This is a genomic window from Streptomyces sp. NPDC087906 (genome assembly GCF_055584925.1).
In genome coordinates, this window is record NZ_JBVJLC010000003.1 from 571368 (window position 1) to 802053 (window position 230686).

The window sequence follows — 230686 nt, forward strand, 5'->3', positions numbered from 1 at the left end:
TCCACCGGCAGGTCACTTTCCCGCCGCAGGGCACTTTGCAGCAATTCACTGGCGCGTCACATGTTCACCACACGTCGCTGTCAACACCGCGTCCCCTTGTCCGACTTCGGGTCTACGCGCGCTGACTCCCCCCGTAGGTCCGGAAGTCGGCCTTGCCATCGAAGCAACCGGACCCAAGGATTCAGTCCGTGCGATTGACAGGTTCACGGTCAAAACCGAATGGCCGCGAACGATCGCGCCACTGCGGTCCGCCCACCCGTCGGACCGCGCGTTTCCCCCACTGATGGAGGATGTTGTGACCTTCAAGCGCCTTACCCCCCTCGACAGTCTCTCCAGACGAGTACGGCTCATCGCAGTCGCATCCGGCCTGGTGACCGCTGTCGCGCTTGCGGCCCCGACCGCCATGGCCCAGACCGCTCCCTCGGCGAGTGCCTCGACGCTCGCCGCGACGAGCAGCGCCGTCAGCGCCTCCGCCGCGCCCGGCACGGCCTGGTACACGGACGCGAAGACCGGCAAGGTCGTCGTCACCGTCGACAGCACCGTCTCCGACGCCGCGATCGCGAAGATCAAGAGCGCCGTCCCCAGCACCTCGCAGCTCACCGTCAAGCACACCCCCGGCAAGTTCAGCAAGCTGCTCGCCGGCGGCGCGGCCATCTACACCGGCGGCGGCCGCTGCTCGCTCGGCTTCAACGTCCGCAGCGGCAGCACGTACTACGCGCTGACGGCGGGCCACTGCACCAACATCGGCTCCACCTGGTACAGCAACTCGTCGCAGACCACGGTGCTCGGCTCCACCGCGGGCTCCAGCTTCCCCGGCAACGACTACGGCATCATCCGGCTCAGCCAGGCCGCGCCGAACGACGGCCGTGTCACCCTCTACAACGGCTCCTACCAGGACATCACGTCGGCGGGCAACGCCTCCGTGGGTCAGCGCGTGACCCGCAGCGGCTCGACCTCGGGCGTGCACACCGGCACGGTCCAGGCCACGAACGCCAGCGTCCGCTACGCCGAGGGCACCGTCTCCGGCCTCATCCAGACCAACGTCTGCGCCGAGCCCGGCGACAGCGGCGGTCCGCTCTTCGCCGGCAGCGTGGCGCTGGGCACCACCTCCGGCGGCAGCGGCAACTGCTCCTCCGGCGGCACCACGTTCTTCCAGCCGGTGACCGAGGCCCTCAGCGTGTACGGGGTCAGCGTCTACTAGTCGCCGCTGAGCAGTCAGGCAGCATCCGCTCCACCCATCACCAGTGATACCGGCGGGCCGTGTCCTCGGACGCGGCCCGCCGCGTCGCCCTCCCCGCGTCGCCCGGCCGGCGCCGTCAGCCCACCGCGGGCGCCGGGAGCGTCACCTCGAACCGGCAGCCGCCCGCCACGTTGCGGACGGCGGCGCGGCCCTCGTGGGCCTCCACGATGCCCCGTACGATCGCGAGCCCGAGACCCGCGCCGCCCGGCGGCGTACGGGCCTCGGTGCCCCGCCAGCCGGTGTCGAAGACCCGGGACAGGTCCTCGGCGGGGATACCGCCGCAGCCGTCGGTCACGGAGAGCACCACGGAACCGGCGCGCCGCTCGGCCGCGACGGCGACCGTGCCGTCGGCCGGGGTCCGGTGGATGGCGTTGACCAGCAGATTGGCGAGGACCCGCGTCATCTCCTTGCCGTCCACCTCGATGGGGACGGCCTCGACATCGGCGCCGACCAGCCGCACCCCGTGCTCCCTGGCCACCGGATCGGCGCCCGCCAGCGCCTCCCCCACCAGGTCGTAGGCCGACATCCGGGTCGGGGTGAGGGCGAGCGAACCCGCGTGGATACGGGAGAGTTCGAAGAGGTCGCCGACCATCGAGTCGAGCCGGGCCACCTCGGCGCCGATCTGCCGGAAGTACCGGGCCTGGTCCCGCACCACGCCGTCCTCCAGCGCCTCCGACATGGCGCGCAGCCCGGCCAGCGGGGTGCGCAGGTCGTGCGAGATCCAGGCGACCAGCTCGCGCCGCGAGGTCTCCAGCGCGCGCTCCCGCTCCCGCGAGACGGCGAGCTTCGCGCTGGTCGCCGCCAATTCCCTGCTCAGCTCGGTGAGTTCGGCGGTGGCCGGACCGCCGGGCGCGGCGAAGCTGCCGCCGTCGCCGAACGACCGTGCGGCGAGGGCCAGATCGCGACTGCGGGCGACGACCCAGCGGCCCAGCAGCAGCGCGGTGGCGAGCGAGACAGCGGCGGCCATCGCCGCGACCGTGGTGACGACGGACAGGTCGTGCCGGGACAGGAACATCGCCTGGGCGACGCCCAGCGTGCCGGCGAGCATCGCGGTGACGGCGACGGCGGCGACCACGGTCAGCCCGACGGTGACCGAGCGGTCGCGCAGCAGCCGCAGCGCGAGCGCGCCGACGAGACCTGCGGCGGCCGCTCCCGCGAAGGCGATCAGCACGATGGCGAGCATGGGGGGCACGGTCAGCTCCTCTCGGTGGGCTGCTCGGCGGGCTGGTCCGCGGGCCGATCCGCGGGCTGCTCGAAGGTCCCCGCGGACGGCGGCTGCTCGGGGGGCGCGTCGAACCGGTAGCCGACCCCCCAGACCGTCCGGATCAGCCGGGGCCTGGCCGGATCGTCCTCGACCTTGCCGCGCAGCCGCCGGACATGGACGGTGACCGTCGACAGATCGCCGAACTCCCAGCCCCACACGTCGTGCATGAGCTGCTCCCTGGCGATGGCGAGCCCCGGGTGCGCCATCAGGTGCGCGAGCAGTTCGAACTCGCGCAGGGTCAGCGCCAGCGGCCTGCCGTCCTTGCCGGCGCTGCGCGCCGCGGGGTCGAGGGTCAGCCCGCCGGAGCGCAGCACGGGCCCTGCGGCGCCGTCCTGCCGGGCGTGGCCGCGGCGCAGCACCGACTCGACGCGCAGGACGAGTTCGCGGGGGCTGAAGGGCTTGGTGACGTAGTCGTCGGCCCCTATCTCCAGACCGAGGATGCGGTCGTCCTCGTCGCCGCGCGCGGTGAGCATGATGACGGGCACGGCGGCCCTCGCCCGCAGCCGCCGGCACACTTCGAGGCCGTCCATGCCGGGCAGCATCAGATCGAGGACGACCAGGGCGGGCGGGTTGCCCGCGGCGAGCCGCAGCGCCTCCGGCCCGTCGGCGGCCCGGTCGACGGCGAAGCCGGCCCGTTCCAGATAGCCGGTGACGACCTCGGAGACGGTCGGGTCGTCGTCGACGACCAGGATGGTGTGCATAGGCGCAAGTCTCCTCGGGCGGCGGCCGGTGCACCGCCGTTCAGCTCTTACGAAACCATGACGGCGGGCGCGGCCACGAAGGGCGGCCCCGCGTCGGCCACCACGAAGCACCGGCCGCGGCGTCCGATTCGTACAAGACCCTGCCGCGCCCCGCTGCCTACGGTGGGCGCATGACTCCACGACTTGATGTGATCGGCCTGGTCGTCTCCGACATGGCGGCCTCACTCGCCTTCTACCGCAGGCTCGGCGTCGAGGTACCGGCCGAGGCGGACACCGCGCCCCATGTGGAGGCGGCGCTGCCCGGCGGAATGCGGCTGCTGTGGGACACGGCGGAGGCCGTACGCTCCTACGACCCCGGCTGGACGGCGCCCCGCGAGGGTGAGCGACTCTCGCTGGCCTTCTCCTGCGACAGCCCCGCCGACGTGGACTCGGTCTACGCGGATCTGACGGGCGCCGGCTACCGGGGCCGTCTGAAGCCGTGGGACGCGGTCTGGGGGCAGCGTTACGCGACGGTGCTCGACCCGGACGGCTGCTCGGTCTCGCTGTACGCCAGCGCCGCGTAGGCGCCGAGCGTCAGCCCGGCCAGCTCGCGCGTCTCGCGTGCGAGATGCGCCTGGTCGGTGCAGCCCGCGTCCAGCGCGGCCTGCGCGTACGGCGTACCGGCCCGTACGAGCGCCAGGGCGCGCTGGAGGCGCAGGATGCGGGCGAGGGTCTTGGGCCCGTAGCCGAAGGCGTCCAGCGAGCGGCGGTGCAACTGGCGGGCGCCGAGGCCGACGGCTTCGGCGGTCGCCGCGACCGTACGGCCCGCGTCAAGGCCCTTGACCACGGCCCGCAGCAGCGGGTCGGGCGGTCCGCTCCCGGCGGCCCTGCGCGCCGCGACGGCCTCCAGGACGGCTGCGGGGTCGGCGGCGGCGGCGAGCCGCTCCACGCTCTCGCGTGTCCCCGCTGACGGCCACAGATCGGCGAGGTCCACCCGCCGGTCGCGCAGTTCGTGCGCCGGTACGCCGAGGACGGCGGGGGCCGTGCCCGGCGCGAAGCGCACGCCGGTGAAGCGGGAGCCGCCGAGCCCTTCGCCGGAGTGCGCGCGGGTGTCGGGCCCGGCGACGAGCAGCCGCCCGTCGGCCCACAGCAGGTCCATGCAGCCGTCGGGGAGCACCGGATAGGGCGCGGCGGCGGTGCCGTCCGGCACGGTCTTCGTCCAGACGACGGCGCCCTCCAGCAGCCGCGACGCCCACTCCCGGTACATACCGCTCAGGCTAACGCCGCGGCTCAGTGCTTGTGGTTCTTGTGGCGCGGGGCGTGCAGCCGGGACCGTACGCGCGACTTCACGTCGTCCGGCGGCAGGAAGCGCGACCAGCGCTCGGGGAACTCCGACGGCATGTCGGGGTCGGCCGCGCCGCCCTCCTCGTCGGCCGGGGGCCCGGCGGCGGCGGCCCTGGCCATCAACTCGGCCGCGTGGGCCGCCCGCAGACGCTCGTTGGACGCGCGGGCCGCCGCCGTGGCGAGGGACGGCCAGACCCGGTCGATGGCCGCGTTGACGGCGGCGCCGACCAGGACGGCGAAGGCGGAGATGCCGATCCACAGCAGTACGGCGATGGGCGCGGCCAGCGAGCCGTAGATCGTCGGGCCCTCCACCGTGCTGGTGAGGTAGATCCGCAGCAGGAAGCTGCCGAGCACCCATATGGCGAGCGCGACCAGCGCACCCGGGACGTCCTCCAGCCAGGCGGAACGGGCCGGCACCGACACGTGGTAGAGCGTGGTGAGGAAGGCGATGGACAGCAGGCTGACCACGGGCCAGTAGAGGATGCTGACGACTTCCGTGCCGCCGGGCACGAACTCCACCACCCGGTCGGGCCCCACGACGGCGAGCGGCAGCACGACCGAGCCGATGACCAGGGCGGCCAGGTAGAGCAGGAAGGCGAGCAGCCGGGTCGCGACGATGCCGCGCCTGCCGTCGAGCCCGTACATCACGGTGATCGTGTCGACGAAGACGTTGACCGCGCGCGACCCCGACCACAGGGCGATGGCGAAGCCGATGGAGATCACGTCGGGCCGGCCGCCGTGGTTGATGTCCGACAGCAAGGGCTTGGCGATCTGGTTCACACCGCGGTCAGAGAGGACCGTGCCGACCGCCGAGAGGATGCTCTTCTCCAGCGAGGCGACGGTCGTGGTGTTGGTCCAGTCGTCCACGTACCCGAGCAGGCCGATCATGCCGAGGAGCAGCGGCGGCAGCGAGAGCAGCGTGAAGAACGCCGCCTCCGCCGCGAGCCCCAGGATCCGGTACTCCATGCAGGAGTTGACCGTGTCCTTCAGCAGCAGCCACGCCATCTTCCGCTTCGAGACGTTGCGGTAGAGCACTCGGGCCCGGTGGAGCCGCCCCGATGGCCGCTCGGGTGTTTCATTTGCTGCCTGCACATCCTTACCGTAGCCGTATGGCAGCCACCACTCACACAGTGACCAACCAGGTCCCGCCCCTGGTGGGGTACGACGTATTCGCCGCCGACCGGGCGCTGGCCGAGGCCGTCCGGCGCCATCTCGCGCCGGACCTCCTCGACACGGCCCAGGAGGAGCTGACGACGCTCGGTCTCGCCGCGGGGTCCGCGCAGGCGCAGGGGTGGGGGACGCAGGCCAACGAGAACCCGCCGAAGCTGCGCACCCACGACAGGTACGGCAACAGAATCGACGAGGTCGACTTCCATCCGGCCTGGCACCGGCTGCTCGGGCACGCGGTGACGGCCGGTCTGACGGACGCCTGGGGCAGGCCCGGCGGCCATCTGCGGCGCGCGGCCGGGTTCCACGTGTGGTCGCAGGCCGAGGCGGGCCACGGCTGCCCGGTGTCGATGACGCACGCGGCCGTGCCGGCGCTGCGCGCCGATCCCGCGCTCGCCGCCGAGTGGGAGCCGAAGCTGCTCTCGCACAGCTACGAACCCGACCTGCTGCCGGCCGGGCAGAAGCCGGGGGTGCTCTTCGGCATGGGCATGACGGAGAAGCAGGGCGGCAGCGACGTACGGGCCAACACGACGGCGGCCAGGCCGCTGGACGCGGCGGGCGAGTATCTGCTCACCGGGCACAAGTGGTTCTGCTCGGCGCCGATGTCGGACGGGTTCCTGGTGCTGGCGCAGGCGCCGGAGGGGCTGACGTGCTTCCTGCTGCCGCGGGTGCTGCCGGACGGGGAGCGCAACACGTTCCGGATCCAGCGGCTCAAGGACAAGCTGGGCAACCGCTCCAACGCGTCGGGCGAGGTCGAGTTCGACGACACGTGGGCGCGCCGGGTCGGCGAGGCGGGGCGCGGGGTGCGCACCATCATCGAGATGGTGGCGGCGACCCGGCTCGACTGCGTGCTCGGGGGCGCCGCGCTGATGCGGCAGGCCGTGGCGCAGGCGGTGCACCACGCGACGTACCGCAGCGCGTTCGGGGGCGAGTTGGTCGACAAGCCGCTGATGCGCAACGTCCTGGCCGATCTGGCGCTGGAGTCGGAGGCGGCGACGACGCTCGCGATGCGGCTCGCCTCGGCGTACGACCGGTCGTACGGCTCGACGGGCAGCGTCGAGGCGGGGCAGGAGCGGGCGTTCCTGCGGCTGGCCGTGCCGATCGCCAAGTACTGGGTGACGAAGCGGTCGACGCCGCTGGTCGCCGAGGCCCTGGAGTGCCTGGGCGGCAACGGCTACGTGGAGGAGTCCGGCATGCCGCGGCTGCTGCGCGAGGCGCCGCTCAACTCGATCTGGGAGGGCTCGGGCAATGTGCAGGCGCTCGACGTGCTGCGGGCGCTGCAGCGCGAACCTGAGGCGGTGAACGCGTTCTTGACGGAGGTCGGCAAGGCGCGCGGCGCCGACCACCGGCTCGACGGGGCGATCAAGGACCTGCTGACGGAACTGGCCGATCTGAACGGGATCGAGACAAGGGCGCGCAGGCTGGTGGAGCGGATGGCGCTGGTGCTCCAGGGGTCGCTGCTGGTGCGCTGGGCGCCGCCGCAGGTGGCCGACGCGTTCTGCGCCTCCCGGCTCGGCGGCGACTGGGGGGCGGCGTTCGGCACCCTGCCGTACGGGCTGGACCTGGCCCCCGTGGTGGAGCGGGCGCGCCCCGTCGCGCCGTGACGCGGCGCGCCGGAGCATGACGTACGACGTCAGAGGTGGTGCTGCGCCGACACGGCACCACCTCCGACTTGTTGTCACCTTCGTGCACATGTCCCTGGTCCGCCAGGGTTGCAAGGCGTTGCAGGAATTGGCCAACTGACCCTCCGTCCGTATTTCGGAGCGGCACGATGGGCACATGGTGCCGCGCCGACCGTGAGGACCGGGAGCCCGATGAAGGACGTACCGCTCGACCTGTCCCGGCTGACCGCCCTGGACAGCGCCCAGGCCACCCGGCTGCTCCACCAGACCCGGGACGCCGCGCTCGCGGGTCAGCGTCCCGCCGTCGCGCCGCGACCGCTGATCGACGCGTCGTGGCAGCGGATGGTGCGGCTCGGGCTGAGCCCGCAGCAGTCGCTGGGCGGGGTGCCGCTGGAGCGGGAGGAGCTGGAGCACCGCAGGCGTACGTCGGAGCTGGGCGAGCTGATGCGCACGCTCAGCGCCGAGCTGACCACCCTGGTCGACGTGGCGCAGCAGATCATGGTCGTCTCGGACGACGCGGGCCGGGTGCTGTGGCGCGAGGGCAGCGTCGGGGTGCTGCGCAGGGCCAGCGGTATCCGGCTCGAAGAGGGCACCACGTGGTCGGAGGACACCACGGGGACCAACGCGATCGGTACGGCGCTGGCGATACGCCGGCCCGTGCAGGTCCACTCGGGCGAGCATTTCGTGCGGAGGCTGCACTCGTGGACCTGCGCCGCCGCCCCGGTGCACGACCCGAGGGACGGGCGGCTGCTCGGGGTGGTCGACGTGAGCGGTCCCGCCACCGGTTTCCATCCGACGACGCTGGGTCTGGTGACGTCCGTCGCGCGGCTCGCGGAGAGCGAGATGCGCGAGGGCCACCGGCGCGCGGTCGAGCGGCTGCGGTCGGTGGCCGCGCCGATCCTGTGCCGGGTGGGCGGCCGGGCCATGGCCGTCGACCGGCACGGCTGGACGGCGGCGGTCACCGGGATGCCGCCGATGGACCGGGTGCCGCTGCCGAAGTCGCTGCGGGCGGGGCGGATCTGGCATCCCGCGCTCGGGACGTGCGCGGTCGAACCGCTGCCGGGCGGCTGGCTGCTGCGGATCGACGAGGGACCTGAGCCCGGCGAGGCGGCCCGGCCGAGCCGGGTCGTGCTGGACCTGAGCCGGTCGCGGAACTGGACGGTCGCGGTGTCGGGTCCCGCCGGAAGCTGGACGCAGGAGCTGACCCCGCGCCATGCCGAGCTGCTGTACGTCCTGGCCACGCACCGCGAAGGCCGCACGGCCGCCGAGCTGGCGTCGGACGTGTTCGGCGACCCGACCCGCACGGTGACGGTACGGGCCGAGATGTCGCGGGTGCGGCGCCATCTGTCGGGGGTGCTGGCGCACCGCCCGTACCGCTTCAGCGACGAGGTGGAGGTCGAGGTGGTGCCGCCCTGCGACCCCGCGGGGCTGCTGCCGCACTCGACGGCCCCGGCCGTGCTGGAGGCGCGCCTGCGCGGGGGCGGGGCGGATCGGCAGGGCGCGTGAGCGGGGGCGGGGGCGGCTGAGCGGGGGCGCGTGGCAGGAACGCGGCCCGGCGTGATTCGCTGGCTCGTATGAGCATCTCTGTGACCACGTGGTCCCTGGAACAGACCTCGCCCGCCGATCTGCGGCCCGCCGCCCCGCCCGGCGGCGATGTCCGGATCGTCAGGTCCGAGGTGCCGTCGCCGGAATTCAGCCGCTTCCTCTACACGGCGGTCGGCGGGGACGTCCGGTGGACCGACCGGCTCTCGCTGACCCGGGCGCGGTGGGCTCAGGAGCTGTCCCGGCCGGGGGTGGAGACCTGGGTGGCGTACGAGCGGGGCACCCCCGCGGGCTATGTGGAGCTGGCCGGGCAGGACGGGGCGGCGGTGGAGATCGTCTACTTCGGTCTGCTGCCGGCCTTCCGCGGCCGGGGCATCGGCGGCCATCTGCTCTCGTACGGGACGGCGCGCGCCTGGGATCTCGCCGAGCGGTGGCCCGGCCGCAAGCCGACGGAGCGGGTCTGGCTGCACACCTGCTCGAAAGACGGCCCGTACGCGCGCGAGAACTATCTGCGGCGCGGTTTCACGCTGTTCGACACGGCGGTCGCGGAGGAACCGGACGTGGCGACTCCGGGTCCGTGGCCGGGCGCGTGAGCCTCCCGCGAGCCGCGGTGATCGGCGGGTAAACTCGGCTACCACGTGACGGCAGACACATTGTCTCGCAAGATGGGACAGAGTTGTCCATATGCCGGACAATGGTGGACTGCCCGGAGACCCGCGTGACACGCTTCCGTCATGTCGAGAGCTGGAATTGCCTTGGTGAGTCGGCGGCACGTCGATCTCGGCCGCATGTCCAGCGCCATCTGTCGAGCGAGCTGAGAGTCCAGCACCTCCGCAGTCCCCGACCCCTTGCCCCTTATCGCGCACTGTTGCGCCCCGCGCGAGTGTGCTGCTCAGAGCCGCCCTCCCGCAGTCTCGAAGGACGTACCCGCCATGGCCGCCACCCCGGAAAAGCCGACGCCCGACGCCCCGCGCCGCAAAGTGAGCCGTCACCGCGGCGAGGGCCAGTGGGCCATGGGGCACTTCACTCCGCTCAACGCCAACGAGCAGACGAAGAAGGACGACGACGGTCTCAACGTACGGACACGTATTGAGACGATCTACTCCAAGGCCGGGTTCGACTCGATCGACGGCGCCGACCTGCGCGGCCGGATGCGCTGGTGGGGTCTGTACACCCAGCGCAAGCCCGGGATCGACGGCGGCAAGACCGCGATCCTGGAGCCGGAGGAGCTGGACGACAAGTACTTCATGCTGCGGGTCAGGATCGACGGCGGCCGGCTGACCGCCGAGCAGCTCCGCACGATCGGCGGCATCTCCGTCGAGTTCGGCCGGGACACCGCCGACATCACCGACCGGCAGAACATCCAGCTCCACTGGATCCGGATCGAGGACGTGCCGGAGATCTGGCGCCGGCTCGAAGGCGTCGGGCTGAAGACGACCGAAGCCTGCGGCGACACGCCCCGGGTGGTCCTCGGCTCGCCCGTCGCCGGCGTCGCCGCTGACGAGATCATCGACGGCAGCCGGGTCATCGACGAGATCAACGAGCGGTTCATCGGCACCAAGGAGTTCTCGAACCTGCCGCGCAAGTTCAAGACGGCCGTCTCCGGATCGCCGCTGCTGGACGTGGCCCACGAGATCAACGACATCGCCTTCGTCGGTGTGCACCACCCCGAGCACGGGCCCGGCTTCGACCTGTGGGTCGGCGGCGGTCTGTCCACCAACCCCAAGCTCGGCGTACGGCTCGGCGCCTGGGTCCCGGAGCGCGAGGCGCCCGACGTCTGGGCCGGGGTGATCGGGATCTTCCGCGACTACGGCTACCGCAGGCTGCGCACCCGCGCCCGGCTGAAGTTCCTCGTCGCCGACTGGGGCCCGGAGAAGTTCCGCCAGGTCCTGGAGGACGAGTACCTCAAGCGCAAGCTCGTCGACGGCCCGGCGCCGCCGCTGCCCGTGCAGCAGTGGCGCGACCACGTCGGGGTGCACCGCCAGACCGACGGCCGCTTCTACGTCGGCTTCGCGCCGCGTGTCGGCCGGGTCGACGGACCGACCCTGACCAAGATCGCCGACCTCGCCGCGGCGCACGGCTCGGACCGGCTGCGCACCACCGTCGAGCAGAAGATGATCGTGCTCGACGTGGCCGAGGACCAGGTCGAATCGCTGGTGGCAGGACTGGAGGCGCTGGATCTGCGGGTCAACCCCTCGCCCTTCCGGCGCGGCACGATGGCCTGCACCGGTATCGAGTTCTGCAAGCTGGCGATCGTCGAGACCAAGCAGCGCGGCGCCGATCTCATCGACGAACTGGAGCGCAGGCTCCCCGAGTTCGACGAGCCGATCACCATCAACGTCAACGGCTGCCCCAACGCCTGCGCCCGGATCCAGGTCGCCGACATCGGCCTCAAGGGCCAGTTGGTCCTGGACGGCAACGGCGACCAGGTCGAGGGCTTCCAGGTCCATCTCGGCGGCGCCCTGGGCCTCGACGCCGGCTTCGGCCGCAAGGTCCGCGGTCTGAAGGTCACGTCGGCCGAGCTGCCGGACTACGTCGAGCGGGTGCTGAGCCGCTACCAGAAGGAGCGCGAGGAGGGCGAGCGCTTCGCCACCTGGGCGGCCCGCGCCTCGGCGGAGGCGCTGTCATGAGCGAGCGCGCCGCCCCCTTCTACTGCCCGTACTGCGGCGACGAGGACCTGCGTCCCAGCGAGCAGGGACACGGGTCGTGGGAATGCGCGGCATGCAATCGGGCCTTCCAGTTGAAGTTCCTCGGGCTGCTCGCCCAGGGACTGCGACGCGGTGACGGAGGGGAAGAGATATGACCGCGGTGACGGAGACCGACGATCTGAAGGGCCTCGCCGAACAGGCGGGGCGCGATCTTGAGGACGCCTCGGCGCTGGAGATCCTCACCTGGGCCGCCGACACCTTCGGCGGACGGTTCTGTGTGACGTCGTCCATGGAGGACGCGGTCGTCGCCCACCTCGCCTCCCGTGCCAGGCCCGGTGTCGACGTCGTCTTCCTCGACACCGGCTACCACTTCCCCGAGACCATCGGCACCCGGGACGCCGTCGACGCCGTGCTGGACGTCAACGTCATCACGCTCACCCCCCGGCAGAGCGTCGCCGAGCAGGACGCCGAGTACGGCCCGAAGCTGCACGACCGCGACCCCGACCTGTGCTGCGCGCTGCGCAAGGTCAAGCCCCTCGAAGAGGGCCTCGCCAACTACGCGGCCTGGGCGACCGGGCTGCGCCGCGACGAGTCCCCGACCCGCGCGGGCACCCCCGTGGTGAGCTGGGACGAGAAGCGGCAGAAGGTGAAGATCGCCCCGATCGCCCGCTGGACGCAGGACGACGTCGACCGCTACGTCGAGGAGCACGGCGTCCTCACCAACCCGCTCCTGACGGACGGTTACGCCTCCGTCGGCTGCGCCCCCTGCACCCGCAGGGTGCTGGCGGGCGAGGACCCCAGGGCGGGCCGCTGGGCCGGCAAGTCGAAGACCGAGTGCGGAATCCACGGATGAGCCGGGAGGGGCAGTTGAGCGGCACGGACCAGGGCGCGACCGTCTGGCTCACCGGTCTGCCGAGCGCGGGCAAGACCACCATCGCGAACGAACTCGCGGGGCGGCTGCGCGACGAGGGCCACCGCGTCGAGGTGCTCGACGGCGACGAGATCCGCGAATTCCTCTCCGCGGGCCTCGGCTTCAGCCGCGAGGACCGGCACACCAACGTGCAGCGGATCGGCTTCGTCGCCCAACTCCTCGCCGCCAACGGGGTCAAGGCGCTGGTGCCGGTGATCGCCCCGTACGCGGACAGCCGCGACGCCGTACGCAAACGGCACGAGGCCAGGTCGGCGACCTATCTGGAGGTGCATGTGGCCACGCCGGTCGAGGTGTGCTCCGTACGCGACGTGAAGGGCCTGTACGCCAAGCAGGCGGCCGGCGAGATCTCCGGTCTCACCGGGGTCGACGACCCGTACGAGGCGCCCGAATCGCCCGACCTGCGGATCGAGTCGCACACCCAGACCGTGGCGCAGTCCGCGGCGGCCCTGCACGCGCTGCTGACCGAGAGGGGACTCGCATGAGGCCGACCGTCGCGACCGTGGGCGAGGGCACCGACGCCCCGTACGCGCTCAGCCATCTGGACGCCCTGGAGTCCGAGGCGGTGCACATCTTCCGCGAGGTGGCGGGCGAGTTCGAGCGGCCGGTGATCCTCTTCTCCGGCGGCAAGGACTCCATCGTCATGCTGCATCTGGCGCTCAAGGCGTTCACGCCCGCGCCGGTGCCGTTCTCGCTGCTGCACGTGGACACCGGCCACAACTTCCCCGAGGTGCTGGCCTACCGGGACCGCACGGTCGCCGAGCACGGACTGCGGCTGCATGTCGCCTCCGTGCAGGACTACATCGACGCGGGAACGCTGCGCGAGCGCCCCGACGGCACCCGCAACCCGCTGCAGACCGTGCCGCTGACCGAGAAGATCCAGGCCGAGCGGTTCGACGCGGTCTTCGGCGGCGGCCGGCGCGACGAGGAGAAGGCGCGCGCCAAGGAGCGGGTGTTCTCGCTGCGCGACGAGTTCTCCCAGTGGGACCCGCGCCGCCAGCGGCCCGAGCTGTGGCAGCTCTACAACGGCCGGCACGCGGCGGGCGAGCATGTCCGGGTCTTCCCGATCTCCAACTGGACCGAGCTGGACGTATGGCAGTACATCGCGCGGGAGGGCATCGAACTCCCCGAGATCTACTTCGCCCACGAGCGTGAGGTCTTCAGCCGCTCCGGCATGTGGCTGACGGCAGGCGACTGGGGCGGCCCGAAGGACGGCGAGACCGTGGAGCTGCGCCAGGTGCGCTACCGCACGGTCGGCGACATGTCCTGCACGGGCGCCGTCGACTCGGACGCCACCACGCTCGACGCGGTGATCGCCGAGATCGCCGCCTCCCGGCTCACCGAGCGGGGTGCCACCCGCGCCGACGACAAGATGTCCGAGGCCGCGATGGAAGACCGCAAGCGCGAGGGGTACTTCTAACCATGACGAGTACGGGCACGGAGAAGTACGCCGAGCAGTTGGCGACCACCACGCTGCTGCGCTTCGCCACCGCGGGCTCCGTCGACGACGGCAAGTCCACCCTGGTGGGCCGGCTGCTGCACGACTCCAAGTCGGTGCTCACCGACCAACTGGAGGCCGTCGCGCACGCCTCGCGCAACCGCGGCCAGGAGGCGCCCGACCTGGCGCTGCTCACCGACGGGCTGCGGGCCGAGCGCGAGCAGGGCATCACCATCGACGTGGCGTACCGCTACTTCGCCACGCCCCGGCGGCGGTTCATCCTCGCCGACACCCCCGGCCATGTGCAGTACACCCGCAACATGGTGACCGGCGCCTCCACCGCCGAACTGGCCGTGGTCCTGGTCGACGCGCGCAACGGCGTGGTCGAGCAGACCCGCCGCCACGCCGCCGTGGCCGCGCTGCTGCGCGTGCCGCACGTGGTGCTCGCCGTCAACAAGATGGACCTGGTCGACTACGCGGAGCCGGTGTTCGCCGCCATCGCCGAGGAGTTCACCGCGTACGCGGCCTCGCTGGGCGTCCCCGAGATCACCGCGATCCCGATCTCGGCGCTCGCCGGCGACAACGTGGTCGAGCCGTCCGCGCACATGGACTGGTACGGCGGCCCGACGGTCCTGGAGCATCTGGAGACCGTGCCGGTCAGCCACGACCTGGCCGACTGCCCCGCGCGCTTCCCCGTCCAGTACGTGATCCGCCCGCAGTCCGCGGAACACCCCGACTACCGCGGCTACGCGGGCCAGATCGCCTCCGGCGTGCTGCGCGTGGGCGACGCGGTGACGGTGCTGCCCTCGGGCCGTACCAGCACCATCGAGGGCATCGACGCGCTCGGCGACTCCGTCACCGTCGCCTGGGCCCCGCAGTCGGTGACGGTCCGGCTGGCCGACGACATCGACGTGTCGCGCGGCGACCTGATCGCCCCGACCGCCAGCGCCCCCGGCACCACCCAGGACGTCGAGGCGACGGCCTGCCACGTCGCCGACCGGCCGCTGACGGTGGGCCAGCGGGTGCTGCTCAAGCACACCACCCGCACGGTCAAGGCGATCGTCAAGGACATCCCCTCGCGGCTCACCCTCGACGACCTCTCGCAGCACCCGGCGCCAGGACAGCTCGTCGCCAACGACATCGGCCGGGTCACGATCCGTACCGCGGAACCGCTCGCGCTCGACGCCTACGCGGACTCGCGGCGTACCGGCTCGTTCCTGCTCATCGACCCGGCGGACGGTACGACGCTGACGGCCGGCATGGCCGGGGCCGCGTTCGCCGCCGAGAGCGCCGTGCCGCTCCCCGCGCAGGACGACGAGGGATGGGACTTCTGATGGCCATCGACGTGTACGCGACATTCGCGAAGGAGGGCGGCCGCGTGGGCAGCGGCACGCTCGGCGCGGGGACGGGCGGAGTCTCGCGATGTGCGCGATGACGTACGCGCACCGCTCGCGCGCCCGCAGAAGCGGCTGTCCCACCCCGGCCGGGGCAGGTCAGCGGCTTCTCACCCCCCGCATGCTCCACCCGTACCGCCGAAGACCTGCCGACTTCCCGGTCTCGCCACCGCCCTGCGGAGCGGCGTAAGTTCCGGGCCAACGAGAGGAACCCCTCCCGTGCCTGCCATCCGTCCCACCTCGCACCGCCGCATCGCCGTCGCGGCCGCACTGCCACTGGTCGCGCTGGTCCTCGCGTCCTGCGGCTACGGCTCCGATTCGGAATCCGACAAGGACGCGTCGGCGAAGCCCGCCGCCTCCTCCGGAGCCAAGAAGCTCTCCGCCGACACCGTGAAGATCGGCTACTTCCCCAACCTCACGCACGCCACCGCGCTCGTCGGTATCGAGCAGGGCATCTTCCAGAAGGAACTGGGTGCCACGAAGGTCGCGCCCGCCACCTTCAACGCCGGGCCCTCCGAGATCGAGGCGCTCAACGCGGGCAGTGTCGACATCGGCTTCATCGGCCCCTCCCCCGCGGTGAACGGCTACACGGCGACCAAGGGCCAGAGCCTGCGGATCATCGGCGGTTCGGCCTCCGGGGGCGTCGAACTCGTCGTCAACCCGAAGAAGATCAAGTCCCTGAAGGACGTCAAGGGCAAGAAGATCGCCACCCCGCAGCTCGGCAACACCCAGGACGTGGCGTTCCTCAACTGGATATCGGACCAGGGCTGGAAGGTCGACGCCCAGTCGGGCAAGGGTGACGTCTCCGTCGTCCGCACGGACAACAAGATCACCCCGGACGCCTACAAGTCCGGCTCGATCGACGGTGCCTGGGTACCGGAGCCGACCGCTTCCAAGCTGGTCGCGGCCGGCGGCAAGATCCTGCTCGACGAGCGCGACCTGTGGCCGGACAAGAAGTTCGTGATCACGAACATCATCGTGAAGCAGTCGTTCCTCAAGGACCACCCGGACGTGGTCGAGGCCGTGCTGCGCGGTTCGGTGAACACCAACAAGTGGATCAACGCCAACCCGGACGCGGCGAAGGCGTCGGCCAACGCGGCGCTGAAGAAGCTGTCCGGCGCCGAGCTGCCGCCCGAGGTCATCGACCCGGCGTGGAAGACGATCCAGTTCATCGACGACCCGCTGGCCGCCACCCTGCAGGCCGAGGCCGACCACGCCGTCAAGGCGGGGCTGCTCAAGAAGCCCGACCTGGCGGGCATCTACGACCTGGCGCCGCTCAACAAGATCCTCCAGGCGGCGGGGAAGCCCGCGGTCGACGACGCGGGTCTCGGCGTCAAGTAACCGGCTCAGGCCGCAGCCCTCTTCCCGTATCCGCACCGTTCCCAGGAGGTGACGACCGATGGCATCGACCCTCGCCAAGGCCGCCGACAGCGTCCCGGTGGTGGACCACGCCGCCCGGATCGCGCACGTCTCGAAGTCCTTCGCGACGCCCGCGGGGCAGCAGCTCGTCCTCGACGACATCACGCTCGATGTCGCCCCCGGCGAGTTCGTCACCCTCCTGGGGGCCTCGGGCTGTGGCAAGTCCACCCTGCTCAACCTGGTCGCCGGACTCGACCGGCCGTCCGCGGGGTCCATCGAGACCCCCGGCGGCCGGCCGGCCCTGATGTTCCAGGAGCACGCCCTCTTCCCGTGGCTGACCGCGGGCAAGAACATCGAACTGACCCTGCGCATGCGCGGGGTGGCCAAGCAGGAGCGCCGCGCCGAGGCGGAGCGGCTGCTCGAACTGGTCCGGCTGCCCGGCGCCCACGGCAAGCGGGTGCACGAGCTGTCCGGCGGTATGCGCCAGCGGGTCGCGCTGGCCCGCGCGCTGGCGCAGGACAGCAGGCTGCTGCTGATGGACGAGCCGTTCGCCGCGCTCGACGCCATCACCAGGGACGTCCTGCACGACGAACTGACCAGGATCTGGCGCGAGACGGACGTGTCGGTCCTCTTCGTCACCCACAACGTCCGCGAGGCGGTCCGCCTCGCCGAGCGGGTGGTCCTGCTGTCGTCGCGGCCCGGCCGGGTGGCGCACGAGTGGACCGTCGACATACCGCAGCCGCGCCGTATCGAGGACGCTGCGGTCGCCGAGCTGTCCGTCGAGATCACCGAAGAACTTCGTGGGGAGATCCGCCGCCATGGCCAGCACTGAGACGACCCCGCCGAAGGACACCGCCGAGGTGGCGGAAGCGGACGCCGCGCGGCGGCGGGCCGGGGACCTGGCGGGTCTCGAAGCCGGTCTCGACGCGCTGGACGCCGTGCAGACCGGCCGGCCGCCGCTGCGCCAGACCCTGGTGACGAAGATACTGCCGCCGCTCACCGCCGTCGTGCTGGTGCTGGTGGTGTGGCAGGTCCTGGTGTGGGCCAAGGTCACCGACGACTACAAGCTGCCGCCGCCGTCCGACGTGTGGGACCAACTGTCCGAGGCGTGGAAGCAAGGCACCCTGCTCGACTACATCTGGACCAGCGTCTCGCGCGGTCTGCTGGGCTTCCTGCTGGCCCTGGTCATCGGCACCCCGCTGGGCCTGCTGGTCGCCCGGGTGAAGTTCGTCCGGGCGGCGATCGGCCCGATCCTGTCCGGACTCCAGTCGCTGCCGTCCGTCGCGTGGGTACCGCCCGCCGTGATCTGGCTCGGTCTGAACGACTCCATGATGTACGCGGTGATCCTCCTCGGCGCCGTCCCCTCCATCGCCAACGGGCTCGTCTCGGGCGTCGACCAGGTGCCGCCGCTGTATCTGCGGGCCGGGCGCACCATCGGCGCGACCGGGCTGCGCGGCACCTGGCACATCGTGATGCCGGCCGCGCTGCCCGGCTACCTGGCGGGCCTCAAGCAGGGCTGGGCGTTCTCCTGGCGGTCCCTGATGGCCGCCGAGATCATCGCCTCGTCGCCCGATCTCGGCGTGGGGCTCGGCCAGTTGCTGGAGAACGGCAGGACCAACAGCAGCATGTCGATGGTCTTCCTCGCGATCTTCCTGATCCTGATCGTCGGCATCGCCATCGACCTGCTGATCTTCAGCCCGCTGGAGCGCTACGTCCTGCGCAGCCGCGGCCTTCTCGTGAAAAACTGAGCCCGGTGCACCCTCCTGTCCTGCTGATCGTCGCGCACGGCAGCCGCGACCCGCGGCATGCCGCGACCGTGCACGCCCTGGGCGGCCGGCTGCGCGCGCTGCGCCCCGGGCTGCGGGTCGAGACGGCCTTCCTGGAGTTCGGTACGCCGTCGGTGCCCGAGCTGCTGGACCGGCTGGCGCTGGCGGGCGTGCGGGACGTGATCGCGCAGCCGCTGCTGCTGACGCGCGCTTTCCACGCGAAGACCGACATCCCCGCCGTGCTGCGCACCGCCTCGGCGCGCCATCCGCTGCTGCGGATCAGGCAGGCCGACGTGCTCGGCCCCTCGCCGCTGCTGACCCGGGCGCTGGAGCGGCGGCTCTACGAGGCGGGGCTCACCCCCGCCGACAAGCCCACCACCGGCGTCGTACTGGCCTCGGCGGGCTCGTCCGACCCGGAGGCCGTCGCGGTGATCGCCGGGATCGCGCGGGAGTGGCGGCGCGCCGGCTGGTGCGCCGTGCGGCCCGCGTACGCGTCGGCCTCGGCGCCGCGTACCGAGGACGCGGTACGGGAGCTGCGCGCCGCAGGGGTGCGGCGGATCGCCGTCGCCCCGTACGTGATCGCCCCCGGCTTCCTGCCGGACCGTATCGCCGCGGGCGCGCGGGCGGGCGGCGCCGACGTACTGGCCGAGGTGCTGGGCCCGGCCCCCGAGGTGGCGCGGCTGCTGCTGCGCCGCTACGACCGGGCGACGGCGGCGGCCCTGGTGCCCGCAGGGGCCGGGGCGGGGCTCTCGGCCTGAGGGCCGGCGTAGCGGTCGGCGGTCGCGGGCGTCGCCGCGGTGCTCAGCGGGTCCAGCGCGGGTCGCGGCCGCTGGCCGCGAGGGCCCGGTCGAAGGTGCCGGCCGTGTCCGGGAGTTCCACGGGGTCGGCGAAGCCGTCGTACTTGCGGTACATCTCGGCGTTGTCCGCGACGGTGCCGAGGATGACCGCGGCGGTCTCCTCTGAGAGGTGGAACTCCTGCCCGGTGGCGCGTGCCAGCTCCCAGCCGTGCAGGGCCAGTTCCAGCGTCATCAGCCCGGCGACGGCGGGCGCGGGCATCGCTCCGGGGCCTTCGCCGATCTCGCCCTCCCAGACGGCGGGGTCGGCCCAGGCGGCGACGGCGCGGTCCAGCGCGGTCCCGTACTGCTCGGCCCAGTCGGCGTCGGCCGCGAAGTCGCGGGTGGTCATTTCCTCGGGCAGTTCGGTGCGCAGGGCGCGGTGTTCGAGGCCGTGGGAGGTGTAGGGCACCAGGTGGTTGATCAGGGCCCTGAGATCCCACTCCTCGCTGGGCGTCGGCGCCGCGAGCTGTCCTGCGGGTACGTTGCGTGCGATGCGGGCGGTCTCTGCGGCGCACTCCCGCAGAGGCGGATATCCGGTGTTCATGGGCCCACCGTAGGCAGCGGACCGGTCGCGGGTCTTGAAGAAAGGCGACAGCGCGCGGCGCCGGGTCAGCCGGCCGCGTCGAGGAGCGCCGCCACCTCGGCGAGCGCCATCGAGCCGGCCGGGCGGTGCTCGGCGGCGAAGCTGTCGGCGAGGCGCTGGACGGTCTCGTTCACCGGTGTGGGCACGCCGTGCAGCCGCCCCAGCAGGACGATCTCGCCGTTGAGGTAGTCGGACTCGATGGATCCCGTGCCGCGGCTCAGGCTCTGCCACGACGAGCCGCCGCCGCGCGGCGCTTCCGGCAGCGGAACGACGTCCACCCGGTCGGCGCGCAGCTCCTCCTGCTCGGCCTCGTCGGCGTACGCGATCCCCGCCGCTTCGAGGACGGCGCTGCCCTCGGCCCTGGCGCGGTCGACGAGGGCGCGCGCCTCGGGGCTGACCAGCGGTCCGGCGACCGCCTCGACGGCGTTGGCGAGATTGGCGAGCAGCTTGGCGTACTTCCACCGCATGACGTCGGGGACGACCGGGGCGAGCAGGGTCGACTTCTCCAGGTCGGCGGCGATCCGCCGGAGCGTGTCGTCGGCCGTCGCGCCGTCGGTGGTCGTGTCCTCGGCCGTCGCGCCGTCGGCGCCGGCCGGGTAGCGGCCGAGGTTCAGGATGCCGGTGTACGGGGCGCAGGGGGCGGCGACCACACCCGGCTCGACGAGCGCCGAAGGCAGCCACACGCACATGCCGTACACCCGGCGGAACCGGCGCAGGGCGAGCCGCTCGCCCTCGACCCCGTTCTGCGCGCAGATCAGCGGAAGGGACTCCCCCGCCGTGCTGTCGCCGACGGGCCGCGGCGACCAGGCGTCCAGCGCCGCGACGCTGTCCTGGGTCTTGACGGCCAGCAGCAGCACGTCGTCCGGGCGGCAGGCGATCTCGTCGGGGCCGCCGATCACGGGCAGCGTGTGGGTCCTGGTCCCGTCGGGGGTGACGAGCCGCAGCCCGTGCTCCCGCAGCGCGTCCCGGTGGGCGCCGCGCGCCACGAGCACCACATCGTGCCCGGCCTGGGCGAGCCGGCCGCCGATACTGCCGCCGACCGCTCCCGCCCCGATGACGATGTAGCGCATCTCGACTCCAGAGGATCAATGAAAGTCCAGCATAGGTCGCGCCCGTGAGAGAGAGTTGAGCCGGCTGACGGGCCACCGCGTACCGGGGATCAGGAGGAAGGGCCGATGGAGCAGATCGACACCAGCACGCCGCATTCGGCACGGGTCTGGAACTACTGGCTCGGCGGGAAGGACAACTACGAGGTCGATCGCGAACTGGGCGCGAAACTGGCCGAGTCGCTGCCGGAGATCATCGACATCGCCCGCGCCTCCCGGCAGTTCCAGGCGCGCGCCGTGCGGTATCTGGCCGGGGCGGCGGGGATACGCCAGTTCCTGGACATCGGTACGGGTCTGCCGACCGCCAACGCGACGCACGAGGTCGCACAGGAGGTCGAGCCGTCGGCCCGGGTGGTGTACGTCGACAACGACCCGATCGTGCTGGCGCACGCCCGCGCGCTGCTGACCAGCAGGCCCGAGGGTGCCACCGACTATGTGCACGCCGATCTGACGGATGCCCCGGCCGTGCTGCGGGAGGCGGCCCGGACGCTGGATCTGACGCGGCCGGTCGCGGTGATGGTGCTCTCGACGCTGGGCCATGTGGCCGACTCGGGCGAGGCCGCGGCGCTGCTGCGCCGCTATCTGGACCCGCTGCCGTCCGGCAGCTACCTGATGCTGTGCGACACGATCGCGACCCCGGAGACGCTGGCAGGCTCCGACGAGTACGCCGAGGGCGGCGCCGTGCCGTACGTGTCGCGCCCCAAGGAGGTGCTGGGCTCGTTCGCGGACGGGCTGGACCTCGTGGAGCCCGGCTTCGGCTCGATCAGCCTGTGGCGCCCCGACGGGCCGGTCACCGGCACGCCCGTCAACCAGTGGGGCTTCGTCGCGGCCAAGCCGTAGCCCTGCCGCAGGACGGACCGGTGTCGCCGGGTCCGTACGTCCCCAGGGGGCGTACGACCCGGCGACCGGCCGGTCAGGAGGCCGCGGGGACCCCGGTGACCGCGAGGACCCACTGGTCCAGCTCCGGACGCCAGTAGCGGGCCACGTTCAGCCGAGTCGGCTTCGGCTCGCCGGGGAGCTGGAACCTGAGCGAGCTCCAGAGCGCGTTGCGGTCCACGCCGCTGACCAGCCGCGCCGCCTCGTCGCGCGGTATCGCCACCACCAGCTCCTTGGGGCGCGAACTCATCCGACCCGCCTTGTGGAACACCACGGCCTGCTCGGTGACGGTGACGAAGTAGTACTTCACGAAGAGCTGGGCTATCAGGCCGAAAGCGTTCGTCAGCCACGGGCTGGGGCCTGTGACGGTGTGGATCGTGGCGATCGGGCGGTCGCCCGGATTGATCTGCGCTATCGCCTGTGCGACCTGCTCCTGCATCGTGGACTTCCGGATGGCCATGGGTGCCCCGTTCCTTGGTGGTTGAGCGGCTTGAATTGTTCGGTCGGCGCCGCAGCGTACCGCTCGGTGCGGCGCCGGCCAGGACCGGGTCCACGCGGTGGGCGGGCCGTCGGGCGGCGCGGGTAGCATCGGGCGTGTGCGACGGTGCCGGGCACCGTCGCCGGCCGATTCGGAACGGCCGCCGGGTGCACCCCCCTGGCCGGCCGCTCCACCACCCCCGTGTTGTGCCCCCACCCCCGGCACCGGCCCTTCCGCCGGGACGATTCCCGGCGGGTCCGTCGTCGACGATGAGGAGCACCCGCGTATGACCAGCCGTCCGGCCGCCGAGGGGAAAGCGGCCACTGTCGTGAAAGCGGTCGGCATCGATGTCGTCCGGCAGGGGAATCTGCTGCTCGACTCGGTCTCGATGACCGTGCGCGGCGGCGAGCACTGGGCGCTGCTGGGCGCCAACGGCGCGGGCAAGAGCACCCTGCTGGGGATGCTCGGGGCGGTGACGCACCCGACCCGTGGCACGGTGGAAGTGCTGGGCGAGCGGCTCGGCCGGGTCGATCTGCGCGACCTGCGCACGCTGCTCGGCCATGTCGACCCGCGCCATCCGCTGCGTTCGCCGCTGCGGGTCCACGATGTCGTGCTGACCGGTCTGACGAACTCCGTCGAGCCGGTGCCCCGCTGGGTCCCCGAGCCGGCCGAGCGGGCGCGGGCCACCCGGCTGCTCGCCATGCTGGGGATGGCGGGCAAGGAGGACGCGCGCTGGCCGACGCTCTCGCAGGGCGAGCGCGGGCGCACCCTCATCGCCCGCGCGCTGATGCCGCAGCCGCGGCTCCTGCTGCTGGACGAGCCGGCGACGGGCCTCGATCTCGCGGCCCGCGAGCAGTTGCTGACCAGCCTGGACACGCTGCGGCTGGAACATCCGGAGCTGGCGACGGTACTGGTCACCCACCATCTGGAGGAGCTGCCCGGCTCCACGACGCACGCGATGCTGCTGCGCGCGGGTCAGTGTGTCGCCTCGGGCCCCGCCGACGAGGTGCTGACCACGGACCGGGTGAGCAAGTGCTTCGACCATCCGGTGCGGATCGCCCGTACGGACGGGCGGTGGACGGCGCGGGCCGAGCGGGCGCTGCCGGCCGGCCGGATCAGTCCCCCGGAGTCTCGTCCGGAGTGAACTCCGTGCCCTGGTGGAAGTAGAGCAGCCAGCCGCGCTCGGTCAGCCGCCACAGCGAACTGCGGTGGGCGCGGCGCCCGTTGACGTTCGCGTCGAAGGTCACCAGGACGACGCCCGAGCTGAGTTCGACCGCCTTCATCCGGGAGACGGTGGGCGGGCCGGCCGCCGAGCCCCTGGCCCGCAGTTCGGTGATCAGCGTCTCCCGGTTCCAGGCCCTGCCGGACGAGCCGAACGACGTGAAGTCGGGGTGGAGCAGTTCGCCGAGCCGGGTGGGGGACGTGAAGACCGCCGGGTCGAGGAAGCGCAGTTCGGCCTCGATGACGGCGGAGGCAGCGGGGGTGAACGCGGGGGTGGATGCGGGGTCAGCCACGGGTCAGCTCCACCAGCTTGGCGACGGTGTTCCAGTTGCGGCTGGTGGCGACCAGCCCCTTGAACAGGGCCGGTCGGGCGAGCGCTTCGGCGAGCTTGGAGCGGCCGACGCCGTTCGGGGCGTACAGGTACAGCGCCCGGTCGCCGAGCCGGAACTCCTCGGGGAGGAACGCGTCCCGGTCGAGCGAGGCAACCCGGTCGGGGCCCACGGGGGCGGAGAAGTACGTGACGTGGAGCTGCTTCCCCTCCAGTTCGCCGGCGGGGAAGGGGCACGCGTCGGCGACGGCGCGCAGATAGCCGCCGCTGCGCACGAGGCAGTCGACGGCGAAGCCGAACCGGGTCTCGACGGCGCTCTCCAGCTCGGCGCGCAGGGCTTCCTCGTCGTCCGACGCGCTGGTGAAGACGGCGTTGCCGCTCTGCAGATGCGTGACGACATCGCTGTGCCCCAGCTCCGAGAGGAGGTCGCGGAGGTCGGGCATCGGCACTCTTCGGTGCCCGCTCACATTGATACCGCGCAACAGCGCCGCGTACGTCGTGGTCATGGGCCCACGATAGGACGGGCGCCGCGCCCCGGGGGCCAGGCACGAGCGGCCCGGACGGCAGTGCCTGGGCGGGGCAGCCGGCCGCCCACCGGCGGTCGGCTGCCCCGCTTCGGGTCACTCGACTATCTTGAGCAGTTTGTTGGCGGTGCCTTCCGTCGCGTCGGTGATGGCGTTCGGGGTCGCGCCGGCGGTGAGGGCGGCAGCGACCTCGGCCGGTGCGGCTGCCGGGTGGTCGGCGAGGTAGAGGGCCGCGGCGCCGGTGACGTGCGGCGTCGCCATGGACGTGCCGGACATGGTGGTCGTGGCGTCGTCACCGGTGTTGTAGTCGGAGACGATGCTGCCGCCCGGGGCGTAGATGTCCACCAGCGGACCGAAGTTGGAGAAGTACGACTGCTGGTCGTTCTGGTCGGACGAGGCGACGGTGATCGCCTCGGGGACCCGGGCGGGCGAGCTGAGGCTCGCGTCCTGGGTCTCGTTGCCCGCGGCGACGGCGAAGGTCACGCCGGAGGCGATGGCGCCCTGCACGGACGCGTCGATGGCGGGGTCGGCGCCGCCGCCGAGGCTCATGTTGGCGACGGACGGGCCCTGGTGGTTCTGGGCGACCCAGTCGACCCCTGCGACGACCTGCTCCGTGGTGCCGTAGCCGCTGTCGTCGAGGACGCGTACGGCCACGATGCTCGCCTTCTTGGCGACTCCGAACTGGGCGCCCGCGATGGTGCCCGCCACATGCGTGCCGTGGCCGTAGCCGTCGTCGGCGATGTTGTCGCCGTCGATGGCGTCGTAGCCGTAGGACGCGCGCCCTTCGAAGTCCTGATGGGTGATCCGGACGCCGGTGTCGATGACGTACGCCGTGACGCCCGCGCCCGCCGCTGCGGGGTAGGTGTAGGCGTTGTCACCGGTGGTCGCCGTCTGGTCGACCCGGTCGAGGCCCCAGGACGGCGGTACTTCCTGGGTGTCGTTGACATGGAACGTCTTGTTCTGGACGACCTTGGCGACGGCCGGGTCGGCCGCGAGCCGCTTGGCCTCGGTCGCGGTGAGCCCGCTCGCCGAGAAGCCGTCGACCGCCGTGGTGTAGTTGCGCCGCAACTGGCCGCCGTACTCCTTGGCGAGGTCCTTCTTGTCGGCCTTGTGGTCCAGCGTGACGATGTAGCTGCCGGCGATCGCGCCCGGGGCGCCTGCCCCGTACACGACGCCTTCGGAGGTGGCCGCACCCGCCTGTGGGGAGGTGAGTGCGGTGAGTCCGGCCGCTGCCGCCACGGCGGTGACGGCTGCGGCGAGTCTGATCCGGTTGGTCGGCCTGCCTGTGGCCCTGGGGGTCGTGAAGGTCATGAAGAGGGGACTCCTCGTCATCAAGTGGGGGGATGCCCGCCGGCGGGAGGACTCCGGCGAACTGACAGGAAACCCTGCTCGATTGACGCGCTCAGATCAAGACCTCACCAGGGGGAATTACCGCCGCCGACCGGCGGATTCCCGGTGGATGTAAGGGACTTGCAGCGGTCCTGTGAGGGACGGGTCAGGCCGGGCCGGGGCGGGGATAAGGCCAGGTCCCCGGGAGCGGGCGGTACGGGTGCGAGACTCTGCGGAGTTCGTACGAGGACCGGAAGCAAGTGGGCGAGTGATGGACGAAGCACAGGCGCGGCACATCCTGACGGCGACAGGGCTGCCGGAGGGCGCGGCGCTGCTGGCGCTGGGCGAGAACGCCGTCTTCGCGGCCGGTGAACTGGTCGTCAAGGTCGGCAGGGACGCGAAGTGGGACCCCGGGCTGCTGGACCGGGCCGAGCGTGAGGTCGCGCTCGCCTCCTGGCTCGCCGGGCACGGCGTCCCCGCCGTACGGGCCGCCGAGCCGCACGCGCGGTCGGTGGAAGGCCATCCGGTGACGCTCTGGCACCGGCTGCCCGATGCCGTACGCCCCGCCGAGGCCGCCGATCTGGCGTCGCTGCTGCGGCTCGTGCACGCCCTGCCCGCCCCTGCCGCCTTCACGCTGCCGCGCAGGGAACTGCTCGGCGGCGTCGAGCGGTGGCTGCGGATCGCGGGCGAGGCGATCGACCCGGCGGACGCGGACTACCTGCGGGAGCGCAGGGACGGCTTCGCCGCCGCTGCCGCCGCGCTGACGCCCCATCTGGCACCGGGTCCGATCCACGGCGATGCGCTGCCCCGCAACGTCCACATCGGCCCTGACGGGCCCGTACTGGTCGACCTGGAGACGTTCTCCGCCGATCTGCGGGAGCACGACCTCGTCGTCATGGCGCTGTCCAGGGACCGGTACGCGCTGCCCGCCGCGCAGTACGACGCGTTCACCTCCGGGTACGGCTGGGACGTGCGCGACTGGGCCGGCTGCGCCGTCCTGCGCGGCGCCCGCGAGACGGCGAGCTGCGCCTGGGTGGCGCAGCACGCGCCGACCAACCCGAAGGCGCTCGCCGAATTCCGCCGCCGGGTCGCCTCGCTGCGCGACGACGACCCCGAGGTCCGCTGGTACCCGTTCTGACGGAACCCGGAACCCGGAACCCGGAACCCCGGCTCCCGCCTCGCCCCGACCCCCACGGCGCCGCTGACGCGGCGTCAGCCCCCGGCCGTCGGCACCAGCTCGCGCAGCGGCCAGTCCGCCTCCACCACCGCGTCCGCGTTGCCCTTCTTGCGCAGGAACCGCTGGAAGTCCTTCGCCCACTCCGCGTACCAGGCGATCTGACGCTCATGCAGCTCGGCCGGGGAGAGCGCGGCGACCGTCCCGTGCCGCCCCGCTATCGCCGTCGCCACCCGGACGGCCGCCAGCGCGTCGGCCAGCGCGTCGTGCGCGGTGTCCAGCACCACCCCGTACTCCCCGCAGACCGCCTCCAGCGTCCGCTTGCCGCGCCGGTAGCGGTCGACGGCGCGGTCGATCGTGTACGGGTCGATCACCGGCCCGACCGGGCCCAGCGGCGGCAGCCCGTGCCGGCGCAACTCGGCGGCGAGCAGGGTCAGATCGAACGACGCGTTGTACGCCACGACCGGCACCCCGCGCGCCCAGTGGCCGGCGAGGGCCGCGCCGATCTCACCGGCGACCTCCGCCGCCGGACGCCCCTCGGCCGCCGCCCGCTCGCTGCTGATGCCGTGCACCGCCGACGCCTGGGCCGGGATGCTGATGCCCGGATCGGCCAGCCACGTCCGCTCGCTGATCACCTCGCCGCCCCGCACCTCGACGACGGCGGCCGTCACGATGCGCGCCTCCAGCGGCTCGGTGCCGGTCGTCTCCAGATCGAAACCGACCAGCGGCTCCCCGTGCCAAGTCATCCCGGACCTCCCAGACGTGCATGCCTCATGGTGCGGCGCTGCGTTCCCCGTTGCTCGCCAACCCTGCCACGCGCCACTGACAACACGGCGTCAGGAGACCGGCCGGGAGTCCGTCCAGATCGACTCGAACTCCTCGCGGTACGTCTGGAAGAGGCCGTGCTCGGTGTCCTTGTCGGCCCGTACGATCTCGCGCCTGCCGCCGCGCAGCACCAGCACCGGTGCCTCCATGCCGCGGGCCTTGCGCAGATACGACTGGACGACGGCGAGCCCGCCGGGGCCGTCGCCGTCGACCAGATAGGCCGTGAAGCGCGGGGTCTCGTCGAAGACATGGATCTCGAAGGCGCCCGGGTCGCGCAGGCTGGCGCGCACCCGGCGCATATGGAGGATGTTCATCTCCACCGAGCGGCTCAGCTCATTCTTCTTCAGACCCAGCTCCCGCTCGCGCCGTTTGACCGCGCTGCTGGCCGGGTTGAGGAAGAGCAGCCGTATCCGGCAGCCCGATTCGGCCAGCCGGATCAGCCGGCGGCCGGAGAAGTTCTGTACGAGGAGGTTCAGGCCTATCCCGATGGCGTCGACCCGGCGCGCGCCGCCGAACAGGTCCTCCGCCGGGATCTGGCGCTGGAGTCTGACCCGGTCGGGATGGACGGAGACCACGTCCGCGTACCGGTCGCCGACCAGGTCCTCCACGGCGTCGACCGGCAGCCGGTCCACCGACGGCACCCCGCTGCCGCCGCCGAGGATCTCCAGCAGCCGGGCGGACGCCCGCTCGGCCTGGGCGAGGACGGTCACGGACAGCGCGCGGTTGCGGGAGACGACGTTGCGCGCGACCTCCAGCTCGTCGAGCGCCAGCTCCACGTCGCGGCGGTCGTCGAAGTACGGCTCGAAGCAGGGCCAGTGCTGGACCATCAGCTCCCGGAGCTGAGGGAGGGTGAGGAAGCTCAGGACGTTGTCGTCGGCCGGGTCGAGGAGGTAGCCCTTGCGCCGGGAGACCTCCCGGACGGCGACGGCCCGCTGGACCCACTCCTGCCCCGCGGGTCCCGCGGCGGCGACGACCCACTCCTCGCCGTGCACGGGTTCGTAGATGGGGCGCAGTACGGCGGCCACGACGGCGCGCAGCCGCTGTTCGACGAGATTCAGCCAGATGTAGGCGCGGCCGGCCCGTTGCGCGCGCGTCCGGACCTCGGTCCAGGCCTCCGCGCCCCAGTCCAGTTCCGCCCCGATCTCCATCGGTTGCGCGAGGGAGACCGCTCCGGGCGGGATGTCGCCGGACTCCCCCTCGTGACCTGCGTCACCGGGGGGTAGTTCCAGCCCTCCCGAGCTCACCCGCGCACCGCCTTCCCTCCCCTTGAACGATCAAGGAAGGGTACTCCGCTGATGGTGCGCGGTGCAGCCGGATGCACAGGCTCCTTTCCCAACTCCCCCCTTCGGAAAGGTGGTTCCCTGTGGCGAGATCTACCGGAGTGAGATGGTTCATAGGGATTACGCCCGGTGCGCCACCGGGCACGCCCCCCATGTGACCGCCCCCGCGGTGCCCCCGAGCGCGGGTCCGTTGAACGGGCGACGGCGCGTAGCGTGAGGTTGACGTCGCCAGAATCTCCCCCGTTCTTCGGCAGAATCTTCCGGGTTCCTAGGTGGTTTCGCTTCTTTCGGGGAAGATCTGACGCAAGTGACCCGCAGCACCCGGATCAGAAATGGAAGAGTCTTATCTATGCAGGTCTGGCCGGGACAGACATATCCCCTGGGCGCCACGTACGACGGCGCCGGCACCAACTTCGCGGTCTACTCCGAGGCCGCCGACCGGATCGAGTTGTGCCTGCTGCACGACGACGGTTCAGAAACGGCGGTGGAACTGCGCGAGACCGACGCCTTCGTTCGCCATGCCTATCTGCCCGGCATCATGCCGGGCCAGCGGTACGGCTTCCGGGTGCACGGCCCGTACGAGCCGGAGCAGGGCCACCGCTGCAACTCGGCGAAGCTGCTCCTCGACCCCTACGCCCGCGCGATCAGCGGCTCCGTCGAGTGGGGTGAGGCCGTCTACGGCTACCACTTCGGCAAGCCGGACTCGCGCAACGACATGGACTCCGCTCCGCACACGATGTCGTCCGTCGTCGTCAATCCGTACTTCGACTGGGGCGACGACCGGCTGCCGAGGACCGAGTACCACAAGACGGTGCTGTACGAGGCCCATGTCAAGGGTCTGACCATGCTCCACCCGGAGCTGCCGGAGGAGCTGCGCGGCACGTACGCGGGACTCGCCCATCCCGCGGTGATCCAGCATCTCACCGAGCTGGGGGTGACGGCGCTGGAGCTGATGCCGGTGCATCAGTTCGTCAACGACCACCGGCTGGTGGACGCGGGCCTCGCCAACTACTGGGGCTACAACACCATCGGCTTCTTCGCGCCGCACAACACGTACGCCTCGTGGGGCGACCGCGGCGAGCAGGTGCTGGAGTTCAAGCAGGCGGTCAAGGCGCTGCACGCGGCGGGTATCGAGGTCATCCTCGATGTGGTCTACAACCACACGGCCGAAGGCAACCACCTCGGCCCGACGCTGTCCTTCCGCGGCCTGGACAACGCGCACTACTACCGGCTCAGCGAGGACGCCCGCTACTACACGGACACCACCGGCACCGGCAACTCGCTGCTGATGCGCAGTCCGCACGTCCTGCAGCTCATCATGGACTCGCTGCGCTACTGGGTGACGGAGATGCATGTCGACGGCTTCCGCTTCGACCTCGCCGCCACCCTGGCCCGGCAGTTCCACGAGGTGGACCGGCTGTCGTCGTTCTTCGACCTGGTCCAGCAGGACCCGGTGGTCAGCCAGGTGAAGCTGATCGCCGAGCCGTGGGACGTCGGCGAGGGCGGCTACCAGGTGGGCAACTTCCCGCCGCTGTGGACGGAGTGGAACGGCAAGTACCGCGACACGGTCCGCGACCTGTGGCGCGGCGAGCCGCGCACGCTGGCCGAGTTCGCGGGGCGGCTCACCGGCTCGTCCGACCTGTACCAGGACGACGGACGCCGCCCGCTGGCCTCCATCAACTTCACCACCTGCCACGACGGCTTCACGCTCAACGACCTGGTCTCGTACAACGACAAGCACAACGAGGCCAACGGCGAGGGCAACAGGGACGGCGAGAGCCACAACCGCTCGTGGAACTGCGGCGCGGAGGGCGAGACCGACGATCCCGAGATCGTGGAGCTGCGCAAGCGTCAGATGCGCAACTTCATCGCGACGCTGATGCTGTCGCAGGGCGTGCCGATGCTCAGCCACGGCGACGAGTTCTCCCGTACGCAGGGCGGCAACAACAACGCGTACTGCCAGGACAACGAGGTGTCGTGGGTCCGCTGGCCCGAGCCGGGCGCCAAGGCGGGCAGCGCTGCCGAGGACGACATGCTGTCGTTCACCCGGTCCATGGTGTGGCTGCGCCGCGACCACCCGGTGTTCCGGCGGCGCAGGTTCTTCCACGGGCGCCCGGTGGAGGGCACCCACGACGAGCTGTCGGACATCTCCTGGTTCACCCCCGAGGGGGAGGAGATGACGCAGCAGGACTGGCAGGCCGCGCACGCGAAGGCGATGACGGTCTTCCTCAACGGGCACGCCATCTCGGAGCCGGGGCCGCGCGGCGAGCGGATCTCGGACGACTCGTTCCTGCTGATGTTCAACGCGAGCAGTGAGGAGCTGGAGTTCGTGGTGCCCGTCAACCACGGTCTGCAGTGGCAGGTCGTGGTGGACACCGCCCATCCCGAGGACGTACCGCCGGGGGCGGGTCCGAAGGTCGACGGCGGCGCGCACATCACCATGATCGGCCGGAGCATGACGGTGCTGATGCGCCCCGCCTGACCCGCCGTCCGTTAGCCGGTCCGCCCAGTCCGCCGGTCCGCCCGTCCAGCACCGGCGGCGCGAAACGCGTTTGCCGCGCCGCGCCGCCGGTGCTGGAGTGGCCGTATGGATCAACGTGCGGTACTGACCGCTTTCGACCGGCAGATACGACAGGACGCGGTGGCCGAGGGCCCGGGAGCCCGGGTCGAGCGGGCCGCCGGGGTGGTACGGCAGGTCGGCGCCGAGCACGACTGGAACGGCGTCCTCTGGTCGGACCCGGCCCTGGACGGCGCCGCGGCCGAGGCGGCGGTCGTCGCGCAGATCGAGCGGTTCGCCCCCCTCGGTTACGAGTTCGAGTGGAAGCTCTACGGCCACGACCGCCCGGCCGATCTCGCCGAGCGGCTGCTGGCCGCCGGTTTCGTCCCGGAAGACACCGAGACGGTGCTGGTCGCCGAGGTCGGGGAGCTGTCAGCGCGGGTCCGGCTCCCGGCGGGCGTACGGCTGTGCCCGGTGACCGACGCCGCCGGGATGGAGCTGCTGTCCGGCGTCCATGAGCAGGCGTTCGGCATGACGGGCCGCGCCTACCGGGAGCGGCTGCTGGCGCAGCTCGCCGAGGCCCCGGAGACCGTGTCGGCGGTCGTCGCGATGGCCGGTGACACACCGGTGAGCGCGGCCCGGATGGAGCTGCCCCCGGGCAAGGAGTTCGCCGGGCTGTGGGGCGGCGGCACGGTGGAAGCATGGCGGGGCAAAGGGGTCTACCGGGCGCTGGTCGCCCACCGGGCGGAGATCGCCGCCGCGCGCGGTTACCGTTATCTCCAGGTCGACGCCCTGGAGACCAGCCGGCCGATCCTGGAACGGCTGGGCTTCACCGCCCTGACCACGACAACGCCGTACGTGTACAAGCCGGTACAGACACCCTGACAGCACCCCTGACCGTCCGCCCGTCCGCATGAGTCAATGACACACGAAGCCCGAAGCGGGGTACGAACGTCCGTATGACGCCCACCGCGACCTACCGGCTCCAGCTCCAGCCGGACTTCACCTTCCGGGCCGCCGAGAAGGTGGTGCCGTACCTCGCCGCGCTCGGGGTCTCGCACCTCCATCTGTCCCCCGTGCTCGAAGCCGTACCCGGCTCGACCCACGGCTACGACGTCGTCGACCACTCCCGGGTACGGGACGAGCTGGGCGGCGAGGACGGGCTGCGGCAGCTCGCCCGCCGGGCCCGCGAGTACGGCCTCGGTCTCGTCCTCGACATCGTCCCCAACCACATGGCGGCGGCGCCGTCCCACAACAAGGCCCTGTGGGAGGTGCTGCGCGAGGGCGCGGACTCCCCGTACGCGAGCTGGTTCGACATCGACAGGTCGGCGGGTGACGGGAAGATGCTGCTGCCCGTGCTGCCGGGGCCCGTCGGCGGTGAACTCGCCGCCATGCGGGTCGAGGACGGCGTCCTGCACCACGGCGAGCAGCGGTTCCCACTCGCGCCCGGCACCGAGGAGCTGGCGCTGCCCGAGCTGCTGGACGCGCAGCACTACCGGCTGTGCTGGTGGCGGCTGGCCCGTACGGAGCTGAACTACCGCCGCTTCTTCACCATCTCGGAGCTGATCGGGGTGCGCGTCGAGGACCCCGAGGTCTTCGACGCCACCCACGCCAAGATCCTGGAGCTGGTCCGGGACGGCGTGGTCGAGGGGCTGCGCATCGACCACCCGGACGGGCTCGCCGACCCCGAGCGGTATCTGCGCCGGCTGAACGAGGCGACCGGCGGCGCCTGCTGGACGGTGGTGGAGAAGATCCTCACCGGCGACGAGGTGCTGCCCGCCACCTGGCCGGTGGCCGGCACGACCGGCTACGACGCGCTGCGCAAGATCGACGGCCTGTTCACCGACCCGGTCGGCGCCGCGGCGCTGGAGCACAGGTACCGGGAGGTGGCGGCGCCGGCCGCCGACCGGGGCGGCCACTGGGAGCCGACGGTGCGCCGCGCCGCGTACAAGGTGGTCGTCCATGAACTGGCCGCCGAGACCGAGGTGCTGGTGCGGGCAGCCGAGCGGATCTGCGCCGCCGACCCGGCCCTGCGCGACCACGCGCCCTGGGCGCTGCGCACGGCCGTCCGCGAGCTGCTGGTACGGGTCCCCGTCTACCGCCCGTACGTGACGGCGACGGGCCCCGGCGGGCCGCTCACGGAAGCGTCGGCCGCGACGATCCCGGCCCAGGCGGTGCGCGAGGCGAAGGCGGCCTTCGTGGTGGAGCAGGAGGCGGCGGCCGTCGACGTGGTGCGCGACCTGGCGCTCGGCAGGCTCGGTACGGGACCCGACCATGTGACGTTCTGCGCGCGCTTCGCCCAGACCGCTTCGGCGCTGCGCGCCAAGTCCGTCGAGGACACGGCGTTCTACCGGTTCGTGCCGCTGATCTCCGCCAACGAGGTGGGCGGCGACCCGGGCACGCCCGCGGTCAGCCCGGCGGAGTTCCACGCGTACTGCGGCAGGCTGGCGCGCGACTGGCCCGCCACCGGTACGGTCCTGACGACGCATGACACCAAGCGGAGCGCGGACGTACGGGCCGGGATCGCGGTGCTGTCGCAGTGCCCGAAGTGGTGGGACGACCTGCTGGAGCAGGTGTCCGGGGTGCCGGCGCCGGATCCGCAGGTGGCCTGGCAGGCGTGGCAGACGGCGGTCGGCTTCACCCCGGCCGGCGACTCCGTCGACGTGGACGCGTCGTTGGCCGGCGCGCCGGACGGCAGCCGGATGGGTCCGGCGCTGCTGAAGTCGGTACGGGAGTCGGGGCTGCGCACGAGCTGGACCGAGGGCGACCCCGGCTACGAGCAGGCGGTCACCGATTTCGTCGAAGCGGGCCCGGCGGGCGCTGCGCGCCGCACGGTCGCGCACTTCACCCGCGCGCTGTCCCCGTACGTACGGGCGGGCGCGCTGGGCGCCGCGCTGGTGCACCTGACGATGCCGGGCGTGCCCGACCTCTACCAGGGCACCGAGCGGGAGTACTTCGCGCTGGTCGACCCGGACAACCGGGCCAGGTTCCGGCCGGGGCCGCCGGACGAGAAGACGGTGGTGACGACGGCGGCGCTGAAGGCGCGCAGGGAGCGCCCGGAGGCGTTCGGCGAGTCGGGAACGTACACGCCGCTGGAAGCCGCCGGCCCGGCCGCCGCGCACTGCCTGGCGTTCAGCAGGTCGGGCGAGGTGGTCACGGCCGTCACCAGGCTGCCGCTGCGGCTGGCGGAGACGGGCGGCTGGACGGGCACGGAACTGGCCCTGCCGCCGGGCCGCTGGGTCGACCTGCTGGCCTCCCCCGAGCGGGAGTTCGAGGGCGGCCCCGACCATCCGGTGCCGCTGGCCGAACTGTTCGCGGAACGCCCGGTGGCCCTGCTGGGAGCGGTGACCACCTGACGGTCACCCCGCACCGCAGCGCCGTACCGCCCAAGTGGCCACGCCCCGAGGGCGGTACGGCGCTGCGGCGGCCCGCCCGGCTCTGGCAGACTCCTGCGGATGGCAGGCAACAGTCGCAAGAACCAGCGCAGGCAGGACGACGAGACGCTCGAACAGTGGCTGCGCCGCAGGGTCGCGGAGGGGACCGGAATCCCGATCGACCCGCGGATGACGCTCGACCTGTACGACCGCATGGTGGCGCTGGAAGCGCGGGTGGCCGAGCTTGAGGCCCGGCACCCCGACGACGCGCCGGGCGGCTCCTAGGCAGGGCGGCGCGGGAGTCCGCCGAAGGCGGCCGGATCTAGTCCGTCGCGATACGGAAGCTCATCTGCCCGAAGCTCACCATGTCGCCGTCCCGCACCACGGCCGTCGCCGTCACCCGGCGGCCGTTGACGACGGTCCCGTTGGTGGAGCTGAGGTCGCGCAGGATCCACTGGTCGCCGCGCATGACCAGCTCGGCGTGGAGCCGGGAGACGGTGTCGTCGCTCAGCCGCAGCCCGTTGACCGGATCGCGGCCGATCCGCAGCGGGTAGGGGCTCGGCTGCGGCAGCAGCAGCTTCGGCAGCCGCTCCACCTGCCACGCCCTGCGCAGCCGCGACGAGAACGCCGAGACCCGCCCCACGGCCCCGAACAGCCGCTTGGACCACGGGCCTTCGGTCTCCAGGTCGGCGGTGAGTATCTTCAGCTCGTCCGCCCTGCGCGCGGCGAGCACGAGATCCATCCGGCGCAGAAACGTGTCGTGCGACAGCCTCCCCTGCGCCGCCCCTTCCCTGAGCAGCGCCAGCACCCGGTCCCGCTCGGCGTCGGAGAGCCGCGCGGGGTACGTGGGGGACTCGAAGGAAGACGTCACAGCGCAATTGTCGGGCCGAGGGCACCGAGGTGTCCAGACGGGCCGGTGCGCGGACGCCCCGAAATACGCGGGCCCGTACCGTCCGGGACCGCGCTGCGGCTGCGGCGTTCAGGCGAGCCGGTTACCTGAACGTTCAACGGGCTATCAATATGACCTGGGACTGATCCCCCTACCGGATGCCGGGCCCGTGGGCGTCGTATTGGGGGAACGTCTTGCCAATTCGGGGTGATGACCGGCCGCCCGGCGGTCTGGCTTGCCACCATGTGGGAACGGTGTGTGGTGAAGCCGATGACAGAAAGAGGGGGACCGTCCGTGCAGTTCGAGGTGTGGGCACCGAAGGCGCAGGACCAGGTCGTACTGCGTCTTGAGGACGCCGACCGGCCGATGGAGCGCGATCCGGAGCGGGACGGCTGGTGGCTGGCGCAGGCGCCGGCGGCCGACGGGAGCCGGTACGGCTTCGCGCTGGACGGCGGTCTCGTGCTCCCCGACCCGCGCTCGCGCCGCCAGCCGGACGGACCCGACGGCACGAGCGCCGTCGTCGACCAGGCCGCGTACGCGTGGCAGGTCGAGTGGGCGGGCCGGCCGCTGCCCGGCGCTGTGCTGTACGAGCTGCACGTCGGCACGTTCACCCGCGAGGGCACCTTGGACGCGGCGGCCGAACAGCTCGCGCCGCTCGCCGAACTGGGCATCACGCACGTCGAGTTGATGCCGCTCTGCCCGTTCCCCGGCTCGCACGGCTGGGGGTACGAGGGGGTGTCGCTGTGGGCGGTGCACGAGCCGTACGGCGGGCCCGAGGCGCTGAAGCGCTTTGTCGACACGGCGCACGGCCTGGGCATCGGCGTGGTGCTGGACGTCGTCCACAACCACCTGGGTCCGGCAGGCAACTACCTGCCGCAGTTCGGCCCGTACTTCACCGACACGCACCACACCCCCTGGGGCGCCGCGGTCAACCTGGACGCGCCGGGCTCCGACGAGGTGCGCGCCTATCTGCTGGAAAGCGCGCTGGCCTGGCTGCGGGACTACCGGCTCGACGGGCTGCGGCTCGACGCCGTGCACGCCCTGGCCGACGGCCGCGCGCTGACCTTCCTCGAAGAGCTGTCCACGGCGGTCGACGCGCTCGCGGCGGGCGTCGGACGGCCGCTGTTCCTCATCGCCGAGTCGGACCTGGCCGACCCGCGCACCACGACCCCGCGCACCGACGGCGGCCTCGGGCTGCACGCGCAGTGGAACGACGACTTCCACCACGCCCTGCACACCGCCCTGACCGGCGAGTCCCAGGGCTACTACGCCGACTTCGCCCGCGCGCCGCTCGCCGCCGTCGCCAAGACGCTGAGCAGGGCGTTCTTCCACGACGGCACGTACTCGACGTTCCGCGGCAGAGTCCACGGCCGCCCGGTGGACCGGACGAGAACCCCGGCGCACCGCTTCCTCGGCTACGCCCAGACCCATGACCAGATCGGCAACCGCGCGCTGGGCGACCGGCTCTCCGCCACGCTCTCCCCCGGGCTGCTCGCCTGCGCCGCCGTGCTCGTCCTGACGGGGCCGCACACCCCGATGCTGTTCATGGGCGAGGAGTGGGGCGCTGCCACCCCCTGGCAGTTCTTCACCGACCACCCCGACCCGGTGCTCGCCGAGGCCGTCCGTACCGGCAGGCGCAGGGAGTTCGCCGCGCACGGCTGGGCGGAGGAGGACATCCCCGACCCGCAGGACCCGGCCACCCGCGAGCGGTCCTGCCTGGACCGTACGGAGATCGAGAAGGAGCCGCACGCCCGGCTGCTGGCCTGGCACCGCGAGCTGATCGCCCTGCGGCACGGCCAGCCGGACCTCGCCGACCCCGACCTGGCCACGGTGAAGGTGGCGTTCGACGAGGCGGCGCGCTGGCTGGCGTACCGCAGGGGCGATCTGCGGATCGCGGTCAACCTGTCGGACCGGAGCGCCGAGATCCCGCTGGGCGGCGGCGGCCGGGTGCTGGCCGCCTGGGAGCCGGTACGGGCGCCGGGCGCCGACGGGATGCTGCGGCTGCCGCCGGAGTCGTGCGTGGTGCTGACCGACAACTGACGGCCGCCGCCGCCCCGACCGGCCGCGCGCCGCCCCCGACCGGCCGCGCGCCGCCCCCGACCGACCGCGCACGCTGCTTGTCAGCGCACGATCGCCATCTCGCGCGAGGTGTTGTTGAAGCGGCGGCCACCGGTCTCCGTCACCGTCACGATGTCCTCGATCCGGACCCCGAACCGGCCGGGCAGATAGACGCCGGGCTCGACCGAGAAGCACATGCCCGGCACCATGGGCTGCTCCTCGCCCTCGATCATGTACGGCGGCTCGTGCGTGGTGATGCCGATGCCGTGGCCTGTGCGGTGGATGAAGTACTCGCCGTAGCCGGCGGCTTCGATCACCGCGCGGGCGGCGCGGTCCACCTCCTGGCAGGCGACGCCCGGCCTGACCGCCTCGAAGCCGGCCTGCTGCGCCTCGCGCACGAGATGGTGCACGCGCCGCTCCTCGTCGGTCGGCTCGCCGACGTGGACGGTGCGGGTGGTGTCGGACCCGTAGCCGTGCTTCAGTCCGCCGAAGTCCAGGACGACCATGTCCCCGTCGGCGATGACCCGGTCGCCCGCGTCGTGGTGCGGGTCGGCGGCGCCGGGGCCCGAGCCCACGACGGTGAAGTCGACCTGCGAGTGGCCGAAGCGCAGCAGCAGCGCCGCGAGGTCGGCGGCGATGTCCGTTTCCTTGCGCCCGGCGAACGGGACCTTCAGGATCTCGCCGTACGCGGCGTCGGCCGCGGCGCCCGCCGCCTCGGCCCTGGCCAGCTCGCGGGCGTCCTTCACGGCGCGCAGCATCGGCAGCGCCTCGGTCAGCGCGGTGTACGAGACGCCGGGCAGCGCGGCGCGCAGCCGCAGCAGGTGCAGGGCCCAGGCGTTGTCGCTGATGCCGAAGCGGCCCGCCGGGTCGAGCAGCGGCGCCGTCGCGGCGTACGGGTCTTGGGCGTCGGTCCAGTCCCGCAGGGTGAGCGCGGGCGCGCCGGGCGCCCTGGCCGCGTCGGGCGCCTCCAGCGCGGGCACCACCAGGACGGGATCGCCGTCCGCGGGGACGACGAGCATGGTCATCCGCTCCGTGGTCAGTGACGCGTGGTAGCCGGTGAGATACGTCAGGTCGGGTCCCGGCGCGACCAGCACGCCGGCCAGTCCCGCCTCGGCGGCCGAGCGGGCGGTACGGGCCATCCGCTCGCGGTAGTCGTCGGCGGTGAACGGCGCGGGTGCGGTGTCTGCGGGTGCGGTGTCTGCGGTTGCGGTGTCTGCGGTTGCGGTGTCTGCGGGTGCGGTGTCTGCGGTTGCGGTGTCTGCGGGTGCGGTGTCTGCGGGTGCGGTGTCTGCGGGTGCGGTGTCTGCGGCGGTGTCGGGCGCGGGCTCCGGTGTGGTCGGCATGGGGTCATCGTGCCTGGTGGGGCGGTCCGGACGAAAGGGTTCACGTCGGGTTCACGCGGGTGGCGGTTCGCGCTCCACCAGCCGCTCCAGCAGCTCCTGGAACTCGTCGCCCACGACGATCCGCAGCCCTTCGCCGTCCTCGTCCTCGTCGCTGAGCTGGGTGAGCGTGCCGCCCCGCCACCAGTAGACGTACGGGCTGATCGCGCCGGGGGTGTCCGCGTAGCCGGACGCGGCAAACGACGCCATCGCGTTGAGCGAGGGGATCATCGTCGTGTCCCGGATGACATGGAACGCGAGCTGGTGCCGGAACGGCATCGCGACCAGCGCGCCGTCCGCCGTGACGTGCTGCCCGGTCACCTGCCGTACGACGGACTCCAGCGCCAGGACCCGGCTGGCCGTGTAGAACGAGTCGCCGAGGACCACCTCGAAGCGCATCCCGCCCGAGTCCTTGACGGTCTCGCGCCCCTCGACCGGCAGCTCCCGCAGATTGCGCAGGGCACGGTCGCGCAGTTGCTGGACCGGGCCGAGCGGCTCCAGCGCCTCGTCGTTGAGCATCATGACGCTCTCCGGCAGATCCAGCGCCAGCACCTCGTACAGCCCGGGGGCGACCGAGCGCGCGTACGCGAAGCTCTGCGGGTCGAGGCCGTCGCCGCTGATCACCCGGGGGTAGAGCTGCGCCCTGATCTGCTCGGGCGGCAGGGTGTCGAGCGCCGAGGGGCCGTCCATGGTGCGCAGCACCATCCCCGCGTGCTGCCTGGCCAGGTCGCCCCAGACGCGCTGACCCCGGTGGTCGTTGTGGCAGACGGCGGCGAGATTGGCGAGCCCGAACTGGCGGCCCGCGCTGTCGCTGACCATGTCCGCGTAGACCGTCAGCTCCAGGCCCTCCTCGGCGAAGGCCTCGCGGACCTGGGAGCGGAACCACGCGCCCTCGTCCACGGAGAAGAAGGAGAACGCGGGGTCGCGGGGCTTGTCGCGTCCGTCGCGTTTCGGCCCTCGTCGGAACAAGCCCACGCCATCCGCCTCCACCCGTACATCTCCGGTCGACCGCCGATCGCCGCCCTTTCGATGCTAACGGTCCTGACCGACAACGAGATCGGCGCGGTCCTTGCCCGCCAGCACGAGGCGCGCGTTGACCTCGTCGGACTCCCGCACCCAGCGCTCGGCGTACGCCCGCTCCTTGCCGAAGCGCACATGGCGCTCGACGAGCCGGCGTACCCGTACCTCCGGGTCGGGATCCAGGAACCACACCTCGTCGACGAGCGCGCGGACCGCCGTCCAGGGTCCGTCGGGGCCGTCGTCCAGCAGCAGGTAGTTGCCCTCGGTGACGACGAGCGGGATGTCGGAGTGGACGGCGATGCTGCCGGCGACCGCCTCTTCGAGGGACCGGTCGAACGCGGGCGCGTAGACGACGGTGCCGGGCTCGGGTGCGCGCAGCCGGCCGAGCAGCGCCGCGTAGCCCCCGGGGTCGAAGGTGTCGGGGGCGCCCTTGCGCTCGGCGCGCCCCAGCCGGACCAGCTCCGCCTGGGCGAGATGGAAGCCGTCCATCGGTACGAGGACGGCGAGGCCGTCGAGCCGGTCGACGATCCGCTCGGCGAGAGTGGACTTGCCGGCCCCCGGCGCGCCCGCGATACCGAGGACATGCCGTTCGCCCGGAACGGCGAGCTTGCGGGCGCGGGCGGCGAGCGCCGCGATCTGCTGCTCATCCATGGCGGCATTGTCCCATCGCGCCCTTCGGGTGCCGCGACCGGCGGGTGCGGGCCGCGGCCTGCGGGCCGCGGAGGTGGACCCGGCGGCGAGAGCGGAGCCCGCCGGGCGGGCACCGGTCGGCTCCGCGCGGCACGCACACGCGGGCGCGCTCACTCGCGGGCCAGTGCCGAACTGCCCAAGTGGCCCTGCGCGCAAGGGCATCGCAGGCGCCCCGCGACCCCACGCGCCAGCCGCCCACGAGCCCCGTCCGTGCGCGGGCGACGGCGCTGCGCCGGCCCTCCCTCCGGCCGTCGTCCGGATCGCCCGGGACGCGGTCCGGAGGGGGTCGTCAGGTCGATAGGGTTCGGCCATGACGGACCCCGCCCTGCACGCGCTCGCGCCACAACTGGCGCAACTCCACTACGCCTCGGCCCCGCAGGGCTCCGACGGGTCGGCGCCGCGCTTCACCGCCGTCACGCCCGGCACGGCGCAGGCGGTCCTCGACGAAGCCGGGGCGCTGCTCGGGTACGAGCCGCCGCGCGACGCGCCGCCGCATCCGACGGCCGCCGAACTGGCCGCGTTTCCGCTCGCGTTCAGCCACAGCCTGCTCGCCGACGGCAGCCGGCTGCTGGCCCGTACGGTGTGCACGGGTGTCGACCACAGCGGGCGGTGGTCGTCGTTCCACGCGCACGGGGTGCTGTTCCCGCCGGACGCGTACGGCACGGCGACGGACAGCGCAGTCCTGCCCGTCGCGGGGTGGGACTCCCCGGTGTGGGCGACCGAAACGCCGGACGGCGGGGTGCCGTTGCCGCTGAGCGGCCTCTCCGGACCCGGTGTCTTCGGCCGGGACGCGCAGGTGCGGTTCGCGGCGGCGCGCGCCGGGCAACTCCCCTTCTTCTTCGCCGCGTTGCGCGCACTGCACACCGCGGATCCGGCGCGGCGGATCGGGCTGGTCGAGCGGGACAGCGCGGACGCCGCCCGGTGGATCGCGCTCGCCAGCACGGTACTTCCGCGCGCGGAGGCGCTGCGGCTGACCTTCACCACGTACACCCGGCGGCCGCGGCTCGCACCGCAGCAGATCGTCGGTGTGCTGCCGGACGACGCGCCGTCCCTCGGCGAGCCGGGGCAGACCTTCCGGATCGTGGACGGTACGACCGGCCAGGAACCCGGCACCCCGCCCGACCCGGGCGGCCCGCAGCCGCAGGAAGCGGTCACGGACGTCTGGGCGCTGACGGCGGCGCGGGTCTGGCTGGCCAGGGCGCCCGAACTCTTCACCGAGGCGGCCGCGTTGCCCGCCGGCGCGTTCTCGGCCGGCGCGCTCGCCGCTGTGGCGCTGTGCGCCGACATCGGGCTCGGTCCGCAGGCGCGCACCGAAGCCGCCGGCTGGGCGCGCGCGCACGCGCGCGACCTCGAAGAGAAGCGGCTGCGCCAGGTCGTCGAGGCGCTCTGCGCGCCCTCCGAGGACCGTACGGCGGCCGAATCGGCCGCTCTGGCGGCGCTGTTCGGGACGCTCGACGGCCAGGCGCCGTCGACCACGACCACCCTGCTCGGGGCGCTGGTGCTGACCCTGGCGGTGCGGATGCCGGACGCGGGGCACGAACTGCCCGCGCCGCAACTGATGGCGCTGCCGTCCGAGTTGCTGGGGCGCCTCGCCGTCGAGCTGGCCCCGGAGCTGCGCGGCGGTATCACCCGCGACTCGGCGGGCAGCGGACCTGACACCGCCCGGCCGCTGGGGCTGCTGCGCGCTGCGGGCGTGCTCGGTGTGGACTGCGCCGACCTGCTGCCCGCGCTGGCCCGGCGGCTCGCGCGTGCGCTGCTCGCCGACCCGGAGGCCGCCTGGACACCGTCCCTGCGCGCCATGGTCGACGATCACTTCGAGCTGCGTACGGCGCTGCTCAGCGCCCTCGACGCGCTCGCGGCGGAGGATCCGCCCGCCGCCGCCCGGCTGCTGGCCCGCACCCCGCTCGACCTCACGGGGGTGCAGGCGCTGCCGCAGTTGCGGATGTGCGCGGGGGCGCCCTGGCTGCCGATACCCGGCGGTGACCGGGTCACCGCCCTGCACGCCGCGCTGCGCGCCTCCGGTGTGTCACCGCTTGCCGATCCGCTGGTGCTGCGCACGGCCGTACGGCTGGTCTGGGACGGCGGCGCCCCCGCCGCGGGCGAGGCGCGGCAGATGCTCGGGGAGACCGGCTCCGACGCGCATCGCGCCGCGGGCACCTGGCGGGCCCTGGTCAGTGCCGCGCTCGAATGCTCGGCCGACGACACCGACGCGCCCGATCTGGCGCACGAGTTGCTGCGCAGCTTCCCCGACCAGTTGGCGCCGCGGGTGCGCGGCGTGCTGCAACTGCTGCGGTTCGCGAGGGAATTGGAGCGGGGCCAGGCGCAACCGCCGTGGACGCAGCGGACCCTGACGCTGAAGGCGGCCGTGGAGCCGCTCGAACCCGGCGTCGTCGACCTGGTGTTCGGGATCCTCGCCCGCCATCTGCTCTCCGAGCAGCGGCCGGAGGGCGAGCTGTACGCGCTGATCCACTCCGACGAGCCGGATCTGCTGGCCGCCTACGGCGCCGCCGCCCGCGCCGACCGGGTACGGGAGCGGCTGGCAGCGGCGCCCGGTTACGTCGCCGACTGCTTCGTGGCGTGGAGTTCGCTGCCGGGGGCCAACCGCCCCTGGGACAAGACCCGTTCGGCGCTGCTCGACAAGGTGCTGCGGCCCGTGGTCCGGGCGCTGCCCGCCGAGGACGTCGCCTCGGTCGAGCACGCTCTGGAGCGGGCCGGGGCGCACCGGGCCGAGGAGTTCCGGCTGTGGAACCGCCCCGGCGCCTTCGAGCGGCTGGGCCGCCGGTTCGGCGGCCTCGGGCGCCGGCCGGCCGGCTGACGGTCCCGGCCGGCCTGATCCGGACGACAGGCCCGGACTCAGCTCTCGTCGGGCGCCAGCCGCAGCGAGATGCTGTTGATGCAGTACCGCTGGTCGGTCGGGGTCGGGTAGCCCTCGCCCTCGAAGACGTGGCCGAGGTGCGAACCGCAGCGTGAGCAGCGCACCTCGACGCGCTTCATGCCCATCGAGCGGTCCTCGATCAGCTCGACCGCGTCCGTGTCCTTCGGGTCGTAGAAGGACGGCCAGCCGCAGTGCGACTCGAATTTCGTGTCCGAGCGGAACAGCTCGGCCCCGCAGGCGCGACAGGAATAGACGCCGGCGGTCTTGGTGTCGGTGTACTCACCGACGAAAGCGGGTTCCGTGGCCGCCTTGCGGAGTACCGCGTACTCCGCGTCGGACAGCTCGGCGCGCCACTGCTCGTCGGGTTTGTCGATGTCGTACGCCATGAGTTCTCCCTCAGGGTCCGGCCGGACCTCAGTCGGTCAGGCGGGCCAGGATGACGGGACCGAGGTCCGTGACGTCACCCGCGCCCATGGTGAGAACGAGATCGCCCGCCCTCACCATTCCCGCGACGGTCTCCGGCACGGCGTTCTTGTCCGACAGGGCCGTGACCTGGGCTCCCGCGGCGCGGGCCGCGTCGATGATCAGGGCGCTGGTGATCCCGGGGATCGGGTCCTCGCGCGCCGGGTAGATGTCGAGCACGACGGAGGCGTCGGCGAGGGCCAGCGCCTGGCCCATCTCCGTGCCCAGCTCCTGGGTGCGGGAGAAGAGGTGCGGCTGGAAGACCACCAGGATGCGGGAGCCCTCCGGGACGGCGGCGCGCATCGCTTCGAGGTCGGCCGTCATCTCCGTCGGGTGGTGCGCGTACGAGTCGATCACCTGCACGCCGGCCGCCTCGCCCTTGAGCTGGAGGCGGCGCTTGACGCCGGTGTACGTGCCGATCGCCGACGCCAGATTGTGCGCGGGGACGCCGAGGGCGACCCCGGCGGCGAGCGCGGCGACGGCGTTGTCGGCGTAGTGCCGGCCGGGGACCGAGACGGTGAAGGTCAGGAAGCGGCCGTCGAGGACGACGGTGACCTCGCTGGTCAGCCCGCGTGCGGTGACCTTGTGGACCCGTACGTCCGCGGTCTCGGCAGCGCCGTAGGTGACGACCTTGAGCGTGGCCAGGTCGCGGACCCGGGAGGCCAGCTCGACCGCGCCCGGCTGGTCGGCGGAGACCACGAGCGTGCCGCCGGGGACGACCTTGCCGACGAAGGTCTCGAAGGACTCGTAGATCTCGTCCATCGACGCGTAGTTCGCGTGGTGGTCCAGCTCCACGTTGAGGACGATCGCGACCTCGGGGTCGTACTTCTGGAAGCTGCGGTCGCTCTCGTCGGCCTCGGCGACGAAGATGTCGCCGGCGCCGTGCTGGGCGTTGGTGCCGGGCCCGGTGAGATCGCCGCCGATCGCGTACGACGGGTCGAGGCCCAGCTCGGTCAGGGCGACGGCCAGCATCGAGGTGGTGGTGGTCTTGCCGTGCGTACCGGCCACGGCGATCGACCTGCGCCCCCGCATCAGCGAGGCCAGTGCGTCGGAGCGGTGCACGACGGGGACCGACAGCTCGGCGGCGCGTGCCAGCTCCGGGTTGTCGGCGCGGATGGCGCTGGAGACGACCACGCACGAGGCGTCGTCGGCGAGGTGCGCTGCCGCGTGCCCGACGTGGACGGTGGCACCCTGCGCGCGCAGCGCCTGCGCCGTCTCCGACTCCTTCGCGTCACTGCCGGCGACCTTCGCGCCGCGCTGGGCCAGGATCTTCGCGATCCCGGACATCCCGGCGCCGCCGATACCGATGAAGTGCGGCCGTTCCATGGCGTCGGGGATGCCGGTTTCGGATGCCATTCGCGTTTCTCCCAGGGCAGGCGTGCGTGACGTGTTCGTGCGGTCACCCAGCCTATTCGCTGTGCGCGAAGAGCTTGAGCACCGGGACGCCGACCTTGTGGCGGGCGCGGGAGGCCCAGTCCCGGTGGAAGAACTCCTCCACGTAGTGCGGCTCGGTCAGCACGATCACCTCGTCGGCGCCCGCCTGGTCCACGACGGCCTTGAGCCCGTCCAGCGGGTGCTCCTCGACCACCTGCCCGGTCGCCTGCGAGCCCTGCGCGCGCAGCGCCGCCAGCGAGTGTTCGAGCGCCAGTTCTGCCGGTTGTCTGGCGGCGGCGCCCTCCGGTACGTCACCCTCCTGGGACGCCTCCTTCAGCTCGCCGAAGGCGACGTCGTCGATGGCGCGCAGCAGGGCGTCGGCCTGGTCGCCGCGCGGCTGCATGAGCACGACGAAGGAAATGGCCTCGTCGCCGTGCAGGGTCGTGACGAACTCCACGTCCTCGGGCGAAAGAGGCTTCTCGATCATCAATACGCTTGTGAACACGACAGCGCCCTTCGTCCGTCCTCATGGGCCGGTGCGGCCCATTGCTGAAACCATCCTTCCCCGTGCCCGCACGGGGTCTGCGTGTACATGATCCTGCCTGCCCGCAGCCAACCGGAACAGCACATTCCGCTCATCCTCGGCTCCGACGGTATCGGGTGAAGAGGAACCCCTCCTCCTCCAGCAGCGCCGCGAGGGCGAAGCGCTCGGGTACGGCGAGTGCCGGTCCCCCCGCGATGCGCTGCGCGTACCCCGAAGTCAGCGTGGGAGACATGGTCAGACACAGTTCGTCCAACACCCCGGCGGCGACGAACTGGCCCAGCAGCCTCGGGCCGCCCTCGGTCAGCAGCCGCCGCAGACCGCGCGCGGCGAGCGCCTGGACGGCGCGTGCCGGCTCCACGCCGGGGCCGTCCCCCGCGATCACCACCTCGGCGCCGGCCTTCTCGGCCTCCCGCACCCGCGCGGGCGGCGCGGCGGCCCCGGTGAGCAGCAGGGTCGGTACGAGCGGCGCGGTGAACAGCGGCAGCGCGAAGTCAAGATCGAGGCTGGCCGTGACGATCGCGATGGCCGGCGCGGGACCCTGTCCCGCCGCTTCGCGGCGCGCCGCGAAGGCGTCCCGGGCGCGGGCCGGCCGGTAGCCCTCCTGGCGAACCGTTTCCGCACCGACCACCACCGCATCGGCCAGTCCGCGCAGCACGCCGAAGATCCGCATGTCGGCGGCGGACGAGATGGTCTGCGAGCGGCCGTCGTGCTGGGCCGCCCCGTCGAGCGTGGACACCATGTTGGCCCGCAGCCAGTGGCCTTCGCCGCCCGGGTCCCGGGGATAGGCGTAGGCGTCCGCCAGCTCGTCGAGCGTCCAGTCACCGGCCGCCCCTGAGCCGGCCCGGCCGGGGGCCGCCGAGGCTGTCTCGTCGGAGGCCGCGGAGGCTGTCTCATCGGTCACAGGGAACAGGCGTCGCATGCGAAGCAGTCTGGCACGGCGCATAAGCTTGTGAGTTGTGTCGTCCTCCCCCGCCGCCCCCGGCCAGCAGCCGACAGCCCGAGCGGTCCCCGTCTCCCTGTGCGCACGTGAGCCGCGGGTCCCCGCCGAACGGCTCGTCGCCGAGATGGTCCCGCCGCCGCGCTTCGGCTCCGTACGGTTCGACACGTACGTACCCGACCCGAGGCAGCCCAGCCAGGCCGAGGCCGTCACCGTACTGAGCGCCTTCGCTGCGGGCCTCGACCGGCCGGGACCCGGTTCAGGAGCCGGTGAGGGCGGCGGGATGCGCCGCTGGTTCGGCCGGAAGCCCGCGGCCCCCAGCGGGCCCCGGGGGATCTATCTGGACGGCGGCTACGGCGTCGGCAAGACCCATCTGCTCGCCTCGCTGTGGCATGCCACGCCCGCGCCGACCGAGCTGAAGGGCTTCGGCACGTTCGTCGAGCTGACCAACCTGGTCGGCGCGCTGGGCTTCCAGCAGACCGTGCGGACGCTCGGCGGCCACCGGCTGCTGTGCATCGACGAGTTCGAGCTGGACGACCCCGGCGACACCGTGCTCGTCTCGACCCTGCTCGGCAAGCTGGTCGACTCGGGGGTCGCGCTCGCGGCCACCTCCAACACCCTGCCGGGCAAGCTCGGTGAGGGCCGGTTCGCCTCCGCCGACTTCCTGCGCGAGATCCAGGGGCTCGGCGCGCACTTCAGGCCGCTGCGGATCGACGGCGACGACTACCGCCACCGGGGTCTGCCCGAGGCGCCCGAGCCGTTCGGCGAGGAGCAGGTGACGCGGACGGCGCACGCCACCGAAGGCGCCAGCCTGGACGACTTCCCCGCGCTGCTCGGCCATCTCGCCTCGGTCCACCCCAGCCGCTACGGCGCGCTGACGGAGGGTCTGCGGGTCGCCTGCCTCACCGGCGTGGGCCCGGTGCCCGACCAGTCGACCGCGCTGCGGCTCGTCGTACTCGCCGACCGGCTGTACGACCGCGAGGTGCCGGTGCTCGCTTCCGGACTGCCCTTCGACCGGCTGTTCAGCGACGAGATGCTGAACGGCGGCTACCGGAAGAAGTACTTCCGGGCGATCTCCCGGCTGACGGCACTGGCGCGTGACGCCGAGGGGCTGCTGGCCGAGTAGGTTCGGAGCCGCGCCGAGTAGGTTCGGTGCCGTCACGACGTGCGATCACCTCGCACACCTCATCAGAAGGGTTCCATCATGGCTACCACGCGCACGGCACACACCGTCTGGGAAGGCGACCTCGCCCAGGGCAAGGGCCTTGTCACCTTCGACTCCTCCGGCATCGCCGAGCAGCCGGTTTCCTGGGCCTCACGCGCCGAGCAGGCCAACGGCAAGACCAGCCCCGAGGAGCTGATCGCCGCCGCTCACTCCAGTTGCTTCTCGATGGCCCTCTCGAACGGTCTCACCAAGGCCGGCACCCCGCCGACCAAGCTGACCACCAGCGCCGACGTCACGCTCGTGCCCGGCACGGGCATCACCGGCATCCACATCACGGTGCAGGGTGAGGTCGCGGGCCTGGACGAGGCGGACTTCGTCAAGGCCGCCGAGGACGCGAAGGCGAACTGCCCCGTGAGCCAGGCGCTGTCGGGCACCAGCATCACGCTCAGCGCCTCGCTCGCCTGACCCTCCCTCCCCCGCCGGGGCCGGCCGGTACGACCGGTGGGCCGCGGCAGGACCGGCTGGCCCGCATGGCGCGCACATGCGGGTCACGCCGGTCGCGTTCCGCCGCGATCCGGCGCACCCTCGATACAACTGATCCGAAGGGGTGCCCGGTGAGCAAGAAGGACGCGAAGAAGGACGCCAAGAAGGCCGACGCGAAGAAGGCCGAGAAGGCCGAGAAGGCGCACAAGCCGTCCGAGCGGCGCGCGCGGGACGAACCGGCCCTGCGCGACCTGCTGCGTGTCCCGCCCGGCGAGCCGGCCGTACTCGGCTCGTACGACCCGCGGGCGACGCCCGGCGGCCCGAAGGACAAGGCCGCGGGACGCGAGGCCATGACCCGGATGGCCGAAGACCTCACCGCGCTCCAGGACCGGCTCTACGCGGCCAGCACGGCGGGCGACCGGCGCCGGCTGCTGCTCGTCCTGCAAGGCATGGACACCAGCGGCAAGGGCGGCACCCTCAAGCATGTGATCGGGCTGTTCAACCCGGCGGGCTGCCGGATCAGGGCCTTCAAGGCGCCCACCGCCGAGGAGCGCAGCCACCCGTTCCTGTGGCGGATCAAGCGGGCGCTGCCCGAGCCGGGCGAGATCGGCATCTTCGACCGCTCGCACTACGAGGACGTGCTGATCGCCAAGGTGCGGGAGCTGGCGCCGCGCCGGGACATCGGCCGCAGGTACGGCCAGATCAACCGCTTCGAGCAGTCGCTCGCCGACGACGGTGTGACGGTCGTGAAGGTCTTCCTGCACATCAGCTACGAGGAGCAGCGCGACCGGCTGCTCGCGCGCATCGACAACCCGGACAAGCACTGGAAGTTCACCCCGGACGACATCGAGGACCGGTCGCTGTGGCCGGCGTACCACGAGGCGTACGAGACGGCCCTGACCCGCTGCACCTCGGCGCGGACGCCCTGGTACGTGGTGCCGGCCGACCGGAAGTGGTATCGCAACTGGGCCATCAGCAGGCTGCTGCTGGAACACCTCCAGGCGCTGGACCCGCAGTACCCGAAGGGCGACTTCGACGTGGCGGCGAGCCGCGAGCGGCTGCTGGCGATGGGCTGAGCCGCGGGCCCGTATGCGGGTCCCGGACACGGGCCCGTACGCGGGTCCCGGACACGCGGCGTGCTCGACACGAGCGCCATGCGCCCGATCCGCGTAGATCATCATATATTTTCCGTGAGTGACCAGATACGTACGCACGCTCGCCACGGCCGCCGCCCTGAGTGCTGCCCTGGGCGCCGCCCTGACCGGCTGCGGCACGCGGCAGCCGGCGGTCCTCCACGCACCGGCCGCGGCCGTCCTGCGGCCGGCCACGGTCAAGGGTCCGCCGACCATGGCGCCCGGCCGTGACGGGCTGACCCCGGTCTTCAGACACGGCCCCGGCACGGCGGGCCGGACCGTGGCGCTCACCTTCGACGCCGACATGGCGCCCGACGACGGCGAACGCGCAGCGGACGGCGAGCGGTTCGACAACCCCGAGCTGATCGCGCTGCTGCGCCGGCTCGAAGTGCCGTCGACGATCTTCATGACGGGCCGCTGGGCCGAGGAGTACCCGGCGCAGGCCGACTCCATCGGCGACGACCCGCTCTTCGAGGTCGCCAACCACTCGTACAGCCACCGGGCGTTCACGCACCACTGCTACGGGCTGCGGGAGGTACGGGGCGACGAGCGGCCGGCCGACGTCGAACACGCCTTCGCCGCGTTCCGCGCGGCCGGTGTGCACCACGTCATGCCGTACTTCCGCTTCCCCGGCGGCTGTTACGACCGTTCGGCGCTGCGGGCGATCGGCCCGGCGAAGGTGACGGCTGTGCAGTGGGACGTGGCGGGCGGCGACGTCCTCGCCACGAACGCGGCGGCGGTGGCCCGGCAGGTGGTCGACGGTGTGGCACCGGGCTCGCTGGTGGTCCTGCACTGCTCCCGCAGCGCGGCGCCGGTGACGGAGGAGGCGGTGGAGCAGATCGTGCCCCGGCTGCGCGAGCGCGGCTACCGCTTCGTCAAGGTCTCGGAGCTGATGAGCCACTGAAGCCCGCGGGGGCCTGCCCGGACACTCCCTAGCCGGAGCAGGCCTGGCGCTGGGCTTCCTGCCATTCGCAGACCGGGCAGAGCGTGGCGCCCTTCACCGAGTTGGGGTGCTCGGTCGGCTCCCGGCACAGCACGCACTCCGCGTACACGACGTCCTCAGCTACCTCTGCCATGCGCTCCAGCTTACGGCCCGGCGCCGTACGCGGCTCAGCCCCGGCGGACGCCGGCCGTGCAGACGACCGCGCCTGCGGCCGCCGCGACCAGGACGGCTGCCGCCGCCGGCAGCAGAGGGGTGGGGATCGCTCCCGTCCGCGACCCCGTCACCAGCGCGCTGATCGCGTACTTCGCCGGCGATCCGCTCGACACCAGCGCCAGCAGGGCGACCAGGGTGGTCGCCGCGATCGACCAGGCGCGGGCGCGCAGCAGCGGCCGGTTGCAGAGGGCGCCGGCCGCGGCGCCGAGCAGCAGGCAGACGAGCGCGGCGAGCAGCCCGGCTGCGCCCGCGGGCAGCAGTGGCACCTCGACGGTGTGGTCGTCGTTGCCCGGCGCGCTGATCGCGGTCACCAGCGCCGTGCCCGCGACGCCGAGCGCGCCCGCGCAGACCGCGCCGGCCAGCAGCGCGGCGAGATGGACGCGCGCGGGTCCTGCGGCGGCGGCTGTCACCGCGCGGGCCGCCGCCGGTTCCTGGGTGACGCAGACCCGGACCAGCCAGGCGGTGACGGGCAGCAGCGCCGCCGCGGCCCAGCCGAGCGAGCCGAGGACCGGCTGGCCCGACTGCACGCCGACCGCGAGGAAGATCCCGTACAGCAGGACGGGCGGCAGCCAGCGCTGGGAGCGCAGCAGCAGGGCGATCTGGTAGCGCAGCAGGGCCGTCATGACGGGCGCCGCCCTTCGGCGCCGGGCCCGGCAGCGACCCGCGCGGCGGCGTCCGCGCCCGCACCGACGGCCCGTACGTCCTGCCGTACCACCTGCCGTACCTCGTGGACGTGCCACGGCGGACGCGCCGTCAGCAGGGCGCGCAGCAGCGCGTCGGAGTGCACCGCCGCGACGGTGAGCAGCACCGCGCCCGCCGGGCCCGCTTCGTGGCGGGGCGCCCCCGGCAGCCCGTCGGGCGGCGCGGCTCCCGGCGGGCCGCTCGCCACGATCCGTACCTCAGGTCCGCGCTCCCCCGCCCCGGCCCCGGCCGGCTCCGCCGCCGTACGGCGCAGCAGGCCGCCTTCGGTCACCGCGTACACCTCGTCGGCGACGCCCCGGAGCCGGGCCGGGTCGTGGTCGACGAAGACCACCGTGCCGCCCGCCGCGACCCGTTCGGCGACGGCGCGGTCCAGTTCGCCGCGCGCCGCCGTGTCGAGCCCCGTCCACGCTTCGTCGAGCACCAGCAACGCGGGCTCGGCGAGCAGCGCCTGGGCGACGGCGACCTTCTGGCTGGTCCCCTTGGACAGTTCGGCCATGGGGGTACGGGCGTGCCCGGCGGCGCCGAACCGGTCGAGCCATTCGACGGCGCGCCCCGCCGCCCGTCCGGCGGACAGACCGTGGATCCGGCCCAGATGGGTCAGATAGCCGGCCGCCGTGAACGGCAGGGCGACGGGGAAGCGTTCGGGCACGTAGGCCGTGCGGGGCCTGCCGGTGACGCGCCCCTCCGTGGGGCTGTCGACACCGGCCAGCAGCCGCAGCAGGGTCGACTTGCCGCCGCCGTTGACGCCCTCCACCCGGACCAGGGCGCGCGCGGGCAGATCGAGATCGATCCCGCGCAGCACCCACGGCCCGCCGAGCCCGTAGCGGCGGCCCACCCGCTGCAACCTCATCGCCGGATCAGTTCGCCGACGCCTTCACCGGGGTGACCTCGCTGGGCCGGACAATGACGAACCCCTCGCCCTGGAGCATCAGTTGGACGGCCTCGCCGGAGCCGCCGCGGATCATCGAGCCGATGGACTGCGAGCGGTGCAGCGAGGTGTTCAACTGCGCGCTCCAGCCGACGACCGCGTCGGTGTCGACGTAGACCGGGGCCTGCGCGGACACCGGGATCACGATCGGGTTGCCGTCGCAGATGACGGCGAGCTTCCCGTAGCCGGTGAACACGCTGTTGAACAGCCCGCCGCCGGTCATGCCCGCGCCCTTCACCGTCCTTATCTCGTAGGACAGGGTCGGGTCGAAGCACAGCACGTTGCGGCCGTTGATGGTGAGCGCGTCGCCCTGCTCGATGTCGACGATGAAGCAGTTCTCCGCCTCGTGCGCGAACCACGCCTCGCCCTGGCCCTTGACCGCCATCAGCGGCAGCCCCTCGCCGGTGACGGCGCGCTTCAGCATGCCGCCGATGCCCTGCCCCTTGCGTTCGAACTGCAGATTGCCGCGGAAGGCGATCATCGACCCCTGCCGCGCGTGCATCTCGCCGTTGACGGCGTACTTGACCGATTTTGCGTTCTGCAGGGTCATCCCGGGGACGGTCGCCTGCTGGGCCATGTTCTCTGTGGCAAAGAGGTCGCTCTTCATGCCGTGCATCCTGGCCCGGACGCACCCGTTCCGCCAAGCCGTTCCGCCGGGAAGGTGCGCCGGGCACCCTGCGAGACTGGTGCGGTGAGCACCGACAGCACAGACAGCCCCTTCGAACACGCGCGGTCCGAGCGCGACGCGGCCCCGCAGTACGTACTGCCCCTGGTGGTCCATCTGGAGAAGCCGGCGCCGCCGACCCGCACCGACGCCCTGGAGACGGCGGCCCGCGCGGTGCTCGCCATGCTCGGCGACGAGCGGTCGCTGGGCGAGGGCGAGTGGGCGCAGGCCGTACGGGACTGGCAGGACGCCCGGATCCGCAAGGTGGTGCGGCGCGCACGCGGCGCCGAGTGGCGGCGCGCGTCGGCGCTCCCCGGCCTTACGGTCACCGGGCCCGGCCGGGCCGAGGAGGACCGCTCGGCGGCCGAGGTGCGGGTCTTCCCGCCGGTTCCGCTGGACGGCTGGCCCAAGGAGCTGGCCAAGCTCCAGGTCTCCGGCACGGAGCTGGACGACCCGCGGCCGCCCCCGGCGCCCGACCTGTCGGGCCCGGTGCTCTGGCTCAATCCGGAGCTGGACATGTCGGCGGGCAAGGCGATGGCCCAGGCCGGGCACGGCGCCCAACTCGCCTGGTGGGAGCTGTCCGACGCGGACCGCAAGGCGTGGCAGGAGGCGGGCTTCGCCCTCGCCGTCCGTACCGCCGGGGTCCAGCAGTGGCTCCAACTGACAGGCAGTGGGCTGCCGTTGGTCCGCGACGCGGGTTTCACGGAGATCGCGCCCGGCTCGGCCACGGTGGTCGCCGACCACCCGGCGCTGCGCCGCTGAACATTCGCGCCGGGCGTTACGTATCTCCCAATGCCGTCACGCAGGTTGACCGGCCGCGCGGTCGGCGGTTGATTCCGCGGTGTCACATATCGGTTGGGGAGGCAGCACATTGTTGCGACGTATCAACGGCACGGCGCTCATCATCGCGGCACTTGTCGCCACGGTCGGGGCGCTGGCCTTCCCCGTGTGGTCCTACGCGGACCGTTCGGGGACCGGCCAGGCGAATGTCGCCGCATCGACCGTGCAGACCAAGTGGGGGCCGCTGACGGCGGCCGACCGCGACTTCCTGGTACGGGTGCGGCTCGCCGGGCTGTGGGAGCTGCCCGCGGGGCAGCAGGCGATCCAGCGGGCGCCGAGCCAGGCCATCAAGGACTGCGGTGACCATCTCGTCGTCGGCCACACCGACCTCGACAAGCGGGCGCGCAGTGTCGCAGCCCAGCTCGGGGTGGAGCTGCCCAACCAGCCGAACGAGCAGCAGCAGGGCTGGCTGCGGGAGTTGTCGGCGGCCCAGGGCGTCGACTACGAGCACAAGTTCGCCGACCTGCTGCGCAACGCGCACGGCAAGGTCTTCATGGTCATCGCGAGCATCAGGAACAGCACCAGGAACACCCTGATCCGGGACCTGGCGACCGATGCCAACCAGACCGTCCTCGACCACATCACCATGCTGGAGAAGACCGGTTTCGTGAACTTCGACGCCCTCGCCGACGAGGCGGCCGGGCTGACGACCGCGAGCCCGACCGGGCCGCCGCCGCCCAACGGCGATCTGCCGCCGTCCGCGCCCGCGGTGACGCCGAGCGGCGAGGACCAGTCGTTCACCTCGCGGCCCTCGCCCCAGCCCGGCGTACCGACGGCGGTCAACACCGACCGTCCGGCGCCGCAGGAGGCGTCCCGCAGGCCGATGGACATGCCGATGCCGTGACGCCCGTCCGGTGCCCGGCCCGGCGGGGCAAGCTCAAATCAACCTCTGAGCTTGCCCCGCCGCCGGTTCGGCGCCGCCCGGCCGGGCCATCACCCCAGGAGCACATCAAAGGGGGAGGAAGACATGAAAGGCACCCAAGGCACACCCGAGCTGGGGATCGGTATCGGCTGGCGCCCGGAGATCGCGGAAGCGGTCGAGGCGCTGGACGGGGTCGACTGGGTCGAGGCGGTCGCGGAGAACCTCTGCGCGGACCATCTGCCGGACTCGCTCGTCCGGCTGCGCCAGCGGGGCGTCACCGTCGTCCCGCACGGCGTGTCGCTCGGGCTCGGCGGCGCCGACCGGCCGGATCCCGGGCGGCTGGCCGATCTCGCGGGACGGGCGGCGGCGCTCGGCTCGCCGCTGGTCACCGAGCACATCGCGTTCGTCAGGGCCGGCGGCCCGCTGACCGCTTCGCCCGGCCTGGAGGCCGGCCATCTGCTGCCCGTGCCGCGCACGAAGGACGCGCTGCGCGTGCTGTGCGAGAACGTGCGCATCGCCCAGGACTCGCTGCCGGTGCCGCTGGCCGTGGAGAACATCGCCGCGCTGATCCGCTGGCCCGACGAGGAGATGAGCGAGGGCCAGTTCCTCGCCGAGCTGGTGGAGCGCACCGGCGTCCGGCTGCTGATCGACGTCGCCAATCTGCACACCAACCACGTCAACCGCGGTGAGGACCCGGCGACCGCGCTCGACGAGCTGCCGGTCGAGGCCATCGCGTACGTCCATGTCGCCGGCGGTGTCGAGCGCGACGGGGTGTGGCACGACACGCACGCCCACCCCGTCACCCGGCCGGTGCTCGACGTACTGGCCGAGCTGCGCTCGCGTACCGCGCCGCCCGGCGTGCTGCTGGAGCGCGACGACGACTTCCCGCCTGCCGCCGAACTGGCCGCCGAACTCGACACCATCCGCGAGACCGTCGCGGCGGGACCCGCCCCCGCCGGCCGTCGCGTACCGCCGCGCGTCACGGCGGCGTGGGCCGGCGGCACGGACGACGCGGCGGCGCGGCAGCGGCTCGCCCTGCGGCAGACCGCCCTGCTCTCGGCGCTGGTCGACGGCGGCCCGGTGCCCGAGGGCTTCGACGCGCACCGGCTCGGCATCCAGAGCCGCGCGCTCACCGCCAAACGCGCCGACGTCGTCGCCAAGATCGCCCCGGAGCTGCCGGAGATCCTGGGCGCCGGCTACCGCGCCGCGTTCCTCGGGTACGGCGCGCACCACCCGCTGCGCGGCGGCTACCGGCGCGACGCGCTGGACTTCGCCGAGCATCTGCTCACCGAGGGGCTGCCCGCGGACGGTGGTGCGCGCCGCAGGCTGTACCTGTGGTGGAGCGAGCGGGCCGGCGCCCGCCCGCCGCGCCGGGCCACCCGGCTGGCCCGCGCGGCCCGCGCCGCGCTGGTCAGGCACTGAGCGAGCCGTCCCGCCCGTCCCCGCACACCGCGGCCCGTTCCGCATCCCGGGAGCGGCCCTTGGAGTGGTCCGGTGCCGCGTCGGGGTCACAGCGCCCGACACCTGGCACCGGTCCTTGGAAAGAGCACCCCGGCCGCCCACGCTCGCCTTCCGCATGCACGCAGGACATGCACGCTCGAAGGGAAAGCGATGAGAGCAGCAGTCAAGTACGGGGCTCTGGCCACCCTCGGCTCCCTGGTCCTGTCGGCGCTCGTGGTCGCCCCGGCGAGCAACGCGGCAGGATCGGGTACGCAGGGTCCGGGTACGCGCGGCGCGGGGACGACGGCCGGCGCCGGGACGACGACGGCCGAGACGTACGGCGTCGCGCTGGCGGCCGAGCGCGCGGCGGCCGCCGGTGTCAAGTTCGGCAAGTGCCCCGCGTACGAGATGCTGCCCCCGCCCATCACCTGCGGCACGGTCAAGGTCCCGCTGGACTACGCGGCGCCCGAGGGCCGCACCATCGCGCTCACCGTCAGCCGGGTGCGCGCCTCGGGCAAGGCGCAGGACCGGCAGGGCGCCTTCGTCTTCAACCCGGGCGGGCCCGGCGCCTCCAGCATGTACTTCCCGATGGCGGCGGTCATGCCCGAGTGGAAGCGGATCGCCCAGGCGTACGACATCGTCGGCTACGCGCCGCGCGGCGTCGGCCACTCGGCCCCGCTGTCCTGCGAGGACCCCGCCGACTTCGCCAAGGCGCCGACCCAGTCGCCGCGGCACCCGTCGGAGTCGTACAAGCGGGAGCGGATCGCCGAGGCCAAGGCCTACGCGCGGGGCTGCGCCGACCGCGGGGGCGCCGCGCTGCCGTTCTACACGTCGCTGAACAACGCGCGCGACCTCGATGTGCTGCGGGCCGCCCTCGGTGAGCAGAAGCTGACCTTCATGGGCTCCTCGTACGGGACGTACTTCGGCGCGCTGTACGCGACGCTCTTCCCGTCCCATGTCCGCCGGATGGTCTTCGACTCGGCGGTCGACCCGGACCCCCGGCAGATCTGGTACCGCAACAACCTCGACCAGTCGCGCGCGTTCGAGCAGCGCTGGGCCGACTTCCGCGCCTGGGTCGCGAAGCACGACAAGACGTACCACCTGGGCACCGACGCGGCGGCCGTGCAGAAGAGCTACGAGCAGGTGCGGGCCCGGGTGGCGCAGGAGCCGGCCGGCGGGAAGGTCGGCCCCGGGCAGCTCCAGGCGGCGATGCTCGGAGCGGGTTACTACGACGACTACTGGGCGATGCGCGCCACCGCGCTCTCCGAGTTCGTCAAGGGCAACGAGCAGCCGCTGATCGAGCAGGCGAGTCCGCAGCCGGCGGCGGCCGTCGACAACGAGAACGGCAACGCGGTCTACACGGCCGTGGAGTGCAACGACGCGCCGTGGCCGACGGACTGGCACGTCTGGGACCGCGACAACACCGCGCTCGCCGCGCGGGCGCCGTTCGAGACGTGGGACAACGCGTGGATGAATCTGCCGTGCGCCTACTGGCCGGCGCCCCGGCAGCAGCCGGTCGACATCCGCACCTGGCCGGGCCAGTTGCCGCCGACGCTGATCCTGGCGGCCGAGCGGGACGCGGCGACCCCGTACCCGGGCGCGCTCGAACTGCAGAAGCGGCTGGCGGGCTCCGCGCTGGTGACGGAGCGGAACGCGGGCACGCACGGCATCGCGGGCGGCAGCAACGCGTGCGTCAACACGTACGTGGAGGACTATCTGCTGACCGGGCGGACGCCGGTGCGGCGCGCCGAATGCGCGCCGCACGCGGAACCGAACCCGGTGTCGCTGGACGGCCGGTCGGGCGGCCGGAAGCTGCCGCCGGTCGTCTGATCTTCCGGGGTCGGTCGGGTGGCTGGACCGGCCGGGTCAGGCCAGTCCCGCCACCAGGTCCGCCACCGACTTGCGGCGGCCCGTGAAGAACGGGATCTCCTCACGGACGTACTTGCGGGTCTCGGAGCCCCGCAGATGGCGCATCAGGTCGACGATGCGGTACAGCTCGTCCGCCTCGAAGGCCAGGATCCACTCGTAGTCGCCGAGGGAGAACGACGCCACGGTGTTGGCCCGTACGTCGGGGTAGTCGCGCGCCATCTTGCCGTGCTCGGCGAGCAGCGCGCGGCGGTCGGCGTCCGGCAGCAGGTACCAGTCGTAGGAGCGCACGAACGGGTAGACGCTCACGTAGTCGCGGGGCTGCTCGTCGGCGAGGAACGCCGGGATGTGCGACTTGTTGAACTCGGCGGGGCGGTGCAGCGCCATGTTCGACCAGACCGGTTCGAGGGCGCGGCCCAGCTCGGTGCGGCGGAAGCGGTTGTACGCGTCCTGCAGCTCGTCCGAGGTCTCGGCGTGCCACCAGATCAGCACGTCGGCGTCGGCGCGCAGCGCGGACACGTCGTACGTGCCGCGCACGGTGACGTCGGCCTGGGCGAGCTGGTCGAACAGGGCCTGGACCTCGGTGGCGTGGTCGGCGCGGTCCTCGGGCAGCGCGTCGCGCAGCTTGAAGACGGACCACAGGGTGTAGCGGATGACCTCGTTGAGGTCCTTGGCCTTCTTGCCCGCGTTCGGGGACTTGTCCGGTGCAGCAGTCATGCGGCTATTCTCCCGGGCCCCGGCCGGTGCCCGGCGCCGGGGTGAGGGTGGCGATGATCTCCTCGGCGGCCCGCCGCGCGCTCGCGACGCAGGCGGGGATGCCGACGCCGTCGTAGGCCGCGCCCGCGACCCGCAGTCCTGGCAGCGCGCCGACCGCGGCCCGCACCCGGGCGATCCTGGCCTGGTGTCCGACGGGGTACTGCGGCAGGCCGCCGATCCACCGGGTGACGAGCGAGGCGACGGGTTTGGCGGTGAGCCCGGTCGCGGCGCCGAGGTCGTGCACGGACAGGTCGACGAGTTCGGTGTCCTCGCGCCGCAGGTGCTCCTCCTCGCCGTGGCGCCCGACGGAGGTGCGCAGGACGAACAGGTCGGGGGCGGCATCGGCGACCCAGCCCCATTTGCGGGTCGAGAACGTGGCCGCCTTGATGGTGTGCCCGTCGACGGGCGGTACGAGGAAGCCGCTGCTGTCCGGCAGCGCGGCCAGGTCGGCGCGGCGGAAGGCCATCGTGACCAGCGCCATCGACGCGTACTCGATCGCGGCGAGTTCGGCCGAGGCGGCGGGTGACGCGTCGGCGAGGAGCGCGGAGGCGGACCAGGCGGGGGTCGCCAGAACCACGCCGTCGGCGCTGAGCAGCCCCCGGTCGGTGCGCACCCGCCAGCCGTCGGTGGTGCGCGCGAGGCCGAGGACGGGGGTCTCCAGCAGGATCTCGCCGCCTGCCGCCCGTACGGCGTCGGCGACGGCGCCCGGCAGCCGGCCGATGCCGCCCCGGATACCGGCGAAGACGGGGGCGCCGACCTGCTGGGGCCCGGCGGCGGCAGCGGCCTTCGCCTGGATGTCGCGTACGCCCGCGAGCAGCGAGTCGTGGTCCTGGACGGCGGCGAAGAGCTGCGGCACGGCGGCCTTCATCGAGATGCGGTACGCGTCGCCCGCGTACACCCCGCCGAGCAGCGGCTCCACGAGCCGGTCGACGACCTCGTGGCCGAGCCGCTCGGCCACGTACTCGCCGACGGAGACGTCGTCGCCGACCTCGGTGCGCGGCAGTCCCGGCTCCGCGGCGATCCGGGCGAGCCCTTCGGCGGACAGCAGCCCGGCGAGCGCTTCGGGGTCCCCGGGGACGCCCATCACATGGCCCTTGGGCATCGGCCGCAGCTCGCCCCGGCTCCAGATGGCGGATCCGGCGGCGGTGGGCGGCTGGAGCAGGTCACCGAGCCCCACCGCGCGCGCCAGGCCGACGGCCTCCGGGCGGCGGGCGAGCATCGACTCGGCGCCGAGGTCGACGGGGGCGCCCTCGATCTCGCCCGCGCGCAGCTTCCCGCCGAGCCGGCCGGTGCCCTCCAGCAGGGTCACCCGCAGCCCGGCGGTGACCAGCCGGTGCGCGGCGGCGAGCCCGGCGATGCCGCCGCCGATCACCACGACATGTCCGGTACGCGTACCGGCCTGCTCGGTTCCCGTGTCCATGGCCTCCACTCTCTCAAACCGCTCCGGCATGCCGTGACCGAGTCCTGACCGTGACTGCTTCGAGACCGCGGAACGGCAACCCATCCGCAGGTCCCGCACGTCGAACCGGCACGACGCACGATCGTTCACAGGGGGGCACGACATGCGCGCAACACCCGTTGTCGCGGCGGTACTTCTCACCGCCTCACTCGCACTGGCCGGCTGTTCGGCCGGCGCGGACTCGGACAGCTCGGACAAGGCGGCGAACAGCGCCGCCCGGCCTCGGGAGGGCGCGTCGGGCGCCGCGGCTCCGGCCGACGGCGCACCGGGCGACCAGCAGAAGCAGCGGCAGGCGCCCGCGCGCTCCGCGACCTACGTCATCAGGACGGCCGAACTCACCGTGCAGGTCGCGGACACCGAGAAGGCGCTCGCCACGGCCCGTACCGCCGCCGAGGGGGCCGGCGGGCTCGTGCAGAACGAGTCCACCGAGCGGGACTCCACCAACCACGTGGTCTCCACCATCGTGCTGCGGGTCCCGCAGGAGTCGTACGACGAGGTCCTGGACGAACTGGCGGGCACCGGGAAGCTGGTGGCGCGCAGCTCCGACGCGAAGGACGTCACCGACCAGGTGGTCGACGTGGACAGCCGGGTCTCCTCGCAGCGCGCCAGCGTGGCGCGGGTGCGGGAGTTGATGGACCGCGCCACGAAGCTCAGCGATGTGGTCGAGCTGGAAGGGCAGTTGAGCAGCCGTCAGGCCGATCTGGAGGCGCTGCTCTCCCAGCAGGCGTCGCTCAAGAACCGTACGAGCATGGCGACGATCTCGCTGAACCTGTCCCAGAAGCAGGCGGCGATGGTCAAGGAGCAGGCGGACGACGGCGATCCGGGCTTCCTGGACGCCCTGGGCGGCGGCTGGGCCGCCTTCACCGGGACGCTGCGCTGGATCGCCGTCGTGATCGGCGCCGTGGCGCCCTTCGCCGCAGCGCTGGCGGTGCTGTACGTGCTGTGGCGCCTGCTGATACGCGGCCGGCTGCCGCGCCGTACCGCGCAGGACCCGGCCCCGGCGCCGGCCGGGGAGCCGCGCGAGGGGGGCGACCAGCGATGACGCTGTGAGCGCGTAGCGTTCGGTGGCAGACACCGGACGGAAGGACACGGCATGGCGGCGGAGCGCTTGGTGGTCATCGGCGGTGACGCGGCGGGTATGTCCGCCGCGTCACAGGCCCGCCGGCTGAAGGGGCCGCAGGAGCTGGAGATCGTCGCCTTCGAGCGCGGCCACTTCACGTCGTACTCCGCGTGCGGGATCCCGTACTGGGTGAGCGGTGACGTGCGGGGTCCCGACGACCTGATCGCCCGTACGCCCGACGAGCACCGCGAGCGGGCCATCGATCTGCGCACCCGTACCGAGGTCACGGAGATCGACGTGGCGGGGCAGCGGGTCCGCTCCCGCGACCTGGACGGGGGCGGCGAGGGCTGGACGGGCTTCGACAAGCTCGTGATCGCGACGGGCGCCCGCCCGGTGCGGCCCGCGCTGCCGGGGATGGACGCGCCGGGCGTGCACGGTGTGCAGACCCTGGACGACGGCCAGGCGCTGCTGGACACGCTCGCCGGTTCCGGCGGCGGCCGGGCGGTCGTCGTCGGCGCGGGCTACATCGGCGTGGAGATGGCGGAGGCGCTGCTCAAGCGCGGGTACGAGGTCACCGTCGTCCACCGCGACGAGCAGCCGATGTCGACCCTCGACCCGGACATGGGGAAGCTGGTCCACTCGGCGATGGACGGGCTGGGGATCACCACCGTCAACGGCGCCTCCGTCGCGGCGATCAGGACCGGTGACGACGGCCGGGTGCGCGCGGTCGCCACCGAGGACGCCGAGTACCCGGCGGACGTGGTGGTCCTCGGGATCGGTGTCGAACCGCGCACCGAACTGGCCCGCGAGGCCGGACTCCCCGTCGGGCCGAGCGGCGGGCTGCTCACGGACCTGGCGATGCGGGTACGGGGGCACGGCAACATCTGGTCGGGCGGCGACTGCGTGGAGGTGCTCGACCTGGTGTCGGGGACGACCCGGCACATCGCGCTGGGCACCCACGCCAACAAGCACGGCCAGATCATCGGGTCGAACGTGGGCGGCGGCTACGCCACCTTCCCCGGTGTGGTCGGCACGGCCGTCAGCAAGGTGTGCGACCTGGAGATCGCCCGCACCGGACTGCGCGAGAAGGACGCCCGAGCGGTGGGGCTGCGGTTCGTGACGGCGACCGTGGAGTCCACGAACAGCGCCGGCTACTACCCGGGCGCGACGGTGATGACGGTGAAGATGCTCGCCGAACACCGCACGGGCCGGCTGCTCGGCACCCAGATCGTCGGCCACGAGGGCGCGGCGAAGCGGGTGGACATCGCGGCGGTCGCGCTGACCGCCGGGATGACCGTGGAGCGGATGACGACACTGGACCTCGGCTACGCGCCGCCGTTCTCCCCGGTCTGGGACCCGGTACTGGTGGCGGCGCGCAAGGTGGTGGCCAAGGTGCGCGAGGCGGGCATGTGACGCGTTAGTGCGCGGTGCGCGTGTGGACGTATTCGGTGAGCCGGGTCAGCGCGTCCGGGTCCATCGTCGGCAGCACGCCGTGGCCGAGGTTGAAGACATGCCCTTCGAGCCCGGCCGCCGCTTCGAGCACCTCGCGGGTCTTCTCCTCCACCACCTCGGTGGGGGCGTAGAGCACGGTCGGGTCGAGGTTGCCCTGGAGCGCCTTGCCCGGCCCGACCCTGCGGGCGGCCTCGTCCAGGCGCACCCGCCAGTCGACGCCGACGACGTCGGCGCCCGCGTCGCCCATCAGCTTGAGCAGTTCGCCGGTGCCGACGCCGAAGTGGATGCGCGGGACGCCGTACGGGGCGATCGTGTCGAAGACCTTCGCCGACGCGGGCATCACATGGCGCTCGTAGTCGGCGGGGGCGAGGGCGCCGGCCCAGGAGTCGAAGAGCTGCACGGCGCTCGCACCGGCCTCGACCTGCACCTTGAGGAAGGCGCCGGTGATGTCGGCGAGCCGGTCAACGAGGTCGGTCCACAGCTCGGGGTCGCCGTACATCATGGCCTTGGTGCGCTCGTACGTCCGTGAGGGGCCGCCCTCGATCAGATAGCTGGCGAGCGTGAACGGCGCGCCCGCGAAGCCGATGAGCGGGGTCTCCCCCAGCTCGGCGGTGAGCATCCCGATGGCCTCGGTGACGTAACCGACGTCGTCCGGGGTGAGATCGCGCAGCCGGCCCAGGTCGGCGCGGGTACGGATCGGGTCGGCGACGACGGGGCCGACGCCGGGCTTGATGTCGAGGTCGATGCCGATGGCCTTGAGGGGCACGACGATGTCGCTGTAGTAGACGGCCGCGTCGACCTTGTGGCGCCGTACGGGCTGCAGCGTGATCTCGGTGACCAGCTCGGGCCGGGTGCAGGACTCCAGCATCGGAATCCCCTCACGCACCTTCAGATACTCGGGCAGCGACCGGCCCGCCTGCCGCATGAACCAGACCGGGGTGTGCGGCACCGGTTCCCGCCTGCACGCCCGCAAAAAGGGCGAATTGTGACTGACAGACGGCTTTGTCGGCTGGCCCGAGGGGCGGTCGTTGACGCTCACGCCCAGAATCTTCGCATGTACGGGTAAGCGGCGGGCCCGGCCCGGGTGTCCCTCCCTGCGCGCGGCCCTGGTTCGGCCTAGTCTTCCCCGCATGGCTGCGGCTCAGGGACAGTTTTCCGATCATTCCAACGGCGCCGGTGACAACGGCAGTACGGACAGTACGGAGGGGAGTTCCGTGCCGCCCGCCTTCCGGCTCGCGGTCGAGGCGCTCCGGGGGGCGCGGCTGCGTCCCGAGATCGAGATCGACCCGACGAAACCGCCCCAGCGGCTCGCCCCGCACGCGTACGCGCTGGAGGCGGCGGTCGTGGACGGCGACGACGATCTGGCCGACGGCCGGCTCGTCCTGCTGCACGACCCGGCGGGGCACGAGGCGTGGCACGGCACGTTCCGCCTGGTGACGCTCGTACGGGCCGAGCTGGAGCCGGAGATGGCGGCCGATCCGCTGCTGCCCGAGGTGTGCTGGTCGTGGCTGACGGGCGCGCTGGAGGCGCGCGGCCTGTCGTACGGGGAGGCGAGCGGCACGGTGACCCGCGCCGGGTCGCACTACTTCGGCGGCCTCGCGGAGCGCAGGCCGGCGACGCAGATCGAGATCCGGGCGTCGTGGACCCCGCGCGAGGGGCACGGCGGGGTGCCGGACTCGGCGGCCCATCTGGCGGCCTGGTGCGATCTGCTCTGCCAGATCGCCGGCCTGCCACCGGCCGCACCCGGTCCCGCGCCTGGTCAGAACGAGTCAGGGGCGGGCGTGGTGTCACTGCCTCAGCGGCGCGGACCGCAGGCCCCCTGACGCGCCCTCAGCGGGGGCGCCCGCTCGCAGGATGATCGATCACCCGTCCGAATTGCCCGAATTGTTACTCACTGAATCGTGATCTTTCTCTAAAGGCGGGCGCGGTTGGTGCCGAAGAGGTCTATGACCCTTCAAACACGGTTCGCCCCGGCTTCACCCCCCAGAGGCCGGCTCGTCCCGCACCTTTCCCCAGGAGGCCTGGTGTCCGTTCTCCTTGAGCAGCCCGCAAGCCTGGTCGCCTACCGCCCGAACAAGCCGACGGCCATGGTCGTCGTGGCCGACCCACGCGTCCGCTCCACCGTCACCCGCCACCTGTGGGCCCTTGGAGTGCGTGACGTCATCGAGGCTTCGTCCATCGCGGAGGCCCGTCCCCGCGTCAGCAACCCGCGCGACATCTGCGTTGCCGACGTCCACCTGCCCGACGGTTCCGGGCTGACCCTGCTGTCCGAAACCCGGGCGGCGGGCTGGCCCAACGGTCTCGCCCTCTCGGCCGCCGACGACATCGGCGCGGTACGCAACGCGCTCGCCGGCGGCGTCAAGGGCTACGTCGTGACCGGCACGCGCAACAACATCGGCCACCCCACCCGTCCCGGCGCCGCACCCATCGGCGCAGGCCAGCGCATGCACCGCCGCCCCCCGGGCGCCCCGAGCCACCCGGGCGGCTACCGCGAGCTCTCCGGCCGTGAGGTCGAGGTGCTCAGACTCGTCGCCGAAGGCCAGTCGAACAAGGCGATCGGCGTCTCCATGGGCCTGTCGGCCCTGACCGTCAAGAGCCACCTCGCCCGTATCGCGCGCAAGCTCGGCACCGGCGACCGGGCGGGGATGGTCGCTGTGGCCCTCCGTACCGGAATCATCCACTGACCACTTCTCACCCCCAGCGCCCGCCGACGGAACGCATCGTCGGCGGGCGTAGTCCGTCGACAGATACCCTTGACAGGTGACCGACGCCCAAGAGACCGCAGCAGACGCAGCACTGCGAACCACCGGGGGCGCTCCCCCGGCCGACGTCGATTCGGCGCCGATCCCTTTGTTGGAGCCCCGCGAGGGCATTCCGCCGGTGGTCGCGACCGATGAGGCACTCGCGGAGGTGATCGCCGCGTTCGCCGCCGGTACGGGGCCGCTGGCCGTCGACGCGGAGCGCGCGTCCGGCTACCGCTACGGGCAGCGCGCCTACCTCGTCCAGTTGCGCCGCGCGGGGGCCGGCACCGCGCTGATCGACCCCATCGGCTGCCCCGACCTCTCCGCGCTCGGCGACGTACTCGCCGACACCGAGTGGATCCTGCACGCGGCGACCCAGGACCTGCCGTGCCTGCGCGAAATAGGCATGACGCCCACCCGGCTGTTCGACACCGAGCTGGCAGGCCGGCTGGCGGGCTTCCCACGAGTCGGCCTCGGGGCGATGGTCGAGAACGTCCTCGGCTTCGCCCTGGAGAAGGGCCACTCCGCCGTCGACTGGTCCACCCGGCCGCTCCCCGAGCCCTGGCTGCGCTACGCGGCGCTCGACGTGGAGCTGCTCGTGGACCTGCGCGACGCGCTGGAGAAGGAGCTGGACCGCCAGGGCAAGCTCGACTGGGCGCTCCAGGAGTTCCACGCCATCGCGTCGGCCCCGCCGCCGCCCCCGCGCAAGGACCCGTGGCGCCGCACGTCCGGCATGCACAAGGTGCGCCGCCGCCGGCAGATGGCCGTGCTGCGCGAGCTGTGGAACACCCGCGACCAGACGGCGCAGCGGCGCGACATCTCCCCGGGCAAGGTGCTGAGCGACGCGGCGATCGTCGAGGCGTCGCTGGCCCTGCCGGTCAACGTGCACGCGCTCACGGCGCTGCCCGGTTTCGGCCACCGGATGGGCCGGCGGCAGCTCGAACAGTGGCAGGCCGCGATCGACAGGGCCCGCGCCCTGCCCGACGCGGAGCTGCCCCAGCCGGGCCAGCCGCTCCAGGGCCCGCCGCCGCCGCGCTCGTGGGCGGACAAGGACCCGGAGGCGGCGGCGCGTCTGTCCGCGGCGCGCGCGGCGGTCTCGGCGCTGGCGGAGCAGCTCAACATGCCGCAGGAGAACCTGATCACGCCGGACACGGTGCGCCGGGTGTGCTGGGAGCCGCCGTCGGACCCGTCGGTCTCGACGGTGGCGGAAGCCCTGACCAGCCACGGCGCCCGCCGCTGGCAGGTGGAACAGGTGGCCCCACTCCTGTCGAAGGCGCTGACGCCGAACGAGTAGTCGCCGTCCGGCGGGGGTTGCGCTTCTTGGCTGCGCCGGTGTCTCTGGTGCCGGGTTCCGGGGCCTCCGGAGGGGGGTGTCCGGACTGCGGTGTCGCCGTTCCGGCGCGGTTTGTGGTTGCCGGGTCTTGGTTGCGGTGGCGCCGGTCTGGTGCCGGGTTCCGGGGCCTCCGGAGGGGGGTGTCCGGACTGCTCGATCGCTAGAACTCCTACGCTTTACGTCCGGACACCCCCCTCCTGCGACCCCGGACCCCTCCCCCCGGCGGGTCCCGGCCTGACGTCCGCGTGAGCGCGGGTTGTGGGGCCGTGCGGGCTGAAGGGGGTCGTGCAGGGGTGGTGTCCGGAGCGTAAAGCGTGATTTGCGGCGCATGTCCGGGTGCAGCCTGTGTGGGACGAGTACGCGCCGTAAATCGTGCAGCGCAGGACGCGACCCCGGAACGACCCCCGGCGACAACCGCAACCAAGACCCGCAACCCCGAACCGCGCCGGACGGCGACAACCAAGACCCGTCACCCCCAACGCTGGGCACCGCTGTTACCCGCGAGTAGCATGGCCGGAGCGCGCCGCACGGCGCACCCGCATTCTGGAGGAGAGATCGTGCCTCGTACCGTCAGGGACGTCGTCTTCGTCGACGGCGTCCGCACCCCGTTCGGCAAGGCGGGCCCCAAGGGCATCTACCACGAGACCCGGGCCGACGATCTGGTCGTCAAGGCGATCCGGGAGCTGCTGCGCCGCAACCCGGACCTCGACCCCGCCCGGATCGACGAGGTCGCCATCGCAGCGACCACGCAGATCGGTGACCAGGGGCTCACGCTCGGCCGTACCGCCGGGATCCTCGCCGGGCTGCCGCAGTCCGTGCCCGGCTACTCGATCGACCGCATGTGCGCGGGCGCGCTGACCGCGGTGACCACCACCGCCGGGTCCATCGCCTTCGGCGCGTACGACGTCGTCATCGCCGGCGGCGTCGAGCACATGGGGCGCCACCCCATGGGCGAGGCCGTCGACCCCAACCCGCGCTTCGTGTCGGAGAAGCTCGTGGACGACTCCGCGCTGTTCATGGGCATGACGGCGGAGAATCTGCACGACCGCTTCCCGCGGCTCACCAAGCAGCGCGCCGACGAGTACGCCGTGCGCTCGCAGGAGAAGGCGGCGAAGGCGTACGCGAACGGGAAGATCCAGCAGGACCTGGTGCCGATCTCGATCCGGCGGACCAACCCGGAGGCCGGCGAGACCGGCTGGGGGCTCGCGACCGCCGACGAGCCGATGCGCCCCGGCACCACGCTGGAGATGCTGGCCGGGCTGAAGACGCCGTTCCGGCCGCACGGCCGGGTCACGGCGGGCAACGCGGCGGGGCTCAACGACGGCGCGACCGCCTCGATCATCGCCGCCGAGGACTTCGCGCGCGAGCAGGGGCTGCCGGTCAGGATGCGGCTCGTCTCGTACGCCTTCGCCGGCGTCGAGCCCGAGGTCATGGGGTACGGCCCGATCCCGGCGACGGAGAAGGCGCTCGCCAAGGCGGGGCTCTCGATCTCCGACATCGGCCTGTTCGAGGTCAACGAGGCGTTCGCGGTGCAGGTCATCGCGCTGCTCGACCACTACGGCATCGCCGACGACGACGAGCGCGTCAACCAGTACGGCGGCGCCATCGCGTACGGCCACCCGCTGGCCTCTTCGGGCGTGCGGCTGATGACCCAGTTGGCCCGGCAGTTCGAGGAGCAGCCCCATGTGCGCTACGGCCTGACCACGATGTGCGTGGGCTTCGGCATGGGCGCGACGGTCATCTGGGAGAACCCGCACTTCGACGGAGGCACCAAGTGAGCACGACTGCTGAGCTGCTGAAGGGCGCGGCCGAGCTGTACCCCGACGAGGTCGTGACGCAGGCGCACGTGCGCCATCTCGATCTGCCCGGGGCCGGGCGCTTCGCGCTGATCACCCTCGACAACGGCTTCGACCACACGAAGCCGACGACGATCGGCCCGCAGTCGCTGGCCAATCTGGACGCGGCGCTCGACCAGGTCGAGCGGGAGGCGTCCGAGGGCACGATCGTCGGCGTCGGTATCACCGGCAAGCCGTTCATCTTCGCCGTGGGCGCCGACCTCAAGGGCGTGGAGCTGCTGAAGCGCCACGAGGACGCGCTGGCCATCGGCAAGGGCGGCCATGACGTCTTCAAGCGGATCGCCGCGCTGCCCGTGCCGACGTTCGCGTACTACAACGGCGCCTCGATGGGCGGCGGCGTCGAGATCGGGCTGCACTGCCAGTACCGCACGGTCTCGGCTTCGACCCCGGCGTTCTCGTTCCCCGAGGTCTTCCTCGGTCTGGTGCCGGGCTGGGGCGGCTGCACGATCCTGCCGAACCTGATCGGCGCCGACCGCGCGGTTTCGGTCATCATCGAAAACGCGCTCAACCAGAACAAACAGCTCAAAGGCGCCCAGGTCGTCGAGCTGGGGATCGCCGACGCGATCTTCGAGGGCGCGGACTTCCTTGAGCAGTCGCTGCTCTGGACGGCTTCGGTGCTCAAGGGCGAGCTGGCCGTCGTACGGCCCGAGGTCGACCGGGGCGAGGCGTGGGACCAGGCCGTCGAGCGCGGCCGGTTCATCGCCGACTCGAAGGTGCACGGCGCGGCTCCCGCCGCGTACCGCGCGCTGGACATCATCGCCGCGGTCAAGGACGGCGATCTGCAGGCGGGCTTCGACGCCGAGGACAGCGCGCTGGCCGATCTGATCATGAGCGGTGAGCTGCGCGCCGGGGTCTACGCCTTCAACCTGGTGCAGAAGCGCGCCAAGCGCCCGGTGGGCGCGCCGGACAAGAGCCTGGCCAGGCCGGTCACCAAGGTCGGGGTCGTCGGCGCCGGTCTGATGGCCTCGCAGTTGGCGCTGCTGTTCCTGCGCCGTCTTGAGGTCCCGGTCGTCCTGACCGACATCGACCAGGACCGTATCGACAAGGGCGTCGGCTATGTCCATGCCGAGATCGAGAAGCTGCTGGGCAAGGGCAGGATCAACCAGGACAAGGCCAACCGGCTGACGGCGCTGGTCTCCGGGGTGCTGGACAAGGCCGACGGGTTCGCGGACGCCGACTTCGTCATCGAGGCCGTCTTCGAGGAGATGAGCGTCAAGCAGCAGGTGTTCGCCGAGGTGGAGGCGGTCGCTCCGGCGCATGCCGTCCTCGCGACGAACACCTCGTCGCTGTCGGTCTCCGAGATGGCGTCGAAGCTGAAGAACCCGGAGCGGGTCGTCGGCTTCCACTTCTTCAACCCGGTGGCGGTCCTGCCGCTGCTGGAGATCGTGCGCGGTGAGCAGACGGACGACGCGTCGCTGGCGACGGCGTTCGGCGTGGCGAAGAAGCTGCGGAAGACGGCCGTGCTGGTGAAGGACGCTCCCGCGTTCGTCGTCAACCGGGTGCTGACCCGGTTCATGGGCGAGATCCAGAACGTCATCGACGAGGGCACCCCGGTCGCCGTCGCTGAGCGCGCCGTGGAGCCGCTGGGGCTGCCGATGTCGCCGCTGGTGCTGCTGGAGCTGGTCGGTCCCGCGATCGGGCTGCATGTCTCCGAGACGCTGCACCGCGCGTTCCCCGACCGGTTCACCGTGTCGGAGAACCTGGCGGCCGTCGTGCGGGCCGGCAAGCGCGGCTTCTACACGTACGAGTCCGGTGCGCCGGTGCTCGACCCGGAGGTCGCCGCGCTGCTGAAGCAGGGCGACACGGTCCTGGACGAGACGCAGGTGCGGGCGCGGGTGCTGGACGCCGTGGCGCAGGAGATCGGGCTGATGCTGGACGAGGGCGTCGTCGCCGAGGCGCAGGACATCGACCTGTGCCTGATCACGGGCGCCGGCTGGCCGTTCCACCTGGGCGGGGTCACGCCGTATCTGGACCGCGAGGGCGTGTCGGAGCGGGTGAACGGGAAGCCGTTCCTGGCGCCGGGCGTCGCCAGCGTTCCCGCGTAACGCATGGAAGAGGGGCCCTGCGGCTGTTGCCGCAGGGCCCCTCTTGCTGTGCTCTAGAAGCGGGTCCAGGCCGCCAGCGCCAGCCCCTGCTCGGCCTTCTGCCGGGCCACCCGCAGGCTCCCGTCGAGGCCGATGGCCGCCAGCACCACCCGACCCTCCGCGTCCAGGGCGAGGGCGGGCGCGCCGACGCACGGTTCGCCGGTGGGGGTCCAGTTGAGGCCCACCGTCTCCTCCTCCGTCGGGTAGGCGGCGATGGTGGGGCGCCCGTCCAGGCCGCGCTGGGCGAGGATCGTGCAGTCGAAGCCGTCCACGGGGGTGCGCAGCAGGGCCACGGGGCCCGTGCCGCGTCCCGCGAGCACGGCGGGCTCGCTGCCGGGCCGCCAGGCGCGGAGCGTGCCGTCGCCCGCGTCGCGCCAGAAGTGGGTGAGCCCTTCGGCGCTGGTGCGCTCGGCGGTGATCGTGCCGGGTTCGACGTTCGCCGCCGGTTCGCTGGTGTCGCGGATGAGCGGCTTGTCGGAGGCGGGGCGGTGCCAGCGCAGCAGCGTGTCCTTGGCCGGTACGACGACGTCGACCGCGCCGTGTGCGGTCGTGGCGGTCGCGGCCTCGCCGGTGGCCGGTGTCCCTTCGGCCACCACCCGGCCCCAGCCGCGCCAGCCCCCGGTGGGGTTCTGCCGGCGGCTGGCGAGGGCGCCGTCGGCGTTGCGGGCGAAGAGCTGCATACCGCCGGCCGAGTCGATGACCGCCGACGGCAGACCGACCCGGACCGCCTTGGCGCGGTCCTTGCCGTGCGGGTTGCTCAGGGGCAGCCAGTCACGCAGCGGGCGGCCCGTCTGGAACTGGATGGCGTAGGCGAAGTCGATGTCGTCGGGGCCGTCGGTGCGGGGGCGTTTGCGTACGCCCATCAGATGGACGTAGCCCTCGGCGCTCTGCGAGATGGACAGGTACGGCAGCATGCCGCGCGCTTCCAGCCGGTCGGGTCCGGTCCATTCGGGTCCGCCGGGCCTGGTCTCGGTCCACCGGAGCAGGGCCTGGTCGACGGGCGAGTACGCGCTGAGCCTGCCGTCCTTGCCGCGCAGCAGCCAGCCGGTGGTCGCCGGGAGGGTCGGGTCGGCGGCCACGGGGGGCCTGCTCTTGCGGTCGGAACCGGGAGCCTTACCCATACCGTCCTCCGGCTGCTTCGACGTCCGTACGGACCTCATTGCCATCGCCCAACGCCACCTTCCCGAGCGCAGGAACTCGGAGGAATCTCGACGGACTGATGATACTCGCACGCGCCGGGGCGGCATCTGGCGCGTCCCGCTGTGCCAGGCTGCTGAGGTGCGGATTCTGCTGATCGTCGACGCGGCGAACGTGGTCGGGTCGGTCCCGGACGGCTGGTGGCGGGACCGGCACGGGGCGGCCGAGCGGCTGCGTGACTCGCTGGTGGCCGTCGCCGAGCACGGGGTGACCGGCTTTCCGGGCCCCCTGGAGGTCGTGCTCGTCACCGAGGGCGGCGCGCGGGGGGTGGCGTCCGTGCCGGGCGTACGGGTCGAGCCCGCGCCCGGCAGCGGCGACGACAAGATCGTGGAGCTGGCGGCCGCCGCGGCCGGCCGGCACTGTGTGGTCGTGACGGCCGACCGCGAGCTGCGCCGCCGGGTGGGCGAGCACGGCGCGGTGTGCGCCGGGCCCAGGACCGTACGCCCGGCGGCGCGGTGATCAGCGGCCGGTGAGGCCGAGGCGGCTGTGGCGGCGTCCGTAGACGAAGTACACGACCAGGCCCACGGCCATCCAGATGCCGAACCTGACCCAGGTCTCGGCCGGCAGGTTGACCATCAGCCACAGCGAGGCGAGCACCGACAGGATCGGCACGAACGGCACCAGCGGCGTACGGAACGAGCGCTCCAGGTCGGGGCGCTGCTTGCGCAGGATGATCACGCCGATGGCGACCACGACGAAGGCGAACAGCGTGCCGATGTTGACCAGTTCGGCGAGGGTGTCGATGGAGGTGAACCCCGCGACGACCGCGACGATCAGACCGAGCAGGATCGTCGAGCGGTAGGGCGTCTTGAACTTGGGGTGGACGTGCGAGAAGGTCCGCGGCAGCAGTCCGTCGCGGCTCATCGCGAAGAACACCCGGGTCTGGCCGAGCAGCAGGATCAGACAGACCGAGGTGAGCCCGACGGCGGCGCCGAAGCTGATCAGACCGGCCCAGAAGGGGTGTCCGACGGCTTTGAACGCGTCGGCCAGCGGGGCGTCCACGGTGAGTTTGGTGTAGTGCTCCATGCCGGTGACGACGATCGACACGGCGACGTAGAGCACGGTGCAGATGAACAGCGAGCCGAAGATGCCGCGCGGCACGTCGCGTTGGGGGTTGTTGGTCTCCTCGGCGGCGGTGGCGACGATGTCGAAGCCGATGAACGCGAAGAACACGACGGCGGCGGCGCTGAAGATGCCCATGATGCCGAAGTTGGACGGGGTGAAGCCGGCCATGAGCTGGATGAGCGGGGCGGTCAGGCCGTCGCCGCCCTTGACGTCCTGGGCCGGCGGCACGAACGGGTCGTAGTTGGCGCCGGTGATGAGGAAGGCGCCGACGATGATGACGATCAGGACGACGGTGACCTTGACCGCGACGATGACGTTCGTGACGCGCGAGGACAGCTTCATCCCGACGACGAGGATGCCGGTCAGGACGAGGACGAGCAGCACGGCGAGGATGTCGAAGCCGAAGTGCCCGCCGTGCGTGCCGGACAGGCCCGCGGGCAGATGGAAGCCCGCCGTGTCCAGCAGTGAGCGGATGTAGCCGGACCAGCCGACCGCCACCACCGCGCAGCCCAGGGCGAGTTCGAGGACGAGGTCCCAGCCGATGATCCAGGCGGGCAGTTCGCCGAGTGAGGCGTACGAGAAGGTGTAGGCGGATCCGGCGACCGGCACCGTCGAGGCGAACTCGGCGTAGCAGAGCGCGGCGAGGCCGCAGACCACGCCCGCGACGACGAAGGCGAGCGCGGTGGACGGGCCCGCGTTCTCCTTGGCCACTTTGCCGGTCAGGACGAAGATGCCGGTCCCGATGATGACGCCGACGCCGAAGACCGTCAGGTCGAGGGCGGTCAGCGACTTCTTGAGCGCGTATTCAGGATCTTTGGTGTCCTCAATCGACTGCTCGACCGATTTCGTGCGGAACATACCGTTCTTGGCTGGTTCCGTGTCCTGCTGGCTTGTCACCGGCGTACCTCCGAGCGCATGGTTACCGATCATGATCGAGAGACCTTGCGCACCCGGCTACCCGTATCGGCGGCCTTCACACGGATGGACCTGCCGGACCACCCTTACGATCTGACCGCGCAAGGGGATCCGGCAGGCCCGGGGTTGGTGTGTACGGCCTGCCGTCAGTCGCGGGCCGCCTCGGCGGGCGCGTCCACGAGCCGGCCGTCGAGCCTGGCGACGAGTCCGGTGACCTGGCGGGCGATGTCCGGCGCCGTCAGACCGATCTCGGTCATGACCTCCTTGCGCGCCGCGTGGTCGAGGAAGCGCGGCGGGATGCCGAAGTCCCGCAGCGGTACGTCGACTCCGGCGTCGCGCAGCGCCTGGGCGACGGCGGAGCCGACCCCGCCGACCCTGCTGTTGTCCTCGACGGTGACGACGACCCGGTGCTGCTCGGCGAGCGGCGGCAACGCCTCGTCCACGGGCTTGACCCAGCGCGGGTCGACGACCGTGGTCGAGATGCCCTGCTTGTCGAGGAGTGTGGCGATCTCCAGGCACATCGGCGCCAGCGCGCCGACGGAGACCAGCAGGACGTCGGCGGCCTGGCCCTCGGGCCTGCGCAGGACGTCCATGCCGCCGACCCGGCCGACGGCCGAGACCGCGGGGCCGACGGCTCCCTTCGAGTAGCGCACCACCGTGGGCGCGTCCTCGACCTGGACCGCCTCGCGCAACTGGGCGCGGACCTGGTCGGCGTCGCGCGGGGCGGCGATCCGCAGCCCCGGCACGCACTGGAGGATCGACATGTCCCACATGCCGTTGTGCGAGGCGCCGTCGGTGCCGGTGATACCGGCCCGGTCGAGGACGAACGTCACCCCGCAGCGGTGCAGGGCGACATCCATCAGCACCTGGTCGAAGGCGCGGTTGAGGAACGTCGCGTAGACGGCGAAGACGGGGTGCAGCCCACCGGTGGCCAGGCCGGCCGCCGACACGGCGCCGTGCTGCTCGGCGATGCCGACGTCGTACACCCGGTCGGGGAACGCCTTGGCGAACTTCTCCAGGCCGAGCGGCTGGAGCATGGCGGCGGTGATCGCGACGATGTCGGCGCGCTCATGGCCGAGCTTGACCATCTCCTCGCCGAAGACCGAGGTCCAGTCCATGCCGGCGGCGGCGATCGGCAGGCCCGTGTCGGGGTGGATGGGGCCGATGCCGTGGAAGCGGTCGGCCTCGTCCTGCTCGGCGGGCTTGTAGCCGCGGCCCTTCTCCGTGATGCAGTGCACGATGACCGGGCCGCCGAAGCGCTTGGCGCGCAGCAGCGCCGACTCCAGGGCCTCGATGTCGTGGCCGTCGATCGGGCCGACGTACTTCAGCCCGAGGTCCTCGAACATGCCCTGCGGGGCGATGAAGTCCTTGAGGCCCTTCTTGGCGCCGTGCAGCGTCTCGTACAGGGGCTTGCCGACGACCGGCGTACGGCCGAGGAGGTCCTTGCCGCGGGCCAGGAAGCGCTCGTAGCCGTCGGTGGTCCGCAGGGTCGCCAGATGGTTGGCGAGGCCGCCGATGGTCGGCGCGTACGAGCGTTCGTTGTCGTTGACGACGATGACGAGCGGGCGGTCCTTGGCGGCCGCGATGTTGTTCAGCGCCTCCCAGGCCATCCCGCCGGTGAGCGCGCCGTCGCCGATGACGGCGACCACATGGTCGTCCTTCTTCAGGACCTCGTTGGCCTTGGCGAGGCCGTCGGCCCAGCCGAGGACCGTCGACGCGTGCGAGTTCTCGATGACGTCGTGGTCGGACTCGGCGCGCGACGGGTAGCCGGACAGGCCGCCCTTGCCCTTGAGCTTGGAGAAGTCCTGGCGTCCGGTGAGCAGCTTGTGCACGTACGACTGGTGGCCCGTGTCGAAGAGGACTTTGTCCCTCGGCGAGTCGTAGACCCGGTGCAGCGCGATGGTCAGCTCGACGACGCCCAGATTGGGGCCGAGGTGGCCGCCGGTCTTGGACACCGCGTCGACGAGAAAGGACCTGATCTCCCCGGCGAGCTGGTCGAGCTGCTCGGGACCGAGCCGGTCCAGATCACGCGGTCCCTTGATGTGGGTCAGCAACGGCACCCGTGCCTCCTAGCGTTTGAGCTGGTCGAGCTCTACCGATCCGCAGAGTCTAATGTTCCCCACGGGACGCTGTTCGTCAGGCGGCGCGTTTGTATCTCACACCATCGGCTGGGAACCGCGCTTCTTCCTTGCGTCCCCACGCTCTTTGTGCAGCGCCGCGGCCGTGCGGAACGACCCCGTTCCCGGGCGGTTCAGCCGGTGGCGGCCGCTTCCCTGGCCGGAACGCAGCCGTGCCCGGCACCCTGGTGAGGGCGCCGGGCACGACCCGCGGGAACCGCGGTCAGGCGCGACCCGCGGACTTCTGGGTCTTGCGGGTGACGGCGTCGATGACGACCGTCGCCAGCAGCACCGCGCCGGTGATCATGTACTGGATCGGCGAGGCGATGCCCTGGAGGTTGAGCCCGGCCTGGATCGAGAAGATCACCAGTACACCGAGCAGAGCGTTCCAGGTGCGGCCGCGGCCACCGAAGAGGCTGGTACCACCGATGACCGCCGCGGCGATCGAGTTCATCAGGAGGTCACCACTACCGGCGCCCTGGTTGGCGGCGACGATCTTGGAGGCGATGAACAGACCGCCGAGGGCGGCGAAGGTGCCGGCGATCGCGAAGACCGAGATCCGGACCAGCGTGACATTGATACCGGCACGACGGGCGGCCTCGACGCTGCCGCCGAGTGCGAAGACCTTGCGGCCGTACGAGGTGCGGCGCAGCAGGAAGTCCGTGCCGACCACGACGACGATGAACAGCACGAAGGCCAGCGGCAGGCCCTTGTACTGGTTGAACAGGATCGCGACCACGAAGGCGGCGATGGCGAGCAGGACGGTGCGGACCACGATCTCGCTGTTCGGCCGGGACGGCATGCCGGCCCTGGCGCGCTTGCGGTTGTCCGTGAACGTCATCAGGAAGAACAGCACGACGGCGACGACCGCCAGGATGTAGGCGGCTGCCACATCGGTGAAGTAGTACGACGTCAGCTTGCCGACGACATCGTTGCCGTTCAGGTTGATCGTGCCGTCGTCGCCCAGCACCTGGAGCATCAGGCCGTTCCAGAACAGCAGACCGGCCAGGGTCACGGCGAAGGCGGGCACACCGATCCGGGCGAAGAAGAACCCGTGGATCACACCGGCGACGGCGCCCGTGAGGATGGCGATGATGAACGCCAGCCAGGCGTTCATGCCGTGGGTGATGCCGAGCACACCGAAGACGGCGCTCGCCAGACCGCTGACCGAGCCGACCGAGAGGTCGATTTCCCCGAGCAGCAGCACGAAGACGATACCGACGGCGATCATGCCGGTACCGACCATGGTGACCGAGATGTTGCTGAAGTTCTCGGCGCTCAGGTAGCGCGAGTTGAGGCTGGTGAAGATCGCCCAGATGACGATCAGGCCGATGACGACGGGCATGGAGCCCAGTTCGCCCGCCTTGATCTTGCGGCGGAACTCCGTTATGTAGCCGCCGAAGCCCTGCTCGCGCACGAGCAGCCGGGGGTCGACCGCTGTTACGGCGCCCTCCGCGGCAGCGGGCGCGTCCACCGCCTTGTGGCGCGGTGTGGAGGTCTTGTCGATACTCACTTCTGAACCTCCACGTTGCGCGACGCACGGCGGGTCACGGCATTGTCCGTGGCACCGGTGATGGCGGCGATGATCTCTTCCTGCGACGTCGTCCTGACGTCGAAGACACCGTTGTTGCCGCCGAGCCTGAGCACGGCGACCCGGTCGGCGACGGCCTTGACGTCGGCCATGTTGTGGCTGACGAGCAGGACGGCGAGACCGCGCTCACGCAGCCGCTCGACGAGGTCGAGGACCTGCGCGGTCTGCTCCACACCGAGGGCGGCCGTCGGCTCGTCGAGGATGACGAGCTTGGGGTTGCCGAGCATGGAGCGGGCGATCGCCACTGTCTGGCGCTGACCGCCGGAGAGGGAGGCGATGGGGATCCGGACGCTGGGGATGCGGATCGACAGCGTGTCGAGCAGTTCGCGCGAACGGCGTTCCATCTCGACCTCGTTGAGGACGCCCCAGCGGTGGAGTTCACGTCCGAGGTACAGATTGCCGACGACATCGAGGTTGTCGGCGAGCGACAGGTCCTGGTAGACCGTCGCGACGCCCAGGTTCTGGGCGTCGTGCGGGCGGTTGACCGAAACCGGCCTGCCTTCCCACTCGATGACTCCGTCATCGATGGGGTTGACGCCGGCAATGGTCTTCACCAGCGTCGATTTGCCGGCTCCGTTGTCGCCGACAAGGGCGAGAACCTCACCGGGATGGACCTCAAGCTGAACATCGGTGAGCGCCTGGACGGCACCGAATCGCTTGGAGACCCCTCGCAACGCCAACACGGGCGTAGCGGTCACGTGAACCATCTCCTTCGCCGCCTGACCGGCGGGGATGCCGCGCCGGGGTGAGGCGCGGTGGGTCGAGCAGAAGAGAACATACGGAACCCGCCGCGTGAGCGACGGTTCGTTGTGAAGTGTTCCGTCCGGCGCCCCGCCCCTGCTTGCGGGGCTGTTGACGGGCGAGGCGCCGGACAGGCTTCACCAGGTGGAGCAGTCGGCCGGGCGGACCCGGAGAGGGACTACTTCACACCGGCCGCGTCACAGGCGGCCTTGAACTGGGGGGTGCAGATCTTGTCGACGGGGTAGATGCCGTCCTTGATCACCGTGTCGTTGATGTTCGCCTTGGTCAGCGAGACGACGGGGACGATCGTGGTCGGGATGCCCTTGGTGGTGGGGCTGTCGACGGTGTCCTTGGCGATGGGCGCCAGGTCCTGGCCCTTGGCCAGCGCGACGGCCATCTGACCGGCGACCGAGGCCTCCTGCGGGACGGACTTGTAGACGCTCATGAACTGCTCACCCGCGAGGATGCGCTGCACACCGGCGAGCTCGGCGTCCTGGCCCGTGACCGGGGGAAGCTTCGTCAGACCGGCCTGCTTGAGGGCCTGGATGATACCGCCGGCCATGCCGTCGTTGGCGGAGTAGACACCGACGATCTTGTTCTTGCCGAGTGCCGTGATCGCCGCCTCCATGTTGGCGTTGGCGTTCTCCGGCTTCCACTCCTTGGTGTCGTACTCGCGGGCGATCTTCACCTTGCCGTCGAGGACGGAGTGGGCGCCCTTCTTGAACAGCGCGGCGTTCGGGTCGGTGCTCGCGCCGTTCATCATGACGATCTCGCTCGTCTTGGTGGCCTTCGAGCCGAGCTCCTTCAGGAGCGCGTTGCCCTGGACGCGGCCGACCTCTTCGTTGTCGAACGAGGTGTACGCGTCGATCGGGCCCTCGGCGAGGCGGTCGTAGGCCACGACCGGGATACCGGCCTGCTTGGCCTTCGTGACCGAGCTGGCGATCGCCTTCGAGTCGACGGAGTCGACGATCAGCACGTCCACCTTGTTGGTGATCATGCTGTCCGCCTGCTGGTTCTGCAGCGAGGCGTCCTGCTTGGCGTTCTGGTAGATGACCTTGCCCTCACCGTTGGTGAGGTCGGAGATCCGCTTCTCGATGAGCGGCTTGTCCAGCGCCTCGTAACGCGCCGTCTGGTTCTCCGGGAGGAGCAGACCGACGGTTATCGCGTTCGAGTCGGACTTCTTCTTGGGAGCGTCGGCCTTGTCACCGGACTCCTTGGCGCTGCCACAAGCAGCGAGGGAAACAGCCATCGCGGTGGCTGCGACAGCCACGGCGGCACGACGCATGTTCGCGTTCACTTCGAAAAACCTCCCTGACGAGGCCGCGTCGTTGCGGCCGAGGTGGCTGGAAGTCAACTCGGGTCCGAGGGCGACGTCAAGGAGTAAATCCTTAACGAGATGACAACGGTGCCATTCGTTATCTAAGTGAAGGCAGGCGTATTGGCCGGCAGCGCGCTCTCCAAAAGGGTCGAATCGCCCATTTCGCTCAGGACGAGAGCCAGCGCGCCGAGCACCTCGGCCCGCCCCCCGAGAGCGCCTGGAAGCACCGAGAGCTGCCGTGCCGCGCTGGGAATCGCGTACCGCGAGACGGATTCGCGTATCGGCGCGAGCACCAGCTCCCCAGCCTCCGCCAAATCGCCGCCGAGCACCACCCGGCTGGGGTTCAAGAGGTTGCACAGATTGGCGACACCGCTACCGATATGGCGCCCGACGTCCGCCACGACCCTGCGGCAGCCCGGGTCGCCCTCCCTGGCGAGCTGGACGACCCGCTCCATCGTCAGATCGACGCCGTGGCTGGACTGCAGGAGGGGCAGGACGTACCGGGCGGCGGTGAACGTCTCCAGGCACCCCCGGTTCCCGCAGCGGCACACCGGGCCCGACTCGTCGAGCGTGATGTGCCCGATCTCGCCCGCCGTGCCGCCGGGCCCCCGGTAGATCTGGCTGTCTATGACCAGCCCCGCGCCGACCCCGCTGGCGACCTTGATGTAGGCGAGGTCCTTGACCCCGCGACCGCTCCCCCAGACCAGCTCGCCGAGCGCGCCGAGGTTGGCATCGTTGTCGACGTAGACCGGCACCCCGAGCCGGCCCGCCAGCTCGTCACTGGGGTTGATGCCCGTCCAGCCCGGCAGGATCGAGGTGGAGCCGAGGGTGCCCGACTCGACGTCGATGGGGCCCGGCACACCGAGCCCGACGCCGATCACCTTCTGCCTGCTGACGCCGGTGGTCACGATGAGCCGCTCGACCAGCTCCTCGGCCCGGCCGAAGCCCTGCGCGGACGACGCGTCCACGTCGAGCGGCTCGGACTCCTCGGCGAGCACCTGGTGGGCGAGGTTGCCCACCGCGACCCGCAGATGGGTATGGCCGAAATCCACCCCTATGACGATGCCCGCGTCGGCGCTGAGAGCGACACTTCGCGCCCGGCGGCCCCCCGCCGACGTCGGCGTGACCTCCACGGTCCCGCTGTCCTTCAGCTCGCGGACGATATTGGAGACCGTGGCCGCCGACAGTCCGGTGCTCCGGGCGATCTCCGCCTGGGTGAGCGCGCCGGCCATGCGCACCGCGCGCACCACCCGCTCGAGGTTGGCCCGGTGCAGAGACGACTGCGACCCTGGAGTCTCCACGACTCATCCACTCCTGCCCTAGGCAGGCGGCACGACCACCGCCCCCGGCCGGGGTCGCGCCAATGAGACCCCGACGTATCTCCAACTTGTGAACCCTAAGCTCAGCCTTTCGGACAGCTCCCCGTCAAGACCTTGAGCGAGTGAGGCCACGCATGAGCGGTCTCCGGCCAGTTGACGACATCACCGCAAACCGCAGCGAACCGCCCGCCGGCACCGTGACGGTGGGCGGGCGGTCCCTGTCCCGGCGCGGGCTGTCCTGCCTGGTCCCGTGCCTCGTTCGTTACTTCAGCGCTCCCGCGGTGAGTCCCGCGACCACCTGGCGCTGGAAGATGATGTACGCGCCGAGCACCGGCAGCATCGCCATGACAAGGCCGGCGAACAGTCCCGACCAGTCGCCCTTGTACCCCTGGCTGCTCGCGAGCTGCACGAGCCCCTGGGTGAGCACCCTGCGGTCGGGGTCGGTGTTCAGCACCGTGGGCAGCAGGTACTGGTTCCACTGGCCGAGGAAGTTGAAGATGCCGACGCTGATCAGTCCTGGCTTCGCCATCGGCAGCATGACCTGGAAGAACGTACGGGTGTGTGAGGCCCCGTCGATGAGCGCGGCTTCCGCGACCGAGGTCGGCAGCGTTCTGAAGAACGAGGTGAGGAAGAAGACCGTGAACGGCAGCGAATAGGCGATGTAGACCAGGATCAGCCCGTGGATGGTGTTCAGCAGCCCCAGATTGCTCATGACGTAGAAGAGCGGAACCAGCGCGAGGATGATCGGGAAGCTCATCCCGCCGACGAACAGGAAGTAGATGAACCGGTTCCCGGGGAATTCGAAGCGCGCCAGCACATAGGCGGCCATGGAGCCGAGCAGCAGCGTACCGATCAGCGAACCCGCCACCACGACAATGGTGTTGAGGAAGTACTCGCTCATGTGCGCCTGGGTCCAGGCGCGCGACCAGTTGTCGAAGTGCAGCCGGTCGGGCAGCGCCCAGGGCGTGGTCAGGATGGACTTGTCGTCCTTGAAGGACGTCATCACGGCCCACAGCAGCGGCAGCGCGACCAGGATCGCCCAGATGACGAGAACGCCGTGCGAGAAGACGTTGAGCGTCCCGCCGGTCTTGTCCGCCTTGGCGGCGGGGGCGCCGGGAGCCGGCGCGGGCTGCCGCTTCTCGACGGCTTCGGCGGGCGGCGGCGGGGTGTCGGTGGTCTTCATCAGTACTCCAGCCGCTCTCGTCGGCCCACCCGCATCACGAGGCCGGCGAAGACCAGCGTCACGACGAGGAGAGCGACACCGATCGTGGTCGCATAAGCCGCCTGACCGTCACGGAACGCCTTCTGGTAGACGTAGAGGATCAGTACGTTGGTGGAATTGGCGGGCCCGCCGGGGCCCACGGTCATGATCTGGACGACCGCGAAGGACTCGGCGCCCAGCGCCAGGATGCCCATGTACACCCAGCCGGACTGCACGGTGTCCCAGAGCAGCGGCAGCGTGATGCGGAAGAACGTGGTGACGCGGTTCGCCCCGTCGAGCAGCGCGGCCTCGTAGAAGTCCTTGGGTATGGACGCCATGCCGGCGGAGAACAGGACCACGAAGAAACCGGTCTGGCTCCACAGCAGAACGGCCATCACGCACCACAGGGCGAATTTCGGGTCGCCCAGCCAGTCCGGCTGGAAGCTGCCGAGACCCACGCCTCTGAGTGCGCCGTTGAGCAGACCGCTGTTCGGGTTGTACGCGAACTGGAACAGCAGCGCGACGATCGCGATCGACAGGACCTGCGGGAAGAAGTAGACGATCTTGTAGAAACCCGATCCGCGAACTCCCGCGATGGCGGCGCTCTTTCGGCGCCGGCCGCCGATGTTGACCATGAAGGCGAGGAACAGCGCCAGCCCGAGAACGAGTACGGGCAGCACCAGGGCGAAGGTCAGGCTGTGCTGGAACGACTTCCAGAACGTCTCGTCGTGCAGCATCCGTGTGTAGTTGCTGAAGCCGACCATCTTGAAGTCCGGGCTCAGTCCTGACCAGTCCGTGAACGAGTAGAAGATGGACTGGACGAACGGCCAGACAACGAAAATGGCGTACAGCGCCAGCGGGAGGATCAAGAACCCCGCGATGAAACGGTACTTGCCGTGTTGCATGTCTCCAGACCCCGAATCTTGGGCGGGCACCGCCGTGCTGCCGTGCGGAACCGGAAGCCCCGGCGGGGCTTCCGGTCGCCGCTTCTAGGCCGCGTGCTTGTAGTGCTTGATGCTTGAGTCCTTGGCGGCGGCGTCGGCGAACTCCTGGCATTTGGCGACGCATTCGGCCGGGGTCATCCGGCCGGCCATCATCTCGCCGAGCGCGCCGGTGCCGATCTTCTCCTTCTGGAGCTGGACGTACCAGTCCTGCAGCCGCGGGTTGAGCACGTTGTCGCCGGCCTTGGCCAGCGAGTCGACGGCCGACTGCATGGCGGTCGACAGCGTGAGCCCGTCGGTGCCTCCGTTGAAGGCGCTCAGCGACTTCACCTTGGTGGTGAAGTTCTTGGAGGACGCCTCGCTGAGCATGATGCGCAACTGCTCCATGCCGCCTGCGGGGTTGGCCGCCTTGGCCGGCACGATGAACGGCTCGCCGCCGCCCGCCCAGAGGGTGCCGAACGGCAGCTTGTCGGAGCTGTCCAGGCTGGACGGCGCCGCCACCTTCATCTGGAAGTCCTTGGGCGTCGTCTTCGCCGCCTCGTTCTCCACCCACGAGCCGTTGGGGATGAACAGGGCCTTGCCCTCGGTCCACGCCGTCTGCGACTGGATGTGGTCGATCCCCGGGGTGCCCTTGAGGATGTAGCCCTTCTTGTACAGCTCGTAGTACGCCTCGAACGCGGACTTGACGGCCGGGTTCTTCCAGGCGTTCGGCTCCAGGTTGTCGATCGCGTCGAGTACCTCGCGGCCGCCGATCTTGCCGATGAACGGGTAGAGCGAGAAGGGCAGGTAGTACGGGTACTTGCCCGCGTACGTCCAGCCGGCGATGCCCTTCTTCTTGGCCTTCTCGCACAGGGCCAGCATCGCGTCCCAGTCCTCGGGGTACTCCGCGTCGAGGTTGTCAAGGGCGGTCTGCGAATACCACACGCCGTACACGGTGTAGGCGTAATTCATGATCCAGAAGGGCTCGCCGTCGTACTGCCCCATCTCGACGATGCCGGGGCGCAGGGTGTCGCGCACCTTCTTGGCCGGGTCGTCGACGGACGGGGAGTCCAGCAGCGGAGTCATGTCGGTGAGCTGCTTCTGGCCGACGAGGACACCCATGTCCATCTGCTCGGCGCCCGAGTTGTCGATCAGGTCGGGCGGTGTGCCGCCGTTGAAGCGCGGCTGCAGCGTGGACTGGATCTTCTGGGTGGAGCTGAACTTCACCTTCGCCTTCGGGTGGGCCTTGTTGTACAGCTTGACGGCGTCCGTGGCGTACTCGGTGCCGAAACCGCCGTCGAACAGTACGAAGTCCAGCGGCGCCGTGTCGTTCACACCGAGCGGGTTCTTCGCACTCGTCTTGCCCTTGTCGACCTTCTTGTCCGATCCGCTGTCGCTGCTCGCACAGGCGGACAGGAAGCTCATCGTCGGTACCGCGATCACGCCGAGCGCGGCGGAGCGCTTGATGAGGTTGCGACGGTCAAGACCCTCGTTGTGCTGAGCGGAGGTGGATCCCATGCTCAAGTCCTCGCCTTCTTCAGGACTCAGGCGGTGTACCGGTCGCCCGTCCTTCTCTTCTGAGGCGAAGGGCCCCGCCACCGCGGTCAATTGAAGCTGGGTCGTACAGGAATGCCGGACCGGTGTCGGACCGGATTTCGCAGGAGGTACGGCCTGAACGGCCGGCCGGGTACGACGAGCAGAGCCCTTCCCCCCGGCCCTGTCCCCCTCCGGGTCGTGTCCCCCTGGCCCGCCGCCACGGGATACGCGGGGCGGGTGCCGACAGGTATAGTCCACTTCCCGCCAGGTGAGCAAGATCGAAAGCAGGTTTGGACGGCAGTCTTTCCCTAGTTGAGACCTCCCGGACATGTGAGCCGGTTGTGTACTCATTCGACCAGGTCGGTCCTGAGGGAATGACCGGTTTACCACCCCCACCACGTCCAACACCCTTGACACCTCACGGCTCTTGTCCCCTACTGGTCCCTCGCGCACCACTCTGACAACGTTGTCCGACGTGGTTCCGGCCTGATTGGACGGGATCCTCGGGAGGAAAGGCTCGGTATGCAGCAGAAACCCGGACGCCGGCGCAGACAATGGCATACCGCATCCCTGGTGGCGGCGGCGGCGCTCCTCGTGGTGAGCGCCCAGTCGGCGGCCCAGGCCCGTTCCACGGACCGGAGCGCGGCGGAAAGCAGCACGCGGCAAAAGGAATTCAGCTCCTCTTTCGAGACGGGCGAAGTCCAGCCGGACTGGCGGAATACCGTAGAAGTGGGACCGGACGGAGAGAAGCGGGCATCCGGTGTCGACGGCGCCTTCACCGCCGGAATTCCGGGCAATGTCACCGACCGGGTGACCGAGGTGCGGGCCAGCGGCGAGAACCCGGACTCGGGCGAGACCAAAGAGAATCTGGTCGATGTCCAGTCGGGCACCAAATGGCTGACGTTCGAGGCGACCGGCTGGGTCGAGTTCGACCTCGACGCCCCGGTCAAGGTCGCCACGTACGCGCTGACCTCGGCCAACGACCACGCCGAGCGTGACCCGAAGGACTGGAAGCTCCAGGGCTCGACCGACGGCAAGGCATGGAAGGAGCTGGACGCCAAGACCGGCCAGACCTTCGCCGAACGGTTCCAGACGAAGTCGTACGACATCGCCGAGCCCGCCGAGTACCAGCACTACCGCGTCGACTTCACCGCCAACAACGGCTCCCCCGACGCCCTGCAACTGGCCGATGTGCAGTTCTCCGACGGGAACACCGCTCCTCCGGCGCCGCAGGACATGCGCACCCAGGTCGACCGGGGGCCCGCCGGATCGCCGACGGCCAAGGCCAACGCGGGCTTCACCGGTACGAAGGCGCTCAAGTACGCGGGCACGCACAAGCCGGACGGCCGCGCGTACTCGTACAACAAGGTCTTCGACGTGAACACGGCCGTCGGCCGGGACACCGCGCTCTCCTACCGGATCTATCCGTCCATGACGGAGACGGACCTCAACTACCCCGCCACGAACGTGTCGGTGGACCTCGCCTTCACCGACGGCAGCTACCTCAGCGACCTCGGGGCCGTGGACGCGCACGGCGGCAAGCTCACCCCGCAGGGGCAGGGCGCGGCCAAGCGGCTCTACGTGAACCAGTGGAACCAGGTGGACGCGCGGATCGGCGCCGTCGCGGCGGGCCGGACGGTCGACCGGATCCTGGTGGCGTACGACTCGCCCAAGGGCCCGGCGGCGTTCCAGGGCTGGATCGACGACATCAGCATCGCGCCCGCGCCGCCCGAGAAGCCGCTCGCGCATCTGTCGGACTACGCCTCGACGGTGCGCGGCACCAACTCCAGCGGCTCGTTCTCGCGTGGCAACACGTTCCCGGCCACGGCCGTGCCCAACGGCTTCAACTTCTGGACGCCGGTGACCAACGCGGGCTCCAACAGTTGGCTGTACGAGTACGCGCACAACAACAACGCGGACAACCTGCCGACGCTCCAGGCGTTCAGCGCCAGCCATGAGCCGAGCCCCTGGATGGGTGACCGGCAGACGTTCCAGCTCATGCCGTCGGTGGCGGCGGACACCCCGGACGCGGACCGCGCGGCGCGCGCGCTGCCCTTCCGGCACGAGAACGAGGTGGCGAAGCCGCACTACTACGGGGTGACGTTCGAGAACGGGCTGAAGGCGGAGATGACGCCGACGGACCACGCGGCGGCGATGCGCTTCCGCTACCCCGGCGACGAAGCGAGCATGGTCTTCGACAACATCTCCAACGACGGCGGGCTCACCCTCGACCCGGGCAGCCGGTCCTTCACCGGTTTCTCCGACGTCAAGAGCGGGCTCTCGGTCGGCGCCACCCGGCTGTTCGTGTACGGCGTCTTCGACGCGCCGGTCACCGCGAGCGGCAAGCTCACCGGCGGCGGCGGTGACGACGTCACCGGCTATCTGCGCTTCGACGCGGGCAAGGACCGCACGGTCAACCTGCGTCTCGCGACGTCGCTGATCAGCGTCGACCAGGCGAAGAAGAACCTGGCGGCCGAGATCCCGGCGGGCACCGGCTTCGGCCAGGTCGAGAAGAAGGCGCAGCGGGCCTGGGACCAACTGCTGGGGAAGGTGGAGGTCGAGGGCGCGAGCAAGGACCAGCTCACCTCGCTGTACTCCAGCCTCTACCGGCTGTACCTGTATCCCAACTCGGGCTTCGAGAACACCGGTTCGGCGTCGCGTCCGAAGCAGCAGTACGCCAGCCCGTTCTCCCCGATGCCGGCCCCCGACACCGCGACCCACACGGGCGCGAAGATCGTGGACGGCAAGGTGTATGTGAACAACGGCTTCTGGGACACCTACCGGACGACCTGGCCGGCGTACTCGCTCCTCACGCCGGAGAAGGCGGGCGAGATGGTGGACGGCTTCGTCCAGCAGTACAAGGACGGCGGCTGGATCTCCCGTTGGTCGTCCCCGGGCTACGCCGACCTGATGACCGGCACCAGTTCGGACGTGGCGTTCGCCGACGCGTACGTGAAGGGCGTCGACTTCGACGCGGCAGCGGCGTACGAGGCGGCGTTGAAGAACGCGACGGTGGCGCCGCCCAGTTCGGGTGTGGGCCGCAAGGGCATGGAGACCTCGCCGTTCCTCGGCTACACCTCCACCGACACGGGAGAGGGCCTCTCGTGGGCGCTTGAGGGGTATCTCAACGACTACGGCATCGCGCAGATGGGCCAGAAGCTCTACAAGAAGACGGGCAAGGAGCGGTACAAGGAGGAGTCGGCGTACTTCCTCAACCGCGCCCAGGACTACGTCACGCTCTTCGACCACGAGGCCGGCTTCTTCCAGGGCCGCGACCCGCAGGGCGCGTGGCGGGTGCCGTCCGCCGAGTACGACCCGAAGGTGTGGGGCTACGACTACACCGAGACCAACGGCTGGGGTTACGCGTTCACGGCCGTGCAGGACACCCGCGGTCTCGCCGACCTGTACGGCGGGAAGGCGGGTCTCGGCAAGAAGCTCGACACGTACTTCGCCACCCCCGAGACGGCGTCGCCCGACGTCGTCGGCTCGTACGGGAGCGTCATCCACGAGATGACCGAGGCGCGCGACGTGCGGATGGGCATGTACGGCCACTCCAACCAGGTGGCGCACCACGTCACTTACCTGTACGACGCGGCGGGCGGACCGTCGAAGACGCAGGAGAAGGTGCGCGAGGTCCTGTCGCGGCTGTACACCGGCAGCGAGATCGGCCAGGGCTACCACGGCGACGAGGACAACGGCGAGCAGTCGGCCTGGTACCTGTTCTCCTCGCTCGGCTTCTACCCGCTGGTCATGGGCAGCGGCGAATACGCCGTCGGCTCACCGCAGTTCACCAAGGCGACACTGCATCTGGGCGGCGGCCGCGACCTGGTCGTCAAGGCCCCGAAGAACAGCGCGAAGAACATCTACGTCCAGGGTCTGAAGGTCAACGGGAAGACGTGGAACTCCACGGCGCTCCCGCACGACCTGCTGGCGCGCGGCGGCACGCTGGACTTCGCGATGGGTCCGAAGCCGTCGGCCTGGGGCACGGGCAAGGACGCGGCGCCGGTGTCGATCACCAAGGGCGACAAGGCCCCGACGCCGCGCTCCGACGCGCTGACCGGCCCTGGTCCGCTGTTCGACAACACGTCGGCGACGGAGTCGGCCGTCAGCGGGCAGGTGGAGCTGCCGGTCGACTCGGCGACTCGGGCCGTGCAGTACACGCTGACGTCGGCCAAGGCGGCGGAGGCACCGGCCGGTTGGGCGCTGGAGGGCTCGGCCGACGGGAAGCGGTGGACGACGGTGGACGCGCGGTCCGGGGAGAAGTTCTCCTGGGACCAGCAGACACGGGTCTTCACCGTGGCGCATCCGGGCACGTACCGGCAGTACCGGCTCGTGCCGAAGGGCCAGGCGTCGCTGGCGGAGGTGGAGTTGCTGCGCTGACGCGCTGACTCGCAGGTGGGATGTGCTGTTCGGCGGCCGGGGGAACTCCCCCCGGCCGCCGAGCGGTTTCAGGCTTCAGCGGCGCGTCAGCTCGCAGGGGTGGGAGAGGAAGTTGCCCATCAGGCCCTCGGCGTCGCCGTCCTTGTACGCGTACGCGACGCCGGTCAGTCCGTCCTCGCCCGCCGCGCCGTCGAGCCGTAGCGCGAGTCCGAGCCGGGGGCTGTTCAGCCTGGCGTCGGCGGTCGGCAGTTGGAGCGGGAGGTCCGCCCGCAGGTCCCACTCGGCCGACGCGTCGGCGGGTCCGCTGGCGCGCTCGCCGTCCACGCTCAACTCGACGCCGCCGTCCGGCCGTACGCGCAACTCGGTGGGGATGTCCCGCTCGGGCGCCGCGATCCGGCCGCTCCACGCACCCGGCGGCAGTGCGGCGGGGCGCGCCGGGTCCTCGGTCAGGGGCGAGATCAGCTCGGGCCGGTAGTGCGGCACGAGCGCGCTCATCACGTACTGGACGACCGCGTCGCGGGCCGCCTTGTTCGTACTGTTGGTCAGCACGGCCACCGACAGCTCCTGGTCGGGCACCGCGACCAGCATCGCCGCCACGCCGCCCATACCGCCGCCGTGGCTGACCACCGACGGGCCGTCCCCGTACGACACGCACCAGCCGAGCCCGTACCCGAGGTGCGCGTTGATCGGGATCCCGTCCCGCATCGCCGCCGCCGTCGCGGGCGTGAGCAGCCGCTCGTACGACTGGCCGAAGAGCGCGAGTTCCGGCGCGGGCGCCCAGCCGAGGGTGGCTCCGGGGTGGCTGGTGCCCAGGGAGCGGGGATACGGGCGGCCGTCGGCCGTGTGGCGCACCGCCGACGGCGCCGGGCCCGGATAGGCGCTCGCCAGAAGGCAGTTGTGCAGGTCGAGCGGTTCGAAGACCCGCTCCCGTACGAACGAGCCGAGCGGCTGTCCTGTGACCTGCTCCAACAGCCGCCCCAGCGCCCGGTATCCGAGGTTCGCGTACGCGTAGCCGGCGCCCGGCTCACGCTGGAGCCGGGCGTAGCGCTCCGCGTCGAGGGCGGGCTTGTCGGCGCCGTGGTGGAAGTCGTAGTGCATCCCGAACCCGCCCCGGTGGCGCAGCAACTGACGCACCGTCGGATCGGGCCACGGCGTGTCGCCGGCCACGGGCACGGGCTCGTCGAGACCGATCAGCCCCTCGTCCACGGCGACACACACGGCGGTCGCGGTGACCGGCTTGCTGATGGACGCCAGCGCGTACGCGGTCTGCGGCGTGGCCGCCCGCCCGGCGGCCGCGTCGGCGAACCCGTACGCCTCGGCCAGCACCACGTTCCCGCACTCGGCCACGGCGACGGACACCGAGGGGCATCCGTGCTCCCCCAACGCGGCGGCACACGACGCACCCAGCCCCGGCAACCCGTTCCTCGCACCAGTCATGGTCACAGTGTCCCCCGAGGCCGGTACGGCTCGCCGGCGGTGCGTGCCACGCGGTGTGCGTCTTCAGAGAACGACCGCAGGCCGCGATTTGCGGCCCGGAGCCGAACGGGACGACTCCCTGTACATCACTGACGGAAGGTGTGTCACGGGTGAAGGGCCGCACCCCCGAGGGGGTGCGGCCCTTCACCTGTTGCGCCAAGCCCTGAGTTACTTGCTGATCAGGCTGCGCAGCACGTACTGCAGGATGCCGCCGTTGCGGTAGTAGTCCGCCTCGCCGGGGGTGTCGATGCGCAGGACCGCGTCGAACTCCACACCGGTGTCGGTGGTGACCTTGACCGTGGCCGGGATGGAGTCGTTCAGCGCGGTCACACCGGCGAAGGAGAAGGCCTCCTCACCGGTCAGGCCCAGGGAGGCGGCGGTAACGCCCTCAGGGAACTGGAGCGGGAGCACGCCCATGCCGATCAGGTTCGAGCGGTGGATGCGCTCGTACGACTCGGCGATGACCGCCTTCACACCGAGCAGAGCCGTGCCCTTGGCCGCCCAGTCGCGGGACGAGCCCGAGCCGTACTCCTTGCCGGCCAGGACGACCAGAGGGGTGCCGGCCTGCTGGTAGTTGACCGACGCGTCGTAGATGAAGGAGACGGGCCCGCCGTCCTTCGTGAAGTCGCGGGTGTAGCCGCCCTCGGTGCCCGGCGCGATCTGGTTGCGCAGGCGGATGTTGGCGAACGTCCCCCGGATCATGACCTCGTGGTTGCCGCGGCGCGAGCCGTACGAGTTGAAGTCGCGGCGCTCGATGCCGTGTTCCGTCAGGTACGTGCCGGCCGGGGTGTCGGCCTTGATCGCACCGGCCGGGGAGATGTGGTCGGTGGTGACCGAGTCGCCCAGCTTGGCGAGGACGCGGGCGCCGGTGATGTCCTCGACCGGGGACGGCTCCTGCGCCATGCCCTCGAAGTACGGGGGCTTGCGCACGTAGGTGGACTGCGGGTCCCACTCGAAGGTGTTGCCCGTCGGGATGGACAGCGCCTGCCACTGCGCGTCGCCGGCGAAGACGTCCTTGTACGAGTCGTTGAACATGTCCTGGCCGATCGCGGAGGCCACGACCTCGTTGACCTCGGCCTCGGAGGGCCAGATGTCCTCCAGGTGGACCGGCTTGCCGTCCTGGTCGGTGCCGAGCGCGTCGCGGGTGATGTCCACCTTCATGGAGCCCGCGATGGCGTAGGCGACGACCAGCGGCGGCGAGGCCAGGTAGTTCATCTTGACGTCGGGGTTGATCCGGCCCTCGAAGTTGCGGTTGCCGGAGAGCACGGCGGTGACCGCGAGATCGGCGTCGTTGACGGCCTTGGAGACCTCCTCGGGCAGCGGGCCCGAGTTGCCGATGCAGGTGGTGCAGCCGTAGCCGACGAGGTTGAAGCCGAGCTTGTCGAGGTACGGGGTGAGGCCGGCGCGGTCGTAGTAGTCCATGACGACCTTGGACCCGGGGGCCAGCGTCGTCTTGACCCACGGCTTGCGGGTGAGGCCCTTCTCGACGGCCTTCTTCGCGACGAGCGCCGCGGCGACCATGACGGCCGGGTTCGAGGTGTTGGTGCAGGAGGTGATCGCGGCGACGGTGACGGCGCCGTGGTCGATCTCGTACGTCGAGCCGTCCGGGGCCGTGACGAGGGTGGGCCGGGTCGGCACACCGTTGTGGGAGGCCGGCGAGTCGGAGGCCGGGAAGGACTCCTTGCCCGACTCCTCGTCGTCCGTCACGTAGTTCCGTACGTCCTGGGCGAACTTCTGCTGGGCCTCGGCCAGGATGATGCGGTCCTGCGGGCGCTTGGGGCCCGCGATGGACGGGACGACCGTGGCGAGGTCGAGCTCCAGCTTCTCGGAGAAGTCCGGCTCGGCGGCCGGGTCGAGCCACAGCCCCTGCTCCTTGGCGTACGCCTCGACGAGCGCGATCTGCTGCTCGCTGCGGCCGGTGAGCGTGAGGTACTTGATCGTCTCGGCGTCGATCGGGAAGATCGCGGCCGTCGAGCCGAACTCCGGCGACATGTTGCCGATGGTGGCGCGGTTGGCGAGCGTGGTCGCGCCGACGCCCTCGCCGTAGAACTCGACGAACTTGCCGACGACGCCGTGCTTGCGCAGCATCTCGGTGATGGTCAGCACGAGGTCGGTCGCGGTGGTGCCGGCGGGCAGCTCGCCGGTCAGCTTGAAGCCGACGACGCGCGGGATGAGCATCGAGACGGGCTGGCCGAGCATCGCGGCCTCGGCCTCGATGCCGCCGACGCCCCAGCCCAGCACGCCGAGGCCGTTGACCATGGTGGTGTGCGAGTCGGTGCCGACGAGGGTGTCGGGGTATGCCTGGCCGTTCCTGACCATGACCGTACGGGCCAGGTGCTCGATGTTGACCTGGTGCACGATGCCGGTGCCCGGCGGGACGACCTTGAACTCGTCGAAGGCGGACTGGCCCCAGCGCAGGAACTGGTAGCGCTCCTGGTTGCGGCCGTACTCCAGCTCGACGTTCTGCGCGAACGACTGCGGCGTGCCGAACTTGTCGGCGATCACGGAGTGGTCGATGACCAGCTCGGCGGGGGCCAGCGGGTTGATCTTCGCCGGGTCGCCGCCCAGCTCCTTGACGGCCTCGCGCATGGTGGCCAGGTCCACGACACACGGCACACCGGTGAAGTCCTGCATGATCACGCGGGCCGGGGTGAACTGGATCTCCTGGCTCGGCTGCGCCTGGGAGTCCCAGCCGCCGATGGCACGGATGTGGTCGGCGGTGATGTTCGCGCCGTCCTCGGTCCGCAGCAGGTTCTCCAGCAGCACCTTCAGGCTGTAAGGGAGGCGCGCAGCGCCCTCGACCTTGTCCAGCCGGAAGATCTCGTACGACTCGTCGCCCACACGCAGCGTGCTGCGGGCGTCGAAGCTGTTCGCCGACACGACAGTCTCCTTCATCAATGTGCGCGTACTACCGCATCCTGCCGCCTCGATCTGTCGCCCATCCGCTAAGGTATGGCTAAGTTAGGTGACCCTAACCGACTGACGGCTGCGGTACGCCTTCGGCAGATATCTCGATGTCGAGATAACTGTAGTACATGACCGCCGCGCGGTCATGCTCCGACCTCCCTGATTGCCCGGCCTCACGCACGGCGAAGAGTCCGGGCCCGGCCGCGGCGGCGGGTCGGGGCGTACCAGGCTGCGCACAGGGCGGCGAGGAGCTGGACTCCGGCGGCGGTGAGGAGTGCGGCGGGGAGGGAACGGGCTGCCAGGGGGCCCGCCGTGGCCGCGCCTACGGCGAAGCCGGTGATCTTCAGGCTCGCGCCGGTGGTGAAGACCTGGCCGCGCAGCCGGCCGGGGGCTTCGCGGTGGCGGACCGCGAAGAGGGCTGTGAGCTGCGGGCCCTCGCCGATGCCCGCGATCAGCATCGCGGTGACGAGCAGGGCCGGCCGGCCGGTCGCGGTGAGGAGGAAAGCCGCGGCGAGGACGAGCGTGCTGCACCAGATGACGGTGTCCGGGCGCAGCAGGCGCGGGTGGCGCGCGAGTAGCGCGTTGGCGGCGAGTGCCGAGGCGGCGGTGGCGGAGAGGAGGAGCGCTCCGCGATCGGCCGAGCCGAGGCTCTGCTGTCCGATCAGCGGGGTGCAGGCGATCACCATGCCCTGGCCCGCGCTGGAGACCACCGACGTCGTTGTCGCCCGGATCAGTGGCCGGTTACGGGTGATGGCCCGCAGTCCTGCGGCGAGGTCGGTGGCGACCGACGTGGTCGGCCGTTCTCGGGTCGGTCCCGGGGGCCGGGGCAGGGCGAGTGCCGAGGGCAGTGCGAGGCAGATCAGCGCGACGGCCATGACCACACCGGCGGACGCCCCGGCCAGGCCGGCGACGGCCCCCGCCAGCGCCGGGCCCGCCAGGCTCGCGAGGTTGAAGGTCATCGCGTCGAGCGCGTTGGCGCGCGGCAGGCTCTCCCGGCCCACCACGCCGGGCAGTTGCGAGGTCCACCCGCCGGACAGGGCAGGTCCCAGCAGTCCGGCGGCTACGGCGATCAGGACCGTACCGGCGACGGGGCCGCGGCCCAGGGCGGCGAGGACGAGCAGGAGCATCGCGGCGTAACCGGCGAGGGCCCAGGCCAGCAGGCGGCCCGGCCTGGGCGACCTGTCGAGCACCGCGCCGAAGACGGGGCCGCCGACCGCCGCCGAGATCATGAGGCCCGCCAGGAGCGACGACGCGGCGGACGCCGATCCGGTGACCGCGAGTCCCGCCAGCAGCAGGGCCGGACCCGACATCTCGTCCCCGGTGCGGGCGGCGGCAGCCCCGGCGACGTACCGCCACAGCGCGTAACGCTTTCCCATTCGTGTCACGTTACGGAGGTAACTCAAAACTTCACAAGATGCGTTACATTCGTCGGGTGCCCCTCAGAGACGACGACTGGTCGACCCGGCATTCGGTGCGGGCGGTCGCCGACCGGACCGCCGCCCTTGTCAACGCCCTGGCCTGCGAGGACCCGGCGGCCGACACGATCGCCGAGGTGCTGCGCGAGCACGGCGAGAGCGGCCCCTTCGCACTGTCCACGACCGATGTCGCCGCGATGCGCGACGCCGCCATGCTGCTGCGCGAGGTCTTCACCACGGACCAGGTCGACGTCGCGGCGACCCGGCTGAACCGCCTTCTCCGGCGCACCGCCGGCACCGTCCGGCTCACCGCGCACGACGGTCTCTCGCCCTGGCACCCCCATCTCGACGGCGACGACGACGCGCCCTGGGGCGAGTGGTTCCTCGCTTCCTCCTGCCTGGCCCTGACTGTCCTGATCTGGGACCACCAGCGCCCGCCCGGCGGCCTCTGCGCGTCGGCCGGCTGCCGCAACGTCTTCCTCACGCAGGGCAGCGGCCCGCCGCGCCGCTACTGCTCCCGCCGCTGCGCGACGCGCGAACGGGTCGCGGCCCACCGCCGCTCGCGCGCCTGAGCCCCCCGTGACGCGCGGATGCCCCAGGAGCCTGCGGGCCGTGGGGCGCGCGCCGGCTCCCGGGGCATCCGGGTCGGTCAGTTCAGCAGGGCGGTCAGGTCAGCAGGGCGGTCAGATCAGCAGGTGCCCTCGTCCTTCCAGGCGCCCCACTCGCCGGTCGAACCCGGCTTCTCGTTCTGCGTCCACCACTGCGCCTTCCACTTGTGGCCGCCGTACGAGACCTCCTCGCCGCCCGTGTAGACGGTGGTGGCGCTCCACGGGGTCGTGGTGCAGGTGCCCGGCGGGTTGGTCGGCGGGTCGGTGGGCGGATTCGTCGGCGGGTTGGTGGGCGGCGTCGCCCCCGCGAACTTCACCGAGTACTTCGCGAAGTCCCAGGCGGCCTGCGGCACACTGCTGCACGTGCCGGACGTCGCGCCGTTGTTGTCGGCCGGTGTGCACTGCCGGTCGCGGTTGAGCGACCAGAAGGTGAACCGGTCCATGCCGTGGCCGGTCGCGAAGTCGAGGACCGTCTGGAAGTCGGCCTGGCTGAAGTACTCGCCGGTGTCGCTGCGGCCGTTCATTCCGGAGAAGCCCTCGTGGGCGTAGGCCGTGGCCTCGCTCCAGCCGAAGGTGGAGCGGAGGATCGCGTTGAAGTTCGTCAGCGCGGAGGTCTGCGAGGCCGCGCCGTTGAACCCGCCGTCGAACGGCATGATGGAGAAGTTGTTCGGTGTGAAGCCCTGCGCCTTGGCCTCGTTCAGCATCTGGGTGCCGAACCAGCCGGTGCCCGCCGCCGTGCCGGCCGTGGTGACCGAGACGTAGAGGCCGGGGTTGTTCTGCTGGAGGATCTTGGCGGCGCCGATCTCGTGCGCGACGGCCGCCGTGTTCTCGTACTCCGGCTCTTCGAGGTCGAAGTCGATGGCCTTGAGCTGGTACTTGGTCACGACCTGCTGGTACGCGGCGGCCGTGGCTTCCGAACTGGCGCATGCCTGGCCGAGTTTGGTACCGCCGTAGCCGCCGATGGAGACGGACACGTCACCGCCCTTGGCCCGGATGGAGTTGATGACCCCGCCGACCGCCGTGTCGTTGGCGACGGGCGCGGTACCGCCCCAGGTCGGGCTGCAGCCGCCGCCGTTGGGGGCGAGGATGAACGCGAGTTGGAACGCCTTCAGTCCGGTCGCGTCCATGATGGCGCCGGCGTTGGGCGGGTCGTTGTCGAGAGGCATCAGATAGGGCGCTGCGGCGTACCAGCGGTTGCTGAGCGCTGCCGCGTCGGCGGACGCGGTCGCTCCGGCCGCCTGGCCGGTCGCGAGGGCGGCGAGGCCGGCCGTGGCGAGCGCGGCGGTCGCCGCGCCGCAGAGGAGAGCACGAAGACGCTTCATGTGCAGGTCTCCTGAAGGAGTGGGAGGGAGCCTTCAGAATTGAGCACCGCCAGGGACACGTCAATGACTTGGACTAGACCAATTCAAATCTGTTGTATCGCACAAGCTTTGGCGCCGCGCCGGGGAACCGACCACCCCGCTACCGGTGTCCTGAGCGGGGTGACGTAACAGGGGGCGGCCGCCTACGGTGGGTGGTCACAACAGGCCGGACCGGCCGTTGTCGAAGGGGGGAAGGGCGTGGTGGAGCCCGGGGCCGGTATAGGGCTGCGCGGTCGCAGCGGCATCGTGTCGCTCGTCGACGAGTGTCTGCGGTTACCTCCGGGGGCCGACCGCCCCCTCACGATGCTGCTCGGTCCGCGCGGCAGCGGCGCGAGCGAGGCGCACGGCGCGCTCATGGAGCGCTTCGGACCTGAACACCCCTTCGCCTACGTCGACTTCGGCGGCGCCCAGTCACTGCTGCCGCGCTACGCGCTGGCCCTGCTGGCCCGCCAGTTGGAGCGGAAACTGCCCCGGTTCGGCCGGTCCAGATTCCCCCTGCTGAGCCTGGGACTCCTCGCGTCCGACCAGGAGTTGCACATCCGCAGCCTGGCCGAGGGGCGGCGCGCGGTGCAGCGGCAGCTCGACCGGTTCCAGGAGGCCAACGAAGCCCGGCACGGTGACTATCTGGCGGCCTTCTTCGAGGTCGGGATGGGCGCCGTCGGAGTGCCCGAGGGAGCGTCCGCCATCGCGCTCGCCGTCGCGTCCGACGCGCTGCGGCGCGGCCGCAACCGGCTGCCCGGCCGGGCGCTGGGAAGCCGGCTGACCGCCGGCGCGCAGTGGTTCGGCGCGCACCCGCTGATCCGCAGCGGCGACCGCTGGGAGGCCCTGGTCGAGCTGAACCTGTGGCGCCACGAGGGCGACGCGCAGGAACAGGAGCGGCTGGACCGGGTGCTGTTCTCCGCGTTCCTGGAGGATCTGCGCCGCAACGCCGCGCGCTCCTTCATGCCCCGCTCGTATCTGGTGCTGCTGGACGAGTCGCACGCACCGTACGGACGCCGCTTCCTCGACCTGCTGCTGCGGGCCCGGCACGACGACGCGGTGGTGGCGGGCACCGACTGCGATCCGCTGACCGTCGTGGCGAGTTCCAACCGCTGGCTGCCCCGCTGGGGTCCCGCAACCGGCGACTCCTGGCCCTGGCAGCTCCGCGGCCCCGACCACGCCTCGCTCACCGACTGGAACGACTACCGGCCGACCAGGGACAGCGAGGACACCTGGTGGTACCCGCTGCGGCTGCGCGACCTCAGCCTCGACGAGGTGCGCATCCGGATCGAGCTCCAGCTCGGCGGCAACCCCGACCACGCGCCGTACACCCGGCTCACCCCCTTCGTGCACCGGCTGACCGGTGGTCTGCCGCGCGCGGTGCAGCAAGTACTCGACGTACTGCGGCAGTCGAGCGATGTTCCCGCGGAGAGCGGTTCCGAGCAGGAGCGCTGGCTGCGCACCCTGCCGGACCGGCCGCTGCTCGCAGGCGAGGTGACGAGGTCGCTGGCCGACACCGCGACCGACCATCTGCTGCACGGGCTGGACACGATCGAGCGCGCCATGCTCGCCGAAGTCGCTGCGGCGCGCGACCTTTCCGTGGGCGCGCAGGTGCTGGGACAGGGCGACGCCCTGTTCGGCGAGATGCGCTCGCGCTGGCTGCTGGCCGGGCCCGGCACGCTCGTACCGATGCTGCATCCGTGGCTGCGCAGGCTGCTGCTCTGGCAGTTGGCCCGGCGCCCCGACGACTGGGACATGGCGCACGAACTGCTCGCCGAGCACTACCGGGCCGAGGGCCGGCCCGTGCAGGAGATGTACCACCAACTGGCCACGGGACGGGTCGACGAGGTCGCCGAGCAGTTGAAACGGCGCTTCCTCGACGTACCGGCCGCGCAGTGGATCAGCGAGTTCGGCGCGGTCACCGCGGCGCCCAACCGGCTGCCGTCGGCGGGCGGCCCGCTGGAGGTGCTGGCCGGGCTGAGCCGCGACCGGCCGGGGACGGTCCACGACGGCGGCCCGCAGTCGGTGATCCGCAGCCTCGTCGCCGCCCGCTGGGTCTGGAGCGATCCGCTCGGCGACCCGGGGATGCGGCTCGGCAACATGATCGCCGACGGGTTCGCGCAGCTCTCCAGGCTCCGCAGCTACGACATTGTGCCGCTGTTCAACGAGGCCGAGCGGTACCGCAGTTGGCGTCATCCGCAGACAACGTCCGGGGAGGCATGAGCCGGTGATGGTCAGAGTCGAGTGGCCGCTGCACGTCGTCCGGCGGATCGTGTTCGGGGTGGTGGCAGCCGCCGTACTCGCGACGGGCGGCTGGTTCCTGGTCTCCTGGCTCCAGGAGTCGCAGGCGCGGTGCGGCGCCGGTGTGGTGAAGATGGGCGACGACGACGAGTGCGTGGGGGTGACCGACGGCTCGTACACCTTCGCCGGTCATCTCGCCCCGGTCGAGAAGAAGATCCGGCAGGAGAACGCCAAGGTCGTGAAGGGCGAGGACAGTTATGTGAGCGTCGCCTACATGACCTCCTTCACCCTCAAGGACGACGACAGCAACTCGTCCGAGTCGGTGCGGCACGAGCTGGAGGGCGCCTATCTCGCGCAGTACCGCTACAACGAGGGCGATCTCGGCGGGAAGCCGAAGATCCGGCTGCTGCTCGCCAACACCGGCAGCAGATCGGCCCATTGGCGGCACACGGTCGGTGAACTGACCGAGCGCGCCGACGACAAGCAGGGCAGGCTCGTCGCCGTCACCGGTCTCGGGCCCAGCACGGACGCGAACCTCGCCGCCATCAAGGAGCTGTCCAAGAAGGGCATCGCGATGGTCGGCTCCACGATGACCGCCACGGACATCCAGAACATCCACAACTACGTCCGGGTGTCGCCGACCAACGTGGACGAGGCGTACGCGGCGGCCGGCTATCTCAAGCGGAACAAGTTCAAGACGGCGGTCGTCGTGCAGGACGCGGCGAAGGGAAACCTGTACGCCGGGACCCTGGGACCCGCGTTCAGCCGGGCCTTCCCCGACAAGGCCGGCCATCGGCTGGTGGCGGAGACAAAGACGTTCGACTCCTCCGTACGCAGCGCCTGGCAGACCGAACTGCGCTTCATGTCGGTGGAGTTGTGCGCCCAGAAACCGCAGGTGATCTACTTCGCCGGACGCGGGATCCATCTCACGAGCTTCCTCGACTCGCTGGCCAACCGGAACTGCCAGTCGGAGCAGTTCACCGTCATCGCCGGTGACGACACCAGCAATCTGACGGCGGACAAGCTCGCCGACGCGGCGGCCACGAAGATCAACGTGCTGTACACCGGGCTCGCCCACCCCGACATGTACAAGAAGTACCCGGACGCGGTCTCCGCCCCCTCGGCCAAATTCTTCGCCGAAGGCGCCGAGCTGGACCGGTGGTTCCCCAACGACAGCCGCGACGACGGTCAGGCCATCATGGCCCACGACGCCGTGCTGACAGCGGCGACCGGCATCCAGATGGCGGCCAGCGCGCAGGGCGACGTCGTGGGGGACGCGGTGGCCCGGATGTTCCACCAGATGGACGGCGGCCAGCAGGTGGCCGGTGCGAGCGGTTTTCTGTCCTTCCAGAACAACGGCAATCCGCGCGACAAGGCGGTGCCGGTACTGCGGCTCACCGCCGAGGGCAGGGCGGTGTTCGTCGAGGTGTCGGCGGCCGACGGCCGACCGCAGCAGAAGGGCGGCTAGCCGTCAGGACCCCTGTCCGCAACTGTTCAAAATTTCAGCCAACCCGCCGGACATGTATCCGCGTTGACGGGATATCCGTACCCCTGACAGAGGAGGCGCAGATGCCGATCACATTCCGCAAGAGTTTCCGGATCCTGCCGGGGGTGCGGCTCAACATCAACCGCCACTCCTGGTCCATCACGACAGGCGGCGGTAAGCACGGGCCGCGGCACACGTCAAGTTCGACAGGGCGGCAGACGACGTCCCAGGACCTGCCGGGCCCCTTCGGCTGGCGCAAGACGACGACGAAGCGCCGCGGCTAGGACCTGTCCGGCGGCTCGGGGCCGGACAGTAACCCGAACGGCGGTATATGGATTGTCCATACGGCCCTACAGACCGATCATCGGACTGTGGGGCCGTACGGGTTGTCCTCACCCGACAAACACCCCTCGCGCGGCGCTTATCTCACACGTGAGATAGCCTTTCGCCATGGCAGACGACTACCTCGTACGCATCGGCAAGCTCATCCGTGACGCCCGACAGCACCGGGGCTGGACACAGACACAGCTCGCCGAGGCGCTGGCCACCAGCCAGAGCGCCGTGAATCGCATTGAGCGCGGCAATCAGAACATCAGCCTTGAGATGATCGCCAGGATCGGCGAGGCACTCGACAGCGAGATCGTCTCGCTCGGCTACGCCGGGCCGATGCATCTGCGCGTGGTCGGCGGACGCCGGCTCTCCGGCGCCATCGACGTCAAGACGAGCAAGAACGCCTGTGTGGCGCTGCTCTGCGGCTCCCTGCTCAACAAGGGGCGTACGGTACTGCGCCGCGTCGCCCGGATCGAGGAGGTCTTCCGGCTCCTCGAAGTCCTCAACTCCATCGGCGTGCGCACCCGTTGGATCAACGACGGGGTCGACCTCGAAATCGTGCCGCCGGCCGAGCTGGACATGGCGGCCATCGACGAGGACGCCGCCCGCCGTACCCGCTCCATCATCATGTTCCTCGGCCCGCTGCTGCACCGGATGGACAACTTCCGGCTGCCCTACGCCGGCGGCTGCGACCTCGGCACCCGTACCATCGAGCCGCACATGATCGCCCTGCGCCGGTTCGGCCTGGACATCGCGGCGACCGAGGGCATGTACCACGCGCAGGTGGACCACTCGGTCTCGCCCAGCCGCCCCATCGTCCTGACCGAGCGCGGCGACACGGTCACCGAGAACGCGCTCCTGGCGGCCGCCCGCCACGACGGCGCGACCGTCATCCGCAACGCCTCGTCCAACTACATGGTCCAGGACCTGTGCTTCTTCCTCGAAGCGCTGGGCGTACGGGTCGACGGCATCGGCACCACGACGCTGACCGTGCACGGCGTACCGTCCATCGACGCGGACGTGGACTACTCCCCCTCCGAGGACCCGGTCGAGGCGATGAGCCTGATCGCGGCGGCCGTGGTCACCGAGTCGCGGCTGACCATCCGCCGGGTCCCGATCGAGTTCCTGGAGATCGAGCTGGCCGTACTGGAGGAGATGGGCCTCGACCACGACCTGACCAGCGAGTACGCGGCGGACAACGGCCGTACCCGGCTGGTGGACCTGACCGTGCGGCCCTCCAAGCTGGAGGCGCCGATCGACAAGATCCACCCCATGCCGTTCCCCGGCCTGAACATCGACAACGTGCCGTTCTTCGCCGCGATCGCGGCCGTGGCGCAGGGCAAGACCCTCATCCACGACTGGGTCTACGACAACCGCGCCATCTACCTGACGGACCTCAACCGGCTGGGCGGCCGGCTCCAACTCCTCGACCCGCACCGGGTCCTGGTCGAAGGCCCGACCCGCTGGCGCGCCGCCGAAATGATGTGCCCGCCGGCCCTGCGCCCGGCCGTGGTGGTCCTGCTCGCCATGATGGCGGCGGAGGGCACATCGGTACTGCGCAACGTGTACGTCATCAACCGCGGCTACGAGGACCTGGCGGAACGCCTCAACTCGGTGGGCGCGCAGATCGAGATCTTCCGCGACATCTGACGGACCAACCCCCGCCGCACCCCGTCCGACCCGCTGAGAAGCGGGTCAGGGCGGGGTGCGGCGGCATGTGGGGGGCTTCTGCGGGGCGGTGCGGGGGCGGGGGCCGGGCCGTCCAGGCCGCCGCCACGAAGACTCTTCACTAATTCGTATTAGCAGTCCATGATGTCGACGCCAGCGGAAGTCTCCCCTGAAAAATTCCGTGGAAGTGGACATCGACATGAGAAGAAGAGCGCTGCTCGGCGGCGTGATCGCCGCAAGCTCCGCCGCACTTGTCCCCCGGGCCGCGCAGGCGGCTGCCCTGCCCGGTGGGATGCCTGAGTACCGGTATCTGCGGGACGCCTTGCGTATGCCGTTGCGGTACAACCCCACCGGTGAGTTCATCTTCCCGTGCATCCGCGGGACGGCCGGTACGATCGCCTCCCCGCGGGCCAAGTACTATTTCTACTACGCGCCGCACGAGGCTCCGGGCGGCATCAGTGTCGCGTTCTCGGACACGCTCAACGGTCCCTTCACCGAGTACGGCGCGAACCCACTGATCGACAACAACCTGCCGCCGACGGTCAGTCACGTCTCCTCGCCGCATGTCATCTGGGACGCGCCCACCCGGCAGTTCTTCTGCTACTTCCACGGCGAGAACTTCACGACCCGCGTCGCGCGCTCGACCGACGGTGTCACCTTCACCGACCCGACGCCGATCCTCAGCACCCGGCTGATCCCCGGCACGACGGAGACCTCGTACGCGCGGGTCTTCGAGTACCGGATCCCGGGCCGCGACAACCGCTACGTGATGGTCTTCATGGGCGTGGTGAGCGGCAAGCGCCGGATCTTCTACGGCTGGTCTCCGAACGGCTGGGACCAGTGGCAGTGGAACACGACGCCGCTGGTCAACCCGGAGCCGGACGGCTGCACCGACATCTCGGGACCGTCGCTGGTGGGGCGCAACAACACGATGTACGTCGCCTACCACGGCAGCGACGGCAAGATGCATCTCACCGATGTCGGCCTGAACTTCGACAAGGAGACCCACCTCGGCGTCTTCTACACCCCGATCGCCTCGGACAACGGCCGGGCCGCCGCCCCGAGTTTCGGCTCGGAGAACGGCACCCGCTTCATGTTCTACGAGGCCGGCGCCCGGCTGGACGCCCGTATCTGCATCGCGCGAGAGGTCTGACGCCTGACGCGCCGGCTGAGCAGGCCGCCGTCGAGTCGGCCGACCGGGCCGCGCGAGCGGATCATCGGCCGGCGCGCGGTGTCCGGATGGCTTCGGCCGCTGCCTGCGTCGCCAGCTCGGCGGCTTCGACCAGGCTGCTGCCGTTGACGAGGTGGCCCGCCGTGACACCGGCGAACACATCGCCCGCTCCCGTGGTGTCGACCGGTGTCAGCGCCGGTGCGGGCAGGTGGGTCGTCCGCCCGTTCTCCGCGACGAGTGCGCCGTCGGAGCCGAGGGTGACGACGACGGAGACACACCGCTGCGCGAGGAGGGCCGCCGCTTCCGCCGGTGTGTCGGCGGCCGTCAGATGGTGTGCTTCGGAGACGTTGACGATGAGGGGATCGGCGGCGGCCAGGACATGCTCGGGCAGCGGGGCGCTGGGGCTGGCGTTGACCATCAGCCGGGCGCCGTGCGCGACCGACCAGCGCGCCGCGGCCTCGGTCGTCGCCAACGGGATCTCCAACTGGGTGAGGACGAGCCGGGGCGCGAGCGCGTCGAGTGCGCGGGTGACGTCGTCGGGCAGCAGCAGATTGTTCGCCTCGGGGAGCACGGTGATGCTGTTCTCGCCGTCGGGCGTCACGGTGATCAGGGCGAGGCCGCTGGACTCTCCCCGTACGGCGAACTCGGAGGTGTCGACCCGCCGCCGTACGAGCTCGTCCTCCAGCAACCGGCCCGCGTCGTCGGATCCGCGGCAGCCGACGAACGCCGTCGGTGTGACGGTCGCGGCGGCTGCGGCCTGGTTGAGGCCCTTTCCGCCCGGGTGCCGGCGGTAGCCGGTGCCCAGGACCGTCTCACCCGCGCCGGGGCGGCGGGGCGTACGGGCGACGAGGTCGAGGTTGGCGGATCCGACCACGGCTACGCGGCTCAATTCTTGCTCCCGGTGGTGGCGACCGATGCGACGAAGTAGCGCTGCAGACCGAGCAGGATCACGGCGGGAATGACCGCCAGCACGGCTGTCTCGGCGAAGACCCGCCCGTAGTCGGTGCTGAACGCGTTGAAGGTCTTGGCGATGGCGACGGGCGCGAGGTCCTTGCCGTCGCTGGTGGTGACGAGGATGGGCCACAGATAGGCCTGCCACTGGAAGAGGAAGAGGATCAGACCGGTGCCGATGAGGGCGGGCCGGGTCAGCGGCAGATAGATCTTGAGGAAGATCCGGGGCCACCCGGCGCCGTCCACCCGCGCCGCTTCGGCCAGCTCCGAAGGGATCCCCAGGAAGAACTGGCGGAGGGTGAAGATGGCGAGACCGTTGCCCAGTCCGGGCAGGACGAGCGCGGGAATGCTGTTGGTCAAGTCCCAGTCGCTGAAGGTGTGCGCCAGCGGGATGGCGATGGCCTCGAAGGGGACGAGAAAGCTCAGCACGACCATGCCGAAGACGAACTTGCGGCCGGGGAAGTCGACGACCGCCAGGGCGAAGGCCGCCATCGCGGAGATCACAATGCCGAGGACGACGGTGACGCCGGCCACGATCACACTGTTGGAGAGGTTCCGCAGGAAGCCGTTGTCGACCGCCGAGCGGATGTTGTGGAACGTCCAGTGCTCGGGCCACAGCATGTGCCAAGTGAGGGAGGAGCTGTTGGCGAAGGTCTCGGTGGCGCTGCGGAACGTACTGGCGATGAGCCAGAGGACCGGCAGCAGGAAGGCGAGGCCCACGACGACGGCGACAACGGCCAGCACGACCCGGCCCGTACGGCCCCTACGGCCGGTGTGGCCCGTACCGCCCGTGCGGCCCGTACGGCCGGTGTGATCCGCACGGCCGGACGCAGAAGCTGCGGGCCTGGCAGGGGTCGGGAGCGAAGTGCGGTTCATGATCAGCTCTCCTCGGCGCTGCGCAGCAGCCGGAACTGGACCGCGACGATGACGATCATCAGGGCGAGCAGCACGAGCAGTTCCGCCGCTGCGGTGTGCGGGTCGGCCAGCTCGAAGCTGTTGTGGAAGATGTCGTACATCAGGAAGTTCGACTTTCCTTGCGGCCCCCCGTCGGTCAGGATCTGCATGGGCGCGAACAGGACGAAGTTCGAGACGGTGTCGGCGACGAGGACGAACAGCAGCGGCCTGCGGAGCAGTGGGAGCGTCACCGACCAGAAGCGGCGGAGCGGGCCCGCTCCGTCGATGGCCGCGGCTTCGTAGTAGACGGCCGGGATGTCGTTGAGACCCGCGATGAGGAAGATCATCCAGTAGCCGACGCCGATCCAGCTCGCGATGAGGATGAGGCTCGCCACCACCTGGCCCTGTCCGGTGAGGAAGGGCTGCTGGTGGATGCCGACCCCGGTGAGCGCCGCGTTGACCGGCCCGTCCGGGCGCAGCGCGATCCCCCACACCACGGCGGAGCCGGTCATCGGCACGGCGGCGGGCAGGAAGATCAGGGTGCGCCAGATGCCGGTGGCCGGCAGGTTCTGGGTGAGGAGCACGGCGAGGGCGAGCGCCAGCACGATCTGCAGCGGGTTGACGATGACGTTGAAGATCAAGGTCTGCTGGACGGACGACCAGAAGGCGTGGGACGAGAACAGCGCCGTGAAGTTGTCCAGGCCCACGAAGCTCGGCGGCAGTGTGCTGCCGGGGAGACTGGTGTGCGTGGCGTCGTTGACGGCCTGGATGACCGGGATCAGCCGCAGCACGATGATGAGCGCGAGAGCGGGCGTCAGGAAGATGGCGGCGGCGCTGAGATTGCCCACGAGCCTGCGCCGGTGCAGGGTGCCTTTCCTGCGTGGCGCGGGAGCGGTCTCGCCGGCTTCCGGGGGGTGCGTGGTGAGTGTCATTGCGGGAGTCCCTCCCGCCGGCCGGGGCGCTTTCGGCTCGCCCCGGCCGGTCGGTTCGCGTGGGCTACGGTCTTACGTTCGGATCAGGCCGGATCAGGAGCCCGGCAGGGTCCGAACGGGAGGCCCTAGCGGTACTTGGCCCACGCCTGGTTGATCGTGCTGGTGGCGGCGGACAGGGCGCTGCTCGCCGAGGCGCCGTTGCTGATGTCGTCGAAGGTCTTGGACAGGGTGTCCTCGAACTCGACGTAACCGGCGGTCCTGGCGCGCAGGGTGGCCGTGTTGGCCAGTTCGTACTTGGTCAGGTCGACGGCGCCCGCCATGCGGGGGTCCTTGAAGACCTTCTCGTCGTAGAAGGTCGCCGTGCCGGCGGTGTTGGACGGCGGCACGGTGAGGCTCGGCATGTACTGGGCGAACCCGCCCTTGTCGAGCGCCATGAACTTCATGAAGATCTCGGAGGCGACCGCCTTCTTGCTCGCGGGATTCAGCCCGAGCGACCAGCCGCCGGTGGGCGTGGCCGCCTTGCCGCCCTGGAAGTACGGGTAGGCGGTGACGCCGAAGTCCAGCTTGGCGTTGGACGCGAACTGCGGTCCCCACCAGGGGCCGCCGGGGAAGAAGGCCACCTGGCCCGAGGCGAACAGCTCCGGGGTCTGCGCGACGGGTACGCCGCGCGGCGAGACCTTGTCCTTGTACAGGGAGCCGTACCAGGTCATCGCCTTTTCCCAGCCCGCCGTCTCCAGCTTGGGGGTGAGGTTCTTGTCCCCGCCGGCGCCCGAGCCGCCGCCCAGGCTCTCGGCCAGGGGCTGCAACTGGTAGTAGCGGTTGACCTGGTCGAAGAGCAGGCCCCACTTGGCGCCGGCCTGCTGGGTCTTCTTGGCGTCAGCGGTCACCGCCTCCCAGGTCAGCCGGTCGGCGGGCTTGGCCGAGGGGAAGGGGATGCCGGCCTTCTTGAGCAGCGTCTTGTTGTAGAAGAGGAGCTGGCTCGACGTCTGGAAGGGCATGGCGACGAGCTTTCCGCCGCTGGTCGCCGCCTGCAGGGACGCCTTGTCGACCTTGCCCGCCATGTCGGGGAACGCCGACGACAGGTCGGTGAGCCAGCCGCGCGCCTGGTAGGCGTCGGTGCGGGGCATGTCGACGTCGTACAGGTCGAGCGTCGCGTCCCGGCGGCTCAGCCGGGTGCTGAGGACGCTGTTGAACTGGTCGAACGGGACCGCCTGGTAGTTGACGGTGATGTTCGGGTGCTCCTGGTGGAAGGCGGCGAGCACCGGCTTGATGTCGTCGGCCGAGTACGCGGCGCCGGCGTAGTTGACGGTGACCGGCTTCGCCGGGTCCTTGAGGCTGTCGGCGGCGGTGAGGCCCGCGGGCTTCTGGCTGCCGCCGGACGAGTCGGACCCGGATCCGCAGCCGGCGACGAGCAGGGCCGCGGCGACAGCGCCGACGGCGAGTTGGGTGCCGGCCCTGGCGGGGCGGGGAAGGGTGGGAAGCTTCATGACGGTCCTCTCTGACGGTCATGGGATGACGGGTCAATCGCCGGCGGACGTACCGGTGAGGCGATCGAGGAAGAGGCGGCCGAAGCCAGGCACGTCGGTGTCGACGGCGACCGAGGCGTTGGGGGGTCCGGGGGGCGGGGCGAGGGCGAGTCCGCGGTCGGCCACGACCAGGCCCCGGGCGAGTTCACTGGTGGTGTCGGTGGCGACGTGGGCGTCGGCCCACGTGCACAGGGTCGGGTCGGCGACGGCCGCCACGACGAGGGGGTCGTGCAGGAAGCACGCGTCCCTGTGCTCCTCGCGCAGCGGGAAGGCCCTGGCCAGGAAGTCGATCCAGGCCAGCGCGCACTCCCCGGCCCAGCGGCCGAAGGAGTCGCCGCTGGACAGTACGGCCGCGTCGTCGCGGGTGAGCCGTACCCGCGAGGTCTGGTCGATGCCCACCATGCGCAGCTCGGCGCCGCTGGCGAGGACCATCGCGAGTGCCTCGGGGTCGACGTAGGCGTTGAAGTCGCCGACGACGGTGATGTTCTGGGCGTAGCCGGTGGCGGAGCCCGCCATCATGACGATCTCCGCGACGTTCCGGGCGAATCCGGGGTCGAGGCGCAGGGCCAGCGCGAGATTGGTCATGGGGCCGATGGCGACCACCGTGATCTCGCCCGGATGCGCTGCCGCCAGCTCCACGAGATACGCGGCGGCGGTGGCGTCACTGGTCGGTCCGAGCCGGTCGGCCGCCGCCGTGGGGACGGCGGGCCGGTCCCCGACGACGTCGTCGAACAGGGCGCGCAGCGGTGCCATGTCGCGCAGCAGCGGACGGTCGGCGCCGCGCAGTACGGGGAGGCCGGGGTGGCCGAGCCGCTGGGTGAGCCGCCGGGCGACATCGACTCCCGTGTCGACGTCGACGTTGCCGTTGACGACGGTCAGTGCCTCGACGGTCAGCTCGGGCGAGCGCAGGGCCAGCGCGATGGCGAGGCCGTCGTCGATGTCGGAGCCGGGTTCGCCGAGACCGGGGTCGGTGTCGATCACGATCCTGCGTGCGGTGGTCATGCGGGCACATCCTGTTCGAAGGTGAGACGAACGGCTTCCGTCCGTGCGGCGAGTTCGGTGACGGTGATCCGGTCGAAGCCGCGCACGGCGCTGCGGACCACTCCCCCGGTCGGTTCCACCAGCCGGCCGGGGACGGCGTCCGCACCGTGCAGGGCACCGAACACACTGCCGACCGTGGCGGCCGTCGAGTCGGTGTCACGGCCCGCGCCGACGGCGAGGGCGATGCTGCGTACGAAGTCGCCCTCACCCCACAGCAGAGCGGCGGCGATGATGGCGGCGTTGTTGACAGTGTGCACCCAGTTGTAATGACCGAGTTCGGTGTCGATCCAGCGCTGCACCGTCTCGCCGGCGGCGCCGCGCTCGGCCATGCGCAGCAGCTCGGCCTGGCTGGTGTACAGCCGCGAGCGCGGTGGGACGACGGTGAGCGCGGCCCGCAGGGCGTCGATCGGCTCGGTGCACACCAGCGCCTCGGCGTTGAGGGCCGCCGACCACATCGCACCGTAGATGCCGTTGGCGGTGTGCGAGAGGACCGCGTCGGTCAGTGCCATCCTCGCCGCGGCACGCGGGTCGCCGGGCTGTACGTAGCCGTAGACGTCGGTGCGGATCAGCGCGCCGATCCACTCGCGGTACGGGTTGTCGTGGGTGGCGGTGCGGGGTGCGCGCAGGCCCCGGATGAGGTTGCGGTACGCGGCGCGCTCCGCCGTGAACGTCTGGGTGAAGGGGATGCGGTCGAGCCACTCGCGGCCGATGTCCTCGGTGGTCAGGCCGCGCCCGTACGTCTCCAGCAGGTGCAGGCCGAGGATCGTCCAGTCCAGGTCGTCGTCCCTCGGGACGGCGTCGAAGCGGCCTGCCGCCGCGTAGGGAGCCGATTCGTGCAGGTGGCTGACGCCGGCGGGCAGGGTGTCCAGCAGCGGGACGAAGCCGGTCTGCGGCCACTGGCCGACGGCCCGCAGATAGATCCCGACCTCCTCGCGCGTCAGGCCCTCGACGGGCTTGCCCATCGTGTTGCCCACGCACCGCCCCAGCCAGGCACCGGCCAGCCGGCCGGGGAGCTGGGCGGTGTCGACGGTCCTTACCGGTGCCGGCGGGGTGAGGGCCGCCCATATCTCCTCGGCGTCGGACGGTTCGTCGAAGTCCCAGGCGGTGGAGCGCGGCAGGGCGGCGAGCGCGGTCGCCACGGAGGCGAGTGCGGCGAGGTCGTCGGCGGCGGCGGCCCGGCGGGCCGCCGCCAGCAGTTCGCCGGCCGCGTGGCCCGACGACAGAAGCTGTTCGGCTTCGTCGGGGACGAGATCGCGTGGGTCAAGTACGTCGTGCACGAGCGGTGGGCTCCTCAGGCAGATTCGCGATGTACGAGGTGGTGCTGGACCAGGACGCGGCGTGGCGTTCCCGAGGGGTCGTCTATGCGGCCGAGCAGCAGCTCTCCCGCCACCCGCCCGATCTCCTGGGCGGGGACCCGCACCGTGGTCAGGGAAGGGCTGACGAGACTGGCCGCGTCGATGTCGTCCACCCCGAGGACGGCGACATCGGCGGGGACGGCGAGTCCGAGCGAGCGGGCCGCGTCGAGCGCGCCGATCGCCATGAGGTCGTTGGCGCAGAACACGGCGGTGGGCCGCCGCTCCAGGTCCATGAGCCGGCTCATCGCCTTGGCCCCGGACTCCCGCGTCCAGTCCCCCTCCGCCTCGGCGGCGCGCAGGGGCCGCAGGCCGTGGTCGCGCAGGGCCTGCCGGTAGCCGCCGAGGCGCGCGGAACCGGGGGCGACCCTGCTCGGTCCCGAGATGATGCCCAGGGTCCGGTGGCCCTGCCCGTGCAGGTAGCTGACGGCGTCGGCGGCGATCCGCTCGTCGTCGGACGACACCACGTCGGTCGATGTGCCGTGCCGGGGCGAGCCGACGGTCACCACCCGGGCGCCCGAGGCGAGCAGCGGTTCCAGCATCCGGTCGGGTACGTCGACCGCGGCGACGACCACCCCGTCCACCCGGCGCTGCACGGCCTCGTTGAGGAAGGCCTCGATGGGCGGGGTGCCGGCTCCGACGTCGGCCAGCAGGACGACGTAATCGCGCTCACCCACCGCTTGCTGGAGGCCGCGGGCGAGGGCGGGGTAGAACGGGTTGGTCAGGTCCTGGACGACCAGGGCGATGGTCTGGCTGCGGCGGCCCGAGAGGCCGAGCGCGAAGAAGTTCTGCTGGAACCCCATCTCCTCGACCACCCGCATCACCTTGCGGCGGGTGGCGTCGGAGACCGGGCGCCGGCCGGACAGCACGTGCGAGACGGTCGTCTTGCTCACTCCGGCCCGTGCGGCGACGTCCGAGATGGTGGCGGGTCCTTTTGACCCGTCGTTCTCCAAACCGGTTTGCCCAGGGACCGCCGCAGGCGTAGCGCCCGTCTCCGCCATCTGCACTCCTCGTTTGCAAACCGGTTTGCTTAACGGGGCAACAGTCACCCACATCCCGCGTGGAAGTCAAGAGGCGGTCCGCTGGAAATCCGACCCGGCCGCTCTCCCCCGCGGACCGCCGCGCGCCGCGCGGTGCTCCCGTGCGACCGTCCGCCGCATCCGGGCCCCGGACTGCCCGTCCCGCGCCCCGGGTAGCGCTGTCACGGCGACGGCTTTCGCGACGACGGCTCTGCGCGAACCGCCGACAGGCGCCGGCGGAACCGCTCTGGGAGGCAGCCAGTGAGAAGACTCTTCGGACGCGTACGGATGGCCGAGCCGCAGGTCTCCGATGCCGAACAGGAGCTGTTCGGGGGGCCGTTGCGGTACGACATGGGCTGGTCCCAGCACGAGCACGCCTCGCTCGACCTGACCCTGCTCTCCGCCCTCCGCTCGATGCCGAGGCTCGTCGGGGCGACCCTGCGGATCGCGTGGCAGGCGGACCGGCGGGCGTTGCTCACCGTCGCCGTGAGCGAGATCGGCCAGGGCGTGGCGGCCGCCGTCGGACTGCTCGCGGTCAACGCCGTCATGCACGCGCTGCTCGGTGCGGGCACACCGGCGGAGCGGGTGCACGCGCTGCTGCCCGGCGTGCTCGCGGGCGCTGCCGCGGCCGTCGTCAACTCGGGGCTGGCCGGCTGGTCCACCTCGCGGGCCGGCCGGCTGGAACCGCTCGTCGAGCGGATCGCCACGACGCAGTACCTGGCAGCGGCGGCGTCGGTGGAGCTGGAGGCCATCGAGGACCCGCAGTTCCGCCGGCTGATCGATGTCGCGCAGTACGGCGCCGCGTCCGCCAGCCGCATGATCGGCGCGTGTGTGGCCGCGCTGAACGGCACCATCTCGCTGGTCTCCACGGCCGGTGTGCTGACCATCCTGCATCCGCTCCTGCTGCCCATGCTGATCCTCATCGCGGCGCCGCGCGGCTGGGGTGCGATGCGGGTGGCGCAGGAGCGGTACGTGTCGGCCATGAGCTGGATCGAGCATGTACGGGCCAGCCGCCTCATCGGCAATCTGCTCACCGAACGCACCGCGGCCCAGGAAGTGCGCATCCACGCCGTCGGGCACTTCCTGCTCAGCCGCTACGAGCGGATGGCGGAGAGCGCGGAGGCCGAGCAGGAGCGGCTGGCGGCGAGCAAGGCGGTCACCGAGTGGGTGGCCGCCGCGCTGTCCGGTCTCGCCATGGCGGCGACGTACGGCGCGATGTTCTGGCTGACCGTCAGCGGGCACATGGGCCTGGCCGTCGCGGGCACCGCCGTGATCGCCGTACGCTCCGGCTCCGCCAGCCTGGGCGCGTTGGTGATGCAACTCAACACACTGCACGAGGAATCGCTGTACGTGCGCGACCACTCGCGCTTCCTGGCGGAGGCGGAGCGGCGCACCATCCCGAGCGGCGGCGCTCCCGTTCCCTTGCGGGTGAAGGAAGTTGTCCTCGACGACGTCACGTACCGCTACCCGGACCGCGACTCCCCCGCACTGGACGGGGTGTCACTCACCCTGCCGATGGGCTCGGTCACGGCCGTGGTCGGCGAGAACGGCTCGGGCAAGAGCACACTGATGAAGGTGCTGTCGGGCCTGCTGCTGCCGCAGGGCGGGAGTGTGTTGTGGGGCGAAGCCGATGTGGCGACGCTGGACCGTTCCCAGGTCTTCGACCGGGTCGCCCTGCTCACCCAGGACTTCCAACGCTGGCCCGTGACAGCGGCGTTGAACATCCGCATCGGCCGGCCGTCCCACGCGGCGGGGCCCGCCGACCTCCAGCCGTCCGTCGACTACGCGGGAGCGGGACCGGTCATCGCGAAACTCCCCGACGGGCTGCGGAGCCTGCTGGCCCGGATGTTCCGCGGCGCCAGCGAACTGTCCGGCGGGGAGTGGCAGAAGGTGGGCCTGGCCCGTACCCACTGGCGCAGTTCGACGTCGCGGGCCGACAGCGTCCTCATCGTGGACGAACCGACCTCGGCCCTCGACCCGGAGGCCGAGATCGCCGCGTTCGACCGTATCCGCAGGCTCACCGCGCCGCACCGGGCCGTCGTCCTCGTCACCCACCGCATGTCCGGCGTCCGCCACGCCGACCGTATCTACGTCCTGCACCGCGGACGGCTGGCCGAGCACGGCAGCCACGACGAACTCGTCGCGGCGCGGGGCCGATACGCGGCGATGTTCGCCGCCCAAGCCGCCCAGTACGCCCCCGCCGCCGCCCCTTCCGCCACCGCCGCCGTCCCGCACCCGACGTCACCGGCCGGGGCTGAGGGTGGCGGCTGATCTCTGTCAGATACGCGAAGGGGGGATCGGCGGTCCCTGGATCTGTTGTGCCTTCATCCGTCTGCGCGGACGCGCGAGTGTTGTCCGTGAGCGGCTGGTAGTTCCCTTGGACATACGGGTAAAGGGGCTGTTCCGGCGGCGATCATGAAGGAGCATCCGATGTCCCGTTCCACGCTTGATCTCACCGTGCCCGACCTGTCCGGCAAGCTGGCCGTGGTGACCGGCGGCAGTGACGGGATCGGGCTGGGACTTGCCGGGCGGCTCGCCGCCGCCGGGGCCGATGTCGTCCTGCCGGTGCGCAACGCCGCCAAGGGCGCGGCGGCCGTCGAGCGGATCAAGACCGACCACCCCGCGGCGAAGGTGTCCACCCGCGAACTGGACCTGGCCTCGCTGGACTCCGTCGCCGCGCTCGGCGCCACGCTCGTCGGCGAGGGCCGGCCCGTCAACATCCTGGTGAACAACGCCGGTTTGATGACTCCGCCGGCCCGTCAGGAGACCGAGGACGGCTTCGAGCTGCAGTTCGGGACCAACCACCTCGGCCACTTCGCCCTCACCGCCCACCTGCTGCCGCTGCTGCGCGCGGGCTCGGCGCGGGTGACCTCCCAGACGAGCGTCGCCGCGCGCAGCGGCGGCATCAACTGGGACGACCTGGCCTGGAAGGACACGTACAACGGCAGTCGCGCCTACAGCCAGTCCAAGATCGCGGTGCTGATGTTCGCGCTGGAGCTGGACCGGCGCAGCCGGGCCGCCGGCTGGGGCATCACCAGCATCGCCTCGCACCCCGGCGTCACCCCCAGCAATCTGCTGGGCGCCCAGCCGCACATGGGCCGGACCAAGGAAGCCCCGCTGCTGAGGCTGATCCGCGCGTTCACCCGGGCCGGGCTGCTCTTCCAGCCGCTGGAGGACGGTCCGCTGCCCGCGCTGTACGCCGCGACCGCCCCGGCGGCGCGCGGCGGCGCCTTCTACGGGCCCGGCGGCTTCCAGCACCTCGGTGGCGCACCCGTGGAGCAGGACGTCTACCGGCCGGCGCGCGACGAGGCCGATGCGGCACGGATGTGGACGATCTCCGAGGATCTGACCCGTGTCCCCTTCCCCGTCGGCTGATCGGAAGTGCCAGGCTCTCGGTAACGACGCCGCGCCGGACCGGGCCGGTGTCACGACTACGGACAGAGGAATCGCCGTGAAACTGGGCATCCATTTCGCCAACCACACCCTGCCGGGCGGTGCCCCCGCCCTGGCCGCCACCTTGGGCAAGGCCGCCGAGAGCGCCGACGAGGCGGGCTGTTCCTGGGTCACGCTGATGGACCACTGGCTCCAGATGGAGCAGTTGGCCACCGCCCAGGACCCGATGCTGGAGGGCTACACCTCCCTCGGCTTCCTGGCGGCCCGCACCAGCCGCGTACGGCTCGGTCTGCTGGTCACGGGTGTGACGTACCGCAACCCCGCCCTGCTGGCGAAGACCGTGACGACCCTGGACGTCCTGTCCGGGGGCCGTGCGATGCTCGGCATCGGGGCGGCCTGGTACGAACGCGAACACCGCGCGTACGGCGTGACGTTCCCGCCGGTCGCCGAGCGCTTCGAACTGCTGGAGGAGACGCTGCAGATCGTCCGCCAGATGTGGAGCGACGACGAAGGCCCGTACAACGGGAAGCACTACCAGCTCGCCGAGACCATCTGCTCCCCGCGCCCGCTGCAGCAGCCGCACCCGCCGATCCTGATCGGCGGCAGCGGCGAGAAGAAGACACTGCGCCTGGTCGCCAAGTACGGCGACGCGTGCAACCTGTTCGCCACGACCCCCGACGAAGTCGCCCACAAGCTGCGGGTGCTGGCCGAGCACTGCGAGCGCGAGGGCCGCGACATCGCCGAGATCGAGAAGACCATCCTGGGCGGCGACCCGTTCGCCGACCCCGACGGCTTCCTCGCGGAGATGGAGCAGTACGCCCGGCTCGGCATCGACCACGTCCAGGTGATGCCGGGGACCCCGGACCCGGTCGAATACATCGAGACGATCGGCAGGACCGTCATCCCCCGGCTGACCGACATCTGACAGCCCCGGCGGCCTGGCTCAGGCGGCCGTGGCTGAGGGACCGAGGTGCGCGGGCCGGCCGGGCACCTCGGTCAGGGGGTGGTGACGCCGGTGAGATGGGCGAAGACCACGACGTTCGCCGAGTAGCCCTTCTTGTGGTCGAACCGGCCTCCGCAGGTGAGGAGTCGGAGTTCGGCGCGGCCCGTGTCGCCGTAGACCTGCCGGTTCGGGAAGGCGCCCCGGGTGTACGTCTTCACGGAGTCGACCGTGAAGACGGCCGTACGGTGGTCGGCCCGCCGCACCTTGACGAGGTCGCCGGGGTGCAGCGCGTTGAGGTTCAGGAAGATCGCGGGGCCCGTCCTGGTGTCGCGGTGCCCCACGACGACGGCTGTGCCCTTTTCGCCGGGGGACGGGCCGGCCGCGTACCAGCCGACCCACCGCGGCTTGCTCATGGGCGGTGTGCCGAGCCGGCCGTCCCCGGCGAGGGACAGCCGCATGACCGGGGCCTCGATCATGATGCCCGGCACCGCCACCTTCTTCGGCACTGACGGCGGCAACGGAGCGTGGTTGACCGCCGGTCGGGCCTGTGCGGTGGGGGCCGTGCCCGCGCCGCGCGCCTTGCCGAGCTGGGGTGCGGCGGCGGGCTCCTCGCCGCCGCACCCCTTCACGACTCCGGTCACCAGCAACGAGCACACGCTGAGCGTGATGGCCAGGCGGCACGCGCGGCTGGGGCCCCGGCGACGGCGACGGCGAGGGCGCTCGTTATGCCGCACTGGGCATACGCCGGCGGGCCCACCGCACCGCGAACAGCGCGGCCGTACCCAGCGCGGTCGCCGCCAGCAGCGGTCCGGCCGTGGAGTGTCCGCCGTCGCCGCCGATCGGCGGTACGCCGCCGCCGCCCGCGCTCACCGGGCCCTGCGGCTTCGCGTCGCTGGTCCCGCCGCAGTCGACCTTGAACGTCTTCTGCTTGGGCACCCCGCCGGGGAAGGTCCAACTGAGCTGGTAGGTGCCGTTGGGCAGCCCGGTGTCGGGAGTCGCGCCCTTGCCCTGCTTCAGTGTGAGCTGGCCCGTCAGCGTCGGCTTGCCCGCGGCCTTGGGGAGCGGGGAGATCGTGTAGGTGACGGCCGGTACGGTCTGGAAGTTGACCGCCGCGAGGTTGAAGGAGCAAACTTTCGGCGCGTCGCTGGTGTTCGCCGCCGGCACCCCCGCGGCGTGGATCCGGATCACACCGCTGTCACCGGGCGCCGCCGAGGCGGGCACGGCGCCCATCAGGGACACGCCGCCCACGGCCACCGCGGCGACGAGGGCCGACCCGAGCCGCGCGCCACCGCGATCCGCACGCACTTGGATTCTCATACGAGGCCTCTTTCGCGTTAGAACGATTGTCATACTGGCTGACTCCCGGTCACTGAATGCTCTGACGCCCCGCCAGTCCACTGCGCAACGCGGAAGCGCGCACAGAACGACTCGTTCGGCCTACGTCTGATTCTTTTCGGTGCGGTTCCGGTCGGCCGGAAGCGATCTGCGGGACCGGTGTGTGGGAGCCGAATCGCCGGGCACGCGGTTCCTCAGCAAATGCCCGCCGCGCCGCGAACGCACGAATACTCGCGGCCCAGAAGAAAAATGAGGAGCCATCTTATGAGCAGCAACATCTGGGGTTACCAGCCGACGACCGGCCACTCCGCCGGCGCCGATCTGACCGGCTTCAAGGTCGAAGCGACCGACGGCAGCATCGGCAAGGTCGACAAGCACTCCGACGAGGTGGGCTCCTCCTACCTGGTGGTCGACACCGGCGTATGGATCTTCGGCAAGCACGTCCTGCTGCCCGCGGGCACCGTCAGCCGAATCGACACCGACGACAAGAAGGTCTTTGTCGACCGGACCAAGGACCAGATCAAGAACGCGCCCGAGTTCGACAAGGACAAGCACACCGGCGACGCGGGCTATCACGACCAGGTCGGCGGCTACTACGGCGAGCACCGCGCCTGACGCGTCACGGCGATCCGGGGTGGGGGCCAGGGCAGTTGCCCTGGCCCCCACCCCGTGCCACCGTTGATCGTGACGGGGGTACGCCGTGACGGGGAGGCGAGTGCCGGCGAGTGCGCCGGCCCGCGTAACGAAAGGCAATTCATGCGAGCGACTCTTATCTACGGTGCGGGCGACATACGGGTGGAGGACGTGCCCGACCCCAAGATCCGGCAGCCCACCGACGCGCTGGTGCGCGTGCTGCGCTCCTGTATCTGCGGCAGCGACCTGTGGCCGTACGGCTCCAAGCCCGCCTCGGACAAGGGCGCCAGGATCGGCCACGAATTCCTGGGCGTGGTGGAGGAGACCGGTGCGCAGGTGTCGGGGCTGAAGCGCGGCGACGTCGTGGTGGCGCCGTTCGTCTGGGCCGACAACACCTGCGACTTCTGCCAGGAAGGGCTCCAGACGTCCTGCCGGCACGGCGGCGGCTGGGGGTCCGACGGCGTCGACGGCGGCCAGGGCGAAGCCGTACGGGTGCCGCAGGCGCAGGGCACGCTGGTGAAGCTGCCCGTCGGCGAGGACTCCGCGCTGCTGCCGTCGCTGCTGACGCTCTCCGACGTGTTCTCCACCGGTCACCACTGCGCGGTGACCGCGGGCGTCGGACCCCGTACGACGGTGACGGTCATCGGCGACGGCGCCGTGGGGCTCTCCGCGGTGCTGGCGGCCAAGCGGCTGGGCGCCGAGCGGATCATCCTCATGGGCCGGCACAAGGACCGTACGGATCTCGGCCAGGACTTCGGCGCAACGGATGTCGTCGCGGAGCGCGGCGACGAGGGCGTCGAGAAGGTCCGGGAGCTGACCGGTGGTGACGGCACCCACACGGTCCTGGAGTGCGTCGGCCTCAAGGCCGCCGTCGACACCGCCCTGGGCGTGGTGCGCTCCGGCGGCACGATCAGCCGCGTCGGCGCCCCGCAGTACCGGGACGTCCCGATGGACTTCCCCGTCTTCCTGCGCAACATCACCCTCACCGGCGGTGTGGCCCCGGCCCGCGCCTACATCGAGGAGCTGCTGCCCGACGTGCTGGACGGCACGGTCGAGCCCGGCAGGGTCTTCGACCGCACGGTGACCATGGACGAGGTGCCGGACGGCTACCGGGCCATGGCCGACCGCGAGGCGCTGAAGGTGCTCGTCAACCCGGTGTGACGCCGGACGGGCCTTCCGGTCAGGACAGGCTCTCCAGCTCGGCCTCGAAGAGCAGCGCGGGGTCGAAGGTCATCCCGGCGAAGTGCCCGGCGAGTTCCAGGGACAGCACGCCGTGCAGCCGGGTCCAGAAGGCCAGGGCCCGGCGGAGCACGGCGGCCGGGGCCGGGTGGCCTTCGGCCCACTGCCTGTGGTCTTCGAGGTGTGCGTCGAAGGTGGTCGCCGCTGCGGTGGCCGGGCCGGTGGGCGCCGCCGACGCCGTGTAGGCGTCGAGCAGAGCCGCCATGATCTCGGCCGCGATCCCGGTGATGTCGGCCGGCGCGTGATAGCCGGGTACGGGCGTGCCGTAGACGAGGAAGTACCGCTGCGGGTCGGCCAGCGCCCAGTCGCGCAGGGCGTGTGCCAGCGCGGCCACGCCGCCCGGGGCGACACCGGGACCCGACGCTGCGGCGGCGCCGAAGGCGTCGGCGAGCGTGCGGTACGAGTCCCTGATCAGCTCGGTCATCAGCTCGTCACGCCCGGCGAAGTACCGGTAGAGCGCGGGTCCGCTCATCCCCATCCCCTTGGCGATCGCGTTGAGCGAGAGCGCCGACGCCCCGGCCGTGGCCATCTGCTCCCACGCGCGTTCCTTGATCTCCGCCCGTACCTGCGTGCGATAGCGCTCGCGCGGGGTCTGTGTGCCCGTCTCCGCCATGGCCTGCCGCCTTCCAGATCTCCCGCGTCCACCAGCTTTCGTTAGAGGCTATCACTGGATTTATTGACTCTCACTCTCCTTCGTTATAGCTTCTAACCAACGCGAAGCACAGTAACGAACCACGGAGCGCACGGAGGTCGCCATGAGCACCGAAGGAACCGAAGGACTCGTCGAGGTCGTCCTGCCCGGCAAGGTCGAACCGGAAGGGCTGCAGATCCGGCACGGCGCCGTCCCCACCGCCGGACCCGGCCAGGTCCTGGTCCGGATGGAAGCGACCGGGGTCTCCTTCGCCGAGCAGCAGATGCGCCGCGGCCGGTACTACGACCAGCCGCCGTTCCCCTTCGTGCCGGGCTACGACGTGGTGGGTACGGTGCTGGCGGCCGGCGCGGGCGTCGCGCCGGGGCTGGTCGGCACGCGGGTCGCCGCGCTGGTCAAGGTCGGCGGCTGGGCCAGCCATCTGCTGATCGAGGCGGCGGACGTGGTGGCGGTGCCCGAGGGGATCGGCGCTGCCGAGGCGGAGACCGTGGTGGTCAACGGCATCACCGCGTGGCAGATGCTGCACCGCAAGGCCGGTGTCCGCGCCGGGCAGACCGTCCTGGTGCACGGCGCCAACGGCGGCGTCGGATCCGTGCTGGTGCAGCTCGCGCGGGCCGCCGGTGTGAAGGTGATCGGTACGGCGTCGGCGCGCCACCACGACGCGCTGCGGGAGCGGGGCGTCGTCCCCGTCGACTACCGCGCGGGGGATGTCGCGGCGCGCGTCCGCGAACTCGCCCCCGGCGGTGTGGACGCCGTCTTCGACCATGTCGGCGGCCGGAGCGTCATCGACTCCTGGGGCCTCCTCGCGCCGGGCGGCACGCTCGTCTCGTACGGCAGCGCCTCCACCCGGGACGACACGGGCTCCAAGCAGTGGCCCGTCGTCAAACTGCTCGGCCGGGTGTGGCTGTGGAACGCGCTGCCCAACCGCCGCCGCGCCTACTTCTTCAACATCTGGGCGGGCAAGGCGCTGGGCAAGGACCGGTTCAGGGCCCGGCTGCGCGCCGACCTCTCGCAGGTCTTCGCGGCCCTCCAGCGCGGTGACGTCACCGCCCAGATCGCCGCCCAACTGCCCCTGACCAGCGCCGCGGACGCCATGCGGCTGGCCGAGTCCGGCACCGTCGCCGGCAAGATCGTCCTCCACCCGTAGGTGTCGCGGTGTGTGATGATGCAGGACGGCAACCGGCCCTGGGGAGCGCCGGTTGAGTGGGTAAGAGGGGGAACTCGGGGTGGGCAAGGGTGAGTCGTCCATATCGGACGAGGAGTGGGAGCGTTTCCTGCGGGAGTCGGAGGCCGGGGCGACGCGTGCGCCCGAAGAGCCGTCGGCACGGGCCCGGATGGTGGCGCGGCGGCTGCGGGAGCAGTCCGGGCAGCCGCAGGGGTGGCGAGCCCATCAACCCGTCAAGAAGCGTAAGGGCAAGGCCTGGTACGTGCTCGGGCTGCTGGTGGTGGCCGCGCTGATCGTGGTGGCGGTGGCACCGGAGCGGGTCACCGGATGGTTCGGTGGCGACGGCGGAGGCGGAACCACACCGCTCGCGGCGGAGACGGCACGGCCCGACCAGCCGCCGCCGACGCAGGCGGCCGACCAACTGCCCACGCTGCGGGAGCCGTTCAGAGGGTCGCCCGCGGTGCGGTGGGCTGACGGAACGGCAGGGATCGACGTACCAGCGGCCCGCGCCACCGGCTGGATGACCAAGAAGCAGGTCGCGCAGGCGCTCGACCGGAGTCGGGACTTCCTCGCCGCGTCCAGTCTCGATCCCGCCGTGCTGGACGGACAGCGGCCCGCGAAGGCGATCGCGCTGCTCAATCCGCACCAGCGCGATGTGCGGGACTACGTGAAGGCCGCGTTCGTCGCACCCACCCGGGAGAACGATCCGCTGCTGCTGTTCAGCCGCTTCTCGAAGGCGAAGGTCGAGCTGGTCGGGAATGTGGTCAAGACCCGGGGGCGGATCACGTACCGGGAGGGCAAGCGCGGCGCGGTCGAGGTGACCACCGACGTCACGTACGTCTATCCGCTCACGCGCGCCGAGCCGGGCAGCGAGGAGGTCGTGCGCACCATCGCGCGCCGCGAGGTGGTCATGAGCTGGGACGACCCGGCGAAGGTGGTCACCGAGCCGGGGACGTTCTCGCTGATCTCCTACAAGCTGGACAGCACGAACGGCGGCTGCGACGCCGTCGCCGGCTACTTCGTACCCCAGTTCCGCGCCGAGCGCACGGCTGCGGGGGACGGCCCCGAGGTCGACCCGTACGACCGGAGCACGTCGATGGAGGAGCGCATGCGGCACGCCGACGACGACAAGTGCGGCACCGCCAGCCGGGAGTGACCCGGCAGGAAGCGCGCCCGGAAGCGCGCGCGGTCAGCGGAGCGGCCCGCCGCGACGATGCGCGACGGGCCGCCGATTCCGACGGGCCGCCGATTCCGACCGGCCGTGCGGCCGGGGAGGGTCAGGCCGGCAGGACGGCCACGACGTCGATCTCCACGAGAATGTTCATCAGGTCGGAGCCCACCGTCGTGCGGACCGGGTACGGCTCGTGGAAGAACGTCCGGTAGGCCGCGTCGTACTCGGCGAAGTCGCGCCGCAGATGCTGGAGATGCGCGGTCACCTTGACGACGTCGTCCAGGGTGAGACCGCGCTCGGCCAGCACCGCCGAAATGTTCCTGAGCACCTGCCGGGTCTGGTCCCCGACCTGCTCGGGCACCTCTCCGGTCGCCGGGTCCTTGGGGCCGAACCCCGCCGTGTACAGGAAGTCGCCCGCCACCACGCCCTGGCTGTAGGCCCCGGCGGGCTGGGGCGCCCGCTCCGTGTGCACCGCTGCCTTGCTCACTCGATCAGAACTCGTCCAGTCGGAACTCATCCGGTCAGATCGCCTTCCCGCTCGTTGACCCCGGCGAAGTGGCGCAGCTTCTCCTCGTCCACGCTCACCCCCAGGCCGGGTCCTGTCGGCACCCGCAGACGGCCGTCCGCGAGATGCAGCGGCTCGATGATGTCGTCCGCATGGAGGTAGTACATGCTGTCGATCGCCCGGGAGAGCACGGGGGTGCTGGAGACGACCGCGAGATGCGCCGCCGTCGCGATGCCCAGCTCGCCGCCGCTGTGCAGGTTCATGCCGAGTCCGAACGTCTCGCAGTGCGCGGCGAGTGCCTTGGTGGCCGCGATGCCGCCCCACTTGTAGACGTCGCCGTGGATGACGTCGACGGCGTTCAGCCGCATCGCGGGGGCGAAGTCCTCGAACCGTACGACGCACATGTTGGTGCACAGCGGTATCCGGACCTTCGCCTTCACCTGGCTCATGCCCTCGATGCCGACGCAGGGGTCCTCCAGGTATTCGAGGTCCAGCTCTTCGAGGGCGATCCCGGCGCGCACCGAGTCGGGGACCGACCAGGCCGCGTTCGGGTCCACCCGCAGATTGATCGCGGGCAGTGCGGCGCGCAGCGCCCGCAGGATCGCCACGTCGCCGGCCACATCGGTGGTGCCCTTGAGTTTGACGGCGCTGAAGCCGCCTTCCGCCACGACGCGCGTGGCGTGCTCGGCGAGCTGTCCCGGCAGTGCGTCGGCGCTCGCGCCCGGCGCGTCGGCGCGGGTCACGAGCGCGGTGATGGGCACCTCGTCGCGTACCGGCCCGCCCAGCAGGTCGGTGAGGGACTGGCCTGTGGCCTTGCCCATGGCGTCCCAGCAGGCCACGTCGAGGGCGGCGATCGCCGCGTACCCGAGGTAGCCGTGGAAGAAGGGCACCATGTGCTGCTTGCGGTGGAAGCTCTCCAGGGCGAACGGGCTGGTGCCGATCAGATCGTCGGCCATCGCCCGGACGATCGCGGCGACCGGGCGGCCCCACATCGTCTCGCCCCAGCCCTCGACACCGTCGTCGGTGCGGATCCGCACCACGGTCCTGGTCTCCCCGGTCTTGGTCTCGAACGAGCTGGTGAACGGGTTGATCAGGGGCAGGTTGACCACCCATACGTCGACGTCAGTGATCTTCATTCTTCTCCTCAGCTCGGATGGTGGCCGCGTCGAACGCACGGATCGCCCGAGCGAGTCCCCGGGCCCTGTCGTCCAGCAGCCGGCGCCCGGTGGTGGCGTCGGCGCCGGAGGCGTCGTCGGTCGATCCGCCGACCCGCGCCCATTCGCCGCGGCGCTCCACGGTCAGGCCCGGGTACGGCGGGTTGTCGAAAAGCGGTGGTGGCTCGACCGGGGCCCTGGCTCCGACCGGGGTACGGACGAGTTCCGGGTGGGCGGCGAGCATCAGGGAGGTCTCGAACCAGCCCGCGTGGCCGGGTGTGACCTCGGGCCTGGCCCCTGCCGGCTCGCCGTCGCCGGCCGTGACCGTCCAGTACGAGCAGGCGGCGACGGTGACGTCGGCCCGCAGCGCGAAGCGCTTCACGGCCAGCCGCATGATCTCGTCGTTGCCGCCGTGCCCGTTGACGACCATGATCCGCCGGTAGCCGCTGGTCACCAGCGAGTCCAGGACGTCGTCCAGGACGGCGCCCAGCGTGGCGGCCGACAGCGAGACCGCAGCGGCGAACAGGTGGTGCGGGCTGTGGCCGAACGGCAGGGCGGGCAGCCGCACCAGTTCGGAGGCTGTCGGGTCCTCGGCGAGCAGCGCGGCGGCGCCGTCCAGCACGGCCTCGGCGAGGAGTGTGTCGGTGCCCATCGGCAGGTGGGCCGCGTGCTGCTCCTGCGATCCGATCGGCAGCAGCGCGATCCCGCGCTCGCCGGATCCGCGCACTTCGCGCCAGGTCAGCCCGGTCAGATCTCTCACAGCGCTATCTCCTTGAAACCCTGTCGTGGCAGAGTCGGCGCATGGTCCATGAAGGTTCTCCGTTGCGGTTGGTGCCCGAGCCGGCGCCGGGCCCTGTCGCGCCCCGCCCGGCACGGACGCTCGGCGCTGTCGAACTGGTGCCCGGCCGGGTGCGGGCCGCGGTGCTGACGATGTCCGGCACGGTGCTGCGCAGGGCCGAGGCGTCGTACGACGCGGGTACGGCCCTGCCCGCCGACATCGACACGGCGCTCGCGCTGGCCGCCGAGGTCTTCGCCGGGTACGACCCGGTCGGGGTCGGCGTGGCGGCGGCCGGGATCGTCGATCCGGACGCCGGGCTGATCAACGAGGTCAACGACGTACCGGCGCTGCACGGCTATCCGGTGACCGCCCGGCTCGCGGCGCTGACCGGCGCCCCGGTGCGGGTCGAGCACCGGGCCAGGCTCCAGGTGCTCGGCGACCGGTGGTTCGGCGCCGGGCGCGGGCGCCGTACGTTCGCCTCGGTGTCGACCGGTGAGGTGCTGGGCGTCGGCATCCTGTACGACGGTGAAGTGCTCGCCCCTGCGGGCGGGCGCAGCGGCGCGCACATGACGGTGTCGGCCAGCGGCGAGGCGTGCACCTGCGGCGGGCGGGGCTGCTGGAAGACGGTGGCCACCACCCGCTGGCTGCGCGCGCGTGCCCGTACGGCCGGGCTGGGCGAGGGCGCCACGCTCGGCGCGCTGGTGGCGCGCGCCGACGAGCCTGCCCGCAGGACCGTCGAGGAGTACGCCGAGAACGTCGCCCTGGGGCTGGTCAACGTCCAGCAGCTCTTCGCGCCGGGCCTTTTCGTCCTGCACGGCGAGGCGCGGGAGGGCGGCGAGCGGTTCCGTACCCTCATCGAGGAGCGGCTGCGCTCCGATGTCGCGTCGGTCGGCGCCGAGCTGCCGCAGGTGCTGGTGAGCGGCGCCGCGGTGGACGACGTGGCGCTGCTGGGCGGCGCGGGTCTGGTGCTGTCCCGCCTTTAGGCGTGCTGCGTCTGCACGTCCCACGGCTACACCGCCTCCGGGTGCGGGCGGGTCCTGGTGCGGCGGGCGCGGCGCGGGTCCGGTACGGGTACGGCGTCCAGCAACTGCCGGGTGTACGGGTGCTGCGGATCGCCGAAGACGTCGGCGGCCGCACCGACCTCCACCAGCTTGCCGTGCCGCATGACGGCGACCCGGTCGGCCACCTGCTGTACGACGGCGAGGTTGTGCGAGACGAAGACGTAGGTGAGTCCGAGCCGCTGCTGCAGTTCCGCCAGCAGGTCGAGGACCTGCGCCTGCACGGAGACGTCGAGGGCGCTGGTGGGTTCGTCGAGGACCACGAGCCGGGGTTCGAGGGCGAGCGCGCGGGCGATCGAGACGCGCTGGCGCTGGCCGCCGGAGAACTCGTGCGGGTAGCGGTCCTGGATCGCGGCGGGCAGCCCCACCGACTCCAGCAGCTCTCCGACGCGTGCGCGGGTACGGGTCCTGCCGCGCCGGCCGCGGGCCGCCGGGTCATGGGTGATCAGCGGCTCGGCGACGATGTCCGTGATCCGCATGCGCGGGTTCATGCTGGAGTACGGGTCCTGCAGCACGACCTGCATCTGGCGCCGTACGGCGCGCAGTTGGGCCGGGGAGAGGGTGGCGAGATCCTGCCCGTCGAACCGTACGCTGCCCGCCGTCGGCTCAAGGAGGCGGAGCAGCAGCCGGGTCAGGGTGGTCTTGCCGCAGCCCGACTCGCCGACCAGGGCGAGGGTTTCGCCCTCGGTGACGGTCAGGGACACGTCGTCGACCGCCACATTGGCCGGCCTGCCGCCGAACTCCTTGCGCAGACCGTCCAGTTCGAGCAGCGTCATGCCGACTCCAATCGTGGGGTGGCGTCCAGCAGCCGCCGTGTGTAGTCCTCGGCGGGGTGGTCGAAGACGTCCATGACGTCTCCGCTCTCCACGACCCGGCCCGCGTTCATGACGACGACCCGGTCGGCCGTCTCGGCCACCACTCCGAGGTCGTGGGTGATCAGTACGACGGCCATGCCGTGCCGGTCCTGGAGGGCGACGAGCAGATCGAGGATCTGCCGCTGCACGGTGACGTCGAGCGCGGTGGTCGGCTCGTCGGCGATGAGGACGCGGGGGCGGCCCACCAGGGCCGTCGCGATCATCACGCGCTGCCGCAGCCCGCCGGACAGTTCGTGCGGGTACTGCCGGTAGCGGCGCTCCGGGTCGGGGATGCCGACCTCGTCGAGCGCGGCGACCGCTGCCGCCTTGGCCTCGGCGCGTGAGACGCCCCTGTGGTGCCTGAGCACCTCGGCGACCTGGGAGCCGACCCGCTGGAGCGGGTCGAGGCTGGTCATCGGGTCCTGGAAGATCATGGCGATGTCATGGCCCCGGACCGCGCAGAGTTCCTTCTCGCTCACGGCGAGCAGGTCGCGTCCGGCGAAGCGGATCTCCCCGCCCGCGTAGACACACGGCGGGGCCGGGTTGAGGCGCAGCACGGACAGCGCGGTGGCGGTCTTGCCGCTGCCCGACTCCCCCACCACGGCGAGGGTTTCGCCGGCGCCGACCTGGAGGCTGACGCCCTGGACGGCGTGCACGGTGGAGGTGTCGAGCCTGAAGTCGACGCTGAGGTTGTCGATTTCGAGTACGGGTGCGGTGTCACGTACAGGCGGGGTGCCAAGAACGGGCGGGGTGCGGTCTGTTGTCATCGGCGGTACGCCTTCGGGTCCGCGACGTCGCGCAGGGCGTCGCCGGTGATGTTGACGGCGAGCGAGGTGATCATCAGGGCGACCCCGGGGAACACCGCGACCCACCAGGAGGTGCCGAGGTAGAGCTGGCCGTCGGCGAGCATCGAGCCCCAGGTGACGGTCTCCTTGGGCACACCGAGCCCGAGGTAGCTCAGGGACGCCTCGGCGACGATGGCGGCGGCGATGTGCAGGGTGCCGATGGTGGCGAGCGGGGCCAGCACGTTGGGCAGCAGATGGCGGCGCATGATGGCGCCGTCGGTGACACCGATCGCGCGGGCCTCGGTGATGAAGTCGCGTGAGCGCAGCGACATCACCTCGGAGCGCACGACACGGGCGTACGACACCCAGCCGGTGAAGCCGAGGACGAGGATCACGTACCAGAGCCCGGAGCCGAGGAAGCCGACGATGGCCAGGGCCAGCAGGATGGCGGGGAAGGCGAGTTGGACGTCGGCGAGGCGCATGAGTACCCGGTCGAGCCAGCCGCCGAAGTAGCCGGAGGCGAGCCCGACGACGGTGCCGATCACCCCGGCGAGCAGCGCGGCGCCCGCGCCGACGAGCAGCGAGATCCGGGTGCCGTAGATGACGCGCGAGAGCATGTCGCGGCCGAGCTGGTCGGTGCCGAGCAGATGGTCGCCGCTGCCCCCGGACTGCCAGGCCGGCGGTTTCAGCCGGAGCAGCAGGTCCTGGGCGTTGGGGTCGTACGGCGCGATCAGCGGCGCGAACAGCGCGAAGACCAGCATGATCGCGAGGACGGCGAGCGCGACGACGGCGAGCTTGTTGCGCAGCAGGGTCCGCAGGGCGGCGGCGCGCGGGCCGCGCCCTGCGGTTGTCGCCGCCGGTGCGGCGGCTGCCGGTGTGGTGACGGTCATCGGGACGTCCTCACCCTCGGGTCGAGGAAGCTGTAGGAGAGGTCGACGAGCAGGTTCACCACGACGAAGGTGGCGGCGAAGAACAGCACGGTGGCCTGGACGAGCGGGAAGTCGCGGTGCGAGATGGCCTCGATCGTGAGCTGTCCGACGCCGGGCCAGGAGAAGACCTGTTCGGTGAGGATCGCGCCGCCCAGCAGGCTGCCGACCTCAAGTCCGATCACGGTCACCACCGGCAGCGACGCGTTGCGCAGGCCGTGGGTAAGCACGACCTTGACCGGGCCGAAGCCCTTGGCGCGCGCGGTGCGGATGTGGTCCGAGGACAGCACGTCGATCAGTGACGAGCGCAGCAGCCGCGCGACGACGGCGACGGAGTACACGGCGAGGGTCACGGCGGGCAGGACGAGATTCGCGAACGTGCCGTACCCGGAGGCGGGCAGGGCGTGCAGTCCGACGGCGAAGACCAGGATCAGCAGGATGCCGACCCAGAACGGCGGGGTCGACTGGCCGAGCAGCACCCCGGTCATCACCCCGCGGTCGGAGGCCCGGCCGCGCCGCATCGCGGCGAAGATCCCGGCGGGGATCGCGACGACGAGCGTCACCACCAGTGCGGCTGCGGCCAGTTGGAGCGTGGCGGGCAGCCGGTCGGCGAGCACGGTGCGCACCGGCTCGTTGTAGAAGAGGGAGTTGCCGAAGTCGAGGCGGGGCAGTCCCCACAGGAAGTCGACGTACTGGCTGAACAGCGACCGGTCCAGGCCCAACGAGCCTCGCAGCACGGCTTCCTGATGGGCTGTCGCGTCCGGCGGCAGCAGCAGTTTGACGGGGTCGCCGGAGAGCCGGACGAGGAAGAAGGAGACGGTCGCCGTGCACAGCAGGACGAGCAGCGCGGTGCCGAGCCTGAGCAGGACGGTGCGCAGCAGCCGCGTCCCCGCGCGGTCGCGGGTACGCTCCCGCTGCTCGCCCGCGCTCTGCGGCCTTTGCTGGAGGGAGAGTTCGGTCATCGGGAGACCTCCGCGCCCGCCATGGCGAGTACGCCCGCGGGGCCCGGCTTCCAGCGGGGCCGCTGGTTGCGGGCGTAGATGTTGTCGAGCTGGTAGAGGAAGACGAACGGCGCTTCCTGCCGCATCAGCCGTTGCAGGTCGGAGAATGCCTTGGTGCGCTCGGCGGGGTCGACGGAGAGTTCCTCGATGTCGACGAGCCGGTCCGCCTCCTTGGAGTGCCAGCGGCTCTGCCTGCGGTCGCTGCGCACATTCGACTGGATCATGCTCTCGCCGTCCAGTGTCCAGATGGTGCTGGCGGCGAGGTACATCGGCCCGAGCGCCGCGTGGTTGGCGGAGGTGAGCCTGCTGGAGTAGGTGCCGGGGTCGAGGAGGTCGACCTTGGCGTCCACCCCTGCCTTGGCGAGGAGCCCGGACAGGGCCTCGGCGACGTTGGAGTCGATGTTGGAGGCGGTGAGTGTGGTGCTGAAGCCGTGCGGATAGCCGGCTTCGGCGAGCAGCGCGCGTGCCGTCTTCACCGAGCGGGTGAACGGCTTCACCGTCGGGTCGAAGCCGAAGGCGCCGTGCGGGATCATCGCGGGCACTTCACGCGCCTTGCCGCCGAGCACCGCCTTGATCAGCAGCGGTACGTCGATGGCGTGGTTGAGTGCCTGGCGCACCCGCCGGTCGCTGAGCGGCCCCTTGTCCAGGGTGTTCAGGGACAGGTAGGAGGTGCGGATCCCGGTGTAGCCGTCCAGGGTGACGCCGGTGTAGCCGTCGAGCTGCTGCGCCGCGTCGGGGGTGAGTCCGGCGACGAGGTCGACGCCGCCGCTCTGCAGGGCCGCGAGCGAGGACGAGGCGTTGGGCGCGGGGCTGAAGACCAGTTCGTCCACGTGCGGCCGGCCCGCCCAGTGCTTCGGGTAGGCCCGCATGCGCAGTTCGTGGTCGCGCTGCCAGCTCACGAAGGTGAAGGGGCCCGTGCCGACGGGGTGGGCGGCGAAGCCCTGGTCGCCGACGTCGGCGAGATAGCGCGGCGGTACGGCGACCCCGCCGAAGAGGGAGAGCTTGTCGGGCAGGATCGGGTCGTGCAGCGTGGTGTGCACATCGACGGTGAGCGGGTCGACGACGGCGACGTCCTTCACGTAACGCAGTTCCACGATCGGTGACTTGGTCTTGGGGTCGAGCAGCCGCTCGATGGAGAACTTGACCGCGGCGGCGTCACACTTCTCGCCGTTGTGGAACGTCACACCGGGGCGGAGTGTGAACCGCCAGGTGCGCTCGTCGCGCGCGGTCCAGGACAGTGCGAGCCGCGGGTGGAGTTTGTTGTCGGCGCCCCGGGTGGTGAGGGTGTCGAACATGTTGATCAGGGCGTTCATCGAGACCATGTCGCCCTGCTTCTGCGGGTCCATGGTCGCGGGGTCCCCGGGCTGCGACACCCGCAGGACGTTGCCCGCGCCGCTCGCGGGGTCGGCGCCGCACCCCGTCAGGAGCGCGGGCGCGGCGACGGCCGGCACGACCAGGCCGCCGAGGCGCAGGACGTCGCGGCGGCGTGGGCCGCTGCGGTCCACGGCCCGCCCTTGACGTATTCGTTCCATTGAACAACACATCCGTTCCGGCAGATGGAATGCGGTTGGGTTAAGCTAAGCGACATGTCGAAAGCGGTCAACACCCGTGCCAGCGAGCCAGAGCCCGCGAAGGGCCCCGTCGACAAGGCGATGGAGGTGCTCGAAGCACTCGTACAGGCCGGTGGGCCACACCGGTTGGGCGATATCGCACGGCGTACGGGACTCACCAAACCGACCGTCCACCGCCATCTGAGAACGCTCGCCGATTACGGCTTCGCGCAGCCGGCCGAGGGCGGCAGCTACCGCGCGGGTCCCCGGCTGCTCGGGCTCGCCGCCGCCGCGCTGGACGACAGCAGGGATCTCGCGCTCGCCCGGCCTGTCCTGGCCGATCTGCGCCGGCGCACCGGACTGCTCGCGCAGTACGCCGTACGCCACGGCGGCGAAGCCGTCCTGCTCGCCGGGTCGGAGCCGGCCAGGGAGTACCGGATGAGCGGGCGCCCCGGCGGCCGGACCCCGCTGCACAGCAGCGGGGTTGGCCTCGCGATGCTCTCGGCCCTGCCGCCGCGGGAGGCGGCGGCCCTGCTGGACACCGGGCGGCTGGCCGCGCGCACCCCGCGCACCCCCACCGACCCCGCCGCGCTGCGCGCGCTGCTGCGGGAGGCGGCCGAGACCGGTTACGCCGTGGACGACGAGTACGACGAGCCGGACGTACGGTCGGTGGCGGCGCCCGTCCTCGACGCCGAAGGCCAGGTGGTGGGCGCGATCGGCGTCCGCGGCCTCACCTTCACCCTCGACGAGCGGAACGTGGAGATGTTCGGTCCGATGGTGCGCGCGGCGGCCCGTACGGTGTCGGCGGGCCTGGGCAGTGCGCCCCGGACGCCGTTCGCGCTGGTCGACGGGGCGGACACCGGGGCCGGTGAGTCCGTATGAGCGACCTCGGCGACATCCTGGCAGCGGGACGTACCAGCCGCGCGTACTCGGGCGCCGCCTGGTCCGTCGGCACGGCGGCGGGGCCGCTGGACCGCGGCTGGACCGGCACCCGCGCCTGGGACGGCCCGGCGCTCGAAGGCGACGAGCTGTGGGACCTCGCTTCGGTGACCAAACCCGTCGTCGGACTCGCCGTGATGGCGCTGGTCGAGCGCGGCGCGCTGGATCTCGCGGGCACGGCCGGCCAGTACCTGCCGGCGTACCGGGGCGGCGACAAGGCCGACCTCACCGTCCACCAACTCCTCACCCACACCTCGGGACTGCCGGGACAGGTCCGGCTCTACCGCGAACACCCCACCCGCGAAGCGCTGTTGGAGGCACTGCGGCTGCTGCCGCCGCGCTCGGCGCCCGGCGTCCGGGTGGAGTACTCGTCGCAGGGCTTCATCCTGCTCGGGCTGATCGCGGAGAGCGCGGCGGGCGAGCCGCTGGACACCCTGGTGGACCGGCTGGTGTGCGCACCGCTCGGCATGAAGGACACCGGTTTCAACCCCGAAGCGGCAGGCCGGGCGCGGGCGGTCGCCACGGAGGACTGCCCGTGGCGCGGGCATGTGGTGGCGGGTGAGGTGCATGACGAGAACGCGGTGGTACTGGGCGGAGTCGCCGGGCACGCGGGCCTGTTCGCACCGCTCGCCGACGTGGAGCGGCTCGGGCGGTCGCTCGCCGGCGGGGCGGCCGAGCTGCTGCGCCCGGAGACGTTCGCGCTGATGACGGCGGCCCATACGGACACTCTCGCGCTGCGGCGCGGGCTCGCCTGGCAGGGGCAGGACATGGCCGGCTCGCCCGTCGGGCCTTCGCTCGGCCCCGACTCGTTCGGCCACACCGGTTTCACCGGGACGAGCGTGTGGGTGGATCCGGCGACCGGCCGCTACGCCGTCCTGCTGACGAACCGGGTGCACCCTTCGCGGGACGGCGAAGGCATCGTGGCCGTACGGCACGCGTTCCACACGGCGGCGGCCACGGTGGACTGACAGCCTGTCAGCGGTGCGCCATCGCGGGGGCGTTGGCCTCCGCCGACAGGGCGCGGTCCATGCGCTCAAGGCGGTCCAGGTTGCGGCCGCGCAGCCACAGCATCCAACTGTCGAAGACGATCGCGAACAGCAGCAGCGCCATGGCCGGCGTCCACGCCCCCAGCAGCACGCCGAGCACCGGCGGGGCGAACATCAGCACCAGCAGCGGCCCGAACAGCCAGGAGTAGCGGCCCATCCGGCGCCGCCGGTGGATCACCAGCCGGTGCATCGCCGCCCGTTCGGCCGGGTCGGCGGGGACCAGGCCGTGCTGGAGGCCGTGTTCCACCGACAGGTGCTCACCGGCCGAGACACCGCCCATGACCGACCGGTCGGCGCGGCGCCGCAGGGCGTCGATCCCCGCGCCGAGCGCGGTCCAGAACGCGCTCTGCACCAGCCACCACAGGAGGGACTGGTCCGGCCTGATCAGCCGGATGACGGCGGCGACCAGCAGGAAGCAGCCGCCGAGCTGCCCCGGCAGGCTGTGCAGCAGCACGTCCGCCGTCGTCTTCATGGCCGTCCTGGCTCTGGTCGCCCTCATATCGGCGAACTCCCCTCGAAATCTGGACCCTTGTCCCCTTGCGGGTACCCCGGGGAGGCAGGGGTACCCCGCACGGCTCAGCCCGGCTCGGCGATGAACTCCCGCAGCACGGTGGCGAGCAGTTCCGGCTGGTCCTCGCTGATCAGGGTGCGGCTGTCCGCGATCTCCACCAGCCGGCCGCGCGGCAGTACGTCGGCCAGTCTGCGGCCGTGCTCGCGCGGCATCATCAGATCCTCGGGCGCCCACACCACCAGGGCGGGTTTGTCGAACGCCCGCAGCCCGTCGACCGCTTCGAGCAGTTCCGTCCTGCGCACCCCGAGCGTGTAGCGGCGGAAGTCCTCCCTGATCGCCTTGTCGGTACGCAGCGGACGCAGCCAGCCGTCGACGATCTCGTCGGGTACGGGGCGCTTCGTCAGCGCGCCGAGTCCGACGGGGAGCCGGCGCAGCGCCTTGGCGCCGAGCGTGCGGACCAGCAGCGGGATACCGCCGGGCAGCTTCACGGCGGCCCCGATCAGCTTGCCGGGCAGCCCCGGCGGGTAGTTGTCGAACGCCTCGCAGGAGATCAGGACCAGTCTGCCGAGCCGTTCGGGGTACTGCCCCGCCACGGTCTGGGCCCGACCGCAGTCGCTCTCCACCAGGGTGACGTCGCGCAGATCGAGCCGGTCGAGGAATTCGGCGACGAGTTCGTTGACGGCGTCCGGATCGAGCGGCGCATCGGGGCTCATCGGCCTGCGGTGCGCGCCGTAGGGCAGGGTCGGCGCGACGCAGCGGTGGTCGGTGCGCAGATCGGCGATGACATGGCGCCAGACCGTGGCGTCCTGGACCAGGCCGTGCAGCAGGACGACGACGGGACCGTCACCTCCGGTGTCCTCGTAGGCGATCGGCCCGGCGGTGAGTTCGATGTCGGGCATCACAGCTCCCCTCGAATGGCGTCCGACTCCCCCGGTGTCAGGGAAGGACGGCGATGCCGTCCAGTTCGACCCGGGCCTGTTCGTCCCAGAGCCGGACGACCCCGACCACCGCCATGGCCGGGTAGTCGCGGCCCGCCAGCCGCTGCCAGACCCGGCCCAGCTCGGCCGCGTGCGCGCGGTAGTCGGCGACGTCGGTCGCGTAGACCGTCACCCTGGCGAGATCGGCGGGCGCGCCGCCGGCCGCGGCGAGCGCGTCGAGGAGATTGGTCAGGGCCGTCTCGAACTGGTCCGTGATGGTCTCCCCGACCACCTTCCCCGCCGTGTCGAGCGCGGTCTGTCCTGCCAGGAACACCAGGGTGCCGCCGGTCGCGGTGACGGCGTGCGAGAAGCCGGACGGCGGGGACAGCTCCTCGGGGTTGATGCGCTCCAGGCTCATGCGTACAGCTCCTTGGCGATGATGGTGCGCTGGACCTCGGTGGCACCCTCATAGATACGCGGTGCCCGCACCTCACGGTAGAGGTGTTCCAACAGATGGCCCTGTTGCAGCGCGCGTGCGCCGTGGAGCTGTACGGCGGAGTCGACGACGTACTGGGCCGTCTCGGTGGCGAACAGCTTCGCCATGGCCGAGCGCGCCGGGACGTCGGGGGCGCCGTCGTCGTACGCGGCGGCCGCCGCGTACACCAGCAGCCGGGCCGCCTCGGTGCGCGTCGCCATCTCCGCGACCTGGTGCGACACGGACTGGAGGTCCTTGAGCGGGCCGCCGAAGGCGGTGCGTCCCGCGGTGTGCGCGAGGGTCGCGTCGATGGCTGCCGCCGCCATACCGACGGCGAAGGCGCCGACGCTCGGGCGGAAGAGGTTCAGGGTGTTCATCGCGACCCGGAAGCCGCGGCCGATCTCGCCGAGCACATCGCCCCGGGTGACGGGTACCGCGTCGAAGTCCAGGGCGCCGATGGGATGCGGCGAGAGCATCGCGAGGGGCGATCCGGTCAGCCCCGGACGGTCGGCGGGTACGAGGAAGGCGGTGATCCCCCGCGCGCCGGACCGGCCGCCGGATCCACCGCCTGATCCACTGCCTGATGCACTGCCGGACCCACCCGGTGCCCCCGCGCCCGTGTCACCGGTACGGGCGAACACCGTGTAGAAGTCCGCGTCGGGCGCGTTCGAGATCCAGCGCTTCTCCCCCGTCAGCAGCCAGCCGTCCCCGTCCGCCTCGGCCCGCAGGGCGAGCGCCGCCGCGTCGGACCCCGCGCCCGGCTCGCTCAGCGCGAAGGCGGCGACGGCGCGGCCCGCCCGTACCTCGGGGAGCCAGCGGGCGCGCTGCCGGTCGGTGCCCGCCTGCACGATCGGGTACGTACCGAGCCCTTGCAGCGCGAGCGCCGTCTCGGCCGCGGTGCAGCCGTAGGCGAGCGATTCGCGCAGCAGACACAGGTCGAGCGCCCCGGCGCCGAACAGCCGCTCCAGCAGGCCGAGTTCACCGAGGGCCGCGATCAGGGCCCGGTCGACACGGCCCGGCTCGCCCTTCTCCGCGAGCGGACGGAGCCGGTCGGCGGCCAGGACACGCAGCTCCGCGCACCACGCTGTCTGTACCGGATCAAGGGAGAATACGGACATCCGGACTCCACTTCACACAGGTCTATCGCGGGCCGTTGACTGTCGTCATCTTCACGATACGCTCGATGGGCGACCCCATCGCGAGACACAGAGGGGGGCGAACCATGGAGCTGACACCCTCGGCGCACCTCGACACCTTCGCACGCGACCACCTCCCGCCGGCCGACCAATGGCCGGTGCTGCTGCCCGCCCCCGCCGACCTGCCCGAGCTGCGCTACCCGGACCGGCTCAACTGCGCCGAGGAGCTGCTGGACCGTACGGCCGAGCGGTTCGGCGCCGGGCGCACCGCGTTCCGGGACGGTACGGGCGGCGTCTGGACGTACGGGGAGCTGCGTGCCCATGTCGACGCGATCGCCCATGTCCTCACCGCGGAGCTGGGTGTGGTGCCGGGCAACCGGGTGCTGCTGCGCGGGCCCACGACGCCCTGGCTCGCCGCGTGCTGGCTGGCGGTGCTGAAGGCGGGCGGGGTCGCGGTGACCGTACTCGCCCAGCAGCGGCCCGGGGAGCTGGCCACGATCTGCGAGATCGCGCAGGTCAGTCACGCGCTGTGCGATGTGCGCTCGGTGGCCGATCTGACGAGGGCGCGGGCGCCGGGGCTGCGGGTCGTCACGTACGGCGGTGAGGCGCCGGACGATCTGCTGCGGCGCGCCGCAGGGATGCCGGAGCGGTACGCGGCGGTGGCGACGGCGGCGGACGACGTGGCGCTGATCGCCTTCACCTCGGGCACGACGGGCCGGCCCAAGGGGTGCATGCACTTCCACCGGGACGTGCTGACTGTCGCCGACACGTTCTCGCGCCATGTGCTGCGGCCGGGCGCCGACGACCTGTTCGCGGGCAGCCCGCCGCTCGGTTTCACCTTCGGCCTCGGTGGTCTGGTGATCTTCCCGCTGCGCGCGGGGGCTTCCGCGCTGCTGCTCGAACAGGCCCATCCCAAGGAGCTGTTGGCGGCCGTGGCGCGGGAGCGGGTGTCGGTGCTGTTCACGGCGCCCACCGCGTACCGGGTGATGCTCGACGAACTCGGCTCCACCCCCTACGACATCAGCTCACTGCGGCGGTGTGTGTCGGCGGGCGAGAATCTGCCCGCGGCGACCTGGCAGGCGTGGCGGGAGCTGACCGGGTTGGACATCATCAACGGCATCGGCGCCACGGAGCTGCTGCACATCTTCGTCTCGGCGGCCGACGAGGCGATCCGTCCCGGCACGACGGGCGTGCCGGTGCCGGGCTGGCAGGCGTGTGTCGTGGACGCCGCGGGCGTACCGGTGCCGGACGGTGAGCCGGGGCTGCTGGCCGTGCGCGGCCCGCTGGGCTGCCGGTATCTCGCCGACGCCCGGCAGCTTGAGTACGTCCGGCACGGCTGGAACCTGACCGGCGACACCTATGTGCGGGAGGCCGACGGGTATCTGCGCTATGTCGCACGGGCCGACGACATGATCATCTCGGCCGGGTACAACGTCCCGGGGCCGCAGGTCGAGGAGGCGCTGCTGGCCCATCCCGATGTGGTGGAGGCGGCGGTGGTCGGCCGCCCGGACGAGCTGCGGGGGCGGGTCGTCGCCGCGTATGTCGTCCTACGGGAGGGCGTGGCGCGCGGTGACGCCACGGCGTCGGCGCTGCGGGAGTTCGTCGCCGAGCGGCTCGTCCCGTACAAGTGCCCGCGCGAGATCACCTTCCTGGACACACTCCCGCGCACCCCGACGGGCAAGCTCCAGCGCTTCCGGCTGCGGGACCACGTGCCGGGACAGGCCCTACAGTGATCACGTGGCCGAGCACACCCCGCGATCCCTGATCGTCACCCTGTACGGCGCGTACGGCCGGACGCCCGGCGACGCGCCGCTGGCGGTGGCCGAGCTGATCCGACTGCTCGGGGCGCTCGGTGTCGACGCGCCTTCGGTGCGTTCCTCGGTGTCGCGGCTCAAGCGCCGGGGGCTGCTGGTGCCGGGCCGTACGGCGGAGGGCGCCGCCGGGTACGCGCTGTCGGGCGAGGCGCGCGAGCTGATGGACGACGGGGACCGCCGTATCTACGGACGGCCCGCGCCAACGCTCGCCGACGGCTGGGTACTTGCCGTGTTCTCGGTCCCCGAGTCCGAGCGGAGCAAACGCCATCTGCTGCGCTCGCGGCTGAGCGGGCTGGGCTTCGGCACGGCAGCGCCCGGGGTGTGGATCGCGCCCGGCAGGTTCTACGAGGAGACCCGGCACACCCTGCGGCGGCTGGGGCTCGACCCGTATGTCGATCTCTTCACCGGCAGCCATCTCGGCTTCGCGCCGACGGCGGACGCGGTGACCCGCTGGTGGGACCTGCCGGCGGTCGCCGGGCAGCACGAAGAGTTCCTGGCCCGCCATGAACCGGTGCTGCGGGCCTGGGAGAAGCGCGATTCGGTGCCGCCCGAGGACGCCTACCGCGACTATCTGCGGGCGCTGGACTCCTGGCGGCATCTCCCGTACACGGACCCCGGATTGCCGGCCGAACTGCTGCCGGACGACTGGCCGGGCGCCCGGTCCGCCGAGGTGTTCTTCGCGCTGCATGCCCGGCTGCGGGACGCCGGACTCGCCTTCGTGCAGGGCTCCACGCAGGAACAGGGCTCCGCACAGGGACAGGGCTCCGCGGAGGGCACGGACAGCCTCAGCGCAGAGTGAGCCGGGGCTTCGGTCCTTCGGTGCGGCCAACCGGGGGCGGGCGGCTGCCTGCCCGGTACGGCAGCGGCCAGGGCGCCCCCGGGCCCGCGTACCCCTGGTCGGCGGCGGCGTGCAGGGTCCAGTGCGGATCGTGGAGATGCGGCCTCGCGAGGGCGCAGAGGTCGGCGCGGCCCGCCAGCAGAAGGGAGTTGACGTCGTCCCAGGAGGAGATCGCGCCGACGGCGACGACCGGCACCGACAGGGTGTTGCGGATCAGGTCGGCGTACGGCGTCTGGTACGAGCGGCCGAACTCGGGGCGTTCGTCGGCGACGACCTGGCCCGTCGAGACGTCGATCGCGTCGGCGCCGTGCGCGGTGAAGGCGCGGGCGATCTCGACGGCGTCCTCGGGTGTGGTGCCGCCGGGTGCCCAGTCGGTGGCGGAGATCCGGACGGTCATGGGCCGGTCGGCCGGCCAGTCGGCCCGTACCGCGTCGAAGACTTCGAGCGGATAGCGCAGCCGGTTCGCGAGCGGGCCGCCGTAGGCGTCGGTGCGGTGGTTGGTCAGTGGGGAGAGGAAACCGGAGAGCAAGTAGCCGTGGGCGCAGTGGAGTTCGAGCAGATCGAAACCGGCCCGGCCGGCGCGTCGGGCGGCTGCGGTGAACTGCTCCCGAATCGGCGTGAGTTGGGGGCGGTCCAGTTCGTGCGGTGTCTGGCTGACCCCGGGCAGATACGGCAGCGGTGAGGCGGCCGACACCGGCCAGTTGCCGGTGGGGAGCGGTTCGTCCATGCCGTCCCACATCAGCCGCGTCGAGCCCTTGCGTCCCGAGTGGCCGAGCTGGACGCCGATGGCGGTGCCGGGCGACCGGGTGTGCACGAAGTCGGTGATCCGGCGCCAGGCTTCGCCCTGTTCGTCGGTCCAGAGGCCGGTGCAGCCGGGAGTGATCCGGCCCTCGGGGCTGACGCACACCATCTCGGTCATGACGAGCCCCGCGCCGCCCAGGGCGCGCCCGCCGAGATGGACGAGGTGGAAGTCGGCGGGGAGCCCGTCGACGGCCGAGTACATGTCCATGGCCGAGACGACCACCCGGTTGCGCAGGGTCAGTTCACCCAGCCGGAAGGGGGTGAACATCGGTGGGGTGCCGGGCGGGCAGCCGAACTCGCCCTCGACGGCCCGGGTGAACCGCTCGTCGCGCAGCCGCAGGTTGTCGTGGGTGACCCGGCGGCTGCGGGTGAGCAGCCCGAAGGCGAACTGCCGTGGCGGCTGGCCGGTGTAGGTGGCCAGCTCCTCGAACCAGCGGAGACTCGCCGCGGCGGCGCGCTGCGTCGACTCCACCACGGGGCGGCGTTCGCTCTCGTACGCGGCGAGCGCGGTCGGCAGATCGGGCTGCTCCTCGACGCAGGCGGCGAGCGCGAGGGCGTCCTCGACGGCGAGCTTCGTGCCGGAGCCGATGGAGAAGTGCGCGGTGTGGGCCGCGTCCCCGATCAGGACCGTGTTGCCGTGGCTCCAGCGCTTGTTGACCACCGTACGGAACGCCGTCCAGGCGGATGCGTTGGAGCGCAGCGGCCGTCCGCCGAGCGCGTCGGCGAAGATCTTCGCGCACTGCTCGACGGACTGCGCCTCGTCGAGCCCGTCGAACCCGGCGGCCCGCCAGACCTCTTCGCGCATCTCGACGATGACGGTGCTGGCCGCTTCGGTGTAGGGGTAGCCGTGGAGCTGCATCACGCCGTGGTCGGTCTCTGCGATATCGAAGCGGAACGCGTCGAAGGCGAAGTCGGCGGCGAGCCAGATGTAGCGGCAGCGGTGCGCGGTGACGGCGGGCTCGAAGACGTCGGCGTACGCGGCGCGGGTGCGGCTGCCCGCCCCGTCGGCGGCGATCACCAGGTCGTAGGCGTCGGCGAGTTGACCGGGCGGCGGCGCCTCCGTACGGAAGTGCAGTGTGACGCCGAGACCCGCGCAGCGCTCGCGCATGATCTCCAGCAGTCTGCGCCGGCCGAGCGCGGCGAAGCCGTGCCCGCCGGAGGTGAGGGTGCGGCCCCGGTGGACGATGTCGATGTCGTCCCAGCGGACGAACTCCCGCTGGAGCACGGTGTGGACGGTGGGATCGGCGTGTTCGATGCCGCCGAGGGTCTCGTCGGAGAGCACCACACCGAAGCCGAAGGTGTCGTCCGGGGCGCCGCGCTCCCAGACGGTGATCTCGCGGGCCGGGTCGAGCCGTTTGAGCAGGGCGGCGGCGTACAGCCCGCCGGGGCCGCCCCCGACGACCGCCACCCGCAACGGCCCCGGCACATGCGACGGCCCTGCCACCGCCGACGGCCCTGCCATCGCTAGCGGCCCTGCCACTTCGGGGGCCGCTTCTCGGTGAACGCGGCGTGGAACTCCGCGTAGTCGGCGCCGTTCATGAGCAACGCCTGGGTGGCCGCGTCCAGTTCGACGGCGGCGGCGAGCGGCATGTCGAGTTCGGCGGTGAGCAGCGCCTTGGTCTGCGCGTGGGCCAGGGCCGGGCCTTCGGCGAGCCGGCGGGCCAGCTCGGCGGCGCGTGCGTCGGCGCCGCCCTCCTCGGTCAGTTCGCTGATGAGTCCGATCCGCTCGGCCTCGGCCGCGCGGACCGGGTCGCCGAGCATCAGCAGCCGGGTGGCGTGGCCGAGCCCGACGACGCGGGGCAGCAGATAGGCGGCGCCCATGTCACCGCCGGAGAGCCCGACCCGGGTGAAGAGGAAGGCGAAGCGCGCGGTGGGGTCGGCGATCCGGAAGTCGGCGGCGAGCGCGAGGACGGCCCCGGCGCCGGCCGCGACCCCGTGCACGGCGGCGATCACCGGGAACGGGCACTCCCGCACCGCCCGTACGACCTGCCCGGTCATCCGGTTGAAGTCGAGGAGCTGGGCGGTGTCCATGGCGAGTGTCGCGCCGATGATGTCGTCCACGTCGCCGCCCGAGCAGAAGCCGCGCCCCGCACCCGCCAGCACGAGGGCGCGCACGGAGCGCTCCCTGGACAGCTCGGCGAGCAGATCGCGGAGATCGGCGTAGGCGCCGAAGGTGAGTGCGTTGAGCTTCTCCGGGCGGGCGAGGGTGACGGTGGCGACTCCGCCGTCACGTGTCAGCCGTAGATGGCGCCACTCCTCGGTACGGGGTGCGGAACCGGTAAAGGGGCTCATGGAGTGCGGCCTCCTTCAGCGTGTGCTGCGGTTCCCGCACGGTATCACTTGCGTGTGACCGTCGTCACGAGGGCGCGATATCCTGACGGCGGGACGTCACACCCGTCCCTCGCGTCCGGCAAAGGTCCTGCCCGAGATGTGGCACAGGTCCCACTCCGGACGGGCTGTCGCCCCTTGTCACCCGGGTTGCGCTCCGTAAGGTTGAAGTTAATACTTCGTGTCCCTTCGAACGGATCTTCCCCTTTGTCCCAGGCATCCAGCTCCTCAGCATGGCGTATCGCGCTCCCGCACAGCGCGTCCGCCGTGCCGATGGCGCGTGCGCTGGTCCGTACAGCGCTCGCCGAGCTGCGGGAGACCGTCACCGACTGCGACACGGCGGAGCTGCTCACCGCCGAGCTGGTCGCCAACGCCGTGGAACACACCACGGGGACCACACCGATCGAGCTGGTGGTGCGGCTGCTGCCGACCGGCTGCCAGGTCGAGGTGCACGACTGCGACCCGAGGCCGCCCGGGGATCTCACACACGGCCACTCCACACCGCCGGACCCGTGGCAGGAGTACGGCAGGGGGCTGCTGCTGATCCGTACGCTCAGCTCGGACTGCGGTCACCGGTCGACGGAGCAGGGCAAGGCGGTCTGGTTCACCCTCCCCGCCCGCCCGGCCGCAGACCGCGCGGGCGCGTAACACCGCACCGCCCGGCCGTATGGCTATTCGGCGGCGCCTGCCAGGGTGGCGACCAGGACCGCCTTGATGGTGTGCAGCCGGTTCTCCGCCTCGTCGAAGACCACCGAGTGCGCCGACTCGAAGACCTCGTCCGTGACCTCCAGCTCCGTGAGGCCGTGCCGCCGGTGGATCTCGCGGCCGATCTCGGTGCCCAGGTCATGGAAGGCCGGCAGGCAGTGCAGGAACTTGACCTCGGGGTTCTCCGTCGCCCGCAGCACGTCCATGGTCACCGCGTACGGACCGAGCGCCTTGATCCGCGCGTCCCAGACCTCTTGGGCCTCCCCCATCGACACCCACACGTCGGTGAGCACGAAGTCCGCGCCCACGACCCCTTCTTCGATGTTCTCGGTGAGGGTGAGCCGGGCCCCGCTGACCTCGGCGGCCTTCCTGGCGAGGGTGAGGACGTCGTCGTGCGGCCAGTAGTCGCGGGGCGCGACGATCCGTACGTCCATGCCTAGCAGCGCGCCCGTGACCAGGTAGGAGTTGCCCATGTTGAAGCGGGCGTCACCCAGATAGGCGAAAGCGATCCGGTCCACCGGCTTGTCGGTGTGCTCGGTCATCGTCAGCACGTCGGCGAGCATCTGGGTGGGGTGCCAGTCGTCCGTGAGCCCGTTGAAGACCGGCACACCCGCATGGGCGGCCAGCTCCTCGACCGTCGCCTGGGCGTCACCGCGGAACTCGATGCCGTCGTACATCCGGCCGAGCACCCGCGCGGTGTCCTTCGCCGACTCCTTCTTCCCGATGTGCGAGCCGGCCGGGTCGATGTACGTCGTCGAGGCCCCCTGGTCGGCGGCGGCGACCTCGAAGGCGCAGCGGGTGCGGGTCGACGCCTTCTCGAAGATCAGGGCGATGTTCTTGCCGCGCAGCCGCTGGACCTCGGTGCCCGCCTTCTTGGCGGCCTTCAGCTCGGCCGCCAGCCCGACCAGGCCGCGGAACTCCTCTGCCGTGAAGTCCAGCTCCTTGAGGAAGTGGCGGCCTGCGAGGTCTATCGCCATGATGACTGCTCCTGGGGCGCGGATAGCGGGTGGCTCATACCGGGAAACTGAAACTATATACGACGCACCGCATTGCTATTCAGTGCGTTGTTCACCCGGCGTCGCGCTCGACGGGGCAGCTCATACAGCGCGGACCGCCCCGGCCCCGGCCCAGCTCACTGCCCCGGATCTCGATGACCTCGATGCCCTGCTTGCGCAGATGGATGTTGGTGGTGACATTGCGCTCGTACGCCACCACCACCCCCGGCTCGACGGCGAGGACGTTGCAGCCGTCGTCCCACTGCTCGCGCGCCGCCGAATGCACGTCCTGGGTGGCGGTCAGCACCCGGATCTCCGGCAGGCCGAGCGCCGCGGCGATGGCCCGGTGCATATGCTCCGGCGGATGGTCGGTCACCTTGAGTTCGTTGCCGCCGCTGCCCGGCTCGATCGTGTACGAGCGGAGCATGCCGAGCCCCGCGTACTGGGTGAACGTGTCGTGGTCGACCATCGTCATGACCGTGTCGAGATGCATGAACGCCCGCCGCTTCGGCATGTCCAGCGCCACGATCGTGGTCGCCGAGCCGGCCTCGAAGAGACCGCGCGCCAGCATCTCCACGGCCTGCGGGGTGGTGCGCTCGCTCATCCCGATCAGCACGGCGCCCTTCCCGATGACCAGCACGTCGCCGCCCTCGATCGTGGACGGATAGTCGTCCTGCCCTTCCGACCAGTGGTGGAAGGGACCCGCGAGATCGCCGGTGAACAGCGGGTGGTGCTTGTAGATCGCTTCGAAGTGCACCGTCTCGCGCTGTCGCGCCGGCCAGCGCATCGCGTTGATCGACACCCCGTCGTAGATCCAGGCGGAGGTGTCCCGGGTGAAGAGGTGGTTCGGCAGCGGGTCGAGCAGCAGATCGTCCAGCTCCATCACATGGAAGCGGACGGACGTGGGCTCGGCGTGCCGCGCCAGGAACTCCCGCTTGGTCATCCCGCCGACCAGCGCCTCGGTCAGCTCCTCCGTGGGCAGCTCGTCGAAGACCGCCCTGAGATGGTCCGTGGCGAGCGGGCCGTATTCCTTCTCGTCGAAGACCCGGTCCAGCACGAGCGCCCGCGCCGCCGGCAGATCGAGGGACTCCCGCAGCAGATCGCCGAAGAGATGCACCTCGACACCGCGCCCGCGCAGCACGTCGGCGAAACCGTCATGCTCCTCCTGGGCGCGCCGCACCCACAGCACGTCGTCGAAGAGCAGCGCGTCCTTGTTGCCCGGAGTGAGCCGTTTCAGCTCCAGGCCGGGGCGGTGCAGTATGACGCGGCGCAGCCGCCCGGCCTCGGAGTCGACATGGAATCCCATGCCTCCATCCTCACCGCACGGCGCGCCGTTCACCCGTCAAACAGGCCACGACGATCCGTCGCCCTGGTCACAGCCGGGGGTCGACCGGCTCCGACTCCAGCGCCAGGACGGCGAACACCGCCTCGTGCACCCGCCACAGCGGCTCCCCCTCCGCGAGCCGGTCCAGGGCCTCCAGGCCCAGGGCGTACTCGCGCAGCGCCAACGACCGCTTGTGGCCGAGGAACCTGCCGCGCAGCCGCAGCAGATTCTCCGGGCGGGTGTACTCGGCGCCGTAGATGATCCGCAGATACTCGCGGCCGCGGACCTTGACGCCCGGCTGGACGAGCCGCCCCTTGCCGTCCCGTACCAGCGCCTGGAGCGGTTTGACGACCATGCCCTCGCCGCCGCGCCCGGTCATCTCCAGCCACCAGTCGACACCGGAGCGGACCGACTCCGCGTCGCCCGTGTCCACGACCAGCCGCCGGGTGACCTGGAGCAGCCCGGTCGGGTCGTGCTCCACGAGCCGGTCGAGCCAGGCGAGCTGCTGGTCGTGGGGGACGGCGGCGAGGCTGCGGCCACGGGCGGCCAGCAGTTGGAACGGCGCGAGCCGCACCCCGTCCAGACCGTCGGTCGCCCAGCAGTAGCGGCGGTACGCCTCGGTGAAGGCGGCGGCGTCGGAGGCCCGCTCCCGCTGCGTGGCCAGCAGCGCGCCCGCGTCCACGCCGCGCGCCACGGCCGCTTCGAGCGCGCCGGTCACGGCGGGGAACGCGGCGCCCGCAGCCGCGCCGACCGCCGCGTACTGGGTGCGCAGCAGCCCCGTCGCCTTCAGCGACCAGGGCATCAGCTCGGCGTCGAGCAGCAGCCAGTCGGTGTCCAGCTCCGCCCACAGCCCGGCGGCGGTGACGGCGGTGCGCAGCCGCTCCAGGACCTCTTCGGTGACGGCGGGGTCGTCGAAGAAGGGCCGCCCGGTGCGGGTGTGCAGGGCGCCGGTCGGGCCCTGCACACCGAAGCGCTCGGCGGCGGCCGTCGCGTCCCGGCAGACCAGCGCGACGGCGCGCGAGCCCATGTGCTTCTCCTCGCACACGACCTGAGCCACGCCGTCCTCGCGGTACTGCGCGAACGCCTCGGCCGGGTGCTCCAGATAGCCCTCCTCGGCGGAGGTGGCCGTCGGCGCCATGGTCGGCGGCAGGTAGGCGAGCAGCCGCGGGTCGATCGCGAAGCGGCTCATCACCTCCAGAGCTGCGGCGGCGTTCTCCTCGCGGACCGAGAGCCGGGCCATGTGCCGGGTCTCCACGACGCGCCGGCCGTGCACGTCGGCGAGGTCGAGCGGTCTGCCCTCCCTGCCGCCGGGCGCCTCGGTGGCCAGCGGCCTGGCCGGCTCGTACCAGACCCGCTCGGCCGGTACGTCGACCAGCTCGCGCTCCGGCCAGCGCAGCGCGGTCATCTTGCCGCCGAAGACCGCGCCGGTGTCGAGGCAGATGGTGTTGTTGATCCAGGAGGTGTTCGGCACGGGGGTGTGCCCGTACACCACGGCGGCGCGGCCCCGGTAGTCCTCGGCCCAGGGGTAGCGCACGGGCAGGCCGAACTCGTCGGTCTCGCCCGTGGTGTCGCCGTACAGGGCGTGCGAGCGCACCCGGCCCGAGGTGCGGCCGTGGTACTTCTCGGGCAGCCCGGCATGGCAGACGACCAGCTTGCCGCCGTCCAGGACGTAGTGGCTGACCAGCCCGTCGATGAAGGTCAGCACGTCCTGGCGGAAGGTGTCGTCCTCCTTCTCCAACTGCTCGACGGTCTCCGCGAGACCGTGGGTGATCTGCACCTTGCGGCCCTTCAGCCAGCGGCCGAGCTTGTTCTCGTGGTTGCCCGGCACGCACAGGGCGTGGCCCGCCGCGACCATGCCCATCACCCGGCGCAGCACACCGGGGCTGTCGGGGCCCCGGTCGACGAGGTCGCCGACGAAGACGGCCGTACGGCCCTCGGGGTGGACGCCGTCGGCGTAACCGAGCCTGCCGAGCAGGGTCTCCAGCTCGGAGTGGCAGCCGTGGACGTCGCCGATGATGTCGAAGGGTCCGGTGAGGTGGGTGAGGTCGTTGTAGCGGCGTTCGAGGGTGATCCGGGCGCCGGACACCTCCTCCTCGCCGCGCAGGATGTGCACCTTGCGGAACCCCTCGCGCTCCAGGCCGCGCAGGGAGCGGCGCAGTTCGGCGCGGTGCCGCTTGATCACATGGCGGGGCATGGCGGCGCGGTCGGGGCGGGTGGCGTTGCGCGCGGCGCACACGTCCTCGGGCAGGTCGAGGACGATCGCGATGGGCAGCACGTCGTGTTCGCGGGCGAGCTTGACGAGCTGTCTGCGGCTCTCCACCTGGACGTTGGTGGCGTCCACGACGGTGAGCCGGCCGGCCGCGAGCCGCTTGCCCGCGATGTAGTGCAGGACGTCGAAGGCGTCGCCGCTCGCGCTCTGGTTGTTCTCGTCGTCGGCGACGAGGCCGCGGCAGAAGTCCGAGGAGATGATCTCGGTGGGCTTGAAGTGGCGCGCGGCGAAGGTGGACTTGCCGGATCCGGTGGCGCCGACGAGGACCACCAGCGACAGGTCGGTCACCGGCAGGACGCGGCCCGCGGTGTTGTCGGTGGCGGTGCTGTCGGTGCTGCTGGTGCTGTCGGTGTCGTTGGTGGTCTGCTTGTTGCTGCTCATGCGGCCTTCGCCTCCCTCAGTGCGGTGAACACGGCCATCTGCGTGGGCGGCCCCACCTCGGGGTCGTCCGGTCCTACGGGGACGAAGTCGACGGCGTAGCCGTACCGTTCGCCCGTCTCGCCCGCCCAGCGGCGGAACTCCTCGCGGGTCCACTCGAAGCGGTGGTCCCTGTGGCGCACCGTGCCCGCCGGCAGGGTCTCCCAGCGCACGTTGTACTCGACGTTGGGCGTGGTCACGACCACCGTGCCGGGCCGCGCCGAGCCGAACACCGCGTATTCCAGGGCCGGCAGCCTGGGCAGGTCGAGGTGCTCGACGACCTCGCTCAGCACCGCCGCGTCGTAGCCCTTGATCCGCTTGTCGGTGTAGGCGAGCGAGCTCTGCATCAGGCTGACCCGGCCTGCCTGCCGCTCGCTCATCCGGTCCAGCTTGAGCCGGCGTGCGGCGATGGTGAGCGCCCGCATCGACACGTCCACGCCGGTGATACGGGTGAACCGCGCGTCCTTGAGCAGGCTCTGCACCAACTGCCCCTGTCCGCAGCCGAGGTCGAGCACGCTGCTCGCGCCCGCCTCGCGCAGCGCCGTGAGGATCGCCGCGCGCCGCTGGTCGGCGAGCGACGGCTCCTTCGCCTCGGGCTCGGCCGCCTCGGCCGCCTCCGCTTCTCCCATCCCTCCTTCCGGTTCGGCCTGCGGCTCCTCCACCGCGTTGTCGATCGCCTCGACGTCGATGTCGTCGGCCTCGGCGAGCCGCACCAGTTCGAGCCGTTCCATGGCCGCCCTGGTCAGGCCCCAGCGGCGGGCCAGATAGCGGCTGGTGATCAGTTGCTTCTCGGGGTGGTCGGCGAGCCAGCCCTCACCGGCCCGCAGCAGCTTGTCGACCTCGTCGGGCGCCACCCAGTAGTGCTTGGCGTCGTCGAGGACCGGCAGCAGTACGTACAACTGGCGCAGCGCGTCGGCGAGTCGCAGCTCGCCCTCCAGGGCGAGCTGTACGTACCGGGACTCGCCCCACTCGGTGAACTGCTCGTCCAGCGCCACCGGACGCGCCTCCACCGTGCTCCAGCCGAGCGGCCCGAAGAGCTGCTGCACCAGCTCGGCGCCGCCGCGCGCCGGTACCGCGGGCACTTCGATCCGCAGCGGCAGCGGACTCGCCGCGCGCTCGGGCAGCGCACGGCAGTCACCGCGCAGCGCGCTCTTGAAGACCGTGCTCAGCGCGACCGCCAGCAGCGACGACGCCGCGTAGGGGCGGTCGTTGACGTATTGCGCGAGCGCGGCGTCGGGGGCGCCGCCCCGGCCCTTGCCCCGGCCGCGCCGGAGCAGCGCGGCGGGATCGACCTCCAGCAGCAGCGCGGCCGTGCAGCGCTCGGCGGTCGCCTCGGGGTAGAGGACATGCGCCGTGCCGTGGGCGGTGGAGAACGTCTGCGCCTTGTCGGGATGCTTGTGCAGCAGAAAGCCGAGGTCGGTCGCTGGACGTTCAGGGGTGCCGGTCGTACTGATCGTCAGGAACACCTGATTGAGTATTGTCTGCCCGGCCCGCCCCGACCACGGGTTTTCGCCTTGATTCCGGTCCGGTCAGGGCGTTCAGCCCGGCTATCTCGCCGGGACCGACCCGGCAGCAACCGCCGACCAACCGCGCCCCCGACTCCTGCCAGGCCCGCACCCTCGACGGATCGAACGTGCCCGCCCCGCGCCAGCGCCGGGCGGCCGCGTCCCAGCGCTCGCCGCTGTTGGGATAGACGACGACGGGTTTGCCCGTCACCGAAGCGGCCAGCGCCACGGCCGCTTCGGTGTCACCCGGCTCGCAGCAGTTGACTCCCACGGCGATCACCTGCTCGGCGTCGGCCGCCAGGGCGAAGGCCTCGGCCAGCGGCTGGCCCGCCCTGGTGTGCTCCCCCGCGACGGTGTACGAGAGCCAGACGGGCACCCCGCAGCCCTCGGCGGCGGCCAGCAGAGCCCGCGCCTCGTCCGTGTCGGGCACGGTCTCCAGCGCGAGGACGTCGGGCCCTGCGGCGGCCAGCGCCTCGATCCTCGGCCGGTGGAACCGTTCCAGTTCGCCCACGGACAGGCCGTAGCGCCCCCGGTACTCGCTGCCGTCGGCCAGCGTCGCACCGTACGGCCCGACGGACGCGGCCACCCAGACCTCGTCCTCGACGGTGGCCGCCGCCGCACGGGCCAGCTCGACACTGCGTCCCAGCAGACCGTCCGCCACGTCGCGCGACACCCCGCGCCGCGCGAAGCCCTCGTACCCGGCCTGATAACTGGAGGTGATCAGCACCCGGGCACCCGCCCGCACATAGGCGGTGTGGGCCGCCTCGATCTGCCCGGGATCGTCGAGGAGGAGCCGCGCCGACCACAGCTCGTCCGACAGGTCGCAGCCCTGCGCGGCGAGCTGGTTGGAAAGGCCGCCGTCGAGGAGGACGGTCTCCCGCGCGAGGGCGGCGGCGAGCGTACGGACGGGTTTCACGGCTTCTCCCTCTCTCGTCTTCTTGTCCTGCTTCTGCTGCTGTTTCCCCGCCGGCCTGCTCAGCCGAGCTGGGACTGGACCTGCGCCGAGATCAGCTCCACATGGTCGAGGTCGTCCAGATCCATGACCTGGAGATAGATCCGCTGGGAGCCGACCGCCGCGTACTGCCCGATCTTGTCGACCACTTCGGCGGGCGTGCCCGCGAGCCCGTTCGCCTTCAGTTCCTCCACTTCCCTTCCCAGGGTGGCGGCGCGGCGCGCCACCTCCGCGTCGTCCTTGCCCACACAGACGATCAGCGCGTTGGAGTACACGAGATCGTCCCCGGGGCGCCCTTCCTTCTCCAGCGCGGCCCTGACCCGGCCGAACTGCTTCTCGCTGTCCTCGATCGAGGCGAACGGCATGTTGAACTCGTCGGCGTACTGCGCGGTGAGCCGGGGCGTGCGGGTCGCGCCGTGGCCGCCGATCAGCACCGGCACCTTGGCCTGGGCCGGCTTGGGCAGCGCGGGCGAGTCGGTGAGCTGGTAGTACGTCCCGTCGTAGCTGAACGTCTCCCCGGTGGGCGTTCCCCACAGGCCCGTCACGATGGCGAGCTGCTCTTCCAGCCGGGCGATCTTCTCCTTGGGGAACGGGATCCCGTACGCCTTGTGCTCCTCCTCGAACCAGCCTGCGCCCAGGCCCAGTTCGATCCGCCCGCCGGACATCTGGTCCACCTGCGCGACCTGGATGGCCAGCACCCCGGGCAGCCGGAACGTGCCCGCCGTCATCAGTGTGCCGAGCCGGATCCGCTTGGTCTCACGGGCCAGACCCGCCAGGGTGATCCACGCGTCGGTGGGTCCCGGCAGACCGTCGACGGATCCCATCTTCAGGTAATGATCAGAGCGGAAGAAGGCGTCGAAGCCCAGGTCCTCGGTGGCCTTGGCCATCCGCAGCAGCGTCTCGTAGCTGGCCCCCTGCTGGGGCTCGGTGAAAATTCGAAGATCCATGACATCCATCCTGCACCTTCCGACCCGCACCATCGAACAGCGTCAACCTCACGGCGTACGGGCAGTGACCGGCGGCCCGCGATGATCGTTGGCTCGGGCGGAGCCGGACCGTCCGGCCCACGAGGAGGCCGTCATGTCCCAGGAAGCAACACCCGCCGAGACCGCGCCGGAGCAGCCGGGCCAGGACGAGGCGCCCAAGGGGCTGCTCCAGCAGATGGAGGAGCTGATGGAGACGCTCACCGCTGATCTCTCCCAGTTGGACGCCGATCTCCAGACCTCGGCGGAACGTCTCGCGGCGGACGCCGCGACCCCCTTCTCGTAACTGCCCCGCGGTCGGTCGTAGCGGGTCCTGTCTTCGGTCGTAGCGGTTCTGCGGTACGTCATGGCGCTCCCCCGCCCAGTCTGCGCAGCATCCCGCCGAGCCGGTCCCCGGTCTCGTCAGCCGCGTCGATCGCCTCGATGCACTGCCAGTACAGCCCCTCCTCGTCCGTGGCACACGCGACGGCCACCAGCGCGATCCCCACCTCGCCGAACAGCCCGTCGAGCGCCGTCAGGGTTCCCCTCACATCGGCCACCCCGGTGAGCTGCGCCGCCCTGATCTCCGTACCGCCGCGCAGCGCCGGGGGACCGACGGCGCCGCCGCCTCGCTCGCCCGCCTCGCCCAGCTCGCGGGCCTCGGCGCGCAGTTCCGCAGGGCCGCCGTACGCCAGCCGGCTGCCGATCGCCTGCGCGAGCGCCTGCGCCTGCCCCGCCTCGGCCAGCACCGCACGCGCGTCCGCGCTGCCGGCCAGTACGTTCCTACTCACCGCGATGAGCCGCTCGGCGTCCATCACCCACCCCCGATCGTCCGTCCCGTGACCCGACTCGCCCCGATCCACTACCTAGAGTGAGCGACAGGTGCCGGAAAGGCCAGAGGAATACGGAAATCTGTGGATAGTGGGGCAGTTGTGCGAAACTCGCTCACTCCGAAGAGTGACCATGGAGATGATCGACGGACAGTCAGCCGCGATCAGGGGACTCCTTCGGCGGGAAGCGGTGTTCGTTCCGGTCGATCTTCGCCGCGAGTGCGGCCAGGACGTCGATCCCCAGCACGTCGCAGAACTGCAGCAGATACGCCAGCACGTCAGCGACCTCGTCGGCCACCCGGTGCGCCGACTCCGGTTCCGCCATCACTCGCGCCGACTGCTCGGGCGTCAGCCACTGGAAGATCTCCAGCAGCTCCGACGCCTCCACGCTCAGGGCCGCCGCCAGGTTCTTCGGCGTGTGGAACCGCGCCCAGTCCCGGGCGGCGGCGAACTCGACCAGCCGGCTCTGCAGCCCTGCCACATCGAGCTTCGCCGCAGACTCCTTGCCGTCCCGACCGGTGCGGGCGTCCTGCGTCACGTACGCGCCTTTCCTCTGTTCTCTCCGCTACGGCCGCTGTCTCCGCTACGGCTGCTCTCCCCGTTACGGCTGCTCTCCCCGTTACGGCCTGGGTGCGGCGACCGCCGCGATGCCTTCGACCTCCGTACCGACCGGCGCCAGCAGGAAGACGTTCTTGTCGACCCGGTGCATACCGCTGCCGAGGCCGAAAACGACACCACTGCTGAAGTCCAGGATCCGCTTGGCCACATCGCTCTCCGCGCCGGTCAGATCCAGCAGGACCGGGATCTGGGCCATGAGATATTCAGCCACCTCGCGCGCGTCGGCGAACACCTGCACCCGCAGCACGACGAAGCGCCGCTGCTCGGCCGCGTACTCCTCGGGAACCGTCCGGTGGTCGACCCGGGACGGCCATTCGTTTCGGCTGCGCAGCGGAACGACCTGCGCCAGGCCCTCCCACTGCTCGTCGGTGACGTCGTACCGGTCCCTGTCGTACCTGCTCACCGGACCACCCCTCCCCTGCGCTGTGTCTGCATCCGCATTCGGCCATCCTCCCGCTCCTCACCCGTTCGGCTCAACAGCGACACGGCTCGGCCGACGGGGAATACGGGCGCCGCCGCGTGCTCCGCCGCACTGACGGCCCGCGCCCACACGTCCTGGTTTGCCCGCCCAGGGCGCGGGCACGCGAGCACGGGTTGAAAAAAGGTCGACAGTTAGTCAGGTGGCACTCATGGCCCGAACCGCCCTCGGAGCAGAAACCCCGGCGTCCGACATACCGGGACGAAAAGGCAAAGCAGTCGGTATTTCGATAGCGGCCGCCGTCGGCGGTTTCCTCTTCGGTTTCGACTCCTCCGTGATCAACGGAGCCGTGGACGCCTTGGGGTCCCACTTCCATCTGGGCTCGTTCCTCTCCGGCTTCGTGGTCTCGATCGCGCTGCTGGGCTGTGCGGTCGGCGCCTGGTACGCGGGGCGGCTCGCGGACAGTTGGGGCAGGCGGCGGGTGATGGTGCTGGGTGCTGTCATGTTCGTCATCAGCTCCGTCGGTTCGGCCTTCGCCTTCTCCGTGCCCGACCTGATGGTGTGGCGGGTGATCGGCGGTCTCGGTATCGGGATCGCCTCGGTCATCGCACCCGCGTACATCTCCGAGGTGGCCCCTGCCAAGGGCCGGGGCGCGCTCGGATCCCTGCAACAACTGGCCATCACCATCGGACAGTTGGTGGTGCTCAGCTCCAACAAGGGCATCGCGGGTGCGGCGGGCGGCGCCTCTCAGGAGCTGTGGTTCGGTATGCAGGCCTGGCGCTGGATGTTCCTGGTCGGTGTGATTCCGGCCGTCGTGTACGGCGTGCTGGCCATGCTGATCCCCGAGTCACCGCGCTATCTGGTGCTCAAGGGCCAGAACGACAAGGCGGCCGAGGTGCTGGCACGGGTCTCGGGCGAGGCCGATCCGCAGGACCGGGTCGAGCAGATCAAGAACACACTGCAGAAGGAACGCAACAGCAGCTTCGCCGACATCAGGGGCAGCAGGTTCGGGCTGCATCCGCTGGTGTGGGTCGGCATCATCATGGCCGCCTTCCAGCAACTCGTCGGCATCAACGCGATCTTCTACTACTCGACCACCCTGTGGAAGTCGGTCGGCTTCAGCGAGTCCAGCTCGTTCACCACGTCCGTGATCACCGCAGGGATCAATGTGGTGATGACGGTGGTCGCGATGCTCTTCGTGGACCGGGTGGGCCGCCGCCGGCTCCTCACCATCGGTTCCATCGGCATGTTCCTGGCGCTGCTGCTGACCGCCGTCGCCTTCTCCCAGCAGCAGGGCACCGGTGACAACGTCACACTGCCCAGCCCGTACGGCCCGCTCGCCCTGGTCGGCGCCAACGGCTTCGTGGTGTTCTTCGCGCTCTCCTGGGGGCCGGTGCTGTGGATCATGCTCGCCGAGATGTTCCCGAACCGGATGCGGGCGATGGCGCTGGCGATCGGCACGGCGTCCAACTGGATCTTCAACTTCATCGTCACGTTCGCCTTCGAGCCGATGACCAAGCACGTCGGACTCTCCTGGCTCTACGGCACGTTCGCGTTCTTCGCCCTCGCCTCGTTCTTCTTCGTGCTGCGCAAGGTGCCCGAGACGAAGCAGCAGGAGCTGGAGTCGATGACGGGCGACACGTACCACCGCCCGGACGCCACCCCGCGCACCGCGGTCTGAACCCGCCTCCCGTGCGGTCGAGCAGGTTTGACCAGCAAGAAGATGGCCCCTTTTACGGCGTCTTGTTGCCTCATATCTCCGCATCGGCCGACGGAACATCCAGGTAACAAGATCGTCTCGCCGTCTTCACCGGCCCTGCATACGTTGCGAATCGCACAGCCCTCGCCATCGCTCAACAGCGATGGCGAGGGCATTGGTTCGCTCACGAGTAAGGCCCTCCCTTGTCTCAACTCACCAGACGTGCGAGACGTATCGCCATGGCGCTGGCACTGACCTGCCTGCCCCTCACGCTGATCCAGGGGGCCGCCGCCGCGGCCCCCTCCCCCAAGCCGACCGCCCGCCCGCAGTGGTCCGTCGACCGCGTCGCCGGCGGATTCCGGGTCACCCTCGACCTCGACAAGCCGCTTCCCGTCACCGCGGGAGCACCGACGCTCTCGGCCGACGGCAAGAACCTCGGCCCCGCGACGGAGTCCGCGGACGGCACATCGCTCTCCCTCGTGACCACCGACTCCTCGGTCACCACGGCCGGTTCCGTCACCACCGACGCCTTCGGGTCCCCGTCGAGCAGCGCTCCGGCGACCCCGGCCCCCCAGACTCCCGCCGCGCCCGCGGCGCCCGCGATCACCCCGCAGACCCTGCGGGCCGATCCCTCGAAGCTCGGCAGCCACCACGTCTCCGAGGCCGTCTACAACTTCGGCGACCAGGCGCTGCCGCTGCTCAACATCGGTGGCACGCGCGGTGAGTTCGAGGGCAAGATCTATCTGCCGGACGGCCGGGGCAAGAAGCCCGTCGTCATCTTCGAGCACGGCCGGCACAGCTCCTGCTACGGCACCGGCAAGGCCAACCCGGCCGGCTGGCCCTGCCGTACGGCGCCGGACAGCACCGAGGACCGCGCCCCCATACCCAGCTTCCTGGGGTACGAGGCGCCGGCCCGCGCTCTGGCGAGCAACGGGTACGCCGTGGTCTCCGTCTCCGCCAACGCGATCAACGCGAAGGACAACCAACTCGCCGCCGACTACGGCGCGCAGGCCCGCGGCGAACTCATCCTCGACACCCTGCGGATGCTGAAGAAGGCCAACGCCGGCGACAAGGCCGTCTACCACGACGCCTTCACGAACAAGGATGTGAGTCTCAGTCAGGCGCTGTCGGGCGATGTGCGGCCGTCCGACCTGGCGGGCCGGCTCGATCTGGGCGATGTCGGGATCATGGGCCACTCGCGCGGCGGCGAAGGGGTCGTGGCGGCTTCGACGCTCAACGACGCCCTGCCCCTCTCGCAGCAGTTCGGCATCAAGGCCGTACTGCCCCTCGCGCCGGTCGACTACGACCGTATCTCCCTGCCGAACGTGGCCACGGCGACGGTCCTGCCGTACTGCGACGGGGACGTGGAGAACCTGATGGGCCAGCACATCATCGACGACTCGCGGCACAACTTCACCGACAACGTGCTCCGTTCGGCCGTGCTCGTGCAGGGCGCCAACCACAACTTCTTCAACACCATCTGGACACCGGGCGGCTGGCCGTCAGGCACCGGTGACGACTGGGCGGCTGCCAGCGGCTCCGACGATCCGGTCTGCGACCCGAAGTCCCCGGCCACCACCCGACTCGCCCCGGCGGAGCAGGTCCAGGTCGGTGCCGCGTACATCGCCGGCTTCTTCCGGCTCACGCTCGGCGCGGAGAAGCAGTTCCAGCCGATGTTCGACGGGTCGGTCGTCACACCGCCCTCGACCCCGTTCGCGAGCATTTCGGTGACCGCGACGCAGCCCGCCAAGTCCCGAACGGACATCAACACGTTCGAGCACACCGACTCGGCGGTACGCACCACCGGCGGCGCCAAGGCCGAGGTGTGCGCCGGAATGGGCGGCCAAGGCGGCATGACGCTTCCGCAGTCCCTGCCGTACTGCACCACGACACTCAACGAGGCCGCCGTACCGCACTGGTCACCCGCGCAGTGGGCGTGGAACATACCGTCGTCGCCGATGCTGCACATGACGTGGGCGGCGCCCGGCGGGCAGGTACGGGTGACGGTACCGCGCGGCGACCGCGACCTCCGGCACTACCAGCAGCTCTCCGTGAAGGTCGCCGCCGACGAACTCGTGCCTACCGGAACGGACTTGACCGTCAGCGTCGTCGACGGCTCGGGCCGCTCCTGGTCGTCGCCGGTCTCCGCGCTCAACCCGGCCGCCGTGACCCGGCTGCCGGGCGTCAGCTCCCCGTGGCTGCGCAAGGTCATCCTGCAGCAGGTGACGATCCCGACCTCCTCGCTCAAGCGGATCGATCTGCGGGACGTCCGCGAGGTGCGCTTCACCGGCGCCAAGGGCGCGGACGGCGCGGCGTCGGGCGGTGTGTACCTCTCCGACCTCTCGGCCGAGAACCGCGCCGTCGGCTCCCGGGTCCCCGCCCAGCAGGCGACCGTCGACATGGCCCCGGCCTATGTCGAGGAGGGATCGGGCCCCGGTACGGCCGAGTTGGCCGCCGTACTGTCCCGGCCGTCCCGGCAGCCGGTCACCGGCTACGTCAGTGTGTTCGGCTCCGCGACCGGCAAGACCGGCGCCGCGATGCAGAAGGTGACCTTCGCCCCCGGCCAGGTCTGTGTGCCGGTACGGGTCCCCACGTACGGCGACACACTGCCGAGCACCACCGGATCCACCGCGTTCAAGGTGTCGGTGACCGACATCGCGGGTGGCGTGATGGGCGACAAGGGGTTCAACACCCTGACCGTACGCGAGGACGACGGTGTCACCACCGGAACGCCCGCTCCGGAGGCGGGCGTTGCCGGTAGCGCGTGCGCCGAGTACAAGGCGTCGCTGAAGCCCGGCAAGCTGCACGTCCAGGGGACCGTCGCGGCGGGCTCGACCGTGCGCGTCGGCGCGGACGGCTACCGGCGCGGCGAGAGCGTCGAGTTGCGGCTGGGCTCGGCGTCGCTCGGCACGGCCGTCGCGGACAAGCACGGCGCGGTGTCCTTCACCGTACGGATCCCGGACACGACCCCGAGCGGCAGGACGTCGCTGACGGCGCTCGGCGCGGGTTCGCGGCACACGGACGCCGCGGAGGTGACGGTACGCAGGGCGCACTGACGCGGTAGGCCGCGCGGGTAGCGACGAGTCGGCGGTCCTGGGCGGCACTTCGTCTGGGGCCGCCGACTCGGTCGTAGGCGGGTCAGTCGTGAGTGGGAGAGTCGTAGGCGGGTCAGTCGTGAGCGGGTCAGGCGTACGCGGCTCAGCCGTTGGGCGGGTCAGCCGTACAGGGGTCAGCCGTAGTCGTACTCGGCGTCAAGTGCGCCGACGATGCGGCGGAGTTCGCGGGCCCCCTGCCGTGACATCGAGCCCATCACCCGGTCGAGGAGAGCGCGTCCCTCGATCGGATCGCCGCAGCAGTACCGGTCCGTGTCGCCGAACTCGTCGTCGTACCAGACCTGGCGCCTCGTGCGGCGGGCATACGCCTTCCACCGGATCAGTGCCGCGGCCGTATCGCCGGGGAGCAGATAGTTCCTGGTGCGTTCGATGCGCACGATCTCGGACATCGCCGACGCGGACAGATGGTCGATCGCGGTTCGCGTGCCCGCGCTTCGCGCGCCTCGTTGTGCGCGCTGCCGGTCCGGGAGTTGGGCCCGGACGTGCCCTGGCCGACTACGCGGCATGGACCTTTCGGTTGGTCGTCATGGCTCCATCTTGCCACGGGTGGCAGGGCGTTATGCATGTGTGGCCAACTCTCCCGCGCCGCTGCACTATGGTGCTGCTTCGCGACCAGGACGGGGGTGCTCGGTGACGACGCAGGGGCTCAAGGCCGGTGATCCGCGGGAGATCGGCGGGTACGTGCTGGACGGCAGGCTCGGCGCCGGGGGCATGGGCGAGGTCTTCCTGGGCCGTTCGCGCGGCGGGCGCCGGGTGGCGGTCAAGGTCGTACGGCCGCACATCGCCGACCAGCCGGGCTTCCGCGACCGCTTCCGCCGCGAGGTCGAAGCCGCACAGCGGGTGGGAGGCTTCTGGACCGCGCCGGTGATCGGTGCCGATCCGGACGCCACGACCCCGTGGGTGGCCAGCCAGTACATTCCCGCACCCGATCTCGCGACGCTCGTCGCCGACGAAGGCCCCCTTCCCGCAGCGGAGTTACGCAGTCTGGGCGCAGGACTTTCGGAAGCGCTGGACTCCATCCACCGCGCCGGGCTCGTGCACCGCGACATGAAACCGTCGAACGTCCTCGTCACCGACGACGGTCCGCGGGTGATCGACTTCGGCATCTCGAAGGCGCTCGAAGGCGCCACCGTGCTCACCGGCACCGGCACGGTCATCGGCACACCGGGCTTCATGTCTCCCGAGCAGGCCACCGGCGAGGAGGTGGGCGCCGTGAGCGATGTCTTCTCGCTCGGTTCGGTGCTCGTCTTCGCCGCCACCGGAGCGGGCCCCTTCGGTGAAGGCACGGCCCCGGCGCTGCTGTACCGCGTGGTCCACGACGAGCCAGACCTCTCCGCGCTGCCCGCGTCGCTGCGCTCCGTCATCGCCGCCTGCCTCACCAAGGAGCCGGAGAAGCGCCCGCATCCCAGGGACGTACTGGACCTGCTGGCCCCGGCGGGCGGTGAGCACACGTCCCGGCCTTCGGTACCGGCTCCGCCGCCTTCGCCGACGGTGGTCGACGAGGCCGCCGCCCGGCAGAACACCCGCACCAGGACCACGCCCGCACCGTCCGCGTCACCGGCGGCACCGACACCTGCCCCTGCACCTGCCCCTGCGCGGCGGCCGGCACCTCCGCCGCGTCCGGGCCGGCCGCCCGCTCCTGCCGCCACCCCCGCCGCCTTCCCGGCCCGCCGGCCCAGAGCCCGCGCCGGGACCGGGACGGGCTCGGGAGTGGGCGCGCGAGTTGGCGCGGGCGCGCGTCCTGGCGTTCACGCACGTGCGGGCGCAGGTGCCATCACGCCTGCGGACTCCGCGTACCGGGCCACAGGAACCGTGCTGCCCGCCGGCCGTCTCGTCATCCTCGGCTTCGTCGTCGTCTGCGTCTGCCTGTTCTTCATGGGCAACGCCATCACGGTCCTGACCCTGTTCCCCATGCTCCTCATCGCCGCCGTCGTCTTGGCGATCGTGGCCAGGAGGAACACCCGGGACAGCGCCACCTCCGTCCAAGTGGACGACCAAGGGCTGCACTTCGTCTGCGGGAGCGTCACCTGGTCCCGCAGATGGGAGGAGCTGAGCTGGGTGACGGTCCTGCCCGAGTATCCGTCGTCCTTCGCACTGACGGTCGTCATGGGGCTGCCGGGATACGGCGGTGTGCCGAACGTCTTCCGCGAAGGACCGGGCCCGAGCCGCACCGAACCGGCTGCCGACCGCGCCTGGTTGTCGCTGCGCTTCGTCCGACCCGCCTGGACGAAGGGGACTTTCGCCGAGCTGGAAGCCGAGTTGTCGCAGTACGCACCGGACGTCTACCGCCCGACCCCCCTGCCGTCGCCGTCAATCGGCGAACGCCCCTGGCACCGCTGAACCCCTCGGCATCGCTGAACCTCTCGGCACCGCTGAGCCCCCTGAAACCGCTAAGCATGGCCCTCGGCGAGGAACGGGACCAGCAGGGCGAGCAGTTCAGCGGGTCGGTGCTGCGGCACGATATGTCCGCAGTCCTCGACGACATGCGCGACGAGATCGTCGGCGAGCGGCCGCAGTTGCCGCTCCAGCACCGAACCCACCGGCTGGGCGCCGATCGCCATCGTCGGTACGGTCAACCGGCCTTCGTCGGCGGCCTGTTGGATCTGCCGCCCGCTGGCCGGCAGCGCGCGGTAGTACGAGAAGGCGCAGCGCAGCGCCTCGCTTCCGGTGTACGCGCGGACGAACGCGTCGCGGACGTCGGGCCGTACGCCCGCACCGAGCGTGCCCGCGGTGAGGAACCAGTCGATGTACTCGGCTTCGTGGCCGACGAGTACGGATTCCGCGAGGCCCGGTACCGCGTGGAACCCGAACCACCAGGGGGCGCCGTGCGCGAGGAACGACTCGGCGCCAGGGAGTGTGCCCAACAGCGACTCCATCAGCACCAGTTGCCTGACGAGGTCCGGTCGGCGCATGGCGAGGAGGAAGGCGGGCGGGGCGCCCGCGTCGATGCCGATCACCGCCGCCGAGGTCTCACCGAGCGCGCCGAGGAGGGCTTCGGCGTCGGCCGCGAGCGTACCGGCGTCGTACCCGTCCACCGCCCGTGTGCTCGCACCGCACCCGCGCAGGTCCGGTGCGATCAGCCGGTAGCGGCCGGCGAGCCCGGCCATGACATCGGTCCACAGCTCCCAGGTGTGCGGGAAGCCGTGCAGCAGCAGGACGGCCGGACCCTCGCCCGCGACGGCCACGTTGAGGTCGATGCCGTTGGCCGTGACCCGGCGTAGCGCGACAGACATACAGGACCGCCTTTCAGGCAGTTACCAATGGTGACAAGAAAACGGTAGGTAACTAGAGTGGGGATTGCCAAGACGGCACTTCTGACTCAGGTGGTGAGCTTCGGGTGACCTCCCCCGCGACACGGCGCTCCCCCGACGGGCGCGGCGATCTCTTCGACCCGCGGTGCAAGACCCGCCGGCTGCTCGACAGGATCGGCACGAAGTGGATGTCGATGGCGGTGAAGGTGCTTGCCGAGGCCTCCCCCGACGAGGTGCGCTTCGCGGAACTGCAGCGCAGGATGACCGGCGTCTCGCAGAAGATGCTGTCGGTCACGCTCCAGGGGCTGGCCAGGGACGGCCTCGTCGAGCGCCGGGTCGAGGCGTCGGTGCCGCCGCGGGTGTACTACCGGCTCACCCCGCTCGGCCTGTCGCTGGAAGGACCGCTGGCCGCCGTACGCGCCTGGGCCGAGGAGCACATGGCCGAGATCGACCGCGCCAACGAGCGCAGCCGCATCGAGGCCGCGGCCGAGCACTGACCTGCGGACCCGCCTCGATCCAAACGAAAGACCCTATCCGTCCAAACGAAAGACCCTTACCGGCGGTCCGCACGAGACCCTATCCGGCGGTCCGCACGAACGCCTTGCGGTACGCCGTCGGTGTCGTCCGCATCTCCCTGCCGAAGTGGTGGCGGTAGGTGGCCGCGCTGTCGAAACCGACGGCCGCGGAGACCTCGCCGACCGACCCCTCGCCCGACTCCAGCAGTGGCAGGCTCGCCGCAACGCGCTGGGCGACGACCCAGCGCATCGGGCTGGTTCCGGTGCGCCGGGTGAAGTGCCGCAGGTAGGAGCGTTCCGACATGCTCGCCGCACGGGCCAGCATCGGCACACTCAGCGGGGTGTGCAGCCGCTCCAGCGCCCAGGCCATGCTGTACGCCACGCCGTCGCGGTCCTCGCTGACGGGCCGGACGGCCGCCTCGATGAACTGCGCCTGGCCGCCCTCGCGATGGGGCGGGACCACGAAGCGGCGGGCCACGGTGTTGGCGATCGCGGCGCCGTGGTCGGACCGTACGAGATAGAGGCAGAGGTCGATGCCGGCGGCGCTGCCCGCGCTGCTCAGGATGTCTCCGTTGTCGACGTACAGCACGCCGGGATCCACCTCGATCTCCGGATGGCGTTCGGCGAGGGTGCGCGCGTACCGCCAGTGGGTGGTGGCGCGGCGGCCGTCCAGCAGGCCGGTCGCGGCGACGGCGAAAGCGCCCGAGCAGATCGACACCAGGCGCGCGCCGCGCGAGTGCGCCAGGCGCAGCGCGGCGACGAGGTCGGGGGAAACCTCTCCGCCCACCTCGGCGACGCCCGGCACGATCACCGTGTCCGCCGCCGCCAGCTCCGCCAGCCCGTACTCGGCGCGCATGGTGACCCCGCCGACGACCCGCAGGTCCCGGCCGGGCTCCTGCGCGCACACCCGCAGGTCGTACCAGGGCAGCTCACCCAGCTCAGGACGTGCCAGGCCGAACACCTCGACCACCACGCCCAGCTCGAAGGGCGCCATCCCGTCGAAGGCCAGTACGGCCACTTCGTGTGTCGCGCTCACCAAGCGATGCTAGCGCCGCGCGGAAACAAGCGCTTTCCGTATTCCACTGAGCGGACCGGACGGAACCAGCTTCACGAGTCTTGACATCCCACATTGGCGCCTAGATGCTGGCCGTTGAGAATAGAAAGCGTTTACCGTGACGATCCGTCACCACCCCCCACACGTCACTGAACCCATCAAGGGGTGACACATGTACCGAAGAATATTGTCCGGCTTGTGCGGTGCCGCACTGCTCACCGCGGGCGTCCTGACCGCACAGCCAGGCGGCGAAGCGCCCACGGACATCACCGCCGCAGCCTCCACCGCAACGCTCGCGGCGGCAGCCGGGGCCACCACGCCTTTCGTGACGGTCGAAGCCGAGTCCGGCACCCTCGGCGGCGGCGCCCGGGTCCGTTCCATCAGCCCGGGAGCGCCGAAGCCGACCGCAGCCTCCCTGGAGACCGAGGCTTCGGGTTACGCCCTGACGGAGCTGAAGGCCAACGGCGATTCGGTGACCCTGCCGAACAACACGGGCAAGGCCGCCAACAGCCTCGTGGTGCGCGCCTCGATCCCGGACGCGCCGGCGGGCGGCGGTATCGACGCGACACTGAACCTGTACGTGAACGGTACGTTCCGCCAGGCGATCGCGCTCAGCTCCCGGCAGGCGTGGAACTACCGCGGCGCGACCACCAACCCGGACGACCCGCACGCGGGCGGGGTGGCGTACCGCTTCTACAACGAGTTCCCCGTCCGGGTCACCGGCGCCCCCATCGCCGCGGGCAGCACCGTCAAACTCCAGAAGGACGCGGCCAATACGGCCGCCGTGTACGACGTCGACTCCGTCGACCTGGAGAACGTGGGCGCGGCCCTGGCCCAGCCCGCCAACTCGATATCGGTGGTCAGCAACGGCGCGGATCCGAACTTCGGCAAGGACTCGACGGTCGCCATCCAGAACACGGTGAACGCGGCCCGCACGCAGCAGAAGTCGGTGTGGATCCCGCAGGGCAAGTACCTGACGAACAGCCTTGTTTCGAAGCCGCTGGACTTCACCGGCGTCAAGGTGCAGGGCGCCGGTATGTGGTACACCACCATCTACCGCAAGGTCCCCCTTCCGGCCAACGCGTGGCGGTCGCAGATCACGGTGGGTTCGGGCACCACACTGACGGACCTGCAGATCGACGCCAACGCCGTCTGGCGGGACATCGGCGGCAGTGGGGGTTCGGACTACGGCATCAACGCGAGCGGCGCGGGCGGCTGGCAGGTCGACCGGATCTGGACGCGCCATGTCGACGCCAACTGGCTGTCGGGCAGCAACGGCGTGGTCCAGAACAGCCGGACAGCGGACAGCTACGGCGACGGCTTCAACATCAACAACGGCAACACCCCGAGCCCGGACAAGCTCGGCAACAACATCACGGTCAAGAACAACTTCGCCCGCAACACCGGTGACGACTCCTTCGCGACGTACTCGGACGCGGGCGCCGACGGCAAGAACGGCCAGATCACCGGCGCGAAGATCCTCAACAACGCGGCGGTAGCGCCGTGGTGGGCCAACGGCATCCGGGTCGCGGGCGGGAAGAACGTCGAGGTACGGGACAACCTGGTGAACAGTGTGTCGTCCAACAACGCCCTGGAAGTCAGTGTGTTCGGCGACTCGGGACACCCCTTGGAGTCCGCGACGATCACCGGAAACGTCCTGAACGGCGGCGGCGGCTGGAACGGCCCCCGCCAGGGCGCACACATCGGCTCCCCCGGCCCCACCTCGCTGTTCCCGACCGCCTACACGAACGTCACCATGAGCAACAACATCATCCGCGGCTCCCTCAGCACGGGCCTCATGGTCGACAAGACCCGCGCGAACGTCACACTGACGAACAACACGATCGACCACCCGGCGACCCAGGGAATCCTGATCGCGGCGGGCGTGACCGGCACGGGCAAGTTCACCGGCAACACGATCCAGAACCTGCTCCCGGGCCAGGTGGCCCAGCGGAACGACTCACCGAACACCTTCAAAATCACCGGCTGATCAGGAGGAACAGACCGAAAGGGCTGAACAGGCCGAACAAGAGCGAACAGGCCGAACAGACCGAACAAGCGCGCAACTCGGCGGGGTGATGCCCGGGACCGTACCCCCGGACATCACCCCGCCTCGCACCCCCTGGCGCCCAGAGCGGTGGCGAAGACACCGGCGGATGCCTTTACTGGATGTGTCGAGGGGAAATGAGGTCGACCATGCCACGCCAACAGCACCGGCGGTCGGACCGATGAGCGGCAGCCCCGGCAGCCCCGGCAGCCCTGCCGACGGCTCCGCCGACAGCTCCGCCGGGAATCCCGGCGCGGACGGGGCCGGCAGTGTCGAGGCGCTGTTTGACCAGGCCAGGGCCGGGCTTGAGGTGTATGACACCGCCTTCCGGGTCCTCCGGGCGAATCCCGCCGTGCTGCGCATGCGCGACCGGCCGGCGGCCGCCGTGATCGGCGCCGACGTCAGGGAGCTGGACGAGGGGTTTCCGGTGTCGGCCGTGGTCGACGAGGTGCTGCGTACCGGGGCGACCGTCGAGGACCGGCCGATGACCGCGCATCCGCGGTCCGACGCGGGGCAGCGGCGGGAGTACGTCGTCACCGGCTACCCCCTGCGGGACGGCGGGCGGACGACCGGCGCCGCCGCGATGGTGCATGACGTCACCGAGCAGCTTCGCGAGCGGGCGGGTCTTGAGCTGCTGAGCACCGCGCGTGCGCGTATCGGCAGCCATCTGGACGCGCTGCGCACCGCGCAGGAACTCGCCGACACGGCCGTCCCCGGCTTCGCCGACACCGTCGCCGTCGATGTGGTCGAGTCAGTTCTGTCGGGTGACGCCCCGATCGGCCCGGTGAGCGGTCGGCTGCCGATGCGGCGCGCCGCGTTCCAGTCCCACGACGGTACGTACGGCGCCTATCCGGTGGGCAGCGCCAGCGACTACGCGTTCCCCACGCCATACACCCAGGCGCTGAGCGATCTGCGGCCCCGGCTGCTCGCGTCGGTCGCGCCGTACGGTCACTGGCTCGCGCCGGACCGGCCGCGCGCCGAGTTCATCGCCAGGACCGGTGTGCATTCGTTCATCGCCGCACCGCTGACCGTCCACGGGCTGGTGCTGGGGATGGCCACCTTCTACCGGGACGGCGCACGTCCCGAGCCCTTCGACGAGGCCGACGTGGCGCTCGCGACGCAGATCGCGGGCGTCACCGCGCTGTGCATCGACAACGCGCGCCGCTTCACCCGTGAGCACGCCGTGGCGACGGAGCTGCAGCGCAGCCTGCTGCCCCGGACACCACCGCAGGTGGCGGCGGTGCGTTCCGCCCAGTGCTACCTGCCGGGTGAGTACGGAGCCCACTGGTTCGACGTCCTGCCGCTGTCGAGCTGCCGGGTGGGCCTGGTCCTCGGTTATGTGCCGGGCGAGGACCTGTGGGCGTCGGCGACGATGGGCAGGCTGCGGACCGCGGCCTCCACGCTCGCCTCGATGGACCTGCCGCCCGACGAACTCATGGCACACCTCGACGACGTCTCGCAGAGCCTGGGCCGCGAGCAGGAAGCGGACCCCGGCAGCCGGCACCGCGGCCGGCCGCCGTTCACCGCCTCGTGCCTCTACGTGACGTACGACCCCGTCAGCCGGCGGTGCGCCCTGGCGTCGGCGGGGCACGACGGCCCGCTGCTCGCCGACCCGGCAGGCAACGTCAGCACGGTGGAGGTCCCGCGCGGGGCGCCGCTCGGCCAGGGCACCCCGTACGAGATGCGGACCGTCGATGTGGCGGTGGGGAGCCTGCTGTGTCTGTACTCCGACAGCGTCGCGGGCCGGTATCCGGCGGAGGCTGACGAGCGCCTCAGCCGTTTGCGCGACGTACTGACCGACGCCTCGGCGACTCCCGAGGAGGTCTGCGACTCGGCGACGTACAAGCTGCTGCGCGGCGCTTCGCGGGACGGGATGGCGCTCCTGACGGCCAGGCTCGGCCGGCTGGACCCGCACCACGTCGCCTCCTGGACCTTCCCCGCGGAGGCCGTTTCGGTACGTGAGGCCCGGCGCGCGGCCCACCACCGGCTGACCGAGTGGGGCCTGGACGAGCACGCGCCCACCACGGACCTGGTGGTCAGCGAACTCGCCACCAATGTGCTCAGCCACGCGACGGGCCCCATCCGGCTGCGGCTGATCCTCGACCGGACACTGACCGTCGAGGTCTCGGACGACGCGGACACCGCCCCGCACCTGCGGCACGCCAGGCTCCAGGACGAGGGCGGCCGCGGGCTGTTCCTGATCGCGTCGTTCACCCGGCACTGGGGGACGCGTTACGAGGAGAGCGGCAAGACCATCTGGGCCGAGCAGAGTCTGACGGACGCCTGAACCGCCCGGCCGGGGCGGCAGGATGTGCGGCCCCCGTGCGTGTCGTGGCGGCGCGCGCCCTCAGGGCTGGATGTTCTCCAGGTCCGCCAGCAGGCTCGGGTGCTTCGGTTCCCAGCCGAGCGCCTGCCGGGTGTGCGTGCTGGACGAGGGCTGGTCGATCGCGAAGATCGCCCCGAGCGGGCCGTACGTCTCCGGCGGCACCGACTCGACCGGCAGGTTCAGCCGGCGGCCGATGACCGCGGCGATGTCGCGCACCGCGTCCCCCTCGTCGGCCACGGCGTGCCAGGAGGTGCCGGCCGGTGCCTTTTCGAGGGCGAGCCGGAACAGGACGGCCGCGTCGAGCGCGTGCACGGCCGGCCAGCGCTGCGCGCCGTCGCCCGCGTAACCGGACACTCCGCTCTGCCGCGCGATACCGGTCAGCATTCCGGCGAACCCGCCCTCGCCGTGGTTGTGCACCGTACGCGGCATGCGGACGGCTGTCGTTCGGACGCCGCGCGAGGCCAGGTCGAGGAGCGCGGTGACCGCGCGGCCACGACCGCCGACGGGTCCGTCGGTCGGCAGCGGGTCGGCCTCGGTGGAGACGCGGCCGGGCACCCAGGGCGTACCCGAGACGGTGACGAACGGACGGTCGCTGCCGACGAGTTCCTCACCGAGCGCGGCGATGGCCGCGCTTTCCTCAGCGACCGAGGTGGCGACGGCTTCGGGGCTGCTGAAGTCGTTGCCGAACGCGAGATGGATCACCCCTTCGCTCTGCGCTGCGCCGGTACGAAGGACGTCCAGGTCGGCGAGGCTTCCCCGGAGCGGCTGCGCACCGGCCGCCTCGACGGCGCGCGCTGACGCGTCGGAGCGGGCGAGGGCGAGGACGGTGTGGCCGTTGCCGAGCAGTTCGGCGACGACGGCGGATCCGATCAGACCGGTACCGCCGGTGACGAAGACGCGCATGGAACTCTCCCGCGAGTGATGGGACTCTTGTCCCATCAGCGTAACAGGGTGATGGGACAAGAGTCCCATCACGTATGATGACCATATGGCGCGGTGGGAAGCAGGGGCACGGGAACGCCTCGTCGTGGCTGCCGTCGACCTGTTCACCGAGCAGGGGTACGACGCCACGACGGTCGCGCAGATCGCCGAGCGCGCGGGAGTCACCAAGAGCACCTTCTTCCGGCACTTCCCCGACAAGCGCGAGCTGCTGGTGGCCGGGCAGGAGACGCTGAGCCGGCTGCTGGCCGAGGGGATCGCGGAGGCACCCGCCGACGCCGGCCCGCTGGCGGCGGTCGCCGCCGGTCTTGAGCGCGCCTCCGGTGTGATGGGTCCCATGAACCGGGAACTCGCCCCGCGGCTGAAGGCGGCCGTCGCCGCCAGCACCGAGCTTCAGGAGCGCGACGCCCTCAAGAGCGTCAGCCTGGCCGCCGCGATGACCACCGCCCTTGTCGCCCGCGGCGTACCGGATCCGACCGCCGCCCTCGCGGGTGAGCTGGGCCTTCTCGCGTTCAAGCGGGGGTACGCGGAATGGGCCGAGGGCGAGCGCGGCGACGAGGACGGACTCGCCGGGCACATCCTGACGGCCCTGGCCGAACTGCGCGCGGCGAGCGCGTCACTGAGCTGAGCTGAGCTGGCCTGACATGGCCTGGCCCGGCCTGACGTGGCGCGACCTGACCTGACGTGGCGCGACCTGGCCTGGCGTGGCCCGACCCGACCTGAGCTGGCCTGATTTGCCAACCTGCCTTGGCTTGGCCTGCCCCGGCCTGGCCGGCCGTTCCGTCACACGGCCGCGTCCGCCAGCAGCAGGCGTACGGTGATCTGCTTGCCGACCTCGCGGCGGGCCACCTGGAACCCCCCGCACAGCGCGGTGATGATCTCCATCCCGTGCCGGCCCACCCGGGTCGGGTCGGGCTCCGTCACCACCGGGAGCTGCGGTGAGGTGTCCCATACCGTGATCGCCAGGGTCTGGCCGGTCAGTTCCAGGTCGACACCGCACGGGCCGTCGGTGTGCCGCACGGCGTTGGTGACCAGTTCCGAGACCACCAACTGCATGATCTGGACGGTCTGCTCGGCCGCCGCCGCACCGCCCATGCCCACCCGGGACAGGAAGCGCGCCACCAAGTGCCGGGCAGCGGCTACCGCACCAGGCTCCCCCGGGTAGCTCTCACTGCTCCGCACGTCACCATCTCCCACTGGAGGATCCTGCTGACGGACTTCCACCGCTGCACCGCGCGAAGCACGGGCATCGGGTGTGCAGGACGCACCATATCCGCCGACTGGTTGCTTCTACCCCGATCCCCGCAGCTACACGGAACTGGGGGCAGCGATGAGGGAGATCACGGTTGCGGCTCGGTTCCGGCTCTTTGCCTGACGCAGCTCACCGCGTTGCCCCGGAGCAACCCGGTCTTCGACATACTGGGCCCATGTCGACAAGCGACCACGCTCCCACGCAACTGCCGGTCGTCACCGCGGCAGGTGACCTGGACGCCGACAATCTGAAACCGCTCGACGTCCAACTCCAGGCAGCCACCGCCGAGGCACCCGCGGTGATACTTGACATCAGTGACGTCACCTTCGGCGACTCCACCTTCCTGAACCTGCTGCTCCGCACCCACCAGCGCACCGATCTGCGCATCGTCGGCCTGCGGCCGCCCCTGGACCGGCTGTTCAGCATCGTCGGTGTCGACGCCGTCCTGAACACGTACGGCACCCTCGCGGAAGCGCAGAGCGTCCCGCACTGAAACGTCGTCCCGCACTGAAACGTCCCGCGTCAGAGGAAGCGGCGGATCGGTACGACCGCCGCCTCCTTGGCGCGCTGGAGCGGTGAGCGCCGCTTCCAGCGGCCCGCCCCGATGAGTTCGCTGTGTGCCAGATCCTCCGTGAAGTGCTCGTCCAGCGTCGCCGTGAACGTCCGGTCGAGCACGGCGAGCATGACCTCTTCGTCGTGGTCGAGTGAGCGGCGGTTGAAGTTCGTCGAGCCGATGAGCGACATCGTCCTGTCGACGGTGATGACTTTGGTGTGCAGCATCGTCGGCTGGTACTGGAAGATCTTGACGCCGCAGGCGTTGAGGTCTTCGTAGTAGCGCTGCCCGGCCAGTTGGCAGACCCGCTTGTCGGTGTACGGGCCCGGCAGCAGGATCTCGATCTCGACACCGCGGCGCGCCGCGGCGCACAGCAGCCCGATGAAGTACGCGTCGGGCGCGAAGTAGGCGGTGGCCAGCCGGATCCGTTCCTCCGCCGACTCGATGACCACCCGGAACAGCGTCTGCATGTCCTGCCAGCCGAAGCTGGCCGACCCGCGCACCACCTGTACGACGGCCTCGCCCTGCGCGGCCGGGGAGATGAACCGGTCCCGGTCGTCGAAGAGTTCGTCGTGGCACTCGGCCCAGTTCTGGGCGAACGCGGCGGCCAGCCCGTCCACCGCCGGTCCGCGCACCTTCACATGGGTGTCGCGCCACTCGTCCGGGTTGCGCGCGTCGCCGCACCACTCCTCGGCGATGCCGACCCCGCCGGTGAAGGCCGTCTCCTCGTCCACGACGAGGACCTTGCGGTGGCAGCGGTGGTTCTGCTTCAGCGGCGACAGATAGAGGGGCTTGCGGAACCAGGTCACCTGCACACCGGCCTCCTCCATCACCGCCAACTGCTCCTTGTCGATGAGCCGGCTCCCGAAGCCGTCCAGCAGGAGCCGCACCCGGACCCCCGCGCGCGCCCGGTCCGCCAGCGCGTCGGCGAACCGCTGGGCGATCTCGCCCTTCCAGTACACGAACGTCATCATGTCCACGGTGTGCCGGGCGGCACTGATGCCGTCCAGCATGGCGTGGAAGATCTCGTCCCCGTTGCGCAGCGGAATCAGGGCGTTGCCTTCGGTGGCCGCTATGCCTATGAGCCGTTCCAGCCGGCGTCTGGTGCGCCGGATGCGTTCGTCGAGGACCGTATCCTCGTCGGCGCTGTCGACAGCGGGGTCGAACCCCTGGGATCCGGTCCGGGGTCGGGCTGTCCGAGTCGGTTCGACGGGTGCTGCCGGTGCTGCCGGTGCGTTCTGCGTGCTTGTCATAGCTTGCACTTTCCCGGATGGCGCCGAGGAAGACAAAGCGCGGTGCCCGGCAGCCAGCCGTACCCGCGCAGCTCAGCCGTACGCGGCTCAGCGGCCCCCGGCCTGCTCAGCCGTCCGTGCCCTTGGCCTGCTCAGCCGTCCGAGGCCACCGGGGCGGGAGTCCGCTTGGCGGCCTGCATGTCGCCGACGACCTGGGTGACCATACGGATGGACGCGGCGTCCAGTACGTTGCCGAACTCGATCACCTTGACCCGCCCGTCGAAGCGCGCTTTCAGTTCGGGCATGTTGTTGGGGACCACCACGAGGTCCATGTCCGCGATGTCCGGGTCGTCGGCCCCGTCGAGGACCTTGATGTTGCTGATCCCCGACTGCGTCAGCGAGTCCCGGATGCTGACGGCCTGGTTGTCGGTGTAGTAGCAGATGCCGACCTTGCCGTTCTTGGCGACAGAAGCGATCTGCACCAGCGTCTGCACATGGGGTGCGACGACGAGGGCGACCACCTCGGTCTGCGGCCTGCGCAACAGCCTGCGCACCTCGGCCAGATGGAAGAACGTGGTGAGTACGAGGTCGGCCTGCTCCTCGTCCGACGTGAACTCGCCGAGCACGAGGGGCTTCACCTTGAGACCGACATGCACACCGAGTTCACTCGCGAAGTAACTGGCCCGGTCAGCGTTGCACTCCACGAACGAGACCTTGAGGAGATCTTCCTCCGCCCGCCTCGCGAGGCTCGTCACGAGCGTCTGGACCTCCAGGGCCGACAGGCCGAGGGCGATGCATTCCCTGGCCGCCGATTCGAGCACCGCGCGCGCCCGGTCGCGGGTGGGCGAACTCTCCTGGGTCAGGCCGGTGCCCACCACCGTCGTACCGCTGCGCCCACGGCTCTCGACCAGGCCCAGTTCACCCAGCTCCGCGTAGGCACGGGCCACGGTGTTGCGGTTGATCTGCAGGTTGTCCGCGAGCAACCGGGCGCTGGGCAGGGTCTGGCCGACCTCAAGATCGCCGGTCTCGATCATGAACGACACCTGGGTGACGATCTGACGGTAGATGGGCATGTCGGAGTGCCGACTCACCTGTAGGTCGTTGTCCACCAAGTGCCTGACTTTCCCCGTCACACAACGCAGCCGGACCACCTTACCCGGGTAGGCGGCGCGGGAGGTATGCCGGACCACCCGCCGCCTATTGGCCCGGCGCACTAGGTGAAACATACCTAACCTGCCGCCTTGGCCCCGAACTATGGGTCTGTCGAGCGCCATGGGGTCATTGAGGGGTCTAACATCGGCCTACCAGAGTAGGCAGTAATGTGTCGTCGGGAGGACGGTCGATGCGGATATCCCCCACCCCCATGCCGGTCGACTCCCACGGGTACGCGCTGGCGGCGCGCCGGCGACGGGTGTTCACCGGCCGGGTCGCCGAACTGCGGCTGCTGCGGGAGCTGCTGCTCAGCGACCGGCGCGGCTGCTTCGTGGTGTGGCTGCACGGCATGGGCGGCATCGGCAAGAGCAGCCTGCTGCACCGCTTCGCCGACGAGGCGGCGACGACCTGCGGCAGGACGGTCCGTACGGTCGACATGCGGGTCACGGACCCGGCGCCGGAAGCGTTCCTGGCCGCCCTGGAGGCACAAGGGCCGCCGGAGGAAGCGCAGTTGCTGCTGATCGACGGCGGGGAAGCACTCGGACCGCTGGAGCAGTGGCTGCGCGACGAATTCCTGCCCCGGATGCCCGCGCATCTGCTGCTCGTGGTCGGCAGCCGGCGGCCCCCCGCCGCCGAGTGGCGCACCGACACGCAGTGGTGGCAAGCCCTGCGCAGTGTGGAGCTGCGCTGCATGGACGACGCCGAGGCGGCGACGCTGCTGCGCAACCGGGATGTGCCGGAGGCGGCCGTCCCCGACATCGTACGGGCCGCACACGGCCTGCCGTTGGCTCTGGCGCTCTTCGCCGACGCCCGGGAACGCGCCGCCGAAGCCGTCGAGCCGCACCCGGGCTGGGAGCTGCGCGACTCCCCCGACCTGGTCGGCGAACTGCTCCAACTGCTGCTGCGCGAGAGTGTGACACTCGCCAGGGCCGACGCCCTGCACGTACTGGCACTGGCCCGGGTCACCACCGAGGAACTGCTGCGGCACGCCCTGGAGGTGCCGTCGGCCGAGGCCCGCAGGCTCTGCACCTGGCTGTGCGGGCTGTCGTTCGTCCGCAGCACCGCCGAGGGGCTGGTCCCGCACGAGTTGGTACGGGAAGCCCTGCTCGTCGATCTGCGCTGGCGCGATCCATCGGCGTACGAACGGCTGTTCCGCAGGCTGCACTCGCACCTGGCCGGGCAGTTGGCGCGGCGCACCGGCAACCGCTGGGCGCTCGGAGCGGGGCTGGCCTACCTGGGCAGGACCAGCCGCGCCGCGTGCGAAGCGGTGGACTGGCACGGTACGGACCGGCTCCGGCTGCGCGCCGCCCAACCGGACGACCGGGACGAGGTGCTGGCCGCGATCGGGAAGGAACACGGCGACGCGGCGGGCGAACTGGCCCGGCAGTGGTGGGACCAGCAACCGGCCGCCTTCACCGTCGCCGAGGACGGCCGCGGCGGGTTCAGCGGCACACTCACCGCACTCTGCCTCGAACCGGACGCCATCGGACTGCCCGGCGACCCGGTGGCGCGCGCCGCGCTGGCGTACGCGGCAGAGCGGTCACCGCTGCGCCGCAGCGAGCGGCTGCTGCTGGGGCGTTGGAGCACCGGCAGCGCCGCGGCTGCCGGTTTCGCACTGACCACCCTGTGGGCGACCACACCCGGCCTGGCGATGAGCTGGACCTGCACGGCGCGGCACCAGCAGGGGCTGGCCGCGCTGCTCGACCTGTACGGGCAGCAGCGTGCCGTACCGGCCGAAGGACCGGACGGCGAGCGGGTGTTGCCGTTCGTACAGGACTGGCGCAGCGCGCCGTTCGACCACTGGGCGGCGGCGGTACGCGGGCGGCTGCTGACCGACGAGTCGTCGGTCGCCCCCGTCCCGGTCACTGTCGTGGCCGAACCCGCCATGCCCTGGCCGGAGTTCGTGAACGCGGTCAAGGACGCCTACCGAAGTCTGCTCGACCCGCGGCAGCTCGCGGAGAGCGCCCTGCTGGGCACCCGGCTGGTGGCACCGGGCGCGGACGCCGAAGGGCTGCGCAAGGTGCTGACGGAGACGGTGACGCAGTTGCGATCGCAGCCCGGACGGCGGCAGTTGGGCGACGTACTGGAGATCACGTATCTGAGCGGACCGCGCAGCCAGCAGGCCGCGGCGAACCGGGCAGCGCTGTCCTTCAGCACCTACCGGCGCCGGCTGACCACCGCGCTGACCACGGCGGCGCAGTTGCTGCGGGAGCGGGAGCTGTACGGAGCGGTCCCGCGCTGACCGGTGCCATGGTGCCGGTGCCGGGGCCGGGGTCGGTGCCGGTGCCGGTGCCGGTGCCGGTGCCGCAACGCGGGTGCTCGCTTGCCCTCTTGGGAGTCACACGGTGAACCGCACCGCGTCGAGCCAGCGCGTCACGTCCATGGTCCCGCCGAAGATGTAGTTGTTGGCGGTCTGCGGGGTGTCACAGGCGTGGCCCTGCCACGGACCCCTTCTGCTGTACGTGTTCTGGCAGATGTTGCCCTTGCCGACGCTGATGCCGAAGCCAGACAGGTTCGGTGCGCCCTGCCTGGCCTCGCCCAGGGTGAGATTGCTGCCGTCCGCCACGGTCATCCATGGCTTCTTCACCCACCCCTTGGCCTGGATGTAGGCGGTGGCGGAGGTGCCGCTGGTACCGGACACGGCGATCTGAATGGCCTTGACGCTCCGGCTGTCCACGTCCGAGCCGGCCGTTGTGCCGTCGCAGACCGCGGACTGCCAGCCGAATGTCTTCACGTAGACCCGGTAGCAGATGTGCCGGCCCGGGTCGCGCGCCGCCAGTCGCAGGACCTTGGCCGCAGCGGATCTGTCCGTCGGCATCTGCGGGCCGGGACCGACGTAGGGGGCGGGCTTCTTCGTCGCCGACGGGCTCGACCTGGTCGCCGGGTGCGGCGCCGCGGCCGGCTTCTCGGCCACGACCTTGGGGTCGACCTGGGGATCGGCCTTGGCGTCGACCTTGGATACGACCTGGGGTCCGGGCTTCGGTTCGGACTTCGGTTCGGACTTCGATGTCGGTGACGGCTTGGTGGTGTGCTTCTTGGGGGTGTGCTTCTTGGGGGTGTGCCTCTTGGCGGGCGTGGCCTTGGGCTTCTCGGCCGGGGTTACGGGCGCCGAGGTGGCCAAGAGCGCACCGGCGAGGCGGTTTTCGGCGCCGGCCGCCGTCGACACGTTGTCCTTCTTCTGCCCGCTGTCGCCGACCGCCCAGACCACCAGGGGCACGGCGAGGAGAGCCACACCCACGATGCCCGCAGCGGCAAGCAGCGGCTTCCGGGAGTGCTCGGAGGGCGGTCCGTCGGCCGAGGGCGCCGATGCGCGGGCCGAAGCCGCGGCCGGCGGCCGTACCGCCTCCTGGTCCGCGCCCCGGACCGTACCGGTCGACGGCGGTACGGCGGGGGTCAGTTCCGCCCCCGGCCCGGACACCACCGGCCCCAGCGTGACGGCTCTGCGCACCGACGACGAACCGCCGACGCCCGCCGGGGGCCTGCGCGCGGGTCCTTCGAGACCGGGTCGGGTCTGACGACTGCTCATTGCGCCCCTTCGGCTTCGGCCTGGTGGGTGGTCGGTCGTACGGTGGCTCGTGGCGTGCGGTGGCCGCCGACGGACCCGACGCAGCGCTCGGGCCAGCTCGGGCCCTCGCCACCGGGCAGCCCTGCGGCAAGCGCGTCCGTGAGCTGAGTGCGCGCCTTGAGGTCCCGCCCGCTCAGTTCCTGCGTCCCGTCCATGTACGCGGTGGCGTACCCGGGAAGCTCCCGGAGGAGCACGACGGAGGGCCCGGCGGAGGGCTCGGCGGCGGGCCGTTCGGGCGGGGTCCAACTCCCCAGCACCCGGAATCCGGTGCCCGGCGCGAAGACGATCTCGTCGTTCGCGTCCGAGGCGTTGTCCGCCGGTTCAGTCAGAGCGCGGACCTTCCGCCCGGTGGCGGACCAGATGGCGTACCGCACGGGAGTTCCGCCGGGCAGCTCGGAGCCCAGGGCCAACCCGCTGACCGGCGCCGGGTCTTGGAGCAGGTCGCCGGTCTCGGGCTCGGGACTGTCCGCCGTACCACCGCGCAGGACCACGCCCCGGTAGGAGGGCAGGGTGCGCAGCGCGGACGTCACACATCCGGCGTAGGGCAGCAGGTGCCCCTCCCCCGCGCGCAGGCCGCTCACCAACGCGCGGTGGTGCAACGGACCTTCGCCTGCGGTCAGATAGGCGTGCACGGCGACGAGGTCGGTGCGTCCCGCGTCCAGTTCATGACCGCGCAGCGCGGGCATCCGGCTGAGCAGCCGGGACACGGCGGCGGCATGCCGATCCCAGCCGCCCCCGGCGAACTCACGGAACGCCGCTCGTTCGGCCGCGTCACTGACATGCCCGGGGAGGATGGGAGATTGGCCACCCGGGGACGTCGGAGCGGCAGGTGAGGACGGACGGACGAGCTTCCCGTCGGCGGCTTCGTCCACGGCCGGGGACGAGACACCGTCGGTGAGCGCGCCGACGGGTACCGGTTGGCGCGCCGACACCGTACGCGGTGCGGCAGGCGGGCCGGTACGTGGTTCCGTACGTGCCTCCGTATGTGCTTCCGGACGCGATGCCACCCGCGTACCGGCTGACCCACTGACGGCAGGAAACCTTGCTGCGGGCGGCAGTTCGGCGGCCGGCCGTATGGCGGGCGGCAGTTCGGCAAGCGGTCGTACAGCGGGCGGTCGTACGGCACCGGGTGCGCGTACGGGAGCGGGTGCGCGTACGACACCGGGTGCGCGTACGACGCCGGGAGCGGGTGCGGACGCCGACGCGGGCAGACCCGGCGCCGGTCCTGGGCGGCGCGGGGCGGGCCAGGGGGGTACGGGACCGCCGGGTCGCGCGGCCGTGACGTAACGGATGCCGCGTACGCCGTGTTCGGCCGCCAGTCGTCGCAACCCGCCCTCGCCGCCGGTGAGTCGGCCCCGTACCAGCAGCGTGGTCCTGGCCCGCGCCGTGGCGCCGAGACCGGTCAGCAGCCCGGCCAGCGCGGGCAGCAGCGACGCGTCCAAGTGCTGCCCGGGGAAGCCGAGTTCGATGACGCAGCTCTCCGGGTCCACGGCCGCTCCCGCGAGCGGCGGGCGGGGGCCGCCGCGTGCCCACAGGGCGAGCCCGGACCGGGTCACCGTGGCCTGCCAGTGGTCCGTGAGCCGTACGGTGCCCGGTTCCGTACCGCCGGGGAGCCAGGCGGGCGGGTGGCTGCCGAGCAGCAGGGGAACGGGAGTTCTGCCCTGCGCGTCGGCCGGCAGGCAGGCCACGGACGTGACGTAGGGCTGCCAGCTCGGTTCCCCGTCGAAGCCGATCAGGGACGGCCGGGGGACGGCTCCGGGCGGTGCGTGGTCGACGAGCAGCGGTAGGCCCGTCAGGACCTCAACCGCGCTGTCCAGCATGTCCGCGACCGTATGGCCGAGTCGCAGGAGGTCACGGCGGCCACCAGGCGCGAGGCGGGCGCGGGAGCGGTGTTCGGCGGGCAGGGCCGTCAGCACGGCGGCCACCTCGTCGGCGGCGACGTCCTCCGCCTGCGGGGCACCGACCAGGACGGTGGTGTGTTCGGCGTCGAGGGGCACCGCGAAACACAGGTTGTCGGGGCGCGGCCGGGGGGCGTCGGCAGGACGTATCAGCACGCCTGCCGGTATCTGCTCCACCACGCAGCCGCCCGCGGTGCGCTGCGGGACCCCGCTGACGGCCGCCTGCCAGGCGGGTGCCGGGGCGCGGGGGCCGAGTTTCCTCGGTGTCTCGCCGGGGGCGAAGCGCCACCAGGCGCCGCCGGGGCGCGAGTCGCCGCCGACGAAAAGAGTGCCACCGGGAGTGACGAGCACAAGACCGTCCGGCGCGAACACCTCCAACTCCCAGGCGTCGGCGATCCGGCGGGCGACGCTGGGGCGGTCGGGCCGGTCGTCTCCCGCACCGGACAGGACGAGCCGGACCCGGCTGGTGCCCCGCGCGCGCAGCGAGTCGAGAAGTCCGGCCAGCCGCGACCAGTGGCCGCCGCCCCCTTGCCCGCCACCGCCCTGCCCGCCACCGCCCTGCCCACTGTCGCCCGAGCCGACCAGCACGGTGACGATGTCGTCCTCGGCGGCGAAGGCGTACGCCACTTCGGCCAGGGTGGCGATCGGGATGGAGTCGTCGTCCACCGACCGCACCAGGAAAACACCGTCGACGTCCTCGACGGGCGGCGCACCGGCGGCCTGACGGGGGCTCCCGCCGGACGGTCCGCCGGACGGTCTGCCGGACGGCCCGCCGCGCGGGCGGAAGAGGTGGGAGACCCAACGCCTCATGTGTCGTCCCCTGGATGATCGGAAGGCCGCCGTGACGGGCGGTCAGTCGCTACTACCTATCCTCATGGCCCCATATTGACCCTACCGAGTGGGCCAATCGTCCGCACAGATATATCAGACGATAATGTCCGCTCACTGTGGGGCCGGTCACTACGGCGACCCCTCCGCGCCCACCGCCGTCGCGATTGTGCTCACTTGATGGCCAACCAGTGCTCAGCCTGAGGATTCGGGCGTCGCGCTCAGTAATGTCGACCACTCACACGAGAGGTCTGAGGCAGAGAAATTGCGATGCCTATTACTGCGTTGAGCCAAGAAATCACGCATGCGGCCCCCGTCGAGGGGCAGTTCAGCTATCCCGTGCATGTCGTGCTCTCCCTCCAGCGCGAGCAGACGTCAACTCTGCTTCGTACCATGCGCAGTCAGCACGTACTGCCCGCGCTGAGCCACGCCTGGGGCTCCGAACGGGCTTACGCCACACTGCTGCGGAAGGTCCGCACTCCCCTGACCGTCCTGGATGTGCCAGGTCAGCGGTGGCACGAGGATCTGGAGCAACGCGTCAGCGCGCTCAGCCACTTGTCGTCCGTGGTAGTGCTGATACCGGACCGGACGGACTCCGTGGATCTGCTGCTGGCCGGCGCCGCCAACGTCATCCCACGGGACACCGACCCCCGCGAGCTGGCCGGGCGAATCCTCGCCGAGAGGCGCTGGCTCGACATGGGGTCCGCACCGCGACAGCGTCGTCCGGTGGATTCGCCGCGGTGCCGCTCACTCCGCCCGCGCCAGGGCACCCAACGGGTGCTGTTCGACCTGCTGCGCACAGCGGCGCGGCCGTGGTGTTGCCACGAACTGTGCCTCCTGCTGGGCACGGCGGGCGAGCCGATGAGCCGACGGGCCCTGCGAGCGAGGATCCTGCGACTCAGTGAGCGGCTCCTGCCGGACGGCGTATCGGTCGACTGCACCTCCCAGTGGGGCCGGACCACCTTCAACGGCCTCGCCACCGGCGCCCGAGGCGTATGACCAGGGCAGATCCGTCACCACACCCCCATTAACAGCCCTAACCTTACGCACTGAAGTTGATGAGCGGGGCGCCTTGCGAACTCAAGAGTTACATGCGTAGTCTTACGACCGTAAGTTCGGAGCGGCGCTCCTCGCCGCCGCCACCAGGCACCTGACCCGGGAGGCACCACCATGACCACCGACCTGACCATCGCCACCGACCTGAAGTCCCTGCTCGACGCCTGGCTCAGGCTCTGGAACGGCGAGGACGCCCTGGCGCCGGAAATCGTCTCGGACGACTTCCGCCTTCACACCGCCCTCATCCAGGGCGGCGACAGCAGCTCCATCCGGGGTGCCCACGGCCTGGTGGCCTGGGTCCTGCACAGCCGCTCGGCCTTCCCCGACCTGGAGTTCACCATCGAGGTCCCCCCGCTGATCGACGGCGCCTACTTGTCCGTGCGCTGGTCGGCCAGGGGCACGTACGGCGGCGGCTTCCCCGGCGCCAAGGCCGCACTCGGCACCGTGGTCACCTTCACCGGCACCGACACACTGCTCGTACGGGACGGCAAGTTCGTCGAGTACTGGCTCAACTCCGACTCCCTGCAGATGCTCCAGCAGCTCCAGGCGCTGTGATCGCGGGCCCGGCAATGCCGTCAACTGCCGGACGCGGAACCCGCATCAGCGAGAAGAGCCGTCGTGACCTGCTGCGCGAGCCACTCCTCGGCGGCGTCCCAGGACCACCCTTGCCCGACGGCGAGTTCATGCCAGGAGTGGTGGCCGAGGTAGTACCAGAGGATGTCCGTGGCACGTGCGGACGTCAGACCGGGCCGCAGCGCGTCCAGTTCGACGAGCCGGCGCGTCACGGCGGCGAGGCCCTCCCGGTACGCGTGATTCGTACGGACGAGAGCGGCGGCGGCGTGCTCGTCCGCCTGCGCCGCACTGACCATGACCCGGACGATACGGTGGTGCCGCTCGTTGTCGAGGCGCGTGCCACGGGCGGCGGCGGTGAGCGCTTCGCGCGGCACCCCGGTCCCGCGCACGGCGGCAAGCGCCTCGGCGGATGCGGAGTTCCGCAGACCGTCCACGATGAGAATCGTCAGGATGGCGCCCTTGCCGCCGGTGCTGGCGTACACCGTGGGAACGGCGGCACCCGCTTCCCGGGCGATCTGCGCGACGGTGACGCCGGCGTACCCGTGGTCGAGGAAGAGCCGCGTCGCGGCGTCAAGGATCGCCTCCCGGGTCTGCGCAGCCGCCTTCGTACGGCGGGGCGCGTGGTAGGCGCGCCGTTGCGGGGACGGCGCGGAGACGCCACCGGGATCGCCGGCCCGAGCGCCTAGCTGACCACTTTGCTCCACTCCTTGCTGAGCACCTTCCGGGCGCGCGGCACCCTTGCTCCCCACGGGGCCAACTTTCACTATAGGGTTCCTCTATTCATTACAGTGCAGCCTCATCGAAGGACGACGAGTGAGCTACTTCCCCTCCCTGTCCACCAACCCCGACCGTCCCGACCGCCAGTACGTGCTCGGTCAGGAACTGCGGGTTTCCATTCTCACCTCGGCGGAGGAGACCGACGGCCGGCACGACATGACGGACTCCTTCATGCCCGCCGAAGCCGCCACCCCGCTGCACGCCCACACCAGGTACGAGGAGCGCCTCTGGGTCTCGGCGGGCTCGCTGACCGTATGGGCGGGCGACAACAAGGTCACCCTGCGCTCGGGGGACTTCTACACGATCCCCCTGCGCGTCCCGCACGCGATAGCCGCAGGCCCGGAGGGCGCCCGCGCCCTCAACATCTCGTCACCGGCGGGCTTCGCCGAGATCATCGCCAGGGCCGGTACCCCACTCCACCTGGCGACCGACGCCACCCAACTCGACGTGGAGCTGTTCAACGCGGTGGCCGAGGAACTGGGCGACCTCGTCCTCGGCCCCCCAGGAGCCACCCCGTCCGACCTCCCGCCGGACGCCTCGTCCCACATCTGACGACACCGGCCCGGGTCGTTACGCAGTACGCGACCACGCGGGGAGCGGCTGACGGCTGACGGCTGACGGCTGACGGCTGACGGCTGACGGCTGACGGCTCAGACGACTATGACGCGGCGTCCGCGCGTGTGACCTGCCTGGCTGTCGGTGTGCGCCGCCGCCGCCTCGGACAGGGCGTACGCCTTCTCGACCGGGATGTGCAGCTTTCCCCGCGCGATGAGGGCGGCGGCCTCGGCGAGCGCTTCCGGCACGCTCCCGGCCACGCCGGAGAACCGGACGCCGAATTCCGGCGCGGTCAGATCGGCGATGGACATCACCTTCTGCGGGTCCCCGGTCAGCTCGACGAGTTCGCGGATCACGCCCGAGCCGGCGAGGTCGAGCGCGGCGTCGACACTGCCGAGCTGCCGTACCCGCTCGACCCAGCCGTCGCCGTACGTCGTGGCGAGGGCGCCCAAGCTCCGCAGATAGTCCTGGTTCGCGGCCCCGGCCGTGCCGATCACCGCGATGCCGCGGTCGCGGGCGATCTGCAGCACCGCCGAGCCGACTCCCCCGGACGCTCCGCTGACCAGCAGCGTCTGTCCGGACCGCACACCGACCTCGCGGATGACGCGCAACGCCGTCTCCACGACGGAGGGGTACCCGGCCGCCTCCTCGAAGGTCAGCCCCTCGGGCATCAGGGCCCAGGCCGACAGCACGGCGAACTCGGCGTAGGTGCTTGCCCCTTCGCCGAACACGCGGTCGCCGTCCGCGACCCCTTCGACGCCCGCGCCGATCTCGTCCACCACCCCGGCGGCGTCCAGGCCGACACCGGCGGGCAGTTCGACCGGATGGGCCTTCAGAACCTGCCCCTCACGGACCCGCCAGTCGGCGGGGTTCACACCTGCCGCCCGTACGGCGACGCGTATCTGGCCGGGGCCCGCGTGGGGCTCCTCGGCGGCTGTCAGTCGTAGAACGTCCGGACCGCCGAACTCGGCGAAGCTCACTTTCCTCATGCGGCCGACCGTAACCCTAACTGTTAGCTTTTAACAACCGGTACGGATTCACACCTGATAGCGTCAACCCATGACCGAGCCGACCGGACGCCGTGAGCGCAAGAAGGCAGCGACCCGCCAGAAGATCGCCGACACCGCCCTGCGGCTCTTCCTGGCACGCGGGTACGACGCGGTGGGCATCCGAGAGGTGGCGGCCGAGGCCGACGTGGCCGTGACCACGCTCTTCTCTCACTTCGCCGGCAAGGAAGCCCTGGTGTTCGAGCAGGACGCGGACTTCGAGCAACGCCTGACGCGAGCGGTCACCGACCGGGCCCCGCACGAGCCGCTGATCCCCGCGCTGCGCAGCGAGATCCGGGCGCTGGTGTCCCATTGCACGGCGGACAGCCGCGCCCCGATCTGGCACATGATCGACGGGTCACCCGCCCTGCGGAAGTACGAGGAGTCGATGCGGGCGCGCCACGCGGAAGCACTGGCAGCGGCCATCGCCGCCGACCCCGAACTGTCCCGGACCCCGACGGCGAGCCGGACGATCGCGCGGTTCGTGCTCGACGCCTTCTCGCTGGCCCGCGAGTCGGCCGATCCACAGGCGGCGGTGGACGAGGTCTTCCGCATGATCGAGGCGGCCTGGGAGGCCAGCCGCGCTGCTGTACGGGCGTGACGTACCGCCCGTACAGCAGGAAGAACGGTCACCACCTGACCAACGGCGCACCGCCACGACAGCTCACCGTCACGACAGCGCACCGCCACTACAGCGCACCGTCACGACAGCCGCACCGTCACGACAGCGCGGCGGCCTTACGCAGCAGCACCGACCGTTCGCGGGCATTGCGGCACAGCCGCGCGGCCAGTTCCAGCTCCGTGCGTGCCTCGGCGGTCCGGCCGAGGCGGATCAGCAGTTCCCCGCGCACGCTCGGGAGCAGGTGGGACCCCGACAGCCGGTCGGTGGCGACGAGTTCGTCCACCATGGCCAGGGCCTGCCCCGGCCCGTGGGCCATGGCGACGGCGACGGCCCGGTTCAGCTCGACCACGGGAGAGGGGGCCACCCGGCCGAGCGCTTCGTAGAGCAGCACGATGCGCTCCCAGTCGGTCTCCGCCACCGAAGGCGCCGACGCATGGCAGGCGGCGATCGCCGCCTGCAGCCCGTAAGGACCCAGTCCGCGCCCGAGTGTCGCGGCACGGCCGATCGCGGCGAGTCCCCGGCGGATCGCGGACCGGTCCCAGAGCTTCCGGTCCTGGTCCTCCAGGAGCACCGGCTCGCCGTCGGGCCCGGTGCGCGCGGGAAAGCGCGCGGACGTCAGCTCGAACAGGGCGAGGAGCCCGTACACCTCGGGCTCGTCGGGCAGCAGTGCGGCCAGTACGCGAGCCAGCCGGATCGCCTCGTGGGCCAGGTCGGTACGCAGCAGGGAGTCCCCGGCCGTGGCCGTGGAGCCTTCCGTGAAGATCACGTACAACACGCCCAGGACGCCGACGAGCCGCTCCCGCCGTTCCTCGGCGGGCGGCAACTCGAACGGCACCCGCGCCGCCGCGATCGTCTTCTTGGCCCGGGTGATCCGCGCCTGAACCGTCGGTACGGGCGCCAGAAAGGCGCGGGCGATCTCCTCGCTCGTCAGACCGCCGACCGCGCGCAGCGTCAGGGCCACCCGGGCTTCGGGCGAGAGCACCGGATGGCAGGCCACGAACATCAGCGCGAGGACGTCGTCGTCGATCCGGTCGGGGTCCCAGGGCAGCTCGTCCGCCCGGCCCTGCGGAACCGCCGCGCCCGAACTCGCCTCACCCTCGTCGAGCGCGCCGGCGAGCACGGCGTACCGCTCGCCGAGGGCCGACCGGCGGCGGAACCCGTCGATGGCGCGCCGCCGCGCGGTCGCGAGCAGCCAGCCGACCGGGTCGGCCGGGGCACCGTCGCGCGACCAGACGAGCAGCGCCTCAGCAAGCGCCTCCTGGGCGACGTCCTCGGCAAGCTCGAAGTCCCGGGTGTAGCGGGCGAGCGCGCCGACGATCCTGGCGGATTCGATCCGCCAGACGGCCTCGACGACCCGCCGTACCGACTCGGTGATCGGCGGGCCGCCGGCGCCCTGCGGCATCAGAGCTGACCGGTGCGCTCGCGCCAGGCCCGCTCCCTGATGACGAACTCGTTGTCCTGCGGAAACTCGTCGATGCCGGGCACTCGCCGCACCTCGACCTTGCTCCCCGGGATCGACGGCAGCCGCTTGGCCCACTCGACCGCCTCCTCCTTGGAGGCCACATCGATCAGGTAGAAGCCGCCGAACAGCTCCTTGGTCTCGCCGTAGGGCCCGTCGGTGACCACCGGCGTCTCGGTCGCGAAGTCGACCACCACGCCCTGACCGGGATCGTCGAGCCCCTCGGCGGCGACGAGCACCCCGGCCTTGATCAGCTCGTCGTTGAACCGCCCCACGGTCTCCAGCATCTGCTCGAAGGGGGTCTCCATCATGGTGGCCATGGTCTCGTCGGTGCCCCGCATGATCAGCATGTACTTCGCCACAGTCGGTCTCCTTCACTCAAGAGGTCGCCGTTCGCTCCTCGTACCCCAAGGTCGAACGGCGCGGCCGCGGATCGACACACCTCCAAAACAATTTTCCCCGCCCCCACCACCCCCCGCACCCGAACTCCAACGAGCCCATCGCCGCATCTGCGAGCAACAGGCCGTCTGAACAGCGACACTCGGTTCTGACAGCACATCAGGAAACCCTAGTTCTGACGTCGGCACATCGACCGCACCGTCCAGACCGAATCCACAAAGTGGCAGCTCATGCACCCTCACTTATGGGCAAGAGCACCGCCACACGCTGCCATCGGCCAGCCGGGCAACCTCTGATGCGTAGCGACCGCGTCGCGGGGCGAGCATCGTACAGTCCTGAAGCGCTCGATGGCCTTTGATCTGTGGCCGGTAGGGGCGGATGTGCTTGTGACCGATGCTGGCTGTACTCGGGGTTTGGCAAAAATTGGACATGGAAGCAGGTGCCGTTCGCTGTCAGAACACGTTCGACAGTGAGGCCGTGGCCGGTGAAGAACATGTCCGGGCGCGTTGCCAGAAGGTGCTCGCGGTTGCTGGCCTTCGTCGAGCAGGACTTCTCTGTAGGCGGTGCGGGAGTGGTCGTGAACGACTGAGTGGGTGTAGCTGCAGCCGATCAGCGGTTCAGAGCTCTTGCGACACTCGGTTGTGTTCTGTCGGTCTCGGCCGTCGACTGTTCTGCCGGCCGTGCACCAGCCTCCGCCGTATCCGCTTTCACGACCTCCGGTACTCGACCGCCACGCTGCTGCGGGAACAGGGCGTCGAACTCGTCGTGGATCAGGAAACTCCTCGGCCACGCCCTCCGCTCCCGCCGAAACCAGCAACCGGCCCGACGACAGCAACGAACCGCCCGTCTGCGCAGCCCCCGCGACGTCGCCCGTCACCAGCGCCATAAGCCCCGCCAGGAACAGCCTGGCGGGGCTTCACGAAACGCCGCTCTCCGAAGCGGGAGCGCCGATCGCCTCGATCGCAACTCAGTTATTCCTTGAGAACCCCGCCTCACCCTTCGCCAGGGCTCTCCCATGCCGCTCTGACTACGCCGTCTGAATCAGGGACCACGGCACACCACCCAGCCAAGACCACATCCGCCAGCATGAACGACGATCCCGTGTCGGTTACTTCGGCGAGACTATCGGCCCCCCCTGGATGGGCTCGGTAAGTGAGCTGGCCAGGTGTGAGCGGAGCTTCGAACGCAGTGAAATCTTCGTCCAATAGCCCCGCATTCAGCCGCAGGTCCGGGTTTGCGACAACGCAAAGGAGCGAGCGAGGCCGTACAGCCTGTGCGACCTCCGCTACATTTCCCGCAGTTACCCGGAACCATCGGCAGCCGTAAGCGCCGTGAGCCCAGCGCTCACACAAGAGAACCAGCCCATGCCCATCGGCCGCCGCCCGAACGGAGCGCCAAAAATCGCCATCCACGACGTCATCGACAAGTCTTGGCTTCTCCTCAGGATCCGGTTCCGAGGCGCGCCACTCAAGAGAAAGATTGTCGCCAGCGAGCCCGGTAAGCGAATTGGCTACCGCCGGATCCATTGAGAGATGGATCGCCCCATCCCATCCCGACTCGATTCGCAGCCGCCCAGGTGTGATCAGTCGGCAGTACGGTCCGAACCCCGCCGCCATCCGCTCAGCGAGATCTATCGCCTCCGCTGGGTTGGCCTGCATCCCGTTGCGGAGCCTCCAGTACCGGTCAGGGAGCGGTTGGCTGACCAGCAGCTCACTGACCTCAAGACGGTCAGCTCGGCATTCCTCGATCACCACGTTGAGCAGCCTCCGCAAATCCTCCGCGTAGGCACCCCAGGCCGACGCCTCCGCCAGGGAGTCTCGTACGTGCTGGTCGCTCGGACTGACGACAAGCTCGGCTGTCATTTGGCTAGCCACTTGAGACCCAACACCTCTCCTGTCGGGGAGACAGCCAGCCCATACGTTCCGTCCCGAGCCGAATCCTTCGTCGACTGGAAAGGATTACGGAAGCTGGCACCCTTGAATACGGCCTGCTTGTTATGCCCGGTCCGATCATAGGTGATAAAGCGAGGTTGACCACCTCCAGCCTTCTTGTTCTCCCAAATCGGGGCCCCGCCCGCAGATTTCCTTTTGGTCTTCGTGTACCCCAAGAAATTCGCAACATCGTCAGACTGTGCACGCGTGAGCGAGTTGCAGTTGCTGTTGTGAACGAGTACCGGGGTCTGGCCTGCCAGCACATAGTACGTGTGCAGGTCATCGACAGTCAGGTTGTAGGTGCGGGCATGCTTGGTAAAGGCGTGGTTGGCGGTGACGATCACCGTGGTGCCGGCGTCGGTGAGCAGGGTCATGCCTGGTTTGAGGTCGGCGGCTTCTACCCAGTCGCGTACGGATGGGGACCAGAAGGGGTGTTCGTAGGTGGCCGTCAGCTTCTCGATGCCGTCATCCGTGGCAATCGAGAGAGTGTTGAAGCGTTTGTCATCCTCCGTGATGATGAGGCGAGTGACCTTGCGGGGCCCCGACTCTCCGGTCTCGGGATCCGTGGCCTGCACTTCTTCACCCGGCGAGACGTCTTCAATATCCTCGGTCGTACCGTCGGCCATGAGAACCTCAGTGCCGGCAAGAAAGCACTTGGTACATGACCCGAGTCCTCTTACGGCACCTCCCATTCCGGCAGCAATAGCGAACGGAAGTTCCCGCAGAACGTTTTGTATACTTTCGTAACCACCTGCTCGGTTGAGGCACTTATCGGCATTGTCCACACAGTAGGTAGCCGCAACCCGCTTGGCTCCTACCTCGTCTCCTGTCTCCAGGAGGTACTTATACGCCGCCGAGCAGGCGTCTTGGCCGTAACAGGCATTGACCGTCTTGCCATTGTCATTGACTGGATGGAACCAGTAGGTGTCTCCCGTGACACCGAAGAAGCTCATATACCAAATGCCGAGCTGCCCATGATCTTCTGTCTGGGGTCCAAGTTGGAGAAGAGCGCGCTTCACAGCGTCCTGCCCTTCCCCACTGGCGGTACCAGCAGTGTCACCGGTGGGCGGGTAGGTGACCCAGGGTTTGCTGTAGTCGACGGCTTCGTTGGGGCGCCCGTTACCGGGAGAGCCGTCGGGGCGGTGGGGGCATGCTTCGCTTGAGCCGCCAGCACCTCCGCAAGCCAGGCCCATGCCGCTGGGGTCAGTAAAGGTGAGGGGGTTGTTGATGCTGTAGCTGTAGCCGTTGAGGGTTTGGGCTTTGTCGGTTTCCAGCAGGGGGTCGACGCTGATGAACTGGCCGATGGTCGGGTCGTATTCGCGAGCGCCTACGTGAGTGAGGCCGGTGGTGGTGTCGGCGGGTTTGCCGAGGAAGGCTTTGTCGTCCGGCCACGTGGTGGGGGCGGTGCCGCGGGGTGCGCCGAAGGGGGTGGTGTAGCGCTTGGTGGCGGCGAAGGTGCCCGCTTCCAGGGCGAGGCTGGCCGTTCCGTGCGGGTCGCTCGCCAGGAAGCTGAGTTTAGTGCCGGTCGTTCCCGCCGTGGCGGTGCGGACGGCCACGGTCTGGCTGCCGGCGGTGTAGTAGCGGGTGCCTGACACGGCTTTGGTAGTGCCCTGGACCGTGAGGCGGACTTCCATGTCGCCGAGGTAGAGGACGGTGTCGCCGTCTCCGGTGGCACGGCGGATGAGGAGGTTGCCGGCGGCGTCGTAGAGGTATCCGGTCTTCTTGGTGCCTTCGGTGAGGCCGGCGAGTTGGTCCTCGCTGTTCCACGTGAGGCTCTGGTTCGCGGCCGTGGCGCCGGGGCGGCTAATGGTGTTGCCCGTGTCGTCGTACGTGTAAGTGGCGTTCTTGGCGCCGGTGGTGCGGGCCAGGGGGTGAGGCTGGCCGGTAGTGGTTCCGTAGGCGTAGGTGGTGGCCTGGTCGCCGGCGGCCAGGTGCTGGGTTTCGGTGGAGCGCTGTCCCGAGGTGGTGTAGCTGTAGGACGTCCAGTACGGGGCAGCGCCACCGAGGTTGCCCGTAGTGCGGCCAGTGTCGGAGCAGTCGGCCGTCTTGGGGGTCCACGCTTCGGTGAGGCGGCGGTATCCGTCGTAGCGGAAGCACTGGTTGTCGGTCTTGCCCGTGCCGCCGAGGGTGCTGGCGTCGCTGATGGAGGTGACGTTGCCGGCGTCGTCCTGGGCGTAGGTGACGTCCTGCGGCACGTTGCCGCTGGTGTCGGCGACGAATGACCGGTTCAGGCGCCGGGTGCCGTTCTCATAGCGGTAGTTGAGGGAGACCTTCTTTGCTGTGGGGGTGATGGAGTCGGTTCCCAGGGTAAGGGTGGTGGGGTCGCCGAGTTCGGAGTAACCGGCGTCCACGAGGTACGCCTCGGTGCCTCGGACGGTCTTCGGGAAGCTGAGATCGTCGTAGGTATTGGTGATGGTTTCCGCCGCGAGGCCGGCGACGGCCGGGTCCGTGATGCTGGAGAGCTGGTCGGCCGCGTTGTAGGCGCTGCTGAAGGTCAGCGTCTGCGGGACACCGGCGCTCACCAGCGGATCAGTCGCCGGAAGCGTCAACTGGTTGCTCGTGGCGCGGTACAGGTTGTCGAACTTCGTAACCTTCTGGACGTATGCCTGCCCTGCGGTTCCGCCGACATAGCGTGTGGCGGTGTCCTGCTGGCCCTTGGCGAGTTGGTCGTAGTCCCAGTGGGTGAGTTTGTTCGCCGAGACACTCTTGTCGGCCTGCCACAGGTCCGTCTGACGGCTGAGTTCGTCGTACTGGTAGAAGAGCTTGCGGTCTTCGGCGTCCTGGGTCCAGTCGACCTGGTCGAGGTTGGTGTAGTGGGTGCTGGTGGTGCCCTTGTCCGGGTCGGTGGTGCTGGTCTGGCGGCCGAACAGGTCGTAGCCGTAGGACCAGACGCTGGTGTCGTGGGCGGTGACGGTCTTCGGCTGGCCGCCGGGCGTGTAGGTGTAGCGGGTGTGGTTGTACGAGCCGGTGAGCTCGTTGCTCGCGAATTCGCGGCTCTCGGTGGTCTGGCCCAGAGCATTGGTCAGAGTCGCGGTGGCCTGGCCACCGATGGGAGCCGTCTGGAGGACACGGTCTCCCTGGTACGTGGTGGTCGTGGTCCAGCGGTGGACTCCCTGCACCTTGGTCTCGCTGGCGACGGGACGGGCCGCGCCGTCGTAGGTGGTGTCCACCTGCATCGGAGCCTGGCCGCCTTCGACGGTGGCGGGGTCGTCGCCGGAGGGCGGCGCGCTCTTGTCCCAGATGTCCGACAGGGTGGAGCTGGCGAGGCCACGGGTGTCGTATTGGGTCAGGTTGACGATGCGCCCGCCGGCCGGCGAAGGCGCCTGCGTTTCCCGGGCGCGCAGCAGGGAGTCGTAAATGGTGTAGGTGGTGGTGTAGCCCGAGGCGGTCGGTCTGATGGTGTCGGTGGAGACCCAGGAGGCCGAGTCCTGCGAGAGGTGGTAGGCGTACTTGTAGTTCGGGATGTTGCCCAGCAGACGCGGCCGGGTCGGCAGCCAGGTCTGGGTGACGCGGCCGAGGCTGTCGTAAGTGGACTCCGTGATCTTCAAGTTGGGGTCGGTGACCTTCGTGGCCGCGCCCGAGGCGAAGTCGATGACGGTGCTGGTGGCGTAGTTCTTGGCGTCGGCGACCGCCGTGGCGGTGACGGGGCCGGCGGCGACCGGGGTGTACGTGGTGCTGCTGATCTGTTTGTCGTTGGTGTCCTTGACGATCCGGGGCCTGCCCAGGTCGTCGAAGGTGGTGGTGCTGACTTTCTGCCAACTCGGCGCGTCGCCGGTGTCGTAGCCGGCGGCGCGGCCGGTCCACCGGGGTTCGCCCAGGGTCGGGTTCTGGGTGGAGGTCCAGGCCGTAGCCGCGTCGTAGGTCACCGCGGTGTCGGAGATGACGTCGCCTGGAGCGGCGGAGCCGGCCGGCAGATCGAGCGCGCTCTCGGCGGTGGCGCAAGGTTTGGCAGTGACGCGAGTGCGGGAGACCAGCGACGTCAGACCGGCGGCGGCATCGCGGGCGTACCACGTGCGGGTGCAGGTCTCGTCGCCGGTGACGGCGTCGTCGCCCTTGTCCTCCACGGTCAGCGGCATGCCGTAGTCGTCGTACGTGGTGATGGCCGTCCGGACGCGGTCGACCGGCTGGGTGACGGTGACGTTCGTACGGGAATGGGTGGCGCCGGTGCGGACGTAGTACGCCTCGATGTCGGCGTAGGACTTGTGCTGGGTGGCCGTCTTACGGGACCAGGGGTCGTTGACGGTGCCGGATACTTCGCTGTCACCGTCGTAGGTGACCGTCTCCCTGCTGAAGCCCGCGTACTGGTCGGCATCCGTGATGGCAGGCGCCTTGATACCGGTGGCCTGGGCGCTCCTGCGAGCGACCGGGTCGAGCGTTTTGCCGTCGGCTTTCAGCAGGCGGTCGCCGTCCATCCCTCGCATGTAGACGCTGACAGTCTTGCTGCGGGTGCCACCCACAGGGCCGGTGAGGTGGGTGACCTTGCCGAAGCCGCGCCAGATCGACCACGTGCGGTACTTTTCCGGCGTCATGGGATCGTCGTCGTAGTGCCAGGCCCCGCCGCCGGAGTACTGGTAGGTGTCGGTGACGGTGCCGGAGGCGCCCGTCTGGTCGCTGGTCGAGACGGCGGTGACCGGGTACTTCTGGAACCAGTCCAGAATCGCGTCCCCGCCCCCGTTCGGCATCCAACGCACGGGATAGCACGTGCGGGTGTTCTGGTCGAGGCGGGGCATGGTTTCGCCGGCGACACAGTCGGCGGCGGCGTAGGTGACGGCGGTCTTCGCGCCGGTCTCACTCGTGATACCGGTCAGACGAGGCTTGGCCAGGGGAAGGATGTCGTCGCTTTCCCCGTCGACGCGGTTCTTGAGGAACTCGTTGGTGAAGGAGACCGGATCCATCGACAACGGGGCGCCGTGCTCGCCGGTGTGCTGGATGGACTGGAGCCACAGCGACTGGTCAGCGGAATCGCCGGTCTCACCGCTGTCCTGGTACTTCTGCGTCAACTTCCAGGAGTCGACGGGCTGGAAACCCGCGCTCGGGGTCAGGGCCGCGTTCCAGGCATGCGTCGTGATCCCCGTCAGACGCTTGCGGGTGAAGAAGGCCGGGCCCACACTGCCGGTGCACTTCTTACCGTCTTCGCAGATCGCGTCGAAGGGGACATCGGGCCACCGGGGACTCGTGCTCTCGGTCAGGGAGTCGCAGCCGTCGTCGCGGATGCACCGTTCCTCGTAGGCGAAGGTGACCTGGTCCGATGCTGCGGGCGTGCCCGAGAAGAGAGCCTGGGCCCGCTGGCCGTAGAGGATTTTGGTGAGATATCCGCCGCGGGTGTACCGGGTGCCGGTGGTGTCGTCGCCGAGCGTGTCGTAGTTGTTGGTCTCGGCGGTGTACCAGTAGCTCATGGCGTTGCCGTGGGTGTCCTCGACGTAGTCGAGATTCCACCGCCACGCCTGGGTCTTGGAGCGTCCGCTGAGCGAAGTGCCGCTGCTGTAGCCGGGTTCACCGTCGTCGTCGCCGAACACCGGGACGGTCCATACGCTGTTGGTGCGTTCGCTGCCCGCGCCGTCGAGCTTGTTGAGACCGAACACGTACTTGGTACCGCCGCCGGTGATGACGGTCCAGTACTCCCCCTTCCCGTCGCCTTTGCCTCCGGAGACGTTGTCGCCGTCGTCGCCGTTGTCGGCACCGGTGGAGTGGGTGACCACAGAGGCGTCGTCGTTCTTCAGCCGCCATTCGCCGTTGGAGTCGTTCTTGACCAGCTCGGTGGCCTTGCCGTTGAGGACGAGAGAGGCGTTGTCGTACTTCCAGCACAGGTCGAACTTGTCCTCCTGGCCGTCGTCGTCGCAGGAGCCGTACTTGCGCTCGACGTACGAGGAGGTCAGGTCGAAGCCCTCACCGATTTGGCTGCCCTGGTTGTTCGTGTTCGCAGTGCGTCCGTCGATGCTGCCCGAGTCGTAGGAGATGGCCAGGTCGGGGCTGGGACCGGCGGCTGCCGGCGGCGTCTTCAGTGGATAGTTCCAAGTGAAGGTGCCCGAAGAACCGCCCGCCTCCCAGGTCGAAGAGGCTGCGAGAGGCGTCGCCTTGTAGTCTCCGCCACCCGACTTTTCGCCGGCCGCGAGCGCGAGCACCAAGACCTGTCCACCGGCGCCGGCTCCCCCGGTGGTGTTGAAATCGAGACCGGTACGCAGCCGCTGCGCGCCGCGCTCGTTCGTGTACTTCAGCGGTGTTGTATTGCGGCAAGACGCCTTGCCAGGCTGATCCAAGGCGCAGTCGGGCAGGCGCAAGACCTGCAAGCGGCCTGCCCAGTCACCACCGTAGGCGCCCGCGAACGCGGAGTAGTCGACGGCGAGGTCGGCCGTTCCGCCGCCGGGTGGAGTCGTGACGGTCAGAGCGACGCCCTTGATACCGAGCGCGGCGGTCTGCTTCCGGCTCAGCACCGACACCTTGACCGAGGACGCCGCCTTCTTGGCCTTGGTGGTGGGTGCGGTCACGGACACCGGCAGCGATCCCGCAGTGCCTTTCGCCGTTCCGGTGGCGGGAGTTACGAGCGTGGTGGTCGCGGGGGCCGGCCAGGCCACCGTCGCCGCCTGGTCGCGCAGTGCCCGCTCCGCCGCCTTCTTGTTGGCGCTCTCCTGACGATCTATCAGGCGTGAAGTGGCCGTTTCTACTGGCTTCAGCGGCACTGTCTTCACCGAGACCGGCTCCGGTGCCTTGGGAAGGCCAACTGGCGACCTTCCCAACGACTGCCCTTCCTGGGCCATCCCGGTCATTGGGCTGAGCAGGCCGGGCAGGAGAGCGAACGCGGCGGTCACGGCTACACGACCGAGCAAGCGGGCTCTCAGCCTAGGAGCAAGGCGACGGCGGAACGGCAGCATGAGTCTCACGTCCAACTTCCATCAAGGGCCCCGGAGGGCATGGGGTAGGAGGCCATGCCCAGGCACGGCGAGCGAGATGAGGGGACGCAGTCGGCCCGGCCGGCTGTTCGTCGTTAGGGAGGTACAGGGGCCAGCCGGTGGACGAAAGGGAAGGCCCCCTTCGTCCACCGGGACCGGATCAGTCGTCGGCGATGACGCGTGAGCGGACCTGGTCGGCAGTCATCGCTCCGGCCCAGATACGCAGTCGGCCCAATTGCCCCGCGAAGCGACTGCTGTCGGAAGTGCCGCCCATAGCCAGGCTGCCGGTGCCTTGCCCGGGAACGGTGACGGCATTGTTGAGACCGTCATCCACCGACTGGGCACCCACGTACAGGTGCATACGGCCGCTCTGCTCCTGCGCGTCGTACACACCGGTCAGCGTCACCGGGGAACTCGTGTCAGCCGGTCCGGACAGATCCGTCACATCAGCCGTGGCCACACTGGTTCCGGAGGATGTAGTGCGCAGGAACTTCCACACATAGATGTCCGGCCCCAACTTCTGCACGACCAGGGCCCACGACGCGCCGCCGCTTCCGGCCTGGCCCGCGATCTGAGCCTCATAACCATCAGCTTTGGTGTTGAGTACGTCCGGATTGATCTGGGCCTGGGCGGAGACCGTGAAGGATCCCGTCTCGTCGATCGCCGGCCCGGTCACCGCCGCATAGCCGTTACTGCCGTCCAGCACCAAGGTGCTGGATTCCTCGTCGAGATGTGCCCCGCCGGACAGTGCCATGGCACCGATCGGGTAGGGAGAGAACTCGCCGACCGCTGCTCCCGAAGAACTCTCGGCGTTCCAGTCACCGACCAGTTCGACGGCTGGTGCGTCGGCGTCAGCCTCGGGTGTCGTAGCCTCCGCGGCGACCTCGTCTGCGGACAGTGCGCTCTGCCAGACCGCGACCTCGTCTATGCGGCCACGGAAGTACTGCCCCGCCGCGCCCCGCACGATCGACCGCCCGACCTGCAAGCCCTTGCTCGCCTCCCAGGGGACGTAACTGGGCGCAGCGGCACGCAGGTTGACCGGGTTGCCCTGGGCGCGGCCGTTGACGAACAACTGGATGGTGTCGTCCTGCGGTGTCCGGTTGCCGTTCGCATCAGTGGCGGCGGTGAAGACACCGGCAAGGTGTGTCCACACCCGCGTCGGCGGGTCGACCATCGTCGCGTTCGACCTGACGATGACGGGGGTGGCCGCGTCGGTGGCCGTGTAGTGGAACGCGTACGTCCTGGTCGACGACGAGTAGTACAGGGCGAACGCCTGGGCCTGCTGGCCGGGTGCGGTGAGGATCATCCGGCTGGACGAGGCGTCCGTGAGGTTCACCCACGCCGAGACGGTGAACGAGTGGGCGGTGTTCACCACCGGCGCTGACGCGTCGGCGTACATCTGCTGCGCGGGGTCGCTGCTGTCCATCCACAGCGAGGTGTCCTCTTCACCCCGTCGCGCCATGATGGAGAACCCGGAACCACCGCGGAGCGTCAAGTCATGCGCCGGTGCGGAAGGATCGTGCTGCGGGTCCTCGCCTGAGCTGTCCTTGGCGATGGTCTCCCCGGAACCGGGAGCAGCGTCGTCGAAGTGCCAGCGGCCGACGGGGCCTGGCGGCAGGCTCACTTGGAAGTCGAACGTCTGCGGCGTACCGAGCCGGGCCCGGACGTCGATGGCCCACACCTTCAAGAAGTGCGTACCGCCCATGGTCGGGACGGCGTTGGTGATCTCGGCCGTGTGATCGGCTTTCGCCGTAACGGTGTGCGCGGCACCGACCTGACCGCCCGGCCCGTTCAACGTCCATTGGTACTTGGTGATGTCCGTGTCCGCACTGTTCGGCTTGAACACGAAGCTGCCGGCAACACCCGGACCGCCCTTGGGAGAACACGGATCAGTCGCGCATTCCACATAGGGCGAACCGTTGACCGGATCCTTGGGTGCGATCGTCGGGATCTTGGGCGCGGAGGAGTCGATCGTGAAGTAACACCAGGGCGAGAAAACGGAGTACAACTCGCCGCTGCCACCGTTGTACGACCAATGAGACTGGGTACGGGCGCGATAACGGTACTGAGTACCGTCCGTACGCTTCGTCGCCTGCTTGTCGAGCAGCGTGCCGTCCGGCACATAGCCACTGTCAGGACTGTCGTCGGCCCAGATCTCTTCCCAGGCACCGGTGTCGAGCTTGCGCTCGATCCGGTAATTGGCCTTCAGTTGGCCCTTGCTGTCATTGGCGCCCGGCGAGACCTCCGTCTCCACCCGTGCCCGGACCGTGGGCTGCTCCACCGTGACCGCAAGCGGGGCGCCGGCCGGCTCGCAGAACCCGGCCGACTTCACCCCGGCCACCCCCGGGATGACACCGACATTGATCGGGACACCCGGATCCGGCACGTAGTCCACAGTCAGCTCGGCGTTGTCGTCGAAACGCTTCCAGGCGCGCGGTTCCCCCTCGTCGAAGGGACGCAGCATCAGCGTGAGGCGAGAGAATTTCCCGTCGGCGAAGTCCCGCACATTCTGGGTCAGGCCGCCGTTGAACTCGATCCAGGAATCGGGCTGGGACGGATCGCATTCATCTCCGCGACCTGCTGACACCTTCCTCGAATCCATCAGACTACCGATGGTCGGACCCGGCCACCGCGTCCCCTCGGAGATATTACCGGTGCGCTCCAGATTGATCGTATAAGGATTGCAGTTGAAAGACCACGTCTCATGCGCCCGGAACGTGGCATGCAGAACATGCTTTCCGGCCAGACCGGCCGGGCTGAACTCGAAGTACATCCGGTTCGCGTAATTGTCTCCGCAGTAATAGCCGTCCGCGTTCGAACAGCGCCCCACGCCGTATTCGCCGGAGAACTGGTAGAACTTGTCGCCGTCGGTGGACAGCACCGTCCGCTCCGCGCGTGAGAGGCCCACCGACGGATCGATCCGCACCGGGTAGACCGTGTCATCGCCGCGCAGCAGACTCAGGTCGGGGACGACAGCGATGCTGTCGGCGTCGACCTGTACGGGCAGCGTGGCCGTCGTGTCACCGTCACGCGGCTGAACGGAACCCGGGTCGCCCGTGCTGGGCGAGTCCTCCGGACCGGCGGCCCGGGACATCTTCCCCTGGACGCCTGCGCCGGTGTCCTCCCCGGCGGAGTCCCACATCTTCCCGGCAGGACCGGTGAACACCGCGTTGCCGTCATCGTCGACCGCGCGCAGACCGCCGCCGGCTCCCGCGACCAGGGACACACCCTTGGCCGCGACGGCGAACCGTACCTCCTCCAGGGCCTCGTTCCGTGCGGCCTCCGCGGACTTGACCAGCAGAACCTCCCGATACCCGTCGGGCGCCGCAGTCAACTGCAGATCCACACCGGGCAGAACCTCGGAGTAGGTCGCCGTCGCCCCGTCCAGCGTCGGCTGGGGAAGATCGCCCGGCCACCGCACCGACAACGAGCTGCTCTCATGCCCCAGCCGGACCATGTCCTGTCCACCGCCGGCCGAGAACGACACATCCAGCGCGGCGTAGCGCGGTCCGACCGACCCGTCAGCCCGGTGTACGAGCGTCGCGTCCATGTCATGCCAAGCGCCAGAGGCATCCTTCACCCGCTGCGGCGACGTCGCCTGCTTCAGCGTGTACGTCCCGTCCGGATTCGCGAAGGTCTGTGCGTATTCGGTTCGCGCCGCGGTCACCTCGACCGGCTCGCCCGATGCGGCAGCCATCTCCGACGGCGTTCGCGGCGCCAACGTTTCAGCGTGAACAGCCGGAGAATTCACGACGGCCATTCCACTGGCAAGCAATGCCCCCGTCAGAAACCTCGCAATGCCACGACGTCTTCGCGCGCTACGCACGAAAAACCCGCCCACCATGTGAATTCACAGGCCCCACCCCATGGACACAAAAACTTCACGAATGCTGCATTGATCCAACCAAGGAACCACACAGGAAATCAACAGTGACGTGGATCACACGCTGATGATTTGCGGGCGAATCGCCGAGAGTGTGGGCCTTTCGAGATCAACTATCACTGAGCGCAAGATGAACAGTTGAATGACAGAAAACAAATTCGAAGCAAATCGAAGAACGGCAGTGGTGGATTACGGAGGTGAGGCGAGGTTCTGGGCGCCTATTACTGAGAGCAGTTGGAGCTTCTCGTGGCGCGCTCGCCCTAGAGCCGGGCGAACTCCGGGCTGATGTCGAGGAGTCCGCGGGCGACGATGGTGGCGCGGCCTGTGCGCCCTTGGCGGGCCGCGAGGGTGCGGAGGTCGGCGGTGAAAGTGCGGCTGTGCGAGTAGTGGTCTCGGTCTCGCCGAGGGTGGTGACGCCCCGCGCGTCGGGGCTGGTCGGCGCGTATAGCGCGGGCAGCGCGCCGGTCTCGGACCGCTGGACCAGGAACGGGACGAGCTTCGAGCTTGGGGGCCATCAGGTCCGGGTGCGCGGTGTTGGAGACGATGCCCCAGCCTGCCGTACGACTGCGCCGGTCCAGTTCGAGCGCGAACAGCATCTGGGCCAGCTCGGACTGGCCGTACGCCTTCGTCGCCCCTTCATCGCCTGGTACGTGCCCTCGTACTGCGGGTGTCGGCCGACGCGCGGACCGACGTCAGGGACGCGAGGTCGAGATCCGTCGTGGTGACCCGCGAATGCGCTCGAACGTGGCCGCGCCCTTGTGCGGGTTGCGGACCGGCAGCACCAGGTCGGCCCCGGCCGAGGCGAGCCTGGTGGCGCTCTGGAGCGCCGGTCCGTCGCTCGTGCCGGTGACCTGTCTTCGTCAGGCCGGACGACTACGCCCGGTGTGCGGAGGAGTGGAGTTCATGGACGAAGTCGCCGGAGATGTCTTCGAAGATCTCGCTCTTGGTGGCCATGTACTCCGCCATGTAGTCGCGCCGGCCGTGGGCCATGTTGGCTTCGAGGCTGACCCAGTGCTCCAGAAGAGTGAACGACCTCGGGTCGTCCCGGTCCTGGAAGACGCGGAACTCCAGGCAGTCCGGGTTGGCGCGGGTCGGTTCGGTGATCTTCTCCAGTGCTTGCTGCGCGGCGGCGATCTTGTCGGGCCGGGCGTGCAGCTTGACGAGGACGATCAGGGGCCCGGGGTACGGCTCCGGCGGCGGCGCGCCCGCGAGGTCTGCGGGGGCGGTGGGGGCGGTGGACTCAGTGCCAGTGGGGGGCTTCGGGGCCTGGGGGCGAGCGTCGGACATCAAAGTTCTCACTTTCTCTGACTCTCTGATGGACCGGCATCGGTCGCGGGTCCTTCGCAGGTGACCGAGGTGAGGCCGTTGGGCTCGTAGCCGCTTCGGCCTTGAGCATCGCGTCCCGTAGCCGGGCGCGCCCAGGCACCAACTCGCCGCCCGCCCGCGCCTGTTCCAGGGCCGCCGACCACCACGCCAGATCGTCGAGGAGGACATCGAGGGCCGCGTTGGTGACGGGGCTCGTGGGGCGGCCGGTGTCGTCGAAGGCGTCGTTGGCGAACGGCATCACGACCGTGTTGCGCAGCGGCACCGCCTCCGTCTCCACGACGATCTGGGCAAGGTGTTCGATCGCCCGTATCCCACCGCCGATGCCCGCGCTGTAGCCGACGGCGGCGACCGGCTTGTTGCGGAAGGCGTTGGACGCCCAGACCGAGTCGATGGCGTTCTTCAGCACGCCCGGGATGCTGTGGTTGTACTCACTGGTCACCACGATGTAGGCGTCCGCCTCCTTGATGGCCCGGTTCCACGCCTTGACGAGCGGTTCGGAGTACGTGGGGTCGTCCATGTCGCCCAACGTGCCGAAGTGCTCGGAGAAGAAGGGCAGCGGCCAGTCCCGCAGGTCCAGCACCTCCACGTCGAAGCTCCCCTGTGCTGCGGCCGCGGACGCCACCCAGGGCGCTACCCGGTCGGCGGCCCTGGTCGGTCGGGTGGTTCCCACGATGATCTTCAGCTTGGACATGTGTGCCTCCGCGTCATGGTCGACAGATCATTAGCGTAGGACCAATCGTTGCAGATTACCAATCATTGATGGCCGGGGTATCGTGAGCGGATGGAGAGCAAGCGGACGACCTTCGACGGCCAGTCCATGCCGCTGATCGTCCATCTCGCGCGGATGGGCCGACGTGCCGCCGACGCGTCGACCGAGGAAGGCGGCCTGCGCCACCGTCAGGTGATCGCGCTCACCTTGCTGAGCAGCCGCGGAGCGATGAGCCAGCAGGCGCTCGGGGAGGTGCTGGGCCTGGATCCCAGCAATGTCGTCGGGCTCCTCAACGACCTCGAAGACCGCGGGCTGACCAGCCGCCGCCGCGACCCGTCGGACCGCCGGCGCCACATCGTGGAACTGTCCCGGGACGGCGATACGGCACTGGCGGCAGCGCAGGCGCGACTCGCGGAGGTCGAGGACGAGATCCTGCACGCGCTCACTCCCGAGGAGCGCACGGCACTGCATGAGCTGCTGGTACGCGCGGTCGGCGGCGCGGGCGCTGCGGGCGTCGCAGGCTCCGGTCACGACGGGTGTGACGCGACCGAGGCGGATGCCGCGCTGCCACCTCGGTGCGACTGACGTCCGTGCGGCGGCGGAAGACGATCATGTTGCCGGTTCGCGCAATCGCTGGACGCCCGGCGAGGCGATAGGGGCCGACCAGGCACAGCCGTCAGCGCCCAGGCCCGTCAGGCGCTGGTAGGTGGCGCGCTCATCGCCGCCGCCAGGAACGTCATCGCCCAGCGCCGGGAGGACTCGCCCCCGGCCGGGCACGCATCGACCGGGGGGTGCTGGTTGTATACGTCGACGCGGTCCACGGCCGTCACGGCGAGGATCCCCCGCATCCGGAACCACAGCTCCTCCGGGGACAGGCCGGGCAGTGCGCGCGCGAAGGCCGCGAAGTAGCGGTCGCGGACCGTGTCCTCCGCCTCGCCCGTCCAACTGCGCATCTCCTCGGCCGGGTCGCCGATGATCGTCACGATCAGCCGTGACGTCCGGGCGCCGCCCTCGTCGCCGCCGGGCATCTCGTCGAACAGCGGGCCGGCGAACGCCTCCACCAGTTCGGCGACCGACGGGTCCTGGCCCCGGGCCAGCAGTCGGTCGAGTTCGGCGCTCTGCGCCGCGTTGATGGGCTCGACCACCCGGCGGACGACCACGGCCAGCAGCTCCGCCTTCGAGCCGAAGTGGTACGCGACGGCGGCCAGGTTCGCCCCGGCGAGGTCCGTGATCGCGCGGACCGAGGTGCCGCGGAAACCGCGCTCGGCGAAGAGGTGCTCGGCCGCGTCGAGGATCTTGGTGCGGGTGTCGGATGGCGCCATGCGTGCGTACTATACAGTCGTTTGATTGAAACGAACGTTTGACTTACCTGACCGCACGCGTGAAAGAGGAGCGGCATGAAACTGCTCGTGTACGGCGCCGGGGTCACCGGCACCCTGTTCGCCGCCCGCCTCCATGAGGCCGGGCAGGACGTCGCACTCCTCGCCCGGGGCGAGCGCCTGGCCGCGCTGCGCCGGCACGGCGTACAGCTCGCCGAAGAGGACAGCCCGACCGTCAGGCAGGTACCGGTACCGGTGGTCGAGCACCCGGCCGGCGACTACGACCTGATCGCCGTCTTCGTCCGCACCCACCAGGTGGACGCGGTGCTGGAGTCACTCGCCGGTATCGAAGCCGACGTACTGTTCCTGCTCAACTGGGCAGCGGGCCCCGAGCCGTTGGGTGCGGCGATCGGCCACGACCGGGTGCTGCTCGGCTTCCCCACGGACGGCGGCACCATGGACGGCGACGTGGTCCGCTACCGAGCGGCCACCTTCATGACCCGCCGGGTCGCGATGCCGATCGGCGAACCCGACGGCCGTACGACCCCGCGACTGGAACGCACCGTACGTGCCTTCCGCACGGCCGGGATCAACGCCAAGTCCGAGCCGCGGATGGACACCTGGCTCAAGACGCACGCCGCGTTCGAGGTGCCCCTCGGCCAGGCGGTACACACGGCGGGCGGCCCGGTGGCGCTCGCCGACGATCCGGACGCGGTCCGCGCCATGCTCCACGTCATCCGGCACAACCTGACCGCCCTGCCGACACCACCGGTCCCCCGCGCCTTCGCCGCGCTGCGGACGCTACCGGAAGCGCTGCTCGTACCCGTGTTGCGACGCTTCCTACGCAGCCCGACGGCGGTACACAGCGGACTCAACGACGCCTCGCCCGCGACGACAGCCGAACTCGACGCGCTGGCCGAACAGTTGCGCACGTACGCGACGGCCGACGGGCGAGGCCGATGATCCCGTCCCGCAGCTCGTCAGCGAGAGGGTATACGCCCTTGACGCACCGGCAAGCAGTTGCTTCAGCGCGACATCCGTACGGGTCCCCCCACAGCCTCAGCCCGGAAACCGACCGCAGCGCGTACCGGGACACCGCGGCCCGAAGATGAAGGATCTCAGCCCCGAGGACTCCGTACCGGCGCGCGACGTTGCAGTGGAGGCAGCGACTCCCCAGGGCCAGACTGGGTGCGCCAAGTGCCTTCTAAGCACTTGCCGGTGAGTTCGACGGGCCCGGCGAGGCTACGGGGATGCCATGGCGCAAGGCCCGTATGCGCCACCACCTCTCCTCCGAACCGTGCTGCACGGCCTGCGTGTTACTGACGGATCCCGGTCTGCGCGGCCCGGACGATCCGGGCGATCAAGCGGCTGTTGTGGGCCGCGTGCCGGAACCCCGGAGTGTGGTGGGTACCGCTCGCGATGTCGCCGGCGAGGCCGGCGTACACCTCGCCCACGTTGATGGACGCACCTGCCCATATCTCGGCGGCAGTTGGGCCCACCCCCGTGGCGACGGGGCTGTCCGGCGGGGTGAAGTCCACGCTCGACGACAGCGCGAGGTCGCCGACCTGAACGCCTGCGGGGTGACTGCCCGTCAGCGTCAGCCAGCCGTCCGATCCGCGCACCTCCATTCGGAATTGGGCATCCGGTACGGGCACGCCGGCCAGGATCTGCACCCCCACCGGAGCGCCCGACGAGGTCTTCAGGATGGCGTCGAGATGATCCGGGACCTCCCGGACGGTCGTCGCGCCGGTGTCGGCGAACTTGACCTCCGGCCAGAGGAGTTCCGTGCGCGCGTCGATCTCGGTGATGTCGCCCAGAACCGTCTCGACCACATCCAGGACGTGTCCCGCCGCGACCGTCAGGAACCTGGCACCCGCCGCCGCCTTGTCGAAGTACTCGTAACCGCTCGCCGACTCCGGGCCGTTGCCGAATGTCGTCGCGGTGACCCGCGCCGAGAGCAGTCGCCCGAGCCGGCCTTCCGCGATGATCTCTGCCGCCCGGCGAACCGACGGGTTGAGCCGGCCCTGCAGACCGATCGCGGTGTGCAGCGAACCGGCCGCTTCGGCCATCTCCTCCGCCTCCGCCACGGTCGTGCCCAGCGGGGACTCCGAGTACACCGCCTTGTTCGCCGCCAAGGCGGCGAGCACCAGCTCACGGTGGGCCGGGACCTTCACCGCGACGGTGACGAGGTCGATCGAAGGGTCGCCGATGAGCGCGTAGGGATCCGCGAACCACCGCTTGGCCCCGAAGGTCTCGGCCGCGCGGCGTGCGCTCTCTTCGTGCCGGGTCGCCACGGCCTCCAAGGAGAACCGCGGCTGGGCCGCGAGTGCGGGTATGTGGGACGCCCCCGCCCAACTCGCCTTCGTATCCGCTCCGATGATGCCGACACGGATCACGTTGCTCCGCACGTCGTCCAGCTCCATTCGTCTTCGAACGCGGCACGGCCGATCCGTGCCGCGAGGGTTGTCCACCGCCGACATCCGATCCGAGCCTGAAGGGCTCAACCGATGGGTCAGTGATCGATCGCGGCCATGTCGGGCTCCGCATGACGAGCGCCGGACGCCGGTGCCAGGTCGTTCAGACGGGCGAGGTGGCCAGCGGTGAGCCTGATGCCGTCGGCCGCGCTGTTCTCCTCCAGCCGGTCGACCCGTTTCGTTCCGGGGATGGGCGCGATGCCTTCTCCCTGTGCGAGGAGCCAGGCCAGAGCGACCTGGGCGGGCGTCACTCCGACATCGGCGGCGATCGCGCTGACCTCGTCGACGATGCGCAGGTTGCGTGTGAAGTTGTCGCCGGTGAAACGAGGATTGGTGCGCCGCCAGTCGGTGGCGTCCAGGCCGTCGAGGGAGCGGATGTCACCCGTGAGGAAGCCGTGTCCGAGCGGCGAGTAGGGAACCAGCCCGATCCCGAACTCCCGCAGCGTGGGCAGCACTTCGGTTTCAGGGTCGCGGGTCCACAGCGAGTACTCGGTCTGGACGGCGGACACCGGGTGCACGGCGTGGGCCCGGCGGATCGTCGCCGCGGATGCCTCCGACAGCCCGACGTGACGCACCTTGCCCGCCGCCACCAGCGCGCTCAGCGCTCCCATGGTCTCCTCGACGGGGGTGCTGGGGTCGATCCGGTGCTGGTAGTAGAGGTCGATGTGATCGGTGCCGAGCCGCCGCAGCGAGCCGTCCACGGCGGCTCTGACGTTGGCGGGCGTGCCGTCGAGACCGGGTCGGCCGGTGTGGGAGACGAGGCCGAACTTGGTGGCGAGTACGACCTCGTCCCGGCGGCCCTTGATCGCGCGCCCCACCAGTTCTTCGTTCACGTAGGGCCCGTACACCTCCGCGGTGTCGATGTGCGTGACACCGAGGTCCAGAGCGCGGTGGATCGTACGGATCGACTCGGCGTCCGCACGTCCGGCGCCCGTGTAGAACGCCGACATGCCCATGGCTCCGAGCCCGATACGCGAGACCTCCAGCCCGCCCAGCGATGTGACCTTCATCCGGTAGTCCTCTCCTGCGACGCAACGTGAACTTGATGCGTCAATAACTACACCCGTGGACTTGAAGCGTCAACAACGACTGTTAGTGTGGTGGCATGGCAGAGACCACGGCGGGAGGCAAAGAGCGGCGCCGCAGTCAGGCGCGGGAGGATCCGGTCACAGAAGGGCCTGATGGCGCGGATACCGGCGGACCTGCCGCCGCACCGCGATGGCTGAGCCCGGACGAGCTGGCAGCCTGGCTGGCCAACTCCGCGATCATGATCAGCTTGCCTGCGGCCCTGGACGCGCGCATGCAGCGCGAGTCCCAACTGACCTTCTTCGAGTACATGGTGCTGTCGGTGCTGTCCGAGGAGCCGGCCCACACGCTCCAGATGAGCGACCTGGCGGCGCGCACGTCAGCGTCGCTGTCACGGCTGTCGCACGTCGTCGGCCGGCTGGAGAAGCGCGGACTGCTCACCCGAACCCGGGTTCCCGGCCCCGGCAGACGCACCAACACGACGCTGACCGACGCCGGTTACCAGGAGGTCGTCGCCGCGGCGCCCGGCCATGTCGCCGCGGTCCGCGAGTACTTGATGGACGAGCTCGAACCCCACGAGCTGTCGGCCCTGCGCCGCATCGGCACCGCGGTCGAAGCCGCCATCAAGCGCGGCAAACCCGACGGCGCCTCCGCGACACAGACCGCACCCGAAACATCAACACACGGCGACGGGGCAACCCCGGCCCCATGAGCCGTGCCTCACACGGCGCCGACAGGCCGCGGGCGCCGGTTGCGGCCGCCGGTTGCGGAGCTGACGCAGCCGCCACCCGCAGGGTGTGTCTCTGAACGCGCAACAGGCGAGCGTCAGTTCAGCGAACGGGGACCCATGATGCCCCGCATGCGCGGGGAGGACGCCGTGGGCCGCGATGTCCTCCAGGACGGCGGCGTCCTCCCCGCGCATGCGGGGGTGTCCCGCTCCAGCCACTCGACATCTACGCTCCACCGCCCGCGCTGGAAACGAGGCCGTTCAACGAACCCGTACAGCCGTATAGAACCGAAGGGCGCCCGTCAGCCACGGAAGTCCCCCCTGGACTTTTCTGGGACTTCCGGCCCCATCAAGCGGCACGAACGTGAAACAGCAGAAAGGTCATTCGCGCAGGACAGCGACCGCCAACCGCTCATCACGGCAGGTCACCGCACTAGCTGGTCTCTTCCGCCACATCTGACACGCCGTGCAGCGCAAGAGGACCAGCTCCTCGCGGGCGCTACCCCGAAGGCTTCAACAGCCGTCTGACCCCGCCCTCACCCCATGAATATCGGAAGTTGTTGCCACGCACCGCCCCGGAGGGGACGCTCAGCCCAGCCCCCAGCCTGCAAGGAATGAGATCTGACAGCTCACCAGCCATCAAGATCGACGAGCGTCAAGATGCCCTGCAAGCGTCATTTCAGCGTCAAGATATTGCCCGTAACGCCCACACCGCACTACGCGCACCACCCGAACTCGCGGGTCAGAGGCCCTTTGTGACAGGTTCAAGGATCGTCACGCACTCCACGTGGTGCGTCACGGACATACCGTGCACGCCGACATCGTCCTCGGGCTCGTTACCCAGGCCGCCCCACCGCGTCCGGTCCTGCCGAACGGCCCCCCGGAACGCTCGCCGGCGACGCGTCAGCGCCCTCCTCGGCGCCACCCAGCGCGGCTGGTGCGCAGGCCCGATGGTCCGTCTCCTAGAACTCCTGCAGACCAGCGGCCAGTTCGCCAGCGCTCTGGAGACGGTGCGGGGGCGTAAGATCGCCGCCCGCCTCTCGGCACTGGCACGGCAGGTCGAGGTCGTCACCCGCAGCGTGCCACTGAGTAGGAGGCTGCCTACGCATGGGCGAAGCAGTCCGACATGCCTCAGGTGGAAGGTCCGGAGAAGGCCTTCGGCTGGGGCGAGCGGTCCCGTCACCATCTGATGACGGCCGCGCACACCGCGCTGGTCGTGGAGGGGCACTTGGGACGAGGCTGACTGGGCCCGACTGGAGGATAAGGCCCGATCCATCACCAATACAGGATGGTGGATCGATCAACGCGATACAGACAGCACCGACCTGAACGAACTCCTCGATTCCACCACTGAGCACTATCACGGAACGGAGAACCCTTCCGGAGATCCGCCGGGTCTCCTCACCACCAAAACCTCGGCGCTATTCCATGCCGCCGTCAAGTCTCCTGGAGGAGAGATATTTAACCATCCCAGAAGCAACTTCCCTCCGCCAGTCCGTCGCTGAGGTCGCGGTAATCCCCGCGAATTGAGCGACCCCGGCGACTACCCAGCTAAATTCATCATTAGCCGGGTTGGCCGTCCAATCCCACCAGTTGGCGGGATACCAGATGACCAGAAATGCCGATCCCAGCGGAATGACCCACCCTAGTTGAGGCCCCAGTAGCCTGACCGAGATCATGGCAAGGCCGAACCAGATCAATAGGGACCGGACAAATACGGCTCCGGCTTCAGGACCGACAGCGATGGTCTCGGCGCTGAATGAAAGAATACAAACCGTCACCGTCAATACTGCACAGAAAGCGATGCGGAACCGGTACATCTGAAACGCACCCATTTCTTCATGGGCCGCCATCGAGCCGTCCAAAGCAGCAGCGAGGAAGACGGCAGAGAAGAGAGGCAACTCGTGCCGAAATGGGATGCCAGTACTAATCCCGCCGCTACCGATTGAGGGAAGTGCAATAGGGAAACCACCGAGGAATGCTGAAATCAGGGCCACAGTGACCGTCCCCGCAAGGACTGTTACTCCGTGGTGAACTCTTGCGTAGCGGATCAGCTCAGTACCGTTCATCGGGCTTGCACCAGGACGGGTCGATTTGGCTGCGTTGCTCGGCGAGCCAGTTCTGCTGTGCGGTGGATGACATCCGCGAGGCTTTAGTCGCTTCGCGCTGGGCGACGGATACTCCTTGCATATGGAGTCCCTTGTCCGCCAGTGCGGGGTCCTGGCCTGTGGATCGGTACTCAAGCCAGAGGTGAATATTGTCTATCGCTTGCCAGGCCCGCCGCTCCCGTTGCGGAGGCCGGCAGCGGCCGAACGACTCGGTGAAGACGTTGTCTGCCATGGCGATTGCAGCCGTGCGTACGTGCCCTTCGGCGATGTCGAACCCGCGATCTCCCCACCGGGTTCGACGGAGTCCAAACTCGCGAAACTCATCCGGCGCTTTCATCTTGGGCTGAATAGGCTGATCCAAACGCTGCGCCATGCGGGTCAACTCGGGCAGGTATTTTCGGTGCTCTGGCCACACGCACACCTGCGGAGCGTTCTCCCCGGATTGTTCGCACAGTGGAGTAACGGCCAAGGAAGATCGCATCCCGCTCAGTTCGCCTGCAGCCGATATGGAAGTCAGCGCAAGGAAGGACGCTGCAACTGATCCGATGGCGACACCGCGAATGAGCAGAGATGTCTGATGACGGGGCATTTGACGCTCAGGGCCCCTGCGCAACGGCGGGGCTGTCACCGCGAGCACGGCGAGAGCCAGAGCGAACACGAGCCTTGCGGCGACCGGCTGCAGGTGCAGGTGGGTGTCAGGTGGGCCTGCGAGAACGTTGAATTTGATGGGTAGGGCCAGGAAACTGATGAAACAACCCAAGGCGCAGACGACGGGAGTGAACGCGGCGGAGGGCCACCAGCGGCCAGCAAGATGTCCCACGGACGCGAAGATGATCAGAGTCGATGCGCCCAGCAGGAGGTAGGACGGCCAGAGAAAGCCGGGGCCAGCTTCCCGGAATGAGACGGCCGCTGCCGTGAGGCATCCGACCAAGTAGGCGAGAAAGCCGAGAGTGAGAGTGGCAGCCAGTCGTGCGGTCTCCATTTGCCAGCCCCGTCGGGGTGCGGCGAGCAGGCTTTCGGGCATCCGTGCGCGGGAGGATCGACCGGCCTGCCAGGCGGACACACCTGCGAGGACGGGGCCCAGGAAGAGAGTGACGACTTGGGCGGCAACACTCGCCTCGGGCCACACGCCAATCCAGGACTGTGACCTTCCGAAGAGCACCAGCAGATCCACGGCGATCATGACTGGAAAAGCAAGGAGCAGGGGAGAGCGCCGCAGTTCGATGCTGTAGGCGTTCAACATGCAGTCTCCCCGTTCGATCGGCTGTAGCCGAGTACCTGCATGTAGCCGCGTTCCAGGGGGCTGTCTCCCGGGGCCTTCGACGTGGCCAGGTCACCGAGGTGCTGGGGAGTGCCGCTGTGGAGTATCTGTCCGTCACTCAGCACAAGTACCCTGTCACAGGCTGCCCCTACATCCTCTACCAGGTGCGTACTGAGAACGACGGCCGCCCCCGCGCGGGCAAGAGTACGGATGAGCTCGCGAAAGTCGAGGCGCTGAGCGGGGTCGAGGCCAGCTGTGGGCTCATCGAGCAGGAGCAAGGAAGGCGATCCGACGATCGCAGCGGCGATCCCAGCTCTGCGCAGCATGCCGCCGGACAGTGACTTCATTCGATCGCGGGCTCTATCGGCCAATCCAACGGCCGCCAGAGCCTCCTTGGTCGCCGAATCGGCCTGCTTAGTGGGGACTTCACGAAGCCACGCGCAATAGCGAACGAAGTCGGTAATGGAGAATGCCGGGTAGTAGCCAAAATCCTGCGGTAGATAGCCGATGCGGCGACGGGCTCGGCGCGCCTCCCGCTCGCTAGTCACGGGGACACCGAATAGTTCCAGTTTTCCACTCTGCGGTGGTGCGATCGTGGCGAGAGTGCGAAACAGTGTCGTCTTTCCCGCCCCATTGGGACCCAGCAATCCCGTGACACCGGACTGGATAGAAAGATCAAGGCCCTCGATGATGTGTCGGCCGTTGTATCCCTGCGTGAGATCCGTCAATCGGGCGACAGGAGTAGTCGTCATTTTCAGTATTCCCGAGACTGCGTGGTGGGCTCGCTTAAGTGACGAGCCCACCACAGCGTTAACTAAAGAGAGACATGCGTTTTGTTGAGCTTGAAGGTGCACTCGTAGGTGGAGAGCTTACCCACAAAGCCGTCGTACACGCTCTTGTAGATTTGCTCGTCGATTTCGTTGTTGCAATCATAGTTCGTGTAGTACCCGTAAGACGGGTAATTTGTCGCATCGTTGCAGTAACCGTGCCCTGACGTGGTGTACCAGTAACCCCGGCAACCCTCGTTCCAGGAAGCTTCGTTAGAGGCGCTTGAGATCGGCGCCGCAATTCCAATAGCGGCTGCCGCGAAGGCCGTGACAACCAGCCCCTTCACCATCTTGGAGCCCGATACTCTCGCTGCCATTCGCATCAGAATTTCCCCCCTCAGTACCGAATTTTAGGACGCGAAACGCCCCCCGAACGTTGCGTAGCGAACTTAACACACACTGTAGGCGCAACGGAAGGAGGCCGCGCTTAATCCACAACTCGTCGGCAATCACCCTCCAGTGAGCATTGGGCGGTTTGTTCCCGATGTCAGATTAATTGGTTTTATCAAACTTCACAAAGAGGACAAGGGCCACAGTCATATACCACATCTGACGCAATGAGCTAATTCGTTGGCGTGACGAGGCGGCAGACGGGGTTGCGGAAGACTTCTTGGATGTCTACCCGTCGTTGCCAGAGATGTGAATTTCCGAAGCCGACAATCAGGCGTAAAAGCGCTTTCGCTCAGCCTCTTACTATGGAATTGAGGCGTCGTTGATGCTGTCTCGGTTGGAAGCGGTCCGCCATCATCGCCGGCCGCAGCAGGACTCAGCCACACATTGGGGGACAGCTTCGCTGTGTCATCCGCCATCCCAATGCCGATGCATCTCCGGTGCGGGCATGACGGGCACGGTCGATCGCGTTTGACTGGCCGGTGGGTGTCACGGGATCGCCGCCCGGATCGTCACACGCATGCCGTGAATCCTTGGCTTGTGACCTGCTCGTCTTCAGCAATGCTGCCGGGGCAGGCGACCGCATGGCGAAAAGCCTGTCCCGGCGAGGCACGCGGAACATAGCCGCAGAACACCGGTGAGCCAAACCGGCCGATCTCCGGACCATTGATCCTCCCACCGCAACACCGCCCCGGGTGTATGGACTTGCATGACGCTGCCGCCCCGCTCGTCTCCGATCTCCGTGCCAGCGCCCGTTCGCCTCACCCCAACCCGGGACATCACGCACCGGCACTTCCTGCCAGGCGACCAGGTCGTCGTCATCGAGGGCGTCGCCGGTACCGAGTTGTGGGGGACGCGATGCGGATCGTCGCCCCGTCCTGCCACCCCCCGACCGACAAGGACGGATGACGGCTGCACGATCCAACCGGCGGAGCGCGGCCGTACGTCACCGCGCACGCGCGCTACCTCGTCCAACTCTCGCGGCGTTGCCCGGACTGCCTGATCCATCTCCGGGCCATGGAGAACCTCCTGCTGCCGAAGTACGCCGGCCCCGACACCCTTGTCGACTGCGGCTGGTACACCGTCACGGCCCTGGGCCAGCTCGTGCACATCGCCGACGTCTGGAGCGGGCGGTGACCCTCCCCGTCTGCCGGACCGGCCGCGCCCTTGCCTCCTCAAGACGAGGACCCGAGCCACCGCCGATCTGGCCGACCCCTGCTAGCCGGTGCGCCGGGCTGAGGAGTTGAGCGGACTCGGTGCCAACTGGCTGCAACCGGCAGAGGTGTGCACGGACGCCGCCCAGGCGGTACGTTCCGCCGGGCACAGCGTCCTGGATCTACTGTGCCCCGACCAGGTCTCGGCCGCCGGACCCGATCCGATCACCGCCCGCACGCTGCAGCATCTGTATCTCAGCGCCCTGCGGTTCGACTTCCGCTGCGGCACCCTTCAAGCCTTGGTCGAACACAACTCCCCCACAGCGTGCGCGGGTCGCTGGACTGCTACAGCCGCGCCCTATACACCTTCGCACTGCTGGGCCAGTCCCGGCCCGAGGGCCTGACCGTCATGGACGAGATTCTCGCCGTGGCTGGGGATCATGCAGAGACGCTGCATGTTCTGCTACACGGGCTGTGGCTCGGCCAGGACCTGGACCGGGGCGCGGAGCGGCTCCTTGACCTCAGCACCCGCACGGCCTTCGGCACCGGAGATCCGATCGTCCTGTTCCGCGCGTAGCGCCACCCAATCTGGTTGACCGGATAAATGGCCGTCCCGGTCGCGCATACATGCGAAGTGCAAGACGCGCCGTTGTTTATGTATTCGGTCCAGTTCACCTTGTACCCCACCTACGCGGGAAGGACTCCGGCTCGTCGACGGGCTACTGCGGCTCGGCCGGTTCACCCCCACCGAGGTGGAAGTGAGCCGGCCCCCATTCCGCCCCGGATCAACCGGAGTCGACCCTCCACAGCCGCCAAGACGGGGAGACTCGACGAAGCCCATCGGCCAAGATCCGGGCCATTTGCAGGCCAGAGCATCCTCAAGTCAACGTCGTCGCAAGCGTCTTCCCTGTTCAGTGGCTATCTGATCCGTGTACCACCAGTAGACGAAGAACCTGCCGGGCCCTCAGCTCATATGACTTGGCACGGCGGCTTGGCACGACGACGATTCTCGGCCCAGCCGAGACGCCGCCTAGTCAACAGAGGGTCTGACCAGCGAGTCGAAACAGATGATGCCCCATCAGAACAAGCGTCATCTCGGCGGCAACATATCGCCCTGACGCCCGCCCCCGTCGCGTAAGTCGCCCCCGTCAGGCGCCCTTTGACGCCGGTTCCAGGATCGCCACGCATTCCACGTGGTGCGTCATCGGGAACAAGTCGAACGCTCGCAGGGTGCGGGGCTTGTAGCCGCCCTCGCGGAAGTAGGCCAAGTCGCGGGCCAGGGCTGCTGGGTCGCAGGCTACGTAGGCGATTCTGCGGGCGCCCAGGGTGGTGAGGTGTTTGACCACCTGCTTGCCTGCTCCCGCGCGTGGCGGGTCCAGGACGATCAGGTCTGTTTCCGTGATGCGGGTGCGGGGCAGGATCGCGTCGACCTTGCCGTGTTCGATGCGGACGCGGGGCAGGTCCTGGAGGTTGTGGACCGCGTCCTCCGCCGCGCGTCTGCCTGACTCGATGCCGAGTACCGCGCCTGTTTCGCCCACCCGTTCGGCGATCGCGCCGGCGAAGAGGCCGACGCCGCAGTAGAGGTCCAGGGCGCTGTCGCCCTTGCGGGGCATCAGGCCCTGCATGACCGCTTCGACCAGGATCTGCGGTGCCTGCGGGTGGACCTGCCAGAAGCCGCCCATGCCGACGCGGTACGTGCGGCCGTCGGCGCGTTCGCGGACGAAGGCTCGGCCGTGGACGCGGTGCACTCCCCCGTCGTGCTCCTCGACGCGCAGGACGGAGACCGGCTTGTCGAGTTCGACCAGCGGCAGCCGGCCGCCCGCGCGGGGGGCGACGATGACCTGGCGGTCGCCCGAGCCTGAGGCGGCGATGGCCTCGACCGTGGCGATCTGCGGCCAGTCGCGGTGCTCGACGCCCAGTTCGCTGACGCCCTCGGTGGCGATCAGGCACTGGTCGATGATCTCGACGTCGTGCGAGCGGTGCTTGCGCAGCCCCACCCGGCCGTCCTCGTCGACCGCGTACTGCACGCGGGAGCGCCACGCCGGGACCTCGCCCGCCGGGAGCTTGTCGCCGGGGGCCGGCATGACCGTACCGTCCCAGCCGGCCTCCTCCGGGGTGAGGCCCGCGAGGCGCTTCAACTGCTCGGTGATCACATCGCCCTTGAGGCGGCGCTGGGTGCCGGGCTTGGCGTGCTGCCAGTCGCAGCCGGCGCAGCGGCCGGGGCCCGCGTACGGGCAGGGCGCCTCGACGCGCTCCTTGGACGGCTCGACGATCTTCACCGCGTCGGCCCGCAGATAGCGGGAGTTCTCCTCGCCCTCCGTGACCCGGGCGACGATCCGCTCCCCGGGCAGCGCGTGCCGGACGAACAACACCTGGCCCTCCGGGGTACGGGCGATGCAGTGGCCGCCGTGCGCGACGGGGCCGACCTCGACCTCGTACTCCTCCCCGACCAGCGAAGCCTGCTCTGAAGGCTGGGGTTGCGTTGACATGAAGGGGTGGCTCCAGGGATCAGGGAATCAAGGGGGAACGAGACAGTCTACGTGGCTGCCGTCCCCCCTTTCGCCAGTCACTTCTTCGAGGGGTCCTTCGAGCGCGAGGGGTCCTTCGGGCGCGAGGTGTCCTTCGGGCGCGAGGTGTCCTTCGGGCGCGCGTCCACCGGGCCCCGCCTGACCGCCCCCGGCGCGTTGTACACGCCCCGCCGCTTCGCCCGCTGCTTCGCCAGCTCCGACGATTCGAGCTGGTACGGCACGGACGTGACCATGACCCCCGGCGTGAACAGCAGCCTGCCCTTGAGGCGCAGCGCGCTCTGGTTGTGCAGCAGGTGCTCGTACCAGCGGCCGACGACGTACTCGGGGATGTAGATGCTGATCACGTCGCGCGGATTCTCGGTGCGCAGGCCGCGTACGTACTCTATGACCGGCCGGGTGATCTCCCGGTACGGCGAGTCGAGGATCTTCAGCGGCACATTGATGCCGCGCCGTTCCCACTCCGCCCGCAGCGCCTTCGTCTCCGCCGGGTCGACGCTGATGCTGAGCGCCTCCAGGGTGTCGGAGCGCATCAGCTTCGCGTAGCCGAGCGCGCGCAGGGTCGGCTTGTGCAGCTTGGAGACGAGCACGATCGAGTGCACCCGGGACGGCTTTATCGTGTCGTCGGACGGGCCTTCGGCCGCCGCGATCTCGTCGGCGACCCGGTCGTAGTGCTTGCGGATCGCCGTCATCGTCCCGAAGAAGATGACCATGCCCAGCAGCGCCACCCAGGCGCCGTGGGTGAACTTGGTCGCGAGGACGACGACGAGCACGAGCCCGGTGAAGAAGGCGCCGAAGGCGTTGATCGCGCGTGAGCGGACCATGTGGCGGCGCTTGGCCGGGTCCCGTTCGGTGCGCAGATGGCGGTTCCAGTGCCGGACCATGCCGGTCTGGCTGAGGGTGAAGGAGACGAAGACCCCGACGATGTAGAGCTGGATCAGCCGGGTGGAGTCGGCCCCGTAGATGATGACGAGCAGCGCGGCGGCGCCCGCCAGCAGCACGATGCCGTTGGAGAAGGCGAGCCGGTCGCCCCGGGTGTGGAGCTGGCGCGGCAGGTAGCGGTCCTGGGCGAGGATCGAGCCGAGCAGCGGGAAGCCGTTGTACGCGGTGTTCGCGGCCAGGAACAGGACGAGCGCGGTGGCCGCGGCGAGGACCACGAAGAGGAAGGTGCCCTGGCCGAAGACGGCCGCGGCGACCTGGGAGATGACCGGGTCCTGGACGAAGCCGCTGCCGACGGGGACGCCGTTCTTGAGCAGGTCGGTGGCCGGCTCCGACGCCATCCGTACGTGCGTGGCCATGGCCAGCACGATGATGCCGCAGAACATGGTGACGGCGAGGCCGCCCATCAGGGCGAGCGTCGTCGCCGCGTTCTTGCTCTTGGGCTTGCGGAACGCCGGTACGCCGTTGCTGATCGCCTCGACGCCGGTGAGCGCCGCGCAGCCGGAGGAGAAGGCGCGCAGCAGCAGGAAGACCATGGCGAAGCCGGCCAGCCCGCTGTTCTCCGCCTTGATGTGGAAGGAGGCGGTGGGGGCGCTCATCGTGTCGTTCAGCACCAGGCCGCGGATGGCGCCCCAGATGATCATGATGAAGACGCCGCCGACGAAGACATACGTCGGGATGGCGAAGAGCTTGCCGGACTCCCGGACCCCGCGCAGGTTCATCAGCGTCAGCAGCACGATGACGACGACGGCGCAGATGACCTTGTGTTCGACGACGAAGGGGATGGCGGAGCCGAGGTTCTCGACGCCGGAGGCGATCGACACGGCCACGGTCAGCACGTAGTCGACCAGCAGGGCGCTGGCGACCGTGAGCCCCGCCTTGGGGCCGAGGTTGGTGGTGGCCACCTCGTAGTCGCCGCCGCCGCTGGGGTACGCGTGCACGTTCTGCCGGTACGAGGCGACGACGGTGAACATCAGGACGACGACGGCCAGCGCGATCCACGGGCTGAAGTGGTACGCCGAGACGCCCGCGACGGACAGCACCAGGAGCACTTCCCCGGGTGCGTAGGCCACCGATGACAGCGGGTCGGAGGCGAAGACGGGCAGCGCGATGCGCTTGGGCAGCAGCGTCTCACCCAGCTTGTCGCTGCGCAGCGCCCGTCCGATCAGGATCCGCTTGGGCACGTCGGTCAGTTTGGACACGGGGCAGATCGTATGCGTTCGAACAGGTCACCGTGCAGTCAGTCCCCCTATTACCCGGCCCGGGCACGGGTTCTTGGGACGATCGTGATGAAGGCAACGTGCACGTTCCCGCATAAGCTCGTGGCTCGGGGAATGCCGCGTACGGTTGCCCCAATGGTGCCCGGCAGGTCGACAAGAAAGAGTGAACAGGGTGTTTTCGCAGGTCAGCGTGGCAACCAGGACGGCGGGGTAGGGGCGTGCACGTCGTCATCATGGGCTGCGGCCGGGTGGGCTCCGCCCTCGCGCAGACCCTGGAGCAGCAGGGACATACGGTCGCGGTCATCGACCAGGACCCCACGGCGTTCCGCAGGCTCGGCTCCGGCTTCGGCGGCAGACGCGTCAGCGGGGTCGGGTTCGACCAGGACACGCTCCGCGAGGCGGGGATCGAGGAGGCGGGCGCCTTCGCCGCTGTGAGCAGCGGTGACAACTCGAACATCATTGCCGCCCGGGTCGCCAGGGAAATGTTCGGTATAGAGAATGTCGCCGCCCGGATCTACGACCCGCGCAGGGCCGAGGTCTATCAGCGGCTGGGCATCCCCACGGTGGCCACGGTCCGCTGGACCGCCGACCAGATGCTGCGCCGGCTGCTGCCCTCGGGCGCCGAGCCGCTGTGGCGCGACCCGAGCGGCGGGGTGCAGCTCGCCGAGGTGCACACCCCGGACGACTGGATCGGCCACAAGGTCAGCACCTTGCAGGAGGAGACCGGCGTGCGCGTGGCGTTCCTGACGCGGCTGGGCGAGGCGATGCTGCCGACGTCCCAGACGGTGCTGCAGGAGGGGGATCTCGTCCACGTGATGATGCGGACCGACGACATCGTGAAGGTCGAGGCGGCATTCGCCCAGGGTCCTGAAGGAGGGGCGCACTGATGCGCGTCGCGATTGCGGGGGCAGGCGCGGTGGGTCGTTCCATCGCGGGCGAACTGCTGGAGAACGGGCACGAGGTCCTGCTGGTCGACAAGGCGCCGACCGCCATCTCGGTGGAGCGGGTGCCGATGGCCGAGTGGCTGCTGGCCGACGCCTGCGAGATCACCTCGCTCGACGAGGCGGCGCTCCAGCGCTGCAACGTGGTGATCGCGGCGACCGGTGACGACAAGGTCAATCTGGTCGTCTCGCTGCTCGCCAAGACCGAGTACGGCGTGCCGCGGGTGGTGGCCCGGGTCAACAACCCCAAGAACGAGTGGCTGTTCAACGAGTCCTGGGGTGTCGATGTGGCGGTCTCCACGCCGCGGCTGATGTCGGCGCTGGTGGAGGAGGCGGTGAGCGTCGGTGATCTCGTACGGCTGCTGCGCTTCAGCCACGGCGACGCCAACCTCGTCGAGCTGACGCTGCCGCCGGAGTCCGCGGTGACCGGTACCCAGGTCGGCGATGTGAGCTGGCCCGAGGACACGTCCCTGGTGACGATCATCCGGGGTACGCGGGTGCTGACGCCGACCCCGGACGAGACGCTGGAGGCGGGCGACGAGCTGCTGTTCGTGGCGGCGCAGGCGCGCGAGGAACAGCTTGAGGACCTGCTGTCGGTCCGCCGCGAGGGCGAGTAGCCCCGGCGCCGCACGGCCGGAGTACGTAAGGGGGGCCCCGCACCGGCCGGTGCGGGGCCCCCTTACGTCTACGTCGTGCGCCTCACGCCTCGCGGCGGTGGCTCCGTGGCGCGGGCCGGTCTGCCGCCGGCCCCTCGGCCGTGGCCGCAGCCGCTGCCGCGCGTTCCTTCTCGGCCTGCTCCTCGGCCTCCATCTCGGCGAACACGTCGATGGGCGGCGGCGCCTTCGCCAGGAAGATCCAGGTCAGGTAGACCGCGAGCAGGAAGGGCGGGATCTTGAGCGAGATCAGGATCCAGCCGAGCGACGTGGTGTCGGCCCACCAGTAGAGCGGGAAGAGGATCGCGCACTTGGCGAGCAGGATCAGCCCCCACGCCCAACTGGCCTTGGCGTACGCCTTCTTGCGTCCGGGGTTGCGGGTGCGCCAGGAGAGGTTCTCCTTGAAGACGGGACCGAGGATCAGACCGATGAGCGGCACCCCGGCGATCGTCGTGACGATGTACGCGACGGCGAGGCCGAGCGTGTAGATCATGCCCGGCAGGTAGAAGTCCTTGGCATTGCCGGTCATCATCGCGAAGACGACACCGAAGGCCACCCCGAAGACGCCGCTGAAGGCGTGCTTGACGGTGTCGCGGCGGATCAGCCGGACGGCGACGAGCACCACCGAGACGGCCAGCGCGGCGATCGCCGAGGCGTACAGGTTCTTGTTGATGGTGAAGATCGTGACGAAGAGCAGTCCTGGCAGGACCGTCTCCACCATCCCGCGCAGCCCGCCGAACGCCTCGAAGAGGGCGGCCTCGGTGACGGCCCTCGCGTCCTGCTCCTCCGTGGTCCTGGCGTCCTCGGAGACCTGGGGGGCCCCGGTGCCCTGGGGGTCCCCCTGGGCTGGCGAGGCGTGAGAAGCGGTCGAGGCGGCTGACTTGTCGACTGACGTCACCGGCTACTCCTGTCCGAGCGGTCGGAGCTCGTATTTGGGATTGAACAGCACCCGGCGGCCGTGGCTCACGGAGATCCGGCCGGAGGCGATCAGCTTGCGGCCCGGCTCGATCCCCACGATGGAGCGCCGGCCCAGCCACACCACGTCCAGCGGTGCGGTGCCGTCGAACAGCTCCGCCTCCAGGGCCGGCACACCGGCCCGCGGACGCAAGGTGACCGTCCGCAACGTACCAGTGACCCGCACGATCTGGCGGTCGTTGCACTCCGCGATCCGGGTGCACCCGGACGCGTGTGCGTCTTCCCGCAGCTCCTCGGACTCCAGATCCTCCTGGGAGCTGGACAGCCGGTCGAGCATCCGGCGGAATCGGCCGCTCGGCTTGTCAGCACTCATGCGCCAAGGGTACCGGGACCGGAGCGCTGTCGAATCAGTGCTCGAAGCGGTAACCCATGCCCGGTTCGGTGACGAAGTGCCGGGGGTGCGAGGGGTCTGCCTCCAGCTTGCGGCGGAGCTGCGCCATGTACACCCGCAGGTAGTTGGTCTCGGTGCCGTAGGAGGGTCCCCAGACCTCCTGGAGGAGCTGTTTCTGGCTGACGAGCCGGCCGGTGTTGCGGACCAGCACCTCCAGCAGGTGCCATTCGGTCGGCGTGAGCCGTACGTCGCGGCCGTCCCTGTGCACCTTCTTGGCCGCCAGGTCGACGGTGAAGCCCTCCGTCTCGACGACGGCGACGCCGTCGTCGCCGTCCCCGCCGACCGGCTCGGTGCGCCGGACGGCGGCGCGCAGCCGGGCCAGCAGCTCGTCCATGCCGAACGGCTTGGTGACGTAGTCGTCGGCGCCCGCGTCCAGCGCCTCGACCTTCTCGTCCGAGGTGTGCCGGGCGGAGAGCACCAGGATCGGCACCCGGGTCCAGCCGCGCAGCCCCCTGATCACCTCGACGCCGTCCATGTCGGGCAGCCCGAGGTCGAGCACGACGACGTCGGGATGGCGGGCGGCGGCCAGCTCCAGCGCCGAGGCGCCGTCGGAGGCCGCGTCCACGTCGTACTTGCGCGCCTTCAGGTTGATCACGAGGGCACGTACGATCTGCGGCTCGTCGTCGACCACGAGCACCCGGGTCATGGGGGTCTGCCTTTCCGCCGCCCCGGTCACGAGGTGACCCGGGAGGAGAGTTCGGGGCGGGCCGGCAGCGGGCCGGTCGCCGCTCTGAGTGTGAGGACCATGGTCATACCGCCGCCGGGGGTGTCCTCGGCCGCGAGGGTGCCGCCCATCGCCTCGACGAAGCCGCGGGCGACCGCGAGTCCGAGGCCGACACCGGCGCCGCGCGGTGCGTCGCCGTGGCGCTGGAACGGTTCGAATATCCGGTCCTTGGCCTCGTCGGGCACGCCGGGGCCGCGGTCGGTGACCCGTACCTCGACCCGGGTGCCGAGCGCGCTGGCCGCCACGGTGACCGGCTGGGCGTCGGGGCTGTACTTGACGGCGTTCTCGACGATATTGGCGACGGCGCGCTCCAGCAGCCCCGGATCGACGGCCACCATGGGCAGCGACTCGGGGATGTCCAGCTCCACGCTGTCCTCCGGTACGCCGCCGAGCGCCATCGGAACCACCTCATCGAGGTCGATCTCGCGGATCAGCGGGGTGACGGTGCCGGTCTGGAGCCGGGACATGTCGAGCAGGTTGCCCACGAGGTGGTCGAGCCGGTCGGCGCCGTTCTCGATGCCTTCGAGCAGTTCGGCGCTGTCCTCCTCGGACCACTCGACGTCGTCGGAGCGCAGCGAGGACACGGCCGCCTTGATCCCGGCCAGCGGGGTGCGCAGGTCGTGGCTGACGGCGGCGAGCAGCGCGGTGCGGATGCGGTTGCCCTCGGCCAGCTCGCGCGCCTGCTCGGCCTCGCCGACGAGCCGCTGCCTGTCGAGTACGACGGCGGCCTGTGCGGCGAAGGCGGCGAGCACCCTGCGGTCCTCGGCGGGCAGCATCCGGCCGGACAGGGCCAGCGCCATGTGGTCGCCGACGGGCATGTCCACGTCGGCGTCGTCGGGGCGGGTCGCCGGTTTGGGGCCGACGCTGCCCGCGCAGGTCCAGGGGTCGACGTCGCCGGCGCGCTCCAGCAGGGCCACCGAGTCCATGGCGAAGGTCTCGCGTACGCGTTCGAGGAGGGCGTCGAGGGTCGTCTCGCCGCGCAGCACACTGCCCGCGAGGAAGGACAGGATCTCGGACTCGGCGCGCAGCCGGGCCGCCTGGTGGGTTCTGCGGGCCGCCAGGTCCACCACGGAGGCGACGGCCACGGCGACGGCGAAGAAGACCACGAGCGCGACGATGTTCTTCGGCTCCGCGATGTCCAGGGTGTGGGTCGGCGGCGTGTAGTAGAAGTTCAGCAGCAGTGAGCTGACGGCGGCCGAGGCGAGCGCCGGTTTCAGTCCCCCGAACAGCGCGGACAGCACGGTCAGGAAGAGGAACAGCAGTACGTCGTTGGCGAGCCCGAGCGGGTCGGCCAGCGAAGAGAGCAGCAGCGAGAGCAGGACGGGCGCCACGACCCCGGCCAGCCAGCCCCAGATGATCCGCGAGCGGCCGAACCGCGCGCCGCGCGCCACCGGCAGTCCGCGCCCCTTGGCGACCTCGCTGTGGGTGACGATGTGGACGTCGAGGTCGGTACCCGACTCGCGGGCGACCGTCGCGCCCACGCCGGGTCCGAAGATGTACTGCCAGGTCTTGCGGCGGCTCGATCCGAGGACGATCTGGGTGCCGTTCACGCCGCGGGCGAATTCGAGGAGGGCCGAGGGCACGTCCTCGCCTATCACGTGGTGGAAGGTGCCGCCCAGGTCTTCGACGAGGGTGCGCTGGAGCGCCAGCTCCTTGGGCGAGGCCGAGGTGAGCCCGTCGCTGCGGGCGATGTAGACGGCGAGGATCTCGCTGCCCGAGCCCTTGGCCGCCATCCGGGCCGCGCGCCGGATCAGCGTACGGCCCTCGGGTCCGCCGGTGAGGCCGACGACGATGCGCTCGCGGGCCTGCCAGGTGGAGCGGATGTTGTGCTCGCCGCGGTACTGCTGGAGGTATTCGTCCACCCGGTCGGCCACCCACAGCAGGGCCAGCTCGCGCAGGGCGGTCAGGTTGCCGGGTCTGAAGTAGTTGGACAGCGCCGCGTCCAGCTTCTCCGGCTTGTAGATGTTGCCGTGCGCCATCCGGCGGCGCAGCGCCTGGGGCGACATGTCGACAAGCTCTATCTGGTCGGCCCTGCGGACGACCTCGTCGGGGACGGTCTCGCGCTGCCGCACCCCGGTGATCGACTCGACGACGTCACCGAGGGACTCCAGGTGCTGGATGTTCAGGTTGGAGACGACGTTGATACCGGCCTGGAGGAGTTCTTCGATGTCCTGCCAGCGCTTGTGGTTGCGGGACCCTGGGACGTTGGTGTGCGCCAGCTCGTCCACGAGGGCGACGGCGGGCCGGCGTGCCAGTACGGCGTCGACGTCCATCTCGGTGAAGACGGTGCCGCGGTACTCGATCTCGCGCCGGCTCACCTCTTCGAGGCCGCGCAGCATGACCTCGGTGCGCGGCCGGTCGTGGTGTTCGACGAAGGCGACGACGCAGTCGGTGCCGCGCTCCACCCGGCGATGCGCCTCGGAGAGCATCGCGTAGGTCTTGCCGACGCCCGGCGCCGCGCCCAGGTAGATCCGAAGCTTGCCGCGTCCCATGGCCCCATTGTCTTCCGGAAGAGCCGTCCGCGTCGGGCGGGCGGCTGTGTCGAAACTACAGCCACCGATGGGGACATTTGGGGCATGCGGTCTGCGCGGGAGTGGGTCTTGACGCGACCCTGATGCGCCGGAATCTACCGCGACCGGCGGCTAAGGATGTTCGACTATATGGCCGTCGCTCAGTTCGAGCACCCGGTCGGCCAGGCCCAGGAGCTGGGTGTCGTGGGTGGCGACGAGCGCGGTGACGCCCTCGCTGCGTACGACGGCGCGCAGCAGCTCCATCACGTCGAGCCCGGTCTCCGCGTCGAGCTGTCCGGTGGGCTCGTCGGCGATCAGCAGGGCGGGCCGGTTGGCGAGGGCGCGGGCGATGGCCACCCGCTGCTGCTGGCCGCCGGACAGCTCGCCGGGCCGCTGGGCGGTGTGGTCGGCGAGGCCGACCAGGGCGAGCAGCAGCGCCACCCGCTCGTCGCGCTCGCGGGCGTTCGTCCTGCGCAGCCGCATCGGTACGCCGACGTTCTCGGCGGCCGTCAGGATCGGGATGAGTCCGAAGGACTGGAAGATGAAGCCGATCCGGTCCCTGCGCAGCGCGAGCAGCCCGTCCTCGCCGAGCGTGGACAGTTCGGTGCCGTCCACGGTGATCCGCCCCCGGCCCGGGGTGTCGAGGCCGCCGACCAGATTGAGCAGGGTCGTCTTGCCGGAGCCCGACCGGCCCTTCAGGGCGACGAGTTCGCCGCGCGGGATGTCGAAGGAGACACCGCGCAGGGCGTGTACGGCGGAGGCGCCGGCGCCGTACGAGCGGTGCACGTCCTCGACCCGCACCATGGGGCCGCCGGCCTCTTCCGCCAGGGTCGCCGCGCCGCGGCTGACGCCGATGCTCTCACTCATGGGCGCCAGTATGTGCGGAGCCCATGAGTGAGAGCAATGGCCGTCGATCACCGTCCGCCGTGCGTCAGCCCGCCAGCTCGCGCAGGGCGACGTTCAGCTTCAGGACGTTCACCTGGGGCTCCCCGATGAAGCCGAGGGTGCGCCCGACGGTGTTCTTGTCGATCAGCTTCTCCACCTGCGCGACGGTGAGGTGGTTCTTCTCCGCCACCCGGTGCGCCTGGAGCCGCGCGTACTGCGGGGAGATGGCCGGGTCGAGCCCGGACCCTGACGAGGTGACGGCGTCGGCCGGCACCGCGGACGGCTCGACCGTGTAGTCCGGGGTCGAGTTGTCCTTGATCACGGCGGCCTTGGCGTCGGTGACCTGCTTGATCAGCTCCTTGCTGTCGCCCGCCAGGTTGGTGGCGCCGGAGAGGATCAGCGTGTACTGGGTGTTGACGCTGTTCTCGCCGAGGCCGTTGGAGGGGCGCGGCTGGAACCACTTGAGGTCGGGCGCCGGGGTCTCCTGGCCCTTCTTCAGCGGCAGGTCGTAGCGCTGCCCGATGAGGGACGAGCCGACGACCTTGCCGTTCTCCTTGATCTCGGAGCCGTTCGCCTTGTTGTGGAAGGCGGCCTGGCCGATGCCCAGCACCGCCAGCGGGTAGACCACGCCGCAGATGACGCTCAGGACGATGAGGGCGCGTAGCCCGGCCCAGCCGAGCCGCAGCGCGCTGCCTGCCGAATTGTTCATGCTCATGCCGTTCACCCGATGCCGGGGATGAGGGAGATGATCAGGTCGATGATCTTGATGCCGATGAACGGCGAGATCAGACCGCCGAGGCCGTAGATCGCCAGGTTCCTGCGCAGCATCTTGTCGGCGGTCGTCGGCCGGTAGCGCACCCCCCGCAGGGCGAGCGGTACGAGCGCGACGATGACCAGCGCGTTGAAGATGACCGCCGACAGGATCGCGGACTCGGGCGACGACAGGTCCATGATGTTGAGCTTGTCGAGGCCCGGGTAGGCGACCGTGAACATCGCCGGGAGGATCGCGAAGTACTTCGCGACGTCGTTGGCGATCGAGAAGGTGGTCAGCGCGCCGCGCGTGATGAGGAGCTGCTTGCCGATCTCCACGATCTCGATCAGCTTGGTCGGGTTGGAGTCCAGGTCCACCATGTTCCCGGCCTCTTTGGCCGCCGAGGTACCGGTGTTCATGGCCACGCCGACGTCGGCCTGGGCGAGCGCGGGCGCGTCGTTCGTCCCGTCACCCGTCATCGCGACGAGCTTGCCGCCGCTCTGCTCGCGCCTGATGAGCGCCATCTTGTCCTCGGGCGTCGCCTCGGCGAGGAAGTCGTCCACGCCGGCCTCGTCCGCGATGGCCTTGGCGGTCAGCGGGTTGTCACCCGTGATCATGACCGTCTTGATGCCCATCCTGCGCAGCTCGTCGAACCGCTCCCGCATGCCTTCCTTGACGACGTCCTTGAGGTGGACGACCCCGAGCACCCGGGCTCCGGTGCCGTCCTCGACGGCGACCAGCAGCGGGGTGCCGCCGGCCTGGGAGATGGTCTCGGTCAGCATCCGCACCTCGTCGGGCACCTGGCCGCCGCGCTCCTGGACCCAGGCGACGACCGAACCGCTCGCGCCCTTGCGGACCTTGCGGCGCACGCCTTCCTCTTCGAGGTCGACACCCGACATCCGGGTCTGGGCGGTGAAGGCGATCCAGTCGGCGCCGGTCAGCTCGCCCTGGGTGCGCTCGCGCAGCCCGTACCGCTCCTTGGCGAGGACGACGACGGACCGGCCTTCGGGGGTCTCGTCGGCCAGCGAGGAGAGCTGGGCGGCGTCGGCGAGTTCGTCCTCGCGCACGCCGTGGACGGGCACGAACTCGGACGCCTGGCGGTTGCCGAGGGTGATGGTGCCGGTCTTGTCGAGCAGCAGCGTCGACACGTCGCCCGCCGCCTCGACGGCGCGTCCCGACATCGCCAGCACGTTGCGCTGGACGAGCCGGTCCATGCCGGCGATGCCGATCGCGGAGAGCAGCGCGCCGATGGTGGTCGGGATCAGGCAGACCAGCAGGGCGACCAGCACGATCGTCGTCTGCCGCGAGCCCGCGTAGATGGCGAACGGCTGGAGGGTGACGACGGCGAGCAGGAAGACGATGGTCAGCGAGGCGAGCAGGATGTTCAGCGCGATCTCGTTGGGCGTCTTCTGCCGTGCCGCGCCTTCGACCAGCTTGATCATCCGGTCGATGAAGGTCTCGCCCGGCTTGGTGGTGATCTTGACGACGACCCGGTCGGAGAGGACCTTCGTACCGCCGGTGACGGCCGAGCGGTCGCCGCCCGACTCGCGGATGACGGGGGCGGACTCACCGGTGATGGCCGACTCGTCGACGGACGCGACGCCTTCGACCACGTCACCGTCGCCGGGGATGACGTCGCCGGCCTCGCAGACGACCAGGTCGCCGATGCGCAGCTCGGTGCCGGGCACCCGCTCCTCGGCCGCGCCGGTCAGCCGCCGGGCGACGGTGTCGGTCTTGGCCTTGCGCAGCGTGTCCGCCTGCGCCTTGCCGCGCCCTTCGGCCACCGCCTCCGCCAGGTTGGCGAAGATCGTGGTGAGCCACAGCCACGCGGCGATGGTCCAGCCGAACCAGTTGCCGGGGTCCTTGAACGCGAACACGGTCGTCAGAACGGAGCCCACCAGGACCACGAACATGACGGGCGACTTCCACATGACGCGCGGGTCGAGCTTGAGCACGGCCTGCGGGAACGACGTCAGCAGTTGCCTGGGGTCGAACATGCCGCCGCCGACGCGGTTGCCCTGGCTGTTGTGGCCCGGGGGTACGTCGCTGTGCGGCGCACGGGTCGGAGTGGACGTGGACATCGAGTCCTCTTGCTTCAGACGAGTGGTCATGACGCCAGCCCCTCGGCCAACGGTCCCAGCGCGAGCGCGGGGAAGTAGGTCAGACCGCTGACGACGACGACGGTGGCGACGAGCAGCCCCGCGAACAGCGGCTTGTGGGTGCGCAGCGTGCCCAGCGAGGCCGGGATCTTCTTCTGCTCACCGAGCGAGCCCGCCAGCGCCAGGATGAAGACCATGGGCAGGAACCGGCCGAGCAGCATCGCGAGCCCGATCGTGGTGTTGAACCACTGGGTGTCGGAGCTGAGTCCCGCGAAGGCCGAGCCGTTGTTGTTGGCACCGGAGGTGTAGGCGTACAGGATTTCGGAGAATCCGTGCGCGCCGGTGTTGAGCATCGATTCCTTCGGCGTCTTCATCGCCATGGCGGCGGCGGTGAAGCCGAGCGCGAGGGCCGGCGTGATCATGATGTAGAGCGCGGCGAACTTGATCTCGCGGGTGCCGATCTTCTTGCCCAGGTACTCGGGCGTACGGCCGACCATCAGGCCCGCGATGAAGACGGCGACGATCGCGAGGATCAGCATGCCGTAGAGCCCGGAGCCGACACCGCCCGGTGCCACTTCGCCCAGCATCATGCCCAGCAGGGTGATACCGCCGCCGAAGCCGGTGAAGGACGAGTGGAACGAGTTGACGGCGCCCGTGGACGTGAGCGTGGTGGTCGTCGCGAAGAGCGACGAGCCGCCGACCCCGAAGCGGGTCTCCTTGCCCTCCATGGCGCCGCCGGCGATGTTGAAGGCGGGCGCGCCGTGGTGGAACTCGGTCCACATCATCAGGGCGGTGAAGCCGATCCAGATGGTGACCATCGCGGCGAGGATCGCGTATCCCTGCTTGACCGAGCCGACCATCGTGCCGAAGGTGCGGGTCAGGGCGAAGGGGATGACCAGGATCAGGAAGATCTCCAGGAGGTTCGAGATCCCGCCGGGGTTCTCGAACGGGTGGGCCGAGTTGGCGTTGAAGTAACCGCCGCCGTTGGTGCCCAGCTCCTTGATGGCCTCCTGCGAGGCGACGGCGCCGCCGTTCCACTGCTGCGAGCCGCCGGTGAACTGGCCGACCTCGTGGATCCCGGAGAAGTTCTGGATGGCGCCGCAGGCGACCAGCACGATCGCGCCGATGAAGGCGATGGGCAGCAGGATGCGGACGGTGCCGCGCACCATGTCCGCCCAGAAGTTGCCCAGTTCACCGGTACGGGAGCGGACGAAGCCCCGGATGAGGGCGACGGCGACGGCCATACCGACAGCGGCCGAGAGGAAGTTCTGCACCGCGAGGCCGCCGGTCTGCACGACGTGGCCCATGGCCTGTTCGCCGTAGTACGACTGCCAGTTGGTGTTGGAGACGAAGGACGCCGCCGTGTTGAAGGCCTGGTCGGGGTCGATCGACGAGAAGCCGAGCGATCCAGGCAGGCTCCCCTGGACGCGCTGCATCAGGTACAGGAAGAGCACGCTGATCAGCGAGAAGGCGAGCAGGCCGCGCAGATAGGCGGGCCAGCGCATCTCGGTGGCGGGGTTGGCGCCGATGGCCTTGTAGATCCACTTCTCGACGCGCAGATGCTTCGGCGAGCTGTACACCCGTGCCATGTAGTCGCCCAGCGGGCGGTACACCAGACCGAGTACCACGATCAGGGCGATCATCTGGAGCACCCCGGCGAGTACGGGACTCATCACTCAGAACCTCTCAGGAAGGACGAGGGCGAGGACGAGGTACACCAGAAGGGCGACGGCGACGACGAGGCCGACGACGGTCTCGACGCTCACAGTTTCGCCACCCCCTTGGCGATGAGAGCCACCAGCGCGAACACCGCGATCGTGGTGAGGACGAAGGCCACGTCGGCCATCGGTCTGCTCCTAGCTGAGATGAGGCGGAATTCTGACTTCTTGAGGAAACCTCCTCGTCCGCCCGATCCCGCTCTCGTTGACGTGTCCCATACGGCCACGGGCGCCGGCTTGACGCACTCCATATGTCAGCGGCCGTGACCAGCGGAAACGCTAGTGGGTCGCACCCCGGGTAACGGGGTACGACCCACTGCTCTCAACTCTGTTCGGCCCGTCGTTCGACGGGCTCCTTGTCAGCGCACTTCGGTGATCTCGGGGCCGCGCTGGAGCGAGCCCATGCCGCCGGAGAACCGGGAGCCCTCCTGCTCGTCCTGCTGGACGCCCTCGGGCACCATCTGCGCGTCGTTGGGGAGCTTGAGGACGATCGGGTCGCGGGGCGCCATCGGTCCTTCGCCCCGTACCACCACGGTGTCCTGGAAGACGCTCTCCAGCAGTCCCGCGGCCTCGGGCTGCACGGCGCCCTGCCCGGAGATCACCCCGCGCAGGAACCAGCGGGGGCCGTCGACGCCGATGAAGCGCACCAACTGGACACCGCCGGTGCCGTCGGGGAGCTGTACGGGGACCTGCGCGCGCAGCTCCCAGCCCAGCGGGCCCTCGACCTCGTCGATGATGCCGCCCTGCTGGGTGATGCCGGTGGCGATCTCCTCGCGGACCTCGCCCCAGATGCCTTCCTTCTTGGGCGCCGCGAACGCCTGGAGCTGTACGGCGCTGTCGCGCACCACGACCGTGGCGGCCACGATCGCGTCGCCCGCGACCTCGACCCGCAGCTCCATGCCTTCGACTCCGGGCACGAAGATGCCGCCGAGGTCGACGCGGCCGTCGTCGGCCTTGCTGACCTCGGAGATGTCCCAGGGACCGTCGGGCCGCGGGGCCGGAGGAAGGTTCACCCGGCGGCTCGCGGGCTCGGCGTCGGAAGCCCTGGCGTCGGCGGCGGCGGCGTCGGACGTCTCGACGTCCTGCCCTGCCTCGCCCGCGGCGTCCGTCGCGTCCTCTGCGGAACCACTCTTCTTGCGACGTCCGAACACGTCACTGTCCTTCCCGGTCGGATACGACCGAAGCGTATCGATTCCCACCCTGTGCGCCGTCCACTGCGGCATGGCCGCCGGTGGACCCGAAGCCCCCCTCGGCCCGCGCGGAACCGGGAAGCTCCGCCACCTCGTGGAAGCGCACCTTCTCGACCTGCTGGACGACGAGTTGGGCAATCCGGTCGAACCGTTCGAACCGCACGCTCTCGCGCGGGTCCAGATTCACCACGATCACCTTGATCTCTCCACGGTACCCGGCATCCACCGTCCCCGGGGCATTCACGAGGGCGACACCGCACCGGGCGGCGAGCCCGGAACGCGGGTGCACGAAGGCCGCGTAGCCGTCCGGCAGCGCGATCGACACGCCCGTCGGCAGCACGGCACGCTCACCGGGCGCCAGCTCGGCGGCCTCGGTGGTGACCAGATCGGCCCCGGCGTCGCCGGGGTGCCCGTACGCGGGGAGCGGCACCCGCGGATCGGTCCTGCGGATCAGTACGTCGACAGGGGGACGGCTCATGGGTTCACCTCGAAGGCACGTGCGCGCTTGATCTGGTCGGGGTCGTCCATGGCTGCCCGGATCTCCTCCTGGCGGCCGTGTGAGACGAAGTGATCGACCTTGACCTCGACGAACAGCGCGTCGGCGCGGACGGCCACCCGCCCGTCGGGGCCGCCGATCCGGCCGGTGGCCGTGGAGTAGATCTTCCGGCCGTGCACGGCGGTGGCCTCGGCCGCCAGGAAGAGCACCGTGCCGACCGGCACCGGCCGCAGATACTCGGTCTGCAGCTTCCCGGTCACCGCCACCACCCGCAGCAGCCAGCCGAGGGCGCCCAGCGTCTCGTCGAGCGCGGTGGCCAGAATCCCGCCGTGGGCGAGCCCCGGCGCGCCCTGGTGGGCGGCGCCGACGGTGAACTCGGCGGTGAGGCTGACGCCTTCGCCGGCCCGCGCCTGGAGGTGCAGTCCGTGCGGCTGCTGCTCGCCGCAGCCGAAGCAGTGCTGGTAGTGCGAGCCGAGCAGCTCTCCGGGAGCCGGGGCATCGGGATGCCGCACCGGCGCCTTGGCGTCGGCCGGAGGTGTCAGGGCCGTGGAACCCCCGGGGGTTCCCGCGGGTGTTCCCGGTGATGGCGCGTTACTCACAGGCGCAGACCTTACCCGCGCGGCGGCCCGCCGGGCGCACCGTGCCAAGCTTGGCCCATGGAGCTTCCCGCCGCACGCTACGACGAACGTCTGACCGCACCGGCCGCCTGGTGGGGCATCGCCGCCCTGGTGGGGGTGGCGGGCGCGCTGATCCTGCTGCCGCTGGGGCCGCTGCCGATGCTCGGCGGACTGGTCGGCGCAGGTGCGCTGGCGGCGGGCGGCGTCAGCTCGTACGGGTCGGCGCGGATCCGGGTGGTGGCCGATTCGCTGGTCGCGGGCGACGCCAGGATCCCGGTCTCGGCGCTCGGCGAGGCCGAGGTGCTGGACGGCGAGGAGGCGCGGGCCTGGCGGCTGCACAAGGCCGACCCGCGCGCGTTCATGCTGCTGCGCAGCTACATCCCCACGGCGCTGCGGGTGCCGGTGGTCGACCCGGCCGACCCGACGCCGTACCTGTATCTGTCGACCCGCGACCCGCAGGCGCTCGCCTCGGCGCTCGAAGCGGTACGCGCGAGCTGACTTCCGTACGCGCGAGCTGACTTGACTGCGTACGAGCTGACTTACGTACGTACGAGCCGGCCCGGCTGCCGCGAGCCGGCCCCGTTACCTCCCCAGCTCCTTGGGGAACTCGGGCGGCAGCTCCTTGGGCTGCTCCAGCGGGGGCAGGGCGGGCAGTGCCTCCCAGGCGACCTGCCTGGTCCGCAGGTCGTCGCGGATGCGCTCGGCGACGTGCTTGGTGTCGCGGCGGTTCATCATGGCGCCGACGGCGGCCCCGATCATGAACGGGACCAGGTTCGGCAGGCTGCGGACGGTGCGCTTCATGATCTGCTGGCGCAGTTCGCGCTTCATCCGGTTGCTGAGGGCCGAGTTGATGGAGGCGGCGGGCTTGGTGACGTCGACCCCGCGCTCCTCGGTCCAGGACGTCAGATAGGCCGTGCCGCGCTCGCGCAGATTGCCGGGCGGCCGCTGTCCGTAGACCTCGTGCAGCTCGGCGATCAGCTTCAGCTCGATCGCGGCGACCGCCGTGATCTCGGCGGCCAGCTCGGCCGGCATGGCCGGCGGTACGGGCAGCATCGCGGCCGCGCCGATGCCGGCGCCCACGGTCGAGGTGCTGTTGGCCGCGCCCGCGACCAGTTTGTCGGCCAGCTCCTCGGGCCCGAGGCCGGGGAACTGCCCGCGCAGGGTCGCCAGATCGCGCACGGGTACGCGCGGGGCGATGTCGATGATCCGGTCGGCGACGAAGCCGAGCCCGGCTTTGGCGCTCACGCCGCCTTTCCGTACTCCCCGTTTGACGGCACCCAGGCGACGACCCTTGGTCCGGGGGTCGTCGTGGTCGGCCTGGTCTGCTCCGAGCGAGGCCGGCAGGCCCCGCTCGTCGTCACGTGCGCCGGGACTGTGCAGGAGAGCGGCGTGCTCAGCAGCGGGCTCAGTGCCTTCTGCGGGGCCTGTGCCGCCCTGGTACGCCTCCGGTGCACTGTTACGCCGGAAGCGTCGTTTCCTGGACGGTGAGTCG

General features: G+C 70.6%; 194 protein-coding genes and 2 pseudogenes (1 of these 196 running past the window's edge). 83 read left to right on the forward strand and 113 right to left on the reverse strand.

What is annotated here, in order from left to right; translation table 11 throughout:
* Positions 1–295 precede the first annotated feature (295 nt).
* Positions 296–1201, forward strand: coding sequence for a S1 family peptidase (locus ACZ63I_RS11990; RefSeq protein ID WP_469337838.1), 906 nt, complete (start codon positions 296–298; stop codon positions 1199–1201).
* Positions 1202–1316: 115 nt separating this feature from the next.
* Here the strand turns inward: ACZ63I_RS11990 and ACZ63I_RS11995 are convergent, their stop codons facing one another.
* Together ACZ63I_RS11995 and ACZ63I_RS12000 are read right to left on the reverse strand one after the other, a co-directional pair.
* Positions 1317–2423: a sensor histidine kinase gene (locus tag ACZ63I_RS11995; RefSeq protein ID WP_469338354.1), complete on the reverse strand. Its 1107-nt coding sequence runs from the start codon at positions 2421–2423 to the stop codon at positions 1317–1319.
* An 11-nt stretch (positions 2424–2434) separates the two neighbouring features.
* The gene (locus ACZ63I_RS12000; RefSeq protein ID WP_469337839.1) at positions 2435–3205 is read right to left on the reverse strand and encodes a response regulator transcription factor; all 771 of its coding nucleotides are present in this window, start codon (positions 3203–3205) and stop codon (positions 2435–2437) included.
* A 170-nt stretch (positions 3206–3375) separates the two neighbouring features.
* On the opposite strand from ACZ63I_RS12000, the gene ACZ63I_RS12005 reads away from it, so the two are divergent.
* Positions 3376–3768: a VOC family protein gene (locus tag ACZ63I_RS12005; protein ID WP_469337840.1), complete on the forward strand. Its 393-nt coding sequence runs from the start codon at positions 3376–3378 to the stop codon at positions 3766–3768.
* On the opposite strand, the gene ACZ63I_RS12010 is transcribed toward ACZ63I_RS12005, so the two are convergent.
* A complete protein-coding gene (locus ACZ63I_RS12010; RefSeq protein ID WP_469337842.1) occupies positions 3708–4451 on the reverse strand; it encodes a DUF6597 domain-containing transcriptional factor in 744 nt (247 codons plus the stop codon). The genes ACZ63I_RS12005 and ACZ63I_RS12010 overlap by 61 nt on opposite strands.
* Before the next feature lie 23 nt (positions 4452–4474).
* Entirely contained in the window at positions 4475–5620 is a 1146-nt protein-coding gene (locus tag ACZ63I_RS12015) for a YihY/virulence factor BrkB family protein (RefSeq protein WP_469337843.1), read from the reverse strand.
* A 17-nt stretch (positions 5621–5637) separates the two neighbouring features.
* Between ACZ63I_RS12015 and ACZ63I_RS12020 the strand changes: the two genes are divergently transcribed.
* From ACZ63I_RS12020 to ACZ63I_RS12080, 13 genes are all read left to right on the forward strand, one after another.
* The gene (locus tag ACZ63I_RS12020; protein ID WP_469337845.1) at positions 5638–7299 is read left to right on the forward strand and encodes an acyl-CoA dehydrogenase family protein; all 1662 of its coding nucleotides are present in this window, start codon (positions 5638–5640) and stop codon (positions 7297–7299) included.
* 210 nt (positions 7300–7509) lie between these two features.
* The gene (locus ACZ63I_RS12025) at positions 7510–8823 is read left to right on the forward strand and encodes a helix-turn-helix domain-containing protein (RefSeq protein ID WP_469337846.1); all 1314 of its coding nucleotides are present in this window, start codon (positions 7510–7512) and stop codon (positions 8821–8823) included.
* A 68-nt stretch (positions 8824–8891) separates the two neighbouring features.
* Positions 8892–9452: a GNAT family N-acetyltransferase gene (locus ACZ63I_RS12030; RefSeq protein ID WP_469337848.1), complete on the forward strand. Its 561-nt coding sequence runs from the start codon at positions 8892–8894 to the stop codon at positions 9450–9452.
* 141 nt (positions 9453–9593) lie between these two features.
* Positions 9594–9677, forward strand: coding sequence for a putative leader peptide (locus ACZ63I_RS12035; RefSeq protein WP_443077216.1), 84 nt, complete (start codon positions 9594–9596; stop codon positions 9675–9677).
* Between the two features lie 114 nt (positions 9678–9791).
* Positions 9792–11489 carry a nitrite/sulfite reductase gene (locus ACZ63I_RS12040; protein ID WP_469337849.1) on the forward strand — a complete coding sequence of 566 codons (1698 nt, stop codon included), beginning with the start codon at positions 9792–9794 and terminating at the stop codon, positions 11487–11489.
* Between the two features lie 169 nt (positions 11490–11658).
* A complete protein-coding gene (locus ACZ63I_RS12045; protein ID WP_469337851.1) occupies positions 11659–12360 on the forward strand; it encodes a phosphoadenylyl-sulfate reductase in 702 nt (233 codons plus the stop codon).
* Positions 12361–12374: 14 nt separating this feature from the next.
* Positions 12375–12920 (forward strand): adenylyl-sulfate kinase, encoded by a 546-nt coding sequence (gene cysC, locus ACZ63I_RS12050; RefSeq protein WP_469338356.1) that lies wholly within the window; start codon positions 12375–12377, stop codon positions 12918–12920.
* A complete protein-coding gene (gene cysD, locus ACZ63I_RS12055; RefSeq protein WP_041992168.1) occupies positions 12917–13855 on the forward strand; it encodes a sulfate adenylyltransferase subunit CysD in 939 nt (312 codons plus the stop codon). Before cysC ends, cysD begins: the two co-directional genes overlap by 4 nt.
* Before the next feature lie 2 nt (positions 13856–13857).
* Positions 13858–15207 (forward strand): sulfate adenylyltransferase subunit 1, encoded by a 1350-nt coding sequence (locus ACZ63I_RS12060; RefSeq protein ID WP_469337853.1) that lies wholly within the window; start codon positions 13858–13860, stop codon positions 15205–15207.
* Positions 15208–15486: 279 nt separating this feature from the next.
* Complete coding sequence (locus ACZ63I_RS12065) at positions 15487–16608, forward strand: ABC transporter substrate-binding protein (RefSeq protein WP_469337855.1); 1122 nt, start codon at positions 15487–15489, stop codon at positions 16606–16608.
* A 58-nt stretch (positions 16609–16666) separates the two neighbouring features.
* Entirely contained in the window at positions 16667–17458 is a 792-nt protein-coding gene (locus tag ACZ63I_RS12070; RefSeq protein ID WP_328583868.1) for an ABC transporter ATP-binding protein, read from the forward strand.
* Complete coding sequence (locus tag ACZ63I_RS12075) at positions 17445–18374, forward strand: ABC transporter permease (protein WP_469337857.1); 930 nt, start codon at positions 17445–17447, stop codon at positions 18372–18374. Before ACZ63I_RS12070 ends, ACZ63I_RS12075 begins: the two co-directional genes overlap by 14 nt.
* Positions 18375–18379: 5 nt before the next feature.
* Positions 18380–19150: a sirohydrochlorin chelatase gene (locus tag ACZ63I_RS12080; protein ID WP_469337859.1), complete on the forward strand. Its 771-nt coding sequence runs from the start codon at positions 18380–18382 to the stop codon at positions 19148–19150.
* 43 nt (positions 19151–19193) lie between these two features.
* Here ACZ63I_RS12080 and ACZ63I_RS12085 read toward each other — a convergent pair whose 3' ends face one another.
* Entirely contained in the window at positions 19194–19772 is a 579-nt protein-coding gene (locus tag ACZ63I_RS12085; RefSeq protein ID WP_469337861.1) for a TIGR03086 family metal-binding protein, read from the reverse strand.
* A 65-nt stretch (positions 19773–19837) separates the two neighbouring features.
* Positions 19838–20881: a ketopantoate reductase family protein gene (locus ACZ63I_RS12090; RefSeq protein WP_469337863.1), complete on the reverse strand. Its 1044-nt coding sequence runs from the start codon at positions 20879–20881 to the stop codon at positions 19838–19840.
* Between the two features lie 105 nt (positions 20882–20986).
* On the opposite strand from ACZ63I_RS12090, the gene ACZ63I_RS12095 reads away from it, so the two are divergent.
* Positions 20987–21757 (forward strand): SAM-dependent methyltransferase, encoded by a 771-nt coding sequence (locus tag ACZ63I_RS12095; protein ID WP_469337865.1) that lies wholly within the window; start codon positions 20987–20989, stop codon positions 21755–21757.
* A gap of 73 nt (positions 21758–21830) precedes the next feature.
* Here ACZ63I_RS12095 and ACZ63I_RS12100 read toward each other — a convergent pair whose 3' ends face one another.
* Positions 21831–22253 (reverse strand): hypothetical protein, encoded by a 423-nt coding sequence (locus ACZ63I_RS12100; RefSeq protein WP_469337867.1) that lies wholly within the window; start codon positions 22251–22253, stop codon positions 21831–21833.
* Positions 22254–22557: 304 nt separating this feature from the next.
* On the opposite strand from ACZ63I_RS12100, the gene ACZ63I_RS12105 reads away from it, so the two are divergent.
* Positions 22558–23415, forward strand: a complete 858-nt coding sequence (locus ACZ63I_RS12105; protein WP_469337869.1) for an ABC transporter ATP-binding protein — start codon at positions 22558–22560, stop codon at positions 23413–23415.
* Here ACZ63I_RS12105 and ACZ63I_RS12110 read toward each other — a convergent pair.
* The 3 genes from ACZ63I_RS12110 to ACZ63I_RS12120 form a co-directional block, all read right to left on the reverse strand.
* Positions 23387–23785 carry a nuclear transport factor 2 family protein gene (locus ACZ63I_RS12110; RefSeq protein WP_469337870.1) on the reverse strand — a complete coding sequence of 133 codons (399 nt, stop codon included), beginning with the start codon at positions 23783–23785 and terminating at the stop codon, positions 23387–23389. The genes ACZ63I_RS12105 and ACZ63I_RS12110 overlap by 29 nt on opposite strands.
* Positions 23778–24326: a DUF1697 domain-containing protein gene (locus tag ACZ63I_RS12115; protein ID WP_469337872.1), complete on the reverse strand. Its 549-nt coding sequence runs from the start codon at positions 24324–24326 to the stop codon at positions 23778–23780. Before ACZ63I_RS12115 ends, ACZ63I_RS12110 begins: the two co-directional genes overlap by 8 nt.
* A gap of 114 nt (positions 24327–24440) precedes the next feature.
* Positions 24441–25655, reverse strand: coding sequence for a S8 family peptidase (locus tag ACZ63I_RS12120; protein WP_469337873.1), 1215 nt, complete (start codon positions 25653–25655; stop codon positions 24441–24443).
* A gap of 289 nt (positions 25656–25944) precedes the next feature.
* Between ACZ63I_RS12120 and ACZ63I_RS12125 the strand changes: the two genes are divergently transcribed.
* Positions 25945–26811 carry a phosphotransferase enzyme family protein gene (locus ACZ63I_RS12125; protein WP_469337875.1) on the forward strand — a complete coding sequence of 289 codons (867 nt, stop codon included), beginning with the start codon at positions 25945–25947 and terminating at the stop codon, positions 26809–26811.
* 74 nt (positions 26812–26885) lie between these two features.
* On the opposite strand, the gene ACZ63I_RS12130 is transcribed toward ACZ63I_RS12125, so the two are convergent.
* Both ACZ63I_RS12130 and ACZ63I_RS12135 read right to left on the reverse strand, forming a co-directional pair.
* Positions 26886–27593, reverse strand: coding sequence for an exonuclease domain-containing protein (locus tag ACZ63I_RS12130; RefSeq protein ID WP_469337876.1), 708 nt, complete (start codon positions 27591–27593; stop codon positions 26886–26888).
* Between the two features lie 90 nt (positions 27594–27683).
* Positions 27684–28916: an SAV2148 family HEPN domain-containing protein gene (locus ACZ63I_RS12135; protein WP_469337877.1), complete on the reverse strand. Its 1233-nt coding sequence runs from the start codon at positions 28914–28916 to the stop codon at positions 27684–27686.
* Between the two features lie 385 nt (positions 28917–29301).
* Here ACZ63I_RS12135 and glgX point away from each other — a divergent pair, with 385 nt between their 5' ends.
* The 4 genes from glgX to ACZ63I_RS12155 all read left to right on the forward strand — a co-directional run bounded on the left by glgX (position 29302) and on the right by ACZ63I_RS12155 (position 35108).
* Entirely contained in the window at positions 29302–31434 is a 2133-nt protein-coding gene (glgX, locus tag ACZ63I_RS12140) for a glycogen debranching protein GlgX (RefSeq protein WP_469337879.1), read from the forward strand.
* A gap of 105 nt (positions 31435–31539) precedes the next feature.
* Positions 31540–32334: a GNAT family N-acetyltransferase gene (locus ACZ63I_RS12145; RefSeq protein WP_469337881.1), complete on the forward strand. Its 795-nt coding sequence runs from the start codon at positions 31540–31542 to the stop codon at positions 32332–32334.
* A gap of 74 nt (positions 32335–32408) precedes the next feature.
* Positions 32409–34805 carry a malto-oligosyltrehalose synthase gene (gene treY, locus ACZ63I_RS12150; protein WP_469337882.1) on the forward strand — a complete coding sequence of 799 codons (2397 nt, stop codon included), beginning with the start codon at positions 32409–32411 and terminating at the stop codon, positions 34803–34805.
* Positions 34806–34904: 99 nt separating this feature from the next.
* Positions 34905–35108 (forward strand): hypothetical protein, encoded by a 204-nt coding sequence (locus ACZ63I_RS12155; RefSeq protein WP_469337884.1) that lies wholly within the window; start codon positions 34905–34907, stop codon positions 35106–35108.
* 37 nt (positions 35109–35145) lie between these two features.
* Here the strand turns inward: ACZ63I_RS12155 and ACZ63I_RS12160 are convergent, their stop codons facing one another.
* A complete protein-coding gene (locus ACZ63I_RS12160; protein WP_469337886.1) occupies positions 35146–35694 on the reverse strand; it encodes an FHA domain-containing protein in 549 nt (182 codons plus the stop codon).
* A 312-nt stretch (positions 35695–36006) separates the two neighbouring features.
* Between ACZ63I_RS12160 and treZ the strand changes: the two genes are divergently transcribed.
* Positions 36007–37752 (forward strand): malto-oligosyltrehalose trehalohydrolase, encoded by a 1746-nt coding sequence (treZ, locus tag ACZ63I_RS12165; protein ID WP_469338358.1) that lies wholly within the window; start codon positions 36007–36009, stop codon positions 37750–37752.
* 80 nt (positions 37753–37832) lie between these two features.
* Here the strand turns inward: treZ and ACZ63I_RS12170 are convergent, their stop codons facing one another.
* The 3 genes from ACZ63I_RS12170 to ACZ63I_RS12180 form a co-directional block, all read right to left on the reverse strand.
* Positions 37833–38909, reverse strand: coding sequence for an aminopeptidase P family protein (locus ACZ63I_RS12170; protein ID WP_469338359.1), 1077 nt, complete (start codon positions 38907–38909; stop codon positions 37833–37835).
* Positions 38910–39164: 255 nt separating this feature from the next.
* Entirely contained in the window at positions 39165–40124 is a 960-nt protein-coding gene (locus tag ACZ63I_RS12175) for a DUF1444 domain-containing protein (protein WP_469337888.1), read from the reverse strand.
* A 57-nt stretch (positions 40125–40181) separates the two neighbouring features.
* A complete protein-coding gene (locus ACZ63I_RS12180) occupies positions 40182–40820 on the reverse strand; it encodes a nucleoside/nucleotide kinase family protein (protein ID WP_469337890.1) in 639 nt (212 codons plus the stop codon).
* 349 nt (positions 40821–41169) lie between these two features.
* Between ACZ63I_RS12180 and ACZ63I_RS12185 the strand changes: the two genes are divergently transcribed.
* Positions 41170–43674 (forward strand): GTPase-associated protein 1-related protein, encoded by a 2505-nt coding sequence (locus ACZ63I_RS12185; protein ID WP_469337891.1) that lies wholly within the window; start codon positions 41170–41172, stop codon positions 43672–43674.
* Between the two features lie 38 nt (positions 43675–43712).
* Here ACZ63I_RS12185 and msrB read toward each other — a convergent pair whose 3' ends face one another.
* From msrB to ACZ63I_RS12205, 4 genes are all read right to left on the reverse strand, one after another.
* Positions 43713–44120: a peptide-methionine (R)-S-oxide reductase MsrB gene (gene msrB, locus ACZ63I_RS12190; protein ID WP_469337894.1), complete on the reverse strand. Its 408-nt coding sequence runs from the start codon at positions 44118–44120 to the stop codon at positions 43713–43715.
* 28 nt (positions 44121–44148) lie between these two features.
* A complete protein-coding gene (gene murC / locus ACZ63I_RS12195; protein WP_469337896.1) occupies positions 44149–45552 on the reverse strand; it encodes a UDP-N-acetylmuramate--L-alanine ligase in 1404 nt (467 codons plus the stop codon).
* Positions 45553–45604: 52 nt separating this feature from the next.
* Entirely contained in the window at positions 45605–46057 is a 453-nt protein-coding gene (locus ACZ63I_RS12200) for an indole-3-glycerol phosphate synthase (RefSeq protein ID WP_469337897.1), read from the reverse strand.
* A gap of 148 nt (positions 46058–46205) precedes the next feature.
* On the reverse strand, positions 46206–47057 hold the full coding sequence (locus tag ACZ63I_RS12205) for a pyrimidine reductase family protein (protein ID WP_469337899.1): 852 nt from the start codon (positions 47055–47057) through the stop codon (positions 46206–46208).
* Between the two features lie 13 nt (positions 47058–47070).
* Here ACZ63I_RS12205 and zapE point away from each other — a divergent pair, with 13 nt between their 5' ends.
* From zapE to ACZ63I_RS12225, 4 genes are all read left to right on the forward strand, one after another.
* Positions 47071–48177, forward strand: coding sequence for a cell division protein ZapE (gene zapE / locus ACZ63I_RS12210; RefSeq protein WP_469337901.1), 1107 nt, complete (start codon positions 47071–47073; stop codon positions 48175–48177).
* A 78-nt stretch (positions 48178–48255) separates the two neighbouring features.
* Positions 48256–48681 (forward strand): OsmC family protein, encoded by a 426-nt coding sequence (locus ACZ63I_RS12215; protein WP_041992085.1) that lies wholly within the window; start codon positions 48256–48258, stop codon positions 48679–48681.
* Between the two features lie 149 nt (positions 48682–48830).
* Positions 48831–49775, forward strand: a complete 945-nt coding sequence (locus ACZ63I_RS12220; protein WP_469337903.1) for a PPK2 family polyphosphate kinase — start codon at positions 48831–48833, stop codon at positions 49773–49775.
* 118 nt (positions 49776–49893) lie between these two features.
* Complete coding sequence (locus ACZ63I_RS12225; RefSeq protein WP_469337905.1) at positions 49894–50736, forward strand: polysaccharide deacetylase family protein; 843 nt, start codon at positions 49894–49896, stop codon at positions 50734–50736.
* Positions 50737–50764: 28 nt separating this feature from the next.
* On the opposite strand, the gene ACZ63I_RS12230 is transcribed toward ACZ63I_RS12225, so the two are convergent.
* The 4 genes from ACZ63I_RS12230 to ACZ63I_RS12245 are packed head-to-tail and all read right to left on the reverse strand — an operon-like array spanning position 50765 to position 53225.
* Positions 50765–50908, reverse strand: coding sequence for a hypothetical protein (locus tag ACZ63I_RS12230; protein ID WP_469337907.1), 144 nt, complete (start codon positions 50906–50908; stop codon positions 50765–50767).
* A gap of 34 nt (positions 50909–50942) precedes the next feature.
* Entirely contained in the window at positions 50943–51611 is a 669-nt protein-coding gene (locus tag ACZ63I_RS12235; RefSeq protein ID WP_469337909.1) for an ABC transporter, read from the reverse strand.
* Complete coding sequence (locus ACZ63I_RS12240) at positions 51608–52540, reverse strand: ABC transporter ATP-binding protein (RefSeq protein ID WP_469337911.1); 933 nt, start codon at positions 52538–52540, stop codon at positions 51608–51610. The genes ACZ63I_RS12235 and ACZ63I_RS12240 overlap by 4 nt, the downstream gene beginning before the upstream one ends.
* 7 nt (positions 52541–52547) lie before the next feature.
* Positions 52548–53225: an AIM24 family protein gene (locus tag ACZ63I_RS12245; protein WP_469337913.1), complete on the reverse strand. Its 678-nt coding sequence runs from the start codon at positions 53223–53225 to the stop codon at positions 52548–52550.
* Between the two features lie 84 nt (positions 53226–53309).
* Between ACZ63I_RS12245 and ACZ63I_RS12250 the strand changes: the two genes are divergently transcribed.
* From ACZ63I_RS12250 to ACZ63I_RS12265, 4 genes are all read left to right on the forward strand, one after another.
* The gene (locus tag ACZ63I_RS12250) at positions 53310–54044 is read left to right on the forward strand and encodes a peptidyl-tRNA hydrolase (protein ID WP_469337915.1); all 735 of its coding nucleotides are present in this window, start codon (positions 53310–53312) and stop codon (positions 54042–54044) included.
* A 112-nt stretch (positions 54045–54156) separates the two neighbouring features.
* Complete coding sequence (locus ACZ63I_RS12255; protein WP_469337917.1) at positions 54157–54966, forward strand: DUF4142 domain-containing protein; 810 nt, start codon at positions 54157–54159, stop codon at positions 54964–54966.
* A gap of 123 nt (positions 54967–55089) precedes the next feature.
* The gene (locus ACZ63I_RS12260; protein WP_469337918.1) at positions 55090–56406 is read left to right on the forward strand and encodes an MbnB/TglH/ChrH family RiPP precursor modification enzyme; all 1317 of its coding nucleotides are present in this window, start codon (positions 55090–55092) and stop codon (positions 56404–56406) included.
* Positions 56407–56595: 189 nt separating this feature from the next.
* Positions 56596–58254: an alpha/beta hydrolase gene (locus tag ACZ63I_RS12265; protein WP_469337919.1), complete on the forward strand. Its 1659-nt coding sequence runs from the start codon at positions 56596–56598 to the stop codon at positions 58252–58254.
* A gap of 36 nt (positions 58255–58290) precedes the next feature.
* Here ACZ63I_RS12265 and hemQ read toward each other — a convergent pair whose 3' ends face one another.
* Both hemQ and hemG read right to left on the reverse strand, forming a co-directional pair.
* Entirely contained in the window at positions 58291–59007 is a 717-nt protein-coding gene (gene hemQ / locus ACZ63I_RS12270) for a hydrogen peroxide-dependent heme synthase (RefSeq protein WP_469337921.1), read from the reverse strand.
* Between the two features lie 4 nt (positions 59008–59011).
* Positions 59012–60466 carry a protoporphyrinogen oxidase gene (gene hemG / locus ACZ63I_RS12275; protein WP_469337922.1) on the reverse strand — a complete coding sequence of 485 codons (1455 nt, stop codon included), beginning with the start codon at positions 60464–60466 and terminating at the stop codon, positions 59012–59014.
* 142 nt (positions 60467–60608) lie between these two features.
* Between hemG and ACZ63I_RS12280 the strand changes: the two genes are divergently transcribed.
* Entirely contained in the window at positions 60609–61547 is a 939-nt protein-coding gene (locus tag ACZ63I_RS12280) for a DUF4349 domain-containing protein (RefSeq protein WP_469337924.1), read from the forward strand.
* Positions 61548–61598: 51 nt separating this feature from the next.
* Complete coding sequence (locus ACZ63I_RS12285; protein ID WP_469337926.1) at positions 61599–62978, forward strand: FAD-dependent oxidoreductase; 1380 nt, start codon at positions 61599–61601, stop codon at positions 62976–62978.
* A 4-nt stretch (positions 62979–62982) separates the two neighbouring features.
* On the opposite strand, the gene hemE is transcribed toward ACZ63I_RS12285, so the two are convergent.
* The gene (hemE, locus tag ACZ63I_RS12290; protein WP_469337928.1) at positions 62983–64056 is read right to left on the reverse strand and encodes a uroporphyrinogen decarboxylase; all 1074 of its coding nucleotides are present in this window, start codon (positions 64054–64056) and stop codon (positions 62983–62985) included.
* Between the two features lie 91 nt (positions 64057–64147).
* On the opposite strand from hemE, the gene ACZ63I_RS12295 reads away from it, so the two are divergent.
* The 5 genes from ACZ63I_RS12295 to ACZ63I_RS12315 all read left to right on the forward strand — a co-directional run bounded on the left by ACZ63I_RS12295 (position 64148) and on the right by ACZ63I_RS12315 (position 70992).
* Positions 64148–64840: a DUF3000 domain-containing protein gene (locus ACZ63I_RS12295; protein ID WP_469337929.1), complete on the forward strand. Its 693-nt coding sequence runs from the start codon at positions 64148–64150 to the stop codon at positions 64838–64840.
* 201 nt (positions 64841–65041) lie between these two features.
* Positions 65042–65701, forward strand: coding sequence for a response regulator transcription factor (locus tag ACZ63I_RS12300; protein WP_041992049.1), 660 nt, complete (start codon positions 65042–65044; stop codon positions 65699–65701).
* 76 nt (positions 65702–65777) lie between these two features.
* Positions 65778–67052, forward strand: coding sequence for an HRDC domain-containing protein (locus tag ACZ63I_RS12305; RefSeq protein WP_469337931.1), 1275 nt, complete (start codon positions 65778–65780; stop codon positions 67050–67052).
* 596 nt (positions 67053–67648) lie between these two features.
* Positions 67649–68869, forward strand: a complete 1221-nt coding sequence (locus tag ACZ63I_RS12310) for a thiolase family protein (RefSeq protein WP_469337932.1) — start codon at positions 67649–67651, stop codon at positions 68867–68869.
* Positions 68866–70992 (forward strand): 3-hydroxyacyl-CoA dehydrogenase NAD-binding domain-containing protein, encoded by a 2127-nt coding sequence (locus ACZ63I_RS12315; RefSeq protein WP_469337934.1) that lies wholly within the window; start codon positions 68866–68868, stop codon positions 70990–70992. Before ACZ63I_RS12310 ends, ACZ63I_RS12315 begins: the two co-directional genes overlap by 4 nt.
* A gap of 53 nt (positions 70993–71045) precedes the next feature.
* On the opposite strand, the gene ACZ63I_RS12320 is transcribed toward ACZ63I_RS12315, so the two are convergent.
* On the reverse strand, positions 71046–72197 hold the full coding sequence (locus ACZ63I_RS12320; RefSeq protein ID WP_469337935.1) for a PLL family lectin: 1152 nt from the start codon (positions 72195–72197) through the stop codon (positions 71046–71048).
* 112 nt (positions 72198–72309) lie between these two features.
* Between ACZ63I_RS12320 and ACZ63I_RS12325 the strand changes: the two genes are divergently transcribed.
* The gene (locus ACZ63I_RS12325; RefSeq protein ID WP_469337936.1) at positions 72310–72687 is read left to right on the forward strand and encodes an NTP pyrophosphohydrolase; all 378 of its coding nucleotides are present in this window, start codon (positions 72310–72312) and stop codon (positions 72685–72687) included.
* Here the strand turns inward: ACZ63I_RS12325 and ACZ63I_RS12330 are convergent, their stop codons facing one another.
* The 9 genes from ACZ63I_RS12330 to ngcE all read right to left on the reverse strand — a co-directional run bounded on the left by ACZ63I_RS12330 (position 72688) and on the right by ngcE (position 84933).
* A complete protein-coding gene (locus ACZ63I_RS12330) occupies positions 72688–74151 on the reverse strand; it encodes an amino acid permease (RefSeq protein ID WP_469338361.1) in 1464 nt (487 codons plus the stop codon).
* Positions 74152–74354: 203 nt separating this feature from the next.
* The gene (dxs, locus tag ACZ63I_RS12335) at positions 74355–76268 is read right to left on the reverse strand and encodes a 1-deoxy-D-xylulose-5-phosphate synthase (RefSeq protein WP_469337938.1); all 1914 of its coding nucleotides are present in this window, start codon (positions 76266–76268) and stop codon (positions 74355–74357) included.
* A gap of 280 nt (positions 76269–76548) precedes the next feature.
* Positions 76549–77838: a sugar ABC transporter permease gene (locus tag ACZ63I_RS12340; protein WP_469337940.1), complete on the reverse strand. Its 1290-nt coding sequence runs from the start codon at positions 77836–77838 to the stop codon at positions 76549–76551.
* Positions 77835–78623, reverse strand: coding sequence for an ATP-binding cassette domain-containing protein (locus ACZ63I_RS12345; protein ID WP_469337942.1), 789 nt, complete (start codon positions 78621–78623; stop codon positions 77835–77837). Before ACZ63I_RS12345 ends, ACZ63I_RS12340 begins: the two co-directional genes overlap by 4 nt.
* Before the next feature lie 212 nt (positions 78624–78835).
* Positions 78836–79942, reverse strand: a complete 1107-nt coding sequence (locus ACZ63I_RS12350; protein ID WP_469338363.1) for an ABC transporter substrate-binding protein — start codon at positions 79940–79942, stop codon at positions 78836–78838.
* Positions 79943–80076: 134 nt separating this feature from the next.
* The gene (locus ACZ63I_RS12355; protein WP_469337943.1) at positions 80077–81276 is read right to left on the reverse strand and encodes an ROK family transcriptional regulator; all 1200 of its coding nucleotides are present in this window, start codon (positions 81274–81276) and stop codon (positions 80077–80079) included.
* Positions 81277–81556: 280 nt separating this feature from the next.
* Positions 81557–82477, reverse strand: a complete 921-nt coding sequence (locus ACZ63I_RS12360) for a carbohydrate ABC transporter permease (protein WP_469337946.1) — start codon at positions 82475–82477, stop codon at positions 81557–81559.
* Positions 82477–83400 (reverse strand): carbohydrate ABC transporter permease, encoded by a 924-nt coding sequence (locus ACZ63I_RS12365; RefSeq protein WP_469337947.1) that lies wholly within the window; start codon positions 83398–83400, stop codon positions 82477–82479. Before ACZ63I_RS12365 ends, ACZ63I_RS12360 begins: the two co-directional genes overlap by 1 nt.
* Positions 83401–83484: 84 nt before the next feature.
* On the reverse strand, positions 83485–84933 hold the full coding sequence (ngcE, locus tag ACZ63I_RS12370) for an N-acetylglucosamine/diacetylchitobiose ABC transporter substrate-binding protein (protein WP_469337949.1): 1449 nt from the start codon (positions 84931–84933) through the stop codon (positions 83485–83487).
* A gap of 540 nt (positions 84934–85473) precedes the next feature.
* On the opposite strand from ngcE, the gene ACZ63I_RS12375 reads away from it, so the two are divergent.
* On the forward strand, positions 85474–89331 hold the full coding sequence (locus ACZ63I_RS12375) for a GH92 family glycosyl hydrolase (RefSeq protein ID WP_469337951.1): 3858 nt from the start codon (positions 85474–85476) through the stop codon (positions 89329–89331).
* A 75-nt stretch (positions 89332–89406) separates the two neighbouring features.
* Here ACZ63I_RS12375 and ACZ63I_RS12380 read toward each other — a convergent pair whose 3' ends face one another.
* The 3 genes from ACZ63I_RS12380 to ACZ63I_RS12390 form a co-directional block, all read right to left on the reverse strand.
* Positions 89407–90768 (reverse strand): serine hydrolase domain-containing protein, encoded by a 1362-nt coding sequence (locus ACZ63I_RS12380; protein WP_469337953.1) that lies wholly within the window; start codon positions 90766–90768, stop codon positions 89407–89409.
* 207 nt (positions 90769–90975) lie between these two features.
* Complete coding sequence (acnA, locus tag ACZ63I_RS12385; RefSeq protein ID WP_469337955.1) at positions 90976–93687, reverse strand: aconitate hydratase AcnA; 2712 nt, start codon at positions 93685–93687, stop codon at positions 90976–90978.
* Between the two features lie 200 nt (positions 93688–93887).
* Positions 93888–95090, reverse strand: a complete 1203-nt coding sequence (locus tag ACZ63I_RS12390) for an MFS transporter (protein WP_469337956.1) — start codon at positions 95088–95090, stop codon at positions 93888–93890.
* Between the two features lie 38 nt (positions 95091–95128).
* On the opposite strand from ACZ63I_RS12390, the gene ACZ63I_RS12395 reads away from it, so the two are divergent.
* Positions 95129–95701, forward strand: coding sequence for a CGNR zinc finger domain-containing protein (locus ACZ63I_RS12395; RefSeq protein ID WP_469337958.1), 573 nt, complete (start codon positions 95129–95131; stop codon positions 95699–95701).
* A gap of 116 nt (positions 95702–95817) precedes the next feature.
* Here the strand turns inward: ACZ63I_RS12395 and ACZ63I_RS12400 are convergent, their stop codons facing one another.
* Positions 95818–97059, reverse strand: coding sequence for a carbohydrate-binding protein (locus ACZ63I_RS12400; RefSeq protein ID WP_469337959.1), 1242 nt, complete (start codon positions 97057–97059; stop codon positions 95818–95820).
* A gap of 237 nt (positions 97060–97296) precedes the next feature.
* On the opposite strand from ACZ63I_RS12400, the gene ACZ63I_RS12405 reads away from it, so the two are divergent.
* From ACZ63I_RS12405 to ACZ63I_RS12425, 5 genes are all read left to right on the forward strand, one after another.
* Positions 97297–99300, forward strand: coding sequence for a hypothetical protein (locus ACZ63I_RS12405; RefSeq protein ID WP_469337961.1), 2004 nt, complete (start codon positions 97297–97299; stop codon positions 99298–99300).
* Positions 99301–99307: 7 nt separating this feature from the next.
* A complete protein-coding gene (locus ACZ63I_RS12410) occupies positions 99308–100786 on the forward strand; it encodes a type 1 periplasmic-binding domain-containing protein (protein ID WP_469337962.1) in 1479 nt (492 codons plus the stop codon).
* 101 nt (positions 100787–100887) lie between these two features.
* Complete coding sequence (locus tag ACZ63I_RS12415) at positions 100888–101088, forward strand: DUF4236 domain-containing protein (RefSeq protein WP_041991983.1); 201 nt, start codon at positions 100888–100890, stop codon at positions 101086–101088.
* 166 nt (positions 101089–101254) lie between these two features.
* Positions 101255–102784, forward strand: a complete 1530-nt coding sequence (locus ACZ63I_RS12420) for a helix-turn-helix domain-containing protein (protein WP_041991981.1) — start codon at positions 101255–101257, stop codon at positions 102782–102784.
* Between the two features lie 217 nt (positions 102785–103001).
* The gene (locus ACZ63I_RS12425; RefSeq protein WP_469337964.1) at positions 103002–103955 is read left to right on the forward strand and encodes a glycoside hydrolase family protein; all 954 of its coding nucleotides are present in this window, start codon (positions 103002–103004) and stop codon (positions 103953–103955) included.
* Positions 103956–104016: 61 nt separating this feature from the next.
* Here the strand turns inward: ACZ63I_RS12425 and ACZ63I_RS12430 are convergent, their stop codons facing one another.
* From ACZ63I_RS12430 to ACZ63I_RS12460, 7 genes are all read right to left on the reverse strand, one after another.
* Positions 104017–104862: a ribokinase gene (locus tag ACZ63I_RS12430; RefSeq protein WP_469337966.1), complete on the reverse strand. Its 846-nt coding sequence runs from the start codon at positions 104860–104862 to the stop codon at positions 104017–104019.
* Positions 104859–105800 carry a carbohydrate ABC transporter permease gene (locus ACZ63I_RS12435; protein WP_469337967.1) on the reverse strand — a complete coding sequence of 314 codons (942 nt, stop codon included), beginning with the start codon at positions 105798–105800 and terminating at the stop codon, positions 104859–104861. The genes ACZ63I_RS12430 and ACZ63I_RS12435 overlap by 4 nt, the downstream gene beginning before the upstream one ends.
* 2 nt (positions 105801–105802) lie before the next feature.
* Positions 105803–106750: a carbohydrate ABC transporter permease gene (locus ACZ63I_RS12440; RefSeq protein ID WP_469337968.1), complete on the reverse strand. Its 948-nt coding sequence runs from the start codon at positions 106748–106750 to the stop codon at positions 105803–105805.
* 125 nt (positions 106751–106875) lie between these two features.
* Complete coding sequence (locus tag ACZ63I_RS12445; protein ID WP_469337970.1) at positions 106876–108237, reverse strand: ABC transporter substrate-binding protein; 1362 nt, start codon at positions 108235–108237, stop codon at positions 106876–106878.
* A 33-nt stretch (positions 108238–108270) separates the two neighbouring features.
* Entirely contained in the window at positions 108271–109278 is a 1008-nt protein-coding gene (locus ACZ63I_RS12450) for a nucleoside hydrolase (protein WP_469337972.1), read from the reverse strand.
* Positions 109275–110594: an ADP-ribosylglycohydrolase family protein gene (locus ACZ63I_RS12455; RefSeq protein WP_469337974.1), complete on the reverse strand. Its 1320-nt coding sequence runs from the start codon at positions 110592–110594 to the stop codon at positions 109275–109277. Before ACZ63I_RS12455 ends, ACZ63I_RS12450 begins: the two co-directional genes overlap by 4 nt.
* A 14-nt stretch (positions 110595–110608) precedes the next feature.
* The gene (locus ACZ63I_RS12460) at positions 110609–111724 is read right to left on the reverse strand and encodes a LacI family DNA-binding transcriptional regulator (RefSeq protein ID WP_469337976.1); all 1116 of its coding nucleotides are present in this window, start codon (positions 111722–111724) and stop codon (positions 110609–110611) included.
* Positions 111725–111976: 252 nt separating this feature from the next.
* On the opposite strand from ACZ63I_RS12460, the gene ACZ63I_RS12465 reads away from it, so the two are divergent.
* The 3 genes from ACZ63I_RS12465 to ACZ63I_RS12475 all read left to right on the forward strand — a co-directional run bounded on the left by ACZ63I_RS12465 (position 111977) and on the right by ACZ63I_RS12475 (position 116006).
* Complete coding sequence (locus ACZ63I_RS12465; RefSeq protein ID WP_469338365.1) at positions 111977–113959, forward strand: ATP-binding cassette domain-containing protein; 1983 nt, start codon at positions 111977–111979, stop codon at positions 113957–113959.
* 159 nt (positions 113960–114118) lie between these two features.
* The gene (locus ACZ63I_RS12470; protein ID WP_469337978.1) at positions 114119–115063 is read left to right on the forward strand and encodes an SDR family oxidoreductase; all 945 of its coding nucleotides are present in this window, start codon (positions 114119–114121) and stop codon (positions 115061–115063) included.
* Between the two features lie 76 nt (positions 115064–115139).
* Positions 115140–116006 carry an LLM class F420-dependent oxidoreductase gene (locus ACZ63I_RS12475; protein WP_469337979.1) on the forward strand — a complete coding sequence of 289 codons (867 nt, stop codon included), beginning with the start codon at positions 115140–115142 and terminating at the stop codon, positions 116004–116006.
* Between the two features lie 71 nt (positions 116007–116077).
* Here ACZ63I_RS12475 and ACZ63I_RS12480 read toward each other — a convergent pair whose 3' ends face one another.
* The gene (locus tag ACZ63I_RS12480; protein ID WP_469337980.1) at positions 116078–116680 is read right to left on the reverse strand and encodes a class F sortase; all 603 of its coding nucleotides are present in this window, start codon (positions 116678–116680) and stop codon (positions 116078–116080) included.
* A gap of 67 nt (positions 116681–116747) precedes the next feature.
* Positions 116748–117341 (reverse strand): hypothetical protein, encoded by a 594-nt coding sequence (locus tag ACZ63I_RS12485; RefSeq protein ID WP_469337981.1) that lies wholly within the window; start codon positions 117339–117341, stop codon positions 116748–116750.
* Between the two features lie 282 nt (positions 117342–117623).
* Here ACZ63I_RS12485 and ACZ63I_RS12490 point away from each other — a divergent pair, with 282 nt between their 5' ends.
* Both ACZ63I_RS12490 and ACZ63I_RS12495 read left to right on the forward strand, forming a co-directional pair.
* Positions 117624–117974, forward strand: coding sequence for a PRC-barrel domain-containing protein (locus ACZ63I_RS12490; protein ID WP_469337983.1), 351 nt, complete (start codon positions 117624–117626; stop codon positions 117972–117974).
* 141 nt (positions 117975–118115) lie between these two features.
* Positions 118116–119153, forward strand: coding sequence for a zinc-dependent alcohol dehydrogenase family protein (locus ACZ63I_RS12495; RefSeq protein WP_469337984.1), 1038 nt, complete (start codon positions 118116–118118; stop codon positions 119151–119153).
* A 19-nt stretch (positions 119154–119172) separates the two neighbouring features.
* On the opposite strand, the gene ACZ63I_RS12500 is transcribed toward ACZ63I_RS12495, so the two are convergent.
* Positions 119173–119844, reverse strand: coding sequence for a TetR/AcrR family transcriptional regulator (locus tag ACZ63I_RS12500; RefSeq protein ID WP_469337985.1), 672 nt, complete (start codon positions 119842–119844; stop codon positions 119173–119175).
* Between the two features lie 142 nt (positions 119845–119986).
* Between ACZ63I_RS12500 and ACZ63I_RS12505 the strand changes: the two genes are divergently transcribed.
* Together ACZ63I_RS12505 and ACZ63I_RS12510 are read left to right on the forward strand one after the other, a co-directional pair.
* Positions 119987–121027 carry a medium chain dehydrogenase/reductase family protein gene (locus tag ACZ63I_RS12505; protein WP_469337987.1) on the forward strand — a complete coding sequence of 347 codons (1041 nt, stop codon included), beginning with the start codon at positions 119987–119989 and terminating at the stop codon, positions 121025–121027.
* Positions 121028–121106: 79 nt separating this feature from the next.
* Positions 121107–122201, forward strand: coding sequence for a hypothetical protein (locus ACZ63I_RS12510; protein WP_469337988.1), 1095 nt, complete (start codon positions 121107–121109; stop codon positions 122199–122201).
* A 121-nt stretch (positions 122202–122322) separates the two neighbouring features.
* Here the strand turns inward: ACZ63I_RS12510 and ACZ63I_RS12515 are convergent, their stop codons facing one another.
* Genes ACZ63I_RS12515 through ACZ63I_RS12525 form a run of 3 tightly spaced genes read right to left on the reverse strand, consistent with a single transcriptional unit; the run spans position 122323 to position 124635 of the window.
* Positions 122323–122733: a RidA family protein gene (locus ACZ63I_RS12515; RefSeq protein WP_469337990.1), complete on the reverse strand. Its 411-nt coding sequence runs from the start codon at positions 122731–122733 to the stop codon at positions 122323–122325.
* Positions 122730–123857, reverse strand: a complete 1128-nt coding sequence (locus ACZ63I_RS12520) for a mandelate racemase/muconate lactonizing enzyme family protein (protein WP_469337992.1) — start codon at positions 123855–123857, stop codon at positions 122730–122732. The genes ACZ63I_RS12515 and ACZ63I_RS12520 overlap by 4 nt, the downstream gene beginning before the upstream one ends.
* Entirely contained in the window at positions 123844–124635 is a 792-nt protein-coding gene (locus ACZ63I_RS12525; RefSeq protein WP_469337994.1) for a creatininase family protein, read from the reverse strand. Before ACZ63I_RS12525 ends, ACZ63I_RS12520 begins: the two co-directional genes overlap by 14 nt.
* A gap of 41 nt (positions 124636–124676) precedes the next feature.
* On the opposite strand from ACZ63I_RS12525, the gene ACZ63I_RS12530 reads away from it, so the two are divergent.
* The gene (locus ACZ63I_RS12530; protein ID WP_469337995.1) at positions 124677–125636 is read left to right on the forward strand and encodes an ROK family protein; all 960 of its coding nucleotides are present in this window, start codon (positions 124677–124679) and stop codon (positions 125634–125636) included.
* A 26-nt stretch (positions 125637–125662) separates the two neighbouring features.
* Here the strand turns inward: ACZ63I_RS12530 and ACZ63I_RS12535 are convergent, their stop codons facing one another.
* Genes ACZ63I_RS12535 through ACZ63I_RS12555 form a run of 5 tightly spaced genes read right to left on the reverse strand, consistent with a single transcriptional unit; the run spans position 125663 to position 130809 of the window.
* Positions 125663–126487 carry an ATP-binding cassette domain-containing protein gene (locus ACZ63I_RS12535; RefSeq protein ID WP_469337997.1) on the reverse strand — a complete coding sequence of 275 codons (825 nt, stop codon included), beginning with the start codon at positions 126485–126487 and terminating at the stop codon, positions 125663–125665.
* Positions 126484–127332 carry an ATP-binding cassette domain-containing protein gene (locus tag ACZ63I_RS12540; protein WP_469337998.1) on the reverse strand — a complete coding sequence of 283 codons (849 nt, stop codon included), beginning with the start codon at positions 127330–127332 and terminating at the stop codon, positions 126484–126486. Before ACZ63I_RS12540 ends, ACZ63I_RS12535 begins: the two co-directional genes overlap by 4 nt.
* Complete coding sequence (locus tag ACZ63I_RS12545; RefSeq protein ID WP_469337999.1) at positions 127329–128240, reverse strand: ABC transporter permease; 912 nt, start codon at positions 128238–128240, stop codon at positions 127329–127331. The genes ACZ63I_RS12540 and ACZ63I_RS12545 overlap by 4 nt, the downstream gene beginning before the upstream one ends.
* Complete coding sequence (locus ACZ63I_RS12550) at positions 128237–129238, reverse strand: ABC transporter permease (protein ID WP_469338001.1); 1002 nt, start codon at positions 129236–129238, stop codon at positions 128237–128239. Before ACZ63I_RS12550 ends, ACZ63I_RS12545 begins: the two co-directional genes overlap by 4 nt.
* Positions 129235–130809, reverse strand: a complete 1575-nt coding sequence (locus tag ACZ63I_RS12555) for an ABC transporter substrate-binding protein (RefSeq protein WP_469338003.1) — start codon at positions 130807–130809, stop codon at positions 129235–129237. Before ACZ63I_RS12555 ends, ACZ63I_RS12550 begins: the two co-directional genes overlap by 4 nt.
* A gap of 54 nt (positions 130810–130863) precedes the next feature.
* Between ACZ63I_RS12555 and ACZ63I_RS12560 the strand changes: the two genes are divergently transcribed.
* Together ACZ63I_RS12560 and ACZ63I_RS12565 are read left to right on the forward strand one after the other, a co-directional pair.
* Positions 130864–131709 (forward strand): IclR family transcriptional regulator, encoded by an 846-nt coding sequence (locus tag ACZ63I_RS12560; RefSeq protein WP_469338004.1) that lies wholly within the window; start codon positions 130864–130866, stop codon positions 131707–131709.
* Complete coding sequence (locus ACZ63I_RS12565; protein WP_469338005.1) at positions 131706–132734, forward strand: serine hydrolase domain-containing protein; 1029 nt, start codon at positions 131706–131708, stop codon at positions 132732–132734. Before ACZ63I_RS12560 ends, ACZ63I_RS12565 begins: the two co-directional genes overlap by 4 nt.
* Positions 132735–132741: 7 nt before the next feature.
* Here the strand turns inward: ACZ63I_RS12565 and ACZ63I_RS12570 are convergent, their stop codons facing one another.
* The 4 genes from ACZ63I_RS12570 to ACZ63I_RS12585 form a co-directional block, all read right to left on the reverse strand.
* Positions 132742–133311, reverse strand: a complete 570-nt coding sequence (locus ACZ63I_RS12570; protein ID WP_469338007.1) for a hypothetical protein — start codon at positions 133309–133311, stop codon at positions 132742–132744.
* A gap of 77 nt (positions 133312–133388) precedes the next feature.
* Positions 133389–134222, reverse strand: coding sequence for an alpha/beta fold hydrolase (locus ACZ63I_RS12575; protein WP_469338009.1), 834 nt, complete (start codon positions 134220–134222; stop codon positions 133389–133391).
* 37 nt (positions 134223–134259) lie between these two features.
* Entirely contained in the window at positions 134260–134658 is a 399-nt protein-coding gene (locus ACZ63I_RS12580) for a RidA family protein (RefSeq protein ID WP_469338010.1), read from the reverse strand.
* Positions 134655–135833, reverse strand: a complete 1179-nt coding sequence (locus tag ACZ63I_RS12585; protein WP_469338012.1) for an acyl-CoA dehydrogenase family protein — start codon at positions 135831–135833, stop codon at positions 134655–134657. Before ACZ63I_RS12585 ends, ACZ63I_RS12580 begins: the two co-directional genes overlap by 4 nt.
* Positions 135834–135937: 104 nt before the next feature.
* Here ACZ63I_RS12585 and ACZ63I_RS12590 point away from each other — a divergent pair, with 104 nt between their 5' ends.
* Positions 135938–137584, forward strand: a complete 1647-nt coding sequence (locus ACZ63I_RS12590; RefSeq protein WP_469338014.1) for an AMP-binding protein — start codon at positions 135938–135940, stop codon at positions 137582–137584.
* 4 nt (positions 137585–137588) lie between these two features.
* A complete protein-coding gene (locus ACZ63I_RS12595) occupies positions 137589–138464 on the forward strand; it encodes a PaaX family transcriptional regulator (protein ID WP_469338015.1) in 876 nt (291 codons plus the stop codon).
* On the opposite strand, the gene ACZ63I_RS12600 is transcribed toward ACZ63I_RS12595, so the two are convergent.
* Positions 138451–140766, reverse strand: a complete 2316-nt coding sequence (locus tag ACZ63I_RS12600; protein ID WP_469338367.1) for a bifunctional salicylyl-CoA 5-hydroxylase/oxidoreductase — start codon at positions 140764–140766, stop codon at positions 138451–138453. The two genes, ACZ63I_RS12595 and ACZ63I_RS12600, sit on opposite strands and share 14 nt — an antisense overlap.
* 2 nt (positions 140767–140768) lie before the next feature.
* Positions 140769–141596 carry an enoyl-CoA hydratase family protein gene (locus tag ACZ63I_RS12605; protein ID WP_469338017.1) on the reverse strand — a complete coding sequence of 276 codons (828 nt, stop codon included), beginning with the start codon at positions 141594–141596 and terminating at the stop codon, positions 140769–140771.
* Positions 141597–141839: 243 nt separating this feature from the next.
* Here ACZ63I_RS12605 and ACZ63I_RS12610 point away from each other — a divergent pair, with 243 nt between their 5' ends.
* Entirely contained in the window at positions 141840–142280 is a 441-nt protein-coding gene (locus ACZ63I_RS12610) for an ATP-binding protein (RefSeq protein WP_469338019.1), read from the forward strand.
* A gap of 23 nt (positions 142281–142303) precedes the next feature.
* Here ACZ63I_RS12610 and argF read toward each other — a convergent pair whose 3' ends face one another.
* The 6 genes from argF to ACZ63I_RS12640 form a co-directional block, all read right to left on the reverse strand.
* Positions 142304–143314 (reverse strand): ornithine carbamoyltransferase, encoded by a 1011-nt coding sequence (gene argF, locus ACZ63I_RS12615; protein WP_469338021.1) that lies wholly within the window; start codon positions 143312–143314, stop codon positions 142304–142306.
* 91 nt (positions 143315–143405) lie between these two features.
* Positions 143406–144638, reverse strand: coding sequence for an arginine deiminase (locus ACZ63I_RS12620; RefSeq protein ID WP_469338023.1), 1233 nt, complete (start codon positions 144636–144638; stop codon positions 143406–143408).
* A gap of 67 nt (positions 144639–144705) precedes the next feature.
* Positions 144706–147306, reverse strand: coding sequence for a polynucleotide kinase-phosphatase (locus ACZ63I_RS12625; protein ID WP_469338025.1), 2601 nt, complete (start codon positions 147304–147306; stop codon positions 144706–144708).
* A complete protein-coding gene (locus ACZ63I_RS12630) occupies positions 147303–148808 on the reverse strand; it encodes a 3' terminal RNA ribose 2'-O-methyltransferase Hen1 (RefSeq protein ID WP_469338026.1) in 1506 nt (501 codons plus the stop codon). Before ACZ63I_RS12630 ends, ACZ63I_RS12625 begins: the two co-directional genes overlap by 4 nt.
* The gene (mmuM, locus tag ACZ63I_RS12635) at positions 148774–149763 is read right to left on the reverse strand and encodes a homocysteine S-methyltransferase (protein ID WP_469338027.1); all 990 of its coding nucleotides are present in this window, start codon (positions 149761–149763) and stop codon (positions 148774–148776) included. Before mmuM ends, ACZ63I_RS12630 begins: the two co-directional genes overlap by 35 nt.
* A gap of 59 nt (positions 149764–149822) precedes the next feature.
* Positions 149823–150746 carry an LLM class F420-dependent oxidoreductase gene (locus ACZ63I_RS12640; protein ID WP_469338029.1) on the reverse strand — a complete coding sequence of 308 codons (924 nt, stop codon included), beginning with the start codon at positions 150744–150746 and terminating at the stop codon, positions 149823–149825.
* A 133-nt stretch (positions 150747–150879) separates the two neighbouring features.
* Between ACZ63I_RS12640 and ACZ63I_RS12645 the strand changes: the two genes are divergently transcribed.
* On the forward strand, positions 150880–151068 hold the full coding sequence (locus ACZ63I_RS12645) for a hypothetical protein (RefSeq protein WP_469338030.1): 189 nt from the start codon (positions 150880–150882) through the stop codon (positions 151066–151068).
* A 58-nt stretch (positions 151069–151126) separates the two neighbouring features.
* Here the strand turns inward: ACZ63I_RS12645 and ACZ63I_RS12650 are convergent, their stop codons facing one another.
* The 3 genes from ACZ63I_RS12650 to ACZ63I_RS12660 all read right to left on the reverse strand — a co-directional run bounded on the left by ACZ63I_RS12650 (position 151127) and on the right by ACZ63I_RS12660 (position 152612).
* The gene (locus tag ACZ63I_RS12650) at positions 151127–151576 is read right to left on the reverse strand and encodes a DUF6099 family protein (protein WP_469338031.1); all 450 of its coding nucleotides are present in this window, start codon (positions 151574–151576) and stop codon (positions 151127–151129) included.
* Between the two features lie 169 nt (positions 151577–151745).
* On the reverse strand, positions 151746–152129 hold the full coding sequence (locus tag ACZ63I_RS12655) for a nucleotide pyrophosphohydrolase (protein WP_469338033.1): 384 nt from the start codon (positions 152127–152129) through the stop codon (positions 151746–151748).
* 81 nt (positions 152130–152210) lie between these two features.
* Positions 152211–152612 (reverse strand): cell division protein SepF, encoded by a 402-nt coding sequence (locus tag ACZ63I_RS12660; protein ID WP_469338035.1) that lies wholly within the window; start codon positions 152610–152612, stop codon positions 152211–152213.
* A 226-nt stretch (positions 152613–152838) separates the two neighbouring features.
* Here ACZ63I_RS12660 and ACZ63I_RS12665 point away from each other — a divergent pair, with 226 nt between their 5' ends.
* Positions 152839–154308 carry a sugar porter family MFS transporter gene (locus ACZ63I_RS12665; protein ID WP_469338037.1) on the forward strand — a complete coding sequence of 490 codons (1470 nt, stop codon included), beginning with the start codon at positions 152839–152841 and terminating at the stop codon, positions 154306–154308.
* A gap of 257 nt (positions 154309–154565) precedes the next feature.
* Positions 154566–157382 carry an alpha/beta hydrolase gene (locus ACZ63I_RS12670; RefSeq protein WP_469338038.1) on the forward strand — a complete coding sequence of 939 codons (2817 nt, stop codon included), beginning with the start codon at positions 154566–154568 and terminating at the stop codon, positions 157380–157382.
* 173 nt (positions 157383–157555) lie between these two features.
* On the opposite strand, the gene ACZ63I_RS12675 is transcribed toward ACZ63I_RS12670, so the two are convergent.
* Positions 157556–157828 (reverse strand): hypothetical protein, encoded by a 273-nt coding sequence (locus ACZ63I_RS12675; protein ID WP_469338039.1) that lies wholly within the window; start codon positions 157826–157828, stop codon positions 157556–157558.
* 241 nt (positions 157829–158069) lie between these two features.
* On the opposite strand from ACZ63I_RS12675, the gene ACZ63I_RS12680 reads away from it, so the two are divergent.
* Positions 158070–159779, forward strand: a complete 1710-nt coding sequence (locus ACZ63I_RS12680) for a serine/threonine-protein kinase (protein ID WP_469338041.1) — start codon at positions 158070–158072, stop codon at positions 159777–159779.
* A gap of 50 nt (positions 159780–159829) precedes the next feature.
* On the opposite strand, the gene ACZ63I_RS12685 is transcribed toward ACZ63I_RS12680, so the two are convergent.
* On the reverse strand, positions 159830–160672 hold the full coding sequence (locus ACZ63I_RS12685; protein WP_469338043.1) for an alpha/beta fold hydrolase: 843 nt from the start codon (positions 160670–160672) through the stop codon (positions 159830–159832).
* Positions 160673–160776: 104 nt separating this feature from the next.
* Between ACZ63I_RS12685 and ACZ63I_RS12690 the strand changes: the two genes are divergently transcribed.
* A complete protein-coding gene (locus tag ACZ63I_RS12690; protein WP_469338045.1) occupies positions 160777–161187 on the forward strand; it encodes a winged helix-turn-helix transcriptional regulator in 411 nt (136 codons plus the stop codon).
* Positions 161188–161266: 79 nt separating this feature from the next.
* On the opposite strand, the gene ACZ63I_RS12695 is transcribed toward ACZ63I_RS12690, so the two are convergent.
* Entirely contained in the window at positions 161267–162244 is a 978-nt protein-coding gene (locus ACZ63I_RS12695; protein WP_469338047.1) for a helix-turn-helix domain-containing protein, read from the reverse strand.
* 187 nt (positions 162245–162431) lie between these two features.
* Here ACZ63I_RS12695 and ACZ63I_RS12700 point away from each other — a divergent pair, with 187 nt between their 5' ends.
* Both ACZ63I_RS12700 and ACZ63I_RS12705 read left to right on the forward strand, forming a co-directional pair.
* A complete protein-coding gene (locus ACZ63I_RS12700; RefSeq protein WP_469338049.1) occupies positions 162432–164249 on the forward strand; it encodes a right-handed parallel beta-helix repeat-containing protein in 1818 nt (605 codons plus the stop codon).
* Between the two features lie 238 nt (positions 164250–164487).
* Positions 164488–166593 (forward strand): ATP-binding SpoIIE family protein phosphatase, encoded by a 2106-nt coding sequence (locus tag ACZ63I_RS12705; RefSeq protein WP_469338051.1) that lies wholly within the window; start codon positions 164488–164490, stop codon positions 166591–166593.
* A 60-nt stretch (positions 166594–166653) separates the two neighbouring features.
* Here ACZ63I_RS12705 and ACZ63I_RS12710 read toward each other — a convergent pair whose 3' ends face one another.
* The gene (locus ACZ63I_RS12710) at positions 166654–167535 is read right to left on the reverse strand and encodes an SDR family oxidoreductase (protein WP_469338052.1); all 882 of its coding nucleotides are present in this window, start codon (positions 167533–167535) and stop codon (positions 166654–166656) included.
* Between the two features lie 85 nt (positions 167536–167620).
* Between ACZ63I_RS12710 and ACZ63I_RS12715 the strand changes: the two genes are divergently transcribed.
* A complete protein-coding gene (locus ACZ63I_RS12715) occupies positions 167621–168199 on the forward strand; it encodes a TetR/AcrR family transcriptional regulator (RefSeq protein WP_469338053.1) in 579 nt (192 codons plus the stop codon).
* A 155-nt stretch (positions 168200–168354) separates the two neighbouring features.
* On the opposite strand, the gene ACZ63I_RS12720 is transcribed toward ACZ63I_RS12715, so the two are convergent.
* Positions 168355–168753, reverse strand: a complete 399-nt coding sequence (locus ACZ63I_RS12720) for an ATP-binding protein (RefSeq protein ID WP_469338055.1) — start codon at positions 168751–168753, stop codon at positions 168355–168357.
* 245 nt (positions 168754–168998) lie between these two features.
* Here ACZ63I_RS12720 and ACZ63I_RS12725 point away from each other — a divergent pair, with 245 nt between their 5' ends.
* A complete protein-coding gene (locus ACZ63I_RS12725) occupies positions 168999–169316 on the forward strand; it encodes an STAS domain-containing protein (protein ID WP_469338056.1) in 318 nt (105 codons plus the stop codon).
* 29 nt (positions 169317–169345) lie between these two features.
* Here the strand turns inward: ACZ63I_RS12725 and ACZ63I_RS12730 are convergent, their stop codons facing one another.
* Both ACZ63I_RS12730 and ACZ63I_RS12735 read right to left on the reverse strand, forming a co-directional pair.
* A complete protein-coding gene (locus ACZ63I_RS12730; RefSeq protein ID WP_469338058.1) occupies positions 169346–170629 on the reverse strand; it encodes a phospholipase D-like domain-containing protein in 1284 nt (427 codons plus the stop codon).
* A gap of 131 nt (positions 170630–170760) precedes the next feature.
* On the reverse strand, positions 170761–171681 hold the full coding sequence (locus ACZ63I_RS12735) for a GntR family transcriptional regulator (protein ID WP_469338060.1): 921 nt from the start codon (positions 171679–171681) through the stop codon (positions 170761–170763).
* A 269-nt stretch (positions 171682–171950) separates the two neighbouring features.
* Between ACZ63I_RS12735 and ACZ63I_RS12740 the strand changes: the two genes are divergently transcribed.
* Positions 171951–174002, forward strand: a complete 2052-nt coding sequence (locus ACZ63I_RS12740; RefSeq protein ID WP_469338061.1) for a hypothetical protein — start codon at positions 171951–171953, stop codon at positions 174000–174002.
* Between the two features lie 96 nt (positions 174003–174098).
* Here ACZ63I_RS12740 and ACZ63I_RS12745 read toward each other — a convergent pair whose 3' ends face one another.
* Positions 174099–175286, reverse strand: coding sequence for a hypothetical protein (locus ACZ63I_RS12745; RefSeq protein ID WP_469338063.1), 1188 nt, complete (start codon positions 175284–175286; stop codon positions 174099–174101).
* Entirely contained in the window at positions 175283–178033 is a 2751-nt protein-coding gene (locus ACZ63I_RS12750; RefSeq protein WP_469338064.1) for a hypothetical protein, read from the reverse strand. Before ACZ63I_RS12750 ends, ACZ63I_RS12745 begins: the two co-directional genes overlap by 4 nt.
* A gap of 303 nt (positions 178034–178336) precedes the next feature.
* Here ACZ63I_RS12750 and ACZ63I_RS12755 point away from each other — a divergent pair, with 303 nt between their 5' ends.
* Both ACZ63I_RS12755 and ACZ63I_RS12760 read left to right on the forward strand, forming a co-directional pair.
* Positions 178337–179050 (forward strand): hypothetical protein, encoded by a 714-nt coding sequence (locus tag ACZ63I_RS12755; protein ID WP_469338066.1) that lies wholly within the window; start codon positions 178337–178339, stop codon positions 179048–179050.
* Between the two features lie 171 nt (positions 179051–179221).
* Positions 179222–179662, forward strand: coding sequence for an ester cyclase (locus ACZ63I_RS12760; protein ID WP_469338067.1), 441 nt, complete (start codon positions 179222–179224; stop codon positions 179660–179662).
* Between the two features lie 20 nt (positions 179663–179682).
* On the opposite strand, the gene ACZ63I_RS12765 is transcribed toward ACZ63I_RS12760, so the two are convergent.
* Complete coding sequence (locus ACZ63I_RS12765; RefSeq protein WP_469338069.1) at positions 179683–180384, reverse strand: TetR/AcrR family transcriptional regulator; 702 nt, start codon at positions 180382–180384, stop codon at positions 179683–179685.
* 109 nt (positions 180385–180493) lie between these two features.
* Between ACZ63I_RS12765 and ACZ63I_RS12770 the strand changes: the two genes are divergently transcribed.
* Entirely contained in the window at positions 180494–181009 is a 516-nt protein-coding gene (locus ACZ63I_RS12770; protein WP_469338071.1) for a cupin domain-containing protein, read from the forward strand.
* A 98-nt stretch (positions 181010–181107) separates the two neighbouring features.
* On the opposite strand, the gene ACZ63I_RS12775 is transcribed toward ACZ63I_RS12770, so the two are convergent.
* The gene (locus ACZ63I_RS12775) at positions 181108–182001 is read right to left on the reverse strand and encodes an NADP-dependent oxidoreductase (RefSeq protein WP_469338073.1); all 894 of its coding nucleotides are present in this window, start codon (positions 181999–182001) and stop codon (positions 181108–181110) included.
* Between the two features lie 70 nt (positions 182002–182071).
* Here ACZ63I_RS12775 and ACZ63I_RS12780 point away from each other — a divergent pair, with 70 nt between their 5' ends.
* The gene (locus ACZ63I_RS12780; protein ID WP_469338074.1) at positions 182072–182659 is read left to right on the forward strand and encodes a TetR/AcrR family transcriptional regulator; all 588 of its coding nucleotides are present in this window, start codon (positions 182072–182074) and stop codon (positions 182657–182659) included.
* A gap of 118 nt (positions 182660–182777) precedes the next feature.
* Here ACZ63I_RS12780 and ACZ63I_RS12785 read toward each other — a convergent pair whose 3' ends face one another.
* The 6 genes from ACZ63I_RS12785 to ACZ63I_RS12810 all read right to left on the reverse strand — a co-directional run bounded on the left by ACZ63I_RS12785 (position 182778) and on the right by ACZ63I_RS12810 (position 199256).
* Entirely contained in the window at positions 182778–184082 is a 1305-nt protein-coding gene (locus ACZ63I_RS12785; RefSeq protein WP_469338075.1) for an RNA polymerase sigma factor, read from the reverse strand.
* Positions 184082–184501 carry a YciI family protein gene (locus ACZ63I_RS12790; protein ID WP_469338077.1) on the reverse strand — a complete coding sequence of 140 codons (420 nt, stop codon included), beginning with the start codon at positions 184499–184501 and terminating at the stop codon, positions 184082–184084. The genes ACZ63I_RS12785 and ACZ63I_RS12790 overlap by 1 nt, the downstream gene beginning before the upstream one ends.
* A 1895-nt stretch (positions 184502–186396) precedes the next feature.
* Positions 186397–193338, reverse strand: a complete 6942-nt coding sequence (locus tag ACZ63I_RS12795; protein WP_469338368.1) for a polymorphic toxin-type HINT domain-containing protein — start codon at positions 193336–193338, stop codon at positions 186397–186399.
* A 178-nt stretch (positions 193339–193516) separates the two neighbouring features.
* Entirely contained in the window at positions 193517–197077 is a 3561-nt protein-coding gene (locus tag ACZ63I_RS12800; RefSeq protein ID WP_469338079.1) for a LamG domain-containing protein, read from the reverse strand.
* A 1035-nt stretch (positions 197078–198112) separates the two neighbouring features.
* A complete protein-coding gene (locus ACZ63I_RS12805) occupies positions 198113–198526 on the reverse strand; it encodes a putative quinol monooxygenase (protein ID WP_469338081.1) in 414 nt (137 codons plus the stop codon).
* Complete coding sequence (locus ACZ63I_RS12810) at positions 198480–199256, reverse strand: NADPH-dependent FMN reductase (RefSeq protein ID WP_469338083.1); 777 nt, start codon at positions 199254–199256, stop codon at positions 198480–198482. Before ACZ63I_RS12810 ends, ACZ63I_RS12805 begins: the two co-directional genes overlap by 47 nt.
* A 90-nt stretch (positions 199257–199346) precedes the next feature.
* Here ACZ63I_RS12810 and ACZ63I_RS12815 point away from each other — a divergent pair, with 90 nt between their 5' ends.
* On the forward strand, positions 199347–199859 hold the full coding sequence (locus tag ACZ63I_RS12815; protein ID WP_469338085.1) for a MarR family winged helix-turn-helix transcriptional regulator: 513 nt from the start codon (positions 199347–199349) through the stop codon (positions 199857–199859).
* Positions 199860–199966: 107 nt separating this feature from the next.
* Here ACZ63I_RS12815 and ACZ63I_RS12820 read toward each other — a convergent pair whose 3' ends face one another.
* Positions 199967–200596, reverse strand: coding sequence for a TetR family transcriptional regulator (locus ACZ63I_RS12820; protein WP_469338087.1), 630 nt, complete (start codon positions 200594–200596; stop codon positions 199967–199969).
* A 75-nt stretch (positions 200597–200671) separates the two neighbouring features.
* On the opposite strand from ACZ63I_RS12820, the gene ACZ63I_RS12825 reads away from it, so the two are divergent.
* Entirely contained in the window at positions 200672–201556 is an 885-nt protein-coding gene (locus ACZ63I_RS12825) for a ketopantoate reductase family protein (protein WP_469338088.1), read from the forward strand.
* A 353-nt stretch (positions 201557–201909) separates the two neighbouring features.
* Here ACZ63I_RS12825 and ACZ63I_RS12830 read toward each other — a convergent pair whose 3' ends face one another.
* Both ACZ63I_RS12830 and ACZ63I_RS12835 read right to left on the reverse strand, forming a co-directional pair.
* Entirely contained in the window at positions 201910–203001 is a 1092-nt protein-coding gene (locus ACZ63I_RS12830; RefSeq protein WP_469338090.1) for a Gfo/Idh/MocA family protein, read from the reverse strand.
* A gap of 104 nt (positions 203002–203105) precedes the next feature.
* The gene (locus ACZ63I_RS12835; protein WP_469338091.1) at positions 203106–204077 is read right to left on the reverse strand and encodes an aldo/keto reductase; all 972 of its coding nucleotides are present in this window, start codon (positions 204075–204077) and stop codon (positions 203106–203108) included.
* Positions 204078–204172: 95 nt separating this feature from the next.
* Between ACZ63I_RS12835 and ACZ63I_RS12840 the strand changes: the two genes are divergently transcribed.
* Positions 204173–204805: a MarR family winged helix-turn-helix transcriptional regulator gene (locus tag ACZ63I_RS12840; protein ID WP_469338093.1), complete on the forward strand. Its 633-nt coding sequence runs from the start codon at positions 204173–204175 to the stop codon at positions 204803–204805.
* Between the two features lie 1108 nt (positions 204806–205913).
* Positions 205914–206199, forward strand: a pseudogene (locus ACZ63I_RS12845) (hypothetical protein); the annotation flags it as partial.
* Positions 206200–206241: 42 nt separating this feature from the next.
* On the opposite strand, the gene ACZ63I_RS12850 reads toward ACZ63I_RS12845, so the two are convergent.
* The 4 genes from ACZ63I_RS12850 to ACZ63I_RS12865 form a co-directional block, all read right to left on the reverse strand.
* A complete protein-coding gene (locus ACZ63I_RS12850) occupies positions 206242–206889 on the reverse strand; it encodes a hypothetical protein (RefSeq protein WP_469338095.1) in 648 nt (215 codons plus the stop codon).
* Positions 206876–208171, reverse strand: coding sequence for a DUF7224 domain-containing protein (locus ACZ63I_RS12855; RefSeq protein WP_469338096.1), 1296 nt, complete (start codon positions 208169–208171; stop codon positions 206876–206878). Before ACZ63I_RS12855 ends, ACZ63I_RS12850 begins: the two co-directional genes overlap by 14 nt.
* The gene (locus ACZ63I_RS12860) at positions 208165–208917 is read right to left on the reverse strand and encodes an ATP-binding cassette domain-containing protein (RefSeq protein ID WP_469338098.1); all 753 of its coding nucleotides are present in this window, start codon (positions 208915–208917) and stop codon (positions 208165–208167) included. The genes ACZ63I_RS12855 and ACZ63I_RS12860 overlap by 7 nt, the downstream gene beginning before the upstream one ends.
* 86 nt (positions 208918–209003) lie before the next feature.
* Positions 209004–209333 carry a hypothetical protein gene (locus ACZ63I_RS12865; protein WP_469338100.1) on the reverse strand — a complete coding sequence of 110 codons (330 nt, stop codon included), beginning with the start codon at positions 209331–209333 and terminating at the stop codon, positions 209004–209006.
* A 782-nt stretch (positions 209334–210115) separates the two neighbouring features.
* On the opposite strand from ACZ63I_RS12865, the pseudogene ACZ63I_RS12870 reads away from it, so the two are divergent.
* A pseudogene (locus ACZ63I_RS12870) lies at positions 210116–210543 on the forward strand (hypothetical protein).
* A gap of 342 nt (positions 210544–210885) precedes the next feature.
* A complete protein-coding gene (locus ACZ63I_RS12875) occupies positions 210886–211137 on the forward strand; it encodes a hypothetical protein (RefSeq protein ID WP_469338102.1) in 252 nt (83 codons plus the stop codon).
* Positions 211138–211708: 571 nt separating this feature from the next.
* Here the strand turns inward: ACZ63I_RS12875 and ACZ63I_RS12880 are convergent.
* Positions 211709–213049, reverse strand: coding sequence for a class I SAM-dependent RNA methyltransferase (locus tag ACZ63I_RS12880; protein ID WP_469338104.1), 1341 nt, complete (start codon positions 213047–213049; stop codon positions 211709–211711).
* Positions 213050–213126: 77 nt separating this feature from the next.
* Positions 213127–215226 carry an APC family permease gene (locus ACZ63I_RS12885; protein ID WP_469338106.1) on the reverse strand — a complete coding sequence of 700 codons (2100 nt, stop codon included), beginning with the start codon at positions 215224–215226 and terminating at the stop codon, positions 213127–213129.
* Between the two features lie 236 nt (positions 215227–215462).
* On the opposite strand from ACZ63I_RS12885, the gene ACZ63I_RS12890 reads away from it, so the two are divergent.
* A complete protein-coding gene (locus ACZ63I_RS12890; RefSeq protein ID WP_041983301.1) occupies positions 215463–216131 on the forward strand; it encodes a potassium channel family protein in 669 nt (222 codons plus the stop codon).
* On the forward strand, positions 216131–216802 hold the full coding sequence (locus tag ACZ63I_RS12895; RefSeq protein WP_469338107.1) for a potassium channel family protein: 672 nt from the start codon (positions 216131–216133) through the stop codon (positions 216800–216802). Before ACZ63I_RS12890 ends, ACZ63I_RS12895 begins: the two co-directional genes overlap by 1 nt.
* Before the next feature lie 82 nt (positions 216803–216884).
* Here ACZ63I_RS12895 and ACZ63I_RS12900 read toward each other — a convergent pair whose 3' ends face one another.
* From ACZ63I_RS12900 to ACZ63I_RS12955, 12 genes are all read right to left on the reverse strand, one after another.
* Positions 216885–217736: a DUF3159 domain-containing protein gene (locus ACZ63I_RS12900; RefSeq protein WP_469338109.1), complete on the reverse strand. Its 852-nt coding sequence runs from the start codon at positions 217734–217736 to the stop codon at positions 216885–216887.
* 3 nt (positions 217737–217739) lie between these two features.
* On the reverse strand, positions 217740–218090 hold the full coding sequence (locus ACZ63I_RS12905; protein ID WP_469338370.1) for an OB-fold nucleic acid binding domain-containing protein: 351 nt from the start codon (positions 218088–218090) through the stop codon (positions 217740–217742).
* Positions 218091–218160: 70 nt separating this feature from the next.
* The gene (locus tag ACZ63I_RS12910; RefSeq protein ID WP_469338110.1) at positions 218161–218850 is read right to left on the reverse strand and encodes a response regulator; all 690 of its coding nucleotides are present in this window, start codon (positions 218848–218850) and stop codon (positions 218161–218163) included.
* A gap of 26 nt (positions 218851–218876) precedes the next feature.
* Positions 218877–221420: an ATP-binding protein gene (locus tag ACZ63I_RS12915; protein WP_469338112.1), complete on the reverse strand. Its 2544-nt coding sequence runs from the start codon at positions 221418–221420 to the stop codon at positions 218877–218879.
* 150 nt (positions 221421–221570) lie between these two features.
* Positions 221571–222305, reverse strand: coding sequence for an ABC transporter ATP-binding protein (locus tag ACZ63I_RS12920; RefSeq protein ID WP_469338114.1), 735 nt, complete (start codon positions 222303–222305; stop codon positions 221571–221573).
* A 64-nt stretch (positions 222306–222369) separates the two neighbouring features.
* Entirely contained in the window at positions 222370–223032 is a 663-nt protein-coding gene (locus ACZ63I_RS12925; RefSeq protein ID WP_469338371.1) for a potassium-transporting ATPase subunit C, read from the reverse strand.
* Positions 223033–223043: 11 nt separating this feature from the next.
* Positions 223044–225155: a potassium-transporting ATPase subunit KdpB gene (gene kdpB / locus ACZ63I_RS12930; RefSeq protein ID WP_469338372.1), complete on the reverse strand. Its 2112-nt coding sequence runs from the start codon at positions 225153–225155 to the stop codon at positions 223044–223046.
* Positions 225156–225181: 26 nt separating this feature from the next.
* On the reverse strand, positions 225182–226846 hold the full coding sequence (gene kdpA / locus ACZ63I_RS12935) for a potassium-transporting ATPase subunit KdpA (protein ID WP_469338116.1): 1665 nt from the start codon (positions 226844–226846) through the stop codon (positions 225182–225184).
* A 3-nt stretch (positions 226847–226849) separates the two neighbouring features.
* Positions 226850–226939, reverse strand: coding sequence for a K(+)-transporting ATPase subunit F (gene kdpF, locus ACZ63I_RS12940; RefSeq protein WP_469338117.1), 90 nt, complete (start codon positions 226937–226939; stop codon positions 226850–226852).
* Between the two features lie 311 nt (positions 226940–227250).
* On the reverse strand, positions 227251–228042 hold the full coding sequence (locus tag ACZ63I_RS12945) for a DUF3710 domain-containing protein (RefSeq protein ID WP_469338119.1): 792 nt from the start codon (positions 228040–228042) through the stop codon (positions 227251–227253).
* Position 228043: 1 nt separating this feature from the next.
* Entirely contained in the window at positions 228044–228559 is a 516-nt protein-coding gene (gene dut, locus ACZ63I_RS12950; protein WP_469338122.1) for a dUTP diphosphatase, read from the reverse strand.
* A complete protein-coding gene (locus tag ACZ63I_RS12955) occupies positions 228556–229176 on the reverse strand; it encodes a PaaI family thioesterase (RefSeq protein WP_469338124.1) in 621 nt (206 codons plus the stop codon). The genes dut and ACZ63I_RS12955 overlap by 4 nt, the downstream gene beginning before the upstream one ends.
* Positions 229177–229233: 57 nt before the next feature.
* On the opposite strand from ACZ63I_RS12955, the gene ACZ63I_RS12960 reads away from it, so the two are divergent.
* Complete coding sequence (locus ACZ63I_RS12960) at positions 229234–229692, forward strand: DUF3093 domain-containing protein (protein WP_469338125.1); 459 nt, start codon at positions 229234–229236, stop codon at positions 229690–229692.
* A gap of 84 nt (positions 229693–229776) precedes the next feature.
* Here the strand turns inward: ACZ63I_RS12960 and ACZ63I_RS12965 are convergent, their stop codons facing one another.
* Positions 229777–230686, reverse strand: the 3' portion of a protein-coding gene (locus ACZ63I_RS12965; protein WP_469338126.1) for a hypothetical protein. 8 nt of this gene lie beyond the right edge of the window; the window shows 910 of its 918 coding nt (coding positions 9–918); its start codon lies beyond the right edge, outside the window; its stop codon occupies positions 229777–229779.

Excerpts from the sequence above, each read along its gene's own strand:
- msrB (WP_469337894.1), bottom strand. The coding sequence starts at position 44,120 with ATGGCGTACGACATCGACAAACCCGACGAGCAGTGGCGCGCCGAGCTG.
- ACZ63I_RS12435 (WP_469337967.1), bottom strand. The coding sequence starts at position 105,800 with ATGAACCGCACTTCGCTCCCGACCCCTGCCAGGCCCGCAGCTTCTGCG.
- ACZ63I_RS12395 (WP_469337958.1), top strand. The coding sequence starts at position 95,129 with ATGCGTTACATTCGTCGGGTGCCCCTCAGAGACGACGACTGGTCGACC.
- ACZ63I_RS12590 (WP_469338014.1), top strand. The coding sequence starts at position 135,938 with ATGGAGCTGACACCCTCGGCGCACCTCGACACCTTCGCACGCGACCAC.
- ACZ63I_RS12805 (WP_469338081.1), bottom strand. The coding sequence starts at position 198,526 with ATGTCCGACGCTCGCCCCCAGGCCCCGAAGCCCCCCACTGGCACTGAG.
- ACZ63I_RS12750 (WP_469338064.1), bottom strand. The coding sequence starts at position 178,033 with ATGAGGCGTTGGGTCTCCCACCTCTTCCGCCCGCGCGGCGGGCCGTCC.
- ACZ63I_RS12380 (WP_469337953.1), bottom strand. The coding sequence starts at position 90,768 with ATGACTGGTGCGAGGAACGGGTTGCCGGGGCTGGGTGCGTCGTGTGCC.
- ACZ63I_RS12185 (WP_469337891.1), top strand. The coding sequence starts at position 41,170 with ATGACGGACCCCGCCCTGCACGCGCTCGCGCCACAACTGGCGCAACTC.
- ACZ63I_RS12075 (WP_469337857.1), top strand. The coding sequence starts at position 17,445 with ATGGCCAGCACTGAGACGACCCCGCCGAAGGACACCGCCGAGGTGGCG.
- ACZ63I_RS12025 (WP_469337846.1), top strand. The coding sequence starts at position 7,510 with ATGAAGGACGTACCGCTCGACCTGTCCCGGCTGACCGCCCTGGACAGC.
- cysD (WP_041992168.1), top strand. The coding sequence starts at position 12,917 with ATGAGGCCGACCGTCGCGACCGTGGGCGAGGGCACCGACGCCCCGTAC.
- ACZ63I_RS12095 (WP_469337865.1), top strand. The coding sequence starts at position 20,987 with ATGGAGCAGATCGACACCAGCACGCCGCATTCGGCACGGGTCTGGAAC.
- ngcE (WP_469337949.1), bottom strand. The coding sequence starts at position 84,933 with ATGGGATCCACCTCCGCTCAGCACAACGAGGGTCTTGACCGTCGCAAC.
- ACZ63I_RS12030 (WP_469337848.1), top strand. The coding sequence starts at position 8,892 with ATGAGCATCTCTGTGACCACGTGGTCCCTGGAACAGACCTCGCCCGCC.
- ACZ63I_RS12545 (WP_469337999.1), bottom strand. The coding sequence starts at position 128,240 with ATGACCGTCACCACACCGGCAGCCGCCGCACCGGCGGCGACAACCGCA.
- ACZ63I_RS12070 (WP_328583868.1), top strand. The coding sequence starts at position 16,667 with ATGGCATCGACCCTCGCCAAGGCCGCCGACAGCGTCCCGGTGGTGGAC.
- ACZ63I_RS12130 (WP_469337876.1), bottom strand. The coding sequence starts at position 27,593 with ATGACTTGGCACGGGGAGCCGCTGGTCGGTTTCGATCTGGAGACGACC.
- hemQ (WP_469337921.1), bottom strand. The coding sequence starts at position 59,007 with ATGACTGCTGCACCGGACAAGTCCCCGAACGCGGGCAAGAAGGCCAAG.
- ACZ63I_RS12345 (WP_469337942.1), bottom strand. The coding sequence starts at position 78,623 with ATGGTTCACGTGACCGCTACGCCCGTGTTGGCGTTGCGAGGGGTCTCC.
- ACZ63I_RS12330 (WP_469338361.1), bottom strand. The coding sequence starts at position 74,151 with ATGTTCCGCACGAAATCGGTCGAGCAGTCGATTGAGGACACCAAAGAT.
- ACZ63I_RS12365 (WP_469337947.1), bottom strand. The coding sequence starts at position 83,400 with ATGCAACACGGCAAGTACCGTTTCATCGCGGGGTTCTTGATCCTCCCG.
- ACZ63I_RS12685 (WP_469338043.1), bottom strand. The coding sequence starts at position 160,672 with ATGTCTGTCGCGCTACGCCGGGTCACGGCCAACGGCATCGACCTCAAC.
- ACZ63I_RS12115 (WP_469337872.1), bottom strand. The coding sequence starts at position 24,326 with ATGACCACGACGTACGCGGCGCTGTTGCGCGGTATCAATGTGAGCGGG.
- ACZ63I_RS12840 (WP_469338093.1), top strand. The coding sequence starts at position 204,173 with ATGGCAGAGACCACGGCGGGAGGCAAAGAGCGGCGCCGCAGTCAGGCG.
- ACZ63I_RS12445 (WP_469337970.1), bottom strand. The coding sequence starts at position 108,237 with ATGAAGCTTCCCACCCTTCCCCGCCCCGCCAGGGCCGGCACCCAACTC.
- ACZ63I_RS12360 (WP_469337946.1), bottom strand. The coding sequence starts at position 82,477 with ATGAAGACCACCGACACCCCGCCGCCGCCCGCCGAAGCCGTCGAGAAG.
- dut (WP_469338122.1), bottom strand. The coding sequence starts at position 228,559 with ATGAGCCGTCCCCCTGTCGACGTACTGATCCGCAGGACCGATCCGCGG.
- ACZ63I_RS12490 (WP_469337983.1), top strand. The coding sequence starts at position 117,624 with ATGAGCAGCAACATCTGGGGTTACCAGCCGACGACCGGCCACTCCGCC.
- ACZ63I_RS12620 (WP_469338023.1), bottom strand. The coding sequence starts at position 144,638 with ATGGGATTCCATGTCGACTCCGAGGCCGGGCGGCTGCGCCGCGTCATA.
- ACZ63I_RS12960 (WP_469338125.1), top strand. The coding sequence starts at position 229,234 with ATGGAGCTTCCCGCCGCACGCTACGACGAACGTCTGACCGCACCGGCC.
- ACZ63I_RS12915 (WP_469338112.1), bottom strand. The coding sequence starts at position 221,420 with ATGGGACGCGGCAAGCTTCGGATCTACCTGGGCGCGGCGCCGGGCGTC.
- ACZ63I_RS12600 (WP_469338367.1), bottom strand. The coding sequence starts at position 140,766 with ATGGCAGGGCCGTCGGCGGTGGCAGGGCCGTCGCATGTGCCGGGGCCG.
- ACZ63I_RS12895 (WP_469338107.1), top strand. The coding sequence starts at position 216,131 with ATGCGCGTCGCGATTGCGGGGGCAGGCGCGGTGGGTCGTTCCATCGCG.
- ACZ63I_RS12125 (WP_469337875.1), top strand. The coding sequence starts at position 25,945 with ATGGACGAAGCACAGGCGCGGCACATCCTGACGGCGACAGGGCTGCCG.
- ACZ63I_RS12505 (WP_469337987.1), top strand. The coding sequence starts at position 119,987 with ATGAGCACCGAAGGAACCGAAGGACTCGTCGAGGTCGTCCTGCCCGGC.
- ACZ63I_RS12565 (WP_469338005.1), top strand. The coding sequence starts at position 131,706 with ATGAGCGACCTCGGCGACATCCTGGCAGCGGGACGTACCAGCCGCGCG.
- ACZ63I_RS12815 (WP_469338085.1), top strand. The coding sequence starts at position 199,347 with ATGGAGAGCAAGCGGACGACCTTCGACGGCCAGTCCATGCCGCTGATC.
- ACZ63I_RS12640 (WP_469338029.1), bottom strand. The coding sequence starts at position 150,746 with ATGGATCTTCGAATTTTCACCGAGCCCCAGCAGGGGGCCAGCTACGAG.
- ACZ63I_RS12670 (WP_469338038.1), top strand. The coding sequence starts at position 154,566 with ATGGCGCTGGCACTGACCTGCCTGCCCCTCACGCTGATCCAGGGGGCC.
- ACZ63I_RS12820 (WP_469338087.1), bottom strand. The coding sequence starts at position 200,596 with ATGGCGCCATCCGACACCCGCACCAAGATCCTCGACGCGGCCGAGCAC.
- ACZ63I_RS12665 (WP_469338037.1), top strand. The coding sequence starts at position 152,839 with ATGGCCCGAACCGCCCTCGGAGCAGAAACCCCGGCGTCCGACATACCG.
- ACZ63I_RS12675 (WP_469338039.1), bottom strand. The coding sequence starts at position 157,828 with ATGTCCGAGATCGTGCGCATCGAACGCACCAGGAACTATCTGCTCCCC.
- ACZ63I_RS12390 (WP_469337956.1), bottom strand. The coding sequence starts at position 95,090 with ATGGGAAAGCGTTACGCGCTGTGGCGGTACGTCGCCGGGGCTGCCGCC.
- ACZ63I_RS12865 (WP_469338100.1), bottom strand. The coding sequence starts at position 209,333 with ATGGCAGCGAGAGTATCGGGCTCCAAGATGGTGAAGGGGCTGGTTGTC.
- ACZ63I_RS12710 (WP_469338052.1), bottom strand. The coding sequence starts at position 167,535 with ATGCGCGTCTTCGTCACCGGCGGTACCGGTCTGATCGGATCCGCCGTC.
- ACZ63I_RS12085 (WP_469337861.1), bottom strand. The coding sequence starts at position 19,772 with ATGAACACCGGATATCCGCCTCTGCGGGAGTGCGCCGCAGAGACCGCC.
- ACZ63I_RS12020 (WP_469337845.1), top strand. The coding sequence starts at position 5,638 with ATGGCAGCCACCACTCACACAGTGACCAACCAGGTCCCGCCCCTGGTG.
- ACZ63I_RS12215 (WP_041992085.1), top strand. The coding sequence starts at position 48,256 with ATGGCTACCACGCGCACGGCACACACCGTCTGGGAAGGCGACCTCGCC.
- ACZ63I_RS12810 (WP_469338083.1), bottom strand. The coding sequence starts at position 199,256 with ATGTCCAAGCTGAAGATCATCGTGGGAACCACCCGACCGACCAGGGCC.
- ACZ63I_RS12415 (WP_041991983.1), top strand. The coding sequence starts at position 100,888 with ATGCCGATCACATTCCGCAAGAGTTTCCGGATCCTGCCGGGGGTGCGG.
- kdpB (WP_469338372.1), bottom strand. The coding sequence starts at position 225,155 with ATGTCCACGTCCACTCCGACCCGTGCGCCGCACAGCGACGTACCCCCG.
- glgX (WP_469337879.1), top strand. The coding sequence starts at position 29,302 with ATGCAGGTCTGGCCGGGACAGACATATCCCCTGGGCGCCACGTACGAC.
- ACZ63I_RS12035 (WP_443077216.1), top strand. The coding sequence starts at position 9,594 with ATGTCGAGAGCTGGAATTGCCTTGGTGAGTCGGCGGCACGTCGATCTC.
- ACZ63I_RS12570 (WP_469338007.1), bottom strand. The coding sequence starts at position 133,311 with ATGAGGGCGACCAGAGCCAGGACGGCCATGAAGACGACGGCGGACGTG.
- ACZ63I_RS12760 (WP_469338067.1), top strand. The coding sequence starts at position 179,222 with ATGACCACCGACCTGACCATCGCCACCGACCTGAAGTCCCTGCTCGAC.
- ACZ63I_RS12010 (WP_469337842.1), bottom strand. The coding sequence starts at position 4,451 with ATGTACCGGGAGTGGGCGTCGCGGCTGCTGGAGGGCGCCGTCGTCTGG.
- ACZ63I_RS12910 (WP_469338110.1), bottom strand. The coding sequence starts at position 218,850 with ATGACCCGGGTGCTCGTGGTCGACGACGAGCCGCAGATCGTACGTGCC.
- ACZ63I_RS12155 (WP_469337884.1), top strand. The coding sequence starts at position 34,905 with ATGGCAGGCAACAGTCGCAAGAACCAGCGCAGGCAGGACGACGAGACG.
- ACZ63I_RS12580 (WP_469338010.1), bottom strand. The coding sequence starts at position 134,658 with ATGAGCCTGGAGCGCATCAACCCCGAGGAGCTGTCCCCGCCGTCCGGC.
- ACZ63I_RS12850 (WP_469338095.1), bottom strand. The coding sequence starts at position 206,889 with ATGAACGGTACTGAGCTGATCCGCTACGCAAGAGTTCACCACGGAGTA.
- ACZ63I_RS12120 (WP_469337873.1), bottom strand. The coding sequence starts at position 25,655 with ATGACCTTCACGACCCCCAGGGCCACAGGCAGGCCGACCAACCGGATC.
- ACZ63I_RS12625 (WP_469338025.1), bottom strand. The coding sequence starts at position 147,306 with ATGAGCAGCAACAAGCAGACCACCAACGACACCGACAGCACCAGCAGC.
- ACZ63I_RS12825 (WP_469338088.1), top strand. The coding sequence starts at position 200,672 with ATGAAACTGCTCGTGTACGGCGCCGGGGTCACCGGCACCCTGTTCGCC.
- ACZ63I_RS12730 (WP_469338058.1), bottom strand. The coding sequence starts at position 170,629 with ATGACAAGCACGCAGAACGCACCGGCAGCACCGGCAGCACCCGTCGAA.
- ACZ63I_RS12485 (WP_469337981.1), bottom strand. The coding sequence starts at position 117,341 with ATGAGAATCCAAGTGCGTGCGGATCGCGGTGGCGCGCGGCTCGGGTCG.
- ACZ63I_RS12605 (WP_469338017.1), bottom strand. The coding sequence starts at position 141,596 with ATGAGCCCCTTTACCGGTTCCGCACCCCGTACCGAGGAGTGGCGCCAT.
- ACZ63I_RS12530 (WP_469337995.1), top strand. The coding sequence starts at position 124,677 with ATGGTCCATGAAGGTTCTCCGTTGCGGTTGGTGCCCGAGCCGGCGCCG.
- ACZ63I_RS12240 (WP_469337911.1), bottom strand. The coding sequence starts at position 52,540 with ATGAGGTTGCAGCGGGTGGGCCGCCGCTACGGGCTCGGCGGGCCGTGG.
- ACZ63I_RS12540 (WP_469337998.1), bottom strand. The coding sequence starts at position 127,332 with ATGACAACAGACCGCACCCCGCCCGTTCTTGGCACCCCGCCTGTACGT.
- hemG (WP_469337922.1), bottom strand. The coding sequence starts at position 60,466 with ATGGACACGGGAACCGAGCAGGCCGGTACGCGTACCGGACATGTCGTG.
- ACZ63I_RS12285 (WP_469337926.1), top strand. The coding sequence starts at position 61,599 with ATGGCGGCGGAGCGCTTGGTGGTCATCGGCGGTGACGCGGCGGGTATG.
- ACZ63I_RS12040 (WP_469337849.1), top strand. The coding sequence starts at position 9,792 with ATGGCCGCCACCCCGGAAAAGCCGACGCCCGACGCCCCGCGCCGCAAA.
- ACZ63I_RS12925 (WP_469338371.1), bottom strand. The coding sequence starts at position 223,032 with ATGAACAATTCGGCAGGCAGCGCGCTGCGGCTCGGCTGGGCCGGGCTA.
- ACZ63I_RS12000 (WP_469337839.1), bottom strand. The coding sequence starts at position 3,205 with ATGCACACCATCCTGGTCGTCGACGACGACCCGACCGTCTCCGAGGTC.
- kdpA (WP_469338116.1), bottom strand. The coding sequence starts at position 226,846 with ATGAGTCCCGTACTCGCCGGGGTGCTCCAGATGATCGCCCTGATCGTG.
- ACZ63I_RS12230 (WP_469337907.1), bottom strand. The coding sequence starts at position 50,908 with ATGGCAGAGGTAGCTGAGGACGTCGTGTACGCGGAGTGCGTGCTGTGC.
- ACZ63I_RS12245 (WP_469337913.1), bottom strand. The coding sequence starts at position 53,225 with ATGAAGAGCGACCTCTTTGCCACAGAGAACATGGCCCAGCAGGCGACC.
- ACZ63I_RS12795 (WP_469338368.1), bottom strand. The coding sequence starts at position 193,338 with ATGCTGCCGTTCCGCCGTCGCCTTGCTCCTAGGCTGAGAGCCCGCTTG.
- ACZ63I_RS12740 (WP_469338061.1), top strand. The coding sequence starts at position 171,951 with ATGCGGATATCCCCCACCCCCATGCCGGTCGACTCCCACGGGTACGCG.
- ACZ63I_RS12180 (WP_469337890.1), bottom strand. The coding sequence starts at position 40,820 with ATGGATGAGCAGCAGATCGCGGCGCTCGCCGCCCGCGCCCGCAAGCTC.
- argF (WP_469338021.1), bottom strand. The coding sequence starts at position 143,314 with ATGGCGATAGACCTCGCAGGCCGCCACTTCCTCAAGGAGCTGGACTTC.
- ACZ63I_RS12145 (WP_469337881.1), top strand. The coding sequence starts at position 31,540 with ATGGATCAACGTGCGGTACTGACCGCTTTCGACCGGCAGATACGACAG.
- ACZ63I_RS12060 (WP_469337853.1), top strand. The coding sequence starts at position 13,858 with ATGACGAGTACGGGCACGGAGAAGTACGCCGAGCAGTTGGCGACCACC.
- ACZ63I_RS12555 (WP_469338003.1), bottom strand. The coding sequence starts at position 130,809 with ATGGAACGAATACGTCAAGGGCGGGCCGTGGACCGCAGCGGCCCACGC.
- ACZ63I_RS12265 (WP_469337919.1), top strand. The coding sequence starts at position 56,596 with ATGAGAGCAGCAGTCAAGTACGGGGCTCTGGCCACCCTCGGCTCCCTG.
- ACZ63I_RS12880 (WP_469338104.1), bottom strand. The coding sequence starts at position 213,049 with ATGTCAACGCAACCCCAGCCTTCAGAGCAGGCTTCGCTGGTCGGGGAG.
- ACZ63I_RS12725 (WP_469338056.1), top strand. The coding sequence starts at position 168,999 with ATGTCGACAAGCGACCACGCTCCCACGCAACTGCCGGTCGTCACCGCG.
- ACZ63I_RS12550 (WP_469338001.1), bottom strand. The coding sequence starts at position 129,238 with ATGACCGAACTCTCCCTCCAGCAAAGGCCGCAGAGCGCGGGCGAGCAG.
- ACZ63I_RS12520 (WP_469337992.1), bottom strand. The coding sequence starts at position 123,857 with ATGAAGATCACTGACGTCGACGTATGGGTGGTCAACCTGCCCCTGATC.
- ACZ63I_RS12700 (WP_469338049.1), top strand. The coding sequence starts at position 162,432 with ATGTACCGAAGAATATTGTCCGGCTTGTGCGGTGCCGCACTGCTCACC.
- ACZ63I_RS12460 (WP_469337976.1), bottom strand. The coding sequence starts at position 111,724 with ATGTGGGTGACTGTTGCCCCGTTAAGCAAACCGGTTTGCAAACGAGGA.
- ACZ63I_RS12170 (WP_469338359.1), bottom strand. The coding sequence starts at position 38,909 with ATGGCCCGTACCGCCCGCTCGGCCGCCGAGGCGGGACTGGCCGGCGTG.
- ACZ63I_RS12785 (WP_469338075.1), bottom strand. The coding sequence starts at position 184,082 with ATGCCGCAGGGCGCCGGCGGCCCGCCGATCACCGAGTCGGTACGGCGG.
- ACZ63I_RS12375 (WP_469337951.1), top strand. The coding sequence starts at position 85,474 with ATGCAGCAGAAACCCGGACGCCGGCGCAGACAATGGCATACCGCATCC.
- murC (WP_469337896.1), bottom strand. The coding sequence starts at position 45,552 with ATGGCATCCGAAACCGGCATCCCCGACGCCATGGAACGGCCGCACTTC.
- ACZ63I_RS12450 (WP_469337972.1), bottom strand. The coding sequence starts at position 109,278 with ATGACCACCGCACGCAGGATCGTGATCGACACCGACCCCGGTCTCGGC.
- ACZ63I_RS12045 (WP_469337851.1), top strand. The coding sequence starts at position 11,659 with ATGACCGCGGTGACGGAGACCGACGATCTGAAGGGCCTCGCCGAACAG.
- ACZ63I_RS11995 (WP_469338354.1), bottom strand. The coding sequence starts at position 2,423 with ATGCTCGCCATCGTGCTGATCGCCTTCGCGGGAGCGGCCGCCGCAGGT.
- ACZ63I_RS12295 (WP_469337929.1), top strand. The coding sequence starts at position 64,148 with ATGGCTGCGGCTCAGGGACAGTTTTCCGATCATTCCAACGGCGCCGGT.
- ACZ63I_RS12280 (WP_469337924.1), top strand. The coding sequence starts at position 60,609 with ATGCGCGCAACACCCGTTGTCGCGGCGGTACTTCTCACCGCCTCACTC.
- ACZ63I_RS12090 (WP_469337863.1), bottom strand. The coding sequence starts at position 20,881 with ATGCGCTACATCGTCATCGGGGCGGGAGCGGTCGGCGGCAGTATCGGC.
- ACZ63I_RS12575 (WP_469338009.1), bottom strand. The coding sequence starts at position 134,222 with ATGCCCGACATCGAACTCACCGCCGGGCCGATCGCCTACGAGGACACC.
- ACZ63I_RS12495 (WP_469337984.1), top strand. The coding sequence starts at position 118,116 with ATGCGAGCGACTCTTATCTACGGTGCGGGCGACATACGGGTGGAGGAC.
- ACZ63I_RS12735 (WP_469338060.1), bottom strand. The coding sequence starts at position 171,681 with ATGCCCATCTACCGTCAGATCGTCACCCAGGTGTCGTTCATGATCGAG.
- ACZ63I_RS12560 (WP_469338004.1), top strand. The coding sequence starts at position 130,864 with ATGTCGAAAGCGGTCAACACCCGTGCCAGCGAGCCAGAGCCCGCGAAG.
- ACZ63I_RS12320 (WP_469337935.1), bottom strand. The coding sequence starts at position 72,197 with ATGGCAATGAGGTCCGTACGGACGTCGAAGCAGCCGGAGGACGGTATG.
- ACZ63I_RS12905 (WP_469338370.1), bottom strand. The coding sequence starts at position 218,090 with ATGCTCGACCGGCTGTCCAGCTCCCAGGAGGATCTGGAGTCCGAGGAG.
- ACZ63I_RS12535 (WP_469337997.1), bottom strand. The coding sequence starts at position 126,487 with ATGACGCTGCTCGAACTGGACGGTCTGCGCAAGGAGTTCGGCGGCAGG.
- ACZ63I_RS12705 (WP_469338051.1), top strand. The coding sequence starts at position 164,488 with ATGAGCGGCAGCCCCGGCAGCCCCGGCAGCCCTGCCGACGGCTCCGCC.
- ACZ63I_RS12585 (WP_469338012.1), bottom strand. The coding sequence starts at position 135,833 with ATGTCCGTATTCTCCCTTGATCCGGTACAGACAGCGTGGTGCGCGGAG.
- ACZ63I_RS12780 (WP_469338074.1), top strand. The coding sequence starts at position 182,072 with ATGACCGAGCCGACCGGACGCCGTGAGCGCAAGAAGGCAGCGACCCGC.
- ACZ63I_RS12745 (WP_469338063.1), bottom strand. The coding sequence starts at position 175,286 with ATGAGCAGTCGTCAGACCCGACCCGGTCTCGAAGGACCCGCGCGCAGG.
- ACZ63I_RS12500 (WP_469337985.1), bottom strand. The coding sequence starts at position 119,844 with ATGGCGGAGACGGGCACACAGACCCCGCGCGAGCGCTATCGCACGCAG.
- ACZ63I_RS12200 (WP_469337897.1), bottom strand. The coding sequence starts at position 46,057 with ATGATCGAGAAGCCTCTTTCGCCCGAGGACGTGGAGTTCGTCACGACC.
- ACZ63I_RS12260 (WP_469337918.1), top strand. The coding sequence starts at position 55,090 with ATGAAAGGCACCCAAGGCACACCCGAGCTGGGGATCGGTATCGGCTGG.
- treY (WP_469337882.1), top strand. The coding sequence starts at position 32,409 with ATGACGCCCACCGCGACCTACCGGCTCCAGCTCCAGCCGGACTTCACC.
- ACZ63I_RS12650 (WP_469338031.1), bottom strand. The coding sequence starts at position 151,576 with ATGGACGCCGAGCGGCTCATCGCGGTGAGTAGGAACGTACTGGCCGGC.
- ACZ63I_RS12350 (WP_469338363.1), bottom strand. The coding sequence starts at position 79,942 with ATGCGTCGTGCCGCCGTGGCTGTCGCAGCCACCGCGATGGCTGTTTCC.
- ACZ63I_RS12205 (WP_469337899.1), bottom strand. The coding sequence starts at position 47,057 with ATGCGCCGTGCCAGACTGCTTCGCATGCGACGCCTGTTCCCTGTGACC.
- ACZ63I_RS12410 (WP_469337962.1), top strand. The coding sequence starts at position 99,308 with ATGGTCAGAGTCGAGTGGCCGCTGCACGTCGTCCGGCGGATCGTGTTC.
- ACZ63I_RS12835 (WP_469338091.1), bottom strand. The coding sequence starts at position 204,077 with ATGAAGGTCACATCGCTGGGCGGGCTGGAGGTCTCGCGTATCGGGCTC.
- ACZ63I_RS12515 (WP_469337990.1), bottom strand. The coding sequence starts at position 122,733 with ATGAGTTCCGACTGGACGAGTTCTGATCGAGTGAGCAAGGCAGCGGTG.
- ACZ63I_RS12425 (WP_469337964.1), top strand. The coding sequence starts at position 103,002 with ATGAGAAGAAGAGCGCTGCTCGGCGGCGTGATCGCCGCAAGCTCCGCC.
- ACZ63I_RS12715 (WP_469338053.1), top strand. The coding sequence starts at position 167,621 with ATGGCGCGGTGGGAAGCAGGGGCACGGGAACGCCTCGTCGTGGCTGCC.
- ACZ63I_RS12005 (WP_469337840.1), top strand. The coding sequence starts at position 3,376 with ATGACTCCACGACTTGATGTGATCGGCCTGGTCGTCTCCGACATGGCG.
- ACZ63I_RS12470 (WP_469337978.1), top strand. The coding sequence starts at position 114,119 with ATGTCCCGTTCCACGCTTGATCTCACCGTGCCCGACCTGTCCGGCAAG.
- ACZ63I_RS12645 (WP_469338030.1), top strand. The coding sequence starts at position 150,880 with ATGTCCCAGGAAGCAACACCCGCCGAGACCGCGCCGGAGCAGCCGGGC.
- ACZ63I_RS12920 (WP_469338114.1), bottom strand. The coding sequence starts at position 222,305 with ATGAGTGAGAGCATCGGCGTCAGCCGCGGCGCGGCGACCCTGGCGGAA.
- ACZ63I_RS12855 (WP_469338096.1), bottom strand. The coding sequence starts at position 208,171 with ATGTTGAACGCCTACAGCATCGAACTGCGGCGCTCTCCCCTGCTCCTT.
- ACZ63I_RS12105 (WP_469337869.1), top strand. The coding sequence starts at position 22,558 with ATGACCAGCCGTCCGGCCGCCGAGGGGAAAGCGGCCACTGTCGTGAAA.
- ACZ63I_RS12235 (WP_469337909.1), bottom strand. The coding sequence starts at position 51,611 with ATGACGGCCCTGCTGCGCTACCAGATCGCCCTGCTGCTGCGCTCCCAG.
- ACZ63I_RS12775 (WP_469338073.1), bottom strand. The coding sequence starts at position 182,001 with ATGAGGAAAGTGAGCTTCGCCGAGTTCGGCGGTCCGGACGTTCTACGA.
- ACZ63I_RS12440 (WP_469337968.1), bottom strand. The coding sequence starts at position 106,750 with ATGACACTCACCACGCACCCCCCGGAAGCCGGCGAGACCGCTCCCGCG.
- ACZ63I_RS12465 (WP_469338365.1), top strand. The coding sequence starts at position 111,977 with ATGGCCGAGCCGCAGGTCTCCGATGCCGAACAGGAGCTGTTCGGGGGG.
- ACZ63I_RS12420 (WP_041991981.1), top strand. The coding sequence starts at position 101,255 with ATGGCAGACGACTACCTCGTACGCATCGGCAAGCTCATCCGTGACGCC.
- ACZ63I_RS12400 (WP_469337959.1), bottom strand. The coding sequence starts at position 97,059 with ATGAAGCGTCTTCGTGCTCTCCTCTGCGGCGCGGCGACCGCCGCGCTC.
- ACZ63I_RS12100 (WP_469337867.1), bottom strand. The coding sequence starts at position 22,253 with ATGGCCATCCGGAAGTCCACGATGCAGGAGCAGGTCGCACAGGCGATA.